This window comes from Halomonas lysinitropha (assembly GCF_902500215.1).
Classification (GTDB): domain Bacteria; phylum Pseudomonadota; class Gammaproteobacteria; order Pseudomonadales; family Halomonadaceae; genus Halomonas; species Halomonas lysinitropha.
On sequence record NZ_CABVOU010000015.1, the window covers coordinates 1 to 188,122 of the forward strand.

Genomic DNA, 188,122 nt, shown 5'->3' on the forward strand with positions numbered 1-188,122 from the left:
AGCAGCATCATGCCGAAGAGGGTGGCGCCTGCCACCCCCTCCAGCACCAGTTGCATGACACGGCCGACCCGTAACCAGGATGTCGACGATGTCGGCATGAGGAATCTCCGCTAGCCGGAACGTTACTGGCGCACTACGCGATCGGCAATGCCTTCGCTCTCGGCGGCCAGGGTGAGCTGCTCGCGAAAGTGCTCGAGTGCAGCATTGGCGTCGACGCCGCGGTCTGCCACGGCGGCGGACCATTCCTCGATGAGTTGCTCGGTCACGCCACGCAGCATCTCGACGTCTTCCTCGGGTACCTGGGTAAAGGTGGCACCGTTTTCCTTGCCGAACTCGACGCCGCTCTCGTCGGAGACATCCATCATGTAGCCGAACAGACGCGACAGAGACTCACCTGACACGCTCTCGATGGCCTCACGATCCTCCTCGGAGATCTGATTCCAGATCATCGGATTCATGACGATGGCAAAGCTGCCACGATAGAAGCCGCCGTCCACGGTGAGGGTGTGCGGTGCCACCTCGACCACGCGGAAGCTGCGCAGGCTTTCCAGCGTCAGCATGGCGCCGTCGACCACCCCCTGGGACGCCGCCTCGTAGACGCTGGTGGGCGGCAGTGCCACACCGGTCACGTCCATGGCCTCGGCCAGGCCACTCATTACACCGCCGCCGACACGCAACCGCTTGCCGGACAGGCCGTCCAGGCTATCGACCGGCTCGCTGGTGAAGATCTGCCCAGGGCCATGCACACCCATGGCCATCACGTCGATGCCACGATGCTCGTTGGCCTGAGCCAGGTGTTCCTGGTGGGTATGCCAGTAGGCGGCGGCGGCATCCTCGGAGGAGAACTCCTCGAAGGTGGGAAATTCCGGCAATTGTGTCGCCAGGAAGCGACCCGCCATGTGGGCATGGAAGATCCAGCTCGCGTCGGCAATACCGTCTGCAACGATCTCCATCTGGGCGTCGGGCGGCCCCATGTCGTGCACGACATCCACGGTCACGCGTCCTTCGGTGGCTTCTTCTATCCACGCCTTCCAGGTCGGCCACACGATGGTGTTGACGCCATGGTTGGGACCTCCCCAGGTGCTTACGGTGATGGTGGTCTGGGCCAGTGCGGGGGTGCCAAGGCCCATGCCCAGCGCCGCCAGGGCGCCGACCATCAGGCGAGTTGTCTTGTTCATCTTGTGCTCCTACATCGTCACGGGGCGACATGCGCCGAAATGCGGTCTTTTCGACTGAGCTCCGAATACCGCCGGACAAGAGCGTCAGTCTCGATTTTTCCGCTGCCACATTGAGCGCAGTTACTCTCCCTCGCAACCAATTTAGCGAAATTTCGCATTAGACTTAGGTATTAAAAAACAAATAAATCCATGATCTTAAGCAATTTCCAGCCATTTCCGGGGCGATCAGGAGAGAACCTGTTGACGGGATGACTGGACATGTAGTTTCAAAGACAACTATGCTCGATCCACCCTGACATACCTGATCGGGTGGTGGACGGCTGTCACCGATCGCCTGCCCCCAATACCCCGACGCGACATTGGAGAGGAACCATGAGCAAGAAATTCGCCTCACACGCCGATACCGAAGAGAAGCAGATCAGCTTCGACAAACTGGCCGAGGGCCTTTACGCCTACACCGCCGAAGGCGACCCCAATACCGGTATCGTCATTGGTGACGAGAGCGTGATGGTCATCGACACCCAGGCCACACCGATCATGGCCCAGGACGTGATTCGCCGTATTCGCGAGGTCACCGACAAGCCGATCAAGCACGTGGTACTGACCCACTACCACGCCGTGCGCGTGCTGGGCGCCTCCGCCTACGAGGCCGAGAACATCATCGCCAGCCAGCACACCTATGACCTGATCGTCGAGCGCGGTCAGCAGGACTACGAATCCGAGGTCGGCCGCTTTCCGCGCCTGTTCAAGGGCGTCGACTCGGTACCCGGCCTGACCTGGCCGAACATCGTCTTCCAGGAGGAGCTGACGGTGTACATGGGCAAGCGCGAAGTGCGCATCATCCACTTGGGGCGCGGCCACACCAAGGGCGACACCATCGTCTGGCTGCCCGAGGAGAAGGTGATGTTCTCCGGCGATCTGGTCGAGTTCGGTGCTACGCCCTATACCGGTGACGCCTATCACGAATACTGGCCGGCCACCCTGGACCGCCTGCAGGCCATGGCCCCCCAGAAGCTGGTCCCGGGCCGCGGCGAGGCCCTGCAGGCGCCGGAGCAGTGCGAGGAGGCCATCCAGGGCACCCGTGACTTCCTGGCCGACATGTACGAAAGCGTCAAGGCGGGCAAGGCCGCCGGCAAGTCGCTCTCCGAGTGTTACGCCGAGACCTATGCCCTGCTCAAGCCGAAGTACGGCCACTGGGTGATCTTCGATCACTGTGTGCCCTTCGACATCACGCGCTGCTATGACGAGGCGGGCGGCGAGTACCCGGATCCACGCATCTGGACCGCCGAGCGTGACAACGACATGTGGCACTCGCTGCAGGAAGTCGTCGAGAACCAGTAAGCGTCCCCCTAGCACCTTTCTCAGGACCGTGACCGGCCGTCGGCGGCATTGCAACCGATGGCCCCATGGGAGCATTGCATGCCAACGACCTACAACAATCCCGTCTATCCGTATCGACGTCCTCCCGAGTTGGACAGCCAGGACGTACGCCACTGCCCGGTAGTGATCGTGGGCGCTGGCCCCAGCGGCCTGGCGGCCGCCATCGACCTGGCGCAGCAGGGAATCGACAGCGTTGTGCTGGACGACAACAACACCGTGAGCGTCGGCTCGAGGGCCATCTGCTTCGCCAAGCGCACCCTGGAAATCCTGGACCGACTCGGCTGTGCGCAGCCCATGCTCGACAAGGGCGTGACCTGGCAGCACGGCCGTGTTTTCTTCCAGGATCGCGAAGTCTACGATTTCAACCTGCTGCCGGAAGAGGGGCATCGCGCCCCGGCCTTCATCAATCTGCAGCAATACTACTTCGAGGAGTACCTGGTCGACCGCGCCGATACGCTGGCGGAACACATCGACCTGCGCTGGCTGCACAGCGTCATCGATGTCGACGCACAGCCCGATCAGTCGACGATCACGGTCTCCACCCAGGACGGCGACTATCGCTTGACCTGCGACTACCTGCTGGTAGCCGACGGCGCCAACAGCAATATCCGCGACATGCTGGGCCTGGAGAGCAAGGGCCAGGTGTTCCAGGATCGCTTCCTGATCGCCGATGTGATCATGAAGGCCGACTTCCCCACCGAACGCTGGTTCTGGTTCGACCCGCCTTTTCATCCCGGCCAGTCGGTACTGCTGCACAAGCAGCCGGACAATGTCTGGCGCATCGACTTTCAGCTGGGCTGGGACGCCGATCCGGAAGAGGAAAAGAAGGAGGAGAACATCCGCCCCCGCGTGCAGGCCATGCTCGGCGAGGACGTGGAGTTCGAGCTGGAGTGGGCCAGCGTCTACACCTTCCGCTGCCGCAAGATGGATGACTTCATTTATCGCCGGGTGATGTTCATGGGTGACGCCGCTCACCAGGTCTCGCCCTTCGGCGCCCGCGGCGCCAACGGTGCCCTGCAGAGCACAGAGAACCTGACCTGGAAACTGGCTCGGGTGCTGAGAGGGGAAGCCCCTCGGGCACTGCTCGAGACCTATAATACCGAGCGCCAGCACGGCGCCGCGGAGAACATCCTCAACTCCACCCGTGCCACCGACTTCATCACGCCGAAGAGTCGCATCAGCCGGCTGTTCCGCGATACCACCCTGGAATTGGCGGAGCACTACCCCTTCGCCCGGCGTCTGGTCAACAGCGGCCGCCTCTCCATGCCGTGCCGTTATCACGACTCGCCGCTCAACGGCCCCGACGCGGTGGGCCATCCAGCCGGAAGCGGCCCCGCCGACCTGCGTCCCGGCAGCCCGGCCAAGGATGCGCCGATACGCCTGGGCAACGAGAGTGCCTGGCTGCTCAACCAGTTCGGCAACCGTTTCGTGCTGCTGCTGGACGGCCGCGTCGCGACCCGCCAGGCCGAGTCACTGGTTTCCGACCTCAAGGCACTGCTGGAAGAACAGCCGGACCTGGACCTGCTCGTCCTCGGACCGGCCTCCCAGGCCCTGACGCGATTGCCGCGAACCACCCTGATCGAGGATGCCGAAGGGCGGGTCGTCGAGCGCTATGGCCTGGCCCCGGGAGCCGTCTACCTGGTCCGTCCCGACCAGCATGTCGCTGCCCGCTGGGCCGAATGCTCCCGCGAGGCTGTCAATCTGGCCATCGATCGCGCCCTGGGCAAGCCGCTTGTCACCAAGGAGTCTCGCCATGCCACGGCTTGAACTGAACCCGAACTTCTCCGATCCGGACGCCTTCTACGCCGCACTGACCGAGGTGCACCGCGAGCGCAGCGAGGAGTCGAGCGAACGCATCAATGCTCGGCTGATCCTGCTGCTGGCCAATCATGTCGGTGACCAGCAGGTGCTCGAGGAAGCCCTGGCCATCGCCGGCCAGGCCGCCGAGCCGGCTCCGACTCGAAGCCAATCAGCCCAACAAGAACAGCACTGAAAGAGGATCTCTTCATGACCACCGAAACGCGTGAGTACCAGAGTGGCTTCCGTAACCATTTCTCTACCGAAGCCCTGCCCGGCGCCCTGCCCGTCGGCCAGAACTCCCCCCAGAAGTGTGCCTACGGCCTCTATGCCGAACAGCTGACCGGATCGGCCTTCACGGCGCCACGCCACCAGAACCTGAGAAGCTGGTTCTATCGTATCCGTCCGTCCGTGGTACAGAGCGCCTATCAGCCGCTGGAAAACCGTCAGGTTCACACCTCGCCGCTGGACAAGCCCGCCGCCGATCCCAATCAGATGCGCTGGGACCCGGCCCCGCTGCCCAGCGAGCCCACCGACTTCATCGATGGCCTGCTGACCATCGCCGTCAACGGTGATGCCGGGACCCAGAGCGGCGTTGGCGTGCACGTCTACGCCTTCAACCAGGACATGACCGAGCGCTTCTTCTACAACGCCGACGGTGAGATGCTCTTCGTCCCCCAGCTGGGCGCGCTGCGGCTGCGTACCGAGTTCGGCGAGGTCGACGTCGCCAACGGCGAGATCGCCGTGATTCCCCGCGGCGTCAAGTTCCAGGTCCGTCTGGCGGAAGGCGTCGACGCCGCTCGCGGCTATCTCTGCGAGAACTACGGCAACCCGATGGAGCTGCCCGGTCTCGGCCCGATCGGTGCCAACGGCCTGGCCAACCCGCGTGACTTCCAGAGCCCCGTGGCCGCCTTTGAGGATCTCGAGGGCGACTTCGAGCTGGTCGCCAAGTTCTCGGGGCGCTTCTGGGCGACCCGCCTCGGCCACTCGCCGCTGGACGTGGTGGCCTGGCACGGTAACTACGCGCCCTACAAGTACGATCTGGCCAACTTCAATGCCATCAACACGGTGAGCTTCGACCACCCCGACCCGTCGATCTTCACGGTGCTGACCTCGGCCTCCGACACACCCGGGATGGCCAACCTGGACTTCGTCATCTTCCCGCCGCGCTGGATGGTGGCCGAGAACACCTTCCGTCCCCCCTGGTTCCACCGCAACCTGATGAGCGAGTTCATGGGCCTGATCCACGGTGAATATGACGCCAAGGCCGAAGGCTTCCTGCCGGGGGGGGCCAGTCTGCATAACTGCATGTCGCCCCATGGCCCCGATGCCGACACCTTCGAGAAGGCATCCAACGCCGAACTCAAGCCACAGTATCTAGGCGATACCATGGCCTTCATGTTCGAGAGCCGTTACGTCTACCATCCTACCGAGGCAGCACTCGCCGCGGAGTATCGCCAGCGCGACTACGTGGACGTATGGTCGACCCTGCGCTCGCACTTCGACCCGACGAAGCCCTGAACCGCCAACGCCATGAATCGACCGGCCGGGGCCGATGTGCCCCGCCCCTGACGACAAGGACCGAGACAAGATGAAACTCGCTTCCCTCAACAACGGCCGCGACGGCGAACTGGTTATCGTCTCTCGCGACCTGACCCGTGCCGTCCACGCCACGGACATTGCTGCTACCCTGCAGCAGGCCACCGAAGACTGGGACACCCTCAGCCCCAAGCTCGAGGCCCGCTACGCAGAGCTCAACGAGGGCAAGGCTGAAGGCGCCTTCGACCTCGAGCAGAACACGCTGCATTCGCCGCTGCCGCGCACCTATCACTGGGCCGACGGCTCGGCCTACCTCAACCACGTCCAGCTGGTGCGCCAGGCGCGCAACGCCGAGATGCCCGAGACCTTCTGGACCGATCCACTGATGTACCAGGGCGGCGGCGACAAGTTCCTGGCGCCCACTGAAGACATCGAGGCGATCAGCGAGGAGCACGGCATCGACTTCGAAGGCGAGATCGCGGTGATCACCGACGACGTGCCCATGGCGGTGACCCCCGAACAGGCGGCCGATCACATCAAGCTGGTGATGCTCGTCAATGACGTCAGCCTGCGCGGTCTGATCCCCGGCGAACTGGCCAAGGGCTTCGGCTTCTTCCAGGCCAAGCCGGCCTCCGCCTTCTCGCCCATCGCCGTGACGCCGGACGAGCTGGGCGATGCCTGGCAGGACGGCAAGGTCCACCTGCCGTTGACCGTGCACCTCAACGGCGAGAAGTTCGGCGAGCCGGAAGCCGGGCCGGACATGATCTTCAACTTCCCGCAGCTGGTGGCCCATGCGGCCCGGACCCGCTATCTGGGCGCCGGGGCCGTCGTCGGCTCAGGCACCGTCTCCAACCCGGACCCCGACGGCGGCCCCGGAAAACCGGTGGCCGAGGGCGGCGTGGGCTACAGCTGCCTGGCCGAGGTGCGCATGGTGGAGAAGATCCTGCACGGCGACAGCAAGACACCGTTCATGCACTTCGGCGACCGGGTACGCATCGAGATGTTCGACCGGGAAGGCAAGAGCATCTTCGGCGCCATCGACCAGCAGGTCGTCAAGTATCAGCCCGAGTAAGGAGGGTCCCATGACGACGCTATACGGCTATTTCCGTTCGTCGGCCGCCTATCGGGTCAGGATCGCGCTGAACCTCAAGGGCCTGGACTATGACCAGGCCCCGGTGAATCTGGTGAAGGGTGAGCAGCGCGGCGAAGCGAACCTGGCGCGCCACCCCCAGGGGATGGTGCCGACCCTGGTGACCGATAACGGGGTCCAGCTGACCCAGTCGCTGGCCATCTGCGAATACCTGGACGAGAAGCATCCCGAACCGCCACTGCTGCCGGCCGATGCCGCGGGGCGAGCGCGGGTACGGGCGCTGGCCCAGGTGGTGGCCTGCGAGATCCATCCCCTCAACAACCTGCGAGTGCTCAAGTACCTGGTGCGCGAGCTGGAGGTGGACGAGGACGCCAAGCTGGCCTGGTACCGGCACTGGATCATCGAGGGTTTCGATGCCCTGGAAACCCTGCTGAAGCGAGAGCTGGGTACCGGCGATTTCTGCCATGGCGATACCCCGACACTGGCCGATATCTGCCTGGTACCGCAGGTGTTCAACGCCGAGCGTTTCGAGTGCGACCTGTCGGCCTATCCCACCCTGCGGCGCATCGTCGACCACTGCAACGCCCTGGAGGCCTTCCAGAAGGCGGCACCCGGCGAGCAGCCCGACGCCGTATAAGCAAACCGTCGCCGGCTGCGCTATAGTAAGCAAGCTAACAAAGCGGGCGAGTCCCTGAATTGGACCGGGGCCTTGCCCGCTTGTCGTGGGTTTCCGGTAAGGTTCGCTCAGGAGATCGCTGTGCTGAAGTTGACATCCCCCGCCACCGTGGTGGTTCTGGCGGCGCTGACCGCACTGGGGCCACTGGCCACCGATATGTACCTGCCGGCCATGCCGGCCATGGCCGAGGCACTGGATACCGGCCCCGACCAGGTCCAGCTCACCCTGAGCCTCTACATGGCGGGCTTCGCCCTGGCGCAGCTGTTCTGCGGGCCCGTGTCAGACCGTTTCGGGCGTAAACCGGTGATGATCGCCGGCTTTGGTGTGTTTCTGCTGGCCAGTCTGCTGTGTGCCTTCGCTACCAGCATCGAGTGGCTGCTGGCGGGGCGCTTCCTGCAAGCCTTCGGCGGTGCCGCCGGCCCGGTTCTCGGCCGTGCGGCGGTGCGCGACATCTACGGCCCGGTCGAAGCGGGACGCGTGCTCTCCTACATGGCCAGCACCATGGCGATGGCCCCGGCGCTCGCGCCGGTGGTGGGGGCGGGGCTGCTGCTGTTCTTCGGTTGGGAGTCGGTCTTCCTGCTGCTGTCGGTCTATGCGGCGATCATGCTGCTGATTCTCACCCTGATGATGCCCGAACCGCTGCCCGCCGACCGTCGGCAGTCGGTGGCCCCCCGGGTGATCCTTGCCAACTATCGCATGCTGCTGACGCAGCGCAGCTTCGTCGGCTACACCCTGATCAACGCCAGCGGCTTCGCCGGTCTCTTCGCCTTTCTCTCGGGCTCCTCCTTCGTGCTCATCGAATACATGGGCCTGTCACCGGTCGAATACGGCACCGGCTTCACGCTGATCGTCCTGGGCTTCTTCTCGGGCACCCTGTTCAGCGGGCGCTACAGCCATCGGCTGGGGCGCGACCGCCTGCTGCTGCTGGCCACCCTGCTGTGCGCCCTGGCCGGCTCCACCATGGCGGGGCTGGCGATCGCCGGCGCCCATGAGCCCTGGGCCGTGATCGGCCCGCACATCGTGTTCCTGTTCGGTTTCGGCATCGTGATGCCCCAGAGCATGGCCGGGGCCCTGGCCCCCAACCCGCAGTGTGCCGGCTCGGCCTCGTCACTGTTCGGTTTCCTGCAGATGACCATCGCCGCCCTGGGCGGCGCTCTGGTCGGCCAGTTCCATGACGGCACCTCGCGCACCATGGCCATGGCAATCGCCGTGGGGGGTCTCGTCTCGCTCTGCGTTTTCCTGACCCTGATTCGGCGAGGCGGCGAGAGCAGCGATTGCCCACGGCCGACGGTCGATAGCACCACAAGGAGATCACCATGACCCAAGCCTGGAAGCAGTATCGCAGCGCCCCCGAGGTAGGCACCCGAGTCGCCCGTCTGGAGGAGCTGCCCCGGCACGGTACCCTGAGCGTGAGCCTCACGGGAGAAAAGGGCAGCTTCCCGCTGCTGCTCGTCCACCTCGACGACGGCAGCCTGCTCGCCTACGTCAACGCCTGCCCGCATCAGTATCTGCCGCTCGACCAGCGTGGTAAGCGTGTCCTCAGCCAGGATGGCGAGCAACTGCGCTGCACCAACCACGAGGCAAGCTTTGCGACGCGTACCGGCGAGGGTGTGGCGGGCCTGGGCCTGGATTGTGCACTGGACCCGGTGCCCGTGCATGCCGACGACCAGGGTTGGCTGGTGATCGGCGAGTAAGAAAAGGGCCACGCCCAGCGTGGCCCCTTCATGTAACCCTTGTGTGAGATGGTGGATCGAGACGCGAGTCTCAGGCCACCTCGGCGGCGATGGTCATGGGTCGCCCATGGCGCAGCTCCTCCAGCAGCTTGGCCTGGCGGGCCCTGGCCTTTTCGGCGGCGGCCTCGCGCACCGGGCCAAAGCCTCTGACCTCTTCCGGCAGCTTGGCCAGGGCCAGGGCGGTGGCGTGGGTGCTGTCGTTGAGGTGATCCATCAGTTCGTCGAGCTGTGCTTCGTACTCCGTCAGCAGCTGGCGATCCAACTTGCGGTCGGCAGTGAAGCGGAAGGGGTCCAGGGCGCTGTTGCGCAGCCCACGCAGCCTGGCCAGCCCCTTCATGGCCTTGAGCATCCAGGGACCGAAGCGGCGCTTCACCGGTCGCCCCTTGGCATCCTTGCGGCCCGAGAGCAGCGGCGGCGCCAGGTGGAGACTGAGCTTGTAGTCGCCGCCGAAGGTGGCTTCCACCTCCTCGAGGAAGTCACTCTCGGTGAAGAGGCGCGCCACCTCGTACTCATCCTTATAGGCCATCAGCCGGTAAAGCTGGGCGGCCACCGCCCGGGTCAGGGCCTCGCCGGCCTCGAGCCTGGCTTCAGCCTCGCGAATTCGGGCCACCTTCTGCACATAGCGCTCGGCATAGGCAGGGTTCTGGTAGCGCGTCAGCGCCCGAGCGTTGCGAGCGATCACCTCGTCGAGGCTGGCGTCAGGGGAAAGCGGCGTGTCGTCCAGGCGCCGCTGCAGGTACTCCGGCTCTACCGCCGCCAGGCGGCCCCAGGCGAAGGCGCGCTGGTTCCTGTCGATGGCCACGCCATTGAGTTCGATGGCGCGCTTGAGCGCCGCCTCACTGACCGGCAGCAGGCCCTGCTGCCAGGCGAAGCCCAGCATCATGACGTTGGAGAAGACGGTGTCTCCCAGCAGCTGCTCGGCCAGGCGGTTGGCGTCCAGGGTGGCGAAATTGTCCTCGCCTACGGCGTCGCGCAGCAGGGCCAGGCGCTTGTCCGCCTGCATATCGGCATCGCGGTAGAGCACATAGTCGGCAGTGGGCAGCTCGGCCAGGTTGGCCACCACTCGGGTGGTATCGGTCTGAAGCACATCCAGGGCCTTCCTCGAGCTGGCCACCACCATGTCGCAGGCGATCATGGCATCGGCCTGGCCGGACTCGGTACGCACCTGGTTGAGGTCGCCGGGGGCCGGGGCCAGGCGCACATAGCTGAGCACGGTGCCGCCCTTCTGGGCGAAGCCCATGAAGTCGAGCACGCTGGTGCCGCGACCCTCGAGGTGCGCGGCCATGGTGATCAGCTGCCCCACGGTGACCACGCCGGTGCCGCCAACGCCGCCCACCAGCAGGTCATAGGGGGCCTCCAGGGCCGGTACCTCGGGCGCCGGCAGCCCCTCCACCTTGCGCCAGAAGGCCGCGTCGACCTCCACGCCCTGACCCTTGCGCAGCTCGCCGCCCTCCACGGTGACGAAGCTGGGGCAGAAGCCGCCCAGGCAGGAGTAATCCTTGTTGCAGGAGGACTGATCGATCTTGCGCTTGCGACCCAGCTCGGTCTCGCGTGGCACCACCGACAGGCAGTTGGACTGCACCGAGCAGTCGCCACAGCCTTCGCAGACGTGGTGGTTGATAAAGACCCGCCTGGTCGGATCGGCCATCAGGCCGCGCTTGCGGCGACGGCGCTTCTCGGCGGCGCACACCTGGTCATAGATCAGCACGCTGCAGCCGGGAATCTCGCGCAGTTCGCGCTGCAGTGTGTCCATCTCGTCGCGATGGTGGAAGGTCGCTCCCTTGGGGAACTGACCCTCGTGGCCGCGATACTTCTCGGGCTCGTCGCTGACCACCACGATGCGCTTCACGCCCTCGGCGGCGGAGTGCTGGGCGATCATCGGCACGGTAATCTGGCCGTCCACCGGCTGACCGCCGGTCATGGCCACGGCGTCGTTGAACAGCACCTTGTAGGTGATATTAACCCCGGCGGCCACCGCCTGGCGGATCGCCATGGAGCCAGAGTGGAACCAGGTGCCCTCGCCCAGATTCTGGAAGACATGGCCGTTGCCGGTAAAGCGGCTCTTGCCCACCCAGTTGACGCCCTCGCCGCCCATCTGGATCAGCGACTCGGTGTTACGCCCCATCCAGGAGGCCATGAAGTGGCAGCCGATGCCGGCCAGCGCCTTGCTACCTTCCGGCACCTTGGTGGAGCTGTTGTGGGGGCAGCCGGAGCAGAAGTAGGGCAGGCGGCGCACGCCCCCCAGCTCCTTGGCCTCGGTGAGGCAGCGATCCAGCTTGCTCAGGCGCTCGGAGAGATCGATGGCGTAGAAGCGCTCCAGGCGCTCGGCCACGAAGCCTGCCAGAAGCCGCGGGCTCAGCTCGCCCACATAGGGAATCAGCGGCTTGCCCACCTCGTCCTGCTTGCCGGTGATCAGCACCTCCCCGGGGCGATCCGGCTCGGACATGTACTCCTTGATCTGGCTCTCGATGATGCCGCGCTTCTCCTCGATGACCAGGATCTCCTGCTTGTCGCGCACGAAATCGAGGACGCCGCGGCGATGCAGGGGCCACACCATGCCCACCTTGTAGAGCTCCACCCCCAGCTCGCGCAGGGCGGCCTCGTCCAGTCCCAGCAGCCGCAGCGCTTCGAGCAGGTCCAGGTGGCCCTTGCCGGTGGTAACGATGCCGAAGCGCGCCTGGTCATTGCCGTAGAGACGCTTGTCGATGGGATTGGTGCCGGCAAAGGCCTGCACCGCCGCGAGCTTGTGCTCGATACGGGTCTCCAGCTGGGGCCCGGGCAGATCCGGCCAGCGGTAGTGCAGGCCTCCCTCCGGCGGGATGAAGTCCGCCGGGGTGGTGAAGCTGGGCAGCGGCGGTACCTCGATGGAGGCGCCGCTCTCCACGGTCTCGGAGACTGCCTTGAAGCCGACCCAGCAGCCGGAGTAACGCGACAGCGCATAGCCCCAGAGGCCAAATTCCTCATATTCAGACAATGAAGCAGGGTTCACGACCGGCATAAACCAGGCCATGAAGGCCACGTCGGACTGGTGGGGCATGGAGGAGGAGACACAGCCGTGGTCGTCGCCGGCCACCACCAGCACACCGCCGTTGGGGGAGCTGCCGTAGGCGTTGCCATGCTTGAGGGCATCGCCGGCGCGATCCACCCCCGGCCCCTTGCCGTACCAGAAGCCGAAGACCCCCTCGACTTCCTTGTCCGGGTCGGTTTCCACCTGCTGGCTGCCCAGCATCATGGTGGCCGCCAGGTCCTCGTTTATGGCCGGCACGAAGTCGACATGACAGGCCTCCAGGCTCGCCTTGGCCTGCCACAGGGCCTGGTCGACACCGCCCAGGGGTGAGCCGCGGTAGCCGCTGATCAGGCCCGCCGTCTCGCGTCCATCACGACGATCCAGCTGCGCCTGGCGCAGGGCGATACGCACCAGGGCCTGGGTACCGGTCACGAAGACCCGGCCCGTTTCACGGGAATAACGGTCGTTCAACTGATAGTCGTCGAGGTCGAGGGGGGAAGTCGTCGTCATGGTCACCACCTTCGCGGGGAATGGGCATTATCGTTATAGGCCCAGCAGTCTATCCAAGGCCCCGCTAAAGGTGCTTGCGAACTTGCCCCCGAAAACGTCATCCTTCGAAAGAACCTTTCTTTCTATAGAGATCAGAGAAATATTATTCGAATACTTCGACTTTCGTTTACAGCTTGAGGGTATCCACCATGGCCTCCGACCTCCCCCTGGACGCCTATGACAAGAAGATCCTGCGCCTGCTTCAGGCCCAGGGCCGCATCACCAACCAGCAGCTGGCAGAGCAGATCGGCCTCTCCTCGGCGGCCTGCTGGCGTCGCGTCAAGGCGCTGGAGGAGAGCGGCACCATCAAGCGCTTCACCGCCCTGGTGGATCCGAATCGCGTGGGACAGCCCTTGACCACCCTGGTGATGGTGACCCTGGTGCGCCACCATATCGACAACACCGCGGAGTTCGAACGCCGTATCCTGGAGTACCCGGAGGTCCTTCAGTGCTATGCCACCACCGGCAACGCCGACTTCGTGCTGCGGGTGGTGATCGAGGACATGGCCGCTTACGACCGCTTCCTCAACGAGAAGCTCTTTTCCCTGGCGGGTATCTCCCAGGTCAGCTCCAATTTCGCCCTGCGTGAGATCAAGAACGAGACCGCCATCCCGATTCGCTGACAAGCAACTCGATATCACTCCAGTTAGGATGGTCAAATTCCCCACTACGCGACGTGCGCCGGAACCGGTGCCGGAAGGGAGAGTGTCTGTCATGCTTGACTCGATCCTCTGCTGCTTGAGCGGAGGCAGATACCCTAATGGTTGGCTGCTTATGCTGGCATTGGCCGGCTGGTCACCGGCGCTCGCAGCCCAGCAACCGGCCCCGACTTACAGCGATGCCATCCAGGTAGTGGCGTCCTATCATCGCGGTAGCCCATGGTCCGATGAGCTCGTCGACAGGGTCGCCGAGGCGGTGGATCTGCTGGAATGGCCGGATGGCATGCATGTGGACTACCTTGATGCGCGCCGCCTCGCCGAGCCTGCGGCCTTCGAGATCGAGCGTCGGCGCCTCGAGGGGCGCACCGCCGTGGCCCCCGCATCGCGCCTGCTGCTCATCGACGACGCCGCTCTGCGCTTCTACCTGCGCCATACCGAATCGCTGGGCAATCCTCTCCGCGTGGTCGCGATCGGCATCAATGACCCCGAGCTGCAACGGCGTGCCGTGGCAGAAGGAGTGAAGCTGATCATCACCCGTACGGTAGAGCGCCAATCGCTGGCCTTCCTGAAGGAGCTGTTCGGCGAGCCCTTGCCACTCCTGGTACTGGGAGACAGCACCGGCAGCGGACGGCATCTGTCGCGTACCTTCCTGTCCAGCGTCGAGGCAATGCCGGGCGCGACGGCAGAGCAAGTTCTCTGGGAATGGACGCCCGAAAAGGTCCAGGAGGCATTGCCCAGCCTGCCTGACAACACCCTGGTGTATCTCGTCGAAGGACAGACCACCGGGGCGGCGGACCTGCACCCCGAGGCACGCCAATGGCTCACACTCCTCGCCGATGAGGGAATACGGGTCTTCTGTCACCTGCCCTATCAGGTCCGGCTGGGCTGTGCTGGCGGCGCCTTGCTGGACACACGACGCCTGAGCCGATTGGCGGTGGAATCGCTGATCAGCCCGGCCTTCGAGGCCCTGCCACCCGTCCAGGAGGTCGGAGCAGAGCGCCGTGCCCTGCATGCCGCCTTCTACCAGCACCTGCCGGAAGCGCGCCGCGAGGAGGTGGAGTGGCTCGGTGTCGAGGGCTCCATGGCCATCGCCGAGGGCCGCATCTCCCGGCTGTTCTGGGGTGGCACCCTGGTGACCAGCGTGTTGTTGACTGCCCTGCTGCTGCTGTGGTCCTCCCGCCGGCGCGCGCGACAGGCCCAGCGACGCCTCGCCATCGATCCCGGCAGCGGACTGCCGACGCGCCAGGTGCTCGAGAGCGAGTTCGAGGCGCTGAGTGACAGGGAGCCCGGTGGTTGGCTCTTCGCGCTGGTGTCGCCGAGCCTGCGGGACTACCGGCGACACCTGGGCCTCCCCGAGGCTCAGGTACTGTTCCGGGAGCAGCTGAAGGTCTTGCGCGCTCAACTGCCGCGCGATGCCCACCTCTATCTGAATGCCGACCTGGGGGTGATAGGTCGCCTACCCCCCAGCTATGGAGATCAAGGCGACACGGCATTCGACCGCTTCATTGCCCGGCTGGGGCACAACGCCCACGAACCGGCGCGGCGGCGCCTGGCCTGGTACGGTAGCCTGTTGCGCTGGTCTGGCGCCGAGACCGATTTCGCGCAGTGCCGGGCGGCGCTGGACGATGGCCTGTTCCGGCTGGAACGCCAGGGCTGGCGACAGCCGGTCATCCGGGTGGAACCCATGGAGCGTCGCCAGGCCACACGCTTCCGCCAGATTTCCGAAGCACTCGAACGGCTGATGGCCAACCCCGACTCTGAGTGGCGCCTGGTCATACAGCCCAAGGTATCACCGCATGACGGCCGGCTATGTGGCGCCGAGATACTGCTGCGCTGGCGGCATCCCGAGTTGGGCGAGATATCGCCTGGCGAGTTCTTGCCGGTGGCCGAGATTCTCGACCTCTCCTCGGCCCTGGATCACTGGGTGATGGCGCGCAGCCTGACCTGGCTGGCCAGCGTTCGCGATACCTTGCCCGGGCTGGAACATCTGTCCATCAACGTCAACCTGGCCACGCTCTCCGAAACCCATTTCCGCGAAACGCTGATGGAGCAGCTGGACGCACTCGGGCTGTCGCCAGACATGATCGAACTCGAGATCACCGAACACGCCGACTTCAGCGACCTTGATACCGTGGAGAAACACATGACTCGCCTGCGGCAGCAGGGAGTGAGGCTGGCGCTGGACGATTTCGGTACCGGCCATACCGCCTTCAAGCTACTGCAGCGCCTTCCCTTGACCGTGATCAAGATGGACCGCAGCCTGCTTCTGGCCGCCGACGAGCATCACCAGGGGCGGAAGGCCTATGCGGCCATGGTGCAGTTCGCCAGCGGCCTGGGGCTTAGGGTCGTCGCGGAAGGGGTCGAAGAGCCTGCCCAGGCCGAATGGCTGACCTCGCTGGGTATCGACGAGGTACAAGGCTTCCTGTTCGCAAGACCACTGGAACTGGAGGACATGCTGGTCGCCTACGGAAGGCCCGAGGACTGACTGCCGGACTGACATCAGGGCCCCCGCAAATGCGGGTCAACTTCCGCTCGCGCCCGCCCGCGCCTCGTCGATAGCGGCCATCACCCGATCGACCTCGGGCACGCGGTGGGCCAGCGCCAACGCCAGCTGGGCAAGAAAGTGGCTCTCCTGCTCCTCGGGCAGGGCGTCGAGGGTCTCGGCCAGGTGCTCGTAGACCCGCTCCAGGTCGGCAAAGGGCAGTGTCGCATCGGTCATGATCTTTCTCCTTCCAGGACCCGACCTTGGGCAAGGTTCAGGGCAGCGTCGAGGGTGGCGGGGTCAAGGGACTTCCAGCGGGCCGCCACGTGGCGGTCGGGGCGCGCCAGGTAGGCGGTGCCCGGGGCGGCGCCATAACCGGCGAACAGGCTGCCGTCGGGGTCGATCAGGGCCTCCTGACCCCCAGGCGCCCGGGCCAGGCACAGCAGGGTGAGATCGCCCCCCTTGGCCTGAATCGCCTCCAGCCGCCGCTGCAGGGACGGGTCCACCTCACCGGTCTCGCTGAAGTGCAGCAGGGTGAAACCCGTGCCGAGGTGGTCGAGCAGGAAGTCGTCTTCGCCCAGGCGGCGATTGATCAAGGGCGCGCCGGGAACAGGTCCGGCCTCGAAGGCGGCATCGTCGGCCAGGGTCAGCGGACTCTCGGCATAGGTGTAGGGGGTGACCTGACGTGGATTGGCGAAGCCGCTGGCGTAGTCGTTGTGGAGCGCCAGGGCCAGGGCGGCATCGCGCATCAGCGCATAGCCCCGGGTCGGCGGGGTCATGAAGCGCGTGCTCTTGCCGGCGTTGGCGAAGACATCCAGGGTGGCGCCACGGCGCTCCGGGCTGTAGCTGTCGAGCAGCCCGTCCGGTGCCTGGCCCTTGAGCACCCAGGCCAGCTTCCAGCCGGCATTGGCGGCATCCGCCAGGCCGTTGTTGAGGCCTCGTACGCCGAAGATCGGCACCAGGTGGGCGCTGTCGCCGATGAACAGCACTCGGCCATGGCGGTAGTCGTCCAGCGCCAAGGTATGCGCCTTGTAGAGGCTCCACCACTCCAGTTCCCAGTCGCCGCTCTCCTGCATCACCTCGCGCACGACCCGCTCGACCTTCTCGCGAATGCTGGCCTCCTCGACCGCCTGCTCGGGGTCCTCGCCGGGGCTGAGCTGATAGTCGATGCGCCAGATGTCGTCGGGCTGCTTGTGCACCAGGATGGTGGTATCGGGCAGCGCATGGGAGTGGAAGAAGGCGCGACGCTCGGTGGGAAAGTCGGACGTCAGGCGCACATCGGCGATCACGTAGCGACCCTCGTAGGCCTCCCCGTGCAGCGAGAGACCGAAGGCCTTGCGCACCACGCTGCGCGCGCCGTCGGCGGCCAGCAGGTAGTCCGCTTCGAGGTGATAGTCGCCTTCGGGCGTGGTCACCTGCAGGGTGACGCCGGCATCGTCCTGAGTCACGTCGGTCACGGCACTCTGCCAGCGCATCTCGACCAGCGCGCTCTCGGCGGCCTTGTCGATCAGGAACTGCTCGATGTACTGCTGCTGCAGGTTGACCATCGGATAGAAGCGCTCCTGTTCGGAGTGCGGCATCTGGAAGCGGTAGATCTCGCGGTCGCGGAAATAGGTGCGGCCCTGGGTCCAGCCCAGCCCCTTCTTCTCGAAGGGCCCATCGACGCCGAGCTGCTGGAGGATCTCGAAGCTGTGACGTGAGAGGCAGATCGCCCGCGAGCCGTCGTTGACGGTGTCCTTGTCGTCCAGCACCACCGAGGCGATGCCGTGGCGGGCCAGCTCCAGGGCAGCGGTCACCCCCACCGGGCCGGCTCCCACGATGGCCACGCGGTGGCGAATCGCTCGGCCATCCAGCTCGGGAGGACGAAGGAAGGGAAAATACGGATAATCGAAGTAGAGCGAATCGGTCTCGGCGCGTCCGGCGGGTCGCATGGGCACCTCCTGCCAGGATTGGGGGTTGTTGTCTGACGTGCGGGCAGGTTATCCCTGGATCGAGCTGCACCCTGTCCCGCGAAAGCCGGGACAGAAGACACCCTTCCTACGACGATGGTAGTAACTCGGATGGCAACAACTTTCCCCAGGAAGGCACCTTCGGACTGGGAGGCGCTGCTGGCCACCCTGGCCGAATGCGTGACGCACCTGGGCACGGAACGCTTCGACGACCAGCTGATCGCCCTGCTGCGTCAGGGGGTGGGCATCGAGCAGTGCATTCTCTTCGTCTACTCGAGACGCGATACCATGGAGTCCCTGCTGGTGGACAACCCCCGCTACCCCAAGGTGGCCGGGCGCCTGGCCGACCTCTACGCCGGCGGGCTGTTCCGCCAGGACCCCAACTATCCCCGGCTGTGCGACCTGCTCGAGGCGAACACGGAACAGGCAGACGCCGAGCTGATGCCCATGCCGACCGAGGCGATGTCGCCGGCCTACCGCGGCCACCTCTTCGGCTTCCCCGACCTGGCCGACAAGGTCTCGGTGGTGATTCCCGCCGGCGCAACCCTCTACTACCTGAACCTCTACCGTGACCTCGGCCGCGGCCCCTTCGGCGCCGCAGACCTGGCAGGCCTCGAGGCCCTGATGCCCCTCCTGGCCAGCCTGATACGCCGCCATTATCGCCAGGTACACCCGGCCGCCCTACCCGCCAGCCACGAGGAAGCCGAGGCCCTCAAGCCACTCTCCCAGCGGGAACGCCAGCTCTGCCTCTCGCTGCTGCGCGGCCACACCCTCAAGACCGCTGCCGCCGAGCTCGATATCGCCCTCTCTACCGCCGAGACCTACCGCAAGCGCGCCTATGCCAAGCTGGGGGTTCGCTCCAAGGCGCGGCTGGTGGCGCTGTGCCGCAAAGGCTGATGCCGCAAACAATGAGCCCCGGCACATGGCCAGGGCCCGATAAGGCGTTGCGCCGGATCACCTCAGACTTCGGCAAGGCTGTCGAACGCCTTGGCATTGGGGCAGAAGCCGCGACACTCCTCGACTTCGGCACCGGCGCGCATGGCCTTCCAGCATTGTCCAACGACCGGGCAACCGTTGCAGGTCTTGCGCATCATGTTGTAGCCCGGCTCCGCCGCCACCTCGGCATCCTGCAGGCCGAAGCGCTGCATCATTACCGGCATCAGGGCCTTGGCCGGCACGAAGTCGCTGGGCTGCCCCGCCTCCAGCTGTCGCGCCATCTCGCGCTCGAAGTCCGTCTCCAGGGGGCTGCCCAGGTCATTCAGAAGCGCATGATAGGTAGGGCCCGCTTCATGCTGGACGTCGCGCACCAGCTGAGGAGTGGAGGTGGCATAGCAGCGTTCGGTCAGGCGTTCCCACCAGGAGGCGGTGTGGGTGGTCTGTGCATTGGCCATGGTCATGCTCCCGTCAGGTGTTCTTGATGTCGGTATCAGTATCGACCCGCGAAAGCCAGGTTACCTTGACTGAGATCATAATAGTTTCATTTGAAACTGGATGGCAGGTTTCGATCCTGAACGACAGCGAGCACGGCCACGACCGTGCTCGCAGATCGAACCGATGACGACCCGGGATCAGGCTTGCGGGTCGATCACCTCATCGGCGGAAAGGCCTTCTTCCTCGCCGACGGCGTCGAGCTGCTCAAGGAAGTAGCCGCGGGCGGCTTCGCCTTCGATCCCTTTGGCACTGGCGGTTTCGAACCAGGCATCCGGCAGTTCCGACGCCATCTGCTGGAAACGCTCGACCTCCTCATCCGGCAACTCGATGAAGGTGTTGCCTTGCTGCTCGGCAAACTCGACACCTCGCACGTCCACGACATCCATCATGTAGCCGAACAGCCGCGAGAGCCGCTCGCCCGAAACCTCCTCGACTGCCGCTCGGTCCTCCTCGGAGAGCGAGGCCCAGGTATCGGGATTGATGACCAGGGAGAAGCTGCCGCGATAGAAGCCGCCGGGCATCTGCACCGTATAGGGCAGCACCTCGGCCAGCCGGAAGCTCTTGAGGCCCTCCAGGGTCAGCATGGCGCCATCGATCACGCCTTGCGTCGCCGCCTCGTAGGTGCTGCCGGGCGGCAGGGCGACACCGGTCAGATCCAGCGCGTTGGAGATATCCGCCATGATTCCGCCGCCAATGCGCACACGCCTGCCCTCGAGATCATCGAGACTGTCGATGGATTCATCGAGGAACAGGGATCCGGGGCCGTGCACGCCCAGGCCGATCACCTCGACGCCGCGATGCTCGCCGGCCTGGGCCAGGTATTCATTGTGGGTGCGCCAGTAGGCCACCGAGGCGGCTTCGGAGGAGAACTCCACGAAGGTGGGCAGTTCAGGCAGCTTGGTCAGCTCGAAACGTCCCGGCATCAGGCCGTGGAAGAGCCAGGTGACGTCGGCCACGCCGTCGGCGATCAGCTCCATCTGGGCGTCGGGCGGCCCCATGTCGTGGACCACATTGACGGTGACCCGCCCCTCGGTCGCCTCTTCCACCCAGCTGGCCCAGGTCGGCCAGACGATGGTGTTGACGCCGTGGTTAGGGCCCGCCCAGGTGCTGACCTGCAGCTCGGTGGCGCCAGCGCTCTGGAAGGCGCCAAGGGAGAGGGCGGTGAGTGTCGTCAGCGTCGCGAGTTTCTTCATTGTCGTTCCTCGTGAGTCCTGATGGTGGGGTTGGCGTAGGTATTTCCGTGTTGTGGTTGTAGTGGCCGATCACAGCGCCAGTATGAGTTTCCTGCCGCGTGCGCGTGAACAGCAGGTCATCACGCGGTCGTTGCTCTCGCGCTCGCTCGGGGTAAGCACCTTGTCGCGATGGTCGATCTCGCCCTCGACCACCTCGACCTGGCAGGTCCCGCACAGGCCCTCCTCGCAGTCACTGGGCACGTCGAGGCCCGCGGCACGCAGCGCCTGCATCAGGGTGCGATCCGACGGCACCTCCACGGTCAGCTCGGAGTCGGCGAGCTCGACCTCGAAGGCATGCTCCTTCGCCGGGTCCAGCAGTGCACCCTCGGCACTGAAGTGCTCCACATGCAGGCTACCCTCCCGCCAGTGCGTCGTGCCGGCCTCGAGCGCTGCGAGCAGCCGCTCCGGGCCGCAGGCATAAAGCAGCGTACCGTCACCTGGCTCGGCGAGAAGGGTATCGAGCTCGAGGCGGCGTCCCTGATCCCCCGGGTAGCGGTGGAGCACCTCACCATGATCGCGTTCGAGCCGCTCGACGAAGGCCATGCTGCCGCGCGAGCGACCGGCGTAGTGCAGCTCATAGGACTTTCCCAGCTGCTTGAGCCGGTCGGCCATGGCAATGATCGGCGTGATGCCGATGCCGCCGGCGATCAGCACATGGTGTCCCGCCGATTCATCGAGGCGGAAGTGATTCTTGGGCCCGCGCACGCGCAACTCGACGCCTTCATGAACGGCTTCGTGCATCCAGCGCGAGCCGCCACGCCCCCCCTCTTCGCGCAGCACGGCGATGCGCCAGTCGCCGGAGTCCGCCGGGCCGCACAGCGAGTATTTGCGTGCCTCGCCGCTGGGCAGTAACACGTCGAGGTGCGAACCCGGCGTCCAGGCGGGCAGCGAGCGCCCGGCGGGGTCGACCAGGGTCACGCCGAGGACACCGTCGGCCTCGGGTTCGGCCCGCATCACGCGGACACGCCGCACGATGGTTCGGGCTTCCGGCGCACCCACCGGGAAGTCGCGCTGGGCGCTGCGCACCGCCGGGTCGCGCCGCTCGGGGTTGAGCGTCGGATCCCAGCGCACCCAGAGCGCCTCGGGGCCGCGCAGTGAGGTGTTGGGCAGGAAGGTGAACGCCTGCTCCTCGAGCTCCAGATGCGGCAGGCGCCGGATGAACTCCTCGAGGAAGATGCGCATCTCCATGCGCCCCAGGTTCTTGCCCATGCACTGGTGGCTGCCATAGCCGAAGGTCAGATGGTCCACCGCATTGTCGCGATAGATATCGAAATCATCGGGATTCTCGAAGTGTCGCGGATCATGGTTACCCGAGGCCATCACCATCAGGATCCTGCCTCCCTCGGGGATGGTCACCCCGCCCACCTCGACGTCGCACGTGGTGATACGACGCCAGGAGACCATCGACCCCGAGTGGCGCAGAGACTCCTCGGCCGCCGACGGGATCAGCTCGGGATTGGCGCATAGCTCGTCCCATACCGCCGGACGCGAGAGCAGCTGGCGGAAGGCATTGGTGGTGGCCAGGGCGGTGGTCTCGTGAGCGGCGACGATGATCGCCATCATCATCGAGTGCAGGTAGCTGTCGGTGACGACCTCCGGCATCTCGCGATTCTTCTCGATCATGTCGTACATCCAGCCCTCACTGCGCGGCTGCGCCTGCATCTTGCGCAGCACCCGCCCGGAGTACTGCCAGAACTTGCCGACGGCCTCGGCGACCTCGACCTGCTGCTCCGGCGAGGGACGGCCCCAGGTGTTGAGGGTGTGGGCGGCGGAGAAGCGGCGCAGCTGCTCCATGTCCTCCTCGGGCACGCCGAGAAAGTGCAGCGCCACCGTGAGCGGCACCTCCCAGAACATCTCGGCCACCAGGTCGGCTCGACCGCGATCGATGATCGCATCGAGCTTCTCACGCACCAGGCGCCGTACCATCGGCGCATGTGCCTCCAGCGCCTCGGGGGTAAAGGCATCCAGCAGCACCCGGCGGCGCGCCATATGGGCCGGCTCATCCTCGTTCACCAGGGTGCGGTTCATGCCGTAGTCGTAGCGCTTCAGGACCTCGAGGGCCTCGTCGCTGGGCGGCGTGATCTTCTCCAGGGCGATCGACGGCGAGAAGGTGAGGTTGTCGCGGAATATCGCCTTGATGTCGTCATAGCGACTCACGACCCAGTAGCCAAGCTTCGGACTGTAGAATACCGGCTCCTGATCCCGAGACCAGCGCAGCGCCTCGGCGGGGTCGAGCTGATAGGGCGCATCGAACGGATCGAAGGCGGCGGCCTCGGGGGATACCGGGCAGCCGGTGGGAGATACGGCAGCAGGGTCGAAGGGACAGCCGCCCGCGTCGGTATCGGTCCGATGGATTGCTGATGTCATGGGTCCTCCCCGGGACAGTCACCCGGATCGTTGCGGTCATGCGCAGCGTTGTTGTTTTTACTTTTATCGCACACGTTGTATCGTTTAACGAACTCAGGCTGAACATAGGCAGTTTCGAGGGGGACGTCAATCCCGAGCGACTGCAGTGCGCAACCCTGCCCCACCAACACCGAATGGAGGAACGGCGCTCGATGGCCACCACCCTGCAAACCCTGGATCGCGGCCTGCGTGCGCTGGAGATCATTGCCGAGCACGCCGAAGGCGTCACCGTCGCCGAGCTTGCCGAGCAGTTGGCGGTGCACCGCGCCATCGCCTACCGCATCGTCACCACCCTGGAGGAGCATGGTCTGATCACGCGGACCCGTGAAGGCCCCGTACGCCTGGGCGCGGGTATCTCGCTGCTGGCCTCGCGCTTCGAGCCACAGCTGCTCGCCGTGGCACAGCCCCTGCTGCAGGCACTGGCCAAGGCCACTCGGGCCACGGCCTTCATTTCGGTCGCCCAGGGAGAGGAGTGCGTGGTGGTCATGGTGGCCGAGCCCGAAAAGGAGCCGCTGAGAGTCGGCTATCGGGTAGGCAGCCGCCATCCCCTGTCACGGGGGGCAGCCGGCATCGCCATCCTGGCCGCTCGCCCCCCACAGCCAGACGATGACGAGGCCGTACGCCAGGCGCGAGCCGAAGGCTTCAGCCTGACCCGCGGACAGTTGCAGCGTGGAGCCGTCGGCGTGGCCAGTGCCATCGCCTCGCCGCAAGTCCGGCCCGGTGTGGAGGCCTGCGTTGGCGTGGTCGCCATGGATGACCTGGACACCGACACGGCCATCCGCGAGGTAATGGCCCATGCCGGCCAACTCGCTACCCTGGTCGGGCAGTAGCGGGAAGCGGGTAGCCCGTGAAGCCATCGGCGCCGAGGCGTACACTAACGCCCGTTACCCCGCCATCATCAGAGGCCCGTGATGAGTTCCCACCTGCTCTCCATCGACTCCCTGTCCCGCGACGATATCGATCACCTGATGCGCGTCGCCACGCGTATGGAGCCCATCGCCCAGCGGCGCAAGATCACCCGGGTGCTGGAAGGGGCCGTGCTCGGCAACCTCTTCTTCGAGGCCAGCACCCGCACCCGAGTCAGCTTCCATGCCGCCTTCTGCCGACTCGGTGGCAGCGTCTGCGACACCACCGGCTTCACCTTCTCCTCCATGGCCAAGGGCGAGTCGCTCTATGACACCAGCCGAGTGATGAGCGGCTACTGCGACGCCATCGTCATGCGCCACCCGGACCAGGGCTCGGTGGCGGAGTTTGCCGCCGCGACGAAGGTGCCGGTGATCAACGCCGGTGATGGCCCCGGCGAACATCCCAGCCAGGCACTGCTGGACTTCTACACCATCGACAAGGAGTTCGCCCTGCAGGGCAAGACGCTCCGGGACGCCCATGTGCTGATGACCGGCGACCTGAAGTACGGCCGTACCGTACACTCCTTGATCAAGCTGCTGTCGCTCTATGCGCCGATGCGCATCACCCTGGTGGCACCGCCCGGCCTGGAAATGCCGAGCCACCTGATCGAGCGGGTCAGTCGCCGAGGGCTCACCGTGGACGTCCGCGAGAGCCTGGCCGGCGACTTCTCCGATGTGGATGTGGTCTACACCACTCGCATCCAGAAGGAGCGCTTTACCGCCGAGATGAGCGAGGGCTTCAACCTGTCGCGCGACTTCACCGTGGATCGCGCCTTCATGGACAGCCGCTGTGGCTCCTCCACCATCATCATGCACCCGCTGCCCCGCGACAGCCGCCCCGAGGCCAACGACCTGGATGTGGATCTCAACGGCGACCCACGCCTGGCGATCTTCCGTCAGACCGACAATGGCATCCCGGTGCGCATGGCGATCTTCGCCACCCTGCTCGGGGTCGAGGCACTCATCGACAAGGACCTGCACGACGTGCCCTGGTTCGTCCCCGAGCGCCTGGGCGTTGACGACGCCACCTTCTGAACAGCCTACAATTGACGGCCGATCGCCTATGCTGGTGGGGAACAACAATTCGTGTCGCCGCGCATGGCGACCAGGCCTGGAGGCGCAACACCGATGAACCTGAAACGTTCGTATCTATTGCTGTGCGGTTTCTACACCCTGCTGCTCCTGATCGGGGTCATCGCCCTGCTGATGGGCGGTGGTTCGCTGCTCGCCATGATCCAGCTGGGCGTGGGGGCGTTGGTGGTGATCGGCCTGTGGGGCTATTTCCTGGGCAGGGGCTTCATGAACCCGCGGATGTGGCGTCCCCTGGCGGGACTGCTGGCCCTGGGTATCGTCATCCAGCTGGTCGCGGTGTTCACGGCTGACCTGTCCGGGGCAGCGATGACCTGGACCCTCACGACCGCCATCTTCTCGGTGCTGCCGATGATCTTCCTGTATCGCTACGGCGATCGTGACCAGCCCCTCTGGGCCACGCCGGAGGAACTCGAGGGGGGCAAGCTGCTGGGAGAACTGCTCGAGGAGCAGCGTGAGCTGATGGTCGAGAAGCAGGCCCAGGACAGCCAGGCAACCGTCAGGGTCCGCAAGGCCGGTGACGCCTACCTGGCCAGCGTGGAGCGAGAGCGGGAAGGGAGTGTCGAGGCCTTCGAGGAGCGTTTCCGCTGCTCCGCGACCCTGGCATTTTTCATCGAGAAGTTCACCTGCCTCTCGGTAGGCGACTTCGCCAGCAAGTACACCAACGACGGCACTCATCCGGCCTGATTGTCCGGGCATCAGCGCGAGGGCAGGCCCTCGTACCGGGCGAACCAGCTCTCCAGGATCAGCACCGCGGCGATGCCGTCGACCCCCTGGTCGCGATAGTTACCGCGGTGCCCCGCTTCCCGGGCGATCGACTTGGCCTCACGGGTGGAGCCGCGCTCGTCGACCATCTCGCAGGGAATGCCGTAACGGCCATAGAGGCGCTTGCCGAACTTGCGCGCTCGGGTACTCATGACCGACTCGCTGCCGTCCATATTCAGCGGTAACCCCACCACGAAGAGATCGGGACGCCACTCCTCCACCCGACGCGCCACCTGCGACCAGTCGGGGATGCCATCCCGGGCCGGCAGGGGCTCGAGTTCCCGAGCGCTGGCGAGCAGCTCGTTGCCCACCGCCACACCGATACGCCGGGTGCCGAAATCGAAGGCCAGGATCAGTCGCGAACCGGGATCGGCCATCAGTCCGGCTCCCTCATGCCGTCCCGCACTCCATCAGGAGTGGCCCGCCTCGCGGGTCATCAGGTTCAGGTCGATGCCCAGGATGCCCGCGGCGGCGCCCAGGCGCTGCTCCGGCGGCACCGTGAAAAGAATCTCGGCACGCCCCTCCACCGTGAGCCAGGCATTCTCCTTGAGCTCGGCCTCCAGCTGGCCCGACTCCCAGCCGGCGCAGCCCAGACAGATCAGGAACTGCTCGGGTCCCTTGCCGTCCGCCAGCGCCTGGAGGATATCCATGGAGGTGGTCAGGGCAATGTCATCGGCGACCTGGATGCTGGAATCCCAGGCGTCGCTGGACCCGCGATGCAGGATGAAGCCGCGGTCCTTGTGGGTCGGGCCACCATAGAAGACCGGCGCATCGCGATGGGGGCTCTCGTCGCCGCCCAGCTCGAGCTGCTCGAAAAGGGCATCCAGGGTCAGCTCCAGCGGCCGGTTGACGATCACGCCCATGGTGCCGTTCTCGTCATGATCGCAGAGGTAGCTGAGGCTGCCGGCGAAATTGGGGTCTTCCAGATGCGGCATCGCCAGCAGGAAGTGGTTTTTCAAGCCGAAGTGTTGCACGGATTGCATGAGACTCCCCGGCGGACCTATTGCACGCCGTAATGATTGCCTTGGCCGAACCGCCAGACCCGGGTGATGGACAGGCTGTCCAGGTGGCCCATGCCCCGGTCGAAGGGACGATAGGGGGCGGCACCGTGCACCGTGTCCAGAGCCGCCTGGTCGAGTTCGGCATGTCCCGATGATTGTATCACCTCTGCCTGGCGAACCTGACCGTCACGACCGATCACCACCCGGATGCGTAGCTGTCCCTCCAGATGACGCGGCGCCGGGTGCACCCGATTGCCGTAGTCCTCGACCCGGCGGGTCCAGTCGTCGATGTAGCGCGCCTCGGCGGCCTGCTGGGCAGCCTGGCGCCCCTCGCCCGGCTGCTCTCCGGCGAAGTCCGAGGCGAGGCCCTGTTCGCGAATGCTGGACGTCGCCTGGGCGAGCAGGTCGCGACCCGAAGCGGAAGGAGCCGTGGCGGTGGGAGGCGCCGAGGTCTCGGCCGACTGGGGGGCACTGTCACGAGGTTCGGGGGTCGCCTGAGTCTCGTGGGGGCGCTCGGCCGCCGGCGGCTCGGGTGCCTCGCTTTCGCGATCGGGATCGGGGCGGGCAACACGCTCCGCCTCGGCCGGGGTGGCCGGATCGACCTCGGGTTCGGCTGCCTGCAGTTCGGGCAGTTCGTCCATGGGGGCCGCCCGGGCTTCCGCCGGGGCCTGGTCCTGGGGCGTACCGGCCGCGCGCTGGGCAGCCTCGGCGATGGCCGCAGCCTCCACGACCTCCGGAGACGGCCGGCTCACCAGCACCACGTCGATACTGGAGTGCTCGGCGGGTGCCGGCGCGAACTGGCGGCTCGCCACCACCCCGATGATCACCAGATGCATCAGCAGCGCCAGCGACCAGGCCAGCCAGTGCCGATACGGCCGGGTAACCGGCGCATACTGGATGGGGTCGCTGACAGGGCTGCTCGTCATGGGCCGTCGGTCTCCCGGATCAGCGCCGCTCGCCGAGACGGCGCTGGATGGCATCCATCAGCAGGCCGGCGATATCGGTACCACGCTGGTCATCGATCTCGCGAACACAGGTGGGGCTCGTGACATTGATCTCGGTGATGTAGTCGCCAATCACGTCGAGGCCGACGAACATCAGGCCCTTCTCGCGGATCGTCGGCTGGACCTGCTCGATCAGCCAGTGGTCGCGGGCGGTGAGTTCGCGACTGGCGCCAGTGCCCCCGGCCGCCAGGTTACCCCGCGTCTCGCCGGCCATGGGCACGCGGGCCAGGCCGAAGGGAATGGGTTCTCCCTCCACCAGCAGGATACGGGTATCGCCTTCGCTGATCTCGGGGATGTAGCGCTGGGCCATGATCTGGCGCCTGCCGCGCTCGCTCAGCATCTCGATGATGGCACCCAGGTTGCGACCCTCGGGGCGCACATGAAAGATCCCGTTGCCACCCATGCCGTCCAGCGGCTTGAAGATCACGTCGCCATGCTCGGCGTGGAAGTCGCGCAGCACGGCTTCGTTGCAGGAGACCAGGGTCGGCGTGCAGCACTGGGGGAACTGCTGGGCGAAGAGCTTCTCGTTGCACTCCACCAGCGCCTGGGTGGGATTGACCACCAGCACGCCCTCGCGCTCGGCGAAGCCCAGCAGGTAGACGGCGTTGAGGAAGTAGCCGTCGACCGGCGGATCCTTGCGCATCAGGATTACGTCGAGCTCGGCCAGGGGCGCCACCTCGGGCTCGCCCAGATCGAACCAGTGACCGGGGTCGCGGTGCACCTCCAGCGCGCGCATCCGACCGAAGGCACACCCCTCGCGCAGGAAGAGGTCCTCCTGCTCCATGTAGTGCAGCGACCAGCCGCGGTCCCTGGCGGCCCACAGCATGGCCAGGCTGGTGTCCTTCTTGTAGGTGAGATCGGCGATGGGATCCATCACCACACCGATCTTCAGCGCGCGCTCGCTCATCAGGGAGAGTTCCGGGTAGCAGGAAATGAATGAGACCAGTATGCCGCAGGGCTGGCGGCGCACCAAATTGCCAAGCCAGCATCGATCGGGGCTAATCCTTGCTTACCACCAGCCGGATGCCGCCTGGCTCGAGGGCGATCAGTTGGCGTTTGTAGAGCCGGCCGATGGCCTGCTTGAAGGCGTTCTTGCTCACCCCCAGCCGCGCCTTGATCTCCGCGGCGTCGCTCTTGTCCCCCAGCGGCAGGTAACCACCGCTCTCGCGCACCGCCTTGAGCACCTGATCGCCCACCACATCCAGCCTCGCCTCACCCGGCGGCAGCAGCGACAGATCCAGTCGGCCGTCATCTCGCAAGCGCTTCACGTAGCCGGAAACCCGCTGGCCGCGGCGCAGCGGCCGATTCACGTCATCGCGATAGAGCAGGCCCCAGAAGCGATAGTCCACCACCGCCTTGTAGCCCAGATCGGTCTGGTCGGCGATCACCAGCGCCACCTCATCCCCCGCTCTCAGCCCTGTGGCCTCGTCGGCGATGAAGCGCTCGAGCTTCTGTGAGGCCACCGGCCGGTGCTGCTGATCTTCGTAGATCATCACCAGCACACGTTTGCCCACGCTGGGACGGAAACGCTGCTCGCCGTAGGGCAACAGCAGATCGCGGGGATGGCCCCAATCGAGGAAGGCACCGGTGTCATTGACGGTGACCACCTCGAGGTAGGCCACGTCGCCGACTGCTGCCCTTGGGGCGCGAGAGCTCGGCGAGCCGGCTGGGCGAGACGAGGGGGACGACGGTGGGCGACGATTTCGAGAATCGGACATGAGGGACCTCCGCTGAGGAAGAGCGCAATGGTCTAGTGAGTGCTCACAGATCCCCGAAGCGGGATTGCAGCAACGACAGCGCCACCACCGGCGCGGTCTCGGTGCGCAGGATACGCGGACCGAGGGATAAAGGGGCGAAGCCGCCGGCCAGGGCCGCCTCGACCTCGGCCTCGGACAGCCCACCCTCCGGACCGATCAGCAGGGCGGCGGTGGCGGGCGCCTCTCGCCGTGCCAGGGCCCCGGCAGTGTCGGGGTGCAGCACCAGGCGCAGCGCCTCGTCGCGACCTGCCAGCCACTCGGCCAGGCCGGCCGGGGGATGCACGGGCGGCAGGGTCGCACGACCGCACTGTTCGCAGGCGCTGGCCGCCACGGCCTGCCAGTGGGCGAGTTTCTTTGCCTCGCGCTCACCCCTGAGGCGAACGTCGCCATGCTCGGTGTAGAGCGGGGTGATCGCCGCCACGCCGAGCTCGACTGCCTTCTGGATGGCATAGTCCATGCGGTCGCCCTTGGAGATCGCCTGTCCCAGATGCACCGCGAGCGGTGACTCGCCGAAGCCAGGGACCAAGGCTTCGATGCGCGCCACGACCCGCTTGCGGGAGGCCTCGAGGAGGACCGCTCTCGCCTCCAGGCCGGCGCCGTCGAAGAGACGCAACGGCGCCCCCTCGGCGAGGCGCAGCACCCGGGCCACGTGACGGGCCGGTCCCTCGGGCAGAACGACGTCGCCCCCCCCGGTGAAGTGGGGGGCGACGAGGATGCGCGGAGCCTTCATGCCTACTGGGTCGTCTGCTCGCCCGACGGCTCGGCTTGTTCGGCCTTCCGCTTCTTCTTCTGGGCGTAGATCGCCTCGAAGTTAACCGGCGCCAGCATCAGTGGCGGGAAGCCGCCCCGGTTGACCAGATTGTCGATACACTCACGGGCATAGGGGAAGAGCATGTTGGGGCAGAAGGCCCCCAGGGTATGCTCGAGCTGCTGACCCTCGATGCCGCTAATGCGAAACAGGCCGGCCTGCTCGATCTCGGCCAGGAAAGAGGTGGTGCCTTCTTCGCTGTGGGTGACCTGGGCGGTGACCTTGACGACCACCTCATAGAGATCTTCCCCGACCTGGCGACTGGTATTATCCAGGTTCAGGCCGACCTTGGGCTTGAATGGCTGCTGGAAGACCGCCGGCGAGTTGGGTGCCTCGAAGGAGATATCCTTGACGTAGATCCGCTGCAGCGCGAACTGCAGCTGGGGCTTGTCCTGCTCGCCGGCCGCCTGGCCGTTGGCGCCGGCGTCCTGGTTGTTCTCTTCCGCCATGGGAAAGTTCCTTTGATTCGATGAACGAAATTTACTTCTTGACGACCGGCAGGCCATCGGCCTGCCACTGGGCCATGCCGCCCTTGAGCTTGAACACCCGCCCGAAGCCCGCCTTGGTCAACTTGGCCTGGGCGACACCAGAACTCTGACCATGCTTGCAAGCCACGATGATCGGCTTGCTCTTGTCCTTCTCGAGTTCGCGCATGCGCTCGTCGAGCTTGCTCTGGGGAATATTGCGCGCACCGGCGATGTGGCCCGCCTTGAATTCACCGGCCTCGCGAAGATCCAGCACCACGGCGTCCTCGCGATTGATCAGCTGGGTCGCCTCGCCGGAGGTCACGCCTCCACTGCTGCTGTTGCGGACCTCGTAGGTGATCCAGGCAATCAATACCAGCAGGAAGGCCCCCACCAGCAACGGGTGATTCTGCACGAATTCGAACAGCTGATCGATCATGGGTTCGGCTAACTCTTATTTCGGGTGCACGTTGAACGGGGCCGGCCAGTCGCGGCGGCGCCCAGTATACACGAAGCCACGGCGGCCAGGGGGCCGGTCAAATGACGTACGGCGCTACCGTGCGATATGATGCCGCAAGCAGATACAAGTCGCGACCCCGGTATCCGCCCTTGCGCCTGCCGGGGTAGACAACGACAACAGAGGCCCCCCATGACCGAACCCCGCACTCCCACCCCGCGTCCGGTGGCACTGATCATCCTCGACGGATATGGCTACAACGAGGACGCCCAGGACAACGCCGTGCTCGCCGCCCGTACCCCGGTGATGGATCGCCTTTGGCAGGAGCAGCCACACACCCTGATCCATACAGACGGCCGCCACGTGGGCCTGCCGGATGGCCAGATGGGCAACTCCGAGGTCGGCCACATGAACCTGGGGGCCGGACGCGTCGTCTACCAGGACTTCACGCGTATCACCAAGGCCGTCGAGGACGGCGACCTGGACACCATCACGGCCCTGACCGCGCCGATCGATGCCGCCGTGGCAGACGGCAAGGCGGTGCACCTGCTGGGCCTGCTCTCGCCGGGCGGCGTACACAGCCACGAGGAGCACTTCCTGGCGATGGCCGAGCTGGCCGCCCGCCGCGGCGCACAGCGGATCTACGTCCACGCCTTTCTCGACGGCCGCGACATGCCGCCCAAGAGCGCCATGGACTCGCTGGAGCGCGCCAACGCGCGTCTCGCCGAGCTGGTGGGCCCCGAGAACGGCTTCGTGGCCTCGATCATCGGACGCTACTTCGCCATGGACCGCGACAACCGCTGGGACCGCGTCGAGAAGGCCTACCGCCTGATCACCCAGGGCGAAGGGGAGTTCGAGGCGATCGGTGCCGAGGAGGGGCTGCGCCGGGCCTACGAACGCGGCGAGACCGATGAGTTCATTACGGCCACCAGTATTCGTCCGAACGGCCCCCCTGTGGTCATGACGGACGGCGATGCCGCCATCTTCATGAACTTCCGCGCCGACCGCGCCCGGGAGCTGACCCGCGCCTTCACCGAGGAGGGCTTCAGCGGCTTCGCTCGCCAGGCCCGACCAAGGCTCGCCGCCGACGGCCTGGTGATGCTGACCCAGTATGCCGCCGATATTCCGGCCCCGTCGGCCTTCCCGCCGGCGGAGCTCGTCAACACCCTGGGCGAGGTGATGGAGAAGCGCGATCTCACCCAGCTGCGCATCGCCGAAACCGAGAAGTACGCCCACGTCACCTTCTTCTTTTCGGGGGGTCGCGAGGACGAGTACCGGGGCGAGACCCGGGTGCTGGTGCCCTCTCCCCAGGAGGTGAAGACCTACGACGAGAAGCCGGAGATGAGCGCCGAGGAAGTCACCGACCGGCTGGTGGAGGCGATCGATGCCGGACAGTTCGACCTGATCGTCTGCAACTACGCCAACGGCGATATGGTCGGTCACACCGGCGACTTCGATGCCGCCGTCCAGGCCATCGAGGCGGTGGACGCCTGCGTCGGCCGGGTGGTGGAGGCGATCCAGCGCGCCGGAGGCGCCTGCCTGGTCACTGCCGACCACGGCAACGCCGAGCAGATGGTCAACCCCGAAACCGGCGAGCCCCAGACGGCCCATACCACCTTCGAGGTGCCGCTGATCTATGTCGGTGAACGTCCGGCGAGGCTCGCGGATGACGGCAGCCTGTGCGACATCGCGCCGACCCTGCTGATGATGATGGACCAGCCGATCCCCGAGGAGATGACCGGTCGGGTGCTGATCGAGCGCGACTGAGACGGTCGGGAGGCCAGGGAATGGCGAGAGGCGTCGCGGCGCTCGGTACATGGCTGGCGGGGCTGGTCCTGCTGCTGGGCCTGGGCCTGGGCCTGGCGTTCCCGCTGGCCGCCCAGCCCTCCGAGCGCGAGGCGCAGGATCGCCTGGATGCCCTTGGCGAAGCGCTCCTGGAGGCTTCCGCGCAGCTCTCAATCACCCGGGAGGCCCGGGACGAGGCCAGCAAGGCCCTGCGCGAGGTGGAGACCGCCCTCGCCGAGACCCACCGCCGGCTTGATGAGCTTCAGGCCCAACGGCGTGTCCTGGGCGACGAGATTGCCACCCTCGAGGCGAGCCGCGAGCAGCTGGCCGCCGAGCGCAGCGAGCAGGTCGAGGCCCTGTCGGCCCAGCTCGATGCGCTCTACCGCCTCGGCCGAGCCCCCCAACTCAAGCTGCTGCTCAATCAGGACGACCCGGCACGACTCGACCGTCTGCAGCACTATCTCAACCGCCTGGCTCGAGCCCGTAACGCGCGACTCGACGAGTTGGAGAGGCTCGATGCCGAACTGACGGATAATCGCCGAGCACTGGAGCAGCGCGGCAAACGCCTCGAGGCCGTGGCCGAGGAACTTGCCACACGCAGTGCCACCCTGGCCGAGCAGATGGAAGAGCGTGCCGAGCTGGTGGCCAGGCTGGACGAGCGCTTCGCCAGTGAACAGGCGCGCCTGGCCACTGTCGCTCAGGACCGTGCCCATGCCGAGCGTGCCCTGCGGCAGATACAGGAGCAGCTGGCGCGCCTCGAGCGTCCGCCCCCCTCCACGGCCATCGAACAGACCCGCGGCGAGCTGCCCTGGCCGATACAAGGCAACATCGCCTCCACCTTCCACGAGGGCGAGGGCGTGCATCGCAACGGCCTGCTGATCCAGGCCGCCGCGGGCACTCCCGTCAAGGCCGTACATACCGGCCGGGTGGTGTTCGCCGACTGGATGCGCGGCTTCGGTAACCTGTTGATCGTCGATCATGGCGACCAGGTGATGACCCTGCACGCCCACCTGCAACACTTTACCGCCGAGGTGGGCGCGGCCGTGTCCCGCGGTGATCCACTGGGTGCGGTGGGCGACAGCGGGGGCCAGGATCGGCCGGCGCTCTACTTCGAGGTACGACAAGGCGGCGACCCGATCGACCCGAGGCGCTGGATCGCCCGCCAGCCATGAGCTCCGCTATTCCATAGACGCCCGACCAGGGGCTATGCTGGGCGGCCACCACCGGTAACCGCGAGAATCTGCATGCCCCTACGTCCCGTCGCTCTGTCCATCGCGATACGCCGCCTGGTGTCGGCACTGCTGCCGGCCGCCCTGCTGGTGCTTGCCCCCCTCCCCGCCGCCGCCCAGGCCCAGAGCCCGGAGGATGACCTGCCGGTGGCCGAGATCCAGGCCTTCGCCGAGGTGTTCGAGCGCATCAAGCGCGCCTATGTGGAGGAGGTCGAAGATGCCGACCTGCTGCGCAATGCCATGCGCGGCATGCTCAGCGAACTCGACCCTCACTCCGCCTACCTGGACAGCGAGGAGTTCGAGAGCCTGCGCGAGTCCACCCAGGGGGAATTCGGCGGCGTGGGCATCGAGGTGGGCATGGAGGAGGGCCAACTGACGGTGATCACCCCCATCGACGACACGCCGGCCTCCCGGGCCGGCCTGCAGTCGCGCGACAAGATCCTGCGCATCGACGACACCCCCACCGACCGACTCTCGCTGCAGGAGGCGGTCAACCTGATGCGCGGCGAGCCCGGCACCGATATCCGACTGACGATCCTGCGCCAGGGCGAGAGCGCTCCCCTGGAAGTCACCCTGACCCGCGAGATCATCCGCACCGAGAGCGTCAAGAGCGAGCTGCTGGAGGCGGGCTACGGCTACCTGCGGGTCAGCCAGTTCCAGACCCGCACCGGGGAGCAGGTCGGCAGCGCCATCCGCCGCCTGGAACGCGACGGGCCGCTCAAGGGCCTGGTACTCGACCTGCGCAACAACCCCGGCGGGGTGCTGCAGGCCGCGGTGGACGTGGCCGATGCCTTCCTCGACGACGGTCTGATCGTCTACACCGAAGGGCGCCTGCCTGACAGCGAGATGCGCTTCTCGGCCGGTCGCGAGACAGTCGCGGCCGACGTGCCGATGGTGATCCTGATCAATGGCGGCAGCGCCTCGGCGGCGGAGATCGTTGCCGGCGCCCTGCAGGACCAGCGGCGGGGCGTGGTGATGGGTACCGAGAGCTTCGGCAAGGGGTCGGTGCAGCAGGTCATGCCGCTGGGCAACGGCGAGGGGCTAAAGCTGACCACCGCCCTCTACTTCACCCCTGACGGCCGCTCGATCCAGGCCCAGGGCATCGAACCCGACGTGGAGGTGATCCGCGGTCGTCTGGAAGTCGCCGAAGGCAGCGGCCTGGACGTGCGAGAATCGGACCTGGAGGGCCACCTGCGCTCCCCGGACGAACAGCGCACTCGCAGCGAGATGAGCGAGCGCCTGCGCGAGGACTACCAGCTCGGTGAGGCGCTCAACCTGCTCAAGGCCCTCAACGTGCTCAGCGAGCGGCGCGGCGGCTGAAGGGGCGACAGGCGGCAGGCAGGCGGCCGCGATGACCGGTCGCCTGCTGCATCAGCAGTTGCTTGAGCGGCCCGAGCCGGTCGACACCCGAGAGCCCCAGGTTACGCGCCAGGGTGAGCACAGGATGGCGCGCCCCGAACAGCAGCCTGAAGCCGTCCATAAGCGCCAGCATGACGGCATTGTCGCCGCGCCGTCGCCGAGCGTAACGGCCCAGCAACGCAACATCCCCCGGGGACAGCCCCCGTCGACGCCCTGTGACCAGTTCCTCGGCGAGCACCGCCGCATCCATCAGGCCCAGGTTCACCCCCTGGCCCGCCAGGGGGTGGATACTGTGCGCCGCATCCCCCACCAGGGCGAAGCCCGGCAGCACGTAGCGCTCCGCATGGCGCTGGGTGAGCGGTACCGCCAATGCCCGGTCGGTCACCGTCACCTCGCCCAGTCGATGGTCGATGGCCGCCGCCAGTTCCCCACCCAGCGCCTCCCGGGGCAGGGCCACCAGTCGCTCGGCCTCCTCCGGGGTGGTGGACCAGACGATCGAGCAGTGACGCTCACCGCCCTCGATATAGAGCGGCAGGAAGGCCAGCGGCCCTGTGGAGAGGAACACCTGGCGGGCCACGCCGCCATGGGCGAGACACGGACGCACCGTGGTGACCACCGCCACCTGGCCGGTGTCGCGAGAGCAGACGTCGATGCCTGCCATCGCCCGCAGCGGTGACCGGGCCCCGTCGGCGGCCACCACCAGGGGGGCCGACAGTCGGCTGCCATCCTCCAGCCGTACCGTACGCCCGGCATCGTCCGACTCGAGCTCGGCCACCCGGGCTCCGAAGCGCACCTGGACGCTAGGCAGCTCGGCCAGGCATGCCTCCAGCGCTGCCAGGATGACGTCATTTTCGACGATATGCCCGAGCACGGACACCCCGGCCTGCTCCGCGGAGAAGTTCACCTCACCGCTGCCCTCACCATCCCAGACCTGCATGAAGCGGTAGGGGCTCACCCGGCGCGAGGCCATCCAGGCCCAGGCATCCAGTCCTTCCAGCAGCTGCCGCGACACCGGGGTCAGGGCACTGACGCGCATGGAAGGCGACCCCTGGCCCACGACGTCACGGTCGAGCGGCCCCTGGCGGGCATCCAGCAGCGCCACCTCCAGCCCCGCCCGACCCAGCAGACAGGCAAGGGCCGCGCCCACCATGCCACCTCCGACGATAATCACTTCGAATGGCGACGATGCGCGCCCCTGTGCTGTAGTCATGATCTGTGCTCCCCCTGATAAGCCCGCTGGCCAACTTGCCTGTACACCCTGGCGATTCCCGACCGTCATACGCTGCCATTCCAGCGCCTGTCGCCCGCACCCGCTATCGTTGCAGCCCCATGGCCCGCCGGGCCAGGCCTCGACGCAGGGGCCCTATCAGGTTCAGCCCCACCAGGCCTGCCCCGCGGGCAGGGGAAAGCAGAGGAAGGTCGAGCCCGAACAGACGTATCAAACCGTCGCTGAAGCGGATGACGCTGTCACGGTCGGCATCTCGGCGCGCCTCGAAGTCCTGCAGGACACCCGTGCCACCTGGGCTATCGCCCCTCTCGATGCCGGCCTCGATGGCGACCACCAGGTCCATGACGCCGCGTAGCGCCAGATTGAAGCCCTGGCCGGCCACCGGGTGCAGGGCATGGGCCGCATTGCCCAGCACCGCCAGCCCGGGACGCGTTGTCTCCCGGGCGGTGATCAGCGACAGCGGGTAGGCATGGCGGCGGCCCACTCGCCGGAAGTGCCCCACCCGATCACCGAAGGCCTGCTGCAGCTCGGCCAGGAAATCTCCGTCCGACAGTGCCAGACGGCGTCTCTCCTGGCCGCGCTCATGGGTCCAGACCAGTTCCATGGCCTGGCCCCGAAGGGGCAGCAGGGCAATGGGCCCCGCCGGCGTGAATCGCTCGTAGGCGACCTCACCATGGGGACGGCTAACCTCGACGCTGGCGATCAGCGCCACCTGGTCGTAGGGCCGTTCCCGGCTCTCGATCCCCAGCCGCTCCTTAAGCCCCGAGCGACCGCCGTCGGCGAGCACCGTCAGCTCGGCCTCCAGCTCGCTGCCATCCGACAGCTGCAGACGATGTCCTTGGGCAATCGGTTCAATCGTCTCGACCCTGGCCGGGCAGTGCCAGGCCAGCGGCAGCTCGCTCAGCCGGCCATGCAGCACTCGCCCCATCCAGGCATTGGGAATCACATGACCCAGCGCTTCGACACCCAGTTCCGCCGCGCGCAACCGCGTTACGCCCAGCCGGCCCCGCTCGCTGACGTGGATGGTGCGGATGGGGACGGCCATCTCGGCCATGGTCTCCCAGACGCCAAGACTCGCGAAGTGCCGGGCGGAGCCACCGGCGATGGCACTCGCCCGGGCATCGAAGCTGGGCTGCCAGGGCTCGGTCCGTTGCGACGGCAACGGTGCCGCTTCGATCACTGCCACCTTGAGCCCCGCCCGTTCGACCAGCGCGGCCAGGGCACAGCCCAGGCTGGCACCCACCAAGCCGCCACCGATGATGGCGATATCCACTCTCGACTGCGATATCGCACTCATGGCGCACTCCCGTTTATTCCATAATGTACATTACATAAAGGCATCGCCAACGGCTCTTCGGCTGGTCATTTACTGTTCATCAAGGATTCGATATCCGCCACCCGCTTGGGCACCCCCGCGGTCAACACCTCGTGGCCGTCGGGGGTCACGACAACATCATCCTCGATGCGAATGCCGATCCCGCGGAAAGCCTCGGGCAGGTCGTTGTCTGCAGGCACATAGAGGCCGGGCTCCACGGTGAGCACCATGCCGGGCAGCAGGGGGCGGGGATGGCCCTCATGTCGGTAGGCCCCCACGTCATGCACGTCGAGTCCCAGCCAGTGGGAGGTCGAATGTAGGTAGAAGAGCTTGTAGCTGCCATCGTCGATGCGTGCCTGGACGTCGCCCTCCAGCAGTCCGAGCTCGATGAGACCGCCGGTGAGATCGCGTACCACGCCTTCGTGGATCATCGCGAGCGTCGCACCAGGGCGAACCGCGGCGACGGCGCGCTCCTGGGCGGCCAGCACCACTTCGTAAAGAGCTCGCTGGGCCTCGGAGAAGCGTCCGTTGACCGGGAAGGTGCGGCTGATGTCGCCGGCATAGAGACCGAACTCGGCGCCGGCATCGATCAACACCAGGGCACCATCCTCCAGGGGAGCATGGTTTTCAATGTAGTGCAGCACACAGGCATTGATGCCACCACCGACGATACTCGCGTAGGCCGGGCCACTTCCGCCCTGCCAACGGAACTCGTGCTCGAGCTCGGCCTGCAGCTGCCACTCCATGAGTCCCGGGCGAGCCGTGCGCATGGCCCGTACATGGGCCCGGGCGGAAATCGCGCCGGCATGTCGCATCAGCGCCAGCTCCGCCTCGCTCTTGCACAGGCGCTGCTCGTGGAGCAGTTCGCTGACATCGGCAAAGGCCGACGGCGCCACCACCCCGCGACGGGCGCCACCGGCCAGCTCAGCGCGCACCTCCTCGGCGAGCGCCAGAGCCTCGGCATCGCCCAGCGGCAGATAGAGCGTAGTGCGCCCGTCGAGCAGTTCGGCCAGCTTCGCGTCGCGCTCGGCATTCTCGAAGGCCTGGTCGATACCATGCTCGCGAACGGCGCCCTCGGCGCCCAGGCGGATGCCGGCCCAGGCTTCTCGTGTCGGGTCACGATCCTGGCAGAACAGCACACTATCGCCATCCTCGCGGCCCGGCAGCAGCAGCAGCAGGGCCTCGGGCTCGGGAAAGCCAGTCAGGTAATGGACGTCGCTGTCCTGGCGAAAGGGGAATTCGCTGTCCCGGGAGCGGGTGACCAGCGCCGCACCAGGCAGCAGCACGGCGCTTTCGACAGAGAGCCGATCCATCAGCGCCCGGCGTCGGTCGCGGTATTCGTCGATTGTGATCGGGGCGGGACGGGGCAGGGTCTCGGGGTGCATCACGGCTCCTGGATGGGTGGATTCGATGGTCGATATCAGTGACGAGTCGGCTCATCGACCTGCTCGACCTGCGGCTTGCCGGGGTGCTGCTCGGTGTAGAGCAGCATGGCGGCCATGCGCGCGTGCTCGGTGAGGGCGAAGAGGTCATCCTCGTTTTCCGGGCTGTCCTCGATATCTGTCTCGATGCTCGTCAGGCCCTCGAGGTCCTCGAGGGCCTCGCGCAGGGCCGACGACCACGAGCGTCGCGTGGCGTTGTCGGCATCGGCCACCACTTCGAGGAAGCCAAGGGTCCACTCCTGGAGGCCCAGGGCGCGCTCGGGCAGTGAGAATAGCTCATCCGGCAGCAGGGGCTCGAAGTTGAGCTCGGCGGCCGAGAGGGCCTCGAGGGTCTGGCGGCGCCAGCCCAGCAGCCTCTCGGCACTGGGTTCGTCCCGGGGCTGGTCGACCCCGAGGCTCAGGCAGACCTCTTCCAGCCATGCCTCGGGAGTCAGGTCATGTAGCGCAAGCTCGGCGCAGAGGCGCCCGTCGAGGAAGGCCGGCGACTGCATGCTGCCGTGAAGCAGAAAGGTATCCGCAATGGTCGAGAAGTCCTGGTGTTCGTTAATCAGTGACATGACAAGATCCGCTGGTAAGGCCGACGGGCGCGTTGACCGCCCGCAAACGGCTCTCTTATAGTGACTGGCATTCTTTATCTGGCCTCGATGTTAACGCATCGGATCCCCGTAACGCGCACCCGGCGTGCGATCCTCCTCCCCTGGCCCTTCCCGGAGCCTGTCATGACCGAGCCCAAGCGGCCCACCACCGATATCACCCTCCTGGAGCGCAGCTATGCCATCGCCTGCCCGCCAGAGGAGCAGGACAAACTCGAACGCGCTGCCCGCTACCTCGACCGCGCCATGCAGGGCATCCACTCCCGTGGCCGGGTGGTCGACCGGGAGAAGATCGCCATCATGGCGGCCCTCAACATCGCCCATGAGCTGCTCGAGGCCCTGGATGACCAGCGAGCCGGCGAGCAGAGTCTCAACGAACTCAATGCTCGCCTCGAGAAGGCGCTGGATGCCATGCCCGTGCGCTAAATAAAGGCGACACAATCATCCCTTTGGCCCCGCGCGTGCCTCTGGTAGGATGAAACAGTTCCCTGGGGTGTTTGCCAGTCGTTATCGTCCCTCGAGCCTATGAGCATTACCCAGGGGGCCAAATGCTAGCCGGACCCGTGTGCATGTCCGTGCGTCGGAAAGCCTGACGGTTCGGCTGCGGCCACCCACCTTGAACCACTGGGTTCAAGGGCCAGAACGACAGCGGCACTCTGGGGAACTCTATCTGACATGCAGGATACCGCCGCCCTGACCGACGACACTCGTCGACGGTTGAGACGTGAATTGCGTCAGCGTCGACGCGAATTGAGCGTCAAAAAGCGCCGTGACGCCGCTGAACGCCTCTGCCGACACCTGCGACAGCTGCCCGAGATGCAGCGCGCAAAGCGCGTGGCCCTCTACCTGCCCAATGACGGCGAGATCGACCCCACCCCGCTGATTCCCTGGCTCAAGCGCCGCGGCACACGCGTTCACTTGCCGGTTCTCAAGCCACTCTCCCTGAACCAGCTATGGTTCGTGCACTACCATGCCGCGACACCCATGGTGGTCAATCGCTACGGCATCCCGGAACCCGAGACTCGCTTTGGAGCGCACCGAGCAAGGCGAACGCCGGCCTGGGCTCTCGATGTGATCCTGCTGCCGCTGGTGGGCTTCGACGAGCGAGGCCAGCGCATGGGCATGGGCGGCGGCTTCTATGATCGCACCCTGGCCTTTACCCGCCGGCCGGGACCATGCCCGCGATTGATCGGCCTGGCCCATGACTGCCAGCGAGTCGAGCGACTCCCGGCCGCCTCCTGGGACGTGCCGCTGGACGCCATCGTCAGCGATGCCCGAGTGATACGTCCCTGAGTGCACCTGCCGCACAACCGACGACGGCCGATGCATTTGCATCGGCCGTCGTCACGAGGCGGTTCCGGTAACATCAGACGCCCGCCAACGCCTGGGCATAGCCAGTCACCACAACCCCGATGCCGAAAAACAGCACCAGTGCCATGACCAGATCGGGCTTGCGCTTCATTGTCGACTCCGTGGGAGACAGGACCGCGAGGGTCGTGTGGAAGTTGTTGTTTTGTCACCGCCCATGGAGGCGGTGACCGAGTGACTATAGGACCTCCTGCCCATGCATGACAACCGGCATGCCTGGGGTGTTACATTTTTAAACACTCGGCAGTTCCGGGCTGCACGGTGAGTCAGCACTCGCTCGCCCTGTCGAGGCTTCCTCTTCCTCAGGCCATGAAGAGCCGATAGGCCGGGTTGTCACTCTCCTTCCAGTAGCGATACCCGATGTCGTCGAAATATTCCTCGACATGCGTCCGGTCGCCATTGGGTACCTGCATGCCCACCAGTACCCGGCCATAGGCGGCTCCATGGTTGCGGTAGTGGAACAACGAGATGTTCCAGTCATGAGGCAGGTGGGTGAGGAAGTTCATCAGCGCCCCGGGGCGCTCCGGGAACTCGAAGCGATAGACCTCCTCGTCGAAATGCTCCTTCGGCCGGCCGCCCCCCAGGTGGCGGATATGCAGCTTGGCCAGCTCGTTGTCGGTGAGGTCTTCCACGGGATAGCCGGCACCACGGAGCTTATCGATCACCGCCTGGCGGTCCTCGCCGCCGGGCTTCACCTGGACGCCGACGAAGATATGGGCCTTCTCGGGGTCCGCGTAGCGGTAGTTGAACTCGGTGACCATCCGCTTGCCGATGGTGCGGCAGAACTTCTTGAAGCTGCCGGGCCTCTCGGGAATGGTCACGGCGAGGATCGCCTCGCGCTGCTCGCCCAGTTCGGTGCGCTCGGCGATGTGCTGCAGGCGGTCGAAGTTGGTGTTGGCCCCGGAGTTGATGCAGACGAGGGTCTGGTGCTCGGCACCGGTCTGCTGGATGTACTTCTTGAGGCCCGCCAGCGAGAGCGCCCCGGAGGTCTCGGAGACCGCACGGGTATCCTCGAAGATGTCCTTCACCGCGGCACACATCTCGTCGGTGGTAACGGTGATGACGTCGTCGATCAGGTCGCGCAGGATCGAGAAGGGCACCTCGCCGATCTGCGCCACGGCCACGCCCTCGGCGAAGACCCCGACCTGGTCCAGCACCACGCGCTCCCCGGCGGCCAGCGCCGCCTTGAGGCAGGCGCTGTCCTCGGACTCCACCCCGATCACCTTGATCTCGGGCCGAAGGTACTTGATGTAGGCGGCCATGCCGGCGATCAGGCCGCCGCCGCCCACCGGCACGAAGATGGCATCGATCGGCCCGCCATGCTGGCGCAGGATCTCCACGGCGATGGTGCCCTGACCGGCGATGACATCGATGTCATCGAAGGGCGGGATATAGGTGTAGCCGTGCTCGGCGATCAGCTCCTGGGCATGGGCCGCCGCCTCGGCGAAGGCATCGCCCTTGAGCACCACCTTGGCGCCCCGCGCCCGCACCGCCTGGACCTTGATCTCCGGCGTGATGCGGGGCATCACGATCACCGCCTTGACGCCCATCTGCTTGGCCGCCATCGCGAGCCCCTGGGCATGGTTGCCCGCCGAGGCGGCAATCACGCCCTGGTCCTTCTGCGCCTCGCTGAGCTGAGCCATCTTGTTGTAGGCGCCACGAATCTTGAAGGAGTAGACCGGCTGCAGGTCCTCGCGCTTGATCAGGATCTGGTTGTTGAAACGGCGGGAGAGGAAGGGGGCCGGGGAGATCGGCGTTTCCCGGGCGGCTTCATAGACCCGGGCCTGGAGAATCTTCTTGACGGTAGCTTCGAGCATCCTGATATCCCAGAGGCGTGATGCGGGGCGGCAGAGGTTGCTGCACTGCAGAGAACCTCTATTGGTAGCATTGCGGCGACCATGGCGTCCAGCATCCACCACCGGCATCGCCTATAATGGCGCGGTATTCGCCATCCACCCGTCAGCGAGCAGCATATGACCCAGGACGAACTCAAGGACGCCGTGGCCGCCGCCGCCATCGACGAGATCCGCCCCCGACTCGAGGGCGACACCATTCTCGGCATCGGCACCGGCTCCACCGCGAACCGGTTTATCGACAGGCTGGCGGCCCTGCGCCATGATTTCCGCGGTGCCGTGGCCAGCTCCGAGGCCAGCGCCGAGCGCCTGCGCGGCTTCGGCATCGAGATCTTCGAACTCAACGAGGCCGGCACCGTGCCCTTCTACATTGATGGCGCCGACGAAGTGAACGCTCACTTCCACATGATCAAGGGGGGCGGCGCGGCTCTGACTCGGGAAAAAGTTGTCGCCGCCTGTGCCGAACGCTTCATCTGCATCGCCGACGCCTCCAAGAGGGTCGAGCGGCTGGGACACTTTCCGCTCCCGGTAGAGGTCATCCCCATGGCCCGCTCCTACGTGGCACGGGAGCTGGTCAAGCTGGGTGCCGATCCGGTCTATCGCCAGGGGGTGGTCACCGACAATGGCAACCAGATCATCGACTGCTTCGAGTTCATGATCGACGACCCGGTGGCCATGGAGGCACGACTCAATGCCATCGTCGGCGTGGTCACCAACGGCCTTTTCGCAGCGCGCGGTGCCGATGTGCTGCTGCTGGGCACCGAGCAGGGCGTGGAGCGTCTGCTGCCCGCCTGACCCCACCTGAAGTAAGTGCTCACTCCGCCTGCATGAGGCCCTCCAGGCCAGCCAGAGTGCGCGCCAGGGCCCCACGGTTGGCCATGACCACGTCGCGGCCGGCCTCGGCGAGACGGCGACGCGCTCCCGGATCGTCGAACAGACGCAGCAGTTCAGCGGCGAGGGCCGCGGCGTCATCGACCTCCACCAGAGCATCCGCCTCGCGCATCACCTCGGCCACATCCTCGAAATTGGCCAGTGCCGGCCCGCTGAGCACCGGGATGCCCAGGGCGGCCGGCTCCAGCAGATTATGTCCGCCGATGGGCACCAGGCTGCCACCGACGAATGCCAGATCGGATGCGCCATAGAGCGCCAGCAACTCCCCCATGGTGTCACCCAGGTACACCGCCGTGTCGTCCCCGGGCCACTCATCGCGGGAACGGCGCGCCAGCGTCAGGCCCGTCTGGCGGCACAGGGAGGCCACGGCGTCGAACCGCCGGGGGTGACGGGGCACCAGGACCAGCAACGCGCCGGGAAGCCGCTCCCGCAGGCGGGCATGGGCGGCCAGCACCTGCTCGTCCTCGCCGGGATGGGTGGAGCCGGCCACCCAGACCGGCCGGCTGCCGAGCCGGGTGCGCAAGTGCTCACTCACCTCTTCAGTCTCACCGTTGGCGCCGATATCGAACTTCAGCGAGCCCACCACCGTGGTGCGCTCCCCCGCCATGCCCAACTCAATGAAGCGCCGGGCATCGGCGTCAGACTTGGCCGCCAGCCATGCCACATGGCTCAGGGCCTCCGCCATCAGCGGGCGCATTCGGCGATAGCCGCGCCAGGCACGCGGCGAGAGGCGGCCGTTGACCACCGCGACCGGGACGGCCGACCGATCGCACTCGGCCAGCAGATTGGGCCAGAGCTCGGTCTCGAAGAAGATGGCGAGCTCAGGGCGCAAGCGGGCGACGAAGCGGCGGGCCGCGCCGGGGAAGTCCAGCGGCACGAAGTGATGACTCACTTCGCCTCTACTCCCTGAATCGTGGCCACCCGCTGCCAGCGACAGCACCCGTTCCGCCCCGGTGGCGGTCATGGTGGTGATGACCAGGCGGTGACCGGGCCAGCGCTGCCCGAGCGCCTCGAACAAGGGCCGTGCGGCCTGCACCTCGCCCACCGAGGCGCAATGCAGCCAGAGGGTGCGATCTTCCTTTCCGGCAGAAGGAATGAAACCCAGCCGCTCACGACGCAGTCGCCCGGGCAGCTGCTCGCGCCAGACGCGACGCCAGATCAGCGGCGCAAGAAGGTAGAGGAACGTCGCATAACCGCGAAGGACCCAGGGATGTGATGTCGACATCAGGTCTCGCGATCAAGGATGGTGGCGATCATCGCCGTGGTGGAGACGCCATCCTCGAAGCCCAGCACCCTGACCTCGCCCCCCGCGTCACGGACGGCCGCGCCGCCGGCGATCTCCTCGGGACGATAGTCACCGCCCTTGACCAGCACGTCGGGCAGCACCGCCTCGATCAGTCGCTGAGGGGTATCCTCGCCGAAGGGCACCACCCAGTCGACGGCACCCAGGCCGGCCAGTACCTGCATGCGCCTCGCCAGGGGATTGATGGGGCGCTTGGGGCCCTTGAGCCGGCCGATGGAGGCATCGTCGTTGACCGCCACCACCAGTCGGTCACCAAGTCGACGGGCCTGCTCCAGGTAGGCGACATGGCCCGCATGCAGGATGTCGAAGCAGCCATTGGTCATCACCACCCGCTCGCCGCGGGCCTGGGCGGCACGCACCGCCTCGATCAGTGCCGGCTCCTCGATCACCCCGAACTCGGCGAGCTTGTCGCCGTGCAGGGCCGTATAGAGCTCGGCAATGGACAGGGTCGCGGTACCGGGCTTGGCGACAACCAGCCCGGCGGCAAGGTTGGCCAGGGTCATTGCCTCGGCGAAGCCGTGTCCCGCCGCCAGTGCCAGGCCCAGTATGCCGATCACGGTGTCACCTGCCCCGGTGACGTCGAAGACCTCACGGGCTCGAGTAGGCAAGTGAAGCGGCTCGTGTCCCTCGCGGATCAGCGTCATCCCCTTCTCGCTGCGGGTAATCAGCAGCGCTTCAAGCTCCAACTCGGCGCGCAGCGTCTCTCCCCGGGCGGCGAGTTCGGCATCGTTTCGACAGTGACCCATCACGGCCTCGAATTCACCCAGGTTGGGAGTAATCACACTGGCACCGCGGTAGCGGCCAAAGTCGCTGCCCTTGGGGTCCACCAGCACCCGCTTGCCGGCGGCCTTGACCAGCTGGATCAGCGCCTCGATTCGGTTCAGGGTCCCCTTGCCGTAGTCGGAGAGAATCACCAGGTCACAGTCGGGCAAAGCGGCCTCGACGCGTGAAAGCAGCCCCGTGGTATCGACATCACCGAGCCCCTGCTCGAAGTCCAGGCGGATCAGCTGCTGGTTGCGGCTCATCACTCTCAGCTTGGTGATGGTGGGAATACCGGGGCTCCGATCGAAGTGAGTACTTACTCCGCAATCTTCCAGGCGGGAAATCAGACGGTCGGCATTGTCATCGTCGCCCACCAGCCCGGCCAAGGCGGCATGAGCGCCGAGGGAAGCAATATTGAGCGCCACGTTGGCGGCCCCGCCGGGACGGTCCTCCGCCTCCTCGACCCGAACCACCGGCACCGGCGCCTCCGGGGAGATCCGCGAAGTCCCGCCATGCCAGTAACGGTCGAGCATGACATCGCCCACCACCAGCAGACGAGAGCGCTCCAGGGCGGTCAGGTCAAGTTTCATCAGGGAACTCCATGTCCTGCGGGGTCTCGGATAGGGCCAGCACCGCTTCGAGGCGTTCGATCACATCCTCGGCACGAATGAGCGACATGGCATCGGGGTGACGGACTCGCTGGCCCCAGGGAAGGTCCTCGGGCGTCTTGTGCAGGAAGGCACGCACGGCATCGGGATAGCGGTCGACCACGAAATCGCGCCACAGGTAGGGCCCGGCCCGGCCGGGGTTGGTGGTCGCATAGAGCCCCACCACGGGCGCACCCAGCGCATTGGCCATATGCACCGGGCCAGAGTCCGGAGCGATCGTCGCCCGACTTTGCCGGATCAGCGCCAGCAGGCCCTTGAGCGAGGTTTCACCGATGACATCGATCACCACCTCGTCGGGACAGAGGGCCTGGATGCGCTCACCCAGCTGGCGTTCCTGGGTGCTGCCACCGCCGGTGAGTACCGTCTTCAGCTCGTGCTGACGCCAGGCATGGTCGATCACTGCCGCATAGCCCTCGGCGGACCAGTTGCGGAAATTGCGCAAGCGCGGATTGGCGCAGGGGCTGATCAGCAGGTAGGCCGATTCCCCGGTGATGCCACGCGCCTCCTCGACGGCCGTCCCGGGCACCGGAAGATCCCAGGCCAGAGAGAGATCCTCGACACCCAGCAGGCGAGCGAAATCGAGATACGATTCGAGCACATGGGCCCGTGGATGTGGCGCCAGCTGGCGCTGGGTGAACCAGTGCTGGAGATCCTTGGCACGGGCCTTGTCATAGCCCACTCGGAGGTCGGCCTTCAGGCCCAGGGAAAGCACACTGGCGCGCAGCGCCTGCTGCATGTGCAGCAGCAGGTCGAAGCGGGTATCGGCCAGCTCGCGCCATAGGGCGCGCATGCCCGCCAGTCCCGTCGCCTTGTCGTAGACGACGAACTCGACCCCGGAGAGGCCCGACAGTAGACTGTTCTCCGCCTTGCCGATGATCCAGGTGATCCGCGCCTCGGGCCACTGACGCTGCAGGGCACGCACCGTCGGCACCAGGTTACAGACATCGCCCAGGGCAGAGAGCCGCAGTACGCAGATATGCTGAGGTCGGGCAGGCAGAGGATGCTTCATGCGCTTGGCAACGTATCGAAAGGGAAGGGACAGCATTTTATATGATGCCGACAGTGTATGTGACGCCGACTCGCCGCCACAAATCGGCCCGGCGCTCTTCGACCCCGATGCCTGGTACCGACGGGGGCTAGTCATCGGCGAGGCCCCCGGACGTGGAACCAGCCTCTTCCTCGCTGTCGACAGTGAAGAGTGGGTATTGCGCCCCTACCGCCGCGGCGGCCTGATCGCCCGGTTGAGCGAACGACGCTATGTATGGACCGGCCTGGAAAGGACACGGGCCTTTCGCGAGTTCCACCTGACCGCCAGCCTATCTGCCCAAGGACTTCGCGTACCCCGGCCGGTAGCCGCAGGCATTACCCGCCACGGTTTTTGCTATGAGGCCGCCATTATCACCGTACGCATTCCCGGCGCCCGCGCCCTGGCTGACCTGCTTGTCGAGGAAGACGCCGATGAATCTCTGCTACGACGTGTTGGTGCCACTATCCGCCGTTTCCATGAGGCCGGGCTGGACCATGTGGACCTCAACGCCCGGAACCTACTGATCGACCCGCAGGGCAAGGTCTGGCTGATCGATCTGGACCGTTGCCGGCTGCGCCCGAAGGGCGACTGGCAGGCCAGGAACCTCAAGAGGCTGGAACGTTCACTGGCCAAGCATGAAGCCGCCGGCGCCTTAGAAGATATCAAGAAGGGTTATAATCTTTAATACAGAGGAATCTTAATTATTTTTCCTCAATGGATGCTTCCCGACTCGAGGATAAATGCGCCTTTTCCAGAATGGAAACATGACACTCCCACCGCGGCCTTGCCGATCAATCTGAGCCAATACGCAAAAAATGAAAGGAAATTATAGGTCATTAACCATGCATGCCAAAGCCTGCCCACCTAGGACATTCAGTGTTATGCCGCTATGGTTATGGCAACTAGGTGGTGTGACCTTGATGATGTACGGGGCGCTGCGTGTTTTATGGCCTACGGTAGGATCGCCGGCCGAAACTATTACCGCACTCCTCGGGCTATTTTCGGTACTATTCTATGGAAGACAGCTGCGTTCATCTGCTCCGATGTGGCTACTAGGAGCCGCCTTGCTGGTACAACTTTTATCATGGACGCTGGGGTATTTCCATCATCCTGAATGGGTAGCAGACAATCCTAGACTCGACCGTTTGGGCAAATTATTCATCTTCATTGCAGTGGCCTGGTGGCTTGCCGGAAGTACACAACGAACCTTGCAACTATGGGCCCTCGCGCTGATTGGCTTTGTAATAGGAACCTTCGTCCTCGGTGACGGACTGGCCGAATGGCAGTCGGGATTGAGCGGTCAGCGTATCGGATTTGGCATCCGCAATTTACAGCATGGCTCCATGCTGTTTGGCGTAGTTTTCCTAGGGTTGATCATTTTTTCTCCGCGCTTCTTCTCGGCAGGCCCATGGCGAGTTTTGCGGGCAATGACATGGAGCCTTCTGATCACGGTTTCTCTGTTAGGTGTACTGATCGGCCAGACACGCGCGGTGTGGCTAGCCCTGTCACTGGCGCTACCCATTACGCTGATGCTGTGGCTTTATCATGCAAGTCCCGGGGTGCAATCAGCGCGTGGCCGGAAAGGAGCACTGCTCGGCCTGTGCCTCGTTATCATAGCGGCTGTAGGGTTCTTGATGCTCTTCTACCAGCCGCTGATGGAACGTGTCACCGCTGAGAAAGAGGTGGTGGCACAGCTATTGAGTGGAGAAGTGGGAAACATTCCCTATACCAGCATCGGCATCCGCATCAACACCTGGTTCGCCGCCGCTGAGTGGATCCAGCAGCGTCCCGTAGTAGGCTGGGGCGGAGAGGCACGCAGCCTGGTAATCGAGCATACACCATGGCTGCCTCCCTTCGTGAAGGCGCATTTCGGCCACCTGCACAACTTCCTGCTGGAAGTCTGGGTAGCCTACGGCTTGCTCGGCGTTGGGGTGATCGCCACGCTGGCACTTTGGGTTGGCCTAAGAACCTGGCAGGCTTGGCGAGCAGGTGTGATGCCAGGGGATATAGCGCTGTTTGGTGCGAGTTTCTTTGTCTACTGGATGGTAGTCAATCAGTTCGAAGCCTACAACGCCTTCTGGACCGGTGTCTTCGTACACAATCTGGTGGTAGGAGGCTTGGTGACGCATATCTGGCGCTGGCAGTACGCAGCCGTTCCCACCGCCACAGAGGGTAATGAATGCGCACGCTAGTGGTCGTTCGCACGCTGAAGATCGGCGGCATGGAAAGAGTTGCCGTCAACCTGGCTGACGCCTTCGCCGCCCAGGGTCACGAGAGCCATCTGATGACCTTCAAGGTGCGGCCACCGCACCTGTCACCCCAGGATACGCGAGTTCATGTGCACCACTTTGCGCTCTCCCGGGCGATGTGGCGCTCCGGCCTGGGGGGTGCCGTCGACATCGCCGCGCGGGTCGGCAATGCCGTGATACGCAAGAGCCATTTCCTGATCGCTGGCTGGTGGGGTGGGCGACTCTTCCAGCGCGAGTTGCATCGCCTGGAGCAGCGGCATGGGCGCTTCGATCGCATCATCTTCCGGGGCATGGGAACCTTCGAGGCGATCTGGTCCTTCCGCGACCCCCGCGCCTGCTACGTGCTGGAAAACATCCTGAAGATGGATGGCCAGCGGGACAGGCTGGCACGCCGCAAGGCCCGCTGCCTGTTTCACGGCAAGCACCTGGTCAGTGTCTCCGCGGGGGTCGAGCGCCAGGTAGATGCCACCCTGCGGGAGCTCGGCATCGTCCCCGCCTCCCTGCGAACCATCACCAATCCCTGCCCTATCGTCGATATCCGTCGCGCCGCCCAGGCAGACTCCCCGGCAACGGCACATGCTCCCTATCTGCTTAACGTGGCGCGCCTGGTACCCCAGAAGAATCACCGCCTGCTGCTGCAGGCCTATGCGCTTCTGCGGACCTCCCTGCCCCTGGTGATCGTCGGTGACGGTCCCCTGCGCAAGGAGTTGGAGGCCTTGGCGGCGGAGTTGGGAGTCGCCGACCGGGTCCATTTCGCCGGGCGTCAACTTAACCCCTATCCCTGGATGCAGCACGCCCGGCTGTTCGTGCTGAGCTCCACCCATGAAGGGCTCGGGATCGTGCTGCTGGAAGCCCTGGCGTGTGGGACGCCGGTGGTCTCCGTGGACTGTCCCGGTGGCGTACGGGATATCATGCACGGAGAGCTGTCCGCCTATCTCAGCGAGATGACACCCGAGGCCCTGGCCGTTCGGGTGGACACGACCCTGGAAGCAGACGGCTACCCCATCGACGAGCACTGGCTTGACGCCTTCTCCCCGGCACAGGTTACCGCCAAGTTTCTGCAGGAGCCCGCTGACCCATGATCACGGCCAACATCATTACCTTCAATGAAGCCGACAACATCGCCGATTGCATCGCCACGGTGCGACAGGTCTGCGATGAGGTCATCGTGGTGGACTCCGGCAGCCAGGACGAGACAGTGAGCATCGCCGAATCGCTGGGCGCCAGGGTCGTCCACCAGCCCTATCTGGGCGACGGCCTGCAAAAGAACGTGGCACTCACCCACGCCAGCCATGACTGGATGCTCAGCGTGGATGCCGATGAGCGCCTTACCCCGGAAATGGTCGCGGCGATACGCGACCTTGACCTGGCCAACACCCCGCACGATGCCTTTGCCTTCCGCCGCCGCAACATGATCGGCTCACGCTGGATACGCGTGTGCGGCTGGTATCCCGACTACTGCCTCAGGCTCTATCACCACCGGCGCGGCGCACGTTTCGCCGAGGTCAAGCAGCATGCCAGCGTCGCTGCCACCAACCCCTGCCGGCTGGACGCCGACATGCTGCACTACTCCTTTGCCAATCTGGGCGAACTGTTCGCCAAGCCGGGACGCAACTTCAGCGGACGCGCGGCCAAGATCATGTATCAGAAGGGCAAGCGCGCCAACGCCTTCTCGCCCTTCCTTCACGGTCTCAACGCCTTCGTCCGCAAGTATCTGTTCCAGCGTGGCTTCATCGGCGGCGTCGATGGCATGACGGTGGCTATCAGCGCCGGCCTCAACAGCTACCTGAAGTACGCCAAGCTGCTCGAGTATCAGCGCGACCCCCAGGTGCTCGCCAACGAAGACTTCAACAGGGTCTGGTGACCATGCGCGTTACCCATGTCAATCTGGCCCGCGGCTTTCGCGGTGGCGAGCGGCAGACCGAGCTACTGATTCGCGCCCTTGCCGAGGAACCCCGGATACACCAGCAGCTGGTGTGTCGAGAGGATTCACCGATGCGCAAGCACCTTAGCGACGTGCCGGGCCTTTCGCTGATCACGGCCAATCATCAGCTGGGAGGCCACCGATGCCTCGGCCCCACGGACCTGGTGCACGCCCATGAGGCCAAGGGGGTCCACTGGGCCTGGCTGCACCATCGCCTCACCGGCACACCCTATGTGATCACACGGCGCGTTGACACACCCGTCCAGGACAAGGCGCTCAACCGCCTCTGCTATCGGCAGGCGGCCTGCCGCGTGGCGATTTCCCGGCTGATCCAGACCCAACTGGAGGCCCGCGGCTGGGGAAGCGTCGAACGGATCCCCAGCGCCCATGCCGGACTGTCAGCAGACCCCGAGAAGACGGCATCCTGGCGTGCCGCCTATCCGGGCAAGTTCCTGGTCGGCCATGCCGGCGCCCTGGTGGACCGCCACAAGGGTCAGCGAGTGCTGCTGAAGGCGGCACGCCGACTGGCTCGTGAGGCACCCGAGGTGCACTTCCTGTTCCTGGGCGACGGCGCGGATGCCCAGGCGCTCCGACAGGAGTCCGCCGACCTCACCAATGTCGAATGGCTGGGCTTCAAGGAGAATATCGCCGACTATATCGCCGGCCTGGACGCCTTCGCCTTCCCCTCGCGCAACGAGGGCCTAGGCTCGGTACTGCTCGACGTCATGCAGCTCGAGGTACCGATCATCGCCAGCCGGGTTGGGGGCATCCCCGATATCATCGAACACGAGACAACCGGACTGCTGTTTCCCTCCGGCGATACCGATGCCTTGGCCGACGGGCTCCTGCGTATCAAGGCAGAGCCCCACCTGCGCCGCCGGCTCTGCCGACAGGCCAGAGAACGCCTGGAGGACTACAGCCCTCGCGCCATGGCAGCCGCCTATATGCGTCTCTATCAGCAACTCGTAGATCATCGGTACCAGGAGACATCCCGGTGAAACCGATCGCGGCCAAGGCCCACAAGAACCTGCACAAGGCAAGCGTCTACGCCGGCCATGCTGCCCAGCGCCTGATCCCGGCCCGCTGGCTGCAACACCGGCAGAGACGGCTGCTACGCCAGGTGGAAGCGCTGCCACCGGCGGAGCAACAGGCGATCTGGCAGCGTGTGCACTACTACAATCGCCTGACCGGTCCCGTTGCCCTGCCACAGGACGCCCTCTGCCTTGCCCACTTTCAACGCGAGAAGAGTTGGTCCTACTATCTGGATCTGGTATCGCTGCTGCGCTACTTCTCTCCTGAGCTGCGCTTCTGTCACCAGTTCGGGGATGTCAGGGAGGTGCCCGAGGTGCCTACCCTGGTCAAGAGTCGCCCCATCGGTGAGCACAATCACAACAGCGTCCTGCTCAAGCTCAATCGAGTACGCCACTACTACCTGCCCGGTGACCCGCTGAGCTTCGAACAGAAACGCCCGCTGGCCGTCTGGCGTGGCGCCTGCCACCAGGAGCATCGTCGCCGCTTCGTGCGAGACTTCCATGACCATCCGCTGTGCAACGTCGCCGATATCCACCGCAACGCTGCCGGCAACCCCTGGCACGGTGGCTTCCTCTCGGTGTCGGAGCAGCTACACTACCGCTATATCCTCAGCCTCGAAGGCAAGGACGTCGCCACCAACCTGAAGTGGATCATGGCCTCCAACTCCCTGTGTCTGATGCGCCGGCCGCGCTTCGAGACCTGGTTCATGGAGGGACAGCTGCGTCCCGGCCATCACTATGTCCAGCTAGAGGACGACTATTCAGATCTCGATGACAAGATCGCCTACTATGAGGCAAACCCCGAAGAGGCGAAGGCCATCATTCTCCAGGCGAATCGCTACGTCGCGATCTTCCGGAATGCTGAACGCGAACGGCTGATCGGACTGCTGGTCTTACGCAAGTACTTCGCCGACTCGGGGCAGCTGCCCGCTTGGTGATTCATTTGAACGGTTGAACTCGGTGCCGGGCCAAAATCCATGCCAGCATAGGCTGTTGATCGCCGCGCGACCGCGCCACTTGTCGAGCGCTTGCTAGGCTGACTTCACACCCACCCATCACCATTACGATGAACCCTTTGCACAAGCACTCTCCATTGCATCAGCCCCGCTGGTGGGCCTTGCTCGTGATCGGGCTGTGGCTCGGTTTCAGCGTGGCAACCCTGACGCGCCTCCCCACCTGGGGCCTGGTGCCCATTGCCGGGATCTGGTTGCTGCTGGCCCGCTGGAGGCGCTGGGGAGCGCCATCCCCCTCCCGCCCGGTGCGCCCGATCTGGCCCTGGTCGCTGTTCCCGATCGCCCTGTGGGGGCTCTACGTCTACCTCGCCGACAGCTTCGGCATGGTCGATCTCGGCGCCGTGTTCTTCCATCTCCAGGCCGGCATGGAAGAGCATGGCGGCGGTGATCGCATCGGCGCTGCCCTCCTCTATACCCTGAGCATGCTACTACTGCTGGCTTCATTCACCTGGCTGGTGCGTCATGACCATCGCTGGCGCCTGACTGACCGCCTGCTGGCCCTGGCGCTTTTGGCAGGCAACCCCATGCTCTACGGCATCGGTCAGCGCGGTGCCGCCATCGTCACCGAGGATGGCGCCTGGCTGGAGCGCCGGTATGTCGAGCCGGTCATCCTCGAGGCACCTCGCGATCCGCCCAACCTGCTGTTGCTCTACCTGGAGAGTATCGAACGCACCTATGCCGACCGGGATCGCTTCGGAGATGCCTATGCCCACCTGAAAGCCCTGGGCGAGAAGGCCGTGGTCTTCGAGGGGGTTCGCCAGGTCGACAACACCGGCTGGACCATGGCCGGCATGATTGCCAGCCAGTGTGGCACGCCGCTGATGCCAGCCGGCCTGCTGCACGATAGCCAGTTCGAGCCCCTCGGCCATGTGGTGCCGGGCGTCGATTGCCTGGGGGATATGCTAGACGAGCGAGGTTACACCTTGGCCTATATGGGCGGTGCCAGCACCCGTTTCGCCGGCAAGGGGGTCTTCTACCGGGATCACGGGTTTGACAGGATTCTGGGGAGAGAGGAGCTGGAGCCCCGGCTCGAGGACCCCGGCTACGTGAATAGCTGGGGCCTTTACGACGATACCCTCTATGACTTCACCGTCGAGGAAATTCGCCGGCTCGAACAGCAGGACGGCCCTTGGGGGTTGGTCAACCTCAGCATCACCGGCCATGCGCCGAATGGCTATCCGGCTCGCGAATGCCGGCAGCGCCAGGGCGAGTTCGACGGCGTGGACATCCTCTACTCGGTGGAATGCTCGGCCTGGCTGGCCCGCCGGCTGGTGGAGCGGCTCGAGGAAGCAGGCCTGCTGAAGGATACCCTGGTGGTGATCGCCAGTGACCACCTGACCATGCGCGTCTCCGCCTGGGAGCAACTCGTCGCCGGGAAACGGGACAATACCTTCATGCTGCTGGGGCAACAGCTCGAGCCGCGCCGGCTGGACGTCGAAGCCTCGACCATGGATATCCTGCCCACGGTGCTCGAGGCCATGGGCTTCGTCATCGACTGGCATCGTGCCGGGCTGGGGGTGTCACTACTTTCCGGCGAACCGACCCTGGTGGAAGAGCACGGACTGGATACCCTCAACGCGCGCATGCGTGAAGAGACGGCCCTCCAGGAGCGGCTATGGGAAGGACTGGCACCCCTGCAGGGCCCACCGCCCCCTGCCGAACCGGTCGTCGAACAGGTCGTCGAGACTCCCGAGGACCAGGCACCGGAAGTGCCCGAGGAACTGCCCTAGCCGGCCGTCGCCAGCACCGCCTGCAGGATCCGTTCCGGCTTGAGCTGATTCAGGCAGTTGGTATGCCCCAGCGGGCAAGTGCGCTGGAAACAGGGCGAGCAGTCGAGGGCCAGGTAGTGCACCTCGACATTCTCGGTCAACGGCGGTGTATAGCTGGGCGACGAGGAGCCATAGATGGCCTGCACTCGGGTTCCTACCGCGGCCGCCACATGCATCAGCCCTGAATCGTTGGTCACGACCTGCTGGCAGTCACCGAGCAGGTCGACGGCATCCGCCAGCCGCGTCCTGCCGCAAAGATTGTGGGTGTGGGGCAGCGCATCGGCGATCACCTCGCCGGCCTCCACGTCCTTGGGCCCACCGAGCACGCGCACCTCGAATCCCTCCACCACCAGCAATCTCGCCAGTTCCCTAAAATAGGCGAGTGGCCACTGCTTGGCAGGCCCGTATTCTGCCCCCGGCATCAGGCCGATGGCAGGGCGCGACGAGAGCCCCAGGTCGACGCGGCGCTCCACCAGGTTGTCGGTATCCAGGCGTAGCCGGGGCCGGGGAATGGGGAAGTCGCCACGGGCGGCCTCCTCCACCGGCAGGCCCAGGGCCACGAAGCGCTTGACAGTCTGGTCCAGCACCGCCTTGTCGAGACGCCTGCGGTCATTGAGCAGCCACAGACGCTGCTCGCCGGTAAAGCCGGTGCGCAGGGGGACACGCGCCAGGAAAGGCACCAGCGCCGACTTCCAGGAGCGGGGCAGGACGATGGCATGGTCGAAGCGTCCCTGCAGGGAGCGGGCAAGCCGCCGCCGCGTGCCCAGGCCGAACTGCCCATGCCCGACCTCGAGGCTGGCCACCTCATCGACCTCGTCCATCCGCTCGAGGATCGGCCGTGACCAGGCCGGGGCCACCACGGTGATCCGGCTGCCCGGCTGCCTGGCCTTCAAGGTCTTGAAGAGGCTCTGCGCCATGACCATGTCGCCGACCCAGGAAGGCCCCACCACCAGGATGCGAGACTCTCCGGAGGCCGGCTTCTGCGGCACCTCAACCATTCAGCCACTCCAGGTACTCGCGCACCCCCTGGGCCACGGTACGGAACTCGCGATCATAGCCGGCTTCGCGCAGGCGGTTGATGTCGGCTCGCGTATAGCTCTGGTAGCGACCCTTGAGTTCCTCCGGAAAGTCGATGTACTCGATCCTGCCGCGACCGTAGTAATCGACCACGGTCTCGCCGATGGCCTTGAAGGGCTCGGCTCGGCCGGTGCCCAGGTTGAAGATCCCCGAGGCCTCGGGGTGATCCAGGAACCACAGGTTGACGTCCACCACGTCGCCCACATAGATGAAGTCTCGGCTCTGCATGCCGGCCTCATAGCCATCCCAGGCACCGAACAGCCTCACGTTCTGGCCGGCGCTGATCTGGGTATGGTGATGGTAGGCGACACTGGCCATCTTGCCCTTGTGCTGTTCCCGGGGCCCGTAGACGTTGAAGTAGCGGAAACCCACTACCTGACTGGTGAAGTCGTCGTGGCGGACGCGCACGTACTGGTCGAACAGCAGCTTGGAGTAGCCGTAGACGTTGAGCGGCTTCTCGTGTTCCGGGGCCTCGAAGAACACCTCACTGCCCCCGTAGGTGGCTGCCGACGAGGCGTAGAGGAAGGGTATACCCTCGCGCTGGCAGTAGTGCAGCAGCACCTTGGAGTACTCGAAGTTGTTCTCCAGCATGAAGCGCCCATCCCACTCGGTGGTGTCCGAGCAGGCGCCCTCGTGAAAGATGGCCTCGATAGGCGGCAGGTGCGCCGTCTCGCCACTCATCGCTGCCATCACCCGGGCGAGGAAGTCATCCTTGTCGAGGTAGTCGCCGAGTGTGCAGTCGGCCAGGTTCACGAACTTGGTACCGTCGCTGAGGTCGTCTACCACCAGCACGTCGTCGCGGCCGCGGGCATTGAGTGCCTTGACCAGATTCGAGCCGATGAAACCGGCCCCGCCTGTTACTACGATCATGGGAATCCTCTCGTCTCCGGGCCTGCGCCTATAACCGATCTTCCGGTGATTGTATACTTGACGGCTCGTGAATTCATGGCCAACGGTGTTTCCGCAATGACTCTCTCCACACCCTCGTCGCTGCCAGACGTGGCAACCTTCCAGGGCCTTATCCTCGCCCTGCAGCAGTACTGGGCCGAGCAGGGCTGCGTGATCCTCCAGCCCTTGGACATGGAGGTCGGCGCCGGTACCTTCCATCCCGCCACCTTCCTGCGCTCCATCGGCCCCGAGACATGGAACGCCGCCTATGTGCAGCCTTCCCGGCGCCCCACCGATGGTCGCTACGGCGAGAACCCCAACCGCCTGCAGCACTACTACCAGTTCCAGGTGGTGATGAAGCCCTCCCCCGCCGAGTTGCAGGAACTCTACCTGGGGTCCCTCAAGCACCTGGGGCTCGACCCGCTGGTCCATGACATCCGCTTCGTCGAGGACAACTGGGAATCCCCCACCCTCGGCGCCTGGGGGCTGGGCTGGGAGGTCTGGCTCAACGGCATGGAGGTGACCCAGTTCACCTACTTCCAGCAGGCCGGGGGCCTGGAGTGCTACCCGGTCACCGGCGAGCTCACCTACGGCCTCGAGCGGATCGCCATGTACCTGCAGGATGTCGATAGCGTCTACGACCTAGTATGGACGGTAGCCCCGGACGGTAGTCGCGTCACCTACGGCGACGTCTACCTGCAGAACGAACGCGAGCAGTCGGCCTACAACTTCGAGCACGCCGACGTCGACTTCCTCTTCGCCTCCTTCGACCACCAGGAACGCGAGTGCACCAAGCTGCTGGAGGCCAGCCTGCCGCTGCCCGCCTACGAGCAGGTGCTCAAGGCGTCCCACACCTTCAACCTGCTGGATGCCCGCCACGCCATCTCGGTGACCGAACGCCAGCGCTATATCCTGCGCGTGCGCACCATGGCCCGTGACGTGGCCCAGGCCTATTTTGACTCGCGCAAGGCCGCCGGCTTCCCGCTGGCCCCCGAGGCCCTGCGCCACGAACAGCTTGCCGAACAGGGAGATGCTTGATGGCTGCCAATACCCTACTGGTCGAACTGGGCGTCGAGGAGCTACCACCGGGCGCCATCGATGACCTGTCCGACGCCCTCGCCGAGGGCATCCGCCGGGGCCTCGTCGAGGCCGACATCGACCTCGGCGAGGTCCTTGCCCATGGCGGCCCGCGTCGCCTGGCCGTCCAGATACGTGAGCTGGCGGACAAGCAGCCCGACCGCGAGGTCGAGCGCCGTGGCCCGGCCCTGGCCGCCGCCTTCAAGGAAGGCCAACCGACGAAAGCCGCCGAAGGCTTCGCCCGCTCCTGTGGCGTCGGCGTGGACGACCTGATCCACCTGGAGACCGACAAGGGCACCTGGCTCGGTTACCGCGAAAAGCAACAGGGCGAGGCTACCACGGCTCTACTTCCCAGCATCGTCGAGAAGGCCATCGGCTCCCTGCCAGTGCCCAAGAACATGCGCTGGGGTGCCTCACGGGTGGAGTTCTCCCGTCCCGTTCACTGGCTGGTCATGCTCTACGGTGACGCGGTGGTCGAGGCGAGCGCCCTGGGATTGCAGGCAGGCCGCGCCACCCGCGGCCACCGCTTCCATGCGCCGGCCCCCATCGAGCTGGCTCATGCCGAGGACTATCTCGGCGCTCTGGAGCAGGCCTGGGTGCTGGCCGACCGCGACAAGCGCCGCGAGCGCATCCGCGAGCAGGTGCTGGCCGAGGCCGAGGTCCAGGACGCCACGGCCGTGATCGACGAGGCTCTGCTCGTCGAAGTCAGCGGCCTGGTGGAGTGGCCCGTGGCCCTGACCGGCAGTTTCGACGCGCGCTTCCTCGAGGTGCCTGCCGAGTGCCTGATCTCTTCCATGAAGGCCAACCAGAAGTACTTCCACCTGTTGGACCACCAGGGCCAGCTCAAGCCGCTGTTTATCACTATCGCCAACATCGACAGCCATGAGCCGGACCAGGTCATCCAGGGCAACGAGAAGGTGATCCGCCCCCGCCTGGCTGATGCCGCCTTCTTCTACGAGAGCGATCTCCGCCGCCCGCTGGCGGACCGGGCCTCGGAACTGGCCGGCGTGGTCTTCCAGAAGAAGCTCGGCACCCTGGCCGACAAGGCGCATCGCAGCGCTGCCGTGGCGGCCTTCATCGCCGGTCGGATCGACGGTGACGTGGCCCAGGCACGCCGTGCCGCGGAGCTCGGCAAGTGCGACCTGGTCACCGAGATGGTCCTCGAGTTTCCCGAGCTCCAGGGCATCATGGGCCGCTACTATGCCGTCAACGACGGCGAGGCCGCCGAGGTGGCTCAGGCCCTCGAGGAGCAGTACCTGCCCCGCTTCGCCAGTGACTCGATCCCCCAGACACGCACCGGCCTGGCGCTGGCCCTGGCCGATCGCCTCGATACCCTCACCGGCATCTTCGGTATCGGCCAGCGCCCCAGCGGTACCAAGGACCCCTTCGCCCTGCGTCGTGCCGCCATCGGCGTGATCAATATCCTGGTCAAGGGCAAGCTGGCTCTCGACCTGAGGGAGTTGCTTGAACTGGCCGCAGCGCAGCACCAGGAGCTGCCCTATGCCGAGGGGCTGGTGGACGAGGTGCTCACCTACATGCTCGACCGCTTCCGCGCCTGGGCAAGCGACGAGGGCATCGATACCGAGGTCTACCTCGCCGTGCGTGCCCGCCCGGTGACCCAGCCCCTCGACTTCGCGCGTCGTCTGCGCGCCGTCCAGGGCTTCTCTCGCCGCGAGGAAGCCGCGGCCCTGGCTGCCGCCAACAAGCGGGTCTCCAACATCCTCGGCAAGCAGCAGCACGATGGCAGCACCGAGGTGGAAACCCGATTGCTTCAGGAGCCCGCCGAGCAGGCTCTCTACGAGGCCCTGGCATCGCGCCGCCAGGCAGTGATGCCGCTCTTCGCCGAGGCGCGCTACAGCGAGGCACTGGATGCACTCGCCGGCTTGCGCGAGCCGGTGGACACCTTTTTCGACCAGGTCATGGTCATGGCCGAGGAGCCCGCCGTGCGCCGCAACCGCCTAGCCCTGCTTGCCGGCCTCCAGGCCCTCTTCCTGGAAGTGGCGGATATCGCCCTGCTGCAGCAGTAGGGCGCCCTGGGGTGACACCCCAAGGCCGGCGAGCAATCGCTGGCCTTTTTCATTCACGGCACCGCTTGTTCCACGTGAAACATCACAGGCACTCATGGTGCCGTTTGTCGGCTTGGCAGGAGATGTTCCACGTGAAACACTCTGGAACAACAAACATGCTCCCAAGGAGCCCTCCACCATGACCGCAGCTGAGCGGCTCGTGATCCTCGACCGCGATGGCGTCATCAACCGCGACTCCGACGACTACGTGAAATCCCTTTCCGAATGGATCCCCTACCCTGCCGCCATCGGGGCCATCGCACGGCTCAACCGTGCCGGCTGGACGGTAGCCGTCGCCACCAACCAGTCAGGCATCTCCCGTGGCTACTATGGCGAGGAGGTTCTGGAGGCTATGCATGAACGCCTCCGCCAGCTGGTTCGGGAAGCCGGCGGGGAAATCGCCCATATCGCCTTCTGTCCCCATGGACCGGATGACGACTGTGATTGCCGCAAGCCCTTGCCTGGCATGCTGGAAGAGATTCGAAGAGTACTGGTGCTGAACAGCCTCAAAGGGAGTTGGATGGTCGGCGACAGCCTTCGCGACCTGCAGGCCGGAGAGCCGATGGGGTGCCGGCCTGTGCTGGTTCGCACCGGCAAGGGGCATCGGACGGAGGAGAAGGGGGAAGGGCTCGAAGGTGTGATGGTCTTCGATGATCTCGCTGGTTTCGTCGATTGGCTGCTGGCTAGAAAAGGGAACAAGGAGCCAGACCTGCCAAGCGAGTCGTCGGGTCGCTGATACGACAAGCCCGGCCATTCAGGCCGGCCTTGTCGTTCTTGCTCTTCAGGCAGTGCGATGTTTCACGTGGAACATCGCTAGAACGAGCGTCAGATATCCAGATTCGCCACCAGGGCATAACGTTCGATAAAGTCGCGCCTGGGCTCGACCTCGTCTCCCATCAGGGTATTGAACATCATGTCGGCAGCGACCGCATCTTCGATGGAGACACGCAGCATGCGACGGGTATCGGGATTCATCGTCGTTTCCCAGAGTTGATCCGGGTTCATCTCGCCCAGCCCCTTGTAGCGCTGGATGGAGAGGCCGCGCTGTGCTTCGGCCATCAGCCACTCCAGGGCATCATAGAAGTTTGCGACAGACTTGTTTCGCTCTCCACGGGCCACATAGCTGCCTGTTTCCAGCAGGCCGTCCAGGGTCTCGCCAAGGCTTGCCATGGCGCGGTAGTCGGCACTGGTAAAGAATTCCATTCCCCAAACATAGTCCGTGGTAACGCCATGCGCGGTCAGCGACACCGCCGGCAGGAAAACGCCACGCTCATTTTCTTCCTCGAGGCGGAAGGTATAGCGGGGACCACCCTCGTAGGAAACCAGAGCATCCATCTCTCCCTGCAGATATTCGATCCAATTCTGCATGGTGACACGATCACGCAAACTCTGTTCGCCATCGAGATGCGCCGCGTGAACGATCTTGCGCAACACCACATTCGGGTAGACGCGCGACAAACGATCGATACGCTTCATCACATCGCGGTATTGGTTGACGAGAGCTTCCAGCTGAGCACCGGCGATACCAGGAGCATCCGCATTGACATGCAATCGCGCTCCATCAAGGGCCGTCGTCGTCAGGTAGTCGATCATCGCCTGCTCATCCTTGAGATAGAGCTCCTGCTTGCCGCGTTTGATCTTGTACAGGGGCGGCTGGGCGATAAACACATGGCCTCGCTCGATCAGCTGCGACATCTGGCGGAAGAAAAAGGTCAGCAGCAGCGTCCGGATGTGAGAGCCGTCCACATCGGCATCGGTCATGATGATGATGGAATGGTATCGCAACTTGTCGGGATCGAATTCTTCCCGACCGATACCACAGCCTAGTGCCGTGATCAGGGTACCGACCTCGGCTGACGAGAGCATCTTGTCGAAGCGCGCCTTCTCGACGTTAAGGATCTTGCCCTTGAGCGGCAGAATCGCCTGGGTTCGGCGGTCCCGCCCCTGCTTGGCACTTCCGCCGGCCGAATCACCCTCGACGAGGAAGAGCTCAGAGAGACTGGGGTCCTTCTCTTGACAATCGGCTAATTTACCGGGAAGGCCCGCAATATCCAGGGCTCCCTTGCGGCGCGTCATGTCACGCGCCTTTCGCGCTGCCTCACGGGCCCGGGCCGCATCCAGCATCTTGTTGACAATGGCCTTGGCTTCATTAGGCTTCTCGACCAGATACTCGGAGAAAAGCCGGCCCATCTCCTGCTCTACCGCAGTCTTGACCTCGGAAGAGACCAACTTGTCCTTGGTCTGAGCCGAAAATTTAGGATCTGGAACTTTTACTGAAATGATCGCGGTCAGCCCCTCACGGGCATCATCGCCGGAGGTGCTGACCTTGGCCTTCTTGAGGAGTCCCTCGACCTCAATGTAGTGATTCAGCGAGCGAGTAAGGGCCGCGCGGAAACCGGCCAAATGGGTACCGCCATCACGCTGAGGAATGTTATTGGTGTAGCAGAAAATGTTCTCGGAAAAGGTATCATTCCACTGCATCGCCACTTCCACACCGACGCCATCCTCACGTTCGGCATTGAAATGGAACACCGGATTGAGCACGGTCTTGTTGGTGTTCAAGTGGTTGACGAAGGCCTTGAGTCCACCCTCGTAGTGGAACAGCTCCTCCTTGCCGCTGCGTTCATCCAGCAATCGAATGGCCACGCCGGAGTTGAGGAAGGAAAGCTCCCTCAGCCGCTTGGCGAGGATGTCGTAGTGGAACTCGATATTATGGAAGGTCTCGGTCGAAGGCCGGAAGTGTACACGCGTTCCGCTCTTCTCCGTCTTGCCTACCACCGCCAACGGGGCGTCGGGAACGCCATGGTGGTAAATCTGCTCATATACCTGTCCCGCTCGCCAGATCGTCAGCTTCAATTCTTCGGACAGGGCATTGACAACGGAGACCCCGACGCCGTGCAAACCACCTGATACCTTGTAGGAGTTGTCATCAAACTTTCCGCCGGCATGCAGCACTGTCATGATCACTTCGGCGGCCGACACACCCTCCCCTTCGTGAAGGTCCGTCGGAACACCCCGACCGTTGTCGGTTACCGTAATCGTTTCATCCGGATGGATGACGACTCTGATTTCGCTGCAGTGCCCGGCCAAGGCTTCATCGATGGAATTGTCCACCAGTTCGAACACCATATGGTGCAGGCCCGTCCCGTCATCGGTATCCCCGATGTACATGCCTGGCCGCTTGCGTACGGCATCCAGCCCCTTGAGGACCTTGATGCTCGATGAGTCGTAAGCCTGTTCGCTCATTGACTGCTCCGTCATGAAGTCTGTCTGTCCATTGGCTGCAGCTGCCCCTGCCCCGATTCGGAATGTTTCACGTGGAACATCGCTACCTGGGTGTCGGACTGCCAGAGATCCGCTAGAGCATGGGGATCGACGCTGGTGATGAACACCTGGCAGCGCATACGCTCTAGCCATCCGCAGAAGACCCGTCGATGTTCGATATCCAGCTCAGCAGGCAGGTCGTCGATCAGGTAGATGCAGGTGCGGCCGGTCATTTGCTCGAGAAGGCGCCCCTGAGCCAGTTTGAGGGCGCTTACCACCAACTTCTGCTGGCCGCGTGAGAGCACTTCCACCGCAGGGCGCTTACCGAGACGAATACTCAACTCCGCCCGCTGCGGTCCCTGTTGGGTAAATCCCATCTGGCGATCGGTGTCGCGTCCGCGGCGCAGGATATCCCCCAGCTCACGCTTGCGGTCCCAGCCACGCGAATAGCGCACTGAAAGCCCGGGCAGTGCAATCAACGCAGCCAGCGTGTCTTCGAACACCGGCAGGAACAGTTCGACCCAGTCTCGGCGCATAGCATCCAGCCGGTCGCTCCAGTGCACCAGCTCTTGTTCCCAGGCATCCAGGGAAGCATCCGACATTCTATCATGTCTGAGAAGGGCATTCCGATGTTTCAGGGATCGCCGGAAACGCCGCCAGATATCGAGAAAGTCATGTTTCACGTGAAACACGCCCCAGTCGAGAAACTCGCGCCGACCGGTCGGAGGACCCTCCAATAGGCGGAAGGCATCAGGATTGATCAACTGAAGCGGCAAGGTCTCCACCAGATGGGAGACACGATGAAGAGGCTCGCCCGAAAGGCGCATCTCCATCTCGCCGCCCTCGCGATGACGACGTATCCCGATAGTCGCCGACGGGTCCCCGGCCAGTCGGCCGTACAGTGTCATCGCCTCGATGTCGTGGGAGATGACCTGGCGTAGCTGGCGAGCACGAAAGGAACGCCCCATGCCGAGGACATGAATACCTTCCAGCAGGCTGGTCTTTCCGCTGCCGTTGGAGCCGGTGAAGAGATTGATGTGCGGGCCCGGGGTCAGCTCCACGTGCTGCAGATTGCGCAGGCCGTGAAAAGCGAGGCGTTCGAGAGGCATCAGGCAGGATCGACCTCGACGGAGACGGCATCCACCACAGGCACCGTCTGCCGTCGCTTCAGAGGCGCATCGGCATGACAACGTACATGGCGTCCCCGCCGCCGGGCTCTTCCATCAGCGCACTGCTGTTGGGATCGGCGAAGGTCATCTGCACACGATCATCGTCCAGTACACCGAGCACATCGACGAGATAGCCAACATTGAAGCCGATTTCCATGCCCGGCCCGCTGTACTCGATGGCGACGCTCTCTTCGGCCTCTTCCTGTTCGGGATTGTTGGCCATCACACGCAGACTTCCCTCCTCGAGATTGAGGCGCACGCCACGGTACTTCTCGTTGGAGAGAATAGCGGTGCGGGACAGCACCTGGCGTAACTCGGCACGGTCGGCGATGAGGACCTTGTCACCGCCACGCGGAACGACCCTCTCGTAGTCGGGGAACTTGCCATCCACCAGCTTGGAGGTGAAGGTGAAGTCACCGGTATGGGCCCGCACATGGCTGGCACCAAGGGTCAGACTCACCGGCTCCTCACCGTCATCTAGCAGGCGAACCAATTCCAGGACCCCCTTGCGCGGGACGATCAGCTTCTGGGACGGCTCTACCTGAATCTCGACCGGGCGCGAGCACACGGCCAGGCGATGGCCATCGGTGGCCACGGTGCGCACCAGGTTGTTGCCGAGCTCGAGCAGCATGCCATTGAGATAGTAGCGGACATCCTGTTGAGCCATGGCGAAGGAGGTCGCATCGATCAGGTGCTTGAGGGTGCCACGCGGCAGGCTGAGTTCCACATTGCTTCGCTCCTGCTCGATGTTGGGGAACTCGGCCACCGGCAGGGTCGATAGGGTGAAGCGCGAGCGACCACTGCGCAGTACGGCTCGCCCCTCCTCGAGGGATAACTGTATCTCGGACTGATCGGGCAACGACTTGCAGATATCCATGAGCTTGCGGGCCGGCACGGTAGCCGAACCAGTCTCTTCCACCACGTTAGCGGCGGTGCGGCCGATCAGCTCGACCTCGAGATCGGTACCGGTGAGGGACACCTGATCCTGGTCGACCTGAATCAGCACGTTGGAGAGTACCGGCAGGGTCTGACGTCGCTCCACCACGCCAGCCACCAGCGTCAGCGGGCGCAGCAGCGCTTCTCGGGAGATGGAAAATTTCATGTCGGCTCCACTACTTGTCCTGGAGAGATTAAGGCCGGCGACCCGACCGCTGGTGTTCCGTTCAGCTGGTCAACAGCCGCAGCAGATTCTTGTAGTCCTCTCGGATGTCCGAGCTTTCCTCCTGCAATGACTTCACCTTGCGGCAGGCATGCAGCACCGTGGTGTGATCTCGGCCACCGAAGGCATCGCCGATCTCCGGCAGGCTATGGTTGGTCAGCTCCTTGGCCAGGGCCATGGCGACCTGGCGAGGGCGAGCGACCGACCGCGAACGACGCTTGGAGAGCAAATCGGAGAGCTTGATCTTGTAATACTCGGCCACGGTGCGCTGGATGTTGTCCACGCCGACCTGCTTGTCCTGAAGCGCCAGCAGGTCCTTGAGGGATTCTCGGATGAAGTCCTGGGTAATGGTCTTGCCCATGAAGTGAGAATCGGCGATCACCTTCTTCAGGGCGCCTTCGAGTTCACGCACATTGGAGCGGATCTTCTGGGCAATAAAGAAAGCGGCATCGTGGGGGAGATCGACCTTGGCCTGATCGGCCTTCTTCATCAGGATCGCCACCCGAGTCTCAAGCTCCGGTGGCTCGATGGCCACCGTCAGCCCCCATCCGAAACGGGACTTCAGCCGTTCCTCTACTCCACTGATTTCCTTGGGATACCGGTCAGACGTCAGGATCATCTGCTGGCCACCCTCGAGCAGCGCATTGAAGGTGTGGAAGAACTCCTCCTGGGAGCGTTCCTTGCCGGCGAAAAACTGGATGTCATCGATCAGCAGAGCATCGACGCTGCGATAGAAACGCTTGAAGTCGTTGATGGCATTGAGTTGCAGCGCCTTGACCATGTCGGCCACGAAGCGCTCGGAATGCAGGTAGACCACCTGTGCATTCTCGCGTCGCGTCGCCAGGGCATTGCCGACGGCATGCATAAGGTGGGTCTTGCCGAGGCCGACCCCGCCATAGAGAAACAGCGGATTATAGGCGCCACCGGGATTCTCGGATACCTGACGTGACGCGGCCCTGGCCAGCTGGTTGGACTTGCCTTCAACGAAGGTCTCAAAGGTAAAGTTGGGATTGAGGCCACTGTTGTGCTTCAGGCTACCCTCAACCTGCACCTGACGCTCGCCACCGCGTCGCTGGCCACTCTTCTCCTCGCGCAACTGATCGATCTCGCGCTCGTCCCCCACCTCCACCCGCGGGGAGACTTGAACCGCCGGTGCGGCGGGAGTACGCCCCGCCGAAACGGGATTGCCCAACTCACGAGGCTGAGGGTTGGGCGCTGCGCGCCGACTGCCGACGGTCAGCACCACCTTCGGCGGCTTGGCGGGCGAGAGCTCACGCATCAGTTCGCTGATCCGCTTGGCATACTTGTCGCTTACCCAGTCCCGCACGAAGCGGTTCGGCGCCAGCAGGCGCAACTGGTTGGACTCCCCTTCCTCCGCCTGCAGCGGACGGATCCAGGTATTGAACTGCTGGGAATTCAGTTCATCCTGCAGGGTATCCAGACATTGTTGCCAGAGAGCCAGTGACACGCGACCTCACCATTGCATTGAAAACGACCGCCTATTGTATCGTTCAGGCAGCATGTTATCCACATGCCTCACGGCGCGTACCGTGCTGTGGAAAACCTATCTGCGATCCTCAGCGACTCCGACGCAGGAACATCCGGAAGCCACGAATTCGCCCTGACCTGTCACTAGCCGAGCAGAGTTGTCCCCCTGACATCCCCACCTTATCCACAGATAAAAAAATTTCCCTTCTCGCTGATATTAAACGTATATAGCATGTTATCCACAAATATTATCCCCCATAGTGATAACAAGGTCACACTTTATATGAATGCTCTTCTGGAGCGCCAGACCCCGGGCAACCCGTTCCCCAACCCTGCTTATGGCATAGGGAAGCAAGGAAGAATTGCACCGCGGGGCTGAAATCACTACAATTTCCGGTCTTGAACCGAATACCCCCGGGTCCGCCAGCGGTATCCGGATACCTTCGAATGATCGATTCGTTCCGAAAACCACGTGGGAATAACGAGTTATGAAACGCACTTTTCAACCCAGCGTCCTCAAGCGCAAGCGCATGCATGGTTTCCGTGCGCGCATGGCCACCAAGAATGGTCGTGCCGTACTGGCCCGTCGTCGTGCCAAGGGTCGCAAGCGCCTGAGCGCCTGAACGCGGCCCTCGCGTGTCACGTCAGGGCTTTCCCCGGCAGTTGCGACTGCTGACCGCCGGGGATTATCGACATGTCTTCGAAACGGCTGCATTCAAGGTCCACGGCAAAGGGCTGATGGCCCTGGCCTCTCCCAACGCACGAGGCTATCCGCGGCTCGGCCTGATCTTCAGCAAGAAGAATGTCCGTAGGGCCGTGGACCGAAACCGCCTCAAGCGCATCGTGCGCGAATCCATCCGGCTTCAGCAGCATCGCCTGCCCTCGGTGGATATCGTGGTGCTGGCAAGACGAGGAGTCCATGAACTGGACAATGCCACCGTGCATCGTCAACTCCACGGGATGTGGCGGCGACTGGAGAGAGAAGCACAAAAGTCGCCCCTTGGGGCAGACTTGTCCAGCCAGGAGACCGGTGAAGCAGGCCACGAACGATGACAGGTACCCCAGCGTGCCCGTTTATCCCGGAGCCTGCATGAACATCGTTACTGCCATCTTCGCTGCAATCCTCCACGCTGATGCATCGAATGCAGCCAGCCTGCGTGCATTATCTAGCCTGCCTCCGGCAGGCTTTCGTGTATCTCGGGTGTGCGACCTGCGTTGCGCCATCGGAATGTTCACTCCCCATCGGGCAGACCCCTCATGGACGTAAAACGACTTCTCCTCGTGATTCCTCTGGCGGTACTCGCCTACCTGTTGATCGTCCAGTGGAATCAGGACTACGGCCAGGTGACCCCTGAGCCGCAAGCTCCCGCCATCTCGAGCAAGGCCCCGGAAGGGGCTCGCCAGGACCCGGCGTCCTCGGGAAGCGACGACCTCTCGGTACCCGCAACTGCCAGTTCGGCGGATGACATGACCGGTGACATCCCCGGCGAAGCTGCTGCTCCCTCGGGTAGTCGGGATCTGGTCGCCGTCGTTACCGACGTGCTCGATGTCCGTATCGACCCCCAGGGTGGAGATATCGTCTATGCGGCGCTTCCCCAGCATCGCTTCAGCCTCAACTCCGAACGACCCTATGTGCTGCTGTCTGACAGCGAGAGCCGCAGCTATGTGGCACGTTCCGGCCTTCAGCTCGAGGGCCACGAGGGCCGCATCACCTTCACCCCCGAGACGACTGAGTACCGCCTGGGTGACAACGATGAGCGCCTCGAGGTCGACCTGTCTGCCGAAGTGAATGGCGTCGATGTGATCAAGCGCTTCACCTTCGAGCGTGACAGCTACGCGGTGGACGTGAACTACTTCCTGGCCAACAACACCGAGGAGGCGGTCACCGCTCGCTTCATCGGCCAGCTGGCCCGCGACAACAGCAGTGACCCCTCCAGCGGTCCGGCCCTGGGCATGCAGTCCTTCCTCGGCGCGGCCTACTCCACCCCGGAGGACCGCTATCTGAAGGTCGATTTCGAGGAGATCCAGGAAGGCGCCTTCAACAACCGCGACGTTGAAGGGGGCTGGGTCGCCATCATCCAGCACTACTTCACTTCCGCCTGGGCCCCCGCCCAGAACCAGCAAAACCTCTTCTATGCGACCACCGATTCCCGTAATCGCAACGTGGCCGCCTTCGCCGGCCCCACCAGCAACGTCTCGGCTAACAGCGAGGCAACGCTGGGAGCAACGCTCTACATGGGCCCCAAGATACAGGATCGCCTGGAGAACGTGGCGCCTCACCTGGAGCTGACGGTGGACTTCGGCTGGCTGTGGTTCATCGCCAACCCGCTGTTCTGGCTGCTGGACCAGATCCACGACCTGATCGGCAACTGGGGCTGGTCCATCGTGCTTCTGACCCTGCTGGTAAAGCTGGCGCTTTGGCCGCTCTCCGCCAAGGCCTACAAGTCCATGGCGCGCATGCGCAAACTGGGCCCGGAGATGCAGCGTCTCAAGGAGCAGTTCGGCGACGACCGCCAGAAGATGTCCCAGGAGATGATGAAGTTCTACCAGAAGGAGAAGATCAACCCCCTGGGCGGCTGCCTGCCGATCCTGGTGCAAATGCCGGTGTTCATCGCCCTCTACTGGATGCTGCTGGAATCCGTGGAGTTGCGCCACGCACCCTTCATGTTCTGGATTCAGGACCTGTCGGTGAAGGACCCCTACTTCATCCTGCCGATCCTCATGGGCGCCTCGATGTTCGTCCAGCAGATGCTCAACCCGACGCCTCCGGACCCCATGCAGGCAAAGATCATGAAGATGCTGCCGATCGTCTTCACCTTCTTTTTCCTGTGGTTCCCTGCCGGCCTGGTCATCTACTGGGTGGTCAACAACTGCATCTCCATCGTTCAGCAGTATGCAATCACCCGCAAGATCGAGGCCGATCCGAGTATCGGCAAGGGCATGAAGACCAAGTAGCGCGGTACTTCTTCCCGACGTCCAGACCCCCGCCACGGCGGGGGTCTGGCGTTTACGGCACCCGCCCCGGACAATATCTCTTTCTTTCAGCCGAGGAGTCGCCGATGAGCAGCAGCCTCCATGATCAGGACACCATCACCGCCCTGGCTACGCCTCCGGGGCGCGGCGGCGTGGGCATCATCCGCGTCTCCGGTCCTGCCTGCACGACGATCGCCGAGGCCATGGTGGGCCACTGCCCGGCCCCTCGATACGCCCACTATGGCCCCTTCCGCGGCAAATCCTCGGTAATAGATGAGGGCATCGCACTGTTCTTTCCCGGTCCTCACTCCTTCACCGGCGAAGACGTGCTGGAACTTCAGGGCCATGGCGGCCCGGTGATCATGGACCTGTTGCTGGAGCGATGCGTTCAGCTGGGGGCCCGGCTCGCCCGCCCGGGCGAGTTCTCGGAGCGAGCCTTCCTCAACGACAAGCTGGATCTGGCCCAGGCCGAGGCCATTGCCGATCTGATCGAGGCCAGTTCCCGAGGGGCGGCCGAGAACGCCCTGCGCTCCTTGCAGGGCGAGTTTTCGAAGCAAGTGGCGTCACTGGTCCAGCGGCTGATCGAACTGCGCATCTACGTGGAGGCGGCCATCGACTTCCCTGAAGAGGAGATCGACTTCCTGGCCGACGGGCATGTCGCCAACAGGCTGGCCGAGGTCCAGTCGGAACTGGCCGAAGTGCGGGCCGCCGCCGGACAGGGGGCCCTGATGCGCGAGGGCATGAGCGTGGTGATCGCCGGGCGCCCCAATGCCGGCAAGTCGAGCCTGCTCAATGCGCTGACCGAACAGGATACGGCCATCGTTACCGACATCGAGGGGACCACCCGGGATGTCCTCCGCGAGCATATCCACCTGGATGGCATGCCCCTGCACATCATCGACACGGCTGGGCTGCGTGATACCCCGGATGCCGTGGAGAAGATCGGGGTGGCCCGCGCCTGGGAAGAGATCGAGCAGGCCGATCGCGTGCTACTGTTGGTGGATGCTGCCACTACCGATGCCATCGATCCCATGGTCATCTGGCCCGAATTCGTGGCACGCCTTCGGGACCCCTCGCGGTTGACGCTGGTGCGCAACAAGATCGATGCCAGCCACGAATCCCCCGGCATCGATGCTGATGACGTCACCCCGGTGATTCGGCTCTCGGCGAGGAACGGCGCGGGGTTGGAAAGCCTCAGGGAGCACCTCAAGTCGGTAATGGGCTATGCCGCGACCACTGAAGGGCGCTTCTCGGCCCGGCGGCGGCATCTGGAGGCCCTGGACCGGGCCCAACAGGCCCTCTGCAACGGCGCGGCACAGCTTGCCGGCTACGGGGCCGGTGAGCTGCTCGCCGAGGACCTGCGCGATGCCCAGCAGGCCCTGGGCGAGATCACCGGCGAGTTCAGTGCGGATGACCTGCTGGGCGAGATATTCGGCAGCTTCTGCATCGGCAAGTAAGCGGTTTTCCCCTACTCTCCCACCCACCAGTCGCTATGATGACGGCAGGTTGCGCCCAGCAGTGGCGTGACCAGCCGCATGGCGGCTTCCAGCCGCTCGTCGAGACCCCAGGGCGGATTGATCACCAGCATGCCGCTGCCGACCATGCCGCGTTCGCCCTCCTTCACCTCACGCATCCTCAGCTCGCTATGCCAGATCTTGCGCAGCCCACCCTCACGGAGTCCCTCCAGCAGCTCGTGATGATAGCCGGCCGGCAGGAGGGGATACCAGACCAGCACGACGGCATGACGCGCCTTTCGCATGGCTTCGAGTACGGCTTTGGCTACCTGGCCATACTCTGCCTTGCGCTCGTAGCTGGGGTCGACCAACACACACAGGCGCGGCGTAGCCACCGGCAGACGCTTCACCAGCCCCTCCAGGCCGTCACCATGGATACACTGCACATTGTCGGGCATTAGCTGACGGGCCAGATAGCCATGCTCACCGGCGTGAAGCTCGAAGAGAAGCAGCCTGTCCTGCGGTCGCAATCGATCAGATAGCCACCAAGGCGAGCCAGGATAACAGTCGAGCCTGCCGCGCCGATCCTGTACCCGGGCGACGGCGGCGAGCCAGTCACCAAGCAGCGGATCGCTATCGGGTAACGCCCTCGCGTGCCATAGCCGGTCGATGCCCTCTCGATGCTCACCGAGTTTCGCCGTCTCTTCGGCCGCCAGCGGATAGAGGCCACGACCGGCATGGGTATCTACATACGTAACAGCCGATTTCTTACGTAACAGATGATCAATGACCGCGAAAAGCGTCAGATGCTTGTGAACATCGGCGAAATTGCCCGCATGATAGGCATGCTGATAGGAAAGCATGGAAGGAAATCCCTGAGACGGCAACACGAAAAGGGCCCGCCACTGTATGCCAGTGATGGGCCCGGATAGTCAGGCGACAGGGGTCTCTCTTATTGCTGCTGGAAGCGATCCTCGATGGGCGTCAGGGTGATCTCCACCCGACGGTTCTGGGCCCGACCCTGCTCGGTGTTATTGCTGGCAACCGGCTGGGTCTCGCCGTAGCCGCGCATGTTCAAGCGATTTCCTGATACGCCGGACTGGGAAAGGTAGCTACCCACCGCCTGGGCACGACGCTCGGAGAGCCGCTGGTTATAGCTGGCATCGCCGGTACTGTCGGTATGGCCACCAATGTTGACCAGGGTGTCGGGATATTGCTGCAGCACCGCGGCAACATCGTTGAGGGCATTGCGCGCACTGGGCGTCAGGTCGCTTGAATCAAAACCGAAGGTCACTTCGCTCGGCATATTGAGCACGATATCGTCACCGCGACGATCGACTCCGATGCCGGTGCCCTGGGTACTCTGCCGTAGCTGTTCCTCCTGTCGATCCATGTAGGCGCCGATACCTCCGCCGGCGGCGGCCCCCACCGCGGCACCGATCAGGGCGCGATCGCGGCGACTGGTGCTACCGTCGCCGCTGAGGGCACCGGCAGCGGCGCCGACGGCAGCGCCGATAGCTGCCCCCGTTCCAGTCTGGCTACGCTGGGTCTGGCCGGTATTGGGGTCGGTGGTGGCACAACCCGCCAGCAGCAAGACTGTGGCGAAGGGGGCAATAAAACGAAATGATTTCATCATGGGGCATTATCTCCTCGAGTAGACGAGTTCTTCCTTGACCGGTCGATCCTCACTGATCAAGACCAGTAACTCATTCAAGAATAGCAGACCTTGTGGCGATGCCTGCAGCCTGCCGGCACCTTCCACAAGAAGTCCTTTTTCACGGGCCGTAACCAGTCGGGAAAGCAGTGCCTGCAACCCGCGCCCGGTATGGGCCTTCCAGGTCGACAGCGGCACACCCTCCACCAGGCGCAGGGCATTCATGGCGAATTCCAGCGGCAGCTCTCGCTCATCGATATCGCCTTGGCCGGCCACGAAGCCACGTGGGTCGTTGACCCGGCGCAAGTAAGCGTCGGGCAACCGCGATTTCCAGCGGCGGTGAATCTGCAGGCCATCGCTCCCCGCAACGCTGAGCTTGCCATGGGCACCGGCACCGATTCCCAGATAATCACCGAAGTGCCAGTAGTTGAGATTGTGACGCGAGCGCCGACCAGCACGGGCATAGGCGGAAATCTCGTAGCGCTCCAGGCCGGCGGATTCCAGGCGCTCGTGCCCCATGTCCTGGATGTCCCAGAGGACCTCCTCCACGGGCAGCTCGGGGGGAAAAGTATAGAATTCGGTATTGGGTTCCAGAGTCAGCTGATACCAGGAGAGATGCTCCGGGGAGAAGGAGAGGGCCTGATCGAGATCGGCCAGCGCCAGCGCCGGCGTCTGTTCGGGAAGACCGTGCATCAGATCGATGTTGAGGTTGTCGAAGCCCGCGTCGCGGGCCTCCTCGATGGCGGCCACGGCATCGTTACCGCCATGGATGCGCCCCAGCGCCGCCAGCTGCACATCCTGGAAGCTCTGCACGCCCAACGACAGCCGGTTGATTCCCGCCGCCCGATAGGCGGCGAAGCGCCCACGCTCCAGGGTTCCGGGATTGGCTTCCAGGGTGATCTCGACGTCTGCCGCCAGAGGGAGCCGGTCTGCCACGGCCTGCAGCAACCGCTCGTAGAATCCGCCCGACATCAGGCTCGGTGTGCCGCCGCCGATAAAGATGCTCACCAGCTCACGCCCTGCGACCAGAGGCAGGTCAGCCTCGAGATCCGCGATCAGCGCCGCAAGGTAGCTCGCCTCGGGCAGCTCGGCGCTGCGCCCTACCCCATGGGAATTGAAGTCACAGTAGGGGCACTTGCGCACGCACCAAGGCACGTGAATATAAAGCGATAATGGCGGCACTCCAGGCGATAGCGGGATAGAAGCGCTCATCACTGTCCCTGCCCGTGGTTCATCGCCGCCACCAGCGCATGCAGGGCTCGCCCCCGATGGCTGAGGCGATTCTTCTGCTCGGCAGAAAGCTCGGCGGCACTCGCCTCCTGCTCGGGGAGCCAGAACAGTGGATCATAGCCGAAGCCCCCCTCACCGCGAGGCGACTGCAGGATCTCGCCTTCCCAGCTGCGCTGAACGATCAACGGCACCGGGTCCTCGGCATGACGCAGCAACACCAGCACGCACCAGTAGCGAGCCCGGCGGCTGCCCTCCGGCACCTCGGCCAGGGAGGCCAGAAGCCGAGCGTTGTTGCGCGCATCGCTCTTCGGCTCGCCGGCATAGCGCGCGGAATAGATGCCAGGCGCCCCGTTCAGGACATCGACCTCCAGGCCGGAATCATCGGCCAGTGCCGGCAGCCCGCTCAGGCGACTGGCTTCCCGAGCCTTGAGCAGGGCGTTCTCGACGAAGGTCAGGCCGGTCTCCTCGACGTCGGCGACCCCGAAGTCGGCCTGGGGCCTCACATCGTAGCCCAGCGGGGCAAGCAGCTGGTGGAACTCTCTCCGTTTGCCGCTATTGCCGCTGGCCAGGACCAGCAAGGCTGAGGTCATGATCGGTTCTCCGGACGGTAAGACGATGAAATGCGAATCAACCGTTAACAGATAGAAGGTTTCTCATTCTGAATCAGGAGACGTCGCACATAGAACAGAATTCCTTGTGAAAGCCTCCTCAAGTCAATCGGACGTGATCCTGAATCAGACCCGCCAGGGTCTCTGCGGCCTTGTCCGCCGTGGTATCGAGATGCAGCAGGTGCAGGCGTTCCTCGTCGCCGAAGGGCTCAAGCTCGGCTTGCTGAGACGCCAATACGGCGAGGCTCTGCTCGATCGGCACGCCATGGCGCCGAGCACGCTTCTCGATGCGCCGGCGCAGGGTGGCTTGATCGGCCTCGAAGCTGACCAGCAGCACGGGTAACCCCCTCGCCTCGGCCTGCTGGCGCAGCAGGTCGCGTTGCTCGCGCTTGAGGAAGGTGCCGTCGACACAGGTCGTGAACCCTGCTTCCAGCAGTGTGCCGGCACATTCGGCCAGTCGGTAGTAGGTCCGCTCGGTGGCCTCCGTAGTAAACATGTCCACAGCCGGTCGTGATGCCACCGCCTGTGGATCAATGCCGTGCAGCCGCCGCTCCACATCCGAACAGAGGCGCACGGCCCCCAGGCGACCGACCAGCGTCCGGGTGAAGCGGCTCTTGCCACTTCCCGATACGCCGATACCGATGATCAGCGGGGGGAAACGGAACTCGGCATAGGCCTCGGCCAGGTCCAGGTAACCACGACATTCCCGCATGGTCTCGGCAAGCAGGGCAGGGCGTTCGCCATCCTCACCGGCCGCCGGATGACGCTGCAGGGCGCGTCGTGCTCCCGCCAGGGCCTCGACGACACGAAAGATGGAGAGCAGGCGAGCCAGGTCGTAGTCCCCGGACTGGCGTAGGTAGCCATCGAGGGCCTGGCAAGCCAGTCCGCTCTCGCCGTGGGACGCCAGCCCTACCAGCAGCGCGGCCAGGTCGCTGCCCGGATCGACGTGATCATCGATTCCAGGCCCATGGATGTCACGACCGATGGCGTTGGCCAACAGCACCCTACCGTTGTCACAGAGCCGAGTGTCCGGATTCGCGGCGGCCCAGCTGGATGCCAGCAGGCGCTCCCGACGTGCCAGGAAAACCGGCATCAGACGTTCGATATCCTGCTCGAACCAACGGCGGAGAGAGGCCAGACGCTGGCGATCCTCCTCGCCGGGGAGCAACGGCTCGATGGCCGCCACTTCTCCTTCGAACCGCTTCCTGAAGGTCACCAGCCCGGCATTGGAGGGACAAACCTCGCCGAGCGAGTGCCGATGGAAAGCCACCAGCCGATTGACCAGCTCCTCCAGCTGCAGCGTCTCCTCAGGGGCCGCATGTTCGCCATGTGTATGGCTCATCAAGGTGTCTCCCAGTATGGAGAGTGGAGTCTCAGGCCTGCTGCATCGACGCGAATGCCTTCTCGGCACCATTCAGCGTCATCTGGATATCCTCAGGCGCATGAGCACTGGACATGAAGCCGGCCTCGAAGGCAGATGGCGCCAGGTAGACCCCCTGGTCGAGCATCAAGGAGAAGAAACGGCGGAAGGCATCGGCGTCACAGGCAGTGGTCTGGGCGAAGTTATCGACTCGGCTCTGGCCGGTGAAGAAGACCCCGAACATGCCGCCGGCACGTTGGGTGATCATGTCGATGCCTGCGGCATCGGCCCTCTCCTGGAGACCGTTGCAAAGGGTTTCGACCCGCTGCGCCAGGGCATCATGGAAACCCGGCTGACGAAGCTTCCCGAGCAGAGTGATGCCGGCTGCCATGGCCAGCGGATTGCCGGCGAGGGTACCAGCCTGATAGACAGGACCGAGCGGCGAGATCTGCTCCATGATCTCGCGACGACCGCCGAAGGCGCCCACCGGCATGCCGCCGCCGACGATCTTGCCCAGACAGGTGAGATCCGGCTCGATGCCATAGTGAGCCTGAGCCCCTCCCATCGCCACACGGAAACCGGTCATCACCTCGTCGAAGATCAGCACGCTGCCATACTGATCGCAGACACGGCGCAGGGTCTCAAGAAAGTCTGGCTGCGGCGGGATGCAGTTCATGTTGCCGGCCACCGGCTCGACGATGATGCAAGCCACCTCGTTGCCGATCTCCTCGAAGCACTGCTCCACGGCATCGGGATCGTTGAAGGAGAGGGTCACGGTGTGCTCGGCCAGGGAGGCCGGCACCCCGGGGGAACTGGGCTCACCGTGAGTGAGGGCTCCCGAGCCGGCCTTGACCAGCAGCGAGTCGGAGTGGCCATGATAGTTGCCCTCGAACTTGACGATCTTGTCGCGGCCGGTATAGCCCCGCGCCAGGCGGATCGCCGACATGGTGGCCTCGGTGCCGGAATTGACCATGCGCACCATCTCGATGCTGGGGATCATCTCGCAGATCAGGTCGGCCATGGTGGTCTCGATGGCCGTGGGGGTACCGAAGGAGAGGCCGTGATCGAGCCGCTCGCGTACCGCTTCCAGCACCTCGGGATCGGCATGACCGGTGATCATGGGCCCCCAGGAACCGACATAATCGATATAGCGCTTGCCTTCCACATCGAAGAGATAGGCCCCTCGGGCACGCTCCATGAACACCGGAGGACGGTCCATCCCCTTGAAGGCGCGAACCGGCGAGTTGACCCCGCCAGGAATGTGGCGGCAGGCCTGCTCGAAGAGCTGTGCGGATGTGGTCATATCAACCTCTTGCCCTGTAGATACATGCCCGACCGGGCGGGCTTGTGGATAGTTCCTGGATAACCTCGTGATAGCCGGTGAACCGACGGTGAAACGCGTCGAATGACACCTGCCTGCTGCTCTGCTCGAATCGCCCCATTCTCGTCTGCCGGGGAGTCGATGACCAGCCCGTCGCATTATTCCGGCGGGGTGGCAGCATTGATGGTGAGGAAAGAGGGAGTGGCCGGCAACTGCCAGAGACGCCGTGGGAGCCACTGGGCATGTCCCGGTTGCCAGCCGCGAGCCAGCGCCTGCCAGGTAAAGGTCTGCGCCTGCTCACAGGCCGTGACCAGTGACTCGCCCGCCGCCAGACGCGCCGCCAGCGCGCTCGCCAGGGTACAGCCGGAACCGTGGAAGCTTCCCGCGAGACGCGGCCAGGTCCACTGTCGGCTGACGTCAGGTGCGTGCAGGGTATGTTCCACCCGATCCGCGGGCACTCGACCCGCGGGGTGGTCGGTGCCGGTAACCAGCAGCGACTGGCAGCCGAGAGACATCAGCCTGACGGCCCGCTCGGTGTCATCGCCGAACTCGGCACCGGCCAGCCGAGCCAGTTCCTGTCGATTGGGGGTCAGGATATCCACAAGCGGCAGCAAGTCGCGACGCATGGCATCGATAAGCTCAGCTGTGGACAGATCACTCCCGCCCCCGGCCCGGAGCACCGGATCCATCACCACCGGCACCCCCGGTCGACGCCGCAGGATACCCACCACCGCATCCAGCAAGACGCCATCCGGTATCAGGCCGATCTTGATCGCGGCGATCTCGAATTCATCCAGGGCCGCCACCATGGCAACCAGGTCATCGGCTGGCACGGGCCTCACGGTGCTCACGTCCCGGCAGTTCTGTACCGTCAGCGCCGTGGGCACGGTCAACGCCCAGCCTCCGCAGGCAGCCACCGCCTCGCTGTCGGCGACCAGGCCGGCACCACCAGTGGGATCGTGGCCGGCCAGCACCAGCACCGTCGGCAAATGGGGCATCAGTTCATGGGTTTCGGCCATCAGAAGGGCTTCAACACGGCCAGGAAGATGATCAGCAGCAGGGCGATGACCGGCAGCTCGTTGAACCAACGGAAAAACACATGCCCGCGTCGACAGCGCAACTCGGCGAACTGCTTCAGGTAGATCAGGCAGACGTGATGATAGCCCACCAGCAGCGCCACCAGCAGCAGCTTGGCATGGATCCAGCCCTGGGCGAGCCAGGCGGGATTGAGGACCAGCAGGGCGCCCCCGAACAGCAGCACGGCGATCATCGAGGGGGTCATGATGCCGCGGTAGAGCTTGCGCTCCATCACCAGGAAATGATCGATGGCCTGCTGCTCGCCCCTGTCCCGCGCCATGGCGTGATAGACGTAAAGGCGCGGCAGATAGAACAGGGCGGCAAACCAGGTCACCATGGCCGCGAGGTGCAAGGCCTTCATCCACAGATACATGACGACTCCTCAGCCGTGGGTCGAATCGGAAAAGCGGTAATAGCGCTCGATGGCATCTCGGGTGATGATACCCGAAATCCGTTTCTTCTTCGGCCGGTGACCGTGCTCCACGTAGAGAGCATCCAGCGCCTTGTCGTTGAGTCTCTCGAACGCTTCGGAGAGCGTTGCCTGCAGGTGGATCGGTGCCATGTCCAGGCGCTGGCCGGGGATTTCCAGCAGATCCAGCAAGACGCTATCGTTGTCCGATCCGGGCTGGTCGTGCTCCAGCAGCCAGCGGGCCAGGTCAGCTGCCTTGAGCGCCAGAGTCGGCTTGTCGTCCGTGGAACGCTCGATCAGCACCCAGACAGGATTGGAGTCGAGCAGGGCGCTGGCCTGATCACGGGTCACCATGCGCGAGGTGCGCACCAGGCGACGCTCCATCACCGCCGGGACCGATACCCGCGACAGCGCCTGCATCAGGGGCTGCTGGAGCGGATGCTGTCCCGAACGGGTCTGGGTAAGGAAGAACCCCTGACTGCGTCCCAGCTGCCGCGCCGTGAGGCTGGCCACCACCACCGCCAGCATTCCCGGCATGATGATGCCGGGAGTATGAGTGAGCTCGAGAAGGGCCATCAGGGCCGCCAGGGGAGCCTGCAGCACGGCACCCATCATCGCTGCCATGCCCAGCAAGGCATAGACCTCGGGTTCCGAGGCCCCTACCGGCAACAGGGTCTGGCCTGCCAGCCCGCACAGGGCACCGGCCGCCCCACCGACCACCAGGATGGGGCCGATGACGCTGACCGGGATGCCGCATGCCACGCTGAAGGCAGTCAGCAACAGCTTCCCGATCGCCACCACCAGCAGAACATCCACCGCGGCAGTGCCACCCAGCGCCAGCTGCAGGGTGTCGTAGCCCATTCCCTGCACTTCGGGGTACCACCAGGCCACGCCAGCTACCGCCAGCGCCGCCAGGGCGAAGCGCAACGCCATCGGGAGCCGCTGAAGCCGCTCGTGCCCTCTGGACACTCGCACGAACAGTGCCGCCAGCAGGCCGATCAGCAGGGCACTGGCCAGGATCCAGGGAATATCCAGCAAGGACTTCAGATGCAGGTCGGGAATGCCGATGGCGGGTTCGGTACCATAGACCAATTGGGCCACTACGGCGCCCATGGATGAGGCCAGGATCACTGGCATGAAGCCGACGATGGTGTACTCCATCATCACCACTTCCATGGCGAAGATGACGCCGGCGATGGGCGTGTTGAACGAGGCCGAAATGCCCGCCGCCGTTCCGCAAGCCACCAGCACCCTCAGGCTGTTATGGGGCAACCTCAAGTATTGACCCAGGCCGGAAGAGGCAGCCGCCCCCAGGTGAATGGCCGGTCCCTCACGGCCGGCAGAGAGGCCACCGATCACCGACACTACGCCAACCCACCATTGGGTCAGCCAGTTGCGCAGTGGAAAACGCCCCTGATGATAGGTCAGTCGGTCGATCACGTGGATCACGCCGATACGACGCCCCCTGGCAGGCTGGTGGTACAGCCACACACCGATCAGGGCCGCCGCGATCAGAGGCATCAGCACGCGCAGGGTCGAAGGCAGCGCCTCGAAGGCCTCGGGATCGCCGTCGGGAAACAGCAGCAGGCCACCCAGTGACAGCAGCAGGCGGAACACCACCATCAGCCCACCTGTCACGAGACCCGATAGCACGCCCAGCACACAGAGTTGGGGCAGGGCATCGACATTGGCCAACTGGCGACGAAAGCCTTCCAGGCTGAAGTCGGGTAGCGAGAGACGCGGCACGGCGACGCTCCTGTTCGGCCTTGCTGGGGAAGACCCGCCAGACTGGGCCTGGGTAGGTCGCGTTTCTCTTGTGTATCATATCCGCAGCCATAGGTCCCAGCGTCACGTCACCAACCCCAGGAGGCCATCATGATCAAGGTCGGAATCGTCGGCGGCACCGGTTACACCGGCGTCGAACTGCTCAGGCTTCTGGCCTGTCATCCCCATGTGGCAGTGGACGTCATCACTTCACGCTCCGAGGCCGGCACCTACGTCAGCGAGCTCTACCCCAACCTGCGCGGTCACTATGACGACCTGGCCTTCAGCGAGCCCGATGCCGAACAGCTGGCAAGCTGCGATGCCGTCTTCTTTGCTACCCCCCATGGCGTTGCTCATGCCCTGGCCGGTGAGTTGCTCGAGAGAGGGACCCGCGTCATTGACCTCTCGGCCGACTTCCGGCTGCGCGACAGCGACGAATGGTCTCACTGGTACGGCGAGCCTCATGGCGCCCCCGAGCTGCTGGATCAGGCGGTCTATGGCCTGCCCGAGGTCAACCGTGAGCGCATCCGTCAGGCACGGCTGGTCGCCGTCCCCGGCTGCTATCCCACCGCCGTGCAACTCGGACTGCTGCCGCTGCTGGAGGCGGGACTGATCGATGCCGACCGGATCATCGCCGACTGCAAATCCGGCGTCACCGGCGCCGGCCGCGGGGCCAAGGTACCCTCCCTGCTGGCCGAAGCCAGCGAATCCATGAAGGCCTATGGCGCTTCGGGCCACCGTCACCTGCCGGAAATTCGTCAGGGGCTGGCCGATGCCGCTGGTCGCCCTGTCGGCCTGACCTTCGTGCCTCACCTGACACCGATGATCCGCGGTATCCACGCCACCCTCTACGGCCGCCTGACCACTGAACCGGATGATCTCCAGGCACTCTTCGAGCGGCGCTTCGCCAACGAACCCTTCGTTGACGTGATGCCGCCCGGCAGCCATCCCGAGACGCGCAGTGTAAAAGGCGCCAACCTCTGCCGCCTGGCGATCCATCGTCCCGGCGACGGTGACACCGTGGTGGTGCTCTCGGTGATCGATAATCTCGTCAAGGGGGCCTCCGGTCAGGCCGTGCACAACCTCAACCTGATGCTTGGCCTCGATGAACTGGCCGGCCTGGATGCCCCAGCCATCATGCCCTGATGGCACGACTCACATCCCAACACCAAAGGTCGCCGGGAGATGGTCGCTCCCGACAAAGTTGACCCTTTTGCTGGGGATTGTGGATAATCCCCTCTCGCAAGACATTCATCGACCCAGGGGAGGTCACCCATGAGTGGTGCCGCATCCTTCGTTCCCACCCCCTTGATGCTCTCGGATGGGGCCCGTGCCCGTCTCACAGCGCTCATCGAGGAACAGGACAACCCCCGGCTCAAGCTGCGGGTCTACGTCACCGGTGGAGGCTGTTCGGGCTTCCAGTACGGTTTTGACTTCGCCGAGGAGATCGCCGACGACGACACCCTCGTCGAGTTCGGAGAGGTGGCCCTGGTGGTCGACCCCCTCTCCTACCAGTACCTGGTCGGCTCTACCGTCGACTACGAGGAGGGGCTTGCCGGTGCCCGCTTCCTGGTCCAGAACCCCAACGCTACCACCACCTGCGGCTGCGGTGCCTCCTTCATGGTCTGACCACCAGCGTTGGCTCAAAGGCAACAGAACGCTTTTCCTTCCACTTGACGCTTCCCCGGGAACTCGCCATGGTTTAGGGCGTACTCCACAAACAACTTCTATCCATGGGGACTCGTATGAAACGTCAACTGAAAACCGCCACCCTGGCCGCCAGTGTCGCGTTCGGGCTGGGACTCACCAGTGCAGCCATCGCCGATGATCATGTTCTCGAGGTCGTCACCGACCCGAGCTTCGTTCCCTTCGAGATGATGGACCAGGAGACCGGCGAGATGGTCGGCTTCGACATGGACATCATCAGTGAACTGGCAGAACGTGCCGGTTTCGAATACAACCTGCGCACCATGGACTTCAACGGCATCATCCCTGCCGTGCAGACCGGCAACGTCGACATCGCCATCGCCGGCATCACCATTACCGAGGAGCGTGAGGAGATCGTCGACTTCTCCGACCCCTACTACGACAGCGGTCTACGGATCCTGGTGAGCGCCAGCGATGACAGCGTCCAGGAACTGGATGACCTCGAAGGCAAGAAGATCGGTACCAAGATCGGCTCCACCAGCTATGACTTCCTGGAGGAGAACCTGGGTGACGAGGCCGACATCACCCCCTATCCGGGCAGCAGTGACATGTACATGGCTCTGCTAGGCGGCAGCGTCGACGCTGTATTCTATGATGCCCCCAATGTCGGCTACTTTGCCCAGAGCCGTGGCGAGGGCCGGGTCAAGGTCGTGGGAGATCTCTACGAAGGCCAGCAGTACGGCATCGCCTTCGTGCAAGGCAGCGAATGGGTCGAGCCAGTCAACGAGGCCCTGGCGGAAATGCGTGAAGACGGCACTTACGACGAGATCCACGCCAAGTGGTTCGGTAGCGCAAGCGACGAATGACGGACGTCGCCTTTTGATCGCGGGGCCGGGCACTCGACCCGGCCCCGTTGCGTTGCGCGACCGGCACGCTTCCCCTGTCGTCACCCTTGCGTCTTGACGGAGAAACCTTGTGGACGTCACCTTCCAATTCGACTGGCAGGCGGCCTTTGCCTCCATTCCCCACCTGCTACCAGGGATTCCCTATACGCTGCTGATCTCCTTCGTAGGACTGGCCATCGGCTTCATCATCGGCATCATCTTTGGTCTATTGCGGATCAGCCCCTTTGCCTGGCTGCGGATCCCCGCGATCACCTACATCGAAATCTTTCGTGGCACACCGGTACTGGTCCAGGTGCTTTTCATCTTCTACGGTCTGCCCCAGCTGCTGGGTGGACCGATCAATGCACTGGTGGCCGGTATCGCCGCCATTGCGGTCAACTCGGGAGCGTACATCTCGGAGATTGTTCGCGGCGGAGTGCAGTCGATTGACCGTGGCCAGAAGGAGGCCGGTCTCTCACTGGGGCTCTCCCGACGCCAGACCTTCCGCTACATTATCTGGCCACAGGCCTTCCGGCGCATGATCCCATCACTTGGCAACCAGGGCATCATCAGCATCAAGGACACCTCACTGTTCTCGGTGATCGGTGTCGGTGAGCTGGTCCGTCAGGGCCAAGTCTACATCGCCACCACCTTCACGGCCCTGGAAGTCTATCTGATGGTCGCCATGCTCTATCTGGCGATTACGCTCTCCCTGTCGTTGGTGCTGCGCATCATCGAACGCAAGGGCCTGGCCGGACAATAAGGAAAGCGCGACATGAACCAAGACAAGTCCTCTTCCGCCGCCGACCCCATCGTGCACCTCGACAAGGTCAACAAGTTCTTCGGCGACCTGCATGTGCTGAAAGATATCGACCTGGAGGTCTCACCCGGGGAGGTAGTCGTGATCGTCGGTGCCAGTGGTTCAGGCAAGTCAACGCTGATCCGCTGCATCAATGGCCTCGAGGAGTTCCAGCAGGGCCATATCGAGGTCGATGGCAACGAATTGCTGCCGCATGGCAAGGCGGGCAAGGCACTGCAGAAGATCCGTACCGAGGTGGGCATGGTCTTCCAGCAGTTCAACCTCTTCCCGCACTTGAGCGTGCTCGACAACGTGACCCTGGCGCCCATGAAGGTACGTGGCTGGAGCCGCCTGGACGCCATCGAAACGGCAGAGCGACTGCTCGAGCGCGTGGGCATCAGTGACCAGGCGGTTAAGTTTCCCGGGCAGCTCTCGGGCGGTCAGCAGCAGCGGGTGGCCCTGGCCCGCGCCCTGGCGATGGAGCCACGCCTGATGCTGTTCGATGAGCCGACATCGGCGCTCGATCCCGAAATGATCGGTGAAGTCCTCGATGCCATGCGTAAGCTGGCAGGAGAAGGCATGACCATGATGATCGTGACCCACGAGATGGGCTTCGCCCGGGAAGTTGCCGACCGGGTGATCTTCATCCATCAGGGCGAGATTGCCGAGGAGGGGCCGCCCGAAGAAGTCCTGGATCGCCCCCGCAACAAGCCGACCCAGCAGTTCCTGTCGAGGGTCCTCAAGCACTGATCCCGCTCTTATCGCGTACCTCGCCAAGGCCCTGTCGTTATCGACAGGGCCTTTTTTTGGCTGTGGACAAAAAAAATGGTAAACCAGGCCCGGGCAGCCTGGAGCCCCCGTCATGCGGGGAAATGGAGGCTTCATGTCGGGTTGTTCACAGTTGCGGTAACAAGCCGGGTAGCAGACGGTGGACAAGCCGTGTTCGAAGTGAGCTGTGGATAAGGAAGCTTTCCGTCCACAGCCTCCCGACACCTCGTTCGCAGGCAGTCACCCTCTTGTCCGTTCAGGAGTCAACACCGTAATGCATTGAAAAAATGGTAGTTTATTTACTTATCCACGGAAAATGTCCACACCAGTAGTTACTACCACAACAGAACTTCTTTTATATATTCTATTTTATTGTTTAGGAGTGGAGAGCGAGCGTTGATCCATGCGATCCGATGTGGAAAACCCTGACGATTACCCACAGGAGGTTTATACTGGGCCGCTGATTTCCACTCATGACTGTGATTTCGGTGCATTGCGCCGAGAGGTGACCCTTGGAGTATCCCGACCGCTTTGACGTCATCGTCATCGGCGGCGGCCATGCCGGAACCGAAGCCGCCCTGGCCTCGGCCCGCATGGGCTGCCGGACCCTGCTGCTGACCCACAACATCGAGACCCTCGGCCAGATGTCCTGCAATCCCGCCATCGGCGGGATCGGCAAGAGTCATCTGGTCAAGGAAATTGATGCCCTCGGTGGTGCCATGGGTCTAGCAACCGATCTCGGTGGCATCCAGTTCCGTGTGCTCAATGCCCGCAAGGGGCCGGCGGTCCGTGCCACCCGGGCCCAGGCCGATCGGGTCCGCTACAAGGCGGCCATTCGCACCATGCTGGAAACCCAGGAGAACCTGACGCTCTTCCAGCAGGCGGCCGGCGACCTGGTCGTCGAAGGTGATACCGTGCGCGGCGTGGTCACCGAGACCGGCATCCGTTTCCTGGCCGAGACCGTGGTGCTGTGCACCGGCACCTTCCTCGGCGGGGTGATCCATATCGGCCTCGATACCAGCCGTGGCGGCCGCGCCGGTGATCCCCCCTCCAATGCTCTGGCCGAGCGGCTGCGAGCGCTGCCGTTCCGGGTCGACCGCCTGAAGACCGGGACGCCGCCCCGGCTCGATGCCAAGAGCGTCGATTTCTCCCGTCTCGAGGAGCAGCCCGGTGACAGCCCGACGCCGGTGATGTCCTACCTCGGCAACCGCGAGTTGCACCCTCGGCAGGTAAGCTGCCATATCGCGCACACCAACCAGCGCACCCACGAGATCATCCTCGCCAACCTGGACCGTTCGCCGATGTACTCCGGGGTGATCGAGGGAGTCGGGCCACGCTACTGCCCTTCCATCGAGGACAAGGTGCACCGCTTTGCCGACAAGGCGAGCCACCAGATATTCATCGAGCCGGAAGGCCTCGACACCCATGAGCTCTATCCCAATGGCATCTCCACCTCGCTGCCCTTCGACGTGCAGTTGCAGGTGGTACGCTCCATCGCGGGGCTGGAGAACGCTCATATCACCCGCCCGGGCTACGCCATCGAGTACGACTTCTTCGATCCCCGGGATCTGCGCCATTCGCTGGAAACGAAGTTTATCCACAACCTCTATTTCGCCGGCCAGATCAACGGCACCACCGGCTACGAGGAAGCGGGGGCCCAGGGGCTGCTGGCCGGCCTCAACGCCGCACGGCGGGCCCGTGGGAATGAGGCCTGGTCACCGCGGCGTGACGAGGCCTACCTGGGCGTGCTGGTCGATGACCTGATCACGCTGGGGACCAAGGAGCCCTACCGCATGTTCACCTCGCGGGCCGAATACCGCCTGCTGCTGCGCGAGGACAACGCCGACATGCGTCTCACCGAGACCGGTCGCGAACTGGGCCTCGTGGACGATGCCCGCTGGTCGGCCTTTGCGGCCAAGCGCGAGGCAGTCGAGCGCGAGAGCGCGCGCCTCCGGGCCAGCTGGGTGCAGCCGGGTACCCCCGCGGCCGCCCGGGTCGAGGCCAGGACCGGTACGCCGTTGTCTCGCGAATACAGCCTGATGGACCTGCTGCGGCGCCCTGAGCTCGCCTATGGTGACCTCGCGGGGCTGCCCGGCATGGAAGGGCAGGCGGTCGACGACGACGCGGTGGCCGACCAGGTCCAGATCCAGGCCAAGTACCAGGGCTACATCGAGCGACAGCAGCAAGAGATCGACAAGCTCAAGCGCCACGAGGCCACGCCGCTGCCGGACGACCTTGACTACCAGCGCGTCGAGGGGCTGTCCCACGAGATCCGACAGAAGCTCGAGGAGACACGTCCCGAAACCCTGGCCCAGGCAGGACGCATATCCGGCGTGACCCCGGCGGCGGTCTCGATCCTGCTGATTCACCTCAAGAAGCGACGGCTACTCGACGATGGCCGGGCGGCCAGCGCATGACGAGAGTCGCGCAATCTGTCGAGACGCGTCTCGACAGCGGCCTGGCGGCGCTGGGTATCGCCGTGGATGACGAGCAGCGTCGTCGGCTGCTGGCGTTGGTGGGGCTGTTGCACAAGTGGAATCGCGCCTATAACCTCACCGCGGTACGCACACCGGAGGAGATGGTGACCCGCCATCTCCTCGACAGTGCCGCGGTGCTGCCCTTCGTCAATGGAACGCAACTGCTCGACGTGGGCTCGGGGGCGGGTTTACCGGGCCTGGTGCTGGCGATTCTCGAGCCGAGCCTTGCGGTTACGCTGCTCGACAGCAACGGCAAGAAGGTACGCTTCCAGCGCCAGGCCGTGATGGAGTTGGACCTTTGCAACGTGACGCCGGTACAGGCCCGGGTCGAAGCCTTCGAACCCGTTGTCGGAGGCTATGCCCAGATAATCTCGCGGGCTTTCTCGAGCCTGGGCGATTTCATCGCGCTGACCGCGCGCCTGGTGGCACCGAGCGGCGAGTGGCTGGCCATGAAGGGGCCCGCCGTGGATGATGAGCTGGCGGATCTTCCCGAAGAGATCGTCGTGGCAGAACGACACGACCTCGCGGTGCCCTACGAGACCGGGAGCCGGCAGCTCGTGGTCCTTCGGCACCGGGATGTGACCCAGGCCTGACCCAGAGGCGTCTGTTTCCCCAGCAAGGGAGTTGCCAGTGACCAAGATCATAGCCTTGACCAACCAGAAGGGCGGGGTGGGCAAGACCACCACAGCCGTCAATCTCGCTGCCAGCCTGGCCGCCCTGGATCGCCGCGTGCTGCTTGTCGACCTGGATCCCCAGGGCCATGCCACCATGGGCAGCGGCGCCGACAAGCATGATCTGGATGGCAGTGTGCTCGACGTGGTGCTGGGTGAGAAGCGTCCCACCGAGGTCATCCTCGACTGCCCCCAGGCGGGCTACGCTCTGCTGCCCGGCAACGGCGACCTCACCGCCGCCGAGGTTGAACTACTCGACCGTCGAGAAGGGCGGGAACGTTGTCTGGTGAAGGCCCTGGACGAGGTGGCCGGTGAATATGATGTGGTCTTGATCGACTGCCCACCGTCGCTGAACATGCTCACCGTCAATGCCCTGACGGCCGCCGATGGTGTGTTGATTCCGCTGCAGTGTGAGTTCTACGCCCTCGAGGGGCTGTCAGCGCTGCTCGATACCGTGGAGCAGATCAAGGACAGCGTTAACCCTCAGATCGAGATCTACGGGATCCTGCGCACCATGTTCGACGCCCGCAACAGCCTCACCCGCGATGTCAGTAAGCAGCTGCGGGACTACTTCGGCGATGCGCTGCTCAAGACCACCATTCCGCGCAACGTACGGGTTGCCGAGGCCCCCAGTCATGGGCTGCCGGTAACCAAGTACGCCCGCTTTTCGCGCGGCAGCCAGGCCCACCGGGTGCTGGCGAAGGAACTGATCCGGCGACTGTCCCTGTAGGCCGGTCGCCGAATACCGCTGGTAGTGATGAGGGAATGTCGATGACGCGTAAACGCGCCCTGGGACGCGGCCTGGATGCCCTGATCGGTGCCAATGCCCGCCGTCATGAAAGCCTTGATCTGCCCGAGGTCGATACGTCCGAGGCCACACCGGTCCTGGACCCCTCGGAAAACACCCCCGAAGAGCGACTCGAGCGGCTTCCGCTGGGGCAGCTCTCGCGCGGCAAATACCAGCCGCGTCGTGACATCCAGCCGGAGGCGCTGGAGGAACTGGCCGATTCAATTCGCGCCCAGGGCGTGATGCAACCCATCGTGGTGCGTCCCGTCGGCGAGTCGCGTTACGAGATCATCGCCGGTGAGCGTCGCTGGCGTGCCGCCCAGCTCGCCGAACTCGACGTGATTCCCGCGGTGATCCGCGACGTCACCGATGAGGTCGCGCTGGCCCTGGCACTGATCGAGAATATCCAGCGCGAGGACCTCAATCCCGTCGAGGAGGCGATGGCCTTGAAGCGCCTCCTTGAAGAGTTCGCCCTGACCCAGCAGCAGGTGGCCGATGCCGTGGGCCGCTCCCGTGCCCAGGTGGCCAACTTGCTGCGGCTGCTGACGCTGGACCCCGAGGTGCAGACCCTGCTCGAGCGCGGTGACCTGGACATGGGGCACGCTCGGGCGCTGCTGGCGCTGTCCGGGGCTCGCCAGCGCAAGGCGGCTCATGAGGTGGTCAACAAGGACCTCACGGTTCGTGACACCGAAGCGCTGGTCAAGCGCATAGCCAGCGGTGAACCCGCCAAACCGCAGCGTGAAGCGCCATCCGCGGACGTAGCCGGACTGGAAACGCGTCTTGCCGAGGTGCTCGGGGCGCCCGTGAAAATCCAGCACGGCCGCGGTGGCAAGGGACGGGTGACCATCCGTTACGCCAGCCTCGATGAGCTTGACGGTATCCTGGAGCATATTCGATGAGATGTTCGGTCATGGGCAGACTTCGGTGCTGTCGACAACCTGTCCCCCTTTGGTCGAAGAGGGATTCTATATCGCTGGAATCACCGTCACTCTGGTTGAAGGGGCCGGGGGGGTCCCCTATAATCCGCCGTTGTTTGCCTATGGGTCTGAGCCCGATGCGAGAGGCATGGCGAGTGGCACATGGCTAGCCTGACGGCGATGCAACGGCGACCGAATTATCGCCGTCTGCTGCAGGCTCAGGCGAGCGCTATCGTCGTCATCACGCTCCTCGCCCTGGTGACAGACGGGCAGGAGGCAGCCACTTCGGCCGTAACGGGCGGGCTGATCTGTCTTCTTCCCAATCTGTTCTTCGTCTGGCGACTCGGCGTACTGGGAAACCGGCGGCAGGCAAGGCGCTTCGTGTCCAATTTCTATCGGGCCGAAGCGGGCAAGCTCGGTTTGACGGTGGCACTGTTCGCCCTGGTGTTCGTGTCAGTGCCCCCCTCAAACCTGGCTTTTTTCTTTGGCGCATACGTGGCGGTTCACTTCATGCACTGGCTGGCTCCCTGGCTGCTGCGTGGCTGACCGACCCCAACGAGAGGCAGATCCATGGCTGGTAACAACCCCTCGCCGACCGAGTATATTCAGCACCACCTGCAGAATCTGACCTTCGGCTATCATCCCGAGAACGGCTGGTCGATGGCGCACTCTGCCGCCGAGGCCCAGGAGATGGGGTTCTGGGCCCTGCACCTGGACACCATGGGCTGGTCCATCGCCATGGGTGTGCTGTTCATCTGGCTGTTTCGCAAGGCCGGCAAGGTAGCGACCACCGGCGTACCCGGCACCCTGCAGAACATCGTCGAGATGATCTTCGAGTTCGTCGAGAATACCGTTCACGGCGCCTTCCACGGTCGTAACCCGATCATTGCCCCGCTGGCCCTGACGTTGTTTGTCTGGATCTTCCTGATGAATCTGCTGAAGCTGATTCCGGTGGACTACGTGCCTGAAATCTTCCTTCGCCTCGGCGTCGATTACATGAAGATGGTGCCGACCACCGACCCCAACGCGACCCTGGGCATGGCGTTTGGCGTCTTCCTGCTGATCATCTTCTACAGCCTCAAGGTCAAGGGCGTCGGCGGCTTCGCCAAGGAACTCTCCCTGACCCCCTTCAACCACTGGTCGTTGATCCCGTTCAACCTGGTTCTCGAGATCATTGGTCTGCTGGTCAAGCCGCTTGGTCTCGGCCTGCGTCTCTTCGGCAACATGTTTGCCGGTGAGGTCATCTTCATCCTCATTGCCCTGCTGCCGTTCTGGGTGATGTGGACGCTGAACGTACCCTGGGCGATCTTCCATATCCTGGTCATCAGCCTTCAGGCCTTCATCTTCACCGTGCTGTCCGTCGTCTACCTGAGCCAGGCGCACGAACATCACTGAAACGCGCAACATTTGATCAACCCTCAACCTTGAACCTCAACTCGAGAAACTAGGAGCACCACCATGGAACTCGTCTACATTGCTGCCTCCCTCATGATCGGTCTGGGCGCCCTGGGCACCGGTATTGGCTTCGCCATCCTCGGCGGCAAGCTGCTGGAATCCACTGCACGTCAACCGGAGCTGGGTGATCAGCTGCAGACCAAGACCTTCCTGATGGCCGGTCTGCTCGATGCCGTGCCGATGATCGGTGTGGGTATCGCGATGTACCTGATCTTCGTTGTTGCCGGTTAACGTGCTGCATACCGGGCGTCCTGCGCTCGGTTTGCCTGTTTCCGGTCGCCACGAACCAGTCAGAGGTACATCCCTGTGAATATCAACATGACGCTTATCGGGCAGACGATCGCCTTCGCGATCTTTGTCTGGTTCTGCATAAAGTTTGTGTGGCCACCGATCAGTAACGCGCTCCACGAACGGCAGCGCAAGATCTCCGATGGCCTCGATGCGGCCAGCCGGGCTTCACGCGACCTCGAGCTCGCCCAGGAAAGGGCGGATGCTACCCTTCGCGAAAGCAAGGAGCAGGCTTCCCAGATCCTCGAGCAGGCCAACAAGCGCTCCTCGCAGATGGTCGAGGAAGCTCGCGAGCAGGCCCGCGCCGAAGGTGAGCGCATCGTGGCTTCCGCACGTGCCGAGATCGACCAGGAAGTCCAGCGTGCCAAGGACGAGCTGCGCGCTCAGGTGTCGCATCTGGCGGTCTCCGGGGCCGAGCGGGTTCTTGAAGCCTCCGTCGACGAGAAGGCACATCGCAAGCTGCTCGACAAGCTTGCGGCCGAACTGTGAGGAGGTGACCCATGGCGGAACTGTCTACCGTCGCACGACCCTATGCCAAGGCAGCGTTCGACTATGCCCATGCCCATCAGGCATTGGATGCCTGGTCCGGCTGGCTGGTCACGCTGGGTCGCGTCGTCGCCGTGCGTGATGTCGAGAAGCTACTGACCCATCCGGGCCTGGCTGCCGAGCGCAAGGTCGCCCTGCTGCTGGAACTGGCGGAAGTCGACATCGACGAGGCGGGACGTCGCTTTCTTGACGCCCTGGGCGAGAAGGGCCGCCTGCCGGCTCTGCCGGCCATCGCCGAACAGTTTGAGCGGCTGCGCGCCGAGGTCGAGAAGCGCGTCGATGTCACCGTGGTCTCGGCCTATCCGCTGGACGACGATCAGCAGAACAAGCTCGCCGGTGCGCTCAAGAAGCGCCTGAATCGCGAAATCTCCATTACCACTCAGGTGGACTCCGCGCTTCTCGGTGGTGTCATCCTGCGTACCGGCGACACCGTCATCGACGGGTCGGTACGCGGTCGACTGACACGCCTTTCCGAAGCCCTTACCGCTTGAGTCTGAGGGACATGGCATGCAGCAACTGAATCCTTCCGAGATCAGCGACATCATCAAACAGCGTATCGAGAAGCTGGATGTCGCATCTGAAGCCCGCAATCAGGGCACCATCGTCAGCGTTTCCGACGGCATCGTGAAAGTCCACGGTCTCGAGGACGCGATGTTCGGTGAAATGATCGAGTTCCCCGGCAGCATCTTCGGCATGGTGCTCAACCTCGAGCGCGACTCCGTGGGTGCGGTAGTGCTGGGTGACTACCTGCAACTCGAAGAGGGCATGACCGCTCAGTGTACTGGCCGTATCCTCGAGGTGCCGGTGGGTCCCGAGCTGGCCGGTCGCGTGGTCGATGCCCTCGGCAATCCCATCGATGGCAAGGGCGACATCAACGCCAAGCTGACCGATGCGGTGGAAAAGGTCGCCCCGGGCGTCATCACCCGCCAGTCGGTCGACGAGCCGGTGCAGACCGGTCTCAAGTCCATCGATGCCATGGTGCCAATCGGCCGCGGCCAGCGCGAGCTGATCATCGGCGACCGCCAGATCGGCAAGTCGGCCATTGCCATCGATGCCATCATCAACCAGAAAGGCAAGGACATCACTTGCGTCTATGTGGCCATCGGCCAGAAGCAGTCGACCATTGCCAACGTGGTGCGCAAGCTCGAGGAGCACGGCGCGATGGAACACACCATCGTGGTGGCGGCCGGTGCCGCCGACCCGGCGCCGATGCAGTTCCTCGCGGCCTATTCCGGCTGCACCATGGGCGAGTACTTCCGCGACCGCGGTGAAGACGCACTGATCGTCTACGATGACCTCTCCAAGCAGGCCGTAGCCTATCGCCAGGTCTCCCTGCTGCTGCGTCGTCCGCCGGGCCGCGAAGCCTATCCCGGTGACGTCTTCTACCTCCACTCCCGTCTACTCGAGCGTGCCGCTCGCGTGAACGCCGACTATGTCGAGAAGTTCACCAATGGCGAGGTGAAGGGCAAGACCGGTTCGCTGACGGCCTTGCCGATCATCGAGACCCAGGGGGGCGACGTCTCGGCCTTCGTGCCGACCAACGTGATCTCCATCACCGACGGTCAGATCTTCCTCGAGACCGACCTGTTCAACTCGGGCATCCGTCCGGCCATCAACGCTGGCCTTTCGGTGTCCCGTGTGGGCGGTTCGGCCCAGACCAAGATCATCAAGAAGCTCGGTGGCAGCGTGCGCCTGGCTTTGGCCCAGTACCGCGAGCTGGCGGCCTTCGCCCAGTTCGCCTCCGATCTGGACGAAGCCACTCGCAAGCAGCTTGAACACGGTCAGCGCGTCACCGAGCTGATGAAGCAGAACCAGTACTCGCCGATGTCCGTGGCCGAAATGGCCCTCTCCCTGTATGCCGCCAACGAGGGCTATCTGGATGAGGTCGAGGTCAACAAGGTGCTGGACTTCGAGCGCGCGCTGCGTGACTTCATGAAGGCCGAATACGCCGAGTTGCTCGACAAGATCAACCAGACCGGCGACTACAACGACGAGATCCAGCAAGGACTGAAAGAGGGTCTCGACAAGTTCAAGGCGACTCAGAGCTGGTAATCCCGCTGGCCCGTCCCTCACGCGGGACGGGCCCTGGAGCTTTCTGAGTGCCACGAACGGAGTAGATCGCTATGGCAGCTGCAAAAGAGATACGCACCCAGATCGGGAGCATCAAGAACACGCAGAAGATCACCAGCGCCATGGAAATGGTCGCGGCGTCGAAGATGCGCAAGGCTCAGGACCTGATGAAGGCGAGCCAGCCCTACGCGCGTCAGATCCGCAACGTGGTCTCGCATGTCGCCGATGCCAACCCGGAGTACCGCCACCCCTGGATGGTCGAGCGCGACGCCAAGCGGGTCGGCTACATCGTGGTGTCCACCGACCGAGGGCTGTGCGGCGGCCTGAACGTGAACATGTTCAAGGCCGTGGTCACGGATGCCAGGGCGTGGCGCGACCAGGGGGCGGAACTCGACTTCTGTGCCCTGGGCAGCAAGGCCGGCACCTTCTTCAAGAGCTACGGGGGCAACCTCGTTGCGGCGAAGAGCGGCCTGGGCGAGTCGCCCGAGGTCGAGGATCTGATCGGCAGCGTCAAGGTGATGCTGGATGCCTATGACGAGGGCCAGCTGGACCGCCTGTATGTGGTGTACAACGAGTTCATCAACACCATGACCCAGAAGCCGGTGGTCCGTCAGCTGTTGCCACTGTCGCCCGACATGGGTGCGGAATCGCACGACGAAGAAGACAAGCGTCCCGGTAGCTGGGACTACCTGTATGAGCCGGATGCCAAGGCGCTGCTGGATAGCCTGCTGGTGCGATTCATCGAATCGCAGGTCTACCAGGCGGTGGTCGAGAACGGGGCCTGCGAGCAGGCCGCACGGATGATCGCCATGAAGAGTGCCACCGACAACGCCGGCAACCTGATCGACGACCTGGAGATGGTCTACAACAAGGCCCGTCAGGCGGCCATTACCCAGGAAATCTCCGAGATCGTCGGTGGTGCCGCCGCCGTATAGCGCCAGGGGAGGCCATGGCCCTCCCGGCATGCAGGTTTCATTTTCAGGTATTTGAGAGGAACCAAGATGAGCGGACGTATCGTACAAATCATCGGCGCGGTGATTGACGTAGAGTTTCCGCGGGACGATGTGCCCAAGGTCTACGACGCGCTGAAGGTCTCGGATGTCGGGACCATTCTCGAAACTCAGCAGCAGCTGGGTGACGGTGTGGTGCGGACCATCGCCATGGGCTCCACCGAAGGGCTCAAGCGTGGCATGGACGTCACCAACACCGGCGCGGCCATCTCCGTGCCGGTGGGCAAGGAGACGCTGGGTCGCATCATGAACGTGCTCGGTGAGCCCATCGACGAGGCGGGCGAGATCGGCGAGCAGGAGCGAATGCCCATCCACCGCAAGGCGCCGGGTTATGCCGATCAGGCGGTCTCCAACGAACTGCTGGAGACCGGCATCAAGGTCATCGACCTGGTCTGTCCGTTCGCCAAGGGCGGCAAGGTCGGCCTGTTCGGCGGCGCCGGCGTCGGCAAGACCGTCAACATGATGGAGCTGATCCGCAACATTGCCACCGAGCACAGCGGCTACTCGGTCTTTGCGGGGGTCGGCGAGCGGACCCGCGAGGGTAACGACTTCTACCACGAGATGACCGAGTCCAACGTCATCGACAAGGTGTCGCTGGTCTATGGCCAGATGAACGAGCCGCCCGGCAACCGCCTGCGCGTGGCCCTGACCGGCCTGACCATCGCCGAGAAATTCCGCGATGATGGCCGCGACGTGCTGCTGTTCGTCGACAATATCTACCGTTATACCCTGGCGGGTACCGAGGTCTCCGCCCTGCTGGGCCGGATGCCTTCCGCGGTGGGCTATCAGCCGACCCTGGCGGAGGAGATGGGTGTGCTCCAGGAGCGCATCACCTCTACCAAGACCGGCTCGATCACCTCCGTGCAGGCCGTCTACGTGCCCGCGGACGATCTGACCGACCCGTCGCCGGCGACCACCTTCTCGCACTTGGACGCCACCGTGGTACTGGCGCGTTCGATCGCCGAGCTGGGCATCTATCCGGCCATCGACCCGCTGGACTCCACCTCGCGCCAGCTCGATCCTCTGGTCGTGGGCGATGAGCACTACAACACCGCCCGCGGCGTGCAGAACGTGCTGCAGCGTTACAAGGAGCTCAAGGACATCATCGCGATCCTGGGCATGGACGAGCTGTCCGACGAGGACAAGCTGGCCGTGTACCGGGCGCGCAAGATCCAGCGCTTCCTGTCGCAGCCGTTCTTCGTTGCCGAGGTGTTCACCGGGTCGCCCGGCAAGTACGTGTCCCTCAAGGACACCATCCGCGGCTTCCAGGGCATCCTCGACGGCGAGTACGACGAGCTGCCGGAGCAGGCCTTCTACATGGTCGGCACCATCGACGAGGCCGTCGAGAAAGCCAACCAGATGAAGTAATCCCGTCTACCTGGGAGACGTCGTCATGACGAAAAGCTTCAAGTGCGAGATCGTCAGCGCCGAGGAAGGCATCTTCTCCGGCCAGATCGAGCGCATCATCGCCACCGGTCGCATGGGCGAGCTGGGGATCCTTCCCGGTCACGCCCCGCTGCTGACCGAGCTCAAGCCGGGTCCGGTGCGCGTGCTTCATGATGGTGGCCAGGAGGAGAATTACTACGTCTCGGGGGGCTTCCTGGAAGTCCAGCCGGACGTGGTGACCATCCTGGCCGACGCGGCCACCCGAGCCCATGACCTTGATGAGGCGGCGGCCGAAGAGGCGCGCCAGCATGCGCTGAGGAACCTGAACGACAAGTCCGCTGAGCTGGACTATAGCCGTGCCGCATCTGAACTGGCCGAAGCCGTGGCCCAGCTGCGTACGATCCAGCAACTGCGCAAGAAGGCCGGCAAGGGCTGATCCAGCCTCTTACCGTTGATCGCGCCCCCCGTACCCAGCGTTCGGGGGGCGCTGTTGTCTCTGGCAGGCGCCTGCCCCTGCTTTCGGTCTCCGGCTGACGAAACGGCGCGCAGAGGAGAATAGCCATGTCTCTCGACGATACTGCGGAGCCTTACCGTACGGCGCTTCTGGCCGCCCTGGAGGAAGAGGACACCGAGCGACTCGGTAGGCTGTTGCGCGAGCTGCGTTCGGCGGATATCGGCGAGATCGTCGAAGACGCCCTGGAGGAGGATGAGCACGGTCTGGAAGTGGCTCTGGCCCTGCTAGATAGCCTGCCGCTTGAACGCCGAGCCAATGTGCTGGGTTACCTGCCTGGCGAGGAGCAGCGGGTCATTGCCGAGGCGATGGCGGACAAGGCACTGCTGCTGCTGCTCGAGGAGATGGGCTCCGATGAGCGGACCGACCTCTTCAAGGTGCTGGACGAGAATCGTCGCGAGGCACTGCTGCGGCGCATGGCCCATCGTGAACGTGAGGAGCTCAAGCGGCTGGCCAGCTACGAGGAGGGCACCGCCGGGGCGATCATGACCGCGGACTATGTGTCCATCCCGACGGGAATGACGGTCTCCCGCGCCCTGATGCGAGTGAGACAGACGGCACCGGATGCGGAAACGGTCTACCAGCTCTATATCGTCGATGCGGGAGGGCGACTGGCCGGTACCCTGTCGCTGCGTCAGCTGATGGTGTCGCCGCCCGGGGCACTGATCGATGACCTGATGATCAAGGACGTGATCAGTGTCGGGGTCGACGAGGCCCAGGAGGAAGTGGCACGCACCGTCGCCCGCTATGATCTGCTGGCCCTGCCGGTGGTCGACGCCGATCGGCGCCTGGTGGGCATCGTCACCCACGACGATGCCATGGACGTGGTGGAATCCGAGGCCACCGAGGATATCCACAAGGGGATGTCCATCGGCGCGCTGGAGGATGGGGTCAGCCGAGTGCCGCTGTGGAGCCTCTATCGCAAGCGCGTCACCTGGCTGGTACTGCTGGTGTTCGGCAACCTCTTCTCCGGGGCCGGTATCGCCTACTTCGAGGAGACCATCGCTGCCCAGGTGGCGCTCGTGTTCTTCCTGCCACTGCTGATTGGCAGCGGGGGCAACGCCGGCGCACAGGCCGCCACCCTGATGGTGCGCGGCATAGCCACCGGTGACGTAGGGGTCAAGGACTGGGGCAGGATGCTGGGGCGCGAGCTGTTGGTGGCCGGCTCCCTGGGACTGACCATGGCGCTGGCCGTGGCGCCTATCGGGGTCATTCGTGGCGGCGAGGCGGTAGCGATGGTGGTGGCGGTGAGCATGATCTGTATCGTGCTGTTCGGCAGCCTGCTGGGCATGTGCCTGCCCTTCGTGCTTGATCGCCTGGGCTGGGATCCGGCTACCGCTTCGGCGCCGCTGGTGACCACCGTGATCGACGCCTCGGGGGTGGTGATCTACTTCAGCTTCGCCACGCTCATGCTGTCAGGGATCTGATGCGTCGACAACGGACAGCCGTGCCGCTGATGTGTATCCTCTGCTTCCGCCGAGGTGCCGGCGCCTTCCACTCACAGGGACCGTTTCATGGACTGGCTACAGATCATCGTCCTCTCGATCGTTCAGGGATTGACCGAGTTCCTGCCGATCTCCAGTTCCGCCCACCTGATCCTGGTGCCGGTCTTCACCGACTGGAACGATCAGGGCCTGGTCTTTGACGTCGCGCTGCACATCGGCAGCCTTAGCGCGGTGGTGCTCTACTTTCGCCAGGAGCTGGTGGGCATGACCGCCAGCTGGTGCCGCAGCGTGGCGGGAAAGGGCTGTAACGAGGACGCGCGACTGGCCTGGTGGGTGATCCTCGCCACCATCCCGGTGGGGCTCGCCGGTCTCACCTTCCAGGACACCATCGAGGGAATCATGCGCTCGCCGCTGGTCATTGCCGGCGGCCTGATCGGATTCGGTCTGCTGCTCGCCTACGCTGACTGGCGACGCCGCGGAACACGCAACGAGTACCAACTCAGCTGGCAGGACGCCCTCTGGATCGGCCTGGCCCAGGCCCTGGCGCTGATCCCCGGCACCTCCCGTTCCGGCATCACCATGACGGCGGGGCTGCTGCTGGGCCTGAACCGGGAGGGCGCGGCGCGCTTCTCCTTCCTGCTGTCGATCCCGGTGATCGTGCTGGCCGGTGGCCTGGAGATCGTCGGGCTCGCCGTCTCCGGCGGACCGGTGGACTGGGGCGCCCTGATAATGGGAGCACTGCTCTCGGGCATCAGTGCCTATCTGTGCATCCACTTGTTCCTGGTCTTCATCAAGCGCATCGGCATGCAGCCCTTCGTGGTTTACCGCCTGCTGCTGGGTGCTGCCCTGATCTGGCTATTCGGAGGTTCCCCATCATGAGCATCTGTCGTCCCTTGTGGCTGCTCTTGCTGATCATTCTGCTGGTTGGCTGTTCCGAACGCGATCGACCGCTGGAATCGCCGGTGACTCTCGAGGGGGAGGTCTTCGGTACCTTCTATCAGGTATCCATCGCCGATCCGCTGACGCGCCGGGAAGCCGACGAGCTCGAGGCGGGGATCCTCGCCGAACTCGAGGCGGTGGATGCGGCCATGTCCACCTGGCGCGACGATTCCGAGCTCATGGCCCTCAACGAGGCACCGCTGGGCGAGTGGCAGCCGCTCTCCGACGCGCTGATCGAGGTGCTGGCCATCGGTCAGGCGGTGGCCAAGGCCAGCGACGGGGCCTTCGACATGACCATCGGCGGGCTGGTCAACCTGTGGAGCTTCGGCCCCGAGGCGCGTCCGCGGGAAGTGCCGAGTGAGGCCACCCTGTCCGCACGACTGGCCGAGATCGGCCCCGACAGCCTGGAGGTCGACGAGCAGGCGTTCCAGGCCCGGCGCCTGCGCGATGTCTTCGTCGACCTCTCCGCCGTGGCCAAGGGGCATGCTACCGACCGGGTGGCGGCCTATCTGACCCAGCAGGAGCTCGACCACTACCTGGTCAACCTGGGCGGTGAGGTCAAGGTGGCCGGCCATCGCGACGCAGAGTCCGCCCCTTGGCGCATCGGCATCGAGATTCCCCGGGATGGCCCCCAGGAGGCCCGGCATGTGCTGGCCCTGGAGGACATCGCGGTGGCCACCTCGGGTGACTACCGCAACTACTTCGAGCACGACGGCCAACGCTATTCCCACACCCTGGACCCGCGCACCGGGCGGCCCATCGACCATCGCCTGGCCTCGGTGACCGTCATCCATCCCTCCGATGCCTGGGCCGACGCCTGGGCCACCGCCCTGCTGGTGCTCGGCGAGGAGGAGGGCATGGCGCTGGCCCGACAGCGGGAACTCGCGGTGCTGATGCTGGTGCGCCAGGGCGAGGGCTGGGCGAGCCTCGCCAGCCCGGCCTTCGCGGATCACTTCGGCCGCGAGACCGTCGACGAACTCGGCGCGACCGTGGTCGATGGACCGGCATCCGGCATGGCGGCGGAGGCGGGACGCCCCCTAGAATAGACGAGATGAAATGAACCGGGACAAGGAGTCATGATGACGCTCGACGTGGTGATACTGGCAGCGGGGCAGGGAACCCGCATGCGCTCGACCCGGCCCAAGGTGCTCCACCGCCTGGCCGGCAAGCCGATGGTGCGTCACGTGATCGACACTGCCCGGGGGCTCGAGGCCGAGCGTACCCATGTGGTGGTCGGCCACGGGGCCGAGCTGGTCCGCGAGGCGCTGGCCGACTGCCGGGTGCACTTCGCCCTGCAGGCCGAGCAGAAGGGCACCGGCCATGCGGTGGCCCAGACTCTGGAGGCGCTCGGCGAGGGCAGGGTGCTGGTGCTCTACGGTGACGTGCCGCTGATCCGTCGCGAGACCCTGGTCGAGCTTCTGGTGCAGGTCGACGAGCGGCATCTGGGCCTGCTTAGCGTGACCCTGGAGGACCCGGCGGGCTACGGGCGCATCCTGCGCAACGCGGCCGGTGAGGTGGTGGCCATCGTCGAGCACAAGGATGCCTCCGAGACCGAGCGGACCGTGCGCGAATGCAATACCGGCATCATGGCCATGACCGCCGCCCAGCTGCGGCGCTGGCTGCCGCGCCTCTCCGCCGACAACGCCCAGGGCGAGTACTATCTCACCGACATCATCGCCATGGCTGCCGCCGAAGGCGTGACGATCGCCACCGCCCAGCCGGCGCGTCCGCTGGAGGTCGAGGGCGTCAACAACCGTGCCCAGATGGCGCGCCTGGAACGTGCCCACCAGCACGACATCGCCGAGCGACTGATGGAGCAGGGGGTGGCCCTGCTCGATCCGGAGCGCCTCGACGTGCGCGGCCACCTGACCTGTGGCCACGACGTGGAGATCGATGTGGGCTGCGTCTTCGAGGGCGAGGTGGAACTGGGCGAGGGGGTTCGCATCGGCCCCCACTGCGTGATCCGCGACAGCCATGTCGGCGCCGAGACGTGGGTCGAATCCCACAGCGTCCTTGACGGGGCGGTGGTGGCCGGCCGCAATCGCATCGGTCCCTTTGCCCGGCTGCGGCCCGGCTCGCGGCTGGCGGTGGGGGCCCGGGTCGGCAACTTCGTCGAGACCAAGAACGTCGAGGTGGGCGAGGGTAGCAAGATCAACCACCTGAGCTATGTGGGTGATGCCCGCCTGGGGCGCGACGTCAATATTGGCGCCGGCACCATCACCTGTAACTACGATGGCGTCAACAAGCACCGCACCGAGATCGGCGATGCGGCCTTCATCGGCTCCAATACCGCTCTGGTGGCGCCGGTCAGCGTCGGCAAGGGCGCCACCGTGGGTGCCGGCTCGACCCTCAGCAAGGACGTCGCCGACAACGCCCTGGCCGTCTCCCGGGGTCGCCAGATCAGCAAGGCCGACTGGGCGCGGCCGGCCAAGCGCCAGGAACCCTGAGGAGAGGTTACATGTGTGGAATCGTCGGTGCCGTTGCCCAACGCAACGTTCAGGGCATCCTGCTGGAGGGGCTGAAGCGCCTGGAATATCGCGGCTATGACTCCGCCGGTATGGCGGTGCTCGCGCCAGATAGCCACCTGCAGCGGTGTCGCGCCCTGGGCAAGGTGGCGGCCCTGGAGGAGCGCCTGATCGCCGAACCGCTACCGGGACACAGCGGGATCGCCCATACCCGTTGGGCGACCCACGGACGCCCCAGCGAGGAGAATGCCCATCCGCACCAGTCCGGCGAACGCCTGGCGGTGGTGCACAACGGCATCATCGAGAATCATGAGATCCTGCGCCGTGATCTCGAGGCCGAGGGCTATGCTTTCACCTCCGAGACCGACACCGAGGTGATCGCCCACCTGCTGGAGCGGGAGAGCCGCCGGGAAGGCGACCTGCTCACCGCCGTGCGGCGGGTGCTGGTCCAGCTGGACGGTGCCTATGCGCTGGGGGTGATCCATGCCGAGGAGCCCGACGTCGTCATCGGGGCCCGCAAGGGTAGCCCGCTGGTGGTGGGCGTGGGTATCGAAGAGGCCTTCCTGGCCTCCGATCCCCTGGCCCTGCTGCAGGTCACTGACCGTTTCATCTACCTGCAAGAGGGCGACGCGGTGCGCCTCTCTGCCGGCGGTCGCATCGAGGTGTTCGATGCCCGGGGCACTGCGGTCGAGCGTCAGGTGCAGACCTTCGAGCATGGTGACGGCGCGGCCAGCAAGGGCGACTATCGCCACTTCATGCTCAAGGAGATCCATGAGCAGCCGATGGTGATTGCCGCTGCCCTGGAGGGGCGCCTGGGCGAGCGTTCGGCGCTGGTGGAGAGCTTCGGTCCCGAGGCCGAGGTGCTCTTTCGGCAGGCCAGACAGATCCACATCGTCGCCTGCGGCACCAGCTATCATGCGGGCATGGTGGCTCGCTACTGGCTGGAGCGCTATGCCGGCGTGCCGGTGCAGGTGGAGGTTGCCTCGGAGTATCGCTATCGCCAGGTGGTGGTTCCCGAGGATACCCTCTTCGTGACCCTCTCCCAGTCCGGCGAGACCGCTGATACCCTGGCGGCACTGCGCTTTGCCCGGGAGCGCGGCTATCTTGCCAGCCTGGCGATCTGCAACGTGCCGGGCAGTTCGCTGGTGCGCGAATCGGACCTGACCCTGATGACCCAGGCCGGTCCCGAGATCGGCGTGGCCTCGACCAAGGCCTTCACCACTCAGCTTACGGCCCTGATGCTACTGACCCTGGCGCTGGGCCGGGTGAAGGGGCTCGACGAGCGAGTACAGGCCGATCTGGTAACGGCACTGCGCGGCCTGCCTGGCCTGGTGGCGCGGGTGCTCGAGTTGGACCCGGCCATCGAGCGGCTCTCCATGGCGTTCGCCGAGAAGCACCATGCGCTCTTCCTGGGACGCGGTGCTCATTTTCCCATCGCCCTGGAGGGTGCGCTCAAGCTCAAGGAAATCTCCTACATCCACGCCGAGGCCTATCCGGCGGGCGAGCTCAAGCATGGCCCCCTGGCGCTGGTCGACAGCGAGATGCCGGTCGTCTCCGTGGCGCCCAACGACGAGCTCCTCGACAAGCTCAAGTCTAACCTCCAGGAGGTGCGGGCCCGCGGCGGCGAGCTCTTCGTCTTCGCCGACGAGCAGGTGGGGCTGATCGAGGAGGAGCATGTGCACGTGCTGCGCCTGCCCCATGTGCATGAGGCGCTGGCGCCGATCCTCTATACCCTGCCGCTGCAGCTGCTCAGCTACCACGTGGCGGTGCTCAAGGGCACCGACGTGGACCAGCCGCGCAACCTGGCCAAGTCCGTTACCGTGGAGTGAGGTCGCTGCCTGACCGGCGAGGTTGGATGATGGTAAGGCAGCCAAGGAAGTCGATCTGACGAGCTGCTTCGGTTGGCCCAGCCGGGGCACGCTGGCCGGCAGGGATACCTTGCACAAGGGAGGGGCGCCACAGGAAATTCTTCCACATGGAGAGGGCTGAGAAGGCCCTCAACCGAATGTTGATAACTTGCGGCACGAACCTCGTGATGCTAAGTGCGCGTGGGCTCAAAGCCACCTCGCTCGGTGTCCACTCGGGGCTCCAGCACGCTCAGTCCGAAAAGCCGAGAGTCCCATTCCACGCGCTTTCCACGAGAGGTTGCCCGCTGGTTCGCTTTATCAGGCATGACAATCACGAGTATAACGACCATTGTTTTACGCCTTAGATCGAACGTCTAATCCTGTGGATAAATCAGGGGAAAACCCCTGACCTGATGGTGCATACCCTGGATAACCGCGAGGCACTAAAACTGGCGCGTCGCCTGATTTCCCGGCTTTACGAACACTGTTCACCCTCCCTTCCTCGAGGCCTTCTCAGGCGAGCGCCAGGTGAGGCTTTTCCGAGAGGACTTGAGGCCGGTCGCTCTACTCCTAAAGTCGGGGCGAGAATCTCCCCTCCATGGGTGGCCATCAAGCGTTTGATCGGATAGTTTTGCGGGTCTAGAACGCGTAAGACGCGAGAGGGCAGTGATCCTGCCTGGATCCTGTCATGCTCTGGACGGCGTCGTGTGAACCATGGCGTCCTGGACGTGGCAATGACAAGGACAAGCCGTCATCGCGCCAGATCGGCCGTTGGCGACACGTACTCTCAGGGTGAAACATGTCGAAACTTTCCCACGCACAGTGGTCATCGAAGATGGCCTTCATCCTGGCTGCCACCGGTTCAGCGGTGGGGCTAGGCAATATCTGGCGCTTTTCCTATATGGTGGGTGACAGCGGGGGCGCGGCCTTCGTGCTCATCTACCTGGCCTGCGTGGCCCTGGTGGGCCTGCCGATCCTGGTGGCGGAATGGCTGATCGGCCGCCGTGGCCAGGAGAACCCGATCAACTCCATGATCGACCTGGCCCGCAAGAATGGCCGACTGCCCGCCTGGGCGCTGGTCGGGGCCAGCGGGGTGCTGGCCGCCTTCCTGATTCTCTCCTTCTACAGCGTGATCGGTGGCTGGTCGCTCTCCTATACCCTCGGGTCGGTGACCGGGGCCTTCAGTGGCCAGGATGCCGATGGTGTCAGCGAGATCTTCACCGGACTGCTGGGCAACCCGGTAGCGCTGACCCTGTGGCATACCGCCTTCATGGCGCTGGTGATCGGGATCGTGGCGCGTGGCGTCACCAAGGGTCTGGAGGGCGCCGTGCGCACCCTGATGCCGGCTCTGGTCGTGTTGATGCTGGTGCTGGTGGGCTATGGCATGACCACCGGCCACTTCGGCGAAGCGCTGGCGTTCATGTTCAGCCCTGACTGGGGTGCGGTGACCGGTGATGTCGTGCTGGCGGCCATGGGCCAGGCCTTCTTTACCCTCTCGCTGGGCATGGGCATCATGATGGCCTACGGCTCCTATCTGGGCGAGGACGTCAACCTGATCGGTACTGCCCGGACGGTGATCATCCTGGATACCGCCATCGCCCTGCTGGCGGGGCTGGCCATCTTCCCCATCGTCTTCGCCAATGGCCTGAGCCCGGGTGAGGGGCCTGGCCTGATCTTCGTCACCCTGCCGTTGGCTTTCGGTAACATGACCGGTGGCATGATCCTCGGCCTGATGTTCTTCCTGTTGCTGACCTTCGCGGCGCTGACCTCGGCGATCTCGTTGCTGGAGCCGGTGGTGGAGCTGATGGAGGAGCGCACCCCGCTATCGCGCGTGGCGGCCACTCTGGTGAGCGGTGCGGCGGTCTGGGCGCTGGGGATCGCCGCGCTGATGTCGTTCAACGTCTGGGACAACTTCCTGATCCTGGGTCTGAATGTCTTCGATCTACTCGATACCTTTACCAGCAAGTTCCTGCTGCCGTTGACCGGTCTGGGGGCCATCCTGTTCGTGGCCTGGCAGCTGGACCGCGACAGCGTGGCGGCCGAGTTGAATCTTACCGGTGGTCAGGCGACGCTGTGGACCGTGGTGTCACGCTTCGTGGCCCCGGCCGGCGTGATCCTGGTCTTCATCTCGAGCCTCTGAGCCTAGGTCACCGGATGGTCTGGCGCCTGGACCTGTCGACGAGCCCCGCCCTGGCGGGGCTCGTCCCATGATGCGTCGTCAGTGCATCTCATCTTCCGCCAGTTCCTCGTCGGGGAGCGGAGCGATGTCCCGTCTCAGTCGCTTGAACTCATTGTGCAGTTCGATGCCGCGCCGGGCGCGCAGGTTGCGCTGGGCGGCGGTGCGTGAACGCTGCTCGTGTTCGACGACTTCCATACTCATGTAGATGTCGAGGAGCTCATTCTTGAGGGAGGATACCCTTTCGACATTGCGCATGACCGACTCTCCATAAGACTTCGCGACACTGCACTTTTTACTATACCCCACTTGACAGAATGATGACGGCATGGACTGCAGTTGCACAACGCTGTGCCAACGCTCGCCCATGGTATGGCCTCGGCCCTGCGCTGGCGTTGAAGGGCGCATCGGCCGCCGGCTTGGGGCATACTGTGAACATCAGTCCATGAATCTTTTTGCCGCCTCGCCTTCGTCGCGGGATGGCCAGTCCGCAAGGAGTCCCGTGTGAGCCGTGCCCTGTTCGATGAGATGAGACGTCGCATGGAGCACTTTCGCCGCTCCGAGCAGAAGGTCGCGCGCTTCGTGCTGCGCCAGCCCGAGGAAGTGATCCACATGCGCATCGTCGATCTGGCCACCGAGGCCAAGGTCAGCGAGCCCACCGTGGTGCGCTTCTGCCGTGCCCTGGGGTGCAACGGTTTCCAGGACTTCAAGCTCCAGCTGGCGCAGATGCTCGCTTCGGGCAGCCAGTTCGCCCAGTTCTCGATGAACGACAGCGATTCGGTGGCGGAATTCTCCCAGAGCATCTTCGATTCCACCGTGGGGACCCTGCTGTCGGTCCGCGATCGACTCGACAACCAGGCCCTTAGCCAGGCCATCAATGTCCTGACCATGGCCAACCGGGTGGAATTCTACGGCTTTGGCGCCTCCGGGGCCGTGGCGTCCGATGCCCAGCACAAGTTCTTCCGCCTGCAGATTTCCACTGCAGCCTATACCGACCCCCACATGCAGAACATGTCGGCGGTGACCCTGAACGAGGGTGACGTGGTGGTGGCGATCTCCCAGACCGGCCGCACCCGGGCCCTGGTGGCCAGCGTGCGACTGGCCCGCGAAACGGGCGCCACGGTGATCGGCCTCTGCCCCAGCGGTTCGCCGCTGGCCGAGGAGGTCACCCTGCCGCTCTACATCGATGTCCACGAGGACACCGAGATCTACACCCCGATGAGCTCGCGCATCGCCCACCTGGTGCTGATCGACGTGCTGGCGGTGGGTGTGGCCAAGACCCGTGGCCCGAAACTCGCCGAGCAGCTCCGGGAAGTGAAGAAGAGCCTCAACCCGCTGCGCTTCCCGGAGCAGGAAGGAAAGCCCTGATAATGCTAAGCTGACCGCCCATTTTCCGAGCAGCGATGCCTTCCCCATGGACGACGTCACGGCGATTCTCGACCAGATGAACCCGGCCCAGCGCGAGGCCGTCAGCGCGCCCCAGGGCAACATGCTGGTGCTGGCGGGTGCCGGTTCCGGCAAGACCCGGGTGCTGGTGCATCGCATCGCCTGGCTGATGCAGGCCGAGGGGCTCTCGCCCTACGCCGTGCTTGCCGTGACCTTCACCAACAAGGCGGCCCGCGAGATGCGCACCCGTCTGGAGGCCCTGCTGGGCATCTCCCTGCGCAATGTCTGGGTGGGGACCTTCCACTCCATCGCCCATCGCCTGCTGCGCACCCACTGGCAGGACGCTCGGCTGCCCCAGCACTTCCAGATCATTGACAGCGACGACCAGCTACGGCTGGTCAAGCGTCTGCTCAAGGACCACCGCATCGATGATGAGCGCTTCCCGCCGCGTCAGGTGCAGTCGTTCATCTCCGGCTGCAAGGAGGAGGGGCTACGCCCCCACCAGGTCGATGCCCATGGTGACGCCTACCTGGCCCAGATGGTCGAGCTCTACGAGCGCTACCAGCTGACCTGCGAGCGTGGCGGCCTGGTGGATTTCGGCGAACTGCTGCTGCGCAGCCTGGAACTCCTGCGCGATAACCCGGCGCTGCTGGCCCACTACCAGGAGCGCTTCGGTCATGTGCTGGTCGACGAGTTCCAGGACACCAATACCCTGCAGTATGCCTGGCTCAAGCTGCTCACCGGCATGCAGACCCCGATGACCGTGGTGGGCGATGATGATCAGTCGATCTATGGCTGGCGCGGGGCGCGTATCGAGAACATCCGGCGCTTCGAGCAGGAATTTCCGGCGACCAGGACCGTGCGACTGGAGCAGAACTACCGCTCTACCAGCGCCATCCTTGACGCTGCCAATGCCCTGATCCGCCAAAACGCCGGACGGATGGGCAAGGAGCTGTGGACAGAGGGTGGCAGGGGCGAGCCAATCTCCGTCTACTCGGCCTTCAATGATCTGGACGAGGCGCGTTTCATCGTCGACACCATCCGCGAGAAGGTCGAGGAAGGCACCAAGCGGCGCGAGATCGCCATCCTCTACCGCTCCAACGCCCAGTCCCGGGTGCTGGAGGAGACCCTGATCCGCCAGGGTGTCCCCTACCGCATCTACGGCGGCCAGCGCTTCTACGAGCGCCTGGAGATCAAGAATGCCCTGGCCTACCTGCGTCTGCTGCTCAATCGTGACGACGACGCCTCCCTGGAGCGGGTGATCAACGTGCCGGCCCGGGGCATCGGCGCCCGTACCGTGGAAGTGCTGCGTACCCGTGCCCGACAGACCGAGGTCTCGCTCTGGCAGGGGCTTCACGATGCCTTGCAGGATGCTTCGCTCAAGGGGCGGGCTGCCACGGCGGTGCGTGCGTTCGCCGATCTGATCGAGCGGCTCGACAATGACACCGCCGGCTTGGCACTCCACGAGATCATCGACCACGTCATCGAGACGTCCGGCCTGATCGAGCATCACCGCAGCGAGAAGGGCGAGAAGGGGCAGGCTCGGGTCGAGAACCTCGAGGAACTGGTCACCGCCGCCAAGGCCTTCACCCAGGGCGAGACCTTCGAGCCACCCGAGGCCGGTGAAGGGGTGGTGGCCCTTGAGGCCTTCCTCTCCGAGGCGGCGCTGAATGCCGGCGACCACGAGGCCGACGAGTTCGAGGACTGCGTGCAGCTGATGACCCTGCACTCGGCCAAGGGCCTGGAGTTCCCGGTGGTATTCATCGCCGGGGTCGAGGAGGGCCTGTTTCCGCACAAGATGTCCATGGAAGAGCCGGGTCGCCTGGAGGAGGAGCGGCGGCTCTGCTACGTGGGCCTGACCCGTGCCATGCGCAAGCTCTACCTGACTCATGCCGAGCTGCGTCGGCTTCACGGCAAGGAGACCTTCCAGCGCGCCTCGCGTTTCCTGCGAGAGTTGCCCGAGGAGACCCTCGAGGAGGTGCGGCTGCGTGGTCAGATCTCCCGGCCTGTGACGGCCGGACGGCCGGCAGTGGGGTTGTCACGGCAGGCCTCGGTCAACGGAGGCGATGAACTGCCTTCGCTCTCGCTGGGTCAGCGGGTCAGTCACCCGGTGTTCGGCGAGGGGGTGATTCTCAACGCCGAGGGGGAAGGCGAGCGTGCCCGGGTCCAGGTCAGCTTCGAGGGTGAGGGCGACAAGTGGCTGGTGCTGGGGTTCGCCAAGCTGACGCCTCTCTGATTTTCGTTGACGTTGACGTCAGGTGCAGGCACTTGCCCGGCAATTCGGCCTTGACGCATACTCATGAGTGGAATCGTCCAGCGCCCGCAAGAGTTGCGGATATAACAATCATCATGGAGTCACGCTCGCATGCATCGTCGCCTCTTTCTCAAGAACAGTCTCAAGACCCTGGGTGCCGGCGCCGCCGGTGTCGCCGCCGCCCCCTTCGTTTCTACCGCCAGCGCCCAGGAGACCATTACCTGGGACATGGTGACCTCCTGGCCCAAGAACTTTCCGGCGCTGGGTACCGGGGCCAATGATTTCGCTGCACGCATCGAGCGCCTTTCCGGTGGTCGCATGAAAGTACGCGTGCATGGCGCGGGTGAACTGGTGCCCGCCATGGAGGTCTTCGATGCGGTGGCCCAGGGTACCGCCGAGATGGGCCACTCCGCTTCCTACTACTGGCGTGGCAAGACCCTGGCCGCCCAGTTTTTTACCGCCGTGCCCTTCGGCATGAACACCACCGAGACCAATGCCTGGCTCTACTATGGTGGTGGTCAGGAGCTGTGGGACGAGGTGTATGCCAAGCACAACCTCAAGCCCTTCCCGGTAGGCAATACCGGCACCCAGATGGCCGGCTGGTTCAAGAAGGAGATCAACTCGCTGGAGGACATGCAGGGTCTCAAGCTGCGCCTGCCGGGCCTGGCCGGCGAGGCCATGAACGGCATCGGTGTGACCACCGTGAACACCCCGGGGTCCGAGATCTTTACCTCCCTGCAGACCGGTGTACTGGATGCCGCTGACTGGGTCGGCCCCTACAATGACCTGGCCTTTGGCCTTCACCAGGTGGCCAAGTACTACTATACGTCGGCCTGGAACGAGCCCAGTGCCATCCTCGAGGGCACCGTCAACCTGGATGCCTGGAATGCTCTGCCTGATGACCTCAAGGCGGTGGTCACCGAGGCGGCCATGGCCTCCAACCTGGCGATGATCAGCGAATTTGCGGTGCGCAACGCCGAGGCGCTCGATACCCTGGTCAGCGAGCATGGCGTGGAACTGCGCACCTTCCCGGAAGAGGTTCTCAAAGCACTCTACGCCTCCTCCCAGGAGGTGCTCGAGAATCAGGTGGAAGCCGACGCGGAGTCGAAGAAGGTTTATGACTCCTACACCGCCTTCCAGCAGAAGGTGCGGCGCTTTACCGACGTGGGCGAGTTCGCCTACCTGAAGACACGCGAGGAGGTTGGCGTCTGAGGGCCGGTCGTTCCCCTTGGCTTGTCATGGGCGCCCGTGCGGCGCCCATTTTCACTATGGGGCATGGCGCGATTGCTCGACGATGGCGTCAGTCGTCCTGACGCACGGCACGAATCCGCCCATTGTCGTCCAGCGCAACCATCACGAAGCGGGCCTCGGTGACCTTGTGCAGCTCATCGGGGTCGCGCTCATGGAGGGCATGGATCCATACTTCCACGTCGATCTTGATCGAACTGTGGCCGATCTCGTTGACCCGAGTGAAGATGTTGACCATCGAGCCCACACGTACCGGGCAGAGGAAGTCCATGGCCTCAATGGCCACGGTGGCGGTGCGGCCCCGGGCCTCGCGGCCGGCAGCCAATTCGGCGGCCTGGTCCATCCGGGCGACCAGCCAGCCGCCGGGAATGTCGCCGTGCAGGTTGGTCTCCTGGCGGCTGGCCAGCTGCTTGAGGGTCAAGTGTCCTTGGGGGGCGGGGATATCATCGATGTCTATCATGGAAGCCTGATTGATTCGGGTTGTTGTTGTGGGGCGTCGATCAGCCCGTCATGGTATATGGCGAGGCCATCGGTTCACCACCACTGTGACAAGATGCCTTGCCCGACCGGTTCTCCCCTTCATTGAGGAAGCTGTCATGCCTGCTGCCCCGCGTCATTGTCTGGTCTTCTGGCTGCTGCTGGCGCCGCTCAGCGTCCTCCCTGCCCAGGCTCAGGAGGTGGCGGGAACCTTGGGTACCATGGGTTCCGATACCATGGCAGGGCTGATGCTGCGCTGGGGCGAGGCGTTGACCCGCCAGTACCCCGGTATCCGTCTGCAGCTCCAGGCCAGCGGGTCGGCCAGTGCGCCGCCGGCCCTGGTGGCGGGTACCACCCGGCTGGGGCCCATGTCGCGCCCCATGAATGAGGCCGAGCTTCAGGCTTTTATCGAGCGACACGGCTATCCGCCGCGTGAACTGGCGGTCGCCCGGGATGCACTGGTGGTCGTGGTCCATCGCCACAACCCCCTGGAGAGCCTGGAAAGGCCTGAGCTGGATGCCATCTTTTCCGATTCCCGGCGCTGCGGTGCAGGCGAAGGGGTTCACCGCTGGCAACAGCTGGGACTCGACAGACCCGCGGGGCGTATTCGTTTGCATGGCCGCAATGCGGCATCCGGTACTCATGGGCTGTTCCGACAGCTCGGGCTCTGTGATGGTTACTTTCGTCCCGAGGTCAACGAGCATCCGGGGTCCGCTGCGGTGGTGGCAGCGGTGGCAGAGGATCCGCGGGCCATCGGCTATGCCGGGCTCAACCACCTCACGCCAGGTGTGAAGGCCCTGGCCCTCCGAGATGCCGACGGGAAGCGCCACCTTCCTGACCCCGAAGCGGTTCAGCGCGGCGACTATGCGCTGTCCCGGAATCTCTATCTCTATCTCAACCTGCCCCCCGGTGAGTCCCTGCCGGCCGCCGAGCGTGCCTTCCTCGACATGGTACTGTCGCCGGACGGTCAGTCGATCGTCGAGGAGCTGGGGTTCGTGGCGCTTCTCGAGAGGAGACGCCTGCACCAGCGACGTGAGCTGGGGTTGGACGAGGCCGGTCGCTGAAACTGTCATCTCGTTGTCATTACACTGTCGTATGGTTCCGTTAGCCCCTTGTTCCGCGCAGGTCCGGTCATGACCGACACGTCCCCTCCACTTTTCGTTCGACGTCGCCTGCGTCAGGGGCGCGACCGACTGGCCACCGTCCTGGTCACCGCGGGCGGCATCGGGGTGATTCTGGCGCTGCTGGCCATCGGGGTCTTCCTGGTGGTCGAGGTGGTGCCGCTGTTCTGGGCCACCGGAGCGACGCAGGTGGTCAGCCCGGAGACCCTCTGGTCGCCCCTGGCGGGGGGGGATGACTCGGTCGGCCATCGCTGGGATCCGACAGCCAGCCTGGTAGAAGGCGAATCGCCCCGGGTCAGCCTGGTGCCCCTGGCCTGGGGTACCCTGGAGGCGGCGGCCTGGGCCCTGCTGATCGCCGTGCCATTGGCCCTGGGTGCGGCCTCTCACTCGGCCTTGTTCATGTCGTCGCGCCTGCGCAGCCACCTGAAGCCGACGCTGGAGCTGATGGAGGCCCTACCCGGGGTGGTGATCGGCTTCGTCGCCGGCCTTGTGCTCGCCCCCTGGGTGGAGCGCCATCTGGCCGATGTTCTTGCCATGTTGCTGCTGCTGGTACCCGGACTGCTGCTCGCCGGCAGCCTCTGGTCGTGCCTGCCTCCGCGCCTGCAGCAGGTGATGCCGCTGGGCTGGGCGGGCCTGTGGCTGCTGCCCTGGCTGCTGCTGATGGTGGTCGTCGCACAGGCACTCTCGCCCTGGCTCGAGGCCTGGGCGTTCGACGGTGACCTGCGCCACTGGCTGGAGGCTCGTCTGGGTCTCGACATCGCCGTTCGCAACGCCATGATCGTCGGTATGGCCATGGGCTTTGCCGTCATGCCCAGTGTCTATGCCCTGGCCGAGGACGCCCTCTCGGGTGTGCCGCGAAGCCTCGCGGAGGGTGCCCAGGCACTGGGAGCGACTCGCTGGCAGACCCTGTGGCGGGTGGTACTGCCGGCGGCGTCTCCCGGTATCTTCTCGGCGGTGATGATCGGTGCCGGGCGGGCCGTAGGCGAGACCATGATCGTGTTGATGGCCAGCGGCAATGCGGCCCTGATGACCTGGAACCCCCTGGATGGGCTGCGCTCTCTGGCGGCCACCATCGCCATCGAGCTGCCGGAGGCGGGCCCGGGTGGCCCGCATTATCGACTGCTGCTGCTGGCGGCCCTGCTGCTGTTCGTCTTTACCTTCCTGGTCAATACCCTGGCCGAGCTGGTACGGACTCGCTTGCGCCGACGCTACCGGCGCCTGGGGGGCGGGGCATGAGCTTGGAGTCCGACTCCCGGATGCGTGTGTTCCGCGGCGAAGGCCCCGGCGCCTGGCTGGCGGCCGGTAGCGTGGCGTTCTCGCTATTGGCGCTATTGGCGCTATTGGCGCTGTTGGCGATTCGCGGCCTGGGGCACTTCTGGCCCGCCGACGTGGCCCTGGTGATGCTCGAGGATGGCCGACAACTCGCCGGCGAGCGGGTTCAGGAGGTCCCGCTGCCGAAGGAGACGGGACGTGAACGGCTCTATCGGACCGGCAACCGCGACCTGGACGGTACCCGCTGGGACTGGGTGGCGGTGTCGGCCATCGCAGCGGTCAGCAAGCCGCGTGATATGGTGGTGCTTGAGCGCCGCCGCTGGGGGGAGGCGATCGGTCGACTCACGGCGCTGGAGAGCGAGACAGGAGAGCGTGTCGAGGGCGAGGCCGCCTGGGCGGCCCTCGAGGCGAGGCTGGCCGAGCTGACGTCTCTGCGCCAGGCCCTCGACACCCTGCGCGACGAGGTCATCCTCCCGCGTGTCCGGGCCCTCGAGGCGGGGGGCGACGTGGGTCGCGAACTGGCCATCGCCAATGCCCGGCTGCGCGAGTTGCAGGCGGCCATGGAAGGCGGCCAGCTGACCCTCACGACCGCCGACGGCGAGCGGTTGACGGTGCCGCTGGAGCAGGTAGTGCGGGCGCGGCGTCCTAACGCCATGTCGCCGCTCGACAAGATCATCGCCTGGGGAGAGGGTGTCTGGCGCTTCCTCTCGGAGGGGCCGCGGGCGGCCAATACCGCCGGCGGCGTCTGGCCGGCGATCTTCGGCACCGTGCTGATGGTGATGCTGATGTCGATCCTGGTGACCCCCTTCGGGGTGCTCGCGGCCATCTACCTCAACGAGGTGGCCCACCAGGGTCGACTGACGCGGCTGGTAAGAATTGCCGTGCGCAACCTCGCCGGGGTGCCGTCTATCGTCTATGGCGTCTTCGGCCTGGGCGTCTTTGTCTATGGCATCGGCGGCACCCTGGACGAGTGGTTCTTCGACGCGGCCCTGCCCTCGCCGACTTTCGGCACCGGGGGACTGCTGTGGGCCTCCCTGACTCTGGCCCTGCTGACCCTGCCGGTGGTGATCGTGGCCACCGAGGAGGGGCTGGCAAGGATTCCCGACCAGCAGCGGGAGGGGGCGCTGGCACTGGGCGCCACCCGGCTGGAGATGCTCACCCGGGTCGTGTTGCCCATGGCCACGCCAGCGATGCTCACCGGGGTGATCCTGGCCGTGGCCCGTGCCGCCGGAGAAGTGGCGCCCCTGATGCTGGTGGGTGTAGCCAAGCTGGCCCCCCAGGTGCCGGTGGACGGTGACTTCCCCTTTCTGCATCTTGACAGGAAGTTCATGCACCTGGGGTATCATGTCTTTGACGCGGCCTTGCACGGTGGCGATGTCCAGGCGGCGATGCCGCTGGTCTATGCCACGGCGCTGCTGCTGGTGCTGGTGATCCTGGTGCTTAACCTGACTGCAATATTTCTGCGTCATCATCTCAGTACGCGTCACGGGGTGCTCGGCCGTCGATGAGCCCTGCACCGTTGCGCCACCCGGGAGCCTCGATGTCATTCGCCCATGACCTGCGTCCGTCGCCCGCCCCGGCGGCGGTCATCGACTTTTCTCCTGAAGCCAGCAGCCTGGCCATTCGGGAGCTGAGTCTCGCCTATGGGGGCAAGCCGGCGCTGCGCAACCTGACGCTGCGCATACCGCGTCACCGGGTGACGGCTTTTATCGGGCCTTCCGGCTGTGGCAAGTCGACCCTGCTCCGCGTTCTCAACCGCCTTCATGATCTCAATGACGAGGTAGTTCGCGAGGGGGAGGTGCTGCTAGAGGGCCAGGATATCCATGCGCCGGGCGTGGCGGTGTCGGAACTGCGTCGACGAGTGGGAATGGTGTTCCAGGCGCCCAACCCCTTCCCCATGTCGATCCATGACAACGTGGCCTTCGGCCTGCGCCTCCAGGGGGGACTGAGCAAGCGCAAGCGCGACGACATCATCGAGTGGGCGCTGCGCTCGGCGGCGCTGTGGGATGAAGTGAAGGACCGTCTGCGCGCCTCGGCCTGGTCGCTCTCCGGGGGCCAGCAGCAGCGCCTGGTGATCGCCCGCACCCTGGCGGTGAGTCCCGAGGTGCTGCTGCTCGACGAACCGGCCTCCGCCCTGGACCCCATCTCCACGCTGAAGATCGAGGAACTGATCTGCAACCTGAAGTCGCACCTGACCCTGGTGCTGGTCACCCACAATATGCAACAGGCGGCGCGAGTCTCCGACTATACCGCCTTCCTGCAGGACGGTGAGCTGGTGGAATATGGCCCCACCGATACCCTCTTCACCAACCCGCGCCTGCGACGAACCGAGAACTACATCACCGGGCGCATGGCCTGATGGTCTGCCCCAAGGAGAGGTCCCATGGACATTACCAGCGATATCCACAGCCAGCATATCTCGCGGCAGTTCAACCAGGAGCTCGACGAGCTCAAGACCCACTTGATGGCCATGGGGGGCCTGGTCGAGAAGCAGGTCCAGGACGCCGTAGGTGCCCTGCTCGACCATGACTCCTCGCTGGCCGAGCGGGTGGTTGCCAATGACCGTGCGGTCAACGACATGCAGATCAAGATCGATGAGGAGTGCACCCAGGTGCTGGCGCGTCGCCAGCCCACCGCCTCCGATCTGCGCCTGGTTCTGGCAGTGATTCGCGCCGCGTCCGACCTGGAACGTATCGGCGACGAGGCGAGCAAGATCGCCCGCAATGCCATCGATCTGATCGAGGCGGACAACGGCAATCGCGGCTTCGTCGAAGTGCGCATGATCAGCGAGCATGTGCGTCGCATGGTACGCGATGCCCTGACCTCCTTCGCCCGCCTGGATACCGAGCTGGCGCTCAAGCTGGTCCACGAGGACGACGAGGTCGACAACGAGTACCGCAGCGCCATGCGCTCGCTGATGACCTTCATGATGGAGGATGCCCGCTCGATCTCCTCGGTCCTCAGCGTGATGTGGATCCTGCGTGCCCTCGAGCGTATCGGTGACCACGCCAACAACCTGGCCGAGTACGTCGTCTATCTGGTCAAGGGGCTCGATATCCGCCATACCGACCCTGAGGACCTCGACAAGGATATGCTCGAGGGCAAGAGTTGACCGCGACCATCGTTTGACCCTCAATGACGCAGGCCGCTGCCCTGTCGGGCGGCGGCCTGCTGTGTGACATGAGGAGATGACGGATGCTCGATGCCTTCACGGCGCTGACCCGCGGAACCCGCCTGGTCTACTCCCGCGGCCTGCGGCGCTTCGTGTTCCTGCCGATAGTCGTCAACCTGCTGGTCTACGCTGCCATGCTCTGGTACGTGCTGGGCCACTTCGGCGGCTGGCTGGACGGCTGGATGGCCATGGTGCCCGCCTGGCTGGACTGGCTCTCCTGGCTGATATGGCCGCTCTTCGTGCTCAGCCTGGTGCTGATCGTTTTCTTCACCTTCACCCTGGTGACCCATCTCGTCGCCGCGCCCTTCTACGGCTTCCTGGCCGCCCGGGTGGAGCAGGAGGCGACCAGTCGGCCGCCGCTGGACGACCGTGGTCTGGTGAAAACCGCCGTGGATGCCCTGGGACGTGAACTCGTCAAGCTGGCCTACATCCTGCCGCGAATGGCTCTGCTCCTCGTGCTCAGCTGGATCCCGGTGGTCAACCTGGTAGCGCCCCTGCTATGGGCGGCCTTCTCGGCCTGGATCATGGCGATCACCTACCTCGACTACCCCATGGACAACAACAAGGTCAGCTTCGCCGACATGCGGCGCCGGCTGAAGGCTCGCTGGTGGCCCACCCTCACCTATGGCGGCTGGGTGACCCTGATCACCTGGATCCCCCTGGCCAACCTCTTCCTGCTGCCCGGTGCCGTGGCCGCCGCGGTGCTGATGTGGGAGCGTCACTACCGCGGCGTCGAGTCCGACACGGCACCGGGCCGCCCTCCTCAGGCAGGTTGAACGTTGTCGGTCGTGTGGCGCAGGCGCTCGGCAGGGAACAGGCAGCGGAAGGTGGCACCGCGCCCGGGCCGGGAGTCGATCTCCAGGCGGGCGTCGTGGCGCAGCAGCACGTGCTTGACGATGGCCAGCCCCAGGCCGGTGCCGCCGGTGGCGGTGCTGCGGCCCTTGTCGACCCGATAGAAGCGCTCGGTGAGGCGCGGCAGGTGCACCGGGTCGATACCCTCGCCGTCGTCCTCCACCTCCAGGCAGGCGCCTTCGCCGTGGGGGCGCCAGCGCAGCACGATATGGCGTCCCTCCCCGGCATAACGCACGGCATTGAAGGCCAGGTTGGAGAGAGTGCTGCGTATCTCCTGTTCGCTGCCGAACAGAGCGCGAGACTCCTCGACTTCCACCCTGATCGACTGGCGACCCTCCGAGAGCGCCACGGCGTCATTCTGAACGGATTCGAGCAGCTCGCCCATCGCCAGGGGGGCATCATCGCGCCCGCCCTGGTCGATCTCCAATCGTGACAGCAGAAGCAGATCGTTGACCAGATTCTGCATCCGGTCGGTCTGGGCCTTCATCTGTGACAGGCCGCGGCCCATCCTGGGTGGCAACTGGCCGGCCATGTCCGTATAGGTCTCCAGGTAGCCGGCCAACACGGTCAGCGGGGTCCTCAGCTCATGAGAGACGTTGGCCACGAAGTCGCGGCGCATCTGTTCCAGGCGGTGCAGTCGGGTGATGTCGCGGGCCATCACCAGGCGCTCGTCGTCACCGTAGAGGGTGATCTGGAACTGCAGGATCAGTGACTCATCGATGGGCGAGGGCAGGGTCAGCGGCTCGCGATAGTCGCGGCCATGAAAATAGTCGACGAAGCGCGGGTCACGCAGCAGGTTGGTGATGTGCTGGCCGCGATCGAGCTGGGGCTTGAGGCCCAGCATGCGTTCCGCAGCGCTGTTCCACCACTCCAGGTCGCCGTGGCGGTCGAGCATCACCACGCTGTCGCGCATCGCCTCGGAGGACTCCTGAATGCGCTGCAGGGTGGCCCTTAACCGCTGCTGGGTGAGGCGCTGGCGTTTCTGGTAGCGATAGAGACGGTCGAACAGCTCGCCCCACAGGCCGCTGGCGGCGGGGGGCTCCTCCTGAGGCCGCAGGGTGAGCCACTGATGCAGGGCATGGAGCTGACGCAGGTGAAAGGCCAGGCAGAACAGCAGGCCGGCGGCGATGCCGATCGGAATGGCAGAGAAGGGCCAGCCGACCAGGGCCCCGGCGGCGACCAGAGTCGCCAGGCGCCCGAATTCACGTCGCCAGAGCCGCCCCACGTCAGCCCTTGGCGGAGAACCGGTAGCCGGTGCCACGCACGGTCTGGATCAGCTGGTGGTGGGGTTCGCCCAGCGCCTTGCGCAGGCGGCGGATATGCACATCCACGGTACGCTCCTCGACATAGACATTGCCGCCCCACACCTGGTCGAGCAGCTGACCCCGGGTATAGGCCCGTTCCTGGTGAGTCATGAAGAACTGCAGCAGGCGGTACTCGGTGGGCCCCATTTCCAGCGACCGGCCGTCGATGGTGACCCGGTGGCTGACCGGGTCAAGCAGTAGCCCGCCAACCTCCACCGGATCCTCGACCCCCCGCGGCGTGGTACGCCGCAGCACCGCCTTGAGGCGCGCCACCAGCTCCCGCGGCGAGAAGGGCTTGGTGATGTAGTCGTCGGCTCCGGCCTCGAGCCCCAGGATCTTGTTGTCCTCCTCGCCCTTGGCGGTGAGCATGATGATCGGCAACTCGGCGGTGGCCTCCTCGCGCTTCAGTCTTCGCGCCAGCTCGATGCCGCTGGTGCCGGGCATCATCCAGTCGAGCAGCACCAGGTCGGGCTGGTGGTCGACCACCATGGCGTGAGCATCCTGGGCATTGTCCGCCTCGAGGACGCCATAGTCGGCCATCTCCAGCGCCACCGCGATCATCTCGCGGATCGGCGCTTCATCATCGACGATCAGTACGGTCTTGGCGGTCATCCCGGAGCCTCGTGGTCAATGACAGATCGATGACGATGACAGCACATCAACATGACGATAGCGTGACAGGCCCGAGCTGTCGCGCGCTCAGCCGCCATTTCCTACCGGCCACAGGGAGAGTGCGATGCCGGCGAAGACCAGCAGGCCCGACCAGTGGTTGTTGAGGAAGGCCTGGAAGCAGCGGTCGCGGTCGCGTTCGCGAATCAGGAGCTGCTGATGCACGAAGGTCGCCGCCATGGCGGCTAGCCCCAGCCAGAAAAAGCCGCCCAGGGCGAGCAGCGATCCGGCCCAAGCCAGAAGCGCCAGGGTCAGGCCCTGCAGCAGGCCGATCATCAGCCGGTCGGCATGGCCGAACAGCACGGCAGTGGACTTGATGCCGATCTTCAGGTCGTCCTCGCGGTCGACCATGGCGTACTCGGTGTCATAGGCCACCGTCCAGGCCACGTTGGCGGCGAAGAGCAGCCAGGCGACCGGCGGCAGCGTGCCCAGCACGGCGCCGAAGGCCATGGGAATCGCCCAGGAGAAGGCCGCGCCGAGGAACGCCTGGGGCAGGTGGGTGTAGCGCTTCATGAAGGGGTAGATGAAGGCCAGGACCACCCCCACCACCGAGAGCATCACCGTGAAGAGGTTGGTGAACCAGACCAGCACGAAGGCGGCCAGCACCAGTATCAGGAACAGCGCCTGGGCCTCTCCCTCGCTGATCCGGCCGGTCGCCAGCGGGCGATTCCGGGTGCGCTTGACGTGGCCGTCGAAGTGGCGGTCGGCGTAGTCGTTGACCACGCAGCCGGCGGCGCGCATCAGGTAGACGCCGGCGACGAAGATCAGCAACACCTGGCGGCCGGGAATGCCCTCGGCGGCGACCCACAGGGCCCAGAGGGTGGGCCACATCAACAGCCAGGTGCCGATAGGACGGTCGAGGCGGGTCAGGTGCAGGAAGTCGGGCACCCGGGCCAGGCCCCTGGGGTGCATCAGGGATCGATCCATCTCATCCTCATGATATCCAGTTTGGCTGCACGGGAGCCTAGCGCGAAGGCAGCCCGAGGTCACCCGCCATGCGGTCGAGGAAGAATTCCTGGACCAGTACGGCGAAGCGCCGGTGGCGGAACAGCGAACGCCGTGCCCAGGGCCCCGAGTCGGTGTGGAAAGGGGCCGAGTCGGCGCTGACCTCGAGCGGGCCGCGTTCCAGATCAGGTTGACGGAACAGCCAGCTGCCCAGCGAGCGCTCGCCCAAGCGGTCGAGGCGTTGGCCATGCAGACCGTCCAGGGGTACCACCGAGCGGGCCACTACCCAGGGACGCTCGTCCAGGCACAGCGCCACTTCGCGTAGCCAGGCATGATGGGCAAGGGGCAGCCCTAAGGCCAACGTCTCGTCACGACGCGGCCGACCGAGGCGCTGGTTCAGCAGGCGGACCCGGAAATGCCGGTGGCCGCCGGCACTGATCAGCCGGGCAGTGAGCGAGTCCCGTGAGGCGACCCACTGCCACCACTCGGGGCTCATGGCAGGACGTGCCGCCGCCAGGGGGCGCCAGCGGGGATCGCTTCCCGGGCCACTGCTCACCATCTCTCTCCGCATCGATTTCGGGGGTGGCTAGTGTACCATGCTGCCCCATCACTCTTACCCCGATCGATGAGGCCTATGAGCGCACCCCTGACCATCATCGGCTCCGGCATGGCGGGCCTGGGTCTGCTGCGCCAACTGCGTGAACAGCATCCGACGCGGCCGATGACGCTGATCACCGCCGACAGCGGAGATGACTATGCCAAGCCACTGCTCTCCACCGGATTCGCCAAGCGCCTGCCACCGCAGCGCCTGGCGACGCGCTCGGCCCTGGAGGTGGCCGACGACCTCGGCATCGTGGTACGCACCCACACCCGGGTTGAGGCCATCGATCCGGTGGAGCGTACCTTGACCATCGGTGACGAGACCCTGCCCTGGAGCGAGCTGGTGCTGGCCATCGGTGCCGCACCGGTGCGGCCCTTCAGGGTGCCCGACGCCGTCGCCGGGCGGGTGTTCAGCATCAATGACCTGGACGACTACCGTGCCTTCCATGCCGCCCTGGAGGCGCTGGGCCGGCCGGCGCGCGTGGCGGTCATCGGCATCGGCCTGGTGGGCTGCGAGTTCGCCAACGATCTCGTTGCCGGTGGCCATGCCGTCGAGCTGGTGGCCCCGGAGCCGGCCCCCCTGCCACGCCTGGTGCCGGAGCCTCTGGGGCGTGCCCTGGGCGACGCCTTCCGAGAGGCTGGTATGGTGTTGCACACCGGACGTCAGCTGGTGGCGCTGGGGGCCGACGGCGTGTCTGTCGGCCTGACACTCGACGATGGCAGCTCGCTATCGGCCGACCTGGTGCTGGTGGCCACGGGATTACGGCCGCGCACCGGTCTGGCTGAATCGGCCCGGCTCGAGGTCAGTGAGGCAGGCATCCACACCGATCGGTACCTGGCCACTTCTGCACCGGGTATCCATGCCTTGGGGGATGCGGCCTGTGTCGACGGTGTCAATGCCATGTACGTACAGCCGCTGCTGGCCAGTGCCAAGGCGCTGGCCCGGACCCTGATCGGCACTCCCACCGCGGTGACCTATGGCCCCTGGCCGGTGCTGGTCAAGACCCCCCTGTTGCCGGTGGTGGCCCTTCCGCCCGCCGTTACGCCGTCACGCTGGCGCCTCGAGGGGGAAGGGGGTGACCTGACGGCTCTGGCCGAAGCGGAGGACGGACGTTTGATCGGCTTTGCGTTGACAGGACGCTGCGTCCGTCGGAAAGTCGAACTGGCGCGATCCGCGCCGCCGTTGCTAGGCTAGGTTCGTCAACGACGGGGCCTGCCGCAGACTTCGAGCCGGCAGGCAGCGATGTTGAGCACCGGTATCATCCGCATGTCATTTCTCGAGATTTCTTTGTCCGCAGCATGACGATCCGGAATCGAGCAAGTCGGCATGCGCGTGATGCACGGTCAGGTGATGAACCATAACAACACCGCCGGTGGTGATCGCCGGCACGATGATGTCAATATCAGGAGGGCTGTATGCGCAAGCCAGAACTCGCCGCGGCGATAGCCGAGCGTGCCGATCTTTCCAAGGACAAGGCGAGCCAGGTGCTCAACGTCATCCTCGACGAGATCACCGGTAGCGTTTCCCAGGGCCAGGATGTGACTCTGATCGGCTTCGGTACCTTCAGTGTGCGGGAGCGAGCCGCACGCACCGGCAAGAACCCCCAGACCGGCCAGCCGCTGACCATTCCGGCCAGCAAGACCGTCGCCTTCAAGCCGGGCAAGGGCCTCAAGGACGCCGTGGCGAAGTAAGGCATTGCGGCCCGTCTCTTGCGGGTCGCCTCACTCTCATTTCACGGTGGCGGAGCCGATATGAAGCTGCGACTGATGCTGTGGCTGCTCGGGCTGATGCTCAAGCGTGCCCTGCGCCGCAAGGCGCGGTTTCGCGAACTGCTCGGCGAGATGCGCGGCCTCGACTGGGGCATCGCCACCGAGGACCTCGCCATCGCCCGCCATTACCGCATGTCGCCCCGTGGTATCCGTGCGGGATCAGGCCTGCCGGTGGATCTCGACCTGGAGCTGCGCTTCGAAGATGAAGCCACGGCCATCAAGGTTCTCAAGAAACCCACCCAGCAGGCCTTCCTCGACGGCATGATGGCCGGTACCGTTCGCCTGGTCGGCGACTCCGGCGACCTGCAGAAGCTGCAGCGGCTGCTCAAGCATTTGTAAGCACCGAGCTGAAAGCGCCGAGCGCCAAGGAAACCCCTGACCGTTTACTCCCTGCCCTCCATACCCTGATCCTCTGCTTGGCCGCTTGGCCGCTTGGCCGCTTGGCCGCTTGGCCGCTTGGCCGCTTGGCCGCTTGGCCGCTTGGCGCCGTCACACCTGCCCATATCGTCCGGCCTCTGCCCCCAGCCAGCGCCGGATCAGTGGCTGGCTGGCCTGGGGCTGCTGGTTGAGCAGCGCCTCGGCCAGGGGCCCCACACGCTCCAGCAGGTCGGCGTCGCGCTCGAGGTCGGCGACCTTCATCTGCGCAAGCCCGGTCTGGCGGGTACCCAGTACCTCGCCGGGGCCACGGATCTCCAGGTCCTTCTCGGCGATGCGAAAGCCGTCGGTGGTTTCGCGCATCACCGCCAGGCGCTCTCGGGAGTGGGCCGATAGCGGCGGGTGATAGAGCAGCACGCAGAAACTCTCGACGGCGCCGCGTCCCACCCGCCCGCGCAGCTGGTGCAGCTGGGAGAGGCCCAGGCGCTCCGGGTTCTCGATGATCATCAGGCTGGCATTGGGCACGTCGACCCCCACCTCGATCACCGTGGTGGCCACAAGCAGGTCCAGCTCCCCGGTCTTGAAGGCCTCCATCATCGCGGCCTTCTCGCTGGCCTTCATTCGCCCGTGGACCAGGCCGATGGCCAGTTCCGGCAGGGTCTCCAGGAGCTCGTCGCGCGTCGCCTCGGCGGCCTGGCACTGCAGCGCCTCGGACTCCTCGATCAGGGTGCAGACCCAGTAGGCCTGTCGCCCCTCGGCGCAGGCATGGCGGATACGCGCCATCACGTCGGGGCGGCGCTCGTCGGGCATCACCACCGTCTTCACCGGGGTCCGGCCCGGGGGCAGCTCGTCGATCACCGAGACGTCCAGGTCGGCATAGGCACTCATCGCCAGGGTGCGAGGGATCGGGGTAGCGGTCATCACCAACTGGTGAGGCGTCAGGCCGCCGGCCTCGCCCTTTTCACGCAGCGCCAGGCGCTGGTGGACGCCGAAGCGGTGCTGCTCGTCGATAATTGCCAGGCCCAAACGCTGGAAGTGCACATCACCCTGGAAGAGCGCGTGGGTGCCTACCACCATGCGGGCTCGGCCGTCTTGGATGGCCGCCTTGGTATCCAGACGCGCCTTGCCCTTGAGCTTGCCGGAGAGCCAGGCCACCTCGATGCCCAGCGGCTCGAACCAGCTGCTGAAGGTGCGGTAGTGCTGTTCGGCGAGGATCTCGGTGGGGGCCATCATCGCCGCCTGGCAGTCGGCGGCAATGGCCGAGAGCGCGGCCATGGCGGCAACAACCGTCTTGCCCGACCCCACGTCGCCCTGCACCAGGCGCAGCATCGGCACCTGGCGTGCCAGGTCGGCGCTGATCTCGTCCAGCACCCGGCGCTGAGCGCCGGTCAGTGAAAAGGGCAGCTGGGTCAGGAAGCGGGCCTGCAGGCTGCGCCCGCCGGGCAGGGTCGGGGCGCCGTCCTCCTGGATGCGCTGACGCACTTCCTCCAGGCTCAGCCGGTGGGCGAGCAGTTCCTCCAGGGCCAGGCGCCGCCGCGCTGGATGGTGGCCGGCCGCCAGCTGCTCTGCATCGGCTTCCGGCGGCGGTCGGTGCAGGGTGTTCAGGCAGTGGTGAAGCTCGGGCAGAGCGAAGCGCTGGCGCAGGGTCGCGGGAATGCCATCGGGCAGAGCGTCCGGCGTGGCATCCAGGCGCGCCAGGGCCTGGTCGATCAGCGCCCGCAGGCGGGTCTGGTGGAGGCCCTCGGTGGCCGGGTAGATGGGCGTCAGGTGGTCCTCCACCGGCGCCTCGCCACCGGCCAGCAGACGGTACTCCGGATGATAGAGCTCCAGGCCGGTGGCGCCAGCGCGGGCTTCGCCGAAGGCGCGCACCCGGACCCCGGGCCGGAACTGCTGCTGCTGGGCCGGGGAGAAATGGAAGAAACGCAGGCTGAGGATGCCGGAGCCGTCACGCAGGCGCACCAGCAGGCTGCGTCGCCGGCCCTGCACCACCTCGCTGGCCACCACCTCGCCTTCCACGACGGCTTCATGGCTCGCGCTCAGAGTGGCGATGGGCGTGATGCGTGTGCGGTCCTGGTAGCGCAGCGGCAGGTGAAACAGCAGGTCGCTGATGCGTTTGATGCCCAGTCGGGCCAGCTTGAGCGCCAGCGCCTCACCGACGCCCTTGAGGTCCGTGACGGACACATCAAGAGCTTTGATGTCTTCGCTCATGCCGGCTCGAGCTCTGCCTGGCGGCAGCGCGCGATGGCGTCGGTAACGGCATCGATGGCCCGGGGACGCGGGAAGCTGGCACGCCAGGCGATGGCCACGGTCCGTGCGGGTGCCGGGACGGTGAAGGGGCGGCTGATCAGCATGCCACTCTCGTAGTGGCCGGTGCCGATGGCCGAGTGCGGCAGTACGGTAATGCCGAGCTTGGAGGCTACCATGTGACGGATGGTCTCCAGCGAGCCGCCCTCGGCGGTAAGGGTGTTGGAGGGGCTGTTGAGCTGGTGGCTGATGGCCGGGCAGGCCTCGAGAATCTGGTCACGGAAGCAGTGGCCCTCGCCGAGCAGCAGCAGGCGCTCCTCCAGCAGGTCCTCCTTGTCGATGTTCTCCCGGGATGCCCAGCGGTGGTCGGCCGGTAGCAGTACCTCGAAGGCCTCCTCGTAGAGCGGCTTGGTGACCACGTCGGTCTCGGTAAAGGGCAGCGCGATGATGATGGCGTCCAGCTCGCCACTGCGCAGCTTGCGGCGCAGGTTGCCGGTGAAGCCTTCCTCGATGTAGAGCGGCATCTGCGGAGCACGCCGGGAGAGCTCCGGGACCAGGTGGGGGAAGAGGTAAGGCCCGATGGTGTAGATGGCGCCGATGCGCAGGGGGCTCGCCAGCTGGTCGCGGCCGGCCGTGGCGAGCTCCTTGATAATGCCGCTCTGCTCCAGCACGCGTTGCGCCTGCTCGACGATTCTCTCACCCAGGGGGGTGACCTGCACGGTGGACTTCGAGCGTTCGAAGAGCGCCACACCCAGCTCCTCCTCGAGCTTCTTGACGGCCACCGAGAGCGTCGGCTGGGAGACGAAGCAGCGCTCCGCCGCGCGTCCAAAATGGCGCTCCTGGGCCAGTGTCACGATGTAGCGGAGTTCTGTTAGAGTCATGGTGGTGCCGGCAGGCTACCTCTTCCGAAACGGGTGAAGGTCCCAGTGACCTCGCCTCATACATAGGGACAGAATAATGCCAATAGGGACTTTTTATCAGGGGGCGAAGAAAAGGTGAAGACGACGACACTGATTCTGGGCTGCGGCGACATTGGCATGGCCCTGGGGCGCGAGCTGCTTGAGGCGGGGCATCGGGTAGTCGGTGCACGCCGCAACCCGCGGGCACTGGAAGGCAGCGGCCTGGAGGCCGTGGCGGTCGACCTGAGCGACCCGGCCACTCTGACACGGTTGCCGGACGCCGATATCCTGGTCTACGTGGTCAGTGCCGACCGCTTCGACGAAGCAGCCTATCGCGCCGCCTATCTCGATGGCCTGACTGCGGTGCTGGGTGAGTTCGCTGGCCGCGACAAGGTCCCCGGGCGGGTGTTCTTCGTTTCCTCGACCAGCGTTTACGCCCAGCGTGATGGCGAGGCGGTCGATGAGACCAGCCCCACCGAGCCCTCGGGCTTTTCGGGCCTGTTGATGTGCGAAGCCGAGCAGGCGTTGATCAACCATGCGCTGCCGGGAACCGCGGTGCGCTTCTCGGGCATCTACGGCCCCGGTCGCGACCGCCTGATTCACCAGGTTGGGGAGGGGCGCATCGCCCCGTCGAGTCCCGTCATGTACTCCAACCGTATCCACCGTGACGACTGCGCCGGGGTGCTGGCGCATCTGATCGGCCGCCACCTGGCCGGCGAGCCCCTGGAGACGCTCTACCTGGGCAGCGACTGTGAGCCTGCCCCCCTCAACGAGGTGATGGCCTGGCTGGCGAAGCAGTTGAGGGTCGAGGCCACCGAGACCATTCAATCGCCGCTGCGCCGCCGGGCCAGCAAGCGCTGCGACAACACCCGATTGATCGAGAGCGGCTATCGTTTCCGCTACCCGAGCTATCGCGAGGGTTATGCCCAGGTGTTGAAGGCCGGTGGCTTCCTTCCCGAGAAGGCGTGAGGGAAGGGCGGTCCGCTCAGGCCGCCGGTGAACGGGCCAGGATCTGGTAGCGGGCCCCGTCGTCCTCGGTGAAGGAACGCACTAGCGAAAGTTGCCGGTAGGGCCAGGTCATATCGATCGCGGGCAGGTTCTGGGTCTCCTGCCGTCGGGCACGGCGCAGCAGGGTGACGTGGGGCACGAAGTGCCCCGGTCTGTCGCTGAAACCGAATGAGGCCAGCTCATCCCAGACTGATGCATGGAGCCGCTCCAGCGCCGACGACCGGCCGCCGACCCAGACGATGCCGGGGCGGCGGAAGCTCCCCCAATGGTCGAGTCGCCATTCGCCAGGTGCTATCGCCATGGCACTGACCCAATGAACCAGCTCTTCCATCCGTGCATCGGCCACTTCACCGAGAAAGGCCAGCGTCAGATGCAGGCTTTCCTCCGGCATGCGCCGCCCGCCGCAGCGGGCCTGGGCGAGTTCTGCCAGTTCGCCCAGCCGCTGGCGCAGCTCAAGGGGAGGCACAAGAGCCAGAAATAATCTCATATTAAGTGGCCGAATCAATCGCCGATGACCATTATTCCCTCTGCCTCGAACTGCGCTCCCTTGGGCAGCGCCTTGACGCCTACCGCGGCGCGAGCCGGAAAGGGCTTGTCGAAGAATTCCTCCATCACCTCGTTGACCACGGCGAAGTTCTCCAGGTCGACCAGGTAGAGATTCAGTTTGACCACATCCTGCAGAGTGCCGGCGGCCTCCTCGCAGACGGCCCTGAGGTTGGTGAAGACCTGGCGTGCCTGGGCCTCGACGTCGTCGGAGACGAGCGCCATGGTGGCCGGGTCCAGCGGGATCTGCCCGGAGAGGTAGACGGTGTTGCCGGCCTTGATGGCCTGGGAGTAGGGGCCGATGGCGGCGGGGGCCTGGTCGGTATTGATAACAGCCTTGTTGCTCATGGTGGTTCTCCTTGCGGTGCAGCGTCTCGAAACGGGAAAACAGCCCGCCCGCCGTCTTATGGAACCAGCGAGCAGAAATGACTCAGTTGCCTAGGCGAGTGATGCGGCCTACATGGGCAAGATTGCGCAGGCGCTTGATGATACGCGCGAGATGCACGCGGTTGCGTACCGAGAGCACGAGGTTGACGATCGACAGCCTGGCATCGCGCTCCTCGATGCCGATGCGCTCGATGTTGGCCTCGGCGTCGGTGACCAGGGCGGCGAGCTCCGCTACCAGGCCGCGGCGGCTCTCCATCTCCAGGCGCAGGGCGGCGGGGAAGTCTTCGTCGATGTCGTCGGACCACTCCAGGGCGAAAAGCTTGTCCGGGTCGTTCTTGAGTTCGCCAAGATTGCGGCATTCGGTGCGGTGGACCACGATGCCCTTGCCCGCCGACAGGTGGCCGATCACCGGATCACCGGGCAGTGGACGGCAGCAGCGGGCAAACTTGATCACCATGCCTTCGGCGCCGCTGATCACGATGGGTCTCTGAGCGCGCTCCTGATGCTCCATGGGTTCGTCCGTCTCGCCCTGTTGCAGGTCGATCAACCGGCGGGCCACCACATGGGCAACCCGGGTGCCCAGTCCGATGGATTCCAGCAGGCTCTCCTCCCCCTTCAGGGAATGCTCCTTGAGCAGACTGTGGAGCAGGCCTTCGGGCAGTTCCTCCAGGCTGGTCTCGAACGGGGCCAGGGCCTTGTTGAGCAGACGCCGACCGAGCTGCACCGCCTCGGTATGTTGCTGGTGCTTGAGGGCGTGACGGATCGCCGAACGGGCCTTGGCGGTGATCACGAAGTTGAGCCAGGCCAGGTTGGGTCGCGCTCCGGGTGCGGTGATGATCTCCAGGGTCTGGCCACTCTCCAGACGGGTGGAGAGCGGGGCCAGGTGGCGATCGATGCGACAGGCGATGCAGCTGTTGCCGATGTCGGTATGTACGCTGTAGGCGAAGTCGATCACGGTGGCTCCCTGGGGCAGCTCCATGATGTCGCCCTTGGGCGTGAACACGTAGATGTCATCGGGGAAGAGATCGTTCTTGACGTGCTCGATGAACTCCAGCGAATCACCGGCGTGGCGCTGCATCTCCAGCAGCCCCTTGACCCAGGCCCGTGCCCGGGCATGGCTGCCCTGGGCGATGGGGTGCTCGGTCTGGCCGGCCTTGTAGAGCCAGTGGGCGGCGATGCCGTTGTTGGCCAGGGCCTCCATCTCTCGGGTGCGGATCTGCACCTCGATGGGCATGCCGCCACGGCCGAACAGGGTAGTGTGCAGGCTCTGGTAGCCGTTGGCCTTGGGGATGGCGATGTAGTCCTTGAAGCGCCCCGGTACCGGCTTGTAGAGATTGTGCACCACCCCGAGGATGCGGTAGCAGCTGTCGACGTCCTCGGTGAGGATTCGAAAGCCGAACACGTCCATGATCTCGGCGAAGGATTTCCGCTGGTCGCGCATCTTGCGATAGATCGACAGCAGGTGCTTCTGGCGGCCGATCACCGTGCCCGGCAGGCCCTCGTCGTCAAGGCTCTGCTGCAGGCTGGTCTGGAGCTGGCGGATCGTCGAGCGGCGATGCCCCCGGGCATTGGAGACGGCGCGCTTGATGCGCTCGGCGCGCATCGGGTAGAGGGCCTGGAAGGAGAGGTCCTCGAGCTCGACCCGAATGGTGTTGATGCCCAGTCGGCTGGCGATACGGGCGTAGATCTCCAGCGTCTCGCGGGCGATGCGGCGCTTTTTCTCGGGGCGCAGGGCGCCCAGGGTGCGCATATTGTGCAGGCGGTCGGCGAGCTTGACGATGATCACCCGGATGTCGCGTGACATCGCCAGCACCATCTTCTGGAAGTTTTCGGCCTGAGCGACCGCCTTGTCCTCGAAGGCGATCTGGGTCAGCTTGGAGACACCGTCGACCAGCTCGGCAACGGGCTTGCCGAACAGCTCGCCCAGGGCCATCTTGGATACGCCGGTATCCTCGATCACATCGTGCAGCATCGCGGCCATCAGGCTCTGATGGTCCATGTGCATGTTGGCCAGGATGTTGGCTACCGCCAGGGGATGTGTGACATACGGCTCGCCGGAACGACGCCGCTGGCCATCATGGGCCTGCTCGGCATAGTAGAAGGCGCGCTTGACCTGTTGGATCTCATCCTGGGGAAGGTAGCCGCCGAGTCGGTCGGCCAGGTCATCGATGGTGAACATGCGGCGCGCCCTGACTGCTGCGTGATGGCCCTGAGGGAAAGCGCTCCTGCGTCGGGAGGGGCAGGGTCACTCCTCGACGTGGGTGCCCGGCTCGAACTCGGGTCGCACGCGTACCGGCGCCGCCTCGATGGGTTCGTCGAGCACGCTGACGTCGACCAGCCCGTCGGCGATCTCGCGCAAGGCCATGACGGTGGGCTTGTCGTTCTCCCAAGGCAAGAGGGCGTCGCGGGAGCCGCGGGCCAGCTGGCGGGCACGGTGAGTGGAGATCATCACCAGCTTGAAGCGGTTTTCGACGTTTTCCAGACAATCTTCGACGGTGACACGTGCCATGGATGCCTTCCTGAATAATGCTGACGGGCAAAACCCCGGTCGACGTGGCAGCGCCCCGGGAATTCCACCAATGAGTAGACCAGATAGGTTACTCGACGCCTGGTTCCCCTGACAAGCGCCGCGGCTGGAGTTAGGCCAAGAGTGCCGTAAGCAGCGGGGCGTGGTGCTCGCTTACCCGCTCGCAGGTCAGACGATGAGCGATGACCAGCGACTGCAGTTCGCGCAGCGCGGTGGTGAAGTCGTCGTTGATCACCAGGTAGTCGTACTCGTCGTGGTGGGACATCTCGTCCACCGCATCGCGCATGCGCCGAGCGATCACCGGATGCTCGTCGGTGCCACGGCTGGCCAGTCGGCGCTCCAGTTCCTCCCGGGAGGGGGGCAGGATGAACACCGAGACCGCATCGGGCAGCTGCTGGCGAACCTGGCGGGCTCCTTGCCAGTCGATCTCCAGGATCACGTCCTGGCCGGCGGCGAGCATCGCCTCTACGCTGTGGCGCGAGGTGCCGTAGTAATTGTCGAAGACCCGGGCATATTCGAAGAAGTCGCCTTGCTCGATCATCGCCTCGAAGGCCGGCACGTCCACAAAATGGTAGTTGACGCCGTTCACCTCGCCTTCGCGGCGCTCTCGGGTGGTGTGGGAGACCGAGACCTGGATGCCGTCGAGACTCTCGACCAACTCGCGCACCAGGCTGGTCTTGCCGGCGCCGGAAGGGGCGGAAACGATGAAGAGCGTACCTAGGGGCATGGCTTGAATCCCTGTTTTCAACGACGGTATCGACAACGGTATTTACCGACGGCGTAGAGGCTTGGCGGCTTTAGAAAGGCGGCAAGTATTGCACAGATGGCATGGGGGCTGAATGGCTGGCAGAAGGCGAACGCCGGGAGTAGGCATTAGAGAATGCTGTAGCATAGGTAAGATGGTGTTCTAATGGTGTTTAACGATCGCACGTCGATGGATGCGAGACACGCTGAAGCTTGTTATCGACTGCGTCAATCCAACCCATTCTGGAGCCTGCTATAGATACTGAGATGCTGAGTCAGCCATCTGGGTCAGAAGAGAGGGCTACGTGAGCGCCTTCCGTTCGCTTTCCCATCGCCAGCAGGGCCTGCTGCTGACCGGCGGCGGGGCGCTGATCATGTCGCCAGATGCGCTGCTGATCAAGCTGGCGGCGCTGCCGGATGCCGAGATCCTGATGTGGCGGGGACTCCTCTCCGCCCTGGGTTTCTTTTTGATCGTGCTGGCCCGCCATGGAAGCCGGAGCCTGCAGGTCTATCAGCGCTGCGGTTGGACGGGTGTGGCAGTCGCTCTGCTGTTCAGCCTGACGACCTGTGGCTTCGTGCTGGGCAATCAGTACACCAAGGCGGGCAATGTCCTGCTCATCCTGGCGGGCGCACCACTGATCGCCGCCCTGCTGTCCCGTGTGATTCTCGCCGAGCGGCTACCGCGCCGGACCTGGCTTTCGATCGGGCTCTGCATGCTGGGTATCGGGATGATCGTGATCGACGACACTGGCGTGGGCTCCTGGGTGGGTAATGCCTTCGCCCTTATGGCGGCCACCACCCTGGCCCTCAACTTCACGCTCTGTCGCCGGCGCCCTGGCGTGGACATGAGCCCCATGCTCGTCTTCAACGGCTTGATCGTGGGCGGTGGTGCCGCCCTGGTGCTGTTGCTGGGCGGCGGCGGGTTCGCGATGCCGCCGATCGATCGCTGGTTGCTGGTGGTTCTGCTGTGCCTGATCATCGTGCCGACGGGCGTGACCCTGCTGCAGCGTGGGCCGCTCTACCTGCCCGCCGCCGAGGTGGGCCTGCTGCTGCTCCTGGAAGTGGTGGTCGGTACCCTCTGGGCCTGGTGGCTGCTCGGCGAGACGCCGGCGCCCATCGCCCTGGTGGGGGGTGGACTGGTGCTGGGCACCCTGGTCACCAAGGGGCTCTATGAGCGGCGACTGGAACAACGATTGCGGACGGCGGTCGGTATCGACTAATCGGGAGAGACAAATGAAGATCACGCGCTTGAAGACCTGGCAGGTACCCCCTCGCTGGCTCTTCCTCAAGATCGAGACCGATGAAGGCGTTTTCGGTTGGGGGGAGCCCGTCATCGAAGGACGCGCGGCCACCGTGGAGGCGGCGGTCCACGAGTTTGCCGACATGCTCGTCGGTGAGGACCCCCATCGTATCGAGCACCTCTGGAACCGCATGTACCGTGGCGGCTTCTACCGGGGCGGACCGATCCTGATGAGCGCCATCGCCGGTATTGACCAGGCCCTCTGGGACCTCAAGGGTCGCGATCTGGGGGTTCCCGTGCATCAATTGCTGGGCGGTGCCTGTCGGGAACGGATGTGGATGTATGCCTGGACGGGCGGGGATCGTCCCAGCGAGGTGGGAAAGGGGGCCCAGGCCCTGGTTGACCAGGGGTTCACGGCCTTCAAGATGAACGGCACGGCAGAAATGGCCATCGTCGATTCCCATGGGCGCATCGACGAGGCGGTCGCTCGGGTGGCCGAGGCCCGTCAGGCGGTGGGGCCCGAGGTGGGCATCGCCATCGATTTCCACGGCAGGGTCCATCGGCCCATGGCCAAGGCGCTGCTCCGTGAGCTCGAGGCCTTCCATCCGATGTTCGTGGAGGAGCCGGTACTACCGGAGCATCTGCCCAGTCTCAAGCAGATCGCCGGGGGGCTGGGGTATCCCATCGCCACCGGTGAGCGGCTCTTCACTCGCTACCAGTTCCGTGACCTGCTCGCCGACGGCATGGTGGATATCGTCCAGCCGGATATTTCCCACTGTGGCGGTATCAGCGAGGCTATGCGCATTGCCAGCCTGGCGTCCTGCCATGATGTGGCCCTGGCGCCCCACTGTCCTCTGGGTCCTCTGGCCCTGGCCGCCTCGCTCCAGGTGGATGCGGTCAATCACAACGCCTTCATCCAGGAGCAGAGCATGGGGATTCACTACAACCAGGACAATGACGTCCTCGATTACCTGGTCGACAAGTCGGCGCTGGCCATCGAGGACGGCTATTGCCGGATTCCCCAGGGACCGGGTCTGGGAGTGGAAATCGACGAGGCCTTCGTTGAGGAGCGCGCCAAGGTCGGCCATCGCTGGCGCAACCCGCTCTGGAGCCACGCAGATGGCTCGGTGGCCGAATGGTGAGGGTCGAGAGGCGATGGTCACCATTAAGGAGGACCTGATGAACGACAATCCCCGTGCGCTCCAGGCCGCCCTGGCCGCCTGCCCGTTGGTCGCCATCCTTCGCGGCATCCGGCCCGAGGAGGTGCTGCCCGTGGCCGATGCACTGATTGCCAGCGGCTTGCGCCTGATAGAGGTGCCGCTCAACTCGCCGGATCCCTGGGACAGCATCGCACGGCTGAAGGCACATTGTCCGGCGGATATCCTGATCGGTGCCGGGACCGTGCTCTCGGTCCAGGACGTGGCCCGCCTGGCGAGCCTGGAGGCCTCCCTGCTGGTGACCCCCAATACCGATGTCGAGGTGATCCTTGCCGGGCGAGATGCCGGACTGGCGCCCCTGGTCGGCTGCATGACACCCACCGAGGCCCTGGCGGCGGCGCGTGCCGGTGCCAGCGCCCTCAAGCTCTTCCCGGCCGGGAGCCTAGGCATCGGCTATTATCGCGACCTGCGCGCCGTCCTGCCCGCCGATCTGCCGGTACTGGCGGTGGGCGGCATCGGTGTCGACGAGCTAGCGGGTTGGCAGGCCGCCGGTATTGCGGGGTTCGGCCTGGGCGGAAGCCTCTATGCACCGGGGCGCTCGAGTGATGAGGTCGGCCGGCGTGGTGCCGCCCTGGTCGCCGAATGGCATCGTGTCCGGGCAACGCCAGGGATGGCGACATGAGGGAGGCCTTTATCGCCGTCGACTGGGGGACGAGCAATTTCCGGGCCTTTCTGGTGGATGGCCAGACCGGTCGCTGCCTCGACGAGAAGTGCTCCTCTGCCGGCCTGAGGGCCTTGAGCCCCGAACAGTTCCCCCACTATTGCCGACAGCAGCTGGCCGAATGGCGGACGGCCGCGGGAGGCAGCGCACCGATCCCTGTCTATCTCGCCGGCATGGTTGGGGCGCGTACCGGCTGGGTCGAGGCGCCACAGCTGGAGATGCCGCTGACTCTCGAAACCCTCGCGGAAAACCTGATGCCCGCTCCCGGACTGGATAATGCCTGGCTGGTGCCCGGTGCCAGGATGGTGACCTCCTCTCATGTAGACGTGATGCGCGGAGAGGAGGTGCAGGCCTTCGGCGCCTTGTCGCTGGCGGGAAGGCAGGATGGGCTCTGCTGCCTGCCGGGAACCCACAGCAAGTGGGTCAGCGCCCGGGAGAATACCTTGACCCATTTCACGACGCTGATGACCGGCGAGCTCTTCCATGTGCTGCGCTTCCATACCCTGGTGGGTCAGCCGATCCCTCGCGAGGAGGCCTTCGATGCAGAAGGCTTCGAGCAGGGGCTCGCCGCTGCCCGGCATCCGGCGGGTCTCCTGCATGCGCTCTTCGAGGCGAGGAGTCGTCATCTTCACGCTGGTCTTGAGCCGGCGCAGGTCGGCAGCTTTCTCTCGGGCGTGCTGATCGGCAGCGAACTCGCCGCCATGCAGCCATGGATCGAAGCAGAGGAAGGTGTCGTGCTGGTCGGGTCCCGTGAGCTCAGTGAGAGCTACCGACGGGCCATGGAGACGGCCGGGCTGGCCGTCTGTCAGGTCGAGGCCGACAGGGCCAGCATCGAGGGGATTCGGCTACTCAACCAATGGCGGTCCGGATCTCCGGGATAGCCGGCCTAAGAGCACTGGCTCCCCTCGTTAAGCCGCATTGTGATCAACTCCCGCTTACCGCCGTGAGATCCGGCAGCCAGGTCACGATCCCCGGGAAGGCGATCAGGATGACCAGCACCACCACGAGTGCCACATAGTAGGGCAGCATCGCCTTGACCAGTTGCTCCATGGATACCTTGCCGACCCCACAGCCCACGTAGAGGCAGGTACCTACCGGCGGGGTGAGGAGCCCGATCCCCAGGATATAGGCCATCAGGACGCCGAAATAGACCGGATCCACGCCCACCGAGGTAGCGATCGGCGTCAGCATCGGTGCCATGATGACCATGGCGGGAGTCAAGTCCATCACGAAGCCGACCAGCAGCAGCAGGCCGGCGACGATCATCAGCAGCCAGAACGGGTCCTGGGTGATCGCCTGGACCTGCCGGACCAGCGTCTGCGGGACCATGTTGATGGTCAGGAACCAGGCGATGACCGTGGCGAACGCCAGCAACAACAGCACCATGCCGGTCAGTCGGGCGGTGCGGATCAGCATCCCCCAGAGATCGCGCAGCGGGAACTCCCGGTAGACCAGCAGTGAAATGGCCAGCGAATAGAGCAGCGCAGCCACCGCGGCTTCCGTGGCCGTGAACACCCCGGCGATGATGCCGCCGATCACGATCACCGGCAGTACCAGCGCCAGCCAGGCCGCCTTGAAGGCCTCCCAGAGCACATCGAGGCGAAATTTCCGCGTCTGCCCGGCATGCTTGAGGGTGGCCAGGATGAAGGTGGTGAGCATCAAGGCAAAGCCGATCATTACCCCCGGCACGATACCGGCGATGAACAGTCGACTGATCGAGGTCTCGGTGACGATGCCGTACAGGATCAGGGGGATGGAAGGTGGAATGATGATGCCGATCACCGAGGAAACGGTGTTGATGGCAGTGGCATGGGGTGCCGAGTAGCCCTGCTGTTTCATGGAGGGAATCATCATGGCCCCGGTGGCCGCGGTATCGGCGACGGCCGAGCCGCTGATGCCGCCGAAGAACATCGAGCCGGTGATGGCTACCTGGCCGAGCCCGCCGCGCATGAAACCGACCAGGGCCCCGGCCAGATCCATTAAGCGATGGGCGATCCCGCCCTGGCTCATGACCTCACCGACCAGGATGAAGAAGGGAATGGCCAGCAGCGGGAAGCTGTTGACACCGCGGATCGACTGTTCGATGAGGATCGACAGCGGGATGTCCGACATGACCGCCATCACCACGGCGGCGACGCCCAGGCCGAAGGCGATGGGCAGTCCGATACCGATGGAGGCGAACAGGATGGCCAGAAAGATCCATAGCATGGCTCAACGCGCTCCGTTTTGAGAATTGGAGGACAACGGTGGCGTGCGGATCAGCCGCACACATTGCCAGGCGCGCCACAGCGCCACGGAGAGGATAAAGATCGAGCACAGCACCAGGGAGACGTTGATCAGGTTCCAGGGCACGCCGAGGATCGCGGTGCGGCCGGTGGAACGGGACATCACCACATAGCCGCCCCAGATCATGATGCCCATCAGCACACTGATGATCAGGTGTTGCATCAGGTAGAGCGTATAGGCGGCACGCGGCTTGAGCTTGCGAACCACGAAATCCACGGCGATATGCTCGAAGTGGGCGAAAGCGGCCGCCGCCCCGATGAAGACCAGCCAGACAAACAGCATCCGGGCCAGCTCATCCGCCCAGGGCAGCGAATTGTTGAGCAACGAGCGTCCGATCACGTTGGCGGATACCGAGATGATGAGGGCCACCAGGATGGCGGCGATCAGGTGTTCCATGGCCACGGTCAGCCAACGAAAGGCCGCGGGTCCCTTTCGCGCCTTGAAATCCAGCTCGAGGGCGCGGCGGTTGGGATCGGCAAGATAGGCATCGATATCGGGTGGGGCAGAAGTCGATTCAGACATGGCGAGACTCCAGAGACAGGACAAGGGGCCAGGCAAGGCCCCTTGTCGCTGAACGATCATCGGATGACGCGATATCAGTCGTTCATGGTTTCGTCGACGATCTCGCGGATATCGGCAATCAGGTCTTCGCCGATCTCCGGCGCCCATTCGTCATAGACCGGCTGCACGGCTTCCTGGAAAGCGGCGATCTGTTCGTCGTTGAGGCGCGTGATCTGCATGCCGCGCTCCTCGAGCTGGTTGCGCGCCCAGTCGTCGTACTCGGTAGCCAGCTGGATCTCGTAGGCCGCGGACTTGCGAGCGGCCTCCTGGACGAGCTCCTGGTACTCGGGGTGCAGGTCATCCCAGGTGCGCTCGGACATCATCAGGATGAAGGGCGTATAAACGTGGCGCGTCTCGGAGCCATACTCCTGAACCTCGTGGAAGTTCGACGTCAGGATGGTGCTCCAGGGGTTCTCCTGGCCATCGACGACGCCCTGTTCCATGGCCGAGAAAAGCTCACCGAAGGCCATCGGGGTAGGATTGGCACCCAGGGTTTCCCAGATGGACAGGTGGACCGGGTTCTCCATGGTACGGATGGTCAGGCCGCCCATGTCGAGTCCGCCGACGTCTTCCGGCGTCTCGACCGGACGCACGCTGTTGGAGAGCTGGCGATAGCCGTTCTCGGAGAAGGCCAGCGCCTTGATACCGCTACCATCGAAGGCGTCGAGCATGCCCTGGGCGACGTCGGAGTTCATGACTGCCACGGCCGCCTCACGGGTCGGCAGCAGGAACGGCAGGTCGAACGCCGCCAGTTCCGGCACATAGGTAGTGGCTGGCGAGGAGGAGGGATAGGACATGTCCAGGGTGCCGGTCTGCATCATCTCCATCATCTGGACATCGTCACCCAGTTGGCTGTTGGGGAAGACGTTGACGGTGAGCCGTCCGTCGCTGCGCTCGGCGAGGATGTCGGCGAAATATTGGCTCGAGAGATACTGCGGCGACGTTTCGGCCAGGCCGATGCCCATGCGGATGGTGTGGCTACCGTGATCACCGACCATCTCACCGTCGATGGCAGGTGGCTCGGAGAGGTCCGGTGTCTGTGCATGGGCCATGCCCAGGGTGAGGGTGGCCGCGCCGGCCAGTGTCAGCGTGCTGCGCCAGATAGGCATCATGGCATCTAACTCCTTGGTGTCCTGCGTGATGAGCGCCGTTGGGCCTTGGCCTCGGTGAGCCTCATCGCGGAACAGGGTGGCGAATTATTGATTGGTTCCACATTCCGGCAGCGCCGTCGAACTCCGTCGGGACTCCAGCAGCGATGGCGGGTCACAAGGGAAAACTTAGTTCAGATCTCCGCCTGGCGACAAATTTCACTATGAATGACGGTATGCTTGTATGACAAGTATGAGAGGAGAGAAAACCATGCAGACATCCGAGACCCCCTTCAAGTACCGCCTCCTGGCCGGCGAGACGTTGACCGGGTTGTGGCTGGGCCTGGCCAATCCCTACACGGCCGAGATGGCGGCTACGGCGGGATTTGACTGGTTGCTGCTGGATGCCGAGCATTCGCCCAATGATCTGAAAGGTCTGCTGGGCCAGCTTCAGGCCATTGCCCCCTACGCGTCCCATCCCATCGTGCGGCCACCGGTCGGCGACTCGGTGCTGATCAAGCAGTACCTGGACATCGGGGTACAGACCCTGCTGGTGCCCATGGTGGAAACGGCCGACCAGGCTGCCGGACTGGTGGCGGCCATGCGCTATCCGCCTGGGGGGATTCGCGGGGTCGGTCATGTGCTGGCCCGTGCCGCCCACTGGGGCGCCGTCGACGACTACCTGGCCCGGGCCGACGACGAGCTGTGCCTGCTGGTACAGGTGGAAACCCTGCGTGGCCTGGAGAATCTGGAAGCCATCGCCGCTACCGAAGGCGTCGACGGTGTCTTCATCGGCCCGGCCGATCTCTCCGCTTCCATGGGGCATCTGGGGGATCCCGGGCATACCGATGTGCGTACGGCGATTCACCAGGCCATCACGCGACTGCGTGCCGTGGGCAAGCCGGCGGGCATTGTCACCGTCGACGAGGACGAGGCCAGGGGCTACCTCGATGCCGGCTGTGGCTTCGTCGGCGTCGGCATCGATACCCTCCTTTTAATGAAGGTGATGCATGGCTTGGCGCAGCGTTTTCGTCCCTCCTGACATCGACAAAGGTTTCATCTCAGCGGGCGGGAAGAATCCGTCCCGCGTTCATCAGGCCGTCGGGATCGAAGAGGGTCTTGATGCCTCGAGCGAGTTCGAGCTCCATCGGCGAGAGTCGCGATAGATAGGCCGCCTGCTTGGTGCGGCCGATGCCGTGCTCGGCGCTGATGCTGCCATCGAAGCCGTCGAGCACCTCGAAGAGTGTCGCCTCCAGCGCATGCAAGTGGTCGTGCTTGGCCTCATCATCGAGTGTGCTCGGTGGCAGTATGTTGAAGTGCAGGTTGCCGTCACCGACATGGCCATAGGCGATGATCTCGCAGTCCGGCGAGGCCGCCATCACTACCTCGGTGGCCTGGGTCACGAAGGCCGGGATCGCCGAGATCGGTACCGAGATGTCGGTGCGCAGATGCTCGCCCCGCAGGCGCTGGCCTTCCAGCATGCTCTCGCGAAATTGCCACAGCTGCTGTGACTGACTCTCGCTGCTGGCCAGAACGCCATTGAGGATCAGCTCGTCCTCCATGCCCTGCTCGAGGAGTTGCTCGAGCATGACCCCGAGATCCACCGGGCCGGTGGCGGCGACTTCCATCAGCACGTACCAGGGGTGGGCGTCGTCCATGGGGTCGCGCAGGCTCGGGGTGGCCTCCATGGCCAGCTCGATGCAGCGACGCGGTATCAGCTCGAAGGCCGTGAGCAGGTCGCTGCAGCCACGCCGGGCCAGGACATAGAGGTCGATGACCGCCTCCACCGATGACACGCCGAGCAAGGCGGTGCGGCTCTGTTCGGCTTTAGGGACCAGCTTGAGCACGGCGCCGGACACGATGCCAAGCGTGCCCTCGCTGCCGAGGAACAGCTGCTTGAGGTCGACGCCGCGGTTGTCCTTGTGCAGGGCATGCAGGCCGTTCCAGACGCGACCATCCGGCAGGACCACCTCCAGGCCGAGGACCAGCTGGCGCATCATGCCGTGGCGCAGCACGTTCAATCCGCCGGCGTTGGTGGCGATGTTGCCGCCGATCTGGCAACTGCCCTGGGCCCCCAGGGCGAGGGGAAAATCACAGTCGTGCTCGGCGGCGGCCTGCTTGACGGTCTCGAGGATGCAGCCGGCGTCCACCGTCATGGTGAAGTTGACCGGGTCGATGTCGCGGACGCGGTTCAGGCGTTCCAGGCTGATCACCAGCTCACTCCCGTCGCTGGCCGGCAGGGCGCCCGCCACCAGGCCGCTATGTCCGCCCTGGGGCGTCATGGCGACGCCATGCTCGCCGCAGAGGTTCACGACCTCGGCAAGTTCGGCGGTGGAGGCCGGGCGCACCACGGCCAGGGGCATGCCCAGCCGGTCGCCGGCCCAGTCGCTGAGATAGCGTGCCTGATCCTCGGGGTCGCGCAGCACGGCCCGCTCGCTGAGCCGCTGCACGAGGATCGCAAGTAGGGGAGTATCGTCGCTCATTGGGAATTACTCCTGCCAGGCGGCACCGTCAGGAAAACGGTGATCGGCCAGCGAGGCGTCGTGCATGGTAATGCTGTAGCCCGGCGCCTCGGGGACCTGGTAACGGCCCCGGCGAATCGACACCGGGTCGACGAAGTGCTCGTGCAGGTGATCGACGTATTCGAGCATGCGGCCGTCGAGACTGCCCGAGACGGCGATGTAATCGAACAGCGAGATGTGCTGGACGTATTCACAGAGGCCGACCCCGCCGGCATGGGGACAGATGGGCACGCCGAACTTGGCCGCCATGAGCACCACTAGGATGACTTCGTTGAGCCCGCCGAGTCGTGCCGCATCGATCTGGCAGTAGTCGATGGCCTCGGCCTGGAGGAACTGCTTGAACATCACCTTGTTGTGGCAGTGCTCGCCGGTGGCCACGCCGATGGGGGCCACCCGGTGGCGGATCTCGGCATGGCCCAGGATATCATCGGGGCTGGTGGGCTCTTCGATCCACAGCGGGTCGAACTCGGCCAGCCGACGCATCTTGGCAACGGTCTCGTCGACGTCCCAGACCTGATTGGCATCCATCATCAGCACCTTGTCCCAGCCGATCTCCTCGCGAAGCAGGGCGGCACGACGAATATCCTCTTCCAGGTCGCCGCCGATCTTCTGCTTGAAGTGGGTCCAGCCCTCGGCGAGGGCGTCGCGCGCCAGCTGGCGCACCTTGTCGTCGCTATAGCCGAGCCAGCCCGCCGACGTGGTGTAGCCGGGAAAGCCATCGCGGCGCATCTCGGTCTCGCGCTCGGCCTTGCCGGATGCCTGGCGGCGAAGCAGGGCGATGGCTTCTTCCGGTGTCAGGGCGTCGGTGACGAAGCGGAAATCGAGACAGCGCACCAGTGCCTCGGGGCTCATGTCGGCGAGCAATTTCCAGATCGGCTTGCCTTCGCGCTTGGCCCAGAGGTCCCAGACGGCATTCACCAGGGCGGCGGTGGCGAGGTGAATCGCGCCCTTGTCGGGGCCGATCCAGCGCAGCTGGCTGTCACCGGTGATCTCGTGCCAGAAGGCGCCCATGTCGGCGGTGATCGCCTCCAGCGAGCGTCCCTCCATGAGGTAGGCCAGGGAGCGCACGGCAGTGACGACGATCTCGTTGCCGCGGCCGATGGTGAAGGTCAGGCCGTGGCCTTGGGGGCCCTTGTCATCGTCGGTGTGCAGGATCACATAGGTGGCGGAGTAGTCCGGTGCGGCGTTCATGGCATCCGAGCCATCCAGTGAACGGGACGTCGGAAAGCGGATGTCCTGGACCTCGACGCGGGTGATGGCGGTCATGGTGATCTCCACATTGTTCGCTACAGGGAAGTCCTGGGGTCAGTCTCGGGAAAGATGCTGCATCAACTGGCGGATGCCGAAGGTCCAGGGCGGTAGTTGGTCGCTGTAACCGACCTCGTTGACCAGGGCGCCAAGCGCGGGAGTGGCAATGGTCACCCGGTCGCCCGGGTGGTGCGTGAACCCCTGGCCGGGGCCATCACGATCCTGGATTGGCGAGAACATGGTGCCGAGGTAGAGCATGAAGCCGTCGGGATACTGGTGGTGGGCGCCGATGGTCTGGGCAACCAGGTCCAGCGGATCCCGGCTGATCTCGCGCATGTCGCTACTGTCATCGAGCAAGAAGTCATCGTCGGCTCCTTCGATGCGCAGCGATACCTGGCATTGGCGCAGGGTGTCGATATCGAACCGCTCATCGAAGACGCGAATGAAGGGACCGATGGCACTGGAGGCATTGTTGTCCTTGGCCTTGCCCAGCAGCAGGGCGCTGCGGCCCTCCACGTCGCGCAGGTTGACGTCATTGCCCAGGGTGGCCCCCCTGACGCGGCCGCGGCTGTCGACCGCCAGCACGACCTCCGGCTCGGGATTGTTCCATTTCGACGCCGGGTGCAGCCCAACGGTGGTGCCAAGGCCCACCGAGGAGAGTGGCTGGGCCTTGGTGAACACTTCTGCGTCCGGGCCGATGCCGACCTCCATGTACTGGGACCAGCCGCCCCGGGCCTGGAGTGCCTCCTTGAGGGCCATGGCCTCGTCCGAGCCGGGTACGATGCGCGACAGGTCCTTGCCGATCAATGACTGGAGCTCCTCGCGAAGCTCGGTGGCCCGCGCCGGGTCGCCGCCCGCCTGTTCCTCGATCACCCGCTCCATCAGGCTGACCGCGAAGGTCACCCCGCAGGCCTTGATGGCCTGGACGTCGCAGGGCGCGAGCAGGTAGGGGGGCCGGGGTGGTGTGGCAAGGGAGTTGGTCAGTAGCGTCTCGACCGAGCCCAGGCGGGGTCCATCGCTGGCACGCACAATCTCGGCAAGATCCTCCCGTTCCAGGAGATCGGCCATGGTCGGGCCGGCGGCACTGATATCGATGACCTCCTCTCCCCGGATGGCGATCAGCGCCGGCCCCGGTTGGGGCGAGTCCAGCCAGGCCCGCCCCACCAGCAGGGCCTGGTGGTGATCGTCGGGAAGAAGGTCGGTCGGCGAGAGCGGAATCATGGTGCCTCCGTAGACGGGAACGGCGGGCGGGCGGCTGGCCAGCCTTCGTCGATCGTGCTATTGGTGTATTGATGTATGACAGGTATGCCATGCGTCACTATAGCTAACAGATGACCTCGTTGCGATAGCGATCTGGAGAGCGACATGTTCGATGAGTTGAAGGGTAGGCGAGTACTGGTAACCGGCGCCAGCCGGGGTATTGGTGCGGCCGTGGCGACTCGCCTCGGGCGACTCGGGTGCCGGGTAGCGGTGCATTATCATTCCAGTGAAACCGGCGCCGAGGCGGTATGCCGGGCGGTTCGCGAGAACGGCGGGGAGGCCAGCCTCGTCAGGGGCGATGTCAGCCGCTCGGCCGAGGCAATGCGTATTGTCGATGAGGCGGCCGAGCACTTGGATGGCCTGGATCTACTGATCAATAATGCCGGCGACATGCTGGGGCGTGTCAGCCTGGACGAGATGAACGATGAGCACTATGACCGGGTAATGGACCTCAACGCTCGTTCGGTGGTCATGGCCAGCCGCGCGGCACTGCCCCACTTCCGGAATGCCGGGCGCGGCAATATCATCCATACGGGGTCTATTGCTGCACGCAATGGCGGCGGAACGGGCGCCGGGCTCTATGCTTCGGCCAAGGGCTTCGTGACGACCCTGACCCGCAACATGGCCAAGGAGCTCGCCGGGGAGAACATTCGTGTCAATGCCGTGGCCCCCGGCGTGATCGCCACCGACTTCCATGAGCGCCACTCCAACGATGCCCAGATGGAAGCGGCGCGCGCGACGATTCCCCAGGGCCGACTCGGCAGCGCGGAGGATTGCGTCGGTGCCTATCTCTTCCTGGCCACCGATGCCCTGAGCGGCTATATCACCGGCCAGGTGATCGAGGTCAACGGCGGGCAACTGATGCCATGAGTGCTTCCAACCAGGGTACTTCAAGACAGTATGACATCGCGATCACCATGGGGGATCCGGCGGGCATTGGACCGGAGATCATCTGCCGGGCGGTGGCCGCCATGTCGCCCGAGGACCGGGCCACGACACTGCTGGTGGGCGATCCCGCCATTTATCGACGTGCCGCCCGGATGCTGGGGAGCGACCTGGACTTCGTCGCTCTCGATGCCGAGGAGACGACACCAGGTAGCATAGCGGTGGCGGTGGTCGAGCTCCCCGAGGGGGTCGAGCTTGCCGAGGGGCGCATCAGTGCCGCCGCCGGCGACATGGCCTTTCGCTGTGTCGAAGCCGCGGTGGACCTGGTCCAGTCGGGTCGTGCCGGGGTGATCGTTACCGCGCCCCTTAACAAGGCGGCACTGCACGAGGCGGGCCACCACTATGATGGCCATACCGGGATGCTGGCCTCACTGACCGGTGCGCCGTCCTCCTTCATGCTGCTGGCCTCGGAGCACCTGTCGACTCTGCACGTCTCGACACATGTGTCGCTGCGAGAGGCCATCGACAGGGTCACGCCGGAACGGATCATCGCCACCGTGGAGGCCGGACACGACCACCTCGTCTCCTTGGGGATCGCGGCACCGCGCATTGCGGTCGCCGGACTCAATCCCCACTGCGGCGAGGGCGGGATCTTCGGCGACGAGGACATGCGCTGCATCGCGCCGGCCGTCGAGTCGCTGCAGGCGCGCGCTTACGACGTCAGCGGCCCGATCTCCGCCGATACGGTCTTCTATCGTGCTTCCCGAGGAGAGTTCGACCTGGTGGTGGCGCAATATCATGACCAGGGCCACATCCCGGTCAAGCTGATCGCCTTCGATACCACGGTGAACGTCAGTCTCGGCCTGCCGATCCAGCGGACCTCGGTGGATCACGGTACCGCCTTCGATATCGCCTGGCAGGGAAGGGCCGATGCCACCAACCTAGGCTCGGCGATTGCCTATGCGCATCGTCTGGTCAGGGACGATCATCCTTGAATGCCTGCCGGGTGGCGATCGTCGCCGATGACCTGACCGGGGCGTTGGATGCCGCGGCGCCCTTTGCGGGGCGAGGGGCCGACACGCGGGTCGTGGTGGCTCTGGAGCATCTCGAGACCCTGCTGGACACCTGGCAAGATTCGCTGCCGGCGGTCATCGCGGTCAACACTCAGTCGCGGCACCTGGATGCCTCGCATGCCGCCGAACGGGTTGCCCTGGCCACGGCCTTGCTGTCCCGAGTATTGCCCGATCTGTGGTTCAAGAAGATCGATTCAACCCTGCGCGGTCAGGTCGTGGCCGAATGCCTGGCGATGCGCGAGGCATGCGGGAAGCGTCTGCTGCTGTCACCGGCGGTTCCGTCCCAGGGGCGCATCCTGCGGGATGCCGAGGTGTTCGTGGAGGGTGTCCCCCTGGCCTCCACGGCCTATGGAGAGGATGCGCGGTCGGCGCCTTCCCTGGGGCCTCTCGATGCGGTGTTCGCTCGCCACGGGGTGTCCCTGACCCGCTATTCGGCCCGGTCGGACGAGGGATTACCCGCGACAGACTGCGTCGCGGATGCGCAGAGCGACGACGACCTCGAGCGCCTCCAGGAGGCCAGTCGGGCCGCGGCGGCCGACTGGCTGCTGGTGGGTGCCGCGGGTCTGGCAATGGCCATCGCCCGGCGCCTCTTCGGCCATTCACAGCCTGGCCGTCGGATACCCCGGGAGGGGCTATCGCGACTCTATGCGGTGGGCTCGCGAAGCCCGCGGGCTGCAGAGCAGGTGAAACGCCTGCGTCGTGCGCAACCCGGGCTGACCATTGTCGAGGCACTGGAACCCTGGGCGTTGGCGTCTACCGTTCGGCCCGACCTGGTGATCCCCGGTGGGCCCCCTCACCAGGCCCATGACGCCGAGGTGGTGGCACAGGCCATGGCGAAAAGGGTCGAGGCCGCGGTCGGTCAATGGCCGCCGGGACCCTGGCTGCTTTTTCTCGCCGGCGGGGACATCGCCATGGCGGTCTTGTCGCGCCTGGCCGTGACCTTCATCCAGGTCGATGCCGAGTGGTCACCGGGTGTGGCGACGGGCGTTCTCGAGGGCGATCGCCAGCGCTGGATCATGACCAAGGCCGGCGGTTTCGGCCATCCGGACCTGCTGGTGGAGCTCGAGGCCAGTCTCGGGTCGCCCCTTGCAAGAGAACATGAAAGGCAATGAAGTCTGCCGAGGGGAGCGCGACCGTTGGCATCCGAGGATGATCGTCCGCGCATGGTTGCGTTGTCGGGTACGAAGCACTAGCTTTGAGTCAGGTGGTATGAGACGTATACAGGAGGACACTGATTCAAGGCGTCTGTCCTTCAAGGGTCTGTCCCTGAAGTGCCTGGCCTCGAGGGCCTTGACCCTGAGGAAAGGCCTTTGAGCTCGGGGAATAGCAGACAGCGGCAAGAATCCATCCAGCCACCTGCAAGATCACAACCACAACAACGTCCAGAGCCTGTGAGGAGAAATACCATGAGCGACAAGAAGAGCCAACGCCAAGCGAGATTCGTGCACGCCATGACGGCTGCCATGCTGGCGGCCGGGGTAAGTATCGCCGGCATTGCCCAGGCACAGGAGACCCTGAATTTCGCCCACGTCTATGAGACCTCCGAGCCCTATCACGAGTGGGCGCTGTGGGCGGCCGAGGAGATCGCGGAGCGGACCGACGGGCGCTATAACATCGAGGTCCATCCCGCCTCGTCGCTGGGCAAGGAGGCCGACATCAACGAGGGTCTGCAGCTGGGTACCGTGGACCTGATCTATACCGGCAATCAGTTCGCCGGACGCTTTTACGGCCCCATCGGCATTGCCGGGGCTCCCTACATGTTCCGCGATTTCGATCATTGGCGTACCTATGCCGACAGTGACCTCTTCGACGAGATCGCTCAGGGCTATCAGGACGCGACCGGCAACGTGCCGCTGGCGATGAACTACTATGGGCGTCGCCACGTGACCTCCAACGAGCCGATCAATGAGCCGTCGGACATGGAGGATCTCAAGATCCGCACCCCCAATGCACCCATGTACATGATGTTCCCCGAGGCCGTAGGCGCCAACCCGACGCCCATCGCCTTTGCCGAAGTGTACCTGGCGCTGCAGCAGGGCGTGGTGGATGCCCAGGAGAACCCGCTGCCGACCATCAAGGCCAAGGCCTTCTACGAGGTCCAGGACTACATCAACCTGACCGGCCACATCACCGATTCCCTGATCACCATTGCCGGCGGACCGCTGTGGAATCGTCTCTCCGAAGAGGACCGCGAGATCTTCCGTGAGGTCTACATGGAAGCCGGTGAGAAGATCACCGAAGACATTCTCCAGTCCGAAGAAGATCTCGTTGCCTGGTTCGAGGAGCAGGGGGTGAGCGTCAATGAAGTCGACATCACGCCCTTCCGCGAAGCGACCGTGCCCTACCATACTGGTGAAGACGCCACCTGGGATCAGGAAACCTACGACCGTCTTCAGGCGCTCGGTCAGTAATCTCCTTCTCGTTGCCGACACGCCACCCCTTCAATGGGGTGGCGTTCTCTGCGGAGCTAGCTTATGACGACCGAAAAATGGCCTGACGGGGAGTCCGGTTTTCAGATCGAGGAAGACGATACCTTCGAGTGGCGGGACTACGGGGTCGAGGATTACGTCACCCTTGCGGTGTTCTGGGTGCTGGCGCTGGACGTCTTCGTCCAATTCTTCAGCCGTTACGTACTGGGCAATTCCATCGCCTGGACAGAGGAAATGGCTCGCTACCTCCTGGTGATGGTGGGCTTCATGGGCGGCGCCATGACGGTGCGAAAGGGGTCCCAGATCGCCGTCGAGTTCTTCTATCGCTACATGCCGTTCTGGATGGCTCGAACAGCTTCGACACTGGTGGATCTGGCTAACATTGCCTTCTTTGCCGCCATGGTCTGGCTCACCTTCAATCTGTCCAGCCTGACCACGGCACTGATGACATCCGTGGATATTCCCAAGAGCTATCTCTACTACATCGTGATGCTGGGGTTCGTGCTGATGCTGGTGCGCGCCGTTCAGCTAGCCATCCGCCACTGGCACAGCGGTACCAGTGAGCTGCTGGCTCCAAAGTGATAACGTCGACCGAGAGAGCCTTTCCATGTCCAATATCCTGACCCTGAGAGGGCGCGGTCCCCTGGTGCCACCGGTGCTCGCAGCGCTTGCTATCCTTGGCTGCATCGCCTTGGCGGTCACCGAGCAGTACCTGTTTTTTCTCTTCGGCATGCTTTTCACCCTGCTGCTGCTTGGTGTGCCGATTGCCGTCAGCCTGGGGGGATCCAGTCTACTGTATGTGGTGTTGTCCGGGAGTGTGCCCGAGGTGGTGGTCGCTCAGCGCATGATCAGCGGCATCGATAGTTTTCCATTGTTGGCGATTCCGTTCTTCATCCTCGCCGGCAACCTGATGAATAACGGCGGTATCACTTCGCGTATTTTCGACTTTGCCAAGGCGCTGATGGGCTGGATGCGTGGCGGTCTCGGTCACGTCAACGTCGGTGCCAGTATCGTCTTCTCCGGCATGTCGGGTGCAGCGGTGGCCGATGCCGGTGGCCTGGGGACCATTGAAATCAAGGCTATGCGCGAAGCTGGCTACGATCAGGAGTTTGCGGTAGGCATCACTGCGGCGTCCTCGACCATTGGTCCCATTATTCCGCCCAGTCTCCCCATGGTGATTTATGGTGTCATGGCGTCGGTATCGGTGGGCCAGTTGTTCGTGGCCGGCTTGGTCCCTGGTCTGCTGATGGGCCTCGTGCTGATGCTGATGATATTCTTCTTGGCAAGGCGTCGTGGCTATCAGCGTGACGCCGCTTTCTCCTGGTCGGTGCTGTGGCAGACCTTCAAACGCGCCATCCTGTCGCTGTTTACCCCGATAATCATCGTCGGCGGCATCATGACTGGTGCCTTTACTCCCACCGAAGCGGCTATCGCGGCAGTGGTCTATGCGCTCTTTCTGGGGGGCGTGGTGTATCGCATCCTGACCTGGCGGCGATTGCTCAAGGTCAGCATGGAGACCATCGAGACCACTGCCGTCATCCTGTTGATTGTCGCGGGGGCTTCGATCTTCGCCTGGATCCTGACCAGCAATCAGGTCGCTCAGCAAGTGGTCAACCTGCTCGGCCCCCTTGCCGATAACCCTGTGGCCACGCTGATCATCATCAACATCGTGCTGATTATCGTCGGCTGCTTCATGGAGACCATTGCCGCCATTACTATTCTGGTTCCGGTACTGCTGCCGCTGGCGGTGGCATCCGGGGTCGACCCCGTCCACTTCGGGGTGATCATGGTCCTCAACCTGATGATCGGCCTGCTAACGCCGCCTGTCGGCATGGTGCTCTACGTGCTCTCGCGGGTGTCGAACATCTCCTTTGAAAAGTGCATGCGCGGCACCCTGCCGTTCCTGATTCCGTTGGTGATTTCGCTGCTGTTGGTGACCTTCATTCCGGCGATCTCACTCTGGCTGCCAACCCTCGTCTATCAGTGAGCCATGCCGCCACGAGAGGAAAAAGGAAAACCGATCGATGAAACAGCCAACGCAGGAGTTCCGGGTCCCCGTCGACGACCTGGAACATTTTATCAAGAAGGCGCTGATCCGCTCCGCTACCGATGAGGCCTCGGCCGAGGCCGTGACTCGGGCCCTGGTCACCGCCTCGCGGATGGGGACCGACAGTCATGGCCTGCGGTTGCTGCCTCATTACCTCAAGGCGCTGCAGGGGGGGAGGATCAGTGGGCATCCCGAGATGCGCTTCAGTCGCCGACTGCCGGCGACCGGCTTTCTGGATGCCGACAATGGTTTCGGTCACCTGGCCGCGTACACCGCGATGTCACATGCTGGCGACATGGCCGAGGAGGTCGGACTCGGGGCGGTGGCTGTCGGGCATTCGTCGCATTTCGGCGCTGCGGGTTGCTATGCCATGGCCGCGGCAGAGCGTGGGCTGATCGGCATGGCCTTCTGCAATTCTGATCCTTTCGTGCTCCTGCACGAAGGCAAGGCACCCTTCCACGGCACCAATCCTATCGCCTTCGCTGCTCCGGTAGCGGGAGACTCACCCTACTTGCTGGACATGGCGACCAGCTCAGTGCCCTGGAACCGTGTTCAGCAATACGGCGCTATCGGCCGGGAGTTGCCGGATCAGGTCGCTGCCGATGCCCGAGGCGAGGTGACCCGTCAGCCCGATGAGGTGGCGGCACTCCTGCCCCTCGGAGGTAGCGACTTCGGCTTCAAGGGGGCGGGGCTAGGAGGCATGGTCGAGGTGCTCAGTTCGACGCTGGCGGGTATGCTCAACGGCTTTCGCCTTCTGCCCATGGGCGGGCCGGATATGTCGACGCCGCGGGGTATCGGGCATTTCGTCCTGGCGATGAACCCGGCCGCTTTCACCGAAGCGTCGACCTTTCAGGCCTGCCTGAGCGACTATCTTGCGGATCTGCGTTCCCGCCCGGCCATGGCCGACAGCGAGGTCATGGCACCCGGGGATCGTGAATGGCGGTGTCGGGCGCAGCGCGATGCCGAAGGTATTCCTCTGGACAGCGCCAATCAGGCGGCCTATGCCGCCATGGCGAGCGAACTCGGCTTGGAACCGCTCAAGCCCATGGCTTGAGCACAGGATTGCTGCAGTGCGGTATAATGCAGCCCGATTCGTGTTCTAGATAACCCACGGGGAGGGCGTATATGAGCAGATACCGGGTGGAGCGCAAGACGCTTTCCGAACAGGTCGCTGAACAGCTCGAGGCGGAGATACTCGAGGGAAGGCTCAGCGAAAACGATCAACTTCCCTCCGAGCGAGATCTGATGGAGCAGTTCGGGGTGGGGCGTCCGGCGGTTCGCGAAGCCCTCTTCTATCTGCAGCGCCTGGGGCTGATTGCCATCAACAGCGGTACCCGGGCGCGGGTTATCCGGCCTACCGCCGATGCGGTGATGGCAAGGCTCTCGGGCGTGACGCGCCAACTGCTTTCCAAGCCCGATGGCCAACAGTATTTCCAGGAAGCCAGGGCCATGTTCGAGATCTCGCTGGCGCGCTATGCGGCCCGCCACGCGACCGAGGCCGACCTCCTTCGCCTGCGCGAGGCACTGCAGGAAAATCGCGACGCCATCGGTGACGAGGCGCGCTTCAAGCGATCCGACAACGACTTCCACGGTGTCCTGGCCAGCATCGGTCGCAACCCGATCTTCGATGCCATTCATGTCGCCCTCTCCGAGTGGCTCGATGATCGTCGCGCCCAGGTGCTGCAGCAAAAGGACGAGGACAAGGCGGCCCTTGCTGCCCACATCGAGCTCGTCGAGGCCATCGAGTCGCGAGATCCCGATGCCTCGGAAGCCGCCATGCGTCGCCACTTGGATCGCCACTATGGCACCTACATGCAACTCAAGAAGCGGCTCTCCTCGGACTAATGGTTGCATCAGCGGCCCGCTCAGCGTGTCTTCCTGTGTGAGTCGCCTCCTTCGGACTGGCCGACCATTCCCGTCGAATGCAGCACGGACGCCAGCAGCGGCGTGGCATGCCCCAGTGCCCGTGCCATCTCATGCACCGGCGCAAGGCGTCTACGCAGCTTTTCCTGATGATGCTGGGCAATATCCTCGAGGCGATGGTCCAGGAAGGGGTTGCTGAAACGCTCCAGGGTCGTCTCGATATAGTCCTCCACCCGCAGGCCGGGAAGTTCGCGCTCGAGTACCGGCAATACCTCATCGCGCAGCATCGACTCCAGTGGCGCCCGTAGCGAGGGTTCCTGCATGGCCTCGCGCACATAGCTCAGGCGCGATGTCAGCCCCTGGTCATACCAGCGCTGGACGAGCCAGCTATGGGAGAGGTTCAGGACGTGCAGCTTGCGTTTCTCATAGGGGGTAAGGTCCTTCACGACCTGCACATCGGGATGATGGCAGGGAAGTTCGAGCCCCGTTGTTTCCCGGATGGCCCAGAGGCCATAGGGTTCGGCGACGGCTCCCACCGGCTCGATGGTACTCGACACGATGCGATCGACCAGGGTATCGATCCACAGGCACTCCTGGTTCAGCCAGGCGAGAAAGTCCGAATCGGTGTAATGGGCATCGGCGTGGTCGTGGACGATCTCCCGAAGGCGCTGGCCGTTTGACGGGATCAGTTCGCAGGGCATCAGCGTGACCCCCCGGCCGTTGCGCACATAGCGGGCACGAAGCAGCTTTGTCAGGCGGGCGGGAAAGCTGGCGGGAAGGGCATGTCGCGGGTCGTCATCAGCGGGGATGGCGTAACCGTCCTCTCCGGTGTTGGAGACCACATGGGTGATCTCCTCGACGAAGCGGCGTTCGATCTCTTCCCAGTCGCTGTCGGCGATCAAGCAGGCGGCGAGGCTATCGACCCATTCTTCGGTATCGATGGTCCGGCCGTCACGTCTGCCGCGAAAGTGAACCGGGTACTGCAATCGTTCGGCGAGGTCACTGGCCTTGCGTCGTCCCTCCGGGCGCGAGGAGCCCTGGACGATCACGATTCGCTTGTCACTGCGCCTTGCCGCCAGTGATTCACTGACGAAGTAATCGACATGAGCCAGCAGGAAGCGGCTGGTACCAAACTGCAAGATCTCGGCGGGTTGGTCAGGCTGCGGTGCGATCATGAGAAGGTATCCTAGAGGGAAACGCCGCGCTTCCAGGGGATGAAATCGTACTGGGCCAGCCCCACGGCCTTGGCGCGATAGCGTCCCGAGGCGGTGTCGATACACAGCTGCAACAGGCGTTCGGCGAGCTCGTCGATGCTCGCTTCGCCGCGGATCACCGGGCCGCTGTCGAAATCGATGACATCCGCCATGCGCCTGGCCATCTCGCTGTTGCTCGAGATCTTGAGTACCGGGACGACGGGATTGCCGGTGGGCGTCCCCAGCCCGGTGGTGAACATGATCAGGTTGGCCCCGGAGCCGGCCAGGCCGGTGGTGGACTCCACGTCGTTTCCCGGGGTGCAGAGCAGGTTGAGTCCCTTGCGGGTCTGGGGCTCGGTGTAGTCGAGGACATCGACCACCGGGCTGTCGCCGCCCTTCTTGGCCGCTCCGGCGGACTTCATGGCATCGGTAATCAGGCCGTCGCGGATGTTGCCCGGCGAGGGATTCATGGAGAAGTCGGCGCCGACCCGGGCGGCATGCGCCTGATAGGCGTTCATCAACGCCAGGAAGCGCTCGGCCACCCGATCGTCGCGGCAGCGGGCCAGCAGTTCGTGCTCCACGCCGCAGAGCTCGGGAAACTCGCTGAGGATGCCGCTGCCGCCCAGCGCCACCAGGCGATCGATGACGCCACCCACCACGGGGTTGGCCGATAGCCCCGAGAAGCCGTCGGAGCCGCCGCATTCCACGCCGATGGAGAGCTCTGAGAGCGGAGCGGGGGTTCGCTCGACACGATTGGCCTCGGCCAGGCCATCGAAGATGGTGGTGAGGGCCTCACGAATAAGCGCCTCCTCGCTGACGCTGGCCTGCTGCTCGAGATAGTGCACCGGTCGCAGCCCCTGGGGATCGCGCTCGGCGACGGCACCCTTGAGCATGTCGATCTGCGCCTTCTGGCAGCCCAGACTCAGCACCGTCGCGCCGGCAACGTTGGGGTGGCAGATGTAGCCGGCGAGCAGCTGGCAGAGGGCGGTGGCATCGTCGTCCGTGCCGCCGCAGCCCAGGGTATGGGTGAGAAAGCGGACCCCGTCGACATTGGGGAAATAGCGCTCGGTAACGGGCGGCGAGGGCTCGACTCCGGCCGCCCCGTGGAGCAGCTCCCTGGCCAGGCGCTTGTAGTCGCGATAGGGGTCCTCGCCCAGGGCGTCGGCGACGCTCTGGCGCAGCACCTCGATGTTGCGGTTCTCGCAGAAGACGAGGGGAACCACCAGCCACAGATTGGCCGTGCCGACCCGGCCGTCGGGACGATGGTAGCCATCGAAGGTGGCGCCCTGGAAGGCGGAAACATCGGGTGCCTGCCAGTCGCCTCGGCGGGCCCGGGGGGCGGCGGAGGCGGTGCTGTGCTCGATATTCTCGGTGGTGAGGGCCGCGCCCGTCGGGATGGGCTGAGTCGCCCGGCCCACGGTGACGCCGTACATGATGACGGTGTCGCCGACCTTCAGGGAGGCCAGGGTGAACTTGTGCTTCTGGCGGATCGGCTCGCAAAGCACGATGCGCTCTCCGTCATCATCTATCTCGTGGCCCGCGGGCAGGTTGCGTAGGGCGACGCGGACGTTGTCGGCGGCATGGACGCGCAGGCTCTCGAGCTGGCCGACGTCACGGGCGATGGTCTGGTTCATGGCAGGCTCCGGGTCTTCAGGCTGACGGGGCGAGGTGGACCATGGCCTTGATCACGCCATGGGAGGGGGCGCACCAGCGCGGCATGGCCTCGGGCACCTCGGCGAGTTCGGCGCGGTGGGTGATCATCGCGGTTTCCTGCAGCCGGCCGGCCGCCATCAGGCTCGCTACCCGGTCGAAATCCTCGCGGGTGGCATTGCGGCTGCTGAGCAACGTCATCTCCCGGCGATGGAAGTCCGGGTCGTTGAAGGTGATGTCCGACTTGACGATGCTCACCAGTACATAGCGCCCCCCGTGGCCGACGAAGTCGAACCCCTTCTGCATGGCGTGGGCATTGCCGCTGGCATCGAAGACCACATCGGCCAAGGCGCCGTCACTGATGCCGGCTAGGAACTCGACCGGATCTTCCTGTGTGGGGTTGAGGGTCAACTCGATGCCCAGCGTCTCGCGGCAGAAGGCCAGGCGCTGTTCGCTGGGGTCGATCACCACCACCCTGGCGCCGTTCTCGCGGGCGAACTGCACGACGCCCATGCCGATCGGGCCGGCGCCCACCACCACCGCCAGCGAATCGCTGTCCAGCTCGCTGCGACGCACGGCATGGGCCCCGATGGCCAGGCACTCCATCAGGGCCAGCTGATCGAGCGACAGACTCGCGGAGGGGATGAGGTGCACGGTCGGGACCGCCAGCAGGTCGCACATGCCGCCATCGCGGTGCACGCCGATCACCTGCATCCGCTGGCAGCAGTTGGTCAGGCCCTTGCGGCAGGCGCGGCACTCGCCGCAGTGCAGGTAGGGAATCAGCGAGGCATTCTGCCCCACCAGTGCCTGGTCCCGGGAATCACCCACCGCCACTATCTCGCCGGCCAGCTCGTGGCCCAGCACCCGGGGATAGCTGAAATAGGGCTGGTTACCGCCGTAGGCGTGGATATCGGTGCCGCAGATGCCGATGCGCCGGATGCGGAGCAGGGCCTCGCCCGACCCGCAGGTTGGTGTTTCACGGTCCTCGAGTTCCATCAGTCCCGGACGGGTACAGACGACGCTGCGCATCGGGAGTCTCCTGACGTTCACCGGGTTTCGTCGGCGATGACCTGCTGGTGCTGCTCGCCGAGCCCCTCGATGCCCAGGCGCATGCGCTGACCGGGCCTGAGGTAGACAGGCGGCTTCTGGCCCATTCCCACCCCCGGCGGTGTGCCGGTGGAGATGACATCGCCGGGCTGCAGGCTCATGAAGCGGCTGAGATAGCTGATCAGGACGGGAACCTGATAGACCATGGTTTCTGTACTGCCGTCCTGGTAGCGGTGGCCGTCTACCTCCAGCCACATGGCCAGCTGGTGGGGGTCGGCGATCTCGTCGGGGGTCACCAGCCAGGGCCCCAGGGGGCCGAAGGTGTCGCAGCCCTTGCCCTTGTCCCAGGTGCCACTGCGCTCCAGCTGGTATTCACGCTCCGAGACATCGTTGACCACGCAGTAGCCGGCCACGTGGTCCATGGCATCGGCTTCTTCGATATAGCGGCCGCCCTTGCCGATGACCACGCCGAGTTCCACTTCCCAGTCGGTCTTCTGTGAGCCGCGGGGAATGATCACGTCGTCGTTCGGGCCACAGATGGCGCTGGTCCACTTGTTGAACACCACGGGCTCCGGCGGGACCTGGGCGCCGGTCTCGGCGGCATGGTCGGAATAGTTGAGACCGATGCAGATGAACTTGCCGACCCGGCCGACACAGGGGCCGAGGCGGGTGTCGGCGGGAACCTCGGGAAGTCGGCTGAACTCCAGGTCTGCCAGGGTCGCCAGCCGTTCCCTGTCCAGATGGGGGCCGTCCAGGTCGGGCAGGTGGGCCGAGAGGTCGCGAATCACGCCATCAGGGTCCATCAGGCCGGGTTTCTCGTGGCCGCTCGGGCCGAAGCGTAGGAATTTCATGGTGGTTATCCTTATGGTTCAGCGGGACGGTGCGGTAACCGCGTTCAGGCCAGCCAGCCACCGTCGATGATCTGGGCGGTACCGGTGGTGTAGGCGGATTCGTCGGCGGCCAGGTAGGTGGCGAGGGCCGCAATCTCCTCGGGTGTGCCGAGTCTCCCCAGGGGCTGGCGGGCGATGAAGTCGGCATAGACGTCGGCCTCGTTGCGACCCTGGCGGCTCGCCTGCTCTCGGATACGCGCTCGCAGTGACGGGGACTCCACGGTGCCCGGGCAGATGGCATTGCAGCGTATGCCTCGGTCGATGAAGTCGGCGGCCACCGATTTCGTCAGGCCGATCACCGCGGCCTTGGTGGTGCCATAGGCGAAGCGGTTGGGCACGCCCTTGAGGCTCGACGCCACCGAGGCCATGTTGATGATGCTGCCGCCGCCATTTTCCAGCATGGCGGGCAGCAGGGCGCGGATCAGTCGATACATGGCGATGACGTTGAGCGAAAGGGAGAACGCCAGATCATCCTCGTCGCACTCCAGCAGAGAGCCGCTGGCGACATGACCGGCACAGTTGAAGAGGATGTCGAGTGGCGGAATTTCGCCAGACAGGGCGGCAATGGCCGAGGCATCGAGAACATCGAGTCGCCTCGTCTCGATGCCGCTGACGCTCGCCACTTCATCCAGTTTGTCGGTATCGACATCGGTGGCAATGACCCGGGCGCCCTCCTCGGCGAAACGCAAGGCGGTCGCCCGACCGATGCCCTGGCCCGCGCCGGTGATGAGTGCCGTCTTGTTGTAAAGTCGCATTGGCAGTTCCGTGATGTCCGGGTTTCGGCAACCGGCCGTTGCCGAGGCATGGGCCGTCGCTTGTCTTCGAAATAGCATCCGGCAGCATCCATTGTTGGTCTCATGGTATGACAGGATGCTAGCTTTCAAGCCCTTGGAGTATGGCCCAGATTTTCGGGGCCATCAAACGTCATATTGCGTGTATGTGCACCATACTTCAGGATATGGCGAAATCCTGTCCTGGTGACTCTCCCGTGAATGCCAAGTCCGTCAAGAATCCTCAGCGTCCCAGTGTTGCCGAGTTCCTCGCCGAGGCCATCTTCTCCGGCGTCTATCGACCGGGAGATTTCGTCCCCCGGGAAATCGATCTTTGCGAACAGTTCACGATCAATCGATCGGCGGTGCGCAGCGATCTGCGCCGCCTCGTGGACGTCGGGATCATCGAGCGTATCTCGGGCCATGGCTCCAAGGTCAGGGAGTACGAGGAGTGGAACATCCTGGATCCGGTAGTTACCGACTGGATAACCCGCTACGCTTCGCCAAATCCCCGGATCCAGCGGGAGATCCTCGCCTTTCGCCTGGATGTCGAGCCCTATGTCGCCATGACGGCCGCCCGCCGCGCCAAGGCGCGGGACCTCGTGGCCATCGAGGAAGCTTTCGAGGGAATGGGCAAGAATCTCTACGATGCGACCTGCGCCGAGGAGCGTCGACTGCACAGCGATTACGACGTCGCCTTCCACGTCGCCATCTTCAAGGCGACCCACAACATCGTCTGGTCCCAGCTGTCGCACATCCTGCGCCCCTCCATCTACCTGCTGGTGTCCGAATCCAACATCAGCACCACGGATCCCGAGGAGAGCCTCGAACGTCATCGACAAGTGATGGAGCATATCCGTGCCCGCAACCCGCGAGAAGCCTTCCTGGCCGCCCAGGCTGTGCTCGAGGGAACCGCCAAGGCGCTGGGTATCGAGACCGGCGACAGCCGGTTGGGGAAGGAACTGGAGCTGCTGTGAGAGCTGTTGTAAGCAGGGCCAGGATCGGCAAGGCTACAGCGGCAGGCCGTTGCGCCGCCTCAGCTCCCGGATCAGGGCGCTGTGGTCGAGGTCGCCGTCGCCATGAGCCACCAGATCCTCGTAGAGCCCGTTGACCAGCGATGACACGGGCAGTTCGAGGGCGAGTTCCGCCGCAAGCGATTCGGCGGTCCGGGTATCCTTGAGTTGCCATCTGGCAGGGCCGCCGGGGGCGAAGTCGCCCTCGATCATGCGCTGGCCGTGCTGCCTGAGGATGGTCGAATCGGCGAAGCCGCCCAGCAGGGCCTGACGGACCCGGGCGGGGTCGGCCCCGCCGCGCTCGGCCAGCAGCAAGGCCTCGGCGACGGTGGCGATGGTATTGGCGACGATCATCTGGTTGGCGAGCTTGGCGAGCTCACCGCACCCCGCCGGGCCCACGTGCACGGGGCTTCCCAGGCACTCGAGCAGCGGTCGGACAGCGTCGAAGGCGGCTTCCTCGCCACCCACCATGATCGCCAGGGTGCCCTCGATGGCGCCCCTTTCCCCGCCCGACACCGGGGCATCCAGGTAGCGGATGCCCCTCTCCTCGCAGGCCCGGGCATGCCCCTGTGCCGTCCCCATGGGGATGGAACTCATGACCACTAGGGTGCTGTCCGGCTTCATCGCGGCGAGTATGCCGGCCTGTCCGAGAATGATCTCGTCGCACACCGGGCCCGAACTCAGCATGACGATGACGATGTCGGCATCATCCACCGCCTCCAGGGGTGTGATCGAGGTCTCCACCCCCTTGTCGGCGAGGGCCCGGCTCTTGTCCGGCGAACGGTTCCAGGCCCGGACACGATGACCCGCCTCGGCGAGGCGGGCCGCCATGGGGGCTCCCATGATGCCCGTGCCGATAAAACCGATATTCCGGGAAGCGTTCATTGTGGCTCCTTGAAGAGTGGCGAGATCTGTTTCCGGGCTCGAGGCGTTCGTCATGAGAACGTGGAGTGCCGCCAGGCATTGTCGGCAAGCGATGAGACCCCTGTCCTGCTGCCGGTCAGTAGGCTTCACTCAACAGCCGGAAGAAGTCATCCCGGGTAGCGGGTCTTGGATTGGTGGCAGTGGAGTGGTCCTCGTAGGCCCACTGTGCGGCCTGGTCGAGAAGATCCCGTGGGACGCCCATGTCGCGAAGGCGCACCGGAAGGTCCAGCTTGCGGGTCAGCTCCTCGAAGGCCTGGGGCACGTCAGCCCCGGCGGGCAGCCCCATCACTTCCCGGAGCCGCGCATACTTGGCTTCGCAATGGCTCTGGTTGAAGCGCAGCACCACCGGCAGCAAGAGGGCGTTCAGGGTGCCATGGTGCAGTTCCAGCTCATGGAAGCCGCCGAGTGCATGGGACAGGGAGTGAACGGCACCGAGCCCCTTCTGGAAGGCCAGGGCGCCCTCGACGGCCGCCATCATCATTTCATGGCGGGCCTGTGCATTCGCCCCGTCCCGGGTAGCGACATGGATGTTCTGGATGGCACGCTGCAAGCCATCCAGGGCGATCGCATCGGCAGGAGGGTTGTCCCGTGGACTCAGGTAGGTTTCCACGCAGTGGGCGATGGCATCCATGCCGGTGGCCGCCGTCAGATAGGGGGGCAGCGACAGGGTCATGTCGGGATCGCAGATGGCCACCGAAGGGATCATGTGCGGAGAGATGAAGCCCAGCTTGCGCTTGTCGCGCAGGGTGATCAGGGCGCCGCGCCCCACCTCGCTGCCGGTGCCCGCGGTGGTGGGAACGGCCACCAGGGGCACGGTAGCCGCGGTGATTCTCCCGGCCCCGCCGTCGATCAAGGCATACTGGCGCAGGGGGGCCTCATGTGTCGCCAGCAGGGAGACCCCCTTGGCAAGGTCGATGCTGGACCCGCCGCCCAAGCCGATGATCCCGTCACAGCCGTGTGCCCGGAAGACCTCGAGTGCGTGTTCCACCGCCTCTTCCGTGGGATTGGGCGGCGTCTCGTCGAACACGGCGACCCGGGCCGGCAATCCACTCCTCTCGATGAAGGAATCGACCAGTCCGCTGTCCCTCAAGCCCTTGTCGGTGACAAGCAGCGGGGTCTTGATGCCGAGCAATTCGAGTTCCTCGGAGAGGCTTTGGATCGTCCCTGGACCGAAACGGATCCTGGTCAGGTAGTTGATGATGCTGGACATGGTTACTCTCAGCGGCTCGTGGGCGGATAGGGGGTCTCGACGACGGGTGTGAGGGGGCCCTTTCCGGCGAACCATGACCTCAGATTGTCGACCACGAGCTGGCCCATGGCGTCGCGTGTATGGACCGAACCCGAGCCGACATGGGGCAGAAGGACGACGTGTTCCATGTCGATCAGGGCCTGGGGGACCTCCGGCTCGTTCTCGAACACGTCCAGACCCGCCGTCAGGATGGTTTCGTTCTGGAGTGCCGTGATCAAGGCCTGCTCGTCGACGACACTGCCGCGGGCGATGTTGATCAGCACCCCCCGGGATCCCAGGGCTTCCAGAACAGCTGAATCGATCAGGTGCTGCGTACCCGGTCCACCGGGTGTCGTGACGACAAGGACATCTGCATCTCGGGCCATCTCGGTGAGGGAGGGGTAATGAGGGTAGGCCACATTCTGCTTGGGTGTGCGGCTGTGATAGATGACATCGACGCCGAAGGCCTCGAGCCTCCGGGCGATGGCGTGTCCGATGCGGCCTAGCCCCACCATGCCGATGGTTCGCTCACGCAGGCTGGGGGTCAGGGGGAAGGCCCCTTCCAGCCACTTGCCTTCGCGCACGAAACGGTCGGCCTGAGGGAACTGCCGCAGGGTAGCGATCAGCAGCCCGACGGCCGCATCGGCGACCTCGTCGGTCAGGACATCGGGCGTATTGGTGACGATGACCCCTTTTTTCCCCGCATAGGCAGCATCTACGTGATCGTAGCCGACACCGAAGCAAGAGACGATCTCCAGGGCAGGCAGTCGGTCCAGCAGGGCGGCGTCGATGGCGCGATGCCCACCCGCAGCCAGGCCGCGGATGCGAGGCGCCACCTCATCCAGATAAGACTCTGGATCAGTTTGCTCCCAAAGGCGATGCAGGATGAAAGTTTCATCGAGCTGATCGGTGATCATCTCTCGCATGGGGACGGGAACAAGGATTTCGATGTCTTTCACGATGACTCCTCTCTGTTTTTATCGATTGATGATCACTCATGATATCCTGTCATGATCTCATTTTGTCCGCAGTGAGGCTTCTGCTCTGAGGGTCATGAGTTGAAATTCACCGAAACGCATGTTCAGCATGGATTTTCGTAGGTAGTTTGTTTTCCTCTACCATCTCCGTTGTATTGCCGAGATGGCTGAGCGCCTTGTTGCAGGGCTACAGTAGCCCTCACTCGGCCGGTTCCAGGGAGGTATCGTTGAGCTCAGCAATTACATCGGAAAGCATGGGTATATAATCTTCGCCACGACCCGTGTTGACCGCCAGTGCATAGGAATTCTTCACTGCATTCGAAAGTGGATTGGCGATGCCGGCTTGAGTCGCCATGGCATCGAGATAGCACATATCCTTCAAGCCATTGCGCAATGCGAACTTGTGGGCATCGCGGTCACGCTCAAGTACATATTGCATGTAAGTCTGGTAGAACTGGCAATCCATCCGGCTGCCGCGGATGACGCTATCGAAACGCGCAGGTTCTATTCCGACCTTCTTGGCCAGCGTCAGGGCCTCGGCATAGAGGGCGCCGTATCCAAGAGAGATGAAGTTGTTGATAAGCTTCATCTTGTGGCCATCGCCAGTGGTTCCGATATGGACGATTCGCCCTGCCCAGGTTTCGAGTACCGGCTTGATACGCGCGAATGTCTCTGCATCGCACCCGACCATGGTATCGAGCTTGCCTTCCCAGGCTTCCTTCGGTGAGCGTCCCAGCGGGGCATCGACGAGGGTAACGCCGATTGCCTCGAGTTCGTCTGCCAGGGCCAGCGTGGAGTTCGGATCCGAGGTGGAGGTGTCGACGACGATCGATCCACGCTTCAGGCCTTCCTTGAGGCCATTCTCGCCTCGAATGACTGCCTCGACTTCATTCGACCCCCGTCACGCAAAGAAAAACGATCTCCGACTCGGCAGCCACTTCCTTTGCGGTTTCGACCTCTGTGGCTCCACGGCTGATCATGTCTTCCACAGGAGTTCGATTCCTGTGCGCCATGATCGTCAGCGAGAAACCCTTCTCGACGATATTCTTGGCAATACCGTGTCCCATGAAACCCAGTCCAATGAAGCCAATCTTGTTGATTGAATTCGACATGATTTATCCTTTTTTCCTGGTTCCTGAAGTAATGCTTCATGTACTTCAGAACATGCCGAAGAGCTAGGTATTTCGCCGCTCGGTAGCCTCCTTTCCTTATTCTGCAGGGAAATTGAAGGATCCCGGGTTGCCCTTGCCTGGACGTCGGCATGCGAAAGATAGGATCGATCAACAGGTGCAGCGACAACAGGATTCGCCCTGTTGTCGCTGGCTTGCACCGTCACGCCTCGCGCTTGCCATCCACCAGGCGGCTCACGCCGAGGGGGTTGCCGTCCTTGAGTGCCTCGGGCAGCAGACCCTCGGGCAGCGCCTGGTAGCACACCGGGCGCAGGAAACGGAAGATGGCCGCGCTGCCCACCGAGGTGGTGCGGCTGTCCGAGGTCGCCGGATAGGGGCCGCCATGCACCATGGAATGGCAGACTTCCACCCCGGTCGGCCAGCCGTTGGCCAGTATCCGTCCCGCCTTGCGCTCGAGCGTGGGCAGCAGGCTGCGTGCCATGTCGAGGTCGGCATCGTCCATCTGCAGGGTGGCCGTGAGCTGGCCCTCGAGCCGCTCGGCGACCCGTTGCAGCTCGTCGTTGCTGGCACAGGCCACCACCAGCGAACAGGCCCCGAAGACCTCCTGGCGCTGCAGGGTTTCGTCGCCGAGGAAATCCGCCGCCGTGGTGACGAACAGGCCGGCCTGGCACTGATTGGTCCCCGAGCCCGCCTGGCCGCGTGCCACTTCACGCACGCCGTCGTGGCCAGCGTAGTATGCCACGCCCTCCTGGTAGGCCTCGTGGGTGCCCGGGGTAAGCATGGTCTGGGCGGGGCTCTCCTTGACCGCCTCGCCGGCGGCGTCGAGGAAGGCATCCAGTGACGTGCCCTCGTGAGCGATCACCAGGCCCGGGTTGGTGCAGAACTGGCCGGCGCCCATGGTCAGCGAACCGACGAAGCCTTCGGCGATCTTGTCGCCGCGCGCCTTGAGCGCCTCCGGCAGCAGGAACACCGGGTTGATGCTGCTCATCTCGGCGTAGACCGGGATCGGCTCCGCGCGGTTCTGGGCGATCGTCATCAGGGCGGTACCGCCACTGCGCGAGCCGGTAAAGCCCACCGCCTTGATGCGCGGATCGGCGACCAGCGCCGCCCCCACTTCGCGGCCGGAGCCGAACAGCAGCGAGAACACGCCTTCGGGCAGGCCGCAGGCCTTGACCGCCTTCTGGAGAGCGCGGCCCACCAGCTCGGAGGTACCGGGGTGCGCCGAGTGCGCCTTGACCACCACCGGACAGCCGGCGGCCAGGCTTGATGCGGTATCGCCGCCGGCGACGGAGAACGCCAGCGGGAAATTGCTGGGACCGAACACGGCCACGGGCCCCAGGGCGACGTGGCGCTGGCGCAGGTCGAGACGCGGCATCGGCTCACGGTCGGGCAGGGCCGGGTCGACGCGCACGTCGAGCCATTCCCCGGCGCGTACCACCGAGGCGAACAGGCGCAGCTGGCCGCAGGTGCGACCGCGCTCACCCTCCATGCGCGGCCGGGGCAGGCCGCTCTCGGCCATGGCGCGCTCGATCAGGTCATCGCCGATCGCCTCGATCTCGCTGGCGATGGTCTCGAGGAACACCGCCCGCTCCTCCGGGGAGGTCTCGCGGTAGGTATCGAAGGCGCTCCAGGCCAGCTCGCAGGCCTGGGCAACCTCCTCCTTGCCGCCGCCGACATAGGCGGGCTCCAGGGTCTCGCCGGTGGCGGGATTGATGGCGTTGATGGGATTCGCGTTTCCGCTGACGGCCCTCTGGCCGATCAGTAGCTTGCCTTCCAGTGCCATGATGTTCTCCTGGTATGGAATCAGAGTGAGGGAATCTCGACGGTGGCCGGAGTCACCGTCTCGAAGCGCAAGGCATTGCGCAGCGGCCTTCCGAAGTCGGCCAGGGCGATCTCGAAGCGGTCGCCTTCGCGGGTCCGGATGCCGTCGGCGAAGCTCAGGGTCGCCGTGCCGAAGAAGTGCACGTGAACGTCCCCCGGTCGCCTGAAGTTGGCGTACTTGAAGTGGTGATGCTCCAGGTTGGCCAGGCTGTGGGCCATGTTGGCCTCGCCGGTCAGGAACGGCTTCTCCCATAGCGTCTCGCCGTCGCGCACGATGCGGCTGGTACCCTCCAGGTGGGCGGGCAGCTCGCCGACCAGCAACTCCGGCCCGAAGCTGCAGGCGCGCAGCTTGGAGTGGGCCAGCCAGAGGTAGTTGAAGCGCTCGGTGACATGGTCGGAGAACTCGTTGCCGATGGCGAAGCCGACCCGCCAGGGGGTGCCGTCGTCGCCGATCACGTAGAGCCCGGCAAGCTCCGGCTCCTCGCCGGCATCCTCGGCGAAGCCGGGTACCGGGATCTCGGCTTCCGGGGCCGCCACGCAGCCGCCGTCGCCCTTGTAGAACCACTCCGGCTGGGCGCCGGTCTCGCCGGCGGCGGGCTTGCCGTTCTCGACCCCCAGCTTGAACATGCGCATGGAGTCGGTCAACTCCGCCTCGTCGGCCTGGGCCTTGGCGTGCATCGCCGAGCGGGTATCGGCACTGCCCAGGTGGGTCAGGCCGGTGCCGGTGACCAGGCAGTGGGCCGGGTCGGGATGGGTCAGCGGCGGCAACAGTTGCTTCTCGTCGATCAGCGTCTGGTAGTCGAGCCGCTCGTCGGTCGATGCCGACTCGATGATTTCGCCGAGTGATTTGCCGGCGCGGATCGCGCGAAGGGCGAGGGTATAGGTATCGGCATCGAGCAGCCTGATCTGCTGCTCGCTTTCCACCAGGGCGGCGTGAACCCGACCCTGATGGTCACACTGGATCAATCGCATGGTGCTCTCCTCATGGAAGGGGAATCGAGGGTCATCATAGCGGCCAGATGGCCAGTTGCGGCCACATCAGGAGGGCGGCCAGGACGCACAGCTGGATGGCCATGAAGGGCAGTACCGAGAGGTAGATGTCCTGCAGGCTGATATCCGGCGGTGCCACGCTCTTGAGATAGAAGGCGGCGGGACCGAAGGGGGGCGAGAGGAACGACACCTGCATGTTCACGGCGAAGAGGATGCCGAACCAGATGGGGTCGTAGCCCAGTTGGATGACGATGGGCAGGAAGATCGGCAGGGCCAGCATGGCGATGCCGATCCAGTCGAGGAAGAGCCCGAGGATCAGCATGATCGCCATCATCACCAGGATGATCACGATGGGAGCCACATCGAGCCCCAGGATCATGCCCGACACGAAGCGATTGCCACCCATCAGGTTGTAGACGCCCACCAGGGTCGCGGCGCCGATGCCGATCCAGATGATCATGCCGCAGGTGTTCATCGTCTGGCCCAGGCTGTGGTGCAGCATGCCCATGGCGAACTCGCCGCGCACGACGATGGCCAGCAGTACCCCGAACACCCCCATGGCAGCGGCCTCGGTCACCGAGGCGATGCCGCCGTAGATGGTGCCCAGCACCAGGAAGGCGATCAACGCCGGCAGCACGATGGCCTTGACGGCATCGAGCCTGCTGGCGAAGGGGTTGTCCTGGGTGGACTCGTTCAGGGGCGGCCCCAGGGCGGGGTTCTTCAGGCAGCGCACCAGCACATAGGCGATGTACGACCCCATGAGGATCACCGCCGGGGTAATGGCGGCGGTGAACAGTTCGGCGATCGATACGCTGGCGATAAGGCCGTAGATGATCAGCACGATCGACGGCGGCATCATGGTGCCGAGGGCGCCGCCGGCGCACACCACGCCGATGGAGAGCCGCTTGTCGTAACCCAGGCGCAGCATCTGCGGCAGGGCCAGGATGCCCAGCAGCACGATCTCCCCGCCGATGATCCCCGAGAGGGCAGCGAGGAAGAAGGCCACCACGATGGTCTGTACCGCCACGCCTCCGGGCAGGCGTCCGGCGAAGACGCGCATGGCATTGAAGAGGTCCTTGGCGATCCCCGAGCGGTCGAGCAGCGAGGCCATCAGCACGAACATCGGTACCGCCACCAGGGAGTATTCGGTGATGAAGCCGTAGACCCGGCTGGTGACCAGCGTCAGGGCGGACTCGCCGAACCAGCCGAAGGTGAAGACCATGGCGACCAGGCCGGTGATGAAGGCCAGTGGCAGGCCGGTCACCAGCAGCGCGAAGATCGCGCCGACCATCAGGATCGTCGCTGTTCCGATATCCATCAGCGCATCTCCTCGTCAGTCTGGGCGGGCCTCGCCCTGATCGACTCGATCAGGTGCAGCACGGCCTGAAGCGTCATCAGGGCCAGGGCGAAGAAGATCGCGCCCTTGACCATGGCGGGAAAGGGCGGATTCCAGGACGTCCCGGAGCGCTCCAGGGACCACTCGCCCAGCGGGTTGTGCGTCGCTCCCCAGAACATCTGGAAGGCCGCGTAGCTCATGGTCAGGCAGAAGGCCAGGGTCAGGAGGTCGTTGAGGCGATCCATCCAGCATTTGAGCCGGGGACCGGCGCTGTCGTAGAGCACCTTGACGCGGATATGGCTGTTGCGCGCCATGGCGGCCGGCCCGCCGAGCGCGAAGATCACCGCGATCAGGAACACCACGGTCTCGTGCACCCAGGAGGTCGGGTTGTTGAAGCCGTAGCGCATGAAGACCTCCACCACGCTGATGCCCATGGCGAGCAGCACCAGCCAGGCTGCAAGGCGGGCTCCGCGGGCGATCACCTTGTCGAGGGCGTTGCGTTCGGGGGAGACCTCCTCGACCTTCTCGAGAATATCGGAGAGGTCCTGCGTATCGGGAGAGAGATCTTGAGTATCAGGGGGTTTCTGGGGCATGGCTCGCCTCCGAGCCCATCACCCGAGGGGCTGCCTCGGGTGATGGGACGGTTGGGGATGAGAGACGATGAATCAGAGCAGGTTGCGCGAGCGCAGGAAGGCAGTCGCCGAGTCATAGATCTTCTGGGTCATTTCGTTCTCACCGGCCCACTCCTTCCACTCCTGCTCTGCCGCTGTACGGAACTTCTTGCGCTCCTCGGCAGGGAGGTCGAAGGGATGGACATCGGGATCTTCCAGAAGCTTCTGCAGGGTTTCGATGTCCTGCTGCTTGAGGCGGGCGATCAGGTCATAGGCCATGCCGTCGAAGGCGGTATTGAGGGTGGTCTGCAGCTCCTCGGGCAGGCTGTCCCAGATATCCTTGTTGATCGATACGGCGATCATCGGCATGGAGTGGAAGCCGGGATACAGGGGGTAGGGAGCGAAGGCGTGCAGGCCCATGGCGTCGTTGTTGGACAGCACCGTGGAGTCGGCAGCATCGATCACGCCTTTCTCCAGGCCGGTATAGACCTCGGAGCCGGGCAGGTTGACCGGGGTGGCGCCGATGCGTTCGAAGATGTTGTAGACCATGCCCTGGGGGGCGCGGATCTTCAGGCCTTCGAAATCCTCGAGGGATTCGATGGGCACAGTGGAGGGAACGGATTCCAGCGGGAAGGTCGCCGCAGCGATCAGGTGAGCACCATAGGGCTCCACCAGCTCGTTATAGAGCTCTTCCCCGCCCCCGTACTTCATGTACTCCAGGAAGTCGTAGGGGTTCTGCCAGGCACCGACCAGATTGCCGAGCATGCCAAAGGCGGGATCCTGGCCGGAGAAGTAGCTGGGATCGGTCATGTGGCCCTGGAGGATACCGGCACTGACGGCGCTCAGGGTTTCGGTAGGCCCAACCACGGCGTTGATCGGCATGACCTCGATCTCGACCCGACCATCGGTCATCCGGGTGATCTTCTCCGCCCACTCTTCCTTGATCTTGAAGCTGGGCTCGCCGGAGGTCTCCGAGGCCTGGAACTTCCATTCGTATTCGGCTGCCTGGGCCGCAGGCAGGCCCAGCAGCAGGACGGATCCGCCAAGGATGAGGGGGTGCTTCAGCTTGAGCATAGAATTCTCCATTGAGGAAGGTTGTTGTTGTGGCGTGAGGTGCGCGTTGGGTCCCGTTCGGGGGCCTCTGCAATGTCGAACATTGCGTCTATTTGTTCAACATATACTTTCGTATGTATCGACTAGGAATGGGCGAGCGAGTACCGTCTCGGCATGTCACTGTATTTCCGGGGCGAGCCTCGGCCTCGATTCCATGAAAGGAGAGTCCTCCATGACCGATCGCAAGCGCCCGCTGCGCAGCGCCGAGTGGTTCGGCAGCGCCGACAAGAACGGCTTCATGTATCGCAGCTGGATGAAGAATCAGGGGATTCCCGACCATGAGTTCCAGGGCAAGCCGATCATCGGCATCTGCAACACCTGGTCGGAACTGACGCCCTGTAATGCCCACTTCCGCAAGCTTGCCGACCACGTGAAACAGGGCGTTCTCGAGGCTGGCGGCTACCCAGTCGAATTCCCGGTATTTTCCAATGGCGAGTCCAACCTGCGCCCCACCGCAATGTTCACCCGCAACCTGGCGAGCATGGACGTGGAAGAGGCAATTCGTGGTAATCCCATGGATGCGGTGGTGCTGCTGGTAGGCTGCGACAAGACGACTCCGGCGCTGCTGATGGGGGCGGCCAGCTGCGATATCCCCACCATCGTGGTGACCGGCGGCCCCATGCTCAACGGCAAGCACAAGGGCCGGGACATCGGCTCGGGCACCGTAGTCTGGCAGCTTTCCGAACAGGTCAAGGCCGGCAAGATCTCCATGCACGACTTCATGGCCGCAGAGGCTGGCATGTCGCGCTCGGCGGGCACCTGCAACACCATGGGCACTGCCTCGACCATGGCCTGCATGGCGGAATCCCTGGGAACCTCGCTACCGCACAATGCCGCTATTCCCGCCGTGGATTCCCGCCGCTACGTGATGGCACACCTCTCCGGCAACCGCATCGTCGAGATGGTCAACGAAGACCTGAAACTCTCCAAGGTGCTGACCCGCCAGGCTTTCGAGAACGCGATTCGCACCAATGCCGCCATCGGCGGTTCGACCAATGCCGTGATCCATCTCAAGGCGATTGCCGGGCGTATCGGGGTTGACCTCTCTCTCGATGACTGGACACGCATCGGCCGCGGCACGCCCACCATCGTTGACCTCCAGCCCTCGGGGCGCTTCCTGATGGAGGAGTTCTACTATGCCGGCGGCCTGCCGGGCGTGCTGCGCCGCCTGGGCGAGGCGGATCGGCTGCCGCACAAGGATGCCTTGACCGTCAATGGCAAGACGCTCTGGGAGAACGTCCAGGAGGCGCCGATCTACGATGACGAGGTCATCCGTCCGCTGGACTCTCCATTGGTCCCCGATGGGGGCATGTGCGTGTTGCAAGGCAACCTGGCGCCCCGCGGCGCGGTGCTCAAGCCCTCGGCGGCGAGTCCCGAGTTGATGCAGCACCGGGGCCGCGCGGTGGTCTTCGAGGACTTCGACGACTACAAGGCGCGCATCAACGACCCCGACCTGGAGGTCGATGCAGAGAGTATCCTGGTGATGAAAAACTGCGGACCGCGTGGCTACCACGGTATGGCCGAAGTCGGCAACATGGGTCTGCCGTCCAAGCTGCTCGAGCAGGGTGTCACCGATATGGTGCGAATTTCGGACGCGCGCATGAGCGGTACCGCCTATGGCACCGTGGTGCTTCACGTGGCGCCGGAAGCGGCGGCCGGCGGCCCATTGGCGGCGGTACACAACGGCGACTGGATCGAGCTGGACTGTGATTCGGGTCGGCTGCACCTGGAGATCAGCGACGCCGATCTCCAGGCCCGGCTGGCGGAGAGCGATCCCACCGCGGCGTCACGGCGCATCGCCAGCGACGGCGGTTATCGCCAGCTCTACATCGAGCGAGTGCTGCAGGCTGACGAAGGCTGCGACTTCGACTTCCTGGTGGGCTGTCGCGGTGCCGAGGTGCCCAGGCACTCGCATTGACCGTGCAATCCGGAAGGAGACGGCATGCTCAGCCCTCTATGACGGAATGCGTCTGGTCCGGGCGCGCCTTGCTGTGGGAAGGGCCTCTCTGGTGCCCTCAGCGTGCCAGCCAGCCGCCGTCCACCGCGAGGGCGTGGCCATTGACATAGGCGGCGGCCGGGGAGCAGAGGAAGACCACCGCACCGGCGAGATCCTCCGGCTTCCCCCAGCGGCCAGCGGGAATGCGTCCGAGTATCTCCGCGCTGCGGTTTTTATCGTCTCGAAGTGCCTGGGTGTTGTCAGTGGCCATGTAGCCGGGTGCGATGGCATTGACGGTGATGCCGTATGCCGCCCACTCGTTGGCTAGCAGGCGAGTCAGGCCCAGGATGCCACTCTTGCTGGCGGTGTAGGAGGGAACCCGGATACCGCCCTGAAAGGAGAGTACCGAGGCGATGTTGACGATCCGCCCGGGGGCCTGGCGCTCGACCAGATGGCGAGCGACCTGTTGAGCGAGGAAGAACGCCGCCTTGAGGTTGACGTCGACCACGTCATCCCAGTCCTCCTCCGAGAACTCCAGGGCCGGTGCCCGCCGGATGATGCCGGCGTTGTTGACCAGGATGTCTACCTGGCCGGCCAGGGCTACCGCCTCGTCCACGATCCCGGCGGGGCTGTCGCGACCCAGCTCGGCCTCGACATCGAAGAACCGTCGGCCCAGTGCGGCTACCCGGGCGCAGGTGTCGGTGGCGGGGCTGCGGTTGACCCCCACCACGTCGGCACCCGCCTCGGCCAGGGCGACGGCCATGGCCTGGCCAAGGCCCTTGTTGCAGCCGGTGACCATGGCGACCTGGCCTGTCAGAGAGAAAGGTGTCATCCAGCGAGCCTCCTTGAGCGGGGAACGGCCGGGCGTTTCAGGCCCGGGATGGGACGGTTTCGACGAGCCCGCCAATGACCTGCAGGAGTTCGCTGGCATGGCGGATGCCGATGGCCCCCTCGGGGGTGGTCTCCTCGTCGGGGAAGTGGTTGAGATGGATAACCCGCATGCCGGCCGCCAGGCCGGCGGCCACGCCCACGGCGGCGTCGTCGATCACCACACAGCGTTCGGGCGGATAGCCCATGGCCGCGGCGGCCGCGAGGAAGAGTCCCGGGTCGGGCTTCCAGACGCCCAGCGTATAGGCGCTGAAGAGGTTGTCGCCGAAGTGGGCGACCAGGCCAGCGCTCTCCATGGCGCAGCGTATCTTGCGCTCGGGGCCGTTGGAGACCACGGCCATGGGATGGTCGGCCAGGCCGGTAAGCGTCTGTGCCATGCCGTCGATCGCCTGGAGATCCTCGCGCATGCGGGTCTCCAGGCGATCGCGCATCTCGGCTTCCATTACCGGGAAGCGGCCCTCCTCCAAGGGACCATGACGGCTTTCCAGGGTCTCGATGATGGTCTGGAAGCGCACGCCCCGGAACTCCTCCATGTATTGGCGGGCGGTAAAGGGGAGGCCGAAGCGCGGCAGCACCTCGGCCATCACGTCGGCGAGGAGGATCTCGCTGTCGACCAGGGTGCCGTCGGAGTCGAAGAGCAGGCAGAGGGAGGATGACATGGTGGCCTCGGAACGGAAGGGTTGAATCTTGATGGCCAGGATACCAGATGGCCGGGGCGATTGGCCGGCAGGCCCCTAGATCAGCTCGTCCGAGTGATGAATGACGCTGGCCAGCACCTGGGCGGCGGCGCCTCGGGCGGCGACGAAGCTGTAATCCTCGATCACGCGCAGAGGGATCTGTCGCGGAGTGCCCAGCAGGCGATTCTGATTGGCCTCGAAATAGGCCAGGGCAGGATCCAGAAGGGGGGCACCCAGCGGGGTGAGAGAGCCGCCCAGCACGATCTCCGAGGGGTTGAGGGTATGGTGCAGGTTGAGCAGCAGGATGCCCAGTGCCTCGCCGGCCCGGCGCAGGGTGAGCTGCACCTCGGTCTCGTTCAGGCGCGGGCGCAGGGCCTGGATGAGGTCTTCCTCCTCGGCGATGCCCAGGGCTGCGCGAATCGACCAACCGCTGACCAGGGTCTCCGCGCAGCCACGATTACCGCAATGGCAGTACAGCCCACCTGGTTGCAGTACGGTATGGCCGATCTCGCCGGCGAGTCCCTGGATGCCTCTGGTCATCATCGGCGGGTGGTTGCCCTCGACCATGCCGCTACCGATACCCGTGCCGGCGCTGACATACATCAGCGACTCGGGGATCCTGTCCGTACGGAAGTAGATCTCGCCGAAAGCGGCCGAATTGGCTTCGTTGTCCATCAGCCAGGTGCCTTCGAGGCCGGGGAGATGAGAACGCATCAGCTCCAGAAAGCGTATGTCCCGCCAGCCCAGGTTGGGGGCCAGGCGCAACACCGGCTCGCCGGGGGCGATAGGGCCGGGCAGGGTGACGCCGAGTCCCAGGCACCGGCGTCCGGTCACCGATGGTGCCCTCGTCAGCCCGCCAAGAAGGTCCCCGAGTCGTTCGGCCGTGGCTTCCGGCGTAGTCGGGATGAAATGTTCGTGATGCGACTCGAGCACCTGGCCGGAGAGGTTGCAGGCCACCAGGCGAAGGCCGTGCACGCCCACTTCGGCACCGAGCAGCACGTGGCGGTCGTTGTTGAGGTGAAGGGCGCGGCCGGGGCGGCCGCCGCTGCTTTTCTGCAGCTCGCCTTCGCGTAGCCAGCCCTGGTGCAGCAGCGACTGGACGCAGCCACCCACGGTGGCCTTGGTCAGCTGTGCCTGGCTGGAGATGTCGGCGCGGGTGAGGCCGGGAGTGCGGCGCACCATCTCGAGAATGGCGCTGCGGTTCAGTCGTTTGAGGAAGGGAAGATCGCCACCCCTGTGCTGCTGGAAGCTTGTCGACATGGATGAAACGAGACCTGTCTGTTTTGTGCCGGCAGTGAGCGGGATAGGCCGCCGGAGCCATTATCGTGATCTTCCCCTCATCGCTGATCCCGAGGGAACTTGATGCTTAGATTAAACGAATGCAAGCGCTCGAGTCACGCCAGGACATCCTTGGCCCCAGGGCTGCTCCAACGGGTTTCCTTCATGAATTCAAGCAGGTTGCGCGACACAAGACCAAGGTCTCATTGAAGAGCGGTTATTCCGCCATCAACCTGAACTTAGTAAATAGATAATACTAAGTGGGGTCCAGCATGAGCAGCGATGCAGCACGATATCCGAGCCTCGAGCAGCGGGTGGTTTTCATTACCGGCGGCGGTAGCGGCATCGGGGCGGCACTCACGCGTGCCTTTCATCGGCAGGGAGCCCGGGTTGCCTTTGTCGACATCAACGAGCCTGCCAGCCAGGCGCTGGTCGATGAGTTGAAGGCCGCCACCGGAACGGCTCCGCAGTTTCACCGCTGCGACATTCGTGACGTGGAGGCGCTGCAAGCGGTGATCGCCGAGATCGGCGAGAGCCTGGGACCAATCCACACCCTGGTCAACAACGCCGCCAACGACGATCGCCACTCCTGGAAGGATGTCGATGTTGCCTACTGGGACGAGCGGATGTCGCTCAACCTGCGCCCCATGTTCTTCGCCGCCCAGGCCGCCGCGTACCAGATGATCGAGGCCGGTGGCGGATCCATCATCAACTTCGGCTCGATCAGCGTGCAGATGGCCATCGGTGATCTCTCCACCTACGTCACTGCCAAGGCAGCGGTCCACGGGCTGACGCGCAGCCTGGCTCGCGATCTCGGCACCCACCATATCCGCGTCAACACCCTGGTGCCCGGCTCGATCATGACCGAAAGACAGCTCGAGAAATGGATCGGCCCCGAGGAGGAAGCCTCCATCCAGGCTCACCAGTGCCTGAAGCTGCGCCTTGAGCCCCAACATATCGCGCCGACGGCGCTCTTCCTGGCCAGTGCCGAGAGTGCCGCCATCACCGGGCAGGAGCTCGCCGTTGATGGTGGCTGGGGCTGATGAGCAAAGAACGCACGCCAATGCTCGAGGCAGGTGGTATCGACCGCGCCTTCGGCGGCAATCAGGTGCTGTTCGGAATCGACCTGGCGCTCTATCCCGGCGAGGTTCACGCCCTGCTGGGTGAGAACGGCGCCGGCAAATCCACCCTGGTGAAGATACTCGCCGGCTACCTGCCGCCCAGTGCGGGCGAGGTTCGAGTCGATGGCCAGCCGCGATGCTTCAGCGGTAGCGGCGAGGCGGAGGCCGAGGGGGTCGTGTTGATTCACCAGGAGCTGGCACTGGCCGAGCAGCTGACGGTGGAGGAGAACATCTTCCTGGGCCGCGAGCTGCGCCGCGGCCCCTTCCTCGACCGCCGGGCCATGCGCGAGCGCTGCCGCGAGGCGCTGGCCGAGCTGGAAACCCGTGTCGATCCCCGGGCCCGGGTCAAGGAGCTGTCGACATCCGACCAGCAGATGGTGGAGATCGCCAAGGCGGTGACCCGCGACGTGCGCGTGCTGATCATGGACGAGCCTACCGCCAGCCTGACCGAGCACGAGGTCGAGGTGCTCTTCGCCCTGGTCGACCGGCTGCGCCAGCGGGGTGTGGCGATCCTCTACATCTCCCACAAGCTGCGTGAGATCGAGCGCATCGCCGATCGTGTCACCGTGCTGCGAGACGGTCATCTCATCGACAGCGGCCCCCTCGAGGGCCGTACCAAGGAGGAGCTCGCCCGCCTCATGGTGGGGCGCGAGATCACCGAGATGTACCCCGAGCGCCGGCCGGTTGCCGACGACGCGCCGATCGTGCTGGAGGCTCGTGACATCGTGGTCCCCGGCGCCGTCCGGCGGGCCAGTTTCACCCTGCGCAAAGGCGAGGTGCTCGGCTTCGGCGGTGTGGTCGGTGCCGGACGCACGGCCCTGATCGAGTCGATCCTTGGCCTGCGCTATCGCGCCGGCGGCGAGGTTCGCCGCCACGATGCGCCGGTGACGCTGCGCCATCTGCGGGACGCCGTACAGCATCGTATCGCCTACCTCACCGAGGATCGCAAGGGCAAGGGGCTGGTGCTTAACATGGGGCTGCGCCCCAACCTGACACTGCTGAACCTGCGCGACTACTGTCATCCGCTGATCGACCGCAAGCGCGAGGAGCAGGCCTTTCAGCAGGCCATCGAGCGCTTCGACATTCGCCTGCGCACCGAGGCGCTGACGGCGGCCGAACTCTCCGGTGGCAACCAACAGAAGCTGTTGCTCGCCAAGGTCATGTCCATCGACCCCGAGATCGTCATCATGAATGAGCCGACCCGCGGCATCGACGTGGGTACCAAGCAGGAGATCTACCGCTTCATTCGCGAGCTCACCGATGCCGGCCGCTCGGTCATCTTGATCTCATCGGAGATGGGCGAGCTGATCGGCCTATCCCACCGGGTGGCGGTGATGTGTGCCGGCGAGCTGACCGGCGTCCTCGAGGGCGAGCAGATCAACGAGCAGGAAATCATGCACTACGCATCGGGAATCAAGGGGGTAGGAGCGGATGAGCAACGTCGCGCCTGAACGCAAGGCCGTCAAGGTCAAGGGAGGCGGAATGGCCATCGACCTGAAGACCTGGGGGCCTTTCATCGCCCTGGTGGTGTTAGCCATCCTGGGGGTGCTGATCAACCCGGCCTTCCTGGGGCTGGACAACCTCAGCAACATGCTTACCCGCAGTGCCTTCATCGGCATCATTGCGATCGGTGCCACCTTCGTGATTACCGCCGGTGGCCTGGACCTTTCGGTGGGTTCCATGGCGGCCTTCATCGCCGGGGTGATGATTATCATCATGAATGGCCTGGTCGAGCAGTTCGGCGCCGGCCTGACCACGGTGCTGTTCGGGGTGGGGGCGTCGCTGATTCTGGGCATGGGTGCCGGCTTCATCAACGGCGTCGTCACCACCAAGGGCAAGATCGAGGCGTTCATCGTCACCCTGGGGACCATGGGCATCTATCGCTCGCTGGTCACCTACCTGGCCGACGGCGGCACCCTGACGCTGGACTGGAACGTGCGCGATATCTATCGACCCGTCTACTACGACAGCCTGCTGGGGATCCCCATTCCGGTCTGGGTCTTTTTGGTCGTCGCCATCATCGGCTACGTACTGCTCAACTTCACACGCTTCGGTCGCTACTGCTTCGCCATCGGCTCCAACGAGAAGGTGGCGGAATACAGCGCCATCCATGTCGACCGGGTCAAGACGCTGACCTATGTGCTACAAGGCGTCTGCGTGGCGCTGGCGACCATCATCTACGTGCCGCGACTGGGCTCGGCCTCCGGCGCCACCGGTGTGCTCTGGGAGCTCGAGGCGATCGCCGCCGTGATCATCGGCGGCACTGTGCTCAAGGGTGGGCACGGGCGCATCTGGGGCACCGTAGTGGGGGCGATCATGCTGACCATGATCGGCAATATTCTCAACCTGACGGACGCCATCTCCAACTATCTCAACGGCACGGTGCAGGGGATCATCATTATCGTCGCGGTGTACCTGCAGCGCGCATCGTGGAGGAAGGCGGGACCCTGAGCCCGCCAGCACTGGCAGCGACAACAAGCACAAGTATGAGGAGCAAGAGCATGCCACATATCAAGAAGTCACTACTCGCCCTGGCCGTCTCGGCGGCCGTGGGCGTACCGGCCGCCGCCACGGCACAGGAGGTCACCATCGGGGTCTCGATTCCCGCGGCGACCCACGGCTGGACCGGCGGCGTCAACTTCCACGCCGAGCAGGCCAAGGAGCGCCTCGAGGCACTCTATCCTGACATCGAGATCACCATCTCCACCGCCAGCAACCCCGGCGAGCAGGCCAACGACCTGGAAGACCTGGTCTCGCTGCGCGACATCGATGCGCTGGTGATCCTGCCCTTCGAGTCCGCCCCGCTGACCGACCCCGTGCGCCGAGTGAAAGAGGAAGATGTCTTCGTCACCGTGGTGGATCGCGGCCTGACCCAGGACGGCATCTCGGATCTTTACGTCGCCGGCAACAACCACGAGCTGGGTCGTGTCTCCGGTGAGTACATCCGCGAACAGCTCGACGGCGAGGGCGACATCGTGGTGCTGCGCGGCATCCCCACGGTGATCGACGATGAACGCGTCGAGGGCTTCCAGGCGGCGATCGAGGGCTCCGATATCAACATCCTCGACATGCAGCATGCCAACTGGAACCGTGACGACGGCTTCGAAGTGATGCAGGACTTCCTCTCGCGCTTCGATAACATCGACGCCGTCTGGGCCCAGGATGACGATATCGCCCTGGGAGTGATCGAGGCGGTCCGCCAGGCCGAGCGCGAAGATGAACTGTTCATCGTCGGCGGGGCCGGGATGAAGGACATCATCAAGCGGGTCATGGAGGGCGACGACCTGGTGCCCGTGGACGTGCTCTATCCGCCGGCGATGATCGCCACCGCCATGGACCTGACCGTGCAGCATTTCATGTCCAACGGGCCGGTGCTCGGCGAGTACATCCTCGGCTCGCCGCTGATCACCGAGGAGAACGCCGAACAGTATTACTACCCCGACTCCCCCTTCTAAGCCGCAAGTAAGCCGCAAGCCTCGCCAGGTGGGCTCGAAAGGGCCCACCCTTCCACCGCGACGCCATCATCAAGCGTGACACCCTCAGGAGGGCCGATATGAAGACCATCAAGGGGCCGGCGATCTTTCTCGCACAGTTCGCCGGCGACGACGCCCCGTTCAACAGCCTGGACAGCATTGCCGCCTGGGCGGCGGGACATGGTTACAAGGGTGTGCAGATTCCCAGTTGGGACTCGCGCCTGATCGATCTCAAACGCGCCGCCGAGAGCAAGACCTACTGCGACGAAATCAAGGGCACCTTGGCCGAGAACGGCGTCGAGCTGACCGAACTCTCGACCCACCTGCAAGGGCAATTGGTCGCCGTGCATCCCGTCTATGACGAGATGTTCGATGGCTTCGCCGTGCCCGAGGTCAGGGGCAACCCCGCCGCACGCCAAGCCTGGGCGGTGGAGCAGTTGCACCTGGCAGCCAAAGCCTCACGCAATCTGGGGGTGACCGAGCATGGCACCTTCTCCGGCTCGCTGGCCTGGCCCTTCCTCTACCCCTGGCCGCAACGACCGGCCGGGCTGATCGACAGCGCCTTCGACGAACTGGCCAAGCGCTGGCGTCCGATTCTCGATGCCTTCGACGAGGCCGGCGTGGACCTCTGCTACGAGATCCATCCCGGCGAGGACCTCCACGACGGCGTTACCTTCGAGATGTTCCTGGAGCGCCTGGGCCATCATCCACGCTGCAACATCCTCTACGACCCCAGCCATCTGATCCTGCAACAGCTCGATTACCGGGGCTTCCTGGATGTCTACGCCGACCGCATAAAGATGTTTCATGCCAAGGATGCCGAGTTCAAGCCAAGCCCCAAACAAGGGGTCTACTCCGGCTACCAGTCCTGGACTGAGCGCGCCGGCCGCTTCCGCTCGCTGGGCGACGGCCAGATCGACTTCAAGCACATCTTCTCCTGGCTCGCCGCCCACGACTACGACGGCTGGGCGGTGCTGGAATGGGAATGCTGCCTCAAGCATCCCGAGGTCGGTGCGCGCGAGGGCGCGGCCTTCATTCGCGATCACATCATCGAGGTCACCGAGCGGGCGTTCGACGACTTCGCCGGTGGCGGCACGGATGAAGCGGGCAATCGACGCATTCTGGGACTCGACTGAGACACGCAGGAGCACGACGACATGAGCAACGAGCACAACGCCCCACGCCGGCTGCGCCTGGGCATGGTCGGCGGCGGTCAGGGCGCCTTCATCGGCGGCGTGCATCGCATCGCCGCCCGGATCGACGACCACTTCGAGCTGGTCGCCGGCGCCTTTGCTTCCGATCCCGAACGCGCGCGAGCCTCGGCGGCCACGCTGCACGTGGCGCCGGAGCGCGCCTATGCGGACTACCGGGCGATGGCCGACGCTGAAGGCCAACGCGAGGACGGCATCGATGTGGTCGCCATCGTCACGCCCAACCACCTCCACTTCGACGTGGCCAGGACCTTTCTGGAAGCGGGTATCGACGTCATCTGCGACAAGCCGATGACCACCACCCTCGAGGATGCCCGTGCCCTGGCCGATCTCGTCGAGCGCAGCGGACGCTTCTTCGGCCTGACGCACAACTACAGCGGTTACTCTCTGGTGCGCCAGGCCCGCGAAATGGTGGCCGCCGGTGAACTGGGGGAACTGCGCGTGGTGCAGGTCGAGTATCCCCAGGACTGGCTCGCCACGCGCCTGGAAGATCAAGGCGTCAAGCAGGCGGAATGGCGCACCGACCCCAAGCGCAGCGGCCCGGCCGGCTGCCTGGGCGACATCGGCACCCACGCCTATCATCTGGCGCGCTTCGTCACCGGGCTCGAAGTAGAGTCACTCGCCGCCGACCTACACGCCTTCGTGGACGGACGCGTACTGGACGATAACGTGCACATGATGTTGCGCTTCAAGGGCGGCGCCCGGGGCATGCTCTGGTCGAGTCAGGTGGCGCCCGGCAGGGAGAACGGCCTGCGGCTGCGCGTCTACGGTAGCCGGGGCGGCCTCGAGTGGCATCAGGAAGACCCCAACGAGCTGCTCTACACGCCCCAGGGCGAGCCGCCGCGTCGACTGACCCGCAACGGCCCCGGCCTGGGCGAGGCGGCCATGGCCGCGGTGCGGATTCCGCCAGGGCATCCCGAAGGCTACCTGGAGGCCTTTGCCCAGCTCTACAGCGACTTTGCCGAGCAGATTCGCGCCCGCCATGCCAACCGTGAAGCCCATAGCCTGGCGCGCCATACCCCAGGCGTGGCGGATGGTGTCGACGGCGTGTTGTTCATCACCCGGGCGCTGGAGTCCTCGCGGGCTGGCGGCACCTGGGTGAACCTGTAAGGCACCGCTGATGAGTGTGATTCTGCGTAACGCCGCGTTGCGCCTGGAGGTGTTGCCCGAACTGGGCGGTTGCGTGGTGCGCTTCGACGCCCTGACGCCCCACGGTGCCGAGCCGCTGTTTCGCCCGGGGCACGCCTCGGGCCAGGATCCGAACGGCATGGGGCTCTACCCGCTGGTGCCCTGGTCGAACCGCATTTCCGCGGGAGGGTTTACCTGGCGCGGGCGGCACTATCCCCTGCCTGCCAACCTGGCCGGCGAGCCGCTGCCGATCCACGGCGACGGCTGGCAGACACCCTGGCAGGTCGAGTCCCGGGGCGAAGACGTCCTTCACCTGTGTCTGCGCTCATCGACACAGGCGCCGTTCGACTACCGGGCAGAACTGATTTACCGCCTGGAAAGGGAGTGGCTGGACGTCTCGCTGGCGGTGACTCACCTCGGCGAGCAGCCCGCTCCCTATGGCCTGGGGCTGCACCCCTGGTTTCCAAGAACGGCCGACGTGCGTCTCGAGGCCCCTGCCGAGGGGGTATGGGACGTGAATGACCGCCAGTTGCCCACCGAGTGGCAGCGTCTCGATTCGGGGGATCCCTGGAATTTTTCCCGCTCCTGCGCATTGCCCAGCGGTCTCATCGACAACCTGTTCACCGGCTGGAACGGCCGGGCGCGGCTGCACTGGCCCGGTCGTGGTGTGACGTTGGAGGTCACTGCCACCCCCGGAGCGTCGCGTTTCCTGGTCTTCTCGCCCGGCGAACACGCCGACTTCTTCTGCTTCGAGCCGATAAGTCACGACGTCGATGCGCATCACTTCGATGACCCCCTGGCCCATGGCCTAGTGGAGCTTCGGCAGGGGGAATCCCTGGAATTTTCCAGCCGTTTTCGGCTCCTGCCGCCGGATTGGCCAGTCAGTCATGAAATCTCCTCGACGGGGAATGTCGACAGGTCCTGATCCTGGTTCGCATGGAATGAGCCATGGGTAGGTGCGGAATTTCCCGTTCATTCAGAGACATTGCCAACAGTCAGGCCGCGTCCTTGCCCCGAATGGCGCTGAATAACCCCTTTTTTCAAGATAAAGACAAGAGACGAAAGCCTTCGTCAACACAAGGAGTGATGGGTATGCCATTGCAAGACAAGCTCAACAGACCGATGTATATCTTCGTTATATGCTGCATTGCCGCTATCGGAGGGTTCCTCTTCGGCTTCGATAGCGGTGTCATCAACGGCACGGTCGAAGGGCTGCAGACGGCCTTCGGTTCCGACAGTGTCGGCACGGGGTTCAATGTGGCCTCCATGCTGCTGGGTTGTGCCATCGGTGCCTTCTTTGCCGGCCGGCTGGCCGACCGCTTCGGGCGTCGCACCATGTTGATCGTGGCGGCGGTCTTCTTTCTGGTGAGTGCCTGGGGCTCGGGCATCGCCGGCGGCTCCATGGAGTTCGTCTTCTATCGTATCCTGGGAGGCATGGCCGTAGGCGGTGCCAGCGTCATGGCCCCGGCCTACATCAGCGAGGTGGCGCCTGCTGCCTATCGGGGACGCCTGGCGACCATCCAGCAGATCGCTATCATTTCCGGTCTCTTTGTCGCCTTCCTCAGCAACTATTTCCTGGCTGATATCGCCGAATCCTCCACGGCGATTCTGTGGCTCGATCATGCCGCCTGGCGCTGGATGTTCTGGGTCGAACTGCTGCCGGCCTCCATCTTCCTGCTCGCCCTGCTGTTCATCCCCGAAAGCCCGCGTTTCCTCATCAGCACTCATAAGGACGAGAAGGCGCGCGATGTCCTGCGCCTGGTGATGCCCGAGGACGAGGTGGAAGGCAAGCTGAAGGAGATCAACGCGACCCTGGACAGGGAGCACAGACCGCGGCTGCGCGACGTGATCAATCACGCCACCGGCAAGGTGCACGGTATCGTCTGGGTGGGGATCGGCCTGGCCGTCTTCCAGCAGCTGGTGGGCATCAACGTCGTTTTCTACTACGGCGCTGTGCTGTGGCAATCAGTGGGGTTCTCCGAAGGCGATGCCCTGCTGATCAACGTCATCAGCGGTGCCGTGAGTATCGGCGCCTGCTTGATCGCCATCGCGCTGATCGACAGGATCGGTCGCAAGCCGCTGCTCTGGACTGGCTCAGTGGGGATGGCCGTCACCCTGGTCTGCATGGCGTATGCCTTCTCGACGGCCAGCATGGTCGACGGCAGCCTGCAACTCGATGACGAGATGGGGACCCTGGCCCTGATCGCGGCCAATGCCTATGTGTTCTTCTTCAATGTCTCCTGGGGACCGGTGATGTGGGTCATGCTCGGCGAGATGTTCCCCAACCAGATGCGTGGCTCCGGCCTGGCTATCGCCGGCCTCTTCCAGTGGTTGGCCAACTTCGGCATCACCATGACCTTCCCGGTCATGCTGGCCTCGATCGGCCTGGCGGGTGCCTATGGCTTCTACGCCTTCTGTGCCGTCGTATCGGTATTTTTCGTGATGCGCTTCATCAAGGAGACAAAGTGCAAGGAACTCGAGGAGATGGCCTACGAGTAAGGTCTCCACGGCTTGCGGTGCCCGGCGCTTGCCGGGCACTTTGCTCTATGCTGAACGCATGAAATTCCGCCCCGCATCGCGGAATTGACAGCTATCCACGAGCGGCACCACGCTACGAGGCTCTGCGACATGCCGGATCGGCCTCGATGGCGAGGTCGCCATGAACAGGAAAAGGTCACCTCATGAGCGAAAGCAAACCACGGATCACTCCCGACCAGCTGCGTTCACGCTGGTGGTTCGACAACCCGGAGCACCCGGGTACCACGGCGCTGTGTATCGAGCGCTACATGAACTACGGGATCACCCTCGACGAGCTGACCAGCGGCAAGCCGATCATCGGCGTCTGCCAGTCCGGCTCCGACCTGACCCCTTGTAACCGCCACCACATCGAGCTGGTCAAGCGGGTCAAGGACGGCATCCGTGCCGCGGGGGGCGTGCCCTTCGAGTTCCCTATGCACCCCATCCACGAGAACGCCCGCCGACCCACGGCCGCGCTGGATCGCAACCTGGCCTACCTGGGTCTGGTTGAGGTGCTGCACGGCTATCCGCTGGACGGCGTGGTCTTCACCACCGGCTGCGACAAGACCACGCCGGCGGCCCTGATGGCCGGGGCCACGGTGAACATCCCTGCCATCGTGCTCTCCGGCGGGCCGATGCTCAACGGCTGGCGCGGCAGCGAAAGGGTCGGCTCCGGCACCATCATCTGGGAGCTGCGCAAGCGCCTGGCCGCCGGCGATATCGATTATGACGAGTTCCTGGCCCGGGGTGCCGACTCGGCGCCTTCCGTTGGCCACTGCAACACCATGGGCACCGCCTCGACCATGAACTCCATGGCCGAGGCCCTGGGCATGAGCCTGCCGGGCTCGGCGATGATTCCCGCCCCCTACAAGGAGCGTTCCATCGTCGCCTACCAGACCGGCGAGCGCATCGTCGACATGGTCTGGGAGGACCTGCGGCCACTGGACATCCTGACCCGGGAGGCGTTCGAGAACGCCATCGTGGTCTGCTCGGCACTGGGGGGCTCCACCAACGCCCCCATCCACATCAATGCCATCGCCCGGCACAGCGGCATCGAGCTCAGCAACGACGACTGGCAGGCGCTGGGCCACGAGATCCCGCTGCTGGCCAATGTCATGCCGGCGGGGGCCTATCTCTCCGAGGAGTTCCACCGCGCCGGCGGCGTACCCGCGGTGATCCATGAACTGCTCGGGGCCGGGCGGCTCAACGGCGATGCTATGACCGTCAACGGCCAGGCACTCGCCGCCAACGTCCAGGGGTGCGAGACCCGCGATGCCGAGGTGATCCGGCGCTACGACAATCCGCTGGTTGAGCATGCCGGCTTCCTGAACCTCAAGGGCAACCTCTTCGACTCGGCGCTGATGAAGACCAGCGTGATCTCCCGGGAGTTCCGCCGGCGCTTCCTCGAGGACAGCGACGACCCCAATGCCTTCGAGAGCAAGGTGGTGGTCTTCGACGGCTCCGAGGACTACCACGCCCGCATCGACGACCCCGAGCTCGGCATCGACGAGCGCACCCTGCTGGTGATGCGTGGCGCGGGGCCGGTCGGCCATCCGGGCGGTGCCGAGGTGGTCAACATGCAGCCACCGGAAGCCTTGCTCCGGCGCGGCATCGAATCGCTGCCCTGCCTGGGCGACGGCCGCCAGTCGGGCACCTCCGGCTCACCCTCGATCCTGAACGCTTCACCCGAGGCGGCCACCGGCGGCGGCCTGGCCCTGCTGGAGGACGGCGACCGGTTGCGCATCGACCTGGCCCACGGCGAGGTCCGTCTGCTGGTCGAGGACAGCGAGATCGCGACGCGTCGCGAGCGTCTCGAGAAGGCGGGCGGCTACCGCTACCCGGATCACCAGACACCCTGGCAGGAGATCCAGCGCGGCCTGGTCGAACCCCTCGACCGCGGCATGATCCTGACCACGGCGACACAGTATCGCGACGTGGCGCGCCAGAGCCCGCCCCGGGACAACCACTGAGGTCGGCATCGGCCCGAACCAGCAAGGGAGAGAGAGCATGACAGGCGGGGATATCGCGGTGGCGGTCGAGCTCGAGATGAGCCTTGGCGAGTGCCCTTTGTGGTCGGTGTTGCATCAGACTCTCTACTGGGTGGACATCAATCATGGCCACCTCTACGCCTGGCGACCCGATAGTGGTAGAGCGCCGCAGCGTGTCGAACTCGGCGACAAGGTCGGCTGCCTCGCCCTGGGTGAGGATGGCCTGCTGGCGGCCACGGCTCCCGGCATCGACCGGCTCGAATTCCCCCTGGGGAGCAAGCGCGAGCGCCTGGTCGACAACCCCGAATGGCGCCAGGGAGACGGTAATCGCTTCAACGATGGCCGCTGCGATGCGGCCGGGCGTTTCTGGCTGGGTACCCTGGCCGCCGACGAGGCGAGCCCCAGTGCCGCCCTCTACTGCTTCGCCGAAGGGAAGCTGGAGCGGCGCCGGTCGGGTATCGCCATCTCCAACGGCCTGGCCTTCAGTCCCGATGGGCGCTGGCTCTACCACACCGATTCCCCGACGCGACGCATCCTACGCCACTCCTTCGAGGTGGGGAGCGGTGTCATCGGGGAGGGCGAGACCTGGGTGGATCTGGAGAGAGAGGGCCTGCCGGGAGTGCCCGACGGGGCCGCCGTCGACAGCGATGGCAACTACTGGAGCGCCCTCTACGGCGGAGGCCGCGTCGTCTGCTTCTCACCCGAGGGCCGCCTGCTGGCCAGCCACGAGGTGCCCTGCCCGCACCCGACCATGGTCGCCTTCGGCGGGCCTGAACTGAGTACTCTCTACATCACCACCGCGACGCAGCACCTCGACAAGGGGGGCTGGTCGCGCTGGCCGCTGGCGGGCAGCCTGCTGTCGATGCCGGCCCCGATAGCAGGGCTGGCGGAGCCTCAATTCATCTGAGGCTGCCCTTCATCAAAGGTAACTGTTCAGATGATCTTGCCCAGCAGCAGTGGACACCTCGTTGAGACAGTACACTGAGACGAGGCGACCCATGGCGAGGCAAGCAGCTTCGATGAAGAAGATCCGTACCCGTTTCTCCCAAGACTACAAGGACGAGGCGCTGGCCTTAGCCGACCGGGTCCCAGTCACGAAGTCATCGGCCATCCGCGAACCGTCCGAAGTGGGCTGGTCCAGGTGGCAGTGACCATCAATCCCCCCACGTAGCACCCAGCGGCCAGCGGCATCTATCTCTTCATGGCCGGTCGGTAAGGAGCTGCCTAAGGCTACGATGACGCCACCTCTGATGCCAATATCAGCCTCGAACTCATCTGCGGCGGTGGCGCAGCGGGCGCGACGTATCACGAGATCGAAATCAGCCATTATGCATCTTTCCCTATAAATTTAATCCAAACGACCGCCCTCCTGGCGTCATCGCCGGACATGCGCGGCCTCTTTCATGCCAGGGGATGGTGGTGGTCGCCTTGACGCTGTTTGCCGGCATTCGGTAGTGCCAAAAGGTGTTCGGCACGAGGCGCTCCTGCGGGTATCACGTTCTGCAGCCCTTCTTTCAGAGTGATACGGCTACATACGGTCTGGCCAAACAGTGAGTCGGAGATGCTGTGGCGGTTGTCGCAATCAGCGAATGGGGTTGACCCGGATCAGTGGAGACCTTGACGCTTTGATAGCAGGAGGTTTTCACCATGCCTAGAACACGCCCACCGTATACGCCGGAGTTTCGGCAACAGATGATCGACCTGGTACGCAGCGGTCGGGATCCACGAGACCTGGCTCGCGA

Annotated in this window: 171 protein-coding genes and 1 other RNA gene; 97 read left to right on the top strand and 75 right to left on the bottom strand. The window is 64.7% G+C overall.

All coding sequences use genetic code 11. The features are described 5' to 3' along the window. Positions 1-122 precede the first annotated feature (122 nt). Positions 123-1,178, bottom strand: coding sequence for a TRAP transporter substrate-binding protein (locus tag HALO32_RS01095; RefSeq protein ID WP_151441944.1), 1,056 nt, complete (start codon positions 1,176-1,178; stop codon positions 123-125). Positions 1,179-1,550: 372 nt separating this feature from the next. Between HALO32_RS01095 and HALO32_RS01100 the strand changes: the two genes are divergently transcribed. The 8 genes from HALO32_RS01100 (at position 1,551) to HALO32_RS01135 (ending at position 9,354) form a co-directional block, all read left to right on the top strand. Next, complete coding sequence (locus HALO32_RS01100; RefSeq protein ID WP_151441945.1) at positions 1,551-2,519, top strand: MBL fold metallo-hydrolase; 969 nt, start codon at positions 1,551-1,553, stop codon at positions 2,517-2,519. A 78-nt stretch (positions 2,520-2,597) separates the two neighbouring features. Continuing rightward, positions 2,598-4,325 carry an FAD-dependent oxidoreductase gene (locus HALO32_RS01105; protein ID WP_151441946.1) on the top strand — a complete coding sequence of 576 codons (1,728 nt, stop codon included), beginning with the start codon at positions 2,598-2,600 and terminating at the stop codon, positions 4,323-4,325. Next, positions 4,312-4,551, top strand: coding sequence for a DUF2783 domain-containing protein (locus HALO32_RS01110; protein WP_151441947.1), 240 nt, complete (start codon positions 4,312-4,314; stop codon positions 4,549-4,551). The genes HALO32_RS01105 and HALO32_RS01110 overlap by 14 nt, the downstream gene beginning before the upstream one ends. Before the next feature lie 14 nt (positions 4,552-4,565). Further along, complete coding sequence (gene hmgA, locus HALO32_RS01115; RefSeq protein ID WP_151441948.1) at positions 4,566-5,876, top strand: homogentisate 1,2-dioxygenase; 1,311 nt, start codon at positions 4,566-4,568, stop codon at positions 5,874-5,876. Positions 5,877-5,946: 70 nt separating this feature from the next. Continuing rightward, entirely contained in the window at positions 5,947-6,966 is a 1,020-nt protein-coding gene (locus HALO32_RS01120) for a fumarylacetoacetate hydrolase family protein (RefSeq protein ID WP_151441949.1), read from the top strand. A 10-nt stretch (positions 6,967-6,976) separates the two neighbouring features. Continuing rightward, positions 6,977-7,621: a maleylacetoacetate isomerase gene (maiA, locus tag HALO32_RS01125; protein ID WP_151441950.1), complete on the top strand. Its 645-nt coding sequence runs from the start codon at positions 6,977-6,979 to the stop codon at positions 7,619-7,621. A 120-nt stretch (positions 7,622-7,741) separates the two neighbouring features. After that, entirely contained in the window at positions 7,742-8,980 is a 1,239-nt protein-coding gene (locus HALO32_RS01130; RefSeq protein WP_151441951.1) for a multidrug effflux MFS transporter, read from the top strand. Next, on the top strand, positions 8,977-9,354 hold the full coding sequence (locus tag HALO32_RS01135; protein ID WP_151441952.1) for a Rieske (2Fe-2S) protein: 378 nt from the start codon (positions 8,977-8,979) through the stop codon (positions 9,352-9,354). The genes HALO32_RS01130 and HALO32_RS01135 overlap by 4 nt, the downstream gene beginning before the upstream one ends. Before the next feature lie 70 nt (positions 9,355-9,424). Here HALO32_RS01135 and HALO32_RS01140 read toward each other — a convergent pair whose 3' ends face one another. Beyond that, a complete protein-coding gene (locus HALO32_RS01140; RefSeq protein WP_151441953.1) occupies positions 9,425-12,910 on the bottom strand; it encodes an indolepyruvate ferredoxin oxidoreductase family protein in 3,486 nt (1,161 codons plus the stop codon). A 188-nt stretch (positions 12,911-13,098) separates the two neighbouring features. Between HALO32_RS01140 and HALO32_RS01145 the strand changes: the two genes are divergently transcribed. Next, entirely contained in the window at positions 13,099-13,572 is a 474-nt protein-coding gene (locus HALO32_RS01145) for an Lrp/AsnC family transcriptional regulator (RefSeq protein WP_151441954.1), read from the top strand. Between the two features lie 151 nt (positions 13,573-13,723). Then, complete coding sequence (locus HALO32_RS01150; RefSeq protein ID WP_151441955.1) at positions 13,724-16,093, top strand: EAL domain-containing protein; 2,370 nt, start codon at positions 13,724-13,726, stop codon at positions 16,091-16,093. 36 nt (positions 16,094-16,129) lie between these two features. Here the strand turns inward: HALO32_RS01150 and HALO32_RS01155 are convergent, their stop codons facing one another. Continuing rightward, positions 16,130-16,327, bottom strand: coding sequence for a hypothetical protein (locus HALO32_RS01155; protein ID WP_151441956.1), 198 nt, complete (start codon positions 16,325-16,327; stop codon positions 16,130-16,132). Beyond that, the gene (locus HALO32_RS01160; protein WP_151441957.1) at positions 16,324-18,021 is read right to left on the bottom strand and encodes an FAD-dependent monooxygenase; all 1,698 of its coding nucleotides are present in this window, start codon (positions 18,019-18,021) and stop codon (positions 16,324-16,326) included. Before HALO32_RS01160 ends, HALO32_RS01155 begins: the two co-directional genes overlap by 4 nt. 129 nt (positions 18,022-18,150) lie before the next feature. On the opposite strand from HALO32_RS01160, the gene HALO32_RS01165 reads away from it, so the two are divergent. After that, positions 18,151-18,936, top strand: a complete 786-nt coding sequence (locus HALO32_RS01165; protein ID WP_151441958.1) for a helix-turn-helix transcriptional regulator — start codon at positions 18,151-18,153, stop codon at positions 18,934-18,936. A 62-nt stretch (positions 18,937-18,998) separates the two neighbouring features. Here HALO32_RS01165 and HALO32_RS01170 read toward each other — a convergent pair whose 3' ends face one another. From HALO32_RS01170 to HALO32_RS01180, 3 genes are all read right to left on the bottom strand, one after another. Further along, the gene (locus HALO32_RS01170; RefSeq protein ID WP_151441959.1) at positions 18,999-19,430 is read right to left on the bottom strand and encodes a hypothetical protein; all 432 of its coding nucleotides are present in this window, start codon (positions 19,428-19,430) and stop codon (positions 18,999-19,001) included. 177 nt (positions 19,431-19,607) lie between these two features. Beyond that, a complete protein-coding gene (locus HALO32_RS01175) occupies positions 19,608-20,663 on the bottom strand; it encodes a TRAP transporter substrate-binding protein (RefSeq protein ID WP_151441960.1) in 1,056 nt (351 codons plus the stop codon). Positions 20,664-20,732: 69 nt separating this feature from the next. Then, on the bottom strand, positions 20,733-23,069 hold the full coding sequence (locus tag HALO32_RS01180) for a cytochrome P450/oxidoreductase (protein ID WP_151441961.1): 2,337 nt from the start codon (positions 23,067-23,069) through the stop codon (positions 20,733-20,735). 191 nt (positions 23,070-23,260) lie between these two features. On the opposite strand from HALO32_RS01180, the gene HALO32_RS01185 reads away from it, so the two are divergent. The 3 genes from HALO32_RS01185 to HALO32_RS01195 all read left to right on the top strand — a co-directional run bounded on the left by HALO32_RS01185 (position 23,261) and on the right by HALO32_RS01195 (position 25,789). Beyond that, entirely contained in the window at positions 23,261-23,938 is a 678-nt protein-coding gene (locus tag HALO32_RS01185; protein WP_225809634.1) for an IclR family transcriptional regulator, read from the top strand. Positions 23,939-24,019: 81 nt separating this feature from the next. Continuing rightward, positions 24,020-25,048: an aspartate carbamoyltransferase gene (gene pyrB, locus HALO32_RS01190; protein WP_151441963.1), complete on the top strand. Its 1,029-nt coding sequence runs from the start codon at positions 24,020-24,022 to the stop codon at positions 25,046-25,048. A gap of 93 nt (positions 25,049-25,141) precedes the next feature. Next, a complete protein-coding gene (locus HALO32_RS01195; protein WP_151441964.1) occupies positions 25,142-25,789 on the top strand; it encodes a hypothetical protein in 648 nt (215 codons plus the stop codon). A gap of 11 nt (positions 25,790-25,800) precedes the next feature. Here the strand turns inward: HALO32_RS01195 and ruvX are convergent, their stop codons facing one another. From ruvX to HALO32_RS01235, 8 genes are all read right to left on the bottom strand, one after another. Continuing rightward, complete coding sequence (gene ruvX / locus HALO32_RS01200; protein ID WP_151441965.1) at positions 25,801-26,244, bottom strand: Holliday junction resolvase RuvX; 444 nt, start codon at positions 26,242-26,244, stop codon at positions 25,801-25,803. A 33-nt stretch (positions 26,245-26,277) separates the two neighbouring features. Beyond that, complete coding sequence (locus HALO32_RS01205) at positions 26,278-26,850, bottom strand: YqgE/AlgH family protein (RefSeq protein WP_151441966.1); 573 nt, start codon at positions 26,848-26,850, stop codon at positions 26,278-26,280. Positions 26,851-26,867: 17 nt separating this feature from the next. Beyond that, on the bottom strand, positions 26,868-27,794 hold the full coding sequence (locus tag HALO32_RS01210; protein ID WP_192576408.1) for an energy transducer TonB: 927 nt from the start codon (positions 27,792-27,794) through the stop codon (positions 26,868-26,870). A gap of 19 nt (positions 27,795-27,813) precedes the next feature. Next, on the bottom strand, positions 27,814-28,779 hold the full coding sequence (gshB, locus tag HALO32_RS01215) for a glutathione synthase (RefSeq protein ID WP_151441968.1): 966 nt from the start codon (positions 28,777-28,779) through the stop codon (positions 27,814-27,816). Between the two features lie 91 nt (positions 28,780-28,870). Further along, positions 28,871-29,590, bottom strand: coding sequence for a CvfB family protein (locus HALO32_RS01220; protein ID WP_151441969.1), 720 nt, complete (start codon positions 29,588-29,590; stop codon positions 28,871-28,873). A 43-nt stretch (positions 29,591-29,633) separates the two neighbouring features. Then, positions 29,634-30,359: a 16S rRNA (uracil(1498)-N(3))-methyltransferase gene (locus tag HALO32_RS01225; protein ID WP_151441970.1), complete on the bottom strand. Its 726-nt coding sequence runs from the start codon at positions 30,357-30,359 to the stop codon at positions 29,634-29,636. Between the two features lie 2 nt (positions 30,360-30,361). Then, the gene (secB, locus tag HALO32_RS01230) at positions 30,362-30,886 is read right to left on the bottom strand and encodes a protein-export chaperone SecB (RefSeq protein ID WP_151441971.1); all 525 of its coding nucleotides are present in this window, start codon (positions 30,884-30,886) and stop codon (positions 30,362-30,364) included. Between the two features lie 31 nt (positions 30,887-30,917). Continuing rightward, the gene (locus HALO32_RS01235; protein WP_151441972.1) at positions 30,918-31,340 is read right to left on the bottom strand and encodes a rhodanese-like domain-containing protein; all 423 of its coding nucleotides are present in this window, start codon (positions 31,338-31,340) and stop codon (positions 30,918-30,920) included. 210 nt (positions 31,341-31,550) lie between these two features. Here HALO32_RS01235 and gpmI point away from each other — a divergent pair, with 210 nt between their 5' ends. The 3 genes from gpmI to HALO32_RS01250 all read left to right on the top strand — a co-directional run bounded on the left by gpmI (position 31,551) and on the right by HALO32_RS01250 (position 35,692). Then, on the top strand, positions 31,551-33,125 hold the full coding sequence (gpmI, locus tag HALO32_RS01240; RefSeq protein ID WP_151441973.1) for a 2,3-bisphosphoglycerate-independent phosphoglycerate mutase: 1,575 nt from the start codon (positions 31,551-31,553) through the stop codon (positions 33,123-33,125). Between the two features lie 20 nt (positions 33,126-33,145). Then, positions 33,146-34,315 (top strand): murein hydrolase activator EnvC family protein, encoded by a 1,170-nt coding sequence (locus HALO32_RS01245; RefSeq protein ID WP_151441974.1) that lies wholly within the window; start codon positions 33,146-33,148, stop codon positions 34,313-34,315. A gap of 72 nt (positions 34,316-34,387) precedes the next feature. Continuing rightward, on the top strand, positions 34,388-35,692 hold the full coding sequence (locus tag HALO32_RS01250; RefSeq protein WP_151441975.1) for a S41 family peptidase: 1,305 nt from the start codon (positions 34,388-34,390) through the stop codon (positions 35,690-35,692). Here the strand turns inward: HALO32_RS01250 and HALO32_RS01255 are convergent. From HALO32_RS01255 to HALO32_RS01270, 4 genes are all read right to left on the bottom strand, one after another. Next, positions 35,670-36,941 (bottom strand): UbiH/UbiF/VisC/COQ6 family ubiquinone biosynthesis hydroxylase, encoded by a 1,272-nt coding sequence (locus tag HALO32_RS01255; protein WP_151441976.1) that lies wholly within the window; start codon positions 36,939-36,941, stop codon positions 35,670-35,672. The two genes, HALO32_RS01250 and HALO32_RS01255, sit on opposite strands and share 23 nt — an antisense overlap. 103 nt (positions 36,942-37,044) lie before the next feature. Continuing rightward, entirely contained in the window at positions 37,045-38,256 is a 1,212-nt protein-coding gene (gene ubiH / locus HALO32_RS01260; protein WP_151441977.1) for a 2-octaprenyl-6-methoxyphenyl hydroxylase, read from the bottom strand. Positions 38,257-38,321: 65 nt separating this feature from the next. Beyond that, positions 38,322-39,659, bottom strand: a complete 1,338-nt coding sequence (gene pepP, locus HALO32_RS01265) for a Xaa-Pro aminopeptidase (protein WP_151441978.1) — start codon at positions 39,657-39,659, stop codon at positions 38,322-38,324. A 35-nt stretch (positions 39,660-39,694) separates the two neighbouring features. Next, positions 39,695-40,273 (bottom strand): UPF0149 family protein, encoded by a 579-nt coding sequence (locus tag HALO32_RS01270; protein WP_151441979.1) that lies wholly within the window; start codon positions 40,271-40,273, stop codon positions 39,695-39,697. A 162-nt stretch (positions 40,274-40,435) separates the two neighbouring features. Here HALO32_RS01270 and HALO32_RS01275 point away from each other — a divergent pair, with 162 nt between their 5' ends. From HALO32_RS01275 to HALO32_RS01285, 3 genes are all read left to right on the top strand, one after another. After that, on the top strand, positions 40,436-40,735 hold the full coding sequence (locus HALO32_RS01275; RefSeq protein WP_151441980.1) for a cell division protein ZapA: 300 nt from the start codon (positions 40,436-40,438) through the stop codon (positions 40,733-40,735). A gap of 56 nt (positions 40,736-40,791) precedes the next feature. After that, positions 40,792-40,976, top strand: a non-coding RNA gene (ssrS, locus tag HALO32_RS01280) — 6S RNA. Positions 40,977-40,984: 8 nt separating this feature from the next. Next, a complete protein-coding gene (locus HALO32_RS01285) occupies positions 40,985-41,602 on the top strand; it encodes a 5-formyltetrahydrofolate cyclo-ligase (RefSeq protein ID WP_151441981.1) in 618 nt (205 codons plus the stop codon). Between the two features lie 377 nt (positions 41,603-41,979). Here HALO32_RS01285 and ilvA read toward each other — a convergent pair whose 3' ends face one another. Continuing rightward, entirely contained in the window at positions 41,980-43,494 is a 1,515-nt protein-coding gene (gene ilvA / locus HALO32_RS01290) for a threonine ammonia-lyase, biosynthetic (protein WP_151441982.1), read from the bottom strand. Between the two features lie 156 nt (positions 43,495-43,650). On the opposite strand from ilvA, the gene rpiA reads away from it, so the two are divergent. Beyond that, positions 43,651-44,325 (top strand): ribose-5-phosphate isomerase RpiA, encoded by a 675-nt coding sequence (gene rpiA, locus HALO32_RS01295; RefSeq protein WP_151441983.1) that lies wholly within the window; start codon positions 43,651-43,653, stop codon positions 44,323-44,325. A gap of 19 nt (positions 44,326-44,344) precedes the next feature. Here the strand turns inward: rpiA and waaA are convergent, their stop codons facing one another. The 3 genes from waaA to HALO32_RS01310 are packed head-to-tail and all read right to left on the bottom strand — an operon-like array spanning position 44,345 to position 48,163. After that, positions 44,345-45,646 (bottom strand): lipid IV(A) 3-deoxy-D-manno-octulosonic acid transferase, encoded by a 1,302-nt coding sequence (gene waaA / locus HALO32_RS01300; RefSeq protein WP_151441984.1) that lies wholly within the window; start codon positions 45,644-45,646, stop codon positions 44,345-44,347. Further along, complete coding sequence (gene hldE, locus HALO32_RS01305) at positions 45,646-47,076, bottom strand: bifunctional D-glycero-beta-D-manno-heptose-7-phosphate kinase/D-glycero-beta-D-manno-heptose 1-phosphate adenylyltransferase HldE (protein WP_151441985.1); 1,431 nt, start codon at positions 47,074-47,076, stop codon at positions 45,646-45,648. Before hldE ends, waaA begins: the two co-directional genes overlap by 1 nt. Continuing rightward, entirely contained in the window at positions 47,066-48,163 is a 1,098-nt protein-coding gene (locus tag HALO32_RS01310; RefSeq protein WP_151441986.1) for a glycosyltransferase family 9 protein, read from the bottom strand. Before HALO32_RS01310 ends, hldE begins: the two co-directional genes overlap by 11 nt. Between HALO32_RS01310 and HALO32_RS01315 the strand changes: the two genes are divergently transcribed. The 7 genes from HALO32_RS01315 to HALO32_RS01345 all read left to right on the top strand — a co-directional run bounded on the left by HALO32_RS01315 (position 48,162) and on the right by HALO32_RS01345 (position 56,128). Continuing rightward, on the top strand, positions 48,162-48,866 hold the full coding sequence (locus tag HALO32_RS01315; RefSeq protein ID WP_151441987.1) for a 3-deoxy-D-manno-octulosonic acid kinase: 705 nt from the start codon (positions 48,162-48,164) through the stop codon (positions 48,864-48,866). The genes HALO32_RS01310 and HALO32_RS01315 overlap by 2 nt on opposite strands. A 379-nt stretch (positions 48,867-49,245) precedes the next feature. Continuing rightward, positions 49,246-50,373, top strand: coding sequence for an O-antigen ligase family protein (locus tag HALO32_RS01320; protein ID WP_225809637.1), 1,128 nt, complete (start codon positions 49,246-49,248; stop codon positions 50,371-50,373). Then, positions 50,361-51,512, top strand: a complete 1,152-nt coding sequence (locus HALO32_RS01325) for a glycosyltransferase (RefSeq protein WP_151441988.1) — start codon at positions 50,361-50,363, stop codon at positions 51,510-51,512. Before HALO32_RS01320 ends, HALO32_RS01325 begins: the two co-directional genes overlap by 13 nt. After that, positions 51,509-52,294, top strand: a complete 786-nt coding sequence (locus HALO32_RS01330) for a glycosyltransferase family 2 protein (protein WP_151441989.1) — start codon at positions 51,509-51,511, stop codon at positions 52,292-52,294. Before HALO32_RS01325 ends, HALO32_RS01330 begins: the two co-directional genes overlap by 4 nt. Positions 52,295-52,296: 2 nt before the next feature. Continuing rightward, complete coding sequence (locus tag HALO32_RS01335; protein ID WP_151441990.1) at positions 52,297-53,352, top strand: glycosyltransferase family 4 protein; 1,056 nt, start codon at positions 52,297-52,299, stop codon at positions 53,350-53,352. Beyond that, the gene (locus tag HALO32_RS01340; RefSeq protein ID WP_192576409.1) at positions 53,349-54,323 is read left to right on the top strand and encodes a glycosyl transferase family 90; all 975 of its coding nucleotides are present in this window, start codon (positions 53,349-53,351) and stop codon (positions 54,321-54,323) included. The genes HALO32_RS01335 and HALO32_RS01340 overlap by 4 nt, the downstream gene beginning before the upstream one ends. Before the next feature lie 128 nt (positions 54,324-54,451). Next, entirely contained in the window at positions 54,452-56,128 is a 1,677-nt protein-coding gene (locus HALO32_RS01345) for a sulfatase-like hydrolase/transferase (protein ID WP_151441991.1), read from the top strand. On the opposite strand, the gene waaF is transcribed toward HALO32_RS01345, so the two are convergent. Both waaF and rfaD read right to left on the bottom strand, forming a co-directional pair. Then, positions 56,125-57,165, bottom strand: a complete 1,041-nt coding sequence (gene waaF / locus HALO32_RS01350; RefSeq protein ID WP_151441992.1) for a lipopolysaccharide heptosyltransferase II — start codon at positions 57,163-57,165, stop codon at positions 56,125-56,127. The genes HALO32_RS01345 and waaF overlap by 4 nt on opposite strands. Further along, complete coding sequence (gene rfaD / locus HALO32_RS01355; RefSeq protein WP_151441993.1) at positions 57,158-58,114, bottom strand: ADP-glyceromanno-heptose 6-epimerase; 957 nt, start codon at positions 58,112-58,114, stop codon at positions 57,158-57,160. The genes waaF and rfaD overlap by 8 nt, the downstream gene beginning before the upstream one ends. A 96-nt stretch (positions 58,115-58,210) precedes the next feature. Between rfaD and glyQ the strand changes: the two genes are divergently transcribed. The 3 genes from glyQ to gmhB all read left to right on the top strand — a co-directional run bounded on the left by glyQ (position 58,211) and on the right by gmhB (position 62,011). Then, positions 58,211-59,170 carry a glycine--tRNA ligase subunit alpha gene (gene glyQ / locus HALO32_RS01360; protein WP_151441994.1) on the top strand — a complete coding sequence of 320 codons (960 nt, stop codon included), beginning with the start codon at positions 58,211-58,213 and terminating at the stop codon, positions 59,168-59,170. Further along, positions 59,170-61,236, top strand: a complete 2,067-nt coding sequence (gene glyS, locus HALO32_RS01365) for a glycine--tRNA ligase subunit beta (RefSeq protein ID WP_151441995.1) — start codon at positions 59,170-59,172, stop codon at positions 61,234-61,236. Before glyQ ends, glyS begins: the two co-directional genes overlap by 1 nt. Before the next feature lie 178 nt (positions 61,237-61,414). Next, entirely contained in the window at positions 61,415-62,011 is a 597-nt protein-coding gene (gene gmhB / locus HALO32_RS01370) for a D-glycero-beta-D-manno-heptose 1,7-bisphosphate 7-phosphatase (RefSeq protein ID WP_151441996.1), read from the top strand. A gap of 89 nt (positions 62,012-62,100) precedes the next feature. Here gmhB and gyrB read toward each other — a convergent pair whose 3' ends face one another. The 4 genes from gyrB to dnaA form a co-directional block, all read right to left on the bottom strand. Then, entirely contained in the window at positions 62,101-64,521 is a 2,421-nt protein-coding gene (gene gyrB / locus HALO32_RS01375; protein WP_151441997.1) for a DNA topoisomerase (ATP-hydrolyzing) subunit B, read from the bottom strand. A gap of 11 nt (positions 64,522-64,532) precedes the next feature. Continuing rightward, positions 64,533-65,648 carry a DNA replication/repair protein RecF gene (gene recF, locus HALO32_RS01380; protein WP_151441998.1) on the bottom strand — a complete coding sequence of 372 codons (1,116 nt, stop codon included), beginning with the start codon at positions 65,646-65,648 and terminating at the stop codon, positions 64,533-64,535. Positions 65,649-65,706: 58 nt separating this feature from the next. Beyond that, on the bottom strand, positions 65,707-66,810 hold the full coding sequence (gene dnaN, locus HALO32_RS01385) for a DNA polymerase III subunit beta (protein WP_151441999.1): 1,104 nt from the start codon (positions 66,808-66,810) through the stop codon (positions 65,707-65,709). A gap of 61 nt (positions 66,811-66,871) precedes the next feature. After that, positions 66,872-68,335, bottom strand: a complete 1,464-nt coding sequence (dnaA, locus tag HALO32_RS01390; protein WP_151442000.1) for a chromosomal replication initiator protein DnaA — start codon at positions 68,333-68,335, stop codon at positions 66,872-66,874. Positions 68,336-68,843: 508 nt separating this feature from the next. Here dnaA and rpmH point away from each other — a divergent pair. The 4 genes from rpmH to mnmE all read left to right on the top strand — a co-directional run bounded on the left by rpmH (position 68,844) and on the right by mnmE (position 72,785). Then, the gene (gene rpmH, locus HALO32_RS01395; RefSeq protein ID WP_027960517.1) at positions 68,844-68,978 is read left to right on the top strand and encodes a 50S ribosomal protein L34; all 135 of its coding nucleotides are present in this window, start codon (positions 68,844-68,846) and stop codon (positions 68,976-68,978) included. 13 nt (positions 68,979-68,991) lie between these two features. Then, positions 68,992-69,408: a ribonuclease P protein component gene (rnpA, locus tag HALO32_RS01400; RefSeq protein ID WP_151442001.1), complete on the top strand. Its 417-nt coding sequence runs from the start codon at positions 68,992-68,994 to the stop codon at positions 69,406-69,408. A gap of 204 nt (positions 69,409-69,612) precedes the next feature. Beyond that, on the top strand, positions 69,613-71,310 hold the full coding sequence (gene yidC, locus HALO32_RS01405) for a membrane protein insertase YidC (RefSeq protein ID WP_151442002.1): 1,698 nt from the start codon (positions 69,613-69,615) through the stop codon (positions 71,308-71,310). Positions 71,311-71,414: 104 nt separating this feature from the next. Beyond that, positions 71,415-72,785, top strand: a complete 1,371-nt coding sequence (gene mnmE / locus HALO32_RS01410; RefSeq protein WP_151442003.1) for a tRNA uridine-5-carboxymethylaminomethyl(34) synthesis GTPase MnmE — start codon at positions 71,415-71,417, stop codon at positions 72,783-72,785. A gap of 11 nt (positions 72,786-72,796) precedes the next feature. Here mnmE and HALO32_RS01415 read toward each other — a convergent pair whose 3' ends face one another. The 9 genes from HALO32_RS01415 to HALO32_RS01455 all read right to left on the bottom strand — a co-directional run bounded on the left by HALO32_RS01415 (position 72,797) and on the right by HALO32_RS01455 (position 82,187). Continuing rightward, positions 72,797-73,645: a 23S rRNA (adenine(2030)-N(6))-methyltransferase RlmJ gene (locus tag HALO32_RS01415; RefSeq protein ID WP_151442004.1), complete on the bottom strand. Its 849-nt coding sequence runs from the start codon at positions 73,643-73,645 to the stop codon at positions 72,797-72,799. Positions 73,646-73,734: 89 nt separating this feature from the next. Further along, a complete protein-coding gene (locus tag HALO32_RS01420) occupies positions 73,735-74,418 on the bottom strand; it encodes an OmpA family protein (RefSeq protein ID WP_407646799.1) in 684 nt (227 codons plus the stop codon). A gap of 6 nt (positions 74,419-74,424) precedes the next feature. Then, entirely contained in the window at positions 74,425-75,648 is a 1,224-nt protein-coding gene (gene hemW, locus HALO32_RS01425) for a radical SAM family heme chaperone HemW (protein WP_151442005.1), read from the bottom strand. Beyond that, on the bottom strand, positions 75,648-76,256 hold the full coding sequence (rdgB, locus tag HALO32_RS01430; RefSeq protein WP_151442006.1) for an RdgB/HAM1 family non-canonical purine NTP pyrophosphatase: 609 nt from the start codon (positions 76,254-76,256) through the stop codon (positions 75,648-75,650). Before rdgB ends, hemW begins: the two co-directional genes overlap by 1 nt. 118 nt (positions 76,257-76,374) lie before the next feature. Then, a complete protein-coding gene (locus tag HALO32_RS01435; RefSeq protein WP_151442007.1) occupies positions 76,375-77,616 on the bottom strand; it encodes an AAA family ATPase in 1,242 nt (413 codons plus the stop codon). Between the two features lie 31 nt (positions 77,617-77,647). Further along, the gene (gene hemL / locus HALO32_RS01440; protein ID WP_151442008.1) at positions 77,648-78,937 is read right to left on the bottom strand and encodes a glutamate-1-semialdehyde 2,1-aminomutase; all 1,290 of its coding nucleotides are present in this window, start codon (positions 78,935-78,937) and stop codon (positions 77,648-77,650) included. 176 nt (positions 78,938-79,113) lie between these two features. Further along, positions 79,114-79,974: a bifunctional hydroxymethylpyrimidine kinase/phosphomethylpyrimidine kinase gene (gene thiD, locus HALO32_RS01445; RefSeq protein ID WP_225809639.1), complete on the bottom strand. Its 861-nt coding sequence runs from the start codon at positions 79,972-79,974 to the stop codon at positions 79,114-79,116. Continuing rightward, positions 79,974-80,405, bottom strand: coding sequence for a protoporphyrinogen oxidase HemJ (hemJ, locus tag HALO32_RS01450; protein ID WP_151442009.1), 432 nt, complete (start codon positions 80,403-80,405; stop codon positions 79,974-79,976). Before hemJ ends, thiD begins: the two co-directional genes overlap by 1 nt. Before the next feature lie 9 nt (positions 80,406-80,414). Continuing rightward, positions 80,415-82,187, bottom strand: coding sequence for a chloride channel protein (locus tag HALO32_RS01455; protein WP_151442010.1), 1,773 nt, complete (start codon positions 82,185-82,187; stop codon positions 80,415-80,417). A 129-nt stretch (positions 82,188-82,316) separates the two neighbouring features. Between HALO32_RS01455 and argC the strand changes: the two genes are divergently transcribed. The 24 genes from argC to HALO32_RS01580 all read left to right on the top strand — a co-directional run bounded on the left by argC (position 82,317) and on the right by HALO32_RS01580 (position 107,257). Further along, on the top strand, positions 82,317-83,351 hold the full coding sequence (gene argC, locus HALO32_RS01460) for an N-acetyl-gamma-glutamyl-phosphate reductase (RefSeq protein ID WP_151442011.1): 1,035 nt from the start codon (positions 82,317-82,319) through the stop codon (positions 83,349-83,351). Between the two features lie 129 nt (positions 83,352-83,480). Beyond that, entirely contained in the window at positions 83,481-83,834 is a 354-nt protein-coding gene (erpA, locus tag HALO32_RS01465) for an iron-sulfur cluster insertion protein ErpA (RefSeq protein WP_151442012.1), read from the top strand. Between the two features lie 116 nt (positions 83,835-83,950). After that, on the top strand, positions 83,951-84,718 hold the full coding sequence (locus tag HALO32_RS01470; protein ID WP_151442013.1) for a transporter substrate-binding domain-containing protein: 768 nt from the start codon (positions 83,951-83,953) through the stop codon (positions 84,716-84,718). Positions 84,719-84,827: 109 nt separating this feature from the next. After that, the gene (locus tag HALO32_RS01475) at positions 84,828-85,499 is read left to right on the top strand and encodes an amino acid ABC transporter permease (RefSeq protein WP_151442014.1); all 672 of its coding nucleotides are present in this window, start codon (positions 84,828-84,830) and stop codon (positions 85,497-85,499) included. 12 nt (positions 85,500-85,511) lie between these two features. Continuing rightward, on the top strand, positions 85,512-86,285 hold the full coding sequence (locus HALO32_RS01480; protein ID WP_151442015.1) for an amino acid ABC transporter ATP-binding protein: 774 nt from the start codon (positions 85,512-85,514) through the stop codon (positions 86,283-86,285). Positions 86,286-86,815: 530 nt separating this feature from the next. Beyond that, complete coding sequence (gene mnmG / locus HALO32_RS01485) at positions 86,816-88,720, top strand: tRNA uridine-5-carboxymethylaminomethyl(34) synthesis enzyme MnmG (protein WP_151442016.1); 1,905 nt, start codon at positions 86,816-86,818, stop codon at positions 88,718-88,720. Beyond that, positions 88,717-89,373 (top strand): 16S rRNA (guanine(527)-N(7))-methyltransferase RsmG, encoded by a 657-nt coding sequence (gene rsmG, locus HALO32_RS01490; protein WP_151442017.1) that lies wholly within the window; start codon positions 88,717-88,719, stop codon positions 89,371-89,373. Before mnmG ends, rsmG begins: the two co-directional genes overlap by 4 nt. Before the next feature lie 37 nt (positions 89,374-89,410). Next, positions 89,411-90,181, top strand: a complete 771-nt coding sequence (locus tag HALO32_RS01495) for a ParA family protein (protein WP_151442018.1) — start codon at positions 89,411-89,413, stop codon at positions 90,179-90,181. A 41-nt stretch (positions 90,182-90,222) separates the two neighbouring features. Beyond that, positions 90,223-91,137 carry a ParB/RepB/Spo0J family partition protein gene (locus tag HALO32_RS01500; RefSeq protein ID WP_151442019.1) on the top strand — a complete coding sequence of 305 codons (915 nt, stop codon included), beginning with the start codon at positions 90,223-90,225 and terminating at the stop codon, positions 91,135-91,137. 180 nt (positions 91,138-91,317) lie between these two features. After that, complete coding sequence (locus tag HALO32_RS01505; protein ID WP_151442020.1) at positions 91,318-91,701, top strand: ATP synthase subunit I; 384 nt, start codon at positions 91,318-91,320, stop codon at positions 91,699-91,701. Between the two features lie 24 nt (positions 91,702-91,725). Then, positions 91,726-92,550 carry a F0F1 ATP synthase subunit A gene (atpB, locus tag HALO32_RS01510; protein WP_151442021.1) on the top strand — a complete coding sequence of 275 codons (825 nt, stop codon included), beginning with the start codon at positions 91,726-91,728 and terminating at the stop codon, positions 92,548-92,550. 63 nt (positions 92,551-92,613) lie between these two features. Next, positions 92,614-92,841 (top strand): F0F1 ATP synthase subunit C, encoded by a 228-nt coding sequence (gene atpE, locus HALO32_RS01515; protein ID WP_023006402.1) that lies wholly within the window; start codon positions 92,614-92,616, stop codon positions 92,839-92,841. Between the two features lie 75 nt (positions 92,842-92,916). Next, positions 92,917-93,387: a F0F1 ATP synthase subunit B gene (locus tag HALO32_RS01520; protein WP_151442022.1), complete on the top strand. Its 471-nt coding sequence runs from the start codon at positions 92,917-92,919 to the stop codon at positions 93,385-93,387. An 11-nt stretch (positions 93,388-93,398) separates the two neighbouring features. Beyond that, complete coding sequence (locus HALO32_RS01525) at positions 93,399-93,935, top strand: F0F1 ATP synthase subunit delta (protein ID WP_151442023.1); 537 nt, start codon at positions 93,399-93,401, stop codon at positions 93,933-93,935. Positions 93,936-93,951: 16 nt separating this feature from the next. After that, positions 93,952-95,496, top strand: coding sequence for a F0F1 ATP synthase subunit alpha (atpA, locus tag HALO32_RS01530; protein ID WP_151442024.1), 1,545 nt, complete (start codon positions 93,952-93,954; stop codon positions 95,494-95,496). Positions 95,497-95,567: 71 nt separating this feature from the next. Further along, positions 95,568-96,449 (top strand): F0F1 ATP synthase subunit gamma, encoded by an 882-nt coding sequence (gene atpG, locus HALO32_RS01535; protein ID WP_151442025.1) that lies wholly within the window; start codon positions 95,568-95,570, stop codon positions 96,447-96,449. 66 nt (positions 96,450-96,515) lie between these two features. Further along, complete coding sequence (gene atpD, locus HALO32_RS01540) at positions 96,516-97,892, top strand: F0F1 ATP synthase subunit beta (protein WP_151442026.1); 1,377 nt, start codon at positions 96,516-96,518, stop codon at positions 97,890-97,892. Positions 97,893-97,917: 25 nt separating this feature from the next. Then, positions 97,918-98,346: a F0F1 ATP synthase subunit epsilon gene (locus tag HALO32_RS01545; RefSeq protein ID WP_151442027.1), complete on the top strand. Its 429-nt coding sequence runs from the start codon at positions 97,918-97,920 to the stop codon at positions 98,344-98,346. A 125-nt stretch (positions 98,347-98,471) separates the two neighbouring features. Beyond that, on the top strand, positions 98,472-99,848 hold the full coding sequence (gene mgtE, locus HALO32_RS01550; RefSeq protein ID WP_151442028.1) for a magnesium transporter: 1,377 nt from the start codon (positions 98,472-98,474) through the stop codon (positions 99,846-99,848). Between the two features lie 87 nt (positions 99,849-99,935). After that, positions 99,936-100,745 carry an undecaprenyl-diphosphate phosphatase gene (locus HALO32_RS01555; RefSeq protein ID WP_151442029.1) on the top strand — a complete coding sequence of 270 codons (810 nt, stop codon included), beginning with the start codon at positions 99,936-99,938 and terminating at the stop codon, positions 100,743-100,745. After that, a complete protein-coding gene (locus HALO32_RS01560) occupies positions 100,742-101,851 on the top strand; it encodes an FAD:protein FMN transferase (protein WP_151442030.1) in 1,110 nt (369 codons plus the stop codon). The genes HALO32_RS01555 and HALO32_RS01560 overlap by 4 nt, the downstream gene beginning before the upstream one ends. A 33-nt stretch (positions 101,852-101,884) precedes the next feature. Further along, positions 101,885-103,252, top strand: coding sequence for a bifunctional UDP-N-acetylglucosamine diphosphorylase/glucosamine-1-phosphate N-acetyltransferase GlmU (gene glmU, locus HALO32_RS01565; RefSeq protein WP_151442101.1), 1,368 nt, complete (start codon positions 101,885-101,887; stop codon positions 103,250-103,252). An 11-nt stretch (positions 103,253-103,263) separates the two neighbouring features. Continuing rightward, the gene (glmS, locus tag HALO32_RS01570; RefSeq protein WP_151442031.1) at positions 103,264-105,099 is read left to right on the top strand and encodes a glutamine--fructose-6-phosphate transaminase (isomerizing); all 1,836 of its coding nucleotides are present in this window, start codon (positions 103,264-103,266) and stop codon (positions 105,097-105,099) included. Between the two features lie 817 nt (positions 105,100-105,916). Continuing rightward, a complete protein-coding gene (locus tag HALO32_RS01580) occupies positions 105,917-107,257 on the top strand; it encodes a sodium-dependent transporter (RefSeq protein ID WP_151442033.1) in 1,341 nt (446 codons plus the stop codon). Between the two features lie 78 nt (positions 107,258-107,335). On the opposite strand, the gene HALO32_RS01585 is transcribed toward HALO32_RS01580, so the two are convergent. Beyond that, positions 107,336-107,551, bottom strand: a complete 216-nt coding sequence (locus HALO32_RS01585; protein ID WP_151442034.1) for a PA3496 family putative envelope integrity protein — start codon at positions 107,549-107,551, stop codon at positions 107,336-107,338. A gap of 246 nt (positions 107,552-107,797) precedes the next feature. Here HALO32_RS01585 and hexR point away from each other — a divergent pair, with 246 nt between their 5' ends. The 3 genes from hexR to HALO32_RS01600 all read left to right on the top strand — a co-directional run bounded on the left by hexR (position 107,798) and on the right by HALO32_RS01600 (position 112,145). Beyond that, positions 107,798-108,661, top strand: a complete 864-nt coding sequence (gene hexR / locus HALO32_RS01590) for a transcriptional regulator HexR (RefSeq protein ID WP_151442035.1) — start codon at positions 107,798-107,800, stop codon at positions 108,659-108,661. A 46-nt stretch (positions 108,662-108,707) separates the two neighbouring features. Continuing rightward, entirely contained in the window at positions 108,708-110,915 is a 2,208-nt protein-coding gene (gene uvrD, locus HALO32_RS01595) for a DNA helicase II (protein WP_151442036.1), read from the top strand. Between the two features lie 129 nt (positions 110,916-111,044). After that, entirely contained in the window at positions 111,045-112,145 is a 1,101-nt protein-coding gene (locus HALO32_RS01600) for a TRAP transporter substrate-binding protein (RefSeq protein WP_151442037.1), read from the top strand. 88 nt (positions 112,146-112,233) lie between these two features. Here HALO32_RS01600 and HALO32_RS01605 read toward each other — a convergent pair whose 3' ends face one another. Next, positions 112,234-112,641, bottom strand: coding sequence for an acyl-CoA thioesterase (locus HALO32_RS01605; RefSeq protein ID WP_151442038.1), 408 nt, complete (start codon positions 112,639-112,641; stop codon positions 112,234-112,236). A 136-nt stretch (positions 112,642-112,777) separates the two neighbouring features. Between HALO32_RS01605 and HALO32_RS01610 the strand changes: the two genes are divergently transcribed. The 6 genes from HALO32_RS01610 (at position 112,778) to cysZ (ending at position 118,999) form a co-directional block, all read left to right on the top strand. Beyond that, entirely contained in the window at positions 112,778-113,722 is a 945-nt protein-coding gene (locus HALO32_RS01610) for a phosphate ABC transporter substrate-binding protein (RefSeq protein ID WP_151442039.1), read from the top strand. Between the two features lie 69 nt (positions 113,723-113,791). After that, the gene (locus tag HALO32_RS01615; protein WP_151442040.1) at positions 113,792-115,015 is read left to right on the top strand and encodes an ABC transporter permease subunit; all 1,224 of its coding nucleotides are present in this window, start codon (positions 113,792-113,794) and stop codon (positions 115,013-115,015) included. Next, positions 115,012-116,559: a phosphate ABC transporter permease PstA gene (gene pstA, locus HALO32_RS01620; protein WP_225809641.1), complete on the top strand. Its 1,548-nt coding sequence runs from the start codon at positions 115,012-115,014 to the stop codon at positions 116,557-116,559. The genes HALO32_RS01615 and pstA overlap by 4 nt, the downstream gene beginning before the upstream one ends. A 32-nt stretch (positions 116,560-116,591) precedes the next feature. After that, on the top strand, positions 116,592-117,410 hold the full coding sequence (gene pstB, locus HALO32_RS01625; protein ID WP_151442041.1) for a phosphate ABC transporter ATP-binding protein PstB: 819 nt from the start codon (positions 116,592-116,594) through the stop codon (positions 117,408-117,410). Positions 117,411-117,434: 24 nt separating this feature from the next. After that, the gene (gene phoU / locus HALO32_RS01630) at positions 117,435-118,163 is read left to right on the top strand and encodes a phosphate signaling complex protein PhoU (protein ID WP_151442042.1); all 729 of its coding nucleotides are present in this window, start codon (positions 117,435-117,437) and stop codon (positions 118,161-118,163) included. Positions 118,164-118,246: 83 nt separating this feature from the next. After that, entirely contained in the window at positions 118,247-118,999 is a 753-nt protein-coding gene (cysZ, locus tag HALO32_RS01635; protein WP_151442043.1) for a sulfate transporter CysZ, read from the top strand. On the opposite strand, the gene phoR is transcribed toward cysZ, so the two are convergent. The 4 genes from phoR to HALO32_RS01655 form a co-directional block, all read right to left on the bottom strand. Next, positions 118,987-120,300 carry a phosphate regulon sensor histidine kinase PhoR gene (gene phoR / locus HALO32_RS01640; protein WP_151442044.1) on the bottom strand — a complete coding sequence of 438 codons (1,314 nt, stop codon included), beginning with the start codon at positions 120,298-120,300 and terminating at the stop codon, positions 118,987-118,989. The genes cysZ and phoR overlap by 13 nt on opposite strands. A gap of 1 nt (position 120,301) precedes the next feature. Then, entirely contained in the window at positions 120,302-120,991 is a 690-nt protein-coding gene (gene phoB, locus HALO32_RS01645) for a phosphate regulon transcriptional regulator PhoB (RefSeq protein ID WP_151442045.1), read from the bottom strand. An 87-nt stretch (positions 120,992-121,078) separates the two neighbouring features. Next, positions 121,079-121,975: a 4-hydroxybenzoate octaprenyltransferase gene (gene ubiA, locus HALO32_RS01650; protein ID WP_151442046.1), complete on the bottom strand. Its 897-nt coding sequence runs from the start codon at positions 121,973-121,975 to the stop codon at positions 121,079-121,081. Positions 121,976-122,012: 37 nt separating this feature from the next. Continuing rightward, positions 122,013-122,552 (bottom strand): chorismate--pyruvate lyase family protein, encoded by a 540-nt coding sequence (locus HALO32_RS01655; protein WP_225809643.1) that lies wholly within the window; start codon positions 122,550-122,552, stop codon positions 122,013-122,015. Between the two features lie 75 nt (positions 122,553-122,627). Here HALO32_RS01655 and HALO32_RS01660 point away from each other — a divergent pair, with 75 nt between their 5' ends. The 3 genes from HALO32_RS01660 (at position 122,628) to HALO32_RS01670 (ending at position 124,702) form a co-directional block, all read left to right on the top strand. Further along, entirely contained in the window at positions 122,628-123,788 is a 1,161-nt protein-coding gene (locus tag HALO32_RS01660; protein ID WP_151442047.1) for an NAD(P)/FAD-dependent oxidoreductase, read from the top strand. A gap of 221 nt (positions 123,789-124,009) precedes the next feature. Continuing rightward, on the top strand, positions 124,010-124,285 hold the full coding sequence (locus HALO32_RS01665; RefSeq protein WP_040183570.1) for an HU family DNA-binding protein: 276 nt from the start codon (positions 124,010-124,012) through the stop codon (positions 124,283-124,285). A gap of 60 nt (positions 124,286-124,345) precedes the next feature. Beyond that, entirely contained in the window at positions 124,346-124,702 is a 357-nt protein-coding gene (locus HALO32_RS01670; RefSeq protein ID WP_151442048.1) for a hypothetical protein, read from the top strand. A gap of 150 nt (positions 124,703-124,852) precedes the next feature. Here the strand turns inward: HALO32_RS01670 and recG are convergent, their stop codons facing one another. Beyond that, positions 124,853-126,946 carry an ATP-dependent DNA helicase RecG gene (gene recG, locus HALO32_RS01675; protein ID WP_225809645.1) on the bottom strand — a complete coding sequence of 698 codons (2,094 nt, stop codon included), beginning with the start codon at positions 126,944-126,946 and terminating at the stop codon, positions 124,853-124,855. Further along, positions 126,943-127,863, bottom strand: a complete 921-nt coding sequence (locus HALO32_RS01680; protein ID WP_151442049.1) for a hydrogen peroxide-inducible genes activator — start codon at positions 127,861-127,863, stop codon at positions 126,943-126,945. The genes recG and HALO32_RS01680 overlap by 4 nt, the downstream gene beginning before the upstream one ends. A 114-nt stretch (positions 127,864-127,977) precedes the next feature. On the opposite strand from HALO32_RS01680, the gene HALO32_RS01685 reads away from it, so the two are divergent. Continuing rightward, on the top strand, positions 127,978-128,850 hold the full coding sequence (locus tag HALO32_RS01685; RefSeq protein WP_151442050.1) for an SDR family oxidoreductase: 873 nt from the start codon (positions 127,978-127,980) through the stop codon (positions 128,848-128,850). 16 nt (positions 128,851-128,866) lie between these two features. On the opposite strand, the gene thpR is transcribed toward HALO32_RS01685, so the two are convergent. The 5 genes from thpR to gmk form a co-directional block, all read right to left on the bottom strand. Beyond that, positions 128,867-129,376 carry an RNA 2',3'-cyclic phosphodiesterase gene (gene thpR / locus HALO32_RS01690; RefSeq protein ID WP_151442051.1) on the bottom strand — a complete coding sequence of 170 codons (510 nt, stop codon included), beginning with the start codon at positions 129,374-129,376 and terminating at the stop codon, positions 128,867-128,869. 14 nt (positions 129,377-129,390) lie between these two features. Beyond that, positions 129,391-129,780, bottom strand: coding sequence for a RidA family protein (locus HALO32_RS01695; RefSeq protein WP_151442052.1), 390 nt, complete (start codon positions 129,778-129,780; stop codon positions 129,391-129,393). 82 nt (positions 129,781-129,862) lie between these two features. Next, positions 129,863-131,998 (bottom strand): RelA/SpoT family protein, encoded by a 2,136-nt coding sequence (locus HALO32_RS01700; RefSeq protein ID WP_151442053.1) that lies wholly within the window; start codon positions 131,996-131,998, stop codon positions 129,863-129,865. A gap of 66 nt (positions 131,999-132,064) precedes the next feature. Further along, a complete protein-coding gene (gene rpoZ / locus HALO32_RS01705; RefSeq protein WP_151442054.1) occupies positions 132,065-132,328 on the bottom strand; it encodes a DNA-directed RNA polymerase subunit omega in 264 nt (87 codons plus the stop codon). A gap of 130 nt (positions 132,329-132,458) precedes the next feature. Then, positions 132,459-133,073, bottom strand: a complete 615-nt coding sequence (gene gmk / locus HALO32_RS01710) for a guanylate kinase (RefSeq protein WP_151442055.1) — start codon at positions 133,071-133,073, stop codon at positions 132,459-132,461. A gap of 322 nt (positions 133,074-133,395) precedes the next feature. On the opposite strand from gmk, the gene HALO32_RS01715 reads away from it, so the two are divergent. The 4 genes from HALO32_RS01715 to HALO32_RS01730 are packed head-to-tail and all read left to right on the top strand — an operon-like array spanning position 133,396 to position 137,089. Beyond that, positions 133,396-134,310, top strand: coding sequence for a DMT family transporter (locus HALO32_RS01715; RefSeq protein WP_151442056.1), 915 nt, complete (start codon positions 133,396-133,398; stop codon positions 134,308-134,310). A gap of 13 nt (positions 134,311-134,323) precedes the next feature. After that, positions 134,324-135,472 (top strand): galactonate dehydratase, encoded by a 1,149-nt coding sequence (dgoD, locus tag HALO32_RS01720; RefSeq protein ID WP_151442057.1) that lies wholly within the window; start codon positions 134,324-134,326, stop codon positions 135,470-135,472. Between the two features lie 37 nt (positions 135,473-135,509). After that, positions 135,510-136,169: a 2-dehydro-3-deoxy-6-phosphogalactonate aldolase gene (locus HALO32_RS01725; RefSeq protein ID WP_151442058.1), complete on the top strand. Its 660-nt coding sequence runs from the start codon at positions 135,510-135,512 to the stop codon at positions 136,167-136,169. Next, positions 136,166-137,089 carry a 2-dehydro-3-deoxygalactonokinase gene (locus tag HALO32_RS01730; RefSeq protein WP_151442059.1) on the top strand — a complete coding sequence of 308 codons (924 nt, stop codon included), beginning with the start codon at positions 136,166-136,168 and terminating at the stop codon, positions 137,087-137,089. Before HALO32_RS01725 ends, HALO32_RS01730 begins: the two co-directional genes overlap by 4 nt. Positions 137,090-137,132: 43 nt before the next feature. On the opposite strand, the gene HALO32_RS01735 is transcribed toward HALO32_RS01730, so the two are convergent. The 3 genes from HALO32_RS01735 to HALO32_RS01745 all read right to left on the bottom strand — a co-directional run bounded on the left by HALO32_RS01735 (position 137,133) and on the right by HALO32_RS01745 (position 140,167). After that, complete coding sequence (locus HALO32_RS01735) at positions 137,133-138,416, bottom strand: TRAP transporter large permease (protein ID WP_151442060.1); 1,284 nt, start codon at positions 138,414-138,416, stop codon at positions 137,133-137,135. Between the two features lie 3 nt (positions 138,417-138,419). Continuing rightward, complete coding sequence (locus tag HALO32_RS01740; protein WP_151442061.1) at positions 138,420-139,016, bottom strand: TRAP transporter small permease; 597 nt, start codon at positions 139,014-139,016, stop codon at positions 138,420-138,422. A gap of 74 nt (positions 139,017-139,090) precedes the next feature. Then, the gene (locus HALO32_RS01745; RefSeq protein ID WP_151442062.1) at positions 139,091-140,167 is read right to left on the bottom strand and encodes a TRAP transporter substrate-binding protein; all 1,077 of its coding nucleotides are present in this window, start codon (positions 140,165-140,167) and stop codon (positions 139,091-139,093) included. Positions 140,168-140,414: 247 nt separating this feature from the next. On the opposite strand from HALO32_RS01745, the gene hpaI reads away from it, so the two are divergent. Further along, on the top strand, positions 140,415-141,185 hold the full coding sequence (hpaI, locus tag HALO32_RS01750) for a 4-hydroxy-2-oxoheptanedioate aldolase (RefSeq protein WP_151442063.1): 771 nt from the start codon (positions 140,415-140,417) through the stop codon (positions 141,183-141,185). A 19-nt stretch (positions 141,186-141,204) separates the two neighbouring features. Here hpaI and HALO32_RS01755 read toward each other — a convergent pair whose 3' ends face one another. From HALO32_RS01755 to HALO32_RS01765, 3 genes are read right to left on the bottom strand one after another with little or no spacing between them, the layout of a single operon-like run. Next, a complete protein-coding gene (locus HALO32_RS01755) occupies positions 141,205-142,626 on the bottom strand; it encodes an FAD-binding oxidoreductase (protein ID WP_151442064.1) in 1,422 nt (473 codons plus the stop codon). Between the two features lie 6 nt (positions 142,627-142,632). Next, positions 142,633-143,931 carry an L-fuconate dehydratase gene (locus HALO32_RS01760; RefSeq protein WP_151442065.1) on the bottom strand — a complete coding sequence of 433 codons (1,299 nt, stop codon included), beginning with the start codon at positions 143,929-143,931 and terminating at the stop codon, positions 142,633-142,635. Between the two features lie 39 nt (positions 143,932-143,970). Further along, positions 143,971-145,134: a fumarylacetoacetate hydrolase family protein gene (locus tag HALO32_RS01765; protein ID WP_151442066.1), complete on the bottom strand. Its 1,164-nt coding sequence runs from the start codon at positions 145,132-145,134 to the stop codon at positions 143,971-143,973. A 144-nt stretch (positions 145,135-145,278) separates the two neighbouring features. Here HALO32_RS01765 and HALO32_RS01770 point away from each other — a divergent pair, with 144 nt between their 5' ends. From HALO32_RS01770 to nanR, 8 genes are all read left to right on the top strand, one after another. Continuing rightward, complete coding sequence (locus tag HALO32_RS01770; RefSeq protein ID WP_151442067.1) at positions 145,279-146,043, top strand: SDR family NAD(P)-dependent oxidoreductase; 765 nt, start codon at positions 145,279-145,281, stop codon at positions 146,041-146,043. Continuing rightward, positions 146,040-147,053 (top strand): 4-hydroxythreonine-4-phosphate dehydrogenase PdxA, encoded by a 1,014-nt coding sequence (pdxA, locus tag HALO32_RS01775; protein ID WP_151442068.1) that lies wholly within the window; start codon positions 146,040-146,042, stop codon positions 147,051-147,053. The genes HALO32_RS01770 and pdxA overlap by 4 nt, the downstream gene beginning before the upstream one ends. Next, entirely contained in the window at positions 147,050-148,243 is a 1,194-nt protein-coding gene (locus HALO32_RS01780; RefSeq protein WP_151442069.1) for a four-carbon acid sugar kinase family protein, read from the top strand. Before pdxA ends, HALO32_RS01780 begins: the two co-directional genes overlap by 4 nt. A gap of 294 nt (positions 148,244-148,537) precedes the next feature. Beyond that, complete coding sequence (locus tag HALO32_RS01785; RefSeq protein ID WP_225809647.1) at positions 148,538-149,542, top strand: sialic acid TRAP transporter substrate-binding protein SiaP; 1,005 nt, start codon at positions 148,538-148,540, stop codon at positions 149,540-149,542. A 63-nt stretch (positions 149,543-149,605) separates the two neighbouring features. After that, on the top strand, positions 149,606-150,142 hold the full coding sequence (locus HALO32_RS01790; protein WP_151442070.1) for a TRAP transporter small permease: 537 nt from the start codon (positions 149,606-149,608) through the stop codon (positions 150,140-150,142). Positions 150,143-150,167: 25 nt separating this feature from the next. Next, the gene (locus HALO32_RS01795) at positions 150,168-151,547 is read left to right on the top strand and encodes a TRAP transporter large permease (RefSeq protein WP_151442071.1); all 1,380 of its coding nucleotides are present in this window, start codon (positions 150,168-150,170) and stop codon (positions 151,545-151,547) included. A gap of 37 nt (positions 151,548-151,584) precedes the next feature. Then, positions 151,585-152,661, top strand: coding sequence for an Ldh family oxidoreductase (locus tag HALO32_RS01800; protein WP_151442072.1), 1,077 nt, complete (start codon positions 151,585-151,587; stop codon positions 152,659-152,661). A gap of 71 nt (positions 152,662-152,732) precedes the next feature. Further along, the gene (gene nanR, locus HALO32_RS01805; protein ID WP_151442073.1) at positions 152,733-153,452 is read left to right on the top strand and encodes a transcriptional regulator NanR; all 720 of its coding nucleotides are present in this window, start codon (positions 152,733-152,735) and stop codon (positions 153,450-153,452) included. 20 nt (positions 153,453-153,472) lie between these two features. On the opposite strand, the gene HALO32_RS01810 is transcribed toward nanR, so the two are convergent. Genes HALO32_RS01810 through HALO32_RS01830 form a run of 5 tightly spaced genes read right to left on the bottom strand, consistent with a single transcriptional unit; the run spans position 153,473 to position 159,005 of the window. Further along, on the bottom strand, positions 153,473-154,645 hold the full coding sequence (locus HALO32_RS01810) for a mannitol dehydrogenase family protein (RefSeq protein ID WP_192576410.1): 1,173 nt from the start codon (positions 154,643-154,645) through the stop codon (positions 153,473-153,475). Between the two features lie 11 nt (positions 154,646-154,656). Then, the gene (locus tag HALO32_RS01815; RefSeq protein ID WP_151442074.1) at positions 154,657-156,297 is read right to left on the bottom strand and encodes a UxaA family hydrolase; all 1,641 of its coding nucleotides are present in this window, start codon (positions 156,295-156,297) and stop codon (positions 154,657-154,659) included. Between the two features lie 16 nt (positions 156,298-156,313). Then, positions 156,314-157,342: a zinc-binding alcohol dehydrogenase family protein gene (locus tag HALO32_RS01820; protein ID WP_151442075.1), complete on the bottom strand. Its 1,029-nt coding sequence runs from the start codon at positions 157,340-157,342 to the stop codon at positions 156,314-156,316. A gap of 17 nt (positions 157,343-157,359) precedes the next feature. Next, complete coding sequence (locus HALO32_RS01825) at positions 157,360-158,211, bottom strand: fumarylacetoacetate hydrolase family protein (protein ID WP_151442076.1); 852 nt, start codon at positions 158,209-158,211, stop codon at positions 157,360-157,362. Between the two features lie 44 nt (positions 158,212-158,255). Further along, positions 158,256-159,005, bottom strand: a complete 750-nt coding sequence (locus HALO32_RS01830) for an SDR family oxidoreductase (protein WP_192576411.1) — start codon at positions 159,003-159,005, stop codon at positions 158,256-158,258. Positions 159,006-159,208: 203 nt separating this feature from the next. Between HALO32_RS01830 and HALO32_RS01835 the strand changes: the two genes are divergently transcribed. Continuing rightward, positions 159,209-159,997, top strand: a complete 789-nt coding sequence (locus tag HALO32_RS01835; RefSeq protein WP_151442077.1) for a FadR/GntR family transcriptional regulator — start codon at positions 159,209-159,211, stop codon at positions 159,995-159,997. A 33-nt stretch (positions 159,998-160,030) separates the two neighbouring features. Here the strand turns inward: HALO32_RS01835 and HALO32_RS01840 are convergent, their stop codons facing one another. From HALO32_RS01840 to HALO32_RS01880, 10 genes are all read right to left on the bottom strand, one after another. Further along, positions 160,031-160,918, bottom strand: coding sequence for an NAD(P)-dependent oxidoreductase (locus HALO32_RS01840; protein WP_151442078.1), 888 nt, complete (start codon positions 160,916-160,918; stop codon positions 160,031-160,033). Positions 160,919-161,033: 115 nt separating this feature from the next. Continuing rightward, complete coding sequence (locus HALO32_RS01845; RefSeq protein ID WP_151442079.1) at positions 161,034-162,167, bottom strand: iron-containing alcohol dehydrogenase; 1,134 nt, start codon at positions 162,165-162,167, stop codon at positions 161,034-161,036. Between the two features lie 8 nt (positions 162,168-162,175). After that, the gene (locus tag HALO32_RS01850; RefSeq protein ID WP_225809651.1) at positions 162,176-163,144 is read right to left on the bottom strand and encodes a 2-hydroxyacid dehydrogenase; all 969 of its coding nucleotides are present in this window, start codon (positions 163,142-163,144) and stop codon (positions 162,176-162,178) included. A gap of 217 nt (positions 163,145-163,361) precedes the next feature. Then, the gene (locus HALO32_RS18055) at positions 163,362-164,036 is read right to left on the bottom strand and encodes an NAD(P)-dependent oxidoreductase (protein ID WP_407646806.1); all 675 of its coding nucleotides are present in this window, start codon (positions 164,034-164,036) and stop codon (positions 163,362-163,364) included. Between the two features lie 13 nt (positions 164,037-164,049). Further along, on the bottom strand, positions 164,050-164,274 hold the full coding sequence (locus tag HALO32_RS18190; RefSeq protein WP_233279898.1) for an NAD(P)-binding domain-containing protein: 225 nt from the start codon (positions 164,272-164,274) through the stop codon (positions 164,050-164,052). Between the two features lie 220 nt (positions 164,275-164,494). Beyond that, positions 164,495-166,075, bottom strand: coding sequence for an aldehyde dehydrogenase (NADP(+)) (locus HALO32_RS01860; protein ID WP_151442080.1), 1,581 nt, complete (start codon positions 166,073-166,075; stop codon positions 164,495-164,497). Between the two features lie 20 nt (positions 166,076-166,095). Next, on the bottom strand, positions 166,096-167,085 hold the full coding sequence (gene araD1 / locus HALO32_RS01865) for an AraD1 family protein (RefSeq protein WP_151442081.1): 990 nt from the start codon (positions 167,083-167,085) through the stop codon (positions 166,096-166,098). Between the two features lie 34 nt (positions 167,086-167,119). Next, positions 167,120-168,421 carry a TRAP transporter large permease gene (locus tag HALO32_RS01870; protein ID WP_151442082.1) on the bottom strand — a complete coding sequence of 434 codons (1,302 nt, stop codon included), beginning with the start codon at positions 168,419-168,421 and terminating at the stop codon, positions 167,120-167,122. After that, positions 168,421-169,032: a TRAP transporter small permease subunit gene (locus HALO32_RS01875; RefSeq protein ID WP_151442083.1), complete on the bottom strand. Its 612-nt coding sequence runs from the start codon at positions 169,030-169,032 to the stop codon at positions 168,421-168,423. The genes HALO32_RS01870 and HALO32_RS01875 overlap by 1 nt, the downstream gene beginning before the upstream one ends. 72 nt (positions 169,033-169,104) lie before the next feature. Then, on the bottom strand, positions 169,105-170,124 hold the full coding sequence (locus HALO32_RS01880; RefSeq protein WP_151442084.1) for a TRAP transporter substrate-binding protein: 1,020 nt from the start codon (positions 170,122-170,124) through the stop codon (positions 169,105-169,107). Between the two features lie 211 nt (positions 170,125-170,335). On the opposite strand from HALO32_RS01880, the gene HALO32_RS01885 reads away from it, so the two are divergent. Further along, on the top strand, positions 170,336-172,081 hold the full coding sequence (locus HALO32_RS01885; protein ID WP_151442085.1) for an IlvD/Edd family dehydratase: 1,746 nt from the start codon (positions 170,336-170,338) through the stop codon (positions 172,079-172,081). A gap of 97 nt (positions 172,082-172,178) precedes the next feature. On the opposite strand, the gene kduD is transcribed toward HALO32_RS01885, so the two are convergent. The 3 genes from kduD to HALO32_RS01900 form a co-directional block, all read right to left on the bottom strand. Beyond that, a complete protein-coding gene (kduD, locus tag HALO32_RS01890) occupies positions 172,179-172,931 on the bottom strand; it encodes a 2-dehydro-3-deoxy-D-gluconate 5-dehydrogenase KduD (protein WP_151442086.1) in 753 nt (250 codons plus the stop codon). A gap of 37 nt (positions 172,932-172,968) precedes the next feature. Continuing rightward, entirely contained in the window at positions 172,969-173,646 is a 678-nt protein-coding gene (locus HALO32_RS01895) for an HAD-IA family hydrolase (protein WP_151442087.1), read from the bottom strand. 75 nt (positions 173,647-173,721) lie between these two features. Further along, on the bottom strand, positions 173,722-174,924 hold the full coding sequence (locus HALO32_RS01900; RefSeq protein ID WP_151442088.1) for an ROK family protein: 1,203 nt from the start codon (positions 174,922-174,924) through the stop codon (positions 173,722-173,724). Between the two features lie 290 nt (positions 174,925-175,214). Between HALO32_RS01900 and HALO32_RS01905 the strand changes: the two genes are divergently transcribed. From HALO32_RS01905 to HALO32_RS01950, 10 genes are all read left to right on the top strand, one after another. Beyond that, positions 175,215-175,985 (top strand): SDR family NAD(P)-dependent oxidoreductase, encoded by a 771-nt coding sequence (locus HALO32_RS01905; protein WP_151442089.1) that lies wholly within the window; start codon positions 175,215-175,217, stop codon positions 175,983-175,985. Beyond that, complete coding sequence (locus HALO32_RS01910; protein ID WP_225809653.1) at positions 175,985-177,514, top strand: sugar ABC transporter ATP-binding protein; 1,530 nt, start codon at positions 175,985-175,987, stop codon at positions 177,512-177,514. Before HALO32_RS01905 ends, HALO32_RS01910 begins: the two co-directional genes overlap by 1 nt. Then, complete coding sequence (locus tag HALO32_RS01915) at positions 177,495-178,514, top strand: ABC transporter permease (protein WP_192576412.1); 1,020 nt, start codon at positions 177,495-177,497, stop codon at positions 178,512-178,514. The genes HALO32_RS01910 and HALO32_RS01915 overlap by 20 nt, the downstream gene beginning before the upstream one ends. A 50-nt stretch (positions 178,515-178,564) precedes the next feature. Continuing rightward, positions 178,565-179,518 (top strand): ABC transporter substrate-binding protein, encoded by a 954-nt coding sequence (locus HALO32_RS01920; RefSeq protein ID WP_151442090.1) that lies wholly within the window; start codon positions 178,565-178,567, stop codon positions 179,516-179,518. A 98-nt stretch (positions 179,519-179,616) separates the two neighbouring features. Continuing rightward, on the top strand, positions 179,617-180,672 hold the full coding sequence (locus tag HALO32_RS01925; RefSeq protein WP_151442091.1) for a sugar phosphate isomerase/epimerase family protein: 1,056 nt from the start codon (positions 179,617-179,619) through the stop codon (positions 180,670-180,672). Between the two features lie 21 nt (positions 180,673-180,693). Then, positions 180,694-181,857, top strand: coding sequence for a Gfo/Idh/MocA family protein (locus HALO32_RS01930; RefSeq protein ID WP_151442092.1), 1,164 nt, complete (start codon positions 180,694-180,696; stop codon positions 181,855-181,857). Positions 181,858-181,867: 10 nt separating this feature from the next. Beyond that, entirely contained in the window at positions 181,868-182,800 is a 933-nt protein-coding gene (locus tag HALO32_RS01935) for an aldose 1-epimerase (protein ID WP_225809655.1), read from the top strand. Positions 182,801-182,967: 167 nt separating this feature from the next. Then, positions 182,968-184,374, top strand: a complete 1,407-nt coding sequence (locus tag HALO32_RS01940) for a sugar porter family MFS transporter (RefSeq protein ID WP_233279899.1) — start codon at positions 182,968-182,970, stop codon at positions 184,372-184,374. A 182-nt stretch (positions 184,375-184,556) separates the two neighbouring features. Continuing rightward, positions 184,557-186,362 (top strand): IlvD/Edd family dehydratase, encoded by a 1,806-nt coding sequence (locus tag HALO32_RS01945; protein ID WP_151442095.1) that lies wholly within the window; start codon positions 184,557-184,559, stop codon positions 186,360-186,362. Between the two features lie 37 nt (positions 186,363-186,399). Then, the gene (locus HALO32_RS01950) at positions 186,400-187,287 is read left to right on the top strand and encodes an SMP-30/gluconolactonase/LRE family protein (RefSeq protein WP_151442096.1); all 888 of its coding nucleotides are present in this window, start codon (positions 186,400-186,402) and stop codon (positions 187,285-187,287) included. Positions 187,288-188,122 lie beyond the last annotated feature (835 nt).

Bases quoted from the DNA above. Each gene is read 5' to 3' on its own strand.
- HALO32_RS01095 (WP_151441944.1), bottom strand. From the start codon at position 1,178: ATGAACAAGACAACTCGCCTGATGGTCGGCGCCCTGGCGGCGCTGGGC.
- HALO32_RS01100 (WP_151441945.1), top strand. From the start codon at position 1,551: ATGAGCAAGAAATTCGCCTCACACGCCGATACCGAAGAGAAGCAGATC.
- HALO32_RS01105 (WP_151441946.1), top strand. From the start codon at position 2,598: ATGCCAACGACCTACAACAATCCCGTCTATCCGTATCGACGTCCTCCC.
- HALO32_RS01110 (WP_151441947.1), top strand. From the start codon at position 4,312: ATGCCACGGCTTGAACTGAACCCGAACTTCTCCGATCCGGACGCCTTC.
- hmgA (WP_151441948.1), top strand. From the start codon at position 4,566: ATGACCACCGAAACGCGTGAGTACCAGAGTGGCTTCCGTAACCATTTC.
- HALO32_RS01120 (WP_151441949.1), top strand. From the start codon at position 5,947: ATGAAACTCGCTTCCCTCAACAACGGCCGCGACGGCGAACTGGTTATC.
- maiA (WP_151441950.1), top strand. From the start codon at position 6,977: ATGACGACGCTATACGGCTATTTCCGTTCGTCGGCCGCCTATCGGGTC.
- HALO32_RS01135 (WP_151441952.1), top strand. From the start codon at position 8,977: ATGACCCAAGCCTGGAAGCAGTATCGCAGCGCCCCCGAGGTAGGCACC.
- HALO32_RS01140 (WP_151441953.1), bottom strand. From the start codon at position 12,910: ATGACGACGACTTCCCCCCTCGACCTCGACGACTATCAGTTGAACGAC.
- HALO32_RS01145 (WP_151441954.1), top strand. From the start codon at position 13,099: ATGGCCTCCGACCTCCCCCTGGACGCCTATGACAAGAAGATCCTGCGC.
- HALO32_RS01150 (WP_151441955.1), top strand. From the start codon at position 13,724: ATGCTGGCATTGGCCGGCTGGTCACCGGCGCTCGCAGCCCAGCAACCG.
- HALO32_RS01155 (WP_151441956.1), bottom strand. From the start codon at position 16,327: ATGACCGATGCGACACTGCCCTTTGCCGACCTGGAGCGGGTCTACGAG.
- HALO32_RS01160 (WP_151441957.1), bottom strand. From the start codon at position 18,021: ATGCGACCCGCCGGACGCGCCGAGACCGATTCGCTCTACTTCGATTAT.
- HALO32_RS01165 (WP_151441958.1), top strand. From the start codon at position 18,151: ATGGCAACAACTTTCCCCAGGAAGGCACCTTCGGACTGGGAGGCGCTG.
- HALO32_RS01170 (WP_151441959.1), bottom strand. From the start codon at position 19,430: ATGGCCAATGCACAGACCACCCACACCGCCTCCTGGTGGGAACGCCTG.
- HALO32_RS01175 (WP_151441960.1), bottom strand. From the start codon at position 20,663: ATGAAGAAACTCGCGACGCTGACGACACTCACCGCCCTCTCCCTTGGC.
- HALO32_RS01180 (WP_151441961.1), bottom strand. From the start codon at position 23,069: ATGACATCAGCAATCCATCGGACCGATACCGACGCGGGCGGCTGTCCC.
- HALO32_RS01185 (WP_225809634.1), top strand. From the start codon at position 23,261: ATGGCCACCACCCTGCAAACCCTGGATCGCGGCCTGCGTGCGCTGGAG.
- pyrB (WP_151441963.1), top strand. From the start codon at position 24,020: ATGAGTTCCCACCTGCTCTCCATCGACTCCCTGTCCCGCGACGATATC.
- HALO32_RS01195 (WP_151441964.1), top strand. From the start codon at position 25,142: ATGAACCTGAAACGTTCGTATCTATTGCTGTGCGGTTTCTACACCCTG.
- ruvX (WP_151441965.1), bottom strand. From the start codon at position 26,244: ATGGCCGATCCCGGTTCGCGACTGATCCTGGCCTTCGATTTCGGCACC.
- HALO32_RS01205 (WP_151441966.1), bottom strand. From the start codon at position 26,850: ATGCAATCCGTGCAACACTTCGGCTTGAAAAACCACTTCCTGCTGGCG.
- HALO32_RS01210 (WP_192576408.1), bottom strand. From the start codon at position 27,794: ATGACGAGCAGCCCTGTCAGCGACCCCATCCAGTATGCGCCGGTTACC.
- gshB (WP_151441968.1), bottom strand. From the start codon at position 28,779: ATGAGCGAGCGCGCGCTGAAGATCGGTGTGGTGATGGATCCCATCGCC.
- HALO32_RS01220 (WP_151441969.1), bottom strand. From the start codon at position 29,590: ATGTCCGATTCTCGAAATCGTCGCCCACCGTCGTCCCCCTCGTCTCGC.
- HALO32_RS01225 (WP_151441970.1), bottom strand. From the start codon at position 30,359: ATGAAGGCTCCGCGCATCCTCGTCGCCCCCCACTTCACCGGGGGGGGC.
- secB (WP_151441971.1), bottom strand. From the start codon at position 30,886: ATGGCGGAAGAGAACAACCAGGACGCCGGCGCCAACGGCCAGGCGGCC.
- HALO32_RS01235 (WP_151441972.1), bottom strand. From the start codon at position 31,340: ATGATCGATCAGCTGTTCGAATTCGTGCAGAATCACCCGTTGCTGGTG.
- gpmI (WP_151441973.1), top strand. From the start codon at position 31,551: ATGACCGAACCCCGCACTCCCACCCCGCGTCCGGTGGCACTGATCATC.
- HALO32_RS01245 (WP_151441974.1), top strand. From the start codon at position 33,146: ATGGCGAGAGGCGTCGCGGCGCTCGGTACATGGCTGGCGGGGCTGGTC.
- HALO32_RS01250 (WP_151441975.1), top strand. From the start codon at position 34,388: ATGCCCCTACGTCCCGTCGCTCTGTCCATCGCGATACGCCGCCTGGTG.
- HALO32_RS01255 (WP_151441976.1), bottom strand. From the start codon at position 36,941: ATGACTACAGCACAGGGGCGCGCATCGTCGCCATTCGAAGTGATTATC.
- ubiH (WP_151441977.1), bottom strand. From the start codon at position 38,256: ATGAGTGCGATATCGCAGTCGAGAGTGGATATCGCCATCATCGGTGGC.
- pepP (WP_151441978.1), bottom strand. From the start codon at position 39,659: ATGCACCCCGAGACCCTGCCCCGTCCCGCCCCGATCACAATCGACGAA.
- HALO32_RS01270 (WP_151441979.1), bottom strand. From the start codon at position 40,273: ATGTCACTGATTAACGAACACCAGGACTTCTCGACCATTGCGGATACC.
- HALO32_RS01275 (WP_151441980.1), top strand. From the start codon at position 40,436: ATGACCGAGCCCAAGCGGCCCACCACCGATATCACCCTCCTGGAGCGC.
- HALO32_RS01285 (WP_151441981.1), top strand. From the start codon at position 40,985: ATGCAGGATACCGCCGCCCTGACCGACGACACTCGTCGACGGTTGAGA.
- ilvA (WP_151441982.1), bottom strand. From the start codon at position 43,494: ATGCTCGAAGCTACCGTCAAGAAGATTCTCCAGGCCCGGGTCTATGAA.
- rpiA (WP_151441983.1), top strand. From the start codon at position 43,651: ATGACCCAGGACGAACTCAAGGACGCCGTGGCCGCCGCCGCCATCGAC.
- waaA (WP_151441984.1), bottom strand. From the start codon at position 45,646: ATGTCGACATCACATCCCTGGGTCCTTCGCGGTTATGCGACGTTCCTC.
- hldE (WP_151441985.1), bottom strand. From the start codon at position 47,076: ATGAAACTTGACCTGACCGCCCTGGAGCGCTCTCGTCTGCTGGTGGTG.
- HALO32_RS01315 (WP_151441987.1), top strand. From the start codon at position 48,162: ATGCGCTTGGCAACGTATCGAAAGGGAAGGGACAGCATTTTATATGAT.
- HALO32_RS01310 (WP_151441986.1), bottom strand. From the start codon at position 48,163: ATGAAGCATCCTCTGCCTGCCCGACCTCAGCATATCTGCGTACTGCGG.
- HALO32_RS01325 (WP_151441988.1), top strand. From the start codon at position 50,361: ATGCGCACGCTAGTGGTCGTTCGCACGCTGAAGATCGGCGGCATGGAA.
- HALO32_RS01330 (WP_151441989.1), top strand. From the start codon at position 51,509: ATGATCACGGCCAACATCATTACCTTCAATGAAGCCGACAACATCGCC.
- HALO32_RS01335 (WP_151441990.1), top strand. From the start codon at position 52,297: ATGCGCGTTACCCATGTCAATCTGGCCCGCGGCTTTCGCGGTGGCGAG.
- HALO32_RS01345 (WP_151441991.1), top strand. From the start codon at position 54,452: ATGAACCCTTTGCACAAGCACTCTCCATTGCATCAGCCCCGCTGGTGG.
- waaF (WP_151441992.1), bottom strand. From the start codon at position 57,165: ATGGTTGAGGTGCCGCAGAAGCCGGCCTCCGGAGAGTCTCGCATCCTG.
- rfaD (WP_151441993.1), bottom strand. From the start codon at position 58,114: ATGATCGTAGTAACAGGCGGGGCCGGTTTCATCGGCTCGAATCTGGTC.
- glyQ (WP_151441994.1), top strand. From the start codon at position 58,211: ATGACTCTCTCCACACCCTCGTCGCTGCCAGACGTGGCAACCTTCCAG.
- glyS (WP_151441995.1), top strand. From the start codon at position 59,170: ATGGCTGCCAATACCCTACTGGTCGAACTGGGCGTCGAGGAGCTACCA.
- gmhB (WP_151441996.1), top strand. From the start codon at position 61,415: ATGACCGCAGCTGAGCGGCTCGTGATCCTCGACCGCGATGGCGTCATC.
- gyrB (WP_151441997.1), bottom strand. From the start codon at position 64,521: ATGAGCGAACAGGCTTACGACTCATCGAGCATCAAGGTCCTCAAGGGG.
- recF (WP_151441998.1), bottom strand. From the start codon at position 65,648: ATGCCTCTCGAACGCCTCGCTTTTCACGGCCTGCGCAATCTGCAGCAC.
- dnaN (WP_151441999.1), bottom strand. From the start codon at position 66,810: ATGAAATTTTCCATCTCCCGAGAAGCGCTGCTGCGCCCGCTGACGCTG.
- rpmH (WP_027960517.1), top strand. From the start codon at position 68,844: ATGAAACGCACTTTTCAACCCAGCGTCCTCAAGCGCAAGCGCATGCAT.
- yidC (WP_151442002.1), top strand. From the start codon at position 69,613: ATGGACGTAAAACGACTTCTCCTCGTGATTCCTCTGGCGGTACTCGCC.
- mnmE (WP_151442003.1), top strand. From the start codon at position 71,415: ATGAGCAGCAGCCTCCATGATCAGGACACCATCACCGCCCTGGCTACG.
- HALO32_RS01415 (WP_151442004.1), bottom strand. From the start codon at position 73,645: ATGCTTTCCTATCAGCATGCCTATCATGCGGGCAATTTCGCCGATGTT.
- HALO32_RS01420 (WP_407646799.1), bottom strand. From the start codon at position 74,418: ATGATGAAATCATTTCGTTTTATTGCCCCCTTCGCCACAGTCTTGCTG.
- hemW (WP_151442005.1), bottom strand. From the start codon at position 75,648: ATGAGCGCTTCTATCCCGCTATCGCCTGGAGTGCCGCCATTATCGCTT.
- rdgB (WP_151442006.1), bottom strand. From the start codon at position 76,256: ATGACCTCAGCCTTGCTGGTCCTGGCCAGCGGCAATAGCGGCAAACGG.
- HALO32_RS01435 (WP_151442007.1), bottom strand. From the start codon at position 77,616: ATGAGCCATACACATGGCGAACATGCGGCCCCTGAGGAGACGCTGCAG.
- hemL (WP_151442008.1), bottom strand. From the start codon at position 78,937: ATGACCACATCCGCACAGCTCTTCGAGCAGGCCTGCCGCCACATTCCT.
- thiD (WP_225809639.1), bottom strand. From the start codon at position 79,974: ATGGCCGAAACCCATGAACTGATGCCCCATTTGCCGACGGTGCTGGTG.
- hemJ (WP_151442009.1), bottom strand. From the start codon at position 80,405: ATGTATCTGTGGATGAAGGCCTTGCACCTCGCGGCCATGGTGACCTGG.
- argC (WP_151442011.1), top strand. From the start codon at position 82,317: ATGATCAAGGTCGGAATCGTCGGCGGCACCGGTTACACCGGCGTCGAA.
- erpA (WP_151442012.1), top strand. From the start codon at position 83,481: ATGAGTGGTGCCGCATCCTTCGTTCCCACCCCCTTGATGCTCTCGGAT.
- HALO32_RS01470 (WP_151442013.1), top strand. From the start codon at position 83,951: ATGAAACGTCAACTGAAAACCGCCACCCTGGCCGCCAGTGTCGCGTTC.
- HALO32_RS01480 (WP_151442015.1), top strand. From the start codon at position 85,512: ATGAACCAAGACAAGTCCTCTTCCGCCGCCGACCCCATCGTGCACCTC.
- rsmG (WP_151442017.1), top strand. From the start codon at position 88,717: ATGACGAGAGTCGCGCAATCTGTCGAGACGCGTCTCGACAGCGGCCTG.
- HALO32_RS01500 (WP_151442019.1), top strand. From the start codon at position 90,223: ATGACGCGTAAACGCGCCCTGGGACGCGGCCTGGATGCCCTGATCGGT.
- HALO32_RS01505 (WP_151442020.1), top strand. From the start codon at position 91,318: ATGGCTAGCCTGACGGCGATGCAACGGCGACCGAATTATCGCCGTCTG.
- atpB (WP_151442021.1), top strand. From the start codon at position 91,726: ATGGCTGGTAACAACCCCTCGCCGACCGAGTATATTCAGCACCACCTG.
- atpE (WP_023006402.1), top strand. From the start codon at position 92,614: ATGGAACTCGTCTACATTGCTGCCTCCCTCATGATCGGTCTGGGCGCC.
- HALO32_RS01525 (WP_151442023.1), top strand. From the start codon at position 93,399: ATGGCGGAACTGTCTACCGTCGCACGACCCTATGCCAAGGCAGCGTTC.
- atpA (WP_151442024.1), top strand. From the start codon at position 93,952: ATGCAGCAACTGAATCCTTCCGAGATCAGCGACATCATCAAACAGCGT.
- atpG (WP_151442025.1), top strand. From the start codon at position 95,568: ATGGCAGCTGCAAAAGAGATACGCACCCAGATCGGGAGCATCAAGAAC.
- atpD (WP_151442026.1), top strand. From the start codon at position 96,516: ATGAGCGGACGTATCGTACAAATCATCGGCGCGGTGATTGACGTAGAG.
- HALO32_RS01545 (WP_151442027.1), top strand. From the start codon at position 97,918: ATGACGAAAAGCTTCAAGTGCGAGATCGTCAGCGCCGAGGAAGGCATC.
- mgtE (WP_151442028.1), top strand. From the start codon at position 98,472: ATGTCTCTCGACGATACTGCGGAGCCTTACCGTACGGCGCTTCTGGCC.
- HALO32_RS01555 (WP_151442029.1), top strand. From the start codon at position 99,936: ATGGACTGGCTACAGATCATCGTCCTCTCGATCGTTCAGGGATTGACC.
- HALO32_RS01560 (WP_151442030.1), top strand. From the start codon at position 100,742: ATGAGCATCTGTCGTCCCTTGTGGCTGCTCTTGCTGATCATTCTGCTG.
- glmU (WP_151442101.1), top strand. From the start codon at position 101,885: ATGACGCTCGACGTGGTGATACTGGCAGCGGGGCAGGGAACCCGCATG.
- glmS (WP_151442031.1), top strand. From the start codon at position 103,264: ATGTGTGGAATCGTCGGTGCCGTTGCCCAACGCAACGTTCAGGGCATC.
- HALO32_RS01580 (WP_151442033.1), top strand. From the start codon at position 105,917: ATGTCGAAACTTTCCCACGCACAGTGGTCATCGAAGATGGCCTTCATC.
- HALO32_RS01585 (WP_151442034.1), bottom strand. From the start codon at position 107,551: ATGCGCAATGTCGAAAGGGTATCCTCCCTCAAGAATGAGCTCCTCGAC.
- uvrD (WP_151442036.1), top strand. From the start codon at position 108,708: ATGGACGACGTCACGGCGATTCTCGACCAGATGAACCCGGCCCAGCGC.
- HALO32_RS01600 (WP_151442037.1), top strand. From the start codon at position 111,045: ATGCATCGTCGCCTCTTTCTCAAGAACAGTCTCAAGACCCTGGGTGCC.
- HALO32_RS01605 (WP_151442038.1), bottom strand. From the start codon at position 112,641: ATGATAGACATCGATGATATCCCCGCCCCCCAAGGACACTTGACCCTC.
- HALO32_RS01610 (WP_151442039.1), top strand. From the start codon at position 112,778: ATGCCTGCTGCCCCGCGTCATTGTCTGGTCTTCTGGCTGCTGCTGGCG.
- HALO32_RS01615 (WP_151442040.1), top strand. From the start codon at position 113,792: ATGACCGACACGTCCCCTCCACTTTTCGTTCGACGTCGCCTGCGTCAG.
- pstA (WP_225809641.1), top strand. From the start codon at position 115,012: ATGAGCTTGGAGTCCGACTCCCGGATGCGTGTGTTCCGCGGCGAAGGC.
- pstB (WP_151442041.1), top strand. From the start codon at position 116,592: ATGTCATTCGCCCATGACCTGCGTCCGTCGCCCGCCCCGGCGGCGGTC.
- phoU (WP_151442042.1), top strand. From the start codon at position 117,435: ATGGACATTACCAGCGATATCCACAGCCAGCATATCTCGCGGCAGTTC.
- cysZ (WP_151442043.1), top strand. From the start codon at position 118,247: ATGCTCGATGCCTTCACGGCGCTGACCCGCGGAACCCGCCTGGTCTAC.
- phoB (WP_151442045.1), bottom strand. From the start codon at position 120,991: ATGACCGCCAAGACCGTACTGATCGTCGATGATGAAGCGCCGATCCGC.
- ubiA (WP_151442046.1), bottom strand. From the start codon at position 121,975: ATGGATCGATCCCTGATGCACCCCAGGGGCCTGGCCCGGGTGCCCGAC.
- HALO32_RS01655 (WP_225809643.1), bottom strand. From the start codon at position 122,552: ATGGTGAGCAGTGGCCCGGGAAGCGATCCCCGCTGGCGCCCCCTGGCG.
- HALO32_RS01660 (WP_151442047.1), top strand. From the start codon at position 122,628: ATGAGCGCACCCCTGACCATCATCGGCTCCGGCATGGCGGGCCTGGGT.
- HALO32_RS01665 (WP_040183570.1), top strand. From the start codon at position 124,010: ATGCGCAAGCCAGAACTCGCCGCGGCGATAGCCGAGCGTGCCGATCTT.
- HALO32_RS01670 (WP_151442048.1), top strand. From the start codon at position 124,346: ATGAAGCTGCGACTGATGCTGTGGCTGCTCGGGCTGATGCTCAAGCGT.
- recG (WP_225809645.1), bottom strand. From the start codon at position 126,946: ATGAGCGAAGACATCAAAGCTCTTGATGTGTCCGTCACGGACCTCAAG.
- HALO32_RS01680 (WP_151442049.1), bottom strand. From the start codon at position 127,863: ATGACTCTAACAGAACTCCGCTACATCGTGACACTGGCCCAGGAGCGC.
- thpR (WP_151442051.1), bottom strand. From the start codon at position 129,376: ATGAGATTATTTCTGGCTCTTGTGCCTCCCCTTGAGCTGCGCCAGCGG.
- HALO32_RS01695 (WP_151442052.1), bottom strand. From the start codon at position 129,780: ATGAGCAACAAGGCTGTTATCAATACCGACCAGGCCCCCGCCGCCATC.
- HALO32_RS01700 (WP_151442053.1), bottom strand. From the start codon at position 131,998: ATGTTCACCATCGATGACCTGGCCGACCGACTCGGCGGCTACCTTCCC.
- rpoZ (WP_151442054.1), bottom strand. From the start codon at position 132,328: ATGGCACGTGTCACCGTCGAAGATTGTCTGGAAAACGTCGAAAACCGC.
- gmk (WP_151442055.1), bottom strand. From the start codon at position 133,073: ATGCCCCTAGGTACGCTCTTCATCGTTTCCGCCCCTTCCGGCGCCGGC.
- dgoD (WP_151442057.1), top strand. From the start codon at position 134,324: ATGAAGATCACGCGCTTGAAGACCTGGCAGGTACCCCCTCGCTGGCTC.
- HALO32_RS01725 (WP_151442058.1), top strand. From the start codon at position 135,510: ATGAACGACAATCCCCGTGCGCTCCAGGCCGCCCTGGCCGCCTGCCCG.
- HALO32_RS01730 (WP_151442059.1), top strand. From the start codon at position 136,166: ATGAGGGAGGCCTTTATCGCCGTCGACTGGGGGACGAGCAATTTCCGG.
- HALO32_RS01735 (WP_151442060.1), bottom strand. From the start codon at position 138,416: ATGCTATGGATCTTTCTGGCCATCCTGTTCGCCTCCATCGGTATCGGA.
- HALO32_RS01740 (WP_151442061.1), bottom strand. From the start codon at position 139,016: ATGTCTGAATCGACTTCTGCCCCACCCGATATCGATGCCTATCTTGCC.
- HALO32_RS01745 (WP_151442062.1), bottom strand. From the start codon at position 140,167: ATGATGCCTATCTGGCGCAGCACGCTGACACTGGCCGGCGCGGCCACC.
- hpaI (WP_151442063.1), top strand. From the start codon at position 140,415: ATGCAGACATCCGAGACCCCCTTCAAGTACCGCCTCCTGGCCGGCGAG.
- HALO32_RS01755 (WP_151442064.1), bottom strand. From the start codon at position 142,626: ATGAGCGACGATACTCCCCTACTTGCGATCCTCGTGCAGCGGCTCAGC.
- HALO32_RS01760 (WP_151442065.1), bottom strand. From the start codon at position 143,931: ATGACCGCCATCACCCGCGTCGAGGTCCAGGACATCCGCTTTCCGACG.
- HALO32_RS01765 (WP_151442066.1), bottom strand. From the start codon at position 145,134: ATGATTCCGCTCTCGCCGACCGACCTTCTTCCCGACGATCACCACCAG.
- HALO32_RS01770 (WP_151442067.1), top strand. From the start codon at position 145,279: ATGTTCGATGAGTTGAAGGGTAGGCGAGTACTGGTAACCGGCGCCAGC.
- pdxA (WP_151442068.1), top strand. From the start codon at position 146,040: ATGAGTGCTTCCAACCAGGGTACTTCAAGACAGTATGACATCGCGATC.
- HALO32_RS01785 (WP_225809647.1), top strand. From the start codon at position 148,538: ATGAGCGACAAGAAGAGCCAACGCCAAGCGAGATTCGTGCACGCCATG.
- HALO32_RS01790 (WP_151442070.1), top strand. From the start codon at position 149,606: ATGACGACCGAAAAATGGCCTGACGGGGAGTCCGGTTTTCAGATCGAG.
- HALO32_RS01795 (WP_151442071.1), top strand. From the start codon at position 150,168: ATGTCCAATATCCTGACCCTGAGAGGGCGCGGTCCCCTGGTGCCACCG.
- HALO32_RS01800 (WP_151442072.1), top strand. From the start codon at position 151,585: ATGAAACAGCCAACGCAGGAGTTCCGGGTCCCCGTCGACGACCTGGAA.
- nanR (WP_151442073.1), top strand. From the start codon at position 152,733: ATGAGCAGATACCGGGTGGAGCGCAAGACGCTTTCCGAACAGGTCGCT.
- HALO32_RS01810 (WP_192576410.1), bottom strand. From the start codon at position 154,645: ATGATCGCACCGCAGCCTGACCAACCCGCCGAGATCTTGCAGTTTGGT.
- HALO32_RS01815 (WP_151442074.1), bottom strand. From the start codon at position 156,297: ATGAACCAGACCATCGCCCGTGACGTCGGCCAGCTCGAGAGCCTGCGC.
- HALO32_RS01820 (WP_151442075.1), bottom strand. From the start codon at position 157,342: ATGCGCAGCGTCGTCTGTACCCGTCCGGGACTGATGGAACTCGAGGAC.
- HALO32_RS01825 (WP_151442076.1), bottom strand. From the start codon at position 158,211: ATGAAATTCCTACGCTTCGGCCCGAGCGGCCACGAGAAACCCGGCCTG.
- HALO32_RS01830 (WP_192576411.1), bottom strand. From the start codon at position 159,005: ATGCGACTTTACAACAAGACGGCACTCATCACCGGCGCGGGCCAGGGC.
- HALO32_RS01835 (WP_151442077.1), top strand. From the start codon at position 159,209: ATGGCGAAATCCTGTCCTGGTGACTCTCCCGTGAATGCCAAGTCCGTC.
- HALO32_RS01840 (WP_151442078.1), bottom strand. From the start codon at position 160,918: ATGAACGCTTCCCGGAATATCGGTTTTATCGGCACGGGCATCATGGGA.
- HALO32_RS01845 (WP_151442079.1), bottom strand. From the start codon at position 162,167: ATGTCCAGCATCATCAACTACCTGACCAGGATCCGTTTCGGTCCAGGG.
- HALO32_RS18190 (WP_233279898.1), bottom strand. From the start codon at position 164,274: ATGTCGAATTCAATCAACAAGATTGGCTTCATTGGACTGGGTTTCATG.
- HALO32_RS01860 (WP_151442080.1), bottom strand. From the start codon at position 166,075: ATGGCACTGGAAGGCAAGCTACTGATCGGCCAGAGGGCCGTCAGCGGA.
- araD1 (WP_151442081.1), bottom strand. From the start codon at position 167,085: ATGCGATTGATCCAGTGTGACCATCAGGGTCGGGTTCACGCCGCCCTG.
- HALO32_RS01870 (WP_151442082.1), bottom strand. From the start codon at position 168,421: ATGGATATCGGAACAGCGACGATCCTGATGGTCGGCGCGATCTTCGCG.
- HALO32_RS01875 (WP_151442083.1), bottom strand. From the start codon at position 169,032: ATGCCCCAGAAACCCCCTGATACTCAAGATCTCTCTCCCGATACGCAG.
- HALO32_RS01880 (WP_151442084.1), bottom strand. From the start codon at position 170,124: ATGCTCAAGCTGAAGCACCCCCTCATCCTTGGCGGATCCGTCCTGCTG.
- HALO32_RS01885 (WP_151442085.1), top strand. From the start codon at position 170,336: ATGACCGATCGCAAGCGCCCGCTGCGCAGCGCCGAGTGGTTCGGCAGC.
- kduD (WP_151442086.1), bottom strand. From the start codon at position 172,931: ATGACACCTTTCTCTCTGACAGGCCAGGTCGCCATGGTCACCGGCTGC.
- HALO32_RS01895 (WP_151442087.1), bottom strand. From the start codon at position 173,646: ATGTCATCCTCCCTCTGCCTGCTCTTCGACTCCGACGGCACCCTGGTC.
- HALO32_RS01900 (WP_151442088.1), bottom strand. From the start codon at position 174,924: ATGTCGACAAGCTTCCAGCAGCACAGGGGTGGCGATCTTCCCTTCCTC.
- HALO32_RS01905 (WP_151442089.1), top strand. From the start codon at position 175,215: ATGAGCAGCGATGCAGCACGATATCCGAGCCTCGAGCAGCGGGTGGTT.
- HALO32_RS01910 (WP_225809653.1), top strand. From the start codon at position 175,985: ATGAGCAAAGAACGCACGCCAATGCTCGAGGCAGGTGGTATCGACCGC.
- HALO32_RS01915 (WP_192576412.1), top strand. From the start codon at position 177,495: ATGAGCAACGTCGCGCCTGAACGCAAGGCCGTCAAGGTCAAGGGAGGC.
- HALO32_RS01920 (WP_151442090.1), top strand. From the start codon at position 178,565: ATGCCACATATCAAGAAGTCACTACTCGCCCTGGCCGTCTCGGCGGCC.
- HALO32_RS01925 (WP_151442091.1), top strand. From the start codon at position 179,617: ATGAAGACCATCAAGGGGCCGGCGATCTTTCTCGCACAGTTCGCCGGC.
- HALO32_RS01930 (WP_151442092.1), top strand. From the start codon at position 180,694: ATGAGCAACGAGCACAACGCCCCACGCCGGCTGCGCCTGGGCATGGTC.
- HALO32_RS01935 (WP_225809655.1), top strand. From the start codon at position 181,868: ATGAGTGTGATTCTGCGTAACGCCGCGTTGCGCCTGGAGGTGTTGCCC.
- HALO32_RS01940 (WP_233279899.1), top strand. From the start codon at position 182,968: ATGCCATTGCAAGACAAGCTCAACAGACCGATGTATATCTTCGTTATA.
- HALO32_RS01945 (WP_151442095.1), top strand. From the start codon at position 184,557: ATGAGCGAAAGCAAACCACGGATCACTCCCGACCAGCTGCGTTCACGC.
- HALO32_RS01950 (WP_151442096.1), top strand. From the start codon at position 186,400: ATGACAGGCGGGGATATCGCGGTGGCGGTCGAGCTCGAGATGAGCCTT.